This is a genomic window from Streptomyces sp. NPDC012825 (assembly GCF_042900925.1).
Lineage (GTDB): Bacteria > Actinomycetota > Actinomycetes > Streptomycetales > Streptomycetaceae > Streptomyces.
In genome coordinates this window covers 1-229159 of the sequence record NZ_JBIBBZ010000003.1, presented here as the reverse complement: position 1 = coordinate 229159, position 229159 = coordinate 1, and the positions used below count along the sequence as shown (strand labels likewise).

Genomic DNA, 229159 nt, shown 5'->3' with positions numbered 1-229159 from the left:
CGACATTTCCGCGGGGTGGCGGGTTTGCCTCCAGTCTACCGGTACCACTGACACTCATGGGGGTTTGCCGGTACCTGAATGCGCATGTGCCGCCCTGGGCGGGACCGAGACGACTCCCCATATCCGGACAGGGGCTCCAGGGCCCCCTGACGGCCACCCAGCGCTTCGGGTCGTAGCGCGGCGTGGGCGCCGGGGGGCGAACGTTGTCAGGGAAGCGCCGGCCGCGGCGCGGGCACCCGCTCCGGCACGTCGTGGGCACCCGCTTCGCCACGTCGTGGGCGTGCGTTCCGCCGGGGCGGAACGGGCGGGCACGACGCCCACGCGCACGGCGCCCTCCCCCGTACCCGCACCACGAGGAACGGGGCCCCGAAGGACCCCGCGTGCAACAACCACCCCGGCCGCCGGACAGGCCCTAGCCGTACGTGTCGCCGGGCCCCGCCGACCCCGGCGCCCGCAGCGGCCCGTACCCCCGCCGCGGCGCCCCCGGCCCCATGACCTTGATCAGCCGCACCGTCCCGTGCCCCAGGTCCTCGTTGAGCCGCGCGACGAGCCTCGGCGCGAGGAGCCGCAGCTGCGTGGCCCACGCGGTCGAGTCGCACTGCACGGTCAGCACGCGCGCGTCCGGCTCGTCGTCGAACCGCACCGGTACACAGTGCTTCGCCAGGTCCTCGCCGACGATCTGCGGCCAGCGGCCCATGACCCCGCCGACCGCCGCCGGCGTCTCCCAGCCCCGCTCGGTGATCAATCGGTTGATCGCGGCGCCGAGCGCCATCGGGTCGCGCCCGTCGGCACGCGCGCCGGACCGCAGCCCACCGCCGCGCCGGGCCTGCTTCTTCTGCTGCGCGGCCGCGCCCCGCGCCCTCGCCTGCTCCTTGGCGGCACGCAGTGCCACCCGGGCGAGGTCGACACCGGAGGGTTCGGGCACGGAGGCCGCGGGACTGTCCACAGCCTGGGGAAGGTTTTCCTCGCTCATGCGCGCTCCACGGTCATACGCGTTCCACCGCCCCGTCGGCCACCGCGTACCGCGCCCCCGCCAGGACGCCGGGCACGTCGTCGTCCACGGCGGCCGTCACCAGGACCTGCTCGCCGTGCGCCACCAGTTCCGCGAGCCGCTCGCGCCGACGCGCGTCCAGCTCCGCGAAGACGTCGTCGAGGACGAGGACCGGCTCGTTGCCCTCGGCCCGCAGCAGGTCGTACGAGGCGAGCCGCAACGCGAGCGCGTACGACCAGGACTCGCCGTGGCTCGCGTACCCCTTCGCCGGCAGGTCCCCGAGCTTGAGCAGCAGCTCGTCCCGGTGCGGTCCGACGAGCGTGACGCCCCGCTCGATCTCCTGCTTGCGGACCTCGGCGAGGGCGGCGAGCACCTGCTCGTACAGCTCCTCGCGGGTGGTCCCGGCGCCGGGCGCGGAGGGCCGGTACTCCAGGAGGATCGGCCCGCCGCCGGGCGCGAGCTGCTCGTACGCCTTGTCCGCGAGCGGCTGGAGCACGCCGATGAGGTCGAGCCGCTGGGCGAGCAGTTCGGCGCCCGCCCGGGCCAGGTGCTGGTCCCAGACGTCCAGGGTCGACAGGTCCATGCCCCGGCCGCCGTGCCGCCGGGCCATCGCGGCCGACTTCAGGAGCGTGTTGCGCTGCTTGAGCACGCGCTCGTAGTCGGCGCGCACGCCCGCCATGCGCGGCGCGCGCGCCGTGATCAGCTCGTCGAGGAAGCGCCGGCGCTCGCCGGGGTCGCCCTTCACCAGGGCGAGGTCCTCGGGCGCGAACAGCACGGTCCGTACGATGCCCAGGACGTCACGCGGTCTGACCTGCGAGGACCTGTTGATACGGGCGCGGTTGGCCCGGCCCGGGTTGAGTTCGAGCTCGATCAGCTGGGAGCGCTCGCCCTGGGTGACGGCGGCCCTGACGACCGCGCGTTCCGCGCCCATGCGGACGAGCGGGGCGTCGGAGGCGACCCGGTGGCTGCCGAGGGTCGCGAGGTAGCCGACGGCCTCGACCAGATTGGTCTTGCCCTGGCCGTTGGCGCCCACGAAAGCGGTGACGCCCGGGTCGAGCGGGACCTCGACCCGGGCGTAGGAACGGAAGTCGGCCAGCGACAGATGCGTGACGTGCATGGTTGGGCGCCGACCTTCCCCGGCTGCTGTGCACCGCCGGGTGCACAGCCTGTGGATTACTTGTTCTTCTCGACCGCGTGGCCGCCGAACTGGTTGCGCAGCGCGGCGATCATCTTCATCTGCGGGGAGTCGTCCTGGCGCGAGGCGAACCGCGCGAACAGGGACGCGGTGATCGCGGGCAGCGGCACGGCGTTGTCGATGGCGGCCTCGACGGTCCACCGGCCCTCGCCGGAGTCCTGGGCGTAGCCCCGCAGCCCCTCCAGGTGCTCGTCCTCGTCCAGGGCGTTGACGGCCAGGTCGAGCAGCCAGGAGCGGATGACCGTGCCCTCCTGCCAGGAGCGGAAGACCTCGCGCACGTCGGTGACGGAGTCGACCTTCTCCAGGAGCTCCCAGCCCTCGGCGTAGGCCTGCATCATCGCGTACTCGATGCCGTTGTGGACCATCTTCGCGAAGTGGCCGGCGCCGACCTTGCCCGCGTGGACCGAGCCGAAGTCGCCCTCGGGCTTGAGCGCGTCGAAGATCGGCTGGACCTTCGCCACGTTCTCGGCGTCGCCGCCGTACATCAGCGCGTAGCCGTTCTCCAGGCCCCAGACGCCGCCGGAGACGCCGCAGTCGACGAAGCCGATGCCCTTGGCGGCCAGCTGCTCGGCGTGCTTCTCGTCGTCCGTCCAGCGCGAGTTGCCGCCGTCCACGACGACGTCGCCGGGGGAGAGCAGGGCGGCCAGCTCGTCGACGGTGGACTGGGTCGCGGCACCGGCCGGGACCATGACCCACACGACGCGCGGGCCCTTGAGCTCGGCCACGAGCTCTTCGAGGCTGTGGACATCGGCGAGGTCCGGGTTGCGGTCGTATCCGATGACGGTGTGGCCTGCGCGGCGAATGCGCTCGCGCATGTTGCCGCCCATCTTGCCGAGACCGACGAGACCGAGCTCCATCAGATGATTCCTTAAGCGTCGTGTGCGGTTCGTACCCGCGTCCGAGCCTACGCCCGGACGCGGGCGCACACCTGTGGGGTCGGCCGCTCAGGCGACGCCCCGGAAGCAGGGCATCGGCCGCCGAGCCGCACCGGCACACCGCGGTCTCCCGGGGGACGGCCCCCGGGCCCCGGCAGGACCCGCCCGGCGTCAGCCGCTGAGGCGCACCGGCATGATCAGGTACTTGTAGGCCTCGTCCGCCTCGGCGTCCACGGCGGGCTTGCCGCTGAGCAGCGCCGGCTTGGTGGAGGTCGTGAAGGAGAGCTGGGCGACCGGGGAGTCGATCGCGCTCAGACCGTCCAGCAGGAAGGTCGGGTTGAAGGCGATCGAGATGTCGTCGCCCTCCAGCTGCGCGTCGACCCTCTCCACAGCCTGTGCGTCGTCGCTGGAGCCGGCCTCCAGGATCAGCACGCCCTGCTCGAAGCTCAGCCGGACCGGGGTGTTGCGCTCGGCGACCAGGGCCACGCGCTTGACGGCCTCGACGAAGGGGGCGGTCTCGATCACCGCGACCGAGTTGAACTCGGTGGGGAAGAGCGTCCGGTACTTCGGCAGATCGCCCTCGAGGAGGCGGGTCGTGGTGCGGCGGCCCGCGCCCTCGAAGCCGATGAGACCCTCGCCCTTGCCGGAGCCCGAGAGCGCCAGCGTGACCGTGTCGCCGCTGGTGAGCGCCTTGGCGGTGTCCAGGAGGGTCTTCGCGGGCACCAGGGCGACCGCGGAGGCGTCCGGGGACTCCGGCTTCCACAGGAACTCGCGGACCGCGAAGCGGTAGCGGTCGGTGGAGGCCAGGGTGACCGTGTCCCCCTCGATCTCGATGCGCACGCCGGTGAGGACGGGCAGCGTGTCGTCGCGGCCGGCGGCGATGGCCACCTGCGCGGCTGCGGAGGCGAAGACCTCGCCGGGGACGGTGCCCGTCGCGGTGGGCATCTCCGGCAGCGCCGGGTACTCCTCCACAGGCAGGGTGTGGAGGGTGAAGCGGGAGGAGCCGCAGACCACGGTCGCCCGTACACCGTCTGTGGAGATCTCCACGGGACGGTTGGGGAGGGCGCGGCAGATGTCGGCGAGCAGGCGGCCGGAGACGAGGACGGTGCCGTCCTCCTCGACCTCCGCCTCGACCGAGACCCGCGCGGAGACCTCGTAGTCGAAGCTGGAGAAGCTCAGGGCGCCGTCCTCGGCCTTCAGGAGAAGGCCCGCGAGCACGGGCGCCGGCGGACGGGCCGGGAGGCTGCGGGCCACCCAGGCCACCGCCTCCGCGAGTACATCGCGCTCCACCCGGATCTTCACCGGAACCGCCTCCTGCTGTTGCTGGCTCTTCGTCGACTGCGGGAACCAGTCTGACGTACGCCGCCGACACTCGGCGCTGCTCGGGGTCAAGTCGGGACGAGGGGCGGTCGGAGCTCCGGCGCCGAGTTGTGCACAGGCCCCGCTTCAAAGCGGATTCCGAGCTAACTCTAGGTGGGAGTAGTAGTAGGGCCTGTGGAAACCGTGGATAACCCCGTCCACGCAGGTCAGACCCAGTTTTTTGTCCACCGTGCCTGTGGGCGGAACCAGTGGAAAACCGGGGGTCTCTGTGGACACCCGAAAGTTCTGCACACCCCATACACAGGACAGGGGGAGTTCTCCCCAGCGCTGTCCCCAGCTTTACCCAGGTTGCCCACAGCCCAATCGTCTCCCTTGGTGTGACGGCTTTCACTCGCCGAGGTGAGGACGGGCGTTTCGTTGCCGAACAGTGGACAGAGCTGTGGAGAAGCTGTGGGCAACAGACCTTCCCCTGTGGGCGGCCGGTGGACAACCTTCGAGACCCCCTGTGGACGAAAGTTCCGTCCACAACCTGTGGATAACGTTTGCCAACAAATCCCCAAGGGTCTGAACTGGGGCGATGACCTGCGGCCCGGCAGCCCTGTGGACAAAATCCGGATAACTTCGCAGTCCCCACCCTGTGGACGGGTGATCATCCCGCAATCTGTGGACAACCCGCCAGCGGAACGACGCAATCGAACAGAGCCGCCTCGTCGCCGGCCCGTCCCCAGCCTGTGGTCGGCCCTCGACGGCCTCCGCGAGGCCCCCGTACGGCCCGTTCCGACCGTCCGGAGAGCCGTGGACGGCCCCCGGAAACGCCGACGGGCGCTCCGGGAGGAGTCCCGGAGCGCCCGTCGGAAGGGGTGTCGGCGGCGGTGTCAGCCGTTCTTGATGCGGTTGGTCAGCTCGGTCACCTGGTTGTAGATGGAGCGCCGCTCCGCCATCAGGGCGCGGATCTTCCGGTCCGCGTGCATCACCGTCGTGTGGTCGCGGCCGCCGAACTGCGCGCCGATCTTCGGCAGCGACAGGTCCGTGAGCTCGCGGCACAGGTACATGGCGATCTGGCGGGCCGTCACCAGGACGCGGCTGCGCGAGGAGCCGCAGAGGTCCTCCACCGTCAGCCCGAAGTAGTCGGCGGTGGCGGCCATGATCGCCGGAGCGGTGATCTCCGGCGCGCTGTCCTCGCCGCCGGGGATCAGGTCCTTGAGGACGACCTCGGTGAGCCCGAGGTCCACCGGCTGCCGGTTGAGGCTCGCGAAGGCGGTCACCCGGATCAGCGCGCCCTCCAGCTCGCGGATGTTGCGCGAGATCCGGGAGGCGATGAACTCCAGTACCTCCGGCGGGGCGTTGAGCTGCTCCTGGACCGCCTTCTTGCGGAGGATCGCGATGCGCGTCTCCAGCTCCGGCGGCTGCACGTCGGTGGTGAGGCCCCACTCGAAGCGGTTGCGGAGCCGGTCCTCCAGGGTCACCAGCTGCCGGGGCGACCGGTCCGAGGAGAGGACGATCTGCTTGTTCGCGTTGTGCAGGGTGTTGAAGGTGTGGAAGAACTCCTCCTGCGTCGACTCCTTGCTCGCCAGGAACTGGATGTCGTCGACGAGCAGGATGTCCACGTCGCGGTAGCGCTTCCGGAAGGTGTCGCCCTTGCCGTCGCGGATCGAGTTGATGAACTCGTTGGTGAACTCCTCGGAGCTCACGTACCGCACGCGCGTGCCCGGGTAGAGGCTCCGCGCGTAGTGCCCGATCGCGTGCAGCAGGTGGGTCTTGCCGAGCCCCGACTCCCCGTAGATGAAAAGGGGGTTGTACGCCTTCGCCGGCGCCTCGGCCACCGCGACCGCGGCCGCGTGCGCGAACCGGTTCGAGGAGCCGATCACGAAGGTGTCGAAGAGGTACCGCGGGTTCAGCCGCGCGTGCTGCTCGCCCGGCGCGCCGGAGCCCTGTCCGGAGGCGCCGGAGGAGGAGCCGTGGACGCCGCCCGGGCCGGGGACCGGACCGCCGCCCGGCCGGGGGCCGGGACGGGCCGCGTGGCCCGGCGGGTCGGGCAGCTCGGCGCGCTCGGGCCGCTGCGGCTCGTAGCCGCGGGAGGGCTCGTCGTAGCGCGTCTGCCGGGACTGCTCGGGGCCCGTGTACGGCGCGCGCTCCTGGTAGCCGCCGAGGCGCGGCTGCTGCCAGGAGAGGTCCTCCTGGGTGCGCGGCCAGGAGCCGGGGTCGGGCCGCTGCGGCTGCTGGTAGTCCGGATAGGCCGGGCGCGCGTTCGGCAGTCCGTCGTCGGACATCGTCCGGTGGTTGTAGCCCTCGTACTTCTCGTACTTGTCGTACGACTCGGGCCGGTCGCGTTCGTCGTACCGGGGCTGCTGCGGCTGCGGCAGGGCGGGCACGGGCGGCGCCTGCTCGCCGGCGGAGTCGTCGACGGTGATCGCGATCCGGATCGGCCGGCCGCACTCACGGCTGAGGGTCTCGCTGATCAGCGGGGCGAGCCGGCCCTCCAGGACGCGCTTGCCCCACTCGTTGGGCACGGCCAGGAGGGCCGTGTCGGCGACCAGGGCGAGCGGCTGGCAGCGCTCGATCCACTGCTTGTCCTTGGGCTCGATCCCCTGCTGGCCCTCGGCGAGGAGCTGCTCGAGGACCCGCGGCCACACTGCGGCAAGATCGGCAGGTACGTCAGCCACAGGGCACGCTTTCTCGCGGGTCCCACGAAGGTGTGGTTCTCGGGGGACGGTGGATCGAAGTCCGGATCACCGGTCCGTCGAGGACAGGTGAGGACAGAACGGAAAAGATTGTGGAGTCCGCCCACGGTAGTCGGGCGGACTGACGCGGTTCAAGTTGTTGTCCACAGCCTGTGCACAATGGGGGGCGGCGACAGGTCGGTTTGACCGGATGGCGTAGCCGCGCGTACCGTAACCAGGTCGAGTTGTCGATGGCTGCTGCCGCCTGCCTCCGATGGGCAAAGATCACTCTCCGTGATCACGAAGCGGTGCACTCGGGCGTATTGCGAGCTACTCGTGGGCGCACGGTGACAGCCAGGCGATGTCCCGCCACCACCCGAATCATTTCTGGAGCCCCCGAGTGAGCAAGCGCACCTTCCAGCCGAACAACCGTCGTCGCGCGAAGACCCACGGCTTCCGCCTGCGCATGCGCACCCGCGCCGGTCGCGCCATCCTGGCGAACCGCCGTGGCAAGGGTCGCGCCAGCCTGTCCGCCTGATCCACTTAAACAGGTCATGACGTGCTGCCTACCGAGAATCGGCTGAGGCGGCGCGAGGACTTCGCAACCGCGGTACGCCGAGGGCGCCGGGCCGGTCGCCCGCTCCTCGTCGTCCACCTACGCAGCGGTGCAACGGACCCGCACGCGCCTGGGGAGAGCGCTCCCCCGACGCGTGCGGGTTTCGTCGTGAGCAAGGCCGTGGGCGGTGCGGTCGTACGCAACCAGGTGAAGCGTCGTCTGCGTCACCTCGTCCGCGACCGTATTTCCGCCCTTCCCCCCGGTAGCCTGGTGGTGGTACGGGCGTTGCCCGGAGCCGGCGACGCCGATCACGCACAGCTGGCCCGAGACCTGGACGCCGCTCTCCAGCGGCTCCTGGGAGGGGGCACGCGATGAAGTACCCGCTGCTGGCTCTCATCAAGCTGTACCAGTGGACGATCAGCCCCCTGCTGGGCCCCGTCTGCCGGTACTACCCGTCGTGTTCCCACTACGGATTCACGGCCATCGACCGGCATGGCGCGATCAAGGGCACGGCCCTGACCGCCTGGCGCATCCTGCGGTGCAACCCGTGGTCGCCCGGCGGCGTGGACCATGTCCCCCCGCGGAAGCGCCCCCGCTGGCACGAAATGCTGAGGAACGCGCTGCGCGGGGACACGGGCGGGTCCACCACCGAGACGAGCCCGGCCGCAGAGACCTCGTCCAATGCTCAAGGAGCCTGATTAGTGGACACGATTGCCAGTCTGTTCAGCTTCATCACCTGGCCCGTTTCCTGGGTCATCGTCCAGTTCCACAAGATGTACGGGGCGGTCTTCGGCCCCGACACGGGCTGGGCCTGGGGTCTGTCCATCGTGTCCCTGGTGGTGCTGATCCGTATCTGCCTGATCCCGCTCTTCGTGAAGCAGATCAAGTCGACGCGGAACATGCAGGCGCTCCAGCCGAAGATGAAGGCGATCCAGGAGCGCTACAAGAGCGACAAGCAGCGTCAGTCCGAAGAGATGATGAAGCTGTACAAGGAGACGGGCACCAACCCGCTCTCCTCGTGCCTTCCCATCCTGGCGCAGTCGCCGTTTTTCTTCGCCCTGTACCACGTGCTCTCCTCGATCGCCTCGGGCAAGGAGATCGGCAAGATCGACGGCCCGCTCCTGGAGAGCGCCCGTCAGGCCCACATCTTCGGCGCCCCGCTGGCCGCCAAGTTCACCGACAGCGCCGCGAAGGTCGCCGCTCTCGACGCCTCGCTGACCGACGTCCGCGTCGTCACCGCGGTCATGATCATCCTGATGTCGGCCTCGCAGTTCTTCACCCAGCGCCAGCTGATGATGAAGAACGTCGACCTCTCGGTGAAGACCCCGTACATGCAGCAGCAGAAGATGCTCATGTACATCTTCCCGGTGATCTTCGCCGTCATGGGCATCAACTTCCCCGTCGGTGTCCTCGTCTACTGGCTGACCACCAACGTGTGGACCATGGGCCAGCAGATGTACGTGATCAACCAGAACCCGACGCCGGGCAGCAAGGCCCAGGACGCCTACCTCCAGCGCCTGCTCAAGAACATCGCCCAGCACGGTGAGGTCCGCGGCCGCCGCCGGAAGAGCGTCGTCAAGGTCATCGTCGCCAAGGGCACCGACCGCAACGAGAACGAGCGCCGTTTCTTCGGCGGCCTCACCAAGGCCGGCTTCGCCGCCCAGGCCGACGGCACCGTGATCAAGGGCGACACCGTCACGGCCGAGGCCGAGGGCGGTGCCGTGGCCAGGCGCCAGCAGCCCAAGCGTCAGACCAAGGCCCAGCGCCAGGCCGGGGCGGTCCAGCCGACCCTCTCCAAGGACACCGGGGAGACCATCGAGCCGGCCGCCGAGAAGGCGTCCCCCTCGCTCGAGAAGAAGCCCCAGGGTCCGGCCGGGACCGGCGCTTCCGACGTCACCGGTGCGAAGGGCGAGGCCCAGGGCGACAAGCCCGCGCGTCCGAGCCGTGCCAACTCCGGCGGCTCCCGCCAGCAGCAGGGCAAGACCGGCCAGCGCAAGGGCCAGCAGCGGCCCAAGCACCCGTCCTCCAAGAAGTAGCCTCCACCCGACGCAAGAAGGAGCCCGTCCGTGACGGAAGGCACCACCTCCGCCGCCGCCGAGGGTGGCGACACCCTGACCCGCCTGGAGCAGGAGGGTGAGATCGCGGCCGACTACCTCGAAGGCCTGCTCGACATCGCCGATCTCGACGGCGACATCGACATGGACGTCGAGGCGGACCGGGCGGCGGTCTCGATCATCAGCGACTCCAGCAGCCGTGACCTCCAGAAGCTCGTGGGCCGAGACGGAGAGGTCCTGGAGGCGCTCCAGGAGCTGACCCGCCTCGCCGTGCACCGGGAGACCGGGGACCGCAGCCGTCTGATGCTCGACATCGCCGGCTTCCGGGCCAAGAAGCGCTCCGAGCTCGCCGAGCTGGGCGCCAAGGCCGCGGCCGAGGTGAAGGCCGGTGGTCAGCCGGTCAAGCTGGACCCCATGACGCCCTTCGAGCGCAAGGTCGTGCACGACGCGATCGCCGCCGCCGGTCTGCGCAGCGAGTCCGAGGGCGAGGAGCCGCAGCGCTTCGTCGTCGTGCTCCCGGCCTGACCCCTCACGTAGTCTCGGCCCCGTCTGTTCACAGGCGGGGCCGATCTTTGTCAGCCCGATAGTTCAGCCACCACCACAGTGCGCTCGCACGGCATGCGTGCGGTACGGAAGGACGGTTCCCGTGACGGAGGCAGCGGAGCTCGCCGAGGCGCCGGAGCAGGCACGGACAGTCTTCGGCGAGTACTTCCCGGAGGCCGTGCGGTACGCCGAGCTCCTCGCGGACGCGGGTGTGAAGCGCGGTCTGATCGGCCCGCGCGAGGTTCCGAGGCTCTGGGAACGCCACCTGCTGAACTGTGCCGTCCTCTCGGAGGTCGTTCCCGAGGGCGTCACCGTCTGCGACGTCGGCTCGGGCGCCGGACTGCCCGGCATCCCCTTGGCCCTGGTCCGGCCGGACCTGAAGATCACGCTCCTGGAACCGCTGCTGCGCCGGACGAACTTCCTCCAGGAGGTCGTCGAGTTGCTCGGCCTCGACCACGTCACCGTGGTCCGGGGACGCGCGGAGGAGATGCTCGGCAAGATCACGCCCGTGCACGTGGTGACCGCGCGCGCGGTGGCTCCCCTGGACCGACTGGCCGGCTGGGGAGTCCCCCTGCTGCGCCCGTACGGAGAGATGCTGGCGCTCAAGGGTGACACCGCGCAGGAGGAGCTCGACGGTGCCCGCGCCGCGCTCTCCCGGCTCGGTGTGGTGGAGACCTCGGTGCTGCACGTGGGCGAGGGGATCGTCGACCCGATGTCCACGGTCGTCCGGGCAGAGGTCGGCGAGAGCCCCGGCGGGGTGCGGTTCGCGGCCAAGCGTGCCAAGGCCGCCCGTACGAGCAAGACCCGCCGACGCCGCTGAGGGGGCACTGCCGGCGGTGGAACATCTGCCGGTGGAAGGCCGCTGACGCCGCCGGGCGTCGCATACGTCCGATTTCGGAGTGTCGAGCGGTCCCGACGGGGCGGCACGGGCATGGTGTTTCACGTGAAACATCGCTCGCTGCTGCAGGGGATCATCAGCCGCGGTCGCGCGGCCGCCACGCCCCGGGACCGCAAGCCCCGCGTGAATCCACCCGCGAGGGTTACGGAGATGTCCACAGAGGTGGATTCATCCACAGAACCACCGACCTCGCTGGTTCGCCGCCCCGAAAGCATGGCAGGCTCTCCTCATCGCGAGCCCGAAGTCGAGGAGAGTGAATCCTTGCGGTCCGACGCCAACATCGCGGGACCGATGACCGATCCGGTCCCCGGCCCCCGAACCGAATCGGCGGGAGGCGATGTTTCACGTGAAACATCGCCTCCCATGGAAATGCCACCCCCCATGGACGACACCCCCATCGGCCGTGCTGCCCAGCTGGCGGCCGAGGCCCTGGGGCGTGCCGGTGAGGGGCTTCCCCGCCCGGCCCAGACTCGCGTCATGGTGGTCGCCAACCAGAAGGGCGGCGTGGGCAAGACGACCACGACGGTCAACATTGCCGCCTCCCTGGCCCTGCACGGCGCCCGCGTCCTGGTCATCGACCTGGACCCGCAGGGCAACGCCTCCACGGCACTCGGCATCGATCACCACGCCAGCGTTCCCTCGATCTACGACGTCCTGGTGGACAGCCGCCCGCTCTCCGAAGTGGTGCAGCCCGTCATGGACGTGGAAGGCCTCTTCTGCGCCCCCGCCACCATCGATCTCGCCGGTGCGGAGATCGAGCTGGTGTCGCTGGTGGCACGTGAGAGCCGCCTCCAGCGGGCGATCCAGGCCTATGAGCAGCCGCTGGACTACATCCTGATCGACTGCCCGCCCTCGCTGGGCCTCCTCTCGGTCAACGCCCTGGTGGCGGGAGCCGAGGTGCTCATCCCGATCCAGTGCGAGTACTACGCCCTCGAAGGCCTCGGGCAGCTCCTCAAGAACGTGGACCTGGTCCGCGGGCATCTGAACCCCACGCTCCACGTCTCGACGATCCTGCTCACCATGTACGACGGCCGGACGAGGCTCGCCTCCCAGGTCGCCGAGGAGGTGCGCACCCACTTCGGGGAGGAGGTGCTGCGCACCAGCATTCCCCGGTCCGTCCGCATCTCGGAGGCACCGAGCTACGGTCAGACGGTGATCACGTACGATCCGGGCTCCAGCGGTGCCCTGTCGTACATCGAAGCGGCTCGCGAGATCGCCCTTCGGGGCGTCGCCGTGAACTATGACGCCCAGCACGCACGTGTGGGGCACCAGAACCATCAGCGCAGCATGTCGGAGGGAATTCAGTGAGTGAGCGACGTAGGGGATTGGGGCCGCGTGGGCTCGGTTCGCTGATCCCGCAGAGCGCTCCGTCCCCCGAATCGGCGGTGGCGTGGGCCGAAGCCGTGAAGACGGCCGAACCGGCGGCCCCCGCCGGGGCGTACTTCACCGAGATCCCGATCGACGCCATCGTGCCCAACCGGCACCAGCCGCGGCAGATCTTCGACGAGGACGCTCTCGCGGAGCTGGTCACCTCCATCAAGGAGGTCGGTCTGCTGCAGCCCGTGGTCGTGCGCAAGGCCGACGGAGACCGTTATGAGCTCGTCATGGGCGAGCGGCGTCTGCGAGCCTCCACGACGGCGGGACTTGAGCGGATCCCGGCGATCGTCCGGGAGACCGACGACGAGAAGATGCTCTTGGACGCCCTTCTGGAGAACCTCCACCGGGCGCAGCTGAACGCGATCGAAGAGGCGCACGCCTACGAGCAGCTGCTCAAGGACTTCGGCTGCACCCATGACCAGCTCGCGGACCGGATCGGGCGTTCCCGCCCGCAGATCTCCAACACACTGCGTCTGCTGCGGCTCTCTCCCCCGGTGCAGCGCCGGGTCGCCGCCGGGGTGCTCTCCGCCGGCCACGCGCGGGCCCTGCTCGGTGTGGAGGACATGGAGGCCCAGGACAAGCTGGCGGCCCGGATCGTGTCCGAGGGCCTCTCGGTGCGTTCCGCCGAGGAGATCGTGAGCCTCATGGACTCCGAGGAGTCCGCCGGTGCGGTCAAGCCGAAGAAGCCGCGTGCCGGTGCTCGTGTCTCGCCCGCCCTCACGGATCTGGCCACCCGGCTCTCGGACCGCTTCGAGACCCGGGTGAAGGTCGACCTGGGGCAGAAGAAGGGCAAGATCGTCGTCGAGTTCGCCTCCATGGACGACTTGGAGCGGATCCTCTCGACCCTGGCTCCCGGTGAGGGCCGGGTCCTGGACCAGAAGAACGCCGAGCAGGCCGTCCAGGGCTGACCGTCGCTCTCTTCGCTCCGACGAGGCCTTCGAGGGCGGGCCGCGCTCCGGTTCCACCGGGACGTGGCCCGCCCTTTGCCTGGGGGCGGTGTCCTCCTGATCGCCCGATCGATACGATTTCGGGAGGCACATTCGTACGCGAAGGCGAGGGAAGCGAGGAACAGCCGTGGGGCGTCGGCTCGTACCGCTCACGCTGGACAACCTTCCGGAGCTCCCCAAGCGGTGTCGCTCCTGTGTCTTCTGGGAGCTCGACCCGGTCACCGGTGAGGCCGCCGTGAAGGAGGGGCGCTCGGAGCTGGAGAAGGAGTCCTGGATCTCGGCCGTGCTCCTGGAATGGGGCTCCTGCGGGCGGGTGGTCTATGTCGACGAGATGCCCGTCGGTTACGTCCTCTACGCTCCCCCGGCCTATGTGCCGCGATCGACGGCCTTTCCGACGAGCCCCGTGGCGGCGGACGCCGTCCAGCTGATCACCGCATGGATCATGCCGGGCTACCAGGGACAGGGGCTGGGCCGGGTGATGGTGCAGACCGTGGCCAAGGACGTGCTGAGGCGAGGCTTCAAGGCGATCGAGGCGTTCGGGGACGCCCGGTGGAAGGAACCGGCCTGTGTGCTGCCGGCCGATCATCTGCTCGCAGTGGGCTTCAAGACCGTCCGGCCGCACCACGCCTTTCCCCGGATGCGGCTGGATCTCAGGACGACGCTCTCCTGGAAGGAGGACGTCGAGATGGCCTTGGACCGCCTGCTCGGAGCCGTACAGAAGGAACCTGCCCTACGGCCCCTGTAGCTTCCGGGTACGAGAACGGCCCGCCCCGGGGAGGGGGCGGGCCGCTGCTGTTCCGCATGCGTGTTTCACGTGAAACAACGAGGGGGTGTCAGGCCTTGGTCGGCTCGACGAAACCCTCCAGGTCGCGCAGGATGGCCGCCTTCGGCTTGGCGCCGACGATGGTCTTCACGACCTCGCCGCCCTGGTAGACGTTCAGCGTCGGGATGGACATGACGCCGTACTTGGCAGCCGTGTCGGGGTTCTGGTCGATGTTGAGCTTCACGATCTCGATCTCACCGTGCTCGGCGGCGATGGCCTCGAGCGACGGGGCGATCTGGCGGCACGGGCCGCACCACTCGGCCCAGAAGTCCACCAGAACGGGCTTGTCGCTCTTGAGGACTTCCTCTTCGAAGGTGGCGTCGGTCACAGACTTCAGGGCCACAGTGGCCTCCTTGAACTCGTGGGGTGTGGGTGGGGAGCGGGCAGGGGTCAGGCCACGGGGGTCTCGGCCAGCTTCTCGGGCTCGGCCACCTTCTCGGTGTCGGCGAGGGCGGCCAGGAAGCGCTCGGCGTCGAGCGCGGCGGAGCAGCCGGTGCCGGCGGCCGTGATGGCCTGGCGGTAGGTGTGGTCGACGACGTCACCCGCGCCGAAGACACCCGGGAGGTTCGTGCGCGTCGACGGGGCGGCGACCTTGAGGTAACCCTCGTCGTCCAGGTCCAGCTGCCCCTTGAAGAGCTCGGTCCGCGGGTCGTGGCCCACGGCGATGAAGAGGCCGGTGACCGGAAGCTCGCGGGTCACGCCGGTCTTCGTGTCGCGCAGGGTCACACCGCTGAGCTTCTGGTCGCCGTGGATCGTGGTGACCTCGCTGTCCCAGGCGAAGGAGATCTTCGGGTCGGCGAAGGCACGGTCCTGCATGGCCTTCGAGGCGCGCAGGGTGTCACGGCGGTGGACGATGGTGACGGACTTGGCGAAGCGCGAGAGGAAGGTGGCCTCCTCGATCGCGGTGTCGCCGCCGCCGACGACGGCGATGTCCTGGTCCTTGAAGAAGAACCCGTCGCAGGTGGCGCACCAGGAGACGCCGCGGCCGGAGAGGGTGTCCTCGTTGGGCAGGCCGAGCTTGCGGTGCTGGGAGCCCGTGGTGACGATGACGGCCTTGGCGCGGTGCACGGTGCCGGCGGTGTCGGTGACGGTCTTGATATCACCGGTGAGGTCCACGGCGACGACGTCGTCGGGGACGAGCTCGGCGCCGAAGCGCTCGGCCTGGGCCCGCATGTTGTCCATGAGGTCCGGGCCCAGGATGCCGTCACGGAAGCCGGGGAAGTTCTCGACCTCGGTCGTGTTCATCAGGGCGCCACCGGCGGTGACCGCACCTTCGAAGACCAGAGGCTTCAGCGACGCTCGGGCCGTGTAGAGCGCAGCGGTGTATCCCGCGGGCCCCGAGCCGATGATGATCACATTACGGACGTCGCTCACGGGTTTCTTCCTCGTCTCTGCAGACTGCCACTGCCTACGGGGGCGGTTGTCTCGGTCGCTCACCCCACCCAACGGATCCTAAGGGGCGTGCATTCCCGAGACCGCCGCGCGGCACGTGACCGGGACGGGAAGAGGGGTCAGGAGCGGGGATAGGCCTTGCTGAGGAGTACCTCGGCGGCCTTTCCGCTCTCCGCCCGGTCGGCACAGGAGGCGTCGAGCACATAGGCCTGGACGTGTGCGGTGTCGGCGGGGTCGGTGAGGACGAGCAGATAGGCGGACTTCCCCCGGTACTCGCCCTGCTCGTGGGCCAGCACCGGGTCGGTACGGCCGGTGCCGGCGAGGACACAGGCGGGAACGGCGCCGTCCCCGCTCCGCCGGGGGGACATGGTTCCGGTGTCGGAGGACATCGACTCGGGACCGATGCCCTGAGGAGTCCTCAGCGTTCCGTCCCGGGACAGAAGGTCCTGAACGCGCTCTTCGACCGGTGACCCGGAGAAGGGGGCGGCGGCGACTTCGGTGGAGGCATCGGCCCTCCTCACGCCGTTCGCCACGCCGCCGTCGGCCGTGTCGCCCGCTTGACTGAGGTACAGACTCGTCCCGAGGATCGCGGCACCGAAAGCGGCGCCGAGCGTGGAGAGCAGGGCGATCCGGCGGCGCGGCCGCCCGGGACGACCCGGGCCGGTGGCCGCGCGGGGGCGACCGGCGGGACGGTCGGAGACTGGAGGGGAAGAGGAGGAAGCTCCTGCGGAGGGGCGCGATGTTTCACGTGAAACACGGCTGTCGCTGTCGTTGCGTGTGTCGCTGTCCGGGGCGGTGGCGTCGAGGAGTGCTTCGGCGGCCAGGGCGGCGTCGATCCGGCCCGCGATCTCGACGGGCATCCGGGCCGGACCCGGCAGGGTGCCGAGCAGGCTGCGGATCTCCTCCAGGGAGGATCGGACGTCCGCACAGAGGGGACAGCCGTCCACATGACGGCGTACGGCCGTGGAACGGGACGGCGAGAGCAGCCCCTCGGCGAGGTCGGAGATCTCCGAGACGTCCGGGTGCTGTGTGGTGTCAGCCCTGTCGGCCGTGGAAGTCACGTGCGCCCACCTCCGCCCTTCACAGCAGCTGGATCAGTCGGTCCGGTGTCCGTCGGCCCCGGCACCGGTGGGACGGATGTCCCCGGCGTCCGGTTCCTTCCCCCTTCGGCGGCCTCGTTACCCGCGGTGCCGGCCCGCAGATGAGTGACCATCGGGAGGAGGCGTGCCCGGCCCCGAGCGCAGCGGCTCTTCACGGTCCCGGCGGGAACGCCGAGGATACGGGCCGCTTCCGCGACCGGGTATCCCTGCATGTCGACGAGGACGAGAGCGGCCCGCTGGTCGGCGGGGATCGAGGCGAGCGCGGCCAGGACCTCGCGGTGGAGGTCCAGGCGTTCCACCGGAGCCTCGGCCGACTCGTGAGTACCGAGGAGCTGCTCGAAGCGGTCGTCGTCGTCGACGGGTGAGGTCCTGCGGGAGGCGGCCTTGCGCGCCCGGTCGAGGCAGGCGTTCACTGTGATCCGGTGGAGCCAGGTCGTGACGGCCGACTGGCCGCGGAAGGTGTGGGCGGCCCGGAAGGCCGAGAGAAGGGCGTCCTGGACGGCGTCAGCGGCTTCCTCGCGGTCCCCCAGGGTCCGCAGGGCCACCGCCCACAGCCGATCCCGGTGCCGCCGCACCAGCTCACCGAAGGCATCGGGATCCCCGGAGACGTGACGGGCCAGGAGCTCCTCGTCCGCCGCCTCCTGGGGGGCGTCAGCCGCAGGCGCCACGGTTCCCCTCCTTGCTCGGCAGCCGTGCTGGCATTCAATCCGCTCCGTGCCCGGAAGTAAATGAGCGCCGAGCTGGGCTCGGCGCTCATCGGTGGGGATCGACCGGTACTAGGGAGCGTTCCCCTCGAAGGACACGTTCGTGATGGCCTGCTTGTAGCCGGATCCGGAGCCGGTGAGCTGGTCGCCGCCCGAGTACGGCACGGAAGTCATCCAGAGGAGCACGTAGCGCGTCTTGACCGGCTTCTTCGTTTCCGGCTTCGCCGTCAGGTCCGAGGTCTCGGCCGTGGCGATCTCCTTCATGGAGTCCGGGGTGCCGTAGGGGGACAGGGAGTCCGCCGCGTACAGGGTGATCACGGTCTGTGGGCCGCCGTAGCGGAACGTTATGGAGGCCGAGGAGACGTTCTGCTCGCTCCCGAGGTCGTAGACGACACCGACGCCCTGCTTGTACGGCGCCAGGACGGGGCCGTCTATGAAGGTCTTGGTGCGCCAGTACGAGGAGCTGTCGCCGTCGTAGGTGTTGGGCACCGCGTCGGAGTTCTGCGGCAGTCCGTCGGGGGCGAACTCCTGCGCCGACTCGATCGCAAGCGGCCTGAGCGCCACCGGCTTCTCGTCGGTCACGACCGTCGGGATCACCTCCGGTGTCTTGGAGGTGTCCTTCTGGCCGAGGAGGCGGTCGGCGATCTGCCAGCTTCCCAGGCCCAGGGCGGCGATCAGCAGGGCCGAGACGGTCCACTTCAGCGCACGGCCGGTGCGGCTCTGGAGCGGGGGCGGAGGGACGACGACCGGCTGGGTGGCCACCGGGTGCGGCTGCGGACGCCCGTACGTGCCCTGCTGGTACGTCGTGCGCTGATACTCGGGCGGGGCGGTGAACTCGGGCTCCGGCGGCTTCACGCGGGGCATCGTGGACACGGCCCTGGCCAGCTCGTCCGGGGTGGTGCAGGGCGGCTCCTGGCGCGAGGCGGTGGCCCCGTCGTTGGCGAGGGCGCGCATGGCGATCTCGGAGAGACCCCGGTGGACACCGGCACGGACCTGGTCGGGCGGGAGCAGCCCGACGCCCTTGGGGAGTCCGGAGAGGCCGTGGGCGTCGTTCTCGTACGGCCACCGCTGGGTGAGCGACGCGTACAGCAGGGCGCCGATGGCCTCGGTGTCGTTGCGCTGCGGACGCTCGGCCGTGATGCCGCGCAGGGCGGCGTTCACGGCGAGGCCGCGGATCCGGTACTGGCCGGTGGAGCTGCGCAGGACCGCGCTCGGGGTGAGCCGGAGGTGGGAGAGGCCTTCGCGATGTGCGGCGGCCATGGCCTGGGAGACCTGGCTGACGAGCTGGTAGGCGTCGTGGGCCTCCAGCGGGCCGGCCGCGAGCAGCGCGGTCAGCTCGACGGAGTCGGGCAGCCACTCGTGCACGACGTACACGAGGTCGTTCTCCTCGACGGCGTCGAGGACCTGGACGAACCGGGGGTCGCCGAGGAGGGCGGCGGAGCGGGCCGCGGCCAGGACCGAACGCGCCCGGGGGTGGTCGGCGGGCAGCAGATGGACCCCGACGGCGCGCCGGAGCTTCTCGTCGACGGCCCGCCAGCTGCTGAAGCCGTCCAGACGAGTGACGCACTCCTCCAGCCGGTAGCGCCTGGCCAGCTTGTGGCCGCTGTGCAGCTCCGGAGCCTTGAGGGAGGGCTGTTCACCGCTCTGTCGTTCGACCGCCTTGTTCTCCGTGGCCTCGGCGGTGTGCTCCGCCGTCTTCTGTTCTTCCGCCACCCCGTCGGTCGCGGCCGTGTCCGCCTTGGCGGTCAGCGGGTCGTCACCGCTGTTGTCGGCCACGTCGACGGCAGCCGTGCTACGTTCCGCCACCGTCGTTCCTGCCTCCCCATCCGTTGCGCCACATCCAACAGCCAAGCCAATTGTGCCCACAGTCGGACGCTATGCACGACACGCGGCCCCCGCCGATGGTTGTGCGGGACCTCCGGTTCAGCGTCCCAGGCGGCCGCGGACCATGCCGACCAGGGTGTTCAGTTCCGCGATCCGCATGCGCTTCGCCGCGACGAAGAAGACCCCGAGGAGCACGACCCCGCCGGCGGCCAGGGCGACGAGCGAGCCGAGCGCGCCCTCGCCCAGGAGCTTCAGGAGACCGAACCCGACGGCGCCGGCGACGATCGCGGCGGGCACGGAGGCCATGCAGAGCCGGGCGTAGGTCCGCAGCACGTGGGTGCCGTCCAGGTCGCCGCCCAGCCGGTTGCGGAGCCGACGCCAGGCGACGCCGACGCCGACCGCGTAGGCGAGACCGTACGAGGCGGCCATGCCCACGACGGCCCACCGGGCGGGCAGGACGACGTAGCAGGCCGCCGAGGCGGCCGCGTTGACGGCGGCGACGATGACCGTGTTGTAGAAGGGCGTCCGGGTGTCCTCGTAGGCGTAGAAGCCGCGGAGCACGACGTACTGGACGGAGTAGGGGATCAGTCCGAGGCCGAAGGCCATCAGGATGAAGCCCATGCCCTGGGCGGCCTCGACGCCGCTGGAGGCGTAGAGCAGGGTGCACATCGGGACGCCGAGCGCCAGGAAGGCGAAGGAGACCGGGACGATCGCGACGGCCGAGTTGCGGAGGCCCTGCGAGATGTCGTCGCGGACGGCGCCCGGGTCGTCGTCGTGGGCGGCGCGGGAGATCCGCGGCAGCAGCGCGGCCATGACCGAGACGGTGATGATGGCCTGCGGCATGCCCCAGATCAGCTGGGCGTTGGAATAGGCGAGGAAGCCCGCGCCGTTCTTCCCGGACTCCTCACCGGCGGCGGTGGCGAGCTGGGTGACGACCAGGACGCCCGCCTGGTTGGCGAGGACGAAGAGCACGGTCCACTTGGCGAGCTTGACGGTCTTTCCGAGCCCGTGACCCCTCCAGTCGAAGCGGGGCCGGAAGCGGAAGCCCGTCTCGCGCAGGTACGGGATCATCGCCAGGGCCTGGACGACGAGGCCGAGCAGGGTGCCGATGCCGAGCAGGCGGATGCCCTCGTCCGGAATGGTCTGCACACCCATGTGGGACTCGGCGGAGGTGCCGTAGACCCAGATGAACAGGCCGAAGGTGACGATCATGACGATGTTGTTGAGGACCGGGGTCCACATCATCGCGCCGAACTTGCCGCGGGCGTTGAGGATCTGCCCCATCACCACGTGCACGCCCATGAAGAAGATCGTGGGCAGGCAGTAGCGGGCGAAGGTGACGGCCACGCTGTTGGCCGCCGCGTCGTCGGCGATGGTGTTCGACATGAGCCGGATCAGCAGCGGCGCGGCGAAGACGGCCAGGGCGACGATCGCGCCGAGCGCCACCATGACCAGGGTGAGCAGACGGTTGGCGAAGGCCTCGCCGCCGTCCTCGTCGTTCTTCATCGCGCGGACGAGCTGGGGGACGAAGACCGAGTTGAGCCCGCCGCCGACGGTGAGGATGTAGATCATCGTCGGCAGGGTGTAGGCGATGGTGAAGGTGTCGCCGAGCAGGGCCGCGCCGAGCGCGCCGGTGATCACCAGGCTGCGGACGAAGCCTGTCAGCCGGGAGACCAGGGTGCCGGCCGCCATCACCGCGCTCGACTTGAGCAGGCCGGAGGCGCGGCCGGTCTTCTTGGGGGCGGGCGCGGGCAGCGGGTCGGGTTCCGGGGTGGGCGGGGGCACCTGGCCGGGGGCCTGCTGGTCCCGGTAGAGGTGCGCGAAGGCGTCCGGCTCGGGAGCCTCCTCGCTCGCCCGGGTCACCAGGTCGTCGACGCCGGTGAACTGGACCGTGCGCGCGTCGTCGCCGTACGGCAGGTGACGCGAGGGGCCGTCGGGCTCCGGCGCCGGGGTCTGTGCCCACACCCGGGGGTCGGGGGCGTGCGGGGACGCGGCCGGCTGCTGGTAGAGGGCCTGGGGGTCCTGGTAGGTGCCGGGGGGCGGCGGCGGGTGCGCGGCGCGGTCGTAGAGCGCCTCGGAGACCGGGTCCTGCGCGGAGAGGTCCTGCGACCGGTACGGGTCGTGGGTGAAGGCGTCCTGGACGTAGGGGTCCTGGACGTACGGGGTCTGCGCGTAGGGGCCGCCCTGGGCATACGGGTCTTGCGCGTAGGGAGCCTGCCCCTGCGGGTCCTGTCCGTAGGGGCCCTGCCCGTGCGGGTACTGCGCGGGGTCGCCCTGCTGCGGCGTCGGCGCCGGTGGGTGGCCGGGGCCTGAGGGTGCCGCGGGCGTCCCACCGGACGGCGCGGTGCCGCCCGCGCCCTGGCCGCGGTCACCGTCGTACGGCGCGTTCATGGTTACCCCACCTCATCGTCCCCGGCCGACCGGCCACGACATCGCTCAACGGTCCACTTTCTCACCCGTGGCCGACGGGTCGCCGCTTTCGGACCCGGTGTCCGGTGTCGGGTCACTCGGCTGCTCGGGTTCCCGCGCGCCGCCCTGCCCCGGCTCCGCGCCCGGCCCGTCCGCTCCGGTGCCTTCCGTTTCCCGGGCCTTCCCGGCCTCTTCGGGTGCCTCGGCTTCGGAGGCCTCGGCCTCGGACGTTTCTGCCTCGGACGTTTCGGCCCCGGTGGTCTCGGCCTCGGTCGCTTCGGCGGTCTGGGTGGCCAGTCGCTTGCGCTGGGTGTACATCCGCACACCGGCGAGGGCGAGGAGGAGGACACCGCCGGCGATCACCAGCATCACCGTGGGGGTGATCTCGGAGACCTTCACGATGAACGACATCGGCTTCCCGTACGGGGTGCCGTCCTCGGTGTAGAGCTGGGCCGTCACCGGCACCTGGCCGTTGACGGCGGCCGTGGCGTCGAACTTCACCGACTGGTTGTGTCCGGCGCCGACCTTCACGGGCAGCTCGGCGACCCTGTCGCCGTTGATCTTCAACCGGTTCTTGTTGTTGGAGGTGAGGCGCAGCACCAGGTGGTCCACGCCCTGGAGCAGCTTGTTCTGGACGGTCACGGGGATCGTCGCGCTGCGGCCGGAGAGCGTGAGGTCCGACTTGTCGACCAGCTGGATGCTCTTGGTGAGCTCCTGCAGGTAGTCCAGGACGTTGCCGCGGTAGATCGTGGCCGCTCTGGTCCGGTCGCGCCAGGAGGTCGACATCTCTCGGTTGATCGCGGTGTCGAACGGGGTCACGACGCGTTCCGGGAGCGTCAGGACGACCTTGAAGTCGTTCAGCTCGTCCCGGCTGGTCTTCATGTCGCGGAAGGCCTGGACCGGCAGCTCCTGGTCGCGCAGCTTCCTCGGGTACCGCGAGCTGCCGGGCACCGAGGTGGAGGCGTTCGGGTCCGGCTTGGCCGTGGCCGCCGCGACGAGGTCGCTCGGCTGGCTCCAGCGCCGGGCGGAGAGGCCGCGCAGGGCGGTCGCCATGGTCTGGGCCTGGGCGACGGTCGGCACCCGCTGAGGAGCGACCACGACGCTCCGCTGCTTCTCCGGCTGCTCCAGGGTGATCGCGAGCGTCTGGGAGAGGAACTCCTGGACCGCGAGCGAGGATCCCTCCGTGCGGACCATGTCCCCTTCGAAGGCGGTGGACAGGAGCGCGTCGCTCACCACGGCCGTGGTGCTGCCGTTGCCCAGGGGGCGGGCCGCCGACGGCGTGTAGGAGAGGTCGTCGCGGACGCTGTCGCTGCGGGCGATCACCTTGTCGGCGCCGGCCGAGGTCGCGACCGACACGATGGCGGGGTCGACGGCCCCGTCGACCGGCCAGGCGAAGTCGGTGGAGGGCTGGACGTGGAGGATGGTCTCGACCGTCATTCCGGCGAGGTCGGTCGCCGACTGGAGGTGCCCCAGGGAGCCGGGAACGTCCTTGCCGTGGTGGGCCAGGGAGGCGATGTCGGGGTCGGCGAAGGGGAGGGCGACGATCTTGTGCCCCTGCACCGCCTTCTCCAGTGAGCCCAGCCACCGCTTGGCGAGCTCCTTGTTCGGACCGGGGACGTGCAAGGAGCCTTCCTTGACGCGGTAGCCGTTCGCCATGGCGTCGACGGTGGCAAGGAGGTCGGGGTCGATCACCCAGGTGACCGGCAGGTCCTTGCCCAGCGCGACCATCTGGTCGAGGCGTCCGCCCGGGCGCAGCTCGGCCGCCAGGGCGTCGTCCTCGAAGACCGGGGTCTGCTGGTCGTCCGTGGCCGTCTCCGCCGAGACGTGGGACGGGGCGATCAGTGGCCAGAGGTAGGTGAGCTGGGTCTTCTTCTGGGTGGCCTCGGGCTGGTAGGGCAGGAAGGTCCGCTCGATGCCGAGCACCCGGGGATAGGGGCGGTCCGAGGTCTGTCCGGTGAGGGAGACGCCGAGCTGGTAGACGCCCGCCTCGTCGAGTCCGAGGTCGGAGACCGGCACGGAGAGGGAGAACTCCGCACTGAGGCCGGCGCCCAGCTTGGGGATCTCGGCGGTGGGGGCGTCCTGCGCGGGAGCGGGATCGCTGTCGCTCCGGTAGCCCGTGCGTCCCGTCACCTGCTCGATCTCGCTGCGGCTGGTCATCCGGGGGCCGACGCGCAGTTCGACGGACGCGTCGGTGACGGCCTTCTTGCCCCGGTTGGTCACGGTGCCGGTGAGGGTGACGGTGTCGCCCTCGACCGGTGCGCTCGGGGACAGCGTGTCGAGCGACACATCGACGGTCTTCGAGCCGGTGGCGTTCTCAGCGGTGGTCGCCGAGGGAACGGCGGCCGCGGAGGGGGCGGTGACCGGGGCCTGGAGCAGTCCGGCGAGGAGCGGAGCACCGAAGGCGACGGTGAGTGTGCGCCGCAGCCATCGGCGGGCAGGTGAGGGAACGGTCCCCTTGATGTCTGCCGCCTCGGCCACGCGCTCGCCCGTCCTCGTCGTTGTCTGTGGTGTCGGTGGTTCCCGGTTGCTGTGTCCAGGCATCGTAACGAGGCACGCTGGGAGCAAGTGCCGGGGAGTGCTCCAGGCGATCTTCGTCCGGACTCCGGGGAACGTGGCCGGGCGGCCCCGCCCCCTGGGGACGAGCGACTTTGGCCCCCGGCGACGAGCGGCTCCGCCCCGGGAAAACGGGGACGTCGCGGTGAGCCGGGGCACGTACCCTTTTCTGTTGTGCCGAACGCCAACGAAGACACCCCCACTGCACTGAGTCAGGTGCAACGCCGTGCGGTCAGCGAACTGCTGCGCGTGTCCCCTGCCGCCGACGACCTCGCCCGTCGCTTCCAGGAAGCCGGGTTCAGCCTCGCGCTGGTCGGTGGCTCGGTACGGGACGCCCTGCTCGGCCGGCTCGGCAACGACCTGGACTTCACCACCGACGCCCGTCCCGAGGACGTGCTGAAGATCGTCCGCCCGTGGGCCGACGCCGTGTGGGAGGTCGGCATCGCCTTCGGAACGGTCGGCTGTCAGAAGGACGCCCGCGTCGGGGACACCGTCCAGCGCTTCCAGATCGAGGTCACCACGTACCGCTCGGAGGCGTACGACCGGACTTCGCGCAAACCCGAGGTCTCCTACGGCGACTCGATCGAGGAGGACCTCGTCCGGCGTGACTTCACCGTCAACGCCATGGCCGTGGCCCTCCCCGAGAAGGAGTTCATCGACCCGTACGGCGGTCTGGAGGACCTGGCCGCCCGGGTACTGCGCACGCCGGGCACGCCGGAGGAGTCCTTCTCCGACGACCCGCTGCGCATGATGCGGGCCGCGCGCTTCGCCGCGCAGCTGGACTTCGAGGTCGCCCCCGAGGTCGTCGCGGCGATGAAGGAGATGTCCGGTCGGCTCGAGATCGTCTCCGCCGAGCGCATCCGTGAGGAACTCAACAAGCTCCTCCTCTCGGCGCACCCGCGAAAGGGCCTCGGCCTTCTCGCGGACACCGGTCTCGCCGAGCACGTGCTGCCCGAGCTGCCGGCGCTGCGGCTGGAGAGCGATGAGCACCACCGGCACAAGGACGTCTACGAGCACTCGCTGACCGTGCTCGACCAGGCGATCGACCTGGAGGATGACGGCCCCGACCTGGTGCTGCGCATCGCGGCCCTGCTGCACGACATCGGCAAGCCGCGTACCCGTCGCTTCGAGAAGGACGGGCGGGTCTCCTTCCACCACCACGAGGTCGTGGGCGCGAAGATGACCAAGAAGCGCATGACCGCGCTCAAGTACTCCAACGAGATGATCAAGGACGTCTCGCGCCTCGTGGAGCTGCACCTCCGCTTCCACGGGTACGGGACGGGCGAATGGACCGACTCGGCCGTGCGTCGCTATGTGCGGGACGCCGGCCCTCTGCTCTCACGTCTCCACAAGCTGACCCGCTCGGACTGCACCACGCGCAACAAGCGCAAGGCGACCGCGCTCTCCCGCGCCTATGACGGCCTGGAGGACCGCATCGCCCAGCTCCAGGAGCAGGAGGAGCTGGACGCGATCCGTCCCGACCTCGACGGCAACCAGATCCAGGAGATCCTGGGCGTCGGTCCGGGCCCGGCCATCGGTCAGGCGTACAAGTTCCTGCTGGAGCTCCGGCTGGAGAACGGCCCGATGGAGCACGACCAGGCCGTCACCGCGCTCAAGGAGTGGTGGGAAGCGCAGGGCTGACCCGTCTCCTTCGGGCGGGCCGATGTTTCACGTGAAACACCGGCCCGTCCGGCAGGTCCGTGACGAGGGGTGGTGTTTCACGTGAAACATCACCCCTTCGCGCGTTCTCCCGCAGCATCGTCCTTCGCCTGTTCTCCGCGCAGAGCCACGGCGGTCGATCCGTAGATCACGGCCACCAGGACGATCAGCGGGGCGGAGCGGCCGTCGGGCGGCAGCATCAGTGCCGCGACCCCCGCCGCACCGACGAAGGCGACGTTGAACAGCACGTCGTAGAGCGAGAAGACCCGGCCCCGGTAGGCGTCCTCCACGGAGGTCTGCACCACCGTGTCCGTCGCGATCTTGGCTCCCTGGGTGATGAGCCCGAGGAGGAAGGCGGCGACGAGGAAGGGCACGGGGGCGAAGGTCAGACCGAGTGCCGGTTCGAGCACGGCCGCCGCCGTTGTGCACACGGTCATCCAGCCGAAGGGACCGAACCGGCGGACCGCCCACGGGGAGAGGACCGCGGCGACGAGGAAACCGGCTCCTGACAGGGCGACCGCGAGCCCGAGGAGGGTCAGGCCCTCGGTCTCGGTGGAGCTCCAGGTGTAGCGGCAGAGCATGAGCACGCTGACGAGCAGGGCGCCGTAGCAGAACCGTATGAGGCCCACCGCGGTGAGCGCCCGGAGGGCGGGCCGCCGTTCGGCGAGGTGGCGCAGCCCCTCGGCCAGTCCGCGGGCCGTCGACCGCAGGGCCGTGGCGAGGTGCTGGGGCACGAGGTCCGGATCGGGGCCGAGGAGCTCGCGGGACATCCGCAGGGAGGCGAGGGCGGCGCAGAGGTAGAGGACGGCGCCGAAGGCCACCACGGCGGCGTCGGAGTCGTCGGCGAGCAGCCGGATCCCGAAGGCGAGACCGCCGCCGACGGTCGCGGCGAGCGTGCCGGCGGTGGGGGAGAGCGAGTTCGCCACGACCAGCCGTTCGTCGTCGACGACGCGCGGGAGCGAGGCCGAGAGCCCCGCGAGGACGAAGCGGTTGACGGCCGTGACGGAGAGCGCGGAGGCGTAGAAGAGCCAGTCGGGCACGGAGGCGAGGACGAGCACCGCGGTCCCGCACGCGAGCAGGGCGCGCAGGAGGTTCCCGTACAGGAAGACCTGGCGGCGCTGCCAGCGGTCGAGGAGTACGCCGGCGAAGGGCCCCACGAGGGAGTACGGGAGCAGGAGCACCGCCATGGCGGAGGCGATCGCGGTGGGGGAGGTCTGTTTCTCGGGGGAGAAGACGACGTACGTGGCCAGCGCCACCTGGTAGACGCCGTCGGCGCACTGGGAGAGCAGCCGGACGGGGAGCAGGCGGCGGAAGTGCGTCAGGCGCAGGAGTACGCGCAGATCACGTACGACGGACATGGCAGCAAGACTCACACACGAGGAGGGCCCCGGGCAGTGCCCGGGGCCCTCGATCGTCGGCCGTGCGGCGTGATCAGCCGTCAGACGTGCGACTTGTTCAGCCGTCGGCCGTACGGCGTGATCAGCCGTCAGACGAGCGGCGTGATCAGCGCTCGACCTCGCCCTTGATGAACTTCTCGACGTTGGCGAAGGCCTCGTCGTCGAAGTACTGCACCGGCGGGGACTTCATGAAGTAGCTCGAAGCCGAGAGGATGGGGCCGCCGATGCCCCGGTCCTTGGCGATCTTCGCGGCGCGCAGGGCGTCGATGATGACACCGGCCGAGTTCGGGGAGTCCCACACCTCGAGCTTGTACTCCAGGTTCAGCGGGACGTCACCGAAGGCGCGGCCCTCGAGGCGCACGTACGCCCACTTGCGGTCGTCCAGCCAGGCCACGTAGTCCGACGGGCCGATGTGGACGTTCTTCTCGCCCAGCTCGCGGTCGGGGATCTGCGAGGTGACGGCCTGCGTCTTGGAGATCTTCTTGGACTCCAGGCGCTCGCGCTCCAGCATGTTCTTGAAGTCCATGTTGCCGCCGACGTTGAGCTGCATGGTGCGCTCGAGACGGACACCGCGGTCTTCGAACAGCTTCGCCATCACGCGGTGCGTGATGGTCGCGCCGACCTGCGACTTGATGTCGTCACCGACGATCGGGACGCCCGCCTCGGTGAACTTGTCCGCCCACTCCTTGGTGCCGGCGATGAAGACCGGGAGGGCGTTGACGAAGGCGACCTTGGCGTCGATGGCGGCCTGCGCGTAGAACTTCGCGGCCGCCTCGGAGCCCACCGGCAGGTAGCAGACGAGGACGTCGACCTGGCGGTCCTTGAGGATCTGGACGACGTCGACCGGCTCCTCGGCGGACTCCTCGATGGTCTGGCGGTAGTACTTGCCGAGACCGTCGAGGGTGTGGCCGCGCTGGACCGTGACGCCCGTGCTCGGGACGTCGCAGATCTTGATGGTGTTGTTCTCGCTGGCGCCGATGGCGTCGGAGAGGTCGAGGCCGACCTTCTTCGCGTCGACGTCGAAGGCGGCGACGAACTCGACGTCACCGACGTGGTAGTCGCCGAACTGGACGTGCATCAGGCCGGGCACCTTGGTCGCCGGGTCGGCGTCCTTGTAGTACTCGACGCCCTGGACCAGCGAGGCGGCGCAGTTGCCCACGCCGACGATGGCTACGCGAACCGAACCCATTCCGGTTGCTCCCTGTGTGATCGTGTGAAGCCCTGCTGTGTGCGGGGATTCACGTGGTGGTGTCGTCGGACGGATCCGGCCGGGTACTGCCCCCGTGCCGGGGCAGGCCGCCCGTTTCTCCAGAATCGTTGTCGTGCAGAGCGGCGGTTCCGGGGCCGGATCGCCGATCCCGCCCCGCCCGCTCGCTCTCGATGAGCTCGTTCAGCCAGCGCACTTCGCGCTCCACGGACTCCATGCCGTGGCGCTGCAGCTCAAGCGTGTAGTCGTCGAGGCGCTCGCGCGTCCGTGCCAGGGAGGCGCGCATCTTCTCCAGACGCTCCTCCAGCCGGCTGCGGCGGCCTTCGAGGACGCGCATCCGCACCTCGCGCTCGGTCTGCCCGAAGAAGGCGAAGCGGGCGGCGAAGTGCTCGTCCTCCCAGGAGTCCGGCCCCGTGTGCGAGAGGAGCTCCTCGAAGTGCTCCTTACCTTCCGGGGTCAGCCGGTAGACGATCTTGGTCCGGCGTCCCGCGAGCGACGCGGCGAGGGTGTCCTCGGGGGCGCTGCCCGGCTCCTCGATCAACCAGCCGTTTGAGACCAGCGTCTTGAGGCAGGGGTACAGCGTTCCGTAGCTGAAGGCACGGAAGACGCCCAGCGAGGTGTTGAGCCGCTTCCGCAGCTCGTATCCGTGCATAGGCGCCTCGCGCAGCAGACCGAGGACGGCGAATTCGAGGATGCCGGAGCGTCTGCTCATCCGTCGCCTCCTCCGCTTCCCGGGCCCTTATGCCGCGCTGATGTATCGACTCGATACATCAGCACGATAGAACGGTCACTCTGTGGCGACAAGTGGACCCGTCGTGACCGGCGTCACATCCTCAATTCACAGCAGTCGACTTGCCTGATTTGGGGTGAAGTCCGGCTCCAGGTGGTTTTTGGCCGTGCGTAGTCTGTGCGGATGCAGACCACCGGGAACCGAGCGACGCCCTGGGGCGTCAGTGCTGCGGGTGACCGGCTGCGGTACGGGGGGACCTCCGATGGGTCCCGGCCGTGCGCATTTCGGGGGGACCGGAACTCAACTGCCGCTTCCAGGCGTACTCGCCTGCCCGAGGAGTAGTCGTTCGATGAGCGAGCATCGTCGCAAAGCGCCGCAGCAGCAGCCACCGACGGGTGGACGCGCGGCGGTACGGCGCGCTGCCCAGCAGCCGGTGGGCCGCGGGCCGGCCCCGGTTCAAGACGCAGGCACGGGGGCCCCTTCGGCCTCCTACGGGCCTCCTTCCTCCTACGGCGGGGACGAGCAGCGCCCTTACGGGGGGCGTGCGGAGGCCCGTCGTGCCGCCCAGCGCGGCAGCCGCCGGAAGGGGGCCGGTACCGGTCCCGGCGGCCCCGGCGGGTCCGGTGGCGGCCGACGCGGTGGCGGCGGCGGGGGGCGCGGCCCCGGCGACGGTCCCCAGGGGCGTGGGCCCGGCAAGAAGCGGTTCATCGACTACCCGCGCCACGACAAGTACGGCTGGCGCCGCTGGCTGCCCTCGTGGCGGCTCGTGACGGGCACGTTCCTGTTCTTCGTGGCGAGCCTGATGGGCGTGTCGGCCTTCGCGTACACGCAGGTGGACATCCCCAAGGAAGCCGACACCGCGAAGTCGCAGAACAACATCTACTACTGGGCCGACGGCTCCCGCATGGTCGCGACGGGCGGCGGCGCCAACCGCCAGATCGTCCCCCTCTCGGGGATCTCGACGCATATGCAGAACGCGGTGATCGCGGCGGAGAACAAGACGTTCTGGGACGACTCCGGCATCGATCCGATGGGCATCGGGCGCGCCGTGTGGAACATGGCCAAGGGCGGCCAGACCCAGGGCGGTTCGACGATCACCCAGCAGTACGTGAAGAACAACCTCCTCGACGACCAGTCGCAGACAGTCACCCGCAAGGTGAAGGAGTTCTTCATCGCCATGAAGGTCGGCAACGAGGTCGACAAGGACGACGTCATGGCCGGCTACCTGAACACCGCGTACTACGGACGCGGTGCCTACGGCATCCAGGCCGCCTCCCGCGCCTACTTCAACAAGGACGCCGACAAGCTCGACCCCAGCCAGGCGGCGCTGCTCGCCTCGGTGCTGAAGGGCGCGACGTACTACGACCCGGCCGGCTACCCCGAGATCGACCCGGAAGCCACCGCCGAGAAGAACACCGCTCGGGCCCAGAAGCGGTGGAGCTGGATCCTCGACGAGATGCGGAACGACGGGCACATCTCGGCCGAGGAGCGGGCGAAGTACACGACCTTCCCCAAGATCCAGAAGCCCGGTCAGAGCGCCAACCTGGGGGGCCAGATCGGCTACCTCGTCAGGACCGCCAAGGCGAACATCAAGACCCAGTTCGACATCAGCGAGCCCGAGCTGGAGCGCGGCGGCTACGAGATCCACACGACCTTCGAGAAGGACAAGGTGGCCGCGCTCGAGAAGTCGGTCCAGAAGGTCCTGAAGGAGAACATCGACCCCGAGAAGCGTCCCGAAACGGACACGAACGTCCAGTTCGGCGGCGCTTCCGTGGACACGGACACGGGGGCGATCGTCGCCCTCTACGGCGGCGTCGACGCCACCAAGCACTTCACCAACAACGCCGACTCCACCGGCGCCATGGTCGGATCGACGTTCAAGCCCTTCGTGCTCGCCGCCGCGATGAAGGACGGCGTGCGGGACAAGGGGCTGGGCGAGGACCAGGACGAGTCCACCCGCACGATCGTCGACCCGGACAAGAGCCGCTACTCCGGCAAGAACGGGCTGACGATCCGCAAGTACAACGGCGAGATCTGGCACAACGAGAAGGGCGAGGAGTGGCGTCAGACCAATGACGGCCAGGAGGACTACGGCAGCATCTCGCTGCGCCGGGCCATGATCAAGTCCGCCAACTCGCCCTATGTGCAGCTCGGCATGGACGTCGGCATCGACAGGGTCCGCAACGCCGCCATGAAGGCCGGCCTGCTGGACAGCTCGCTCGTCAAGGGCGAGGTCCCCTCGTTCTCCCTCGGCATCTCCAGCCCGAGCGCCATCCGCATGGCCGGTGCCTACTCGACCTTCGCCAACCAGGGCGAGCAGAACGACCCCTACTCGGTGAAGAAGGTCACGAAGAACGGCACGGTCTACGAGCACAAGGCCAAGCCCGCCCAGGCCTTCAGCGCGGCCATCGCCAGCAACGTCACCGACGTCCTCCGGGACGTCGTGGACGACCCCGAGGGCACCGGAAAGAAGGCGCGGCTCCCCGGGCGCGCCGTGGCCGGCAAGACCGGTACGACCGACGAGAACCGCTCCGCCTGGTTCGTGGGTTACACCGCGCAGCTGGCGACGGCGATCGACATGTACCGCTACGACGACGACGACACCAAGAAGAACCGCGAGTTCGAGAAGATGTACGGCACCGGCGGCCGTGACACGATCCACGGTTCGTCGTTCCCCTCGGAGATCTGGCAGGACTACATGTCCGAGGCCGTCAAGGGCGACCCGAAGGTCAAGTTCCCCGAGCCGCAGAAGCTGGAGGACGCCGAGGCGGTCTTCGGCGGCGGCGCGTCGAGCCCGACGCCGACGCCGAAGCCGACCAAGTCGGAGTCGCCCTCGCCGACGCCGACCGAGTCCGTCACCCCGTCGACGACCCCCCCGACGACGCCTCCCCCGACGACGACTCCCCCCACGCCGACCAGGACGACGAAGCCGGGCAGGCCGACCTGCAGCATCTGGGACCCGGGCTGCTACGAGCCGGGCGACCCGGGCGGCAACACCGGAGAGCCCACGACCACACCGCCGACCAGCGAGAGTCCGGAACCGACCGACACGCCGACGGACGACGGGAGCGGCAGGCCGGGCGGGAACAAGCCCGGAGACGGGTCCTGGGTCCCCTAGGGGGCGAGACACCCCCTACAAACCCGCCGAGCACCCCCCAACCCCGCCGAGCACCTCCTTCAGGGCCGTCGCGGCCGCTCCGTACCTTCCGTACGGGGACGGCCGCGGCGGCCCTCGCCGTTTTCCCGGGGGCGTACGGCAGGATGTCCCCCATGCCGAGCCTCCAGAAGACGAGCGCGCCGCGGGAGCGCTCGCAGACGGTCATCCCCACCCACCGGGACGAGGTGGCCGCCGCGGGCAGCGAACTGATCGGCGGCCCCTACGGCCGCCGGGCGCTGCCCGGCACCGGGAAGCCGTCCCCGGTACGGGTGATCGCCCTCGTGGCCATCGGCATGTTCGCCCTGGGCATGGTGCAGAAGCTGCCCTGCTACAACTGGGCCTGGTTCCGGGGGACGACCTCCCAGTACACGCACGCCTGCTATTCGGACATCCCGCACCTGTTCTCCGGGCGGGGCTTCGCGGACGGCCTGGTCCCCTACTTCGACCGGCTGACCGGCGACATACCGTTCCTGGAGTACCCCGTCCTGACCGGGCTCTTCATGGAGGTCGCGGCCTGGCTGACGCCGGGCGGCGGCGACCCGACGGAGCGCGAGCAGGCGTACTGGCTGGCCAACGCCGGTCTGCTGATGGCCTGCGCGGCCGTCCTGGCGGTCTGTGTGGCCAGGACGCACCGCCGGCGTCCCTGGGACGGCCTCCTGGTCGCCCTGGCGCCCTCGGTGGCGCTCACGGCCACGATCAACTGGGACCTGCTGGCCGTCGCGCTGACCGCCGCCGCCGTCCTGATGTGGGCGCGGAGCCGCCCGCTCGCCTCCGGGATCCTGCTGGGCCTGGCCACGGCCGCCAAGCTCTACCCGGTCCTGCTCCTCCTCCCCCTGCTGCTGCTCTGCTGCCGCGCAGGGAAGTGGCGGGAGTACGGAACCGCGGTGCTCGGCTTCGCGGGGTCCTGGCTGGTCGTGAACCTGCCGGTGATGCTGCTCGCGCCGGAGGGGTGGAAGCAGTTCTACCTCTTCAGCAGGCAGCGGAACGTCGACTTCGGGTCGGTCTGGCTGCTCGTCAGCCAGCGCACGGGCGCCTCGATCCCACCCGACCGGGCCAACCTGTACGCGCTGCTGCTCATGGGCATGGCGGTGATAGGCCTCGCCTGGCTGGCGTTCGCGGCCCCCCGCAGGCCCCGCTTCGTCCAGCTGGCCTTCCTGGTCGTCGCCGCGTTCGTCCTCGTCAACAAGGTCTACTCGCCGCAGTACGTGCTGTGGCTGGTCCCGCTGGCGGTCCTCGCCCGGCCGCGCTGGCGCGACTTCCTGATCTGGCAGGCGTGCGAGGTCATGTACTTCCTGGGCGTCTGGATGTACCTGGCGTTCACGACCAGCGGCAACGACAAGCAGGGCCTGCCGGTGGAGGGCTACCAGTTCGCGATCGTCCTGCACCTGCTCGGCACGCTGTACCTGTGCGTGATGGTCGTGCGCGATATCCTGGCGCCCGACGGGGACCCGGTACGGCAGGACGGCTCGGACGACCCCTCGGGGGGCGTCCTGGACGGTGCGGAGGACGTCTTCGTGGCGGGTGGCGCGGGGCGTCCGGCCCGGCACTCCGCTTCCGGGGAGCGGGGACTCCGGGGCTGAGCGGTCACGGCCGGTCCGGGGGCCGGGCTCCGGGGGCCCGAGCCCCCGCCCCCGGACCGGACGCTCAGCGCTCGACGAGCCGGTCGAACTGCGTCGTGGTGTGGCGCAGGTGCGCCACGAGCTCGTCGCCGACCCGGGGCTCCTGGGCGTCGGCGGGCACGAACAGGATCGACACCTGCATGTGCGGCGGCTCGGCGAACCAGCGCTGCTTCCCCGCCCACACGAACGGCGACAGGTTCCGGTTGACGGTGGCGAGGCCGGCCCGCGCCACGCCCTTGGCGCGCGGCATGACGCCGTGCATCGCCTTGGGCGCCTCCAGGCCCACGCCGTGCGAGGTGCCGCCGGCGACGACGACCAGCCAGCCGTCCGAAGCGGCCTTCTGCTGGCGGTAGCCGAACCGGTCGCCCTTGGCGACCCGGGTCACGTCGAGGACCGCGCCCCGGTACTCCGTGGCCTCGTGGTCGCCCAGCCAGAGCCGGGTGCCGATGCGGGCGCGGAAACGTGTCTGCGGGAACTGCTGCTGGAGCCGGGCCTGCTCCTCGGCCCGCAGGTGGCTCACGAACATGGTGTGCAGCGGCAGCCGGGCGTTGCGCAGCCGGTCCATCCAGGCGATGACCTCCTCGACGGCGTCGGTGCCGTCCGGGCGGTCCAGCGGGAGGTGGAGGGCGAACCCCTCCAGACGCACGTCCTCGATGGCGGCGTGGAGCTGGTGGAGCTCCTCCTCGCGCACGCCGTGCCGCTTCATCGAGCTCATGCACTCGATCACGACGCGGGCGCCCACCAGGGCGTGGACGCCGTCCACGGAGGACACGGAGCGCACCACCCGGTCGGGCAGCGGAACCGGTTCCTCTCCCCGGCGGAAGGGGGTGAGGACCAGCAGGTCGCCGCTGAACCAGTCCTTGATCCTCGCGGCCTCGTACGTGGTGCCCACGGCGAGCATGTCGGCGCCGAACCGGGCCGCCTCGTCCGCGAGCCGCTCGTGGCCGAAGCCGTAGCCGTTGCCCTTGCAGACGGGGATGATGCCGGGGAACTGGTCGATGACCGTCTTCTGGTGCGCCCGCCAGCGAGCGGTGTCGACGTACAGGGAGAGCGCCATGGCCGGCCCGGAACCTTTCTGATGGCTGCGGTGTGGGGAGGTGAAGGTGTCTACGAGGGTACGGAACCGCGCGCGGCACGTCCTGGGGCCGTGCCGCGCCGGGTCGTTCAGCGCCGCGACATATACATGTCGAGCGCCTTGTGCAGCAGCTTGTTCAGCGGGAAGTCCCACTCTCCGACGTACTCGACGGCCTCGCCGCCCGTGCCGACCTTGAACTGGATGAGGCCGAAGAGGTGGTCGGTCTCGTCGAGGGAGTCCGAGATGCCCCGCAGGTCGTAGACGGTCGCGCCCATCGCGTAGGCGTCGCGCAGCATCCGCCACTGCATCGCGTTCGAGGGCCGGAACTCACGGCCGATGTTGTCGGAGGCGCCGTAGGAGTACCAGACGTGCCCGCCGACGACGAGCATCGTCGCGGCGGAGAGGTTCACGCCGTTGTGACGGGCGAAGTACAGCCGCATGCGGTTGGGGTCCTCGCTGTTGAGGACGGTCCACATGCGCTGGAAGTACGAGAGCGGGCGCGGCCGGAAGTGGTCGCGGACGGCCGTGATCTCGTACAGCCGCTGCCACTCCGCCAGGTCCTCGTAGCCGCCCTGGACGACCTCGACGCCGGCCTTCTCGGCCTTCTTGATGTTGCGGCGCCACAGCTGGTTGAAGCCCTTGAGGACGTCGTCGAGCGAGCGGTTCGCGAGCGGGACCTGGAAGACGTAGCGGGGCTGCACGTCGCCGAAGCCGGCGCCGCCGTCCTCGCCCTGCTGCCAGCCCATCTTCCGCAGCCGGTCCGCGACCTCGAAGGCGCGCGGCTCGATGTGGGTGGCCTCGACGTCCTTGAGGCGCTTGACGTCCGGGTTCTGGATGCCGGACTTGATGGCGGCCGAGTCCCAGCGGCGGATGACGACCGGCGGGCCCATCTTCACGGAGAAGGCGCCCTGCTGCTTGAGGTGCGCCAGCATCGGCTGCAGCCAGTCGTCGAGGTTGGGGGCGTACCAGTTGATGACCGGGCCCTCGGGCAGGTAGGCCAGGTAGCGCTTGATCTTCGGGAGCTGACGGTAGAGGACCAGTCCGGCGCCGACGAGCCGGCCGTCCCTGTCGAACCAGCCGAGGTTCTCCGAGCGCCACTCGGTCTTCACATCGGCCCACGCCGGAACCTGGCAGTGGCTCGCGGAGGGCTGGCTCTGGATGTACGCCAGATGCTGCTCTCGGCTGATGGTCCTCAGGGTCAGGCTCATGCGGGGCGCTCCTCGGCAGGTGTGTCCCCATCGGTCAGGGGCTCCGGCTCTCGCGCCGAAGCCTACTGTGACCGGGGAGCGCCCCGGATGTCTGTACGGGCCCTGACGTGCCGCGCACCTCGCCCGAACGGCCCTGAGCGGGCGGCGGCCCGGGGCCGATCGGGGTGCGCGGGACCCGGTCAGCCGAAGAGGCCGCCGTGGGCCATGCCGAGGTAGAAGCCGATCGCCGCCGCGCCGAGGCCGATGATCATGAGGAAGCGCTCGCGGGTCGTCGCGGAGATGAACTGCCCGTATCCACCGGTCAGGATGCCGAGCAGGCCCGCCCAGGAGCTGAGCAGGTGCAGGTTGTGGAACTGCGCGGTGACGAAGGCGATGGCGCCCAGCACCAGCGTCACGCCGACGAGGGCGTCCTGGAGCGGGTGCGGCTTGCCGTCGGTGGCGAAGAGGGAGTGGCCGGGTTCGCGTCGCATTGCCTGGGCCATGGGGCACCTCCTGGCGTGCTTGCCGGAAGGCGGCGCATCGTAGCGCCGCCGACATCCGTTGTGTACAGATTGCGTCCCTTCACCAGGGAATTTCAACCGGAAGCGGGTGTGCGGGTAGGCTGTACGGTCTGCACCGGTGTCTGCCCAGGTCCCTTCCGGGATCCCGACGGTGTCCCGCGCCCGACGCGTTCGGCGAGGGGGACTGTCAGTGGTGGCGGATACCGTTGTTCACGCATCACGACCCTCCTGCCACGGAACGACCGTGGCCGCTGAGTCCAAAGGAGGTGGGTTCCACATGCGTCACTACGAGGTGATGGTCATCCTCGACCCCGATCTCGAGGAGCGCGCTGTCTCCCCGCTGATCGAGAACTTCCTCTCCGTCGTCCGTGAGGGCAACGGAAAGGTCGAGAAGGTCGACACCTGGGGCCGTCGTCGTCTCGCCTACGAGATCAAGAAGAAGCCCGAGGGCATCTACTCGGTCATCGACCTGCAGGCCGAGCCTGCGGTCGTCAAGGAGCTCGACCGCCAGCTCAACCTGAACGAGTCGGTCCTCCGGACCAAGGTCCTCCGTCCCGAGACCCACTGAGCGCCTAGCTCAGAGGTCATCGGGTTCGAGTAGCAACACAGCAGCCAGAAGCAATCCCGCCGAGAGGTTCCCCCATGGCAGGCGAGACCGTCATCACGGTCGTCGGCAATCTTGTCGACGACCCCGAGCTGCGCTTCACCCCGTCCGGTGCGGCGGTCGCGAAGTTCCGTATCGCGTCCACTCCCCGCACCTTCGACCGTCAGACCAACGAGTGGAAGGACGGCGAGAGCCTCTTCCTCACCTGCTCGGTCTGGCGTCAGGCGGCGGAGAACGTCGCCGAGTCGCTTCAGCGAGGCATGCGCGTCGTCGTGCAGGGCCGACTGAAGCAGCGGTCCTACGAGGACCGTGAGGGCGTCAAGCGCACGGTCTACGAGCTGGACGTCGAGGAAGTCGGCCCCAGCCTCAAGAACGCCACGGCCAAGGTCACCAAGACCACCGGTCGCGGCGGCCAGGGCGGATACGGCGGCGGTGGCGGTCAGCAGGGCGGCGGCGGTGGCGGCTGGGGTGGAAACTCCGGCGGCGGCCAGCAGGGTGGCGGCGGTGCTCCCGCCGACGACCCGTGGGCGACCGGTGCTCCCTCCTCCGGCGGCGGCCAGCAGGCCGGCGGCGGCGGTGGCGGCTGGGGTGGGAACTCCGGCGGCGGCTACTCGGACGAGCCCCCCTTCTAGGGATCCCTTCGGGGACGCCCTCGAAGCGGCTCGTACCCCACACTTCTTGATCACACAGGAGAAACACCATGGCGAAGCCGCCTGTGCGCAAGCCTAAGAAGAAGGTCTGCGCGTTCTGCAAGGACAAGACCGTGTACGTGGACTACAAGGACACGAACATGCTGCGGAAGTTCATTTCCGACCGCGGCAAGATCCGTGCCCGCCGCGTGACCGGCAACTGCACGCAGCACCAGCGTGACGTCGCCACGGCCGTCAAGAACAGCCGTGAGATGGCGCTGCTGCCCTACACGTCCACCGCGCGATAAGGAAAGGGTGACCGACCAATGAAGATCATCCTGACCCACGAGGTTTCCGGCCTCGGTACCGCTGGCGACGTCGTCGACGTCAAGGACGGCTACGCTCGCAACTACCTGGTCCCGCGCGGTTTCGCGATCCGCTGGACCAAGGGCGGCGAGAAGGACGTGGCGCAGATCCGCCGCGCCCGCAAGATCCACGAGATCGCGACCATCGAGCAGGCCAACGAGATCAAGGCCAAGCTCGAGGGCACGAAGGTGCGCCTGGCCGTTCGCTCCGGCGACGCCGGCCGTCTCTTCGGCTCCGTGACCCCGGCCGACATCGCCTCGGCGATCAAGACCGCGGGTGGCCCGGACGTCGACAAGCGTCGCGTCGAGCTCGGTTCGCCGATCAAGACCCTGGGCTCGCACCAGGTGTCCGTGCGTCTGCACCCCGAGGTTGCCGCGAAGCTCGGCGTCGAGGTCGTCGCCGCGTAACGCTGCCTCCGGCAGTCTGCGCTCAGCAGTGAGGAAGGGCCGCACCCCTCGGGGTGCGGCCCTTCCGCCGTGTGTGCGGGCTTGCGCCGTTTCACGTGAAACGGCGCAGGCGTGGGGTCAGCGGGTGGCGCCCGTGACGATCCAGCGGCCCGAACGGGCGCGGAGCCAGAGCGTCAGCATCCGGACCGTCATCATCAGCGTCATCGCCCACCACACGGCGGTGAGCCCGCCGCCGAGGGCCGGTACCAGCAGGGCGACCGGAGCGAAGACGACGAGGGTCAGCAGCATGGCCCAGGCCAGATAGGGGCCGTCCCCCGCCCCCATGAGGACACCGTCGAGGACGAAGACCACCCCGGCGATCGGCTGGGAGACCGCGACCACGAGCAGGGCCGGGAACAAGGTGTCCTGGACCGCGGTGTCACCGGTGAAGAGCGGGACGAACAGGGGACGGGCGGCGACCAGGAGCACGCCGAGCACCACCCCGGAGACCACGCCCCACTCGACCATGCGGCGGCAGACCTGCCGGGCGCCCCGGGGATCGTCCGCGCCGAGGTAGCGGCCGATGATGGCCTGGCCCGCGATGGCGATCGCGTCGAGGGCGAAGGCCATCAGGCTCCACAGGGACAGGATGATCTGGTGGGCGGCGACCTCCGCGTCCCCCAGCCGGGCCGCGACGGCCGTGGCGATCATCAGGACCGCGCGCAGCGAGAGCGTACGGACGAGGAGCGGGACGCCGGCCCGGGCGGAGGCCCGGATGCCGGACGCGTCGGGACGCAGGGAGGCGCCGTGGCGGCGGGCGCCCCGCACGACCACGATGAGGTACGCGACGGCCATGCCGCACTGGGCGACGACCGTGCCCCAGGCGGAGCCCGCGATGCCGAGCCCGGCTCCGTAGACCAGTCCGAGGTTGAGCGCGCCGTTGGCCGCGAAGCCGCCGATCGCCACGTAGAGCGGTGTACGGGTGTCCTGGAGGCCGCGCAGGACGCCGGTGGCGGCCAGGACCACCAGCATGGCGGGGATGCCGAGGCTGGAGATCCGGAGGTAAGTGACGGCGTGGGGGGCGGCGGTGTCGGACGCTCCGAAGACACCGACGAGCCAGGGGGCGGTGGGCAGGGTCAGGGCGACGACGGCGGCGCCGAGGAGGAGTGCGAGCCAGATGCCGTCCATGCCCTGCCGGATGGCGGCCGGGAGGTCGCCCGCGCCCACGCGCCGGGCGACGGCCGCCGTGGTGGCGTAGGCGAGGAAGACGAAGACGCTGACGGCGGTGGAGAGCAGTGCCGCGGCGATCGCGAGGCCCGCGAGCTGGGGGGTGCCGAGGTGGCCGACGATGGCGCTGTCGACCATGAGGAAGAGCGGCTCGGCGACGAGGGCGCCGAAGGCCGGCAGGGCGAGGGAGACGATCTCGCGGTCGTGCTGACGACGGACAGCCTTGGGGGTCGGGGGAGCCTGACTCATGGGAGCAATCTAATCTTCCACAGGTAAGAGATACAAGGTGTTGCTGACCCTTACCTGTGGAGAGCGAAGGGCTCCGGATGTGAGCCGTTTGTTCTGATCTTGGCCCAGGAGGAAAACTTTTTCTCCCCCACAGCCGGTGGATGGGAAAAGAGCAGGTCACATGGGTGGTGTGGAGAGGGCTATGAGTTTGTCCACAAGGCTGTCCCCCGCTCTGTGCACAGGATCCGGCGAGTTCTCCACAGCATCTGGGCGTTCACCCACAGGCCCTGTGGATAACTGGATTGGCTGGAGCTCTCCACAGGCCTACCCTGGTCCGTCGCCCGACGTCCCGGAAGCGGTCGTGAAGCCACTCTCTGATCAGGTCCGTGGCGTGAAAGAGTGGCACGGCTAGGTCCGCGGAGCGGACGGAGGAGGTGGCTTGGTGAGCGTTCCCGAGGCCCTGGACGACCCCTGGGCCGACAGCGGACCGAGCGACCGGCTCCCCACCCGTACCCGGGGTGAACGCGGGCGCGGCCGCGGGCGCGACGACCAGCACGAGCGGGGCGGCGAAGGCGCCTGGGACGGCGGACTCTCCGGGTTCGAGCGCGTCCCCCCGCAGGACCTCGACGCCGAGCAGTCCGTCCTCGGCGGCATGCTGCTCTCCAAGGACGCCATCGCGGACGTCGTGGAGATCATCAAGGGCAACGACTTCTACAAGCCCGCGCACGAGACCGTCTACGCGGCGATCCTCGACCTCTACGCCAAGGGCGAGCCGGCCGACCCGATCACGGTCGGCGCCGAGCTCACCAAGCGCGGCGAGATCACCCGGGTCGGCGGGGCCTCCTACCTCCACACCCTGGTCCAGTCGGTGCCGACCGCGGCCAATGCCTCGTACTACGCCGAGATCGTCCACGAGCGCGCCGTCCTGCGCCGCCTCGTCGAGGCGGGCACCAAGATCACGCAGATGGGGTACGCGGCCGACGGGGACGTCGACGAGATCGTGAACTCGGCCCAGGCCGAGATCTACGCCGTCACCGAGCAGCGCACCACCGAGGACTACCTGCCGCTCGGCGACATCATGGAGGGGGCGCTCGACGAGATCGAGGCGATCGGCTCCCGCAGCGGCGAGATGACCGGTGTGCCGACCGGCTTCACCGACCTCGACTCGCTGACCAATGGTCTCCACCCCGGTCAGATGATCATCATCGCGGCCCGTCCCGCCATGGGTAAGTCGACGCTCGCCCTGGACTTCGCCCGCGCGGCCTCCATCAAGCACAACCTGCCCAGCGTCATCTTCTCCCTCGAAATGGGCCGCAACGAGATCGCGATGCGTCTGCTCTCGGCCGAGGCCCGGGTCGCGCTCCACCACATGCGCTCCGGCACGATGACCGACGAGGACTGGACGCGCCTGGCCCGCCGGATGCCGGACGTCTCCCAGGCCCCCCTCTACATCGACGACTCGCCGAACCTGTCGATGATGGAGATCCGGGCGAAGTGCCGGCGGCTCAAGCAGCGCAACGGCCTCAAGCTCGTGATCATCGACTACCTCCAGCTGATGCAGTCGGGTGGTTCGAAGCGCCAGGAGAGCCGTCAGCAGGAAGTCTCCGACATGTCGCGAAACCTCAAGCTCCTCGCCAAGGAACTGGAGCTTCCGGTGATCGCGCTCTCCCAGCTGAACCGTGGTCCCGAGCAGCGCACCGACAAGAAGCCGATGGTCTCCGACCTGCGTGAGTCCGGCTCGATCGAGCAGGACGCCGACATGGTGATCCTGCTGCACCGCGAGGACGCCTACGAGAAGGAGTCCCCGCGCGCGGGCGAGGCGGACATCATCGTCGGCAAGCACCGAAACGGCCCGACGGCCACGATCACCGTCGCCTTCCAGGGCCACTACTCCCGCTTCGTGGACATGGCCCAGACCTGACGTGTCATCCGGGATCTGCTGCCGTGCGTCCGCCGGGATGCGGGATCGCGTTGGATGGCCTCATGACGACATCTTTCGAAGCTCTGCTGCCCGGGACCGAGCGGGCCCTGCTGCACCGGATCGCGGTGGCCCAGGCCGAAGGACGGACGCCCTCCTTCGTGGGGGCGGTGGTCCGTGACGGGAAGCTCGTGTGGAGCGGATCGCGCAGTTGCGTGGACGGTCACGTGCCGGACGCCGACACGCAGTTCAGGATCGGCTCGATCACCAAGGTGTTCACCGCCGTCCTGGTGATGCGGCTGCGGGACGAGGGGGTCCTCCGGCTGGACGATCCGCTGGAGTCGCACCTCAAGGGGACGGGCGTCGGCGAGGTGACGATCGCCCAACTCCTGGGTCACAGCGGCGGACTCACCGCCGAGACGCCCGGTGCGTGGTGGGAGCGTTCGTCCGCCGCGCTGCGGCCGGGGCTCTCCGACGTCCTGGGGGAGCGGCCCTTCCTCCAGACACCGGGGCGCCGTCACCACTACTCCAACCCCGGCTACACCCTGCTCGGTTCACTGGTCGAGGAGCTGCGGGGGCGGCCCTGGGAGGAGGTGCTGCGGCGCGAGATCCTGAAGCCGCTGGGGATGCACCGTACGACGGGCGATCCGGTGGCTCCGCACGCCGGTGGCTGGGCGGTGCACCCCTGGGCCGATGTGATGCTCCCCGAACCGTCCGAGGACCTCGGCCTGATGGCGCCGGCGGGACAGCTCTGGTCGACGGCGGCCGACCTCGCCCGGTTCGCCGCGTTCCTCGCGGAAGGGGACGAGCGGGTGCTCGGCGCGGCCTCCGTGGCGGAGATGCGCGCTCCGGCCTCCGCGCCCGGTGAGGGCGAGTGGGAGGGGAGCTACGGGCTCGGACTTCAGCTCCTCCGCAGGGACGGCCGAACCTTGATCGGTCACACCGGCTCCCTGCCGGGCTTCGTCGCCTGCCTGTGGGCGAGCGTGGAGGACGGCCTCGCGGGGATCGCCCTCTCCAACGCCACCTCGGGGCCGCTGGTGGGGGCCGTGGCCGCCGATCTCGTACGGATCGTGGCGGAGGCGGAGCCGAGGTTCCCGGAGCCGTGGCGCCCCCTCCCCGTTGCGGAGGTCGACGAAGAGCTGCTGTCCCTGACCGGGCCCTGGTACTGGGGCACGTACGCCTACGGACTGCGGCTCGGTTCCGAGCGCGGTGTGGTGCTCGAACCCCTGCGTGGCCCCGGGCGGCGGGCCCGTTTCCGGGCGCTGCCCGACGGTGGCTGGGTCGGACTGAACGGTTACTACGAAGGGGAGACGCTCCGGGTGGTGCGGCGCCCCGACGGGAGGGTGAGCCATCTCGACCTCGGGTCCTTCGTCTTCACGCGCGAGCCGTACGAGCCGGGGGGCGCGGTGCCGGGAGGCGTGGACGAGGAGGGCTGGCGCGGCCTCTGAGCCACGGGCGGCTGTTTCACGTGAAACCGGGCGTTTCACGTGAAACAGCGCACCAGGCCGGAAGGACCGGAAGGAGGCGAGAGAGCCGGGCCCGAAGTGGGCGAGAGTCAGAGGGACTTCTTGAAGCCCACGTGGGAGGCCTCGAAGCCGAGCCGCTCGTAGAAGCGGTGGGCATCGGTGCGGGTGGCGTCCGAAGTCAGCTGGACCAGGCTGCAGCCCTGCCGACCGGACTCCTCGACCGCCCACTCGATGAGCTGCGTTCCGAGGCCGTTGCCCCGCTCGTCCGCGTGGATGCGGACGGCTTCGATGATCGAGCGGGTGGCTCCCTGACGGGAGAGCCCCGGGATGATCGTCAGCTGCAGGGTGCCGACGACCTTGCCCCCACGGGCGGCGACGACGAGAAGCTGGTGGGGATCGTCCGCCAGCCGCTCGAAAGCGGCGAGGTACGGGGCGAGGTCGTCGGGGGATTCCCGCTGCGCGCCCAAGGGGTCGTCGGCGAGCATCGCGACGATGGCCGGCAGGTCCTCCACGGTGGTCGGACGTATCTCAAGATCGCTCATGGGCCGCAGCGTACGCCCGGCCTTCTCCGCGTCCGATTCAGACGGGGACGCCCGCACCCTCCACGACCTGGACCAGCGGGGCCAGCTCGGGGTTCTTGGCCGCTTCGTCGAGGGCCTCGCGCAGGGCGCCGTCATTGGTGGGGCGGGCCTCTTCGAGGAGCTTCAGGCCCTCCTCGGTCACGTCGGTGTAGATGCCGCGCCGGTCGGTGGCGCAGAGGTACCGGGTGAGCAGGCCGCGGTCCTCCAAGCGGGTGACGAGCCGGGTGGTGGCGCTCTGGCTGAGCACGACCGCGTCGGCTACCTGCTTCATCTGGAGGTGGCCGCCGGGGCCGTTGTGCTGGCGGCTGAGGACGTCGAGCAGCGAGTACTCCCGCACGCTCAGACCGTGACGGGACTCCAGAGCGCGCTCAAGGTGGGACTCGATCCTGCCGTGCAGCAGGGAGAGGGCGCACCAGCGCTGGGAGAGCGCGGTGAGTGCGGGGTCCGTCGCGGTCATGGTCTCTCCTCGGTCTCTCCTCGGCGCCGGAGCGGCTCGAATCCAGCGTAAAGGATGAGACGCAATAATGGGCGTCTGCAAGTAAATCTGTTCTCGGGCGACCGGGAAGCCGGTAATCAGAAGTCAGAAGCCAGGTGGCAGGAGCCGGGAGCCAGAAGGGCCATGGCGGCCCCGCGCGCCGCCCGGCTTCCGGCCGCCGTGCTGGAGGAGCTACCCGGCCGCGACCGTGAGGGGAGCGAAGCGACGGCGCCAGTCGCCGGGGAGGTCCGGCAGGGAGCGGACCATCACCGCGTTCGTGGTGATGGAGTCGATGCCGTTCTCCTTCACCCAGCTCAGCAGGGACGTGTGGCGCACGTCGATGTCCGTGCGCAGGGGCCGGTCGGTGGCGGCGGCCAGGGAGGCGATCAGGGCCTTGGCCGTGGCCGGGTCCCGAGCGATCAGCGGTCCGACGACATGGGTGTCCATATTGGGCCAGGCCGCCGCGAAGCCCGTGATCTCGCCGTCCTCCTCCGCGACCCGGAGGTGGTCCGCGAAGGCGGGAAGCCGGGTGATCACATGGGTACGGTCCAGACCGAAGACCTCCAGGTCCAGGCGGAGGATCGCCTGGAGGTCCTCCGCCGTCGCCGGACGGACCGGAACGGCCGGAGGGGGCGTGGTGAAGGTGAAGCGTCCGCGCACCATCTCCGAACGGGACGTCTGCGCGAAGCCCAGCTGCTCGTAGAGGGGCTGCCCGTTCGCCGTGGCGTGCAGGGTGAGCGGGGTGTCCCCGGCCTCTTCCAGGACGTGCCGCATGAATCGGCGCCCCACCCCTTGGCGTGCGTACCGCTCGGCGACGAGCACCATGCCGATCGCGGCGAGTTCCGGACCGTACGAGGTGACCACGCACCCGGCGAGCAGTCCCTCACCTGCGGGGTCGTCGATGCCGTAGCCGGTGCCGGCGGTGAGCAGGAAACCCCACTTGTGCTCTTCACGGGGCCATTCCCGGTTCTCGGAGAGGTCGGCGCAGGCGAGGAGGTCATCGGGGGTGAGGCGCCGGACGGGGAGCTGCGCCAGGGCGACGGGAGGAATCGGCATGCCTTTCAGGCTGTCCGACGCATTGATCTTCCGTCCACCGCTTTACCGGATCTGATCGGCCACAGGAGGGTTGATCGTTCCCTCCCGTGGCATACGGACGGTGTTTCACGTGAAACGTTCCGTACTCACCGGAAGGGCCCTGGCCCATGGGAGGAAGCCCGACCTGTCAGGAAACCCTGCTCCAAAACAGCGCAGCTTAGCCAGAAACCCGGCCCTACGGACCGAGAACGCCACTTTCTGTCCCCGAAGGCGGTCGGGCCCCCCATGCTGCGTTCACGGAAGCCCGGCCAGCACAAGGCGAGGCACATGATGGATGCTCCGACCACCACGACGGACGCGAAGGACGCGGACGGGCACGAACCCCCGGCGGTGGACGGGAAGGAACCCCCCGCAACCCGAGGCCCCTCCGCCGACGCGGTCCTCGTCCGCCGCACCCTGGCGGAGATCGCACCGGTCGCCGACCGGGTGACCTCGTACTTCTACGCCCTGCTCTTCGTGCGGAGCCCCGGGCTGCGCGACATGTTCCCCGTCGCCATGGACGCCCAGCGGGACCGGCTGCTCAAGGCCCTCCTGACGGCGGCCGAGCACCTGGACAACGCCCCGGTCCTCACCGCGTACCTGGAGAACCTCGGTCGGGGCCATCGCAAGTACGGCACCCACCCCGCCCACTACCCGGCCGTCGGTGAGGCCCTCATCGGAGCCCTCGCCCGGTACGCGACGACGAGCTGGGACGACGCGACCCAGGCGGCATGGGTGCGCACGTACACGACGATCTCCCAGATCATGATCGACGCGGCGGCGGAGGACGAACGGTCCGCCCCCGCCTGGTGGCACGCCGAAGTGGTCTCCCACGACCTGCGCACCCCGGACGTCGCCGTCGTCACGCTCCGGCCCGACCAGCCGTACCCCTTCCTGGCCGGGCAGTACACGACGCTGGAGACGCCGTGGTGGCCGCGGATCTGGCGCCACTACTCCTTCGCCTCGGCGCCGCGGCCGGACGGGCTGCTCTCCCTCCACGTCAAGGCCGTCCCGGCCGGATGGGTGTCCAACGCGCTGGTCCACCGGGCCCGCCCCGGGGACGTGCTGCGGCTCGGGCCGCCGGGCGGCTCCATGACGGTCGACCACTCCACGGACACCGGGCTGCTCTGTCTGGGCGGCGGCACGGGGATAGCGCCGATCAAGGCCCTGGTCGAGGACGTCGCCGAGCACGGGGACCGGCGGCTGGTCGACGTCTTCTACGGGGCGCGCAGCGGTCACGACCTCTACGACATCGACACGATGCTGCGGCTCCAGAAGACCTTCCCGTGGCTCTCCGTCCACCCGGTCACCGGGGCGCAGGGACCCCTCCCGGACGCCGTCTGCCGCTACGGCCCCTGGGGCGAGCGCGACGCTTACCTCTCGGGCCCGCTGGACATGGTGAGGTGCGGGGTGGACGCGCTGCGGGGAGCGGGCGTCCCCTCGGAACGCATCCGCCACGACTTCCTGGCCGAACTGGCTCCCACGGTTTCCGGCTGACCCGGGCCGGGTCCGGCCGGGCCAAACCGGTCTGACCCGGGTCCGGTCAGCCCAGGTCCGGGGCGTGCATCGCGCGGACTCCCTCGATGTTGCCGTCGAGGTAATGACGCAGGGAGAGCGGGACGAGGTGCACGGCCGCGATGCCGACCCGGGTGAAGGGCACCCGCACGATCTCGTACTCGCCGACGGGCTCCTCCACCTCGGGCCCGTGCCGCAGGGAGGTATCCATGGAGCCGAGCCGGCACACGAAGAAGTGCTGGACCTTCACCCCGGAGACACCGCCGTCGACGATGTGCTCGACGGTGTCGACGAAACAGGGAACCACATCGGTGATCTTCGCGCCGAGTTCTTCGAGCACTTCCCGGTGCAGGGCTTCGACGACGGTGGAGTCGGTGGGCTCCACGCCGCCGCCGGGTGTGACCCAGTAGGGATCCATCCCCGGCTTGGTCCGCTTGATGAGGACGAGGTCGCCCCCGTCGAGCAGGATGGCGCGTGCGGTGCGCTTGATCACGGGCCGTTCGGTCATGTGAAGAAAATGGCCCGTTCGAAGGGGACTGAAACGCGACGGTCCGGCGGGGAGACGGGGAAATGGAACGGTCCCGTCGGGGGAGTCACCAGTCCGCGGCGGCGCTCAGCAGCGCCTCGTGCGCCCGGGCGAGGTGCGCGAGCGCGAGCGTCCCCGTCCGTACGACCAGGAAGTAGGTCCGCAGCGGCGGCACCGGGGGATCGAGGAGGGCCACGAGGCGCCCCTGTTCCAGGGCCTCCTCGCACAGATAGCGCGGCAGGACGGCGAGCCCCGCCCCGGAGGCGGCGGAGTCCCGCACGGCCCGCAGATCGGGGGCGATCACGGTGGCGGCGGCGGCCGGTCCGGTGTCGAAGACGCTCGCCCAGTAGCGGGACACGAACGGCAGCGACTCGTGCACCTCGACCACCGGAAGCTGCTCCAGGACCACGGCGCCCTTGCTCAGGAGCACCTCGGGGGAGAGCCGGGCCGCCCAGCGGGGCGCCGCGACCAGGACGTGCTCCTCGTCGCAGAGCGGGGTGGAGACGAGCAGGCCACCGCGCGGGCGGGCGGTGGTGACGGCGAGGTCGTGGTGGCCGGCGGCGAGTCCGTCGAGGATCTCCTCCGTGGTGACGGGGAGGGAGGTCCGCACGGCGAGGCCACGGCCGACCAGCGGGGTGAGGGCGGGCAGTACGCGGAGCGCGGTGAACTCCGGGGGTCCGGCGACGTGGAGGGTCCGGACGCCGCTCTCCTCGTCGAGTCCGGTCTCGGTGATCTCGACGAGGGCGTCCAGGTGCGGGGCGGCGCGGTGCGCCAGTTCGTCGCCGATGCTGGTCGGGGTGACGCCGCGCGCCCGCCGGAGAAAGAGGGGCCGCCCCAACTGGCGTTCGAGCGTCCGGATCTGGCTGGTGACCGCGGGCTGCGAGAGGCCCAGGAGGGCCGCGGCCCGGGTGAAGGAACCGGCCCGGTGCACCGTGACGAACGTCCGTAGTAGGGCAAGATCCATGTCCGCCCTCTCCCGGCCGCGGGGCCGTTCGACTCAGGCGGTCGGCTGACAACGCCTCAGGACCGTCCAACTATAAATAAGTCGATAGGTCTCTGTCGCTACCGTGATTGGACACTGACATTCGGTCAACTAGCCTTGTGCAGAAGGTTTCCGCGCGTGGAATCACGTGGAACCGAGGGCGTTCCGAGCCACGAGGGGGAGGCTCGGAGCGCCCCGCTCCCTGCGGGGAGACCCGTCCCCGCAGCTCAGCCGGTGGCACCGGACATGCCCAGCCGGTGGCACCGGACACGCTCAGTCGGTGGCACCGGACACGTCGAGGGCGCGCAGCACATCGGCGATCAGGTCCTCGGGGTCCTCGGCGCCGACGGAGAAGCGGATGAAGCCCTCCGTGACCGCGTCCCCGCCCCAGCGCCCGCGCCGCTCCGCCGTGGAGCGCACCCCGCCGAAGCTGGTGGCGTCGTCCACGAGCCGCAGCTCCTCCAGGAACCGCTCGGCCCGCTTCCGGTCCGCCAGCTCGAAGGAGACCACCGGTCCGAAGCGCCGCATCTGCCGGGAGGCCACGGCGTACGAGGGGTCACCGGGCAGCCCCGGGTAGCGCAGGCCGGTGACGTCCGCCCGGCCGGCGAGCGTCCGTGCCAGTTCCAGGGCGGTCGAGCACTGCCGGTCGATCCGCAGGTGGAGCGTGGCGAGCGAGCGGTGGGCGAGCCAGGCCTCCATGGGGCCGGGAATGGCGCCGACGATCTTGCGCCAGCGCCGCACCTCCGCCGCCCGCTCGGGATCGCGGCAGCTCACATGGCCGAGCAGGATGTCGCCGTGCCCGGTCATGCCCTTGGTGTCGCTGGCGACGGAGAAGTCCGCGCCCAGCTCCAGGGGCCGCTGACCGAGCGGCGTGGCCAGGGTGTTGTCGACGGCGACGAGCGCGCCCACGGCGTGCGCCTCACGTACCAGGCGGCGGATGTCGCAGGCGTCGAGCCCGGGATTGGACGGGGTCTCGAGCCACAGCAGCCGGGCCCCTTCGAGGACGGCGAGCTGTCCGTCTCCCCCGGTCGGGGCGGTGCGGACCTCGACCCCGTACGCCCGCAGCTGCTCGTGGAGGAGAGGCAGCGCCTGGTAGCCGTCGACCGGGAGGACCACGGCGTCGCCGGACTTCAGCTGGGAGAGGAGGACGGCGGAGATCGCGGCCATGCCGGAGGCGAAGACCAGCGTCTCGACGCCCTCCTCTCCCGGTGCCTCCAACTCGCCGATCGCCCGCTCCAGACGGGTCCAGGTGGGGTTCTCGTCGCGGCCGTAGGTGTACGGACCGGTCGCCTCGCCCGGCAGGTGGTAGTGGGCGGCGAACACCGGTCCCGGAAGGGTCGGCTCGTACTTCACCGGCTCGGGGAGGCCGGCCCGCACCGCGCGGGTCCCGTCGCCGAGCGCGGCGGTCGTCCGGGCGGGGCCGGAGGTGTGCTCCTCGTACGTCACGGTGCCCCCTCAGTCCCGGTCGGGGAGCACGACGTTCAGTGCCCAGGAGACGACGGAGATGATCAGGCCGCCCAGGACCGCGGTCCAGAAGCCCTCCACGTGGAAGCTGAGGTCGAGCTTGTCGGCCAGCCAGGAGGTGAGGAGCAGCATCAGGGCGTTCACCACGAGGGTGAACAGGCCGAGCGTCAGGACGAAGAGGGGAAGCGTGAACAGCCGGACGATCGGCTTCACCAGGGCGTTCACCAGACCGAAGACCAGTGCGACGAGAATGAGGGCCAGGACCTTCCCGCCGGTGCTCTCACCGGTCAGGGTGATGTCCTGGAGCAGCCAGATGGCGACTCCCAGGGCGCCCGCGTTCGCGAGCGTCTTGACTACGAAATTCATCATGTGTCTGATCGTGGCAGACGTGATCGGACCGAGGGCAGGGGCGGACGGGCGATGAAGGCATTCCGGCTGGACGAACTGGAGGCGGAGCGTGCCGCGAACAAGGGCGCGTACCTCCAGTTCCTGCGGGAGCGGAACATGTCGGTCGGCCTGTACGCGCTCGACGCCGGGGAACTCGACCCGCAGCAGCCGCATCGCCAGGACGAGGTCTACTTCGTGGTGAGCGGCCGGGCGGCGATCACGGTCGGGACGGAGACGACCCAGGTGGCGCGCGGCAGCGTGGTCTACGTGCCGGCCGGGGTGGAGCACAAGTTCCACCACATCAGCGAGGACCTGCGGGTCATGGTGGTCTTCTCGCCGCCGGAGGGCTGAGCGGGCCGGAGAAACCCGGGCCCGGATCCGGGAGACGAGCCCTGTCCCCCTAGGGGACGGATCAGGGGAGAGCGGGGGGCCCAGGGCCACCGACGGCCCCCTCGGACGCCTAGCCTTGAGAGTGTTCGGCGCGGAGTGCGCGGGACGGATCTTCGGAAGCGAGGTAGGACGATGGCCGTACGGGAGATGCTCGCGGGAACGCCCTGGTGGGTGAAGTGGGTCGCCATACCCGCCCTCGCCCTGCTCGTCTTCGGCGGACTGATCACCAGCGTCCTGACCTTCGTGATCGGGCTGCTCTTCAAGGTGTTGCTCTTCGTTGCCCTCGTCGCCGGACTGATCTACGTCGTAAGGAAGTTCAGCTCCTCCGGCCGCTCGCGCGAGGACTGGTAGCGGAGGACCGGCCGAGACGACCCGGCCACAGAAGCATGGTCACAGAAGCACGGCCACAGCGGCTCGATCCCGGCGGGCGAGTGGCCGAGGACGAGCACCGGTAACACAAGCCACTCGTCGGTACGGCGGCGGAGGAGAGCGTTAGCCCGGGCGGGGGAACGGACCGGGCGGAACGGGACGGGGGCCCGAAGGCTGCCACTACAGTGGAATCTCTCCGCCGCGATGGGGACTACAGGCGTAGACCTCCTTACTGACCAGCGGTTTCCCAGGCCCGGCGGGCGCGGGGGCGGCCCCCGCGGGCGGGTGCGACGCATCCGTCGTCACGCCTGGGGGTGACCTTCGGCCATGGCTACGCGGACAACTGCTCCTACCCTGATCGGCTCGGTGCAGCGCGCGCTGAGACTCCTGGAGGCCGTGGCCTCCCACGCGGACGGCGCCCCGGCGAAACAACTCGCCCGCGAGACGGGCCTTCCGCTGCCCACCACGTACCACCTGCTCCGCACCCTGACGCACGAGGGCTATCTGCTCCGCGAGAAGGGCGTGTTCGTCCTGGGGGACGCCGCCGTCAGGCTCGCCGCCGACGGAGCCGTGCAGAATCGTCGCATCAAGATCGAAAACTCTCTCGCCCGCTGGCGGGACGAGATCGGCGTCCCGGTCTACTTCGCCGTCTACCGGGAGGGGGAGGTCGAACTCGTCGCCGTGGCCGACACCCCCTCCGCTCCCGCGGTGGAGGAATGGGCGGATTTCCGCGAGACGGCGCACGCCCATGCGATCGGGCAGTGCCTGCTGAGTCAACTCGATCCGAAAACTCGTCAAGACCACCTTGACCGCCACCCGGTTGAATCCATCACTCCGTACACGGTGAGTAACCAGAGTGCGCTTTTGGAGCGTTTGGGTGGTTTGGGGAGAATGGAGCCCCTGGTGGAGCGTCAGGAATATGCGCTCGGCACGGTCTGCGCCGCAATCCCCATCACTGCGGGCTCCACGGCGGCCGCAATGGCCATTTCTCTCCCCCTCCACCAGCAAGAACGGTTGCTCCCAGCAGTCGTTCAACTACGCACAGAGATCGACAGGCTCTTCGGGGCGCTCGCGTTCTCTATCAGTATCTGAAAAATCACTCCTTGTGATCTGCTAGTGCTTACAGCACGATTGCGTCAAGAGGGCCACGGGGGATCATTCCTGGCCGTTTCGGTCACAGCTTTCAGCAGCTGTGTTTACACAACTGCTTCATCTACTGCGGGGTACATGATGCGAGAGTCGGTTCAGGCCGAGGTCCTGATGAGCTTCCTCGTCTCCGAGGAGCTCTCCTTCAAGATCCCGGTCGAACTGCGGTACGAGACCCGGGATCCCTACGCGGTGCGGATGACGTTCCATCTCCCCGGGGACGCACCGGTGACCTGGGCCTTCGGCCGTGAACTGCTGCTCGACGGGATCAACCGGCCGAGCGGGGACGGCGATGTGCACATCGCCCCGACGGAGCCCGAGCGGCTCTCGGACGTCTCCATCCGGCTCCAGGTCGGCGGTGACCGCGCCCTGTTCCGGGCCAGCGCGCCACCGCTCGTCGCCTTCCTCGACCGGACGGACAAGCTGGTTCCGCTCGGTCAGGAACGGGCCCTCGGTGACTTCGAGGACAACCTGGAGGCGGCGCTGGGCCGGATCCTGGCCGAGGAGAACGCCGGCCCGGCCTGAAATCGACGCACCGACACCGAGTTGTCCTGATCCGGTCCCTTCTGCGTAGCCGACCCCCCGAGCCGGCACGCCGACGAACCGGATGGAGCACTCCTTGGTTTTCGGTCACTTGGCGCGGCGGCGCCGTCCGCCCCGCCCCGACGAGGGCTTCCGGCCACCGGTCCCCGGGCGGCCGGTGCCCTCGGCGCGGTCGGCGGAGACCACGAGCGCCGCGAGCGCCGTGGTCACCGGGACGGACGCCACCAGACCGATCGAGCCGACCAGCGTCCGGACGATCTCCTCGGCCACCAGCTCGCTGTTGGCCACCGTCCCCATGCTGCTCTGCGCGATGGAGAAGAGCAGCAGCAGCGGCAGGGCGGCGCCCGCGTAGGCGAGCACCAGCGTGTTCACGACCGAGGCGATGTGGTCGCGGCCGATCCGGATCCCCGCCCGGTACAGGCCGCGCGGCCCCATGCCCGGATCGGCCTGGTGCAGCTCCCAGACGGCCGAGGTCTGGGTGACCGTCACGTCGTCGAGCACGCCGAGGGAACCGATGATCACACTGGCCAGCAGCAGACCGGACATGTCGATGTCCGGATAGAGTCCGTGGATCAGACCGGTGTTGTCGTCGGTGTTGCCGCTGAGCGAGGCCCAGCCGATGAAGAGCGAGCCGAGCAGCCCGATGAGCAGCAGCGAGATCAGCGTGCCGAGCACCGCGACCGAGGTGCGGGCCGACAGGCCGTGGCACATGTAGAGCGCGATCAGCATGATCGCGCTCGACCCGACCACTGCCACCACCAGCGGGTTCGACCCCTGCAGGATCGCGGGCAGGATGAAGAACATCAGCACCAGGAAGCTCACGGCGAGCGCGACCAGGGCCATGAGCCCCCGCATCCGCCCGACCGCCACGACCGCGAGGGCGAAGATGCCGGCGAGCACCGCCAACGGCACCTTCCGGTTCACGTCCGTCACCGAGTACTGGAGGTCATACGGGGCGTCGGGGGCGTACGCCACCACCACGCCCTGACCCTCCTCCAGTTGGCGCGGTGCGCCCGGCTGCACGATCTCGGTGAACTCGCGCCCCTTGTTCGGGCCGGTGGTGACCTCGACCGTCGCCTTCTTGCACTCTCCCTGCTGGGCCTCGACCGCCTCGCGTCCCTCCGGGGTGGAGGTGTCCCCGGTCGGCGGGACCTGGCCGGCGTTCACGGTCTTGCAGTCGACGTACTCGACGGAGACGACCTTGCCCTGCTCGGTCTGCCGGTCGAAGCCGACACCGGTGCGCTCGTGCGGCGGGGCGCCGCCGGGCCACAGGACCGCCAGCCCGACCAGGACGGCGGTGGCGAAGGGAACCAGGACGGCGGCGATGACCTTGCGCAGATGCCGGGACACGGGCGCGGCGGGCCCGTGGCTGTGGCTGTGCCCATGCCCGGATCCATGGCCGTGGGAGGGGCCCGGACCGTGGGAGTGGTCGTGCGGCTCGGGGGTCTGCTGGGGGGAAGTCACCGACCGATCATCGCAAGAACGGCGGGGGCCCACTGTTCAGCACGCCCGGGATGACGCTAGCGTGGTGGCACCTTTGCACACGCGGGAGCTCGGAGCACCGGGCTGAGAGGGCGCTGATCACCGTACGCGCGTACCGATGTACGTACGGGAGGAGGCTGCGCCGACCGCCGAACCTGTTACCGGGTAATGCCGGCGTAGGGAGATCGGTCTCATGACCATTCAGGACGCACGCACGCCTGCCTCCGACCAGAACGACCAGTCCGGCGGACGCACGCCGGGCTGGCACAAGGGATACGTCCAGGGCTCGCGCCCCGACCTGCGGGTTCCGGTCCGTCAGGTGCACCTCACCAACGGCAGGGACGTCACGCTGTACGACACGTCCGGCCCGTACACCGACCCCACCGTCGACACCGACGTGCGGCGGGGCCTGCCCCCGCTGCGCGAGAACTGGATCATCGCGCGCGGTGACACCGAGGAGTACGCGGGCCGCCCGGCCCGCCCCGAGGACGACGGCATCAAGCACACCTCGCCGCGCGGCGGCGGGCTCAAGAACCTCGACGCGGTCTTCCCCGGCCGCCCCCGCCTGCCGCGCCGGGGCCGCTCCGGCCAGGCGGTGACGCAGCTCGCGTACGCCCGCCGTGGCGAGATCACGCCGGAGATGGAGTACGTCGCGATCCGCGAGAACGTCTCACCCGAGGTCGTGCGGGAGGAGATCGCGGCGGGGCGGGCCGTGCTCCCGGCGAACGTCAACCACCCGGAGATCGAGCCGATGATCATCGGCAAGCGGTTCCTGGTGAAGGTCAACGCCAACATCGGCAACTCCGCCGTCACCTCCTCCATCGAGGAGGAGGTGGAGAAGATGACCTGGGCGACCAAGTGGGGCGCCGACACGGTCATGGACCTGTCCACCGGCCGCAACATCCACACCACCCGCGAGTGGGTGCTGCGCAACTCCCCCGTGCCGATCGGCACCGTGCCGCTCTACCAGGCCCTGGAGAAGGTCGACGGCAAGGCCGAGGAGCTGAGCTGGGAGATCTACAAGGACACGGTGATCGAGCAGGCCGAGCAGGGCGTCGACTACATGACGGTGCACGCCGGCGTACTTCTGCCGTACGTGCCGCTCACCGCGCGCCGCAAGACCGGCATCGTCTCGCGCGGCGGCTCGATCATGGCCGCCTGGTGCCTCGCGCACCACGAGGAGAACTTCCTCTACACGCACTTCGAGGAGCTCTGCGAGATCCTGGCGGCGTACGACGTCACGTACTCGCTCGGCGACGGCCTGCGGCCCGGTTCGATCGCGGACGCCAACGACGAGGCGCAGTTCGCCGAGTTGAGGACGCTCGGCGAGCTGAACACGATCGCCAAGCGTCACCACGTGCAGACGATGATCGAGGGCCCCGGGCACGTCCCGATGCACAAGATCAAGGAGAACATCGACCTCCAGCAGGAGATCTGCGAGGAGGCGCCGTTCTACACGCTCGGCCCGCTGACCACGGACGTGGCGCCCGCCTACGACCACATCACCTCCGGCATCGGCGCGGCGATGATCGCCTGGTGGGGCACGGCGATGCTCTGCTACGTGACGCCCAAGGAGCACCTGGGCCTGCCCAACCGCGACGACGTGAAGACCGGCGTCATCACGTACAAGATCGCGGCCCACGCGGCGGACCTCGCCAAGGGGCACCCGGGCGCGCAGGAGTGGGACGACGCGCTCTCGGACGCGCGCTTCGAGTTCCGCTGGGAGGACCAGTTCAACCTGGCGCTCGACCCGGACACCGCGCGCGAGTTCCACGACGAGACGCTGCCGGCGGAGCCCGCGAAGACCGCGCACTTCTGCTCGATGTGCGGTCCGAAGTTCTGCTCGATGAAGATCTCCCAGGACATCCGCCGTGAACACGGCGGTACGGCGCAGGAGATCGAGGCCGGCATGGCGGAGAAGTCGAAGGAGTTCGCCGCGAGCGGCAACCGCGTCTACCTGCCGCTGGCGGAGTAGCGGATCCGTCCGCTCACGGACCGGCCCGCGCCCCCCGGGGGAGGCGCGGGCCGGTCCGGCGCGTCAGGGGCCGGCCGGATCCGGCGGGACGGCGGCGAGGGCGTGGCGCAGGAAGGGGAGGATGCCGCGTTCGAGGAGGGCGTGGCGCCAGGCCTCGCGGGCGCGGGAGAGTTCGTCGTCCGGAGGGGCGGGCGGGCCGCCCGCGCTCACCTCGACGGGGCTGTTGCGCAGGGCCGTCACGAGGAGTCCGACGGCCGCGCAGAGCAGTCCGGCGGCGGCGAGCGAGCCGAACACGAGCCCGGCGGTGAGCAGGGTCGCGCCGAACGCCACGGTGGGGGCGAGGGCGTGCAGCACCGCGCCGACCAGCAGGAAGATGACGGAGGCGGCGCCCGCGAGGACCGGGACCATGACGGTGACGATCGCGACGACGCCCGCGCCGGGGCCGGGAAGGTCGTACGGGGCCGGAGCGCGGGCCCCGGCGGTCGCGCGGTCCCGCTCGCGGACCTTCACGAAGTGGTCGTACTCGCTCGCGGCCGCGGAGGTGACGAGCGCCGTCGCGTTCAGCGTCATCGAGCGCAGTTGCGCGACCGTGAGCCGGGTGCCGACCCCGGCGAGTTCCGGACGTGCGTGGGCGGTGCTCAGTGCGTCGTCGAGGACCCGCTCGTACTCGGCGCGGTCCTCGGTCAGCAGGTGCGGAGCCACGTTCATGTGCATCCCCCGATGCTCCGTAGGCCCGTGACGGCCGTGGGAAGACGACCGGGCGGGCGGAAACGGAGGAGAGCCTGCTACGGATGCACCCGATGGTATTGCGGCGAAGCGGCGGGCTGACAGAGAGTTTCCTGAAATCGTCCTCCCCGGATGCGCAGGGTGATAGGCCGGGCGTTCGGTCAGGCGTCCAGGGGGAGTTGGACGACCAGGAGCTTCCCGGCCATGGTCACTCCGCCGTCCATGGCGATCGCGAGCCCGTCGGCGTACACGTGCGGTCCGTCGACGACCGGGCCGCCGTCGTCCTCGCCGTCCTCGGCGCCGACCTGGCCGAGGAGGTACGGGATCGGGCTGTGGCCGTGCACGATCCGGCTGCCGCCGTAGGTGGAGAGCAGCTCCTGGACGGCCTGCGGCCCCCCGTCGTCACGGAACGCGAAGCGCTTGGTGAACTTCCGGAACACGTCCCAGACCTCGTCCGCGTCGTTCCGGTTGAGGATCTCGTGGACCGTGTCGTTGACGTCCTCGATGGTCTCGCCGTATTCGAGGTACGCGGTGGTGTCCGAGTGCACGAGGAGGTGGTCGTCCTCCCGCACCACGGCGTCGAGCCGGGACATCCACTGGAGGTGGACGTCCTGGAGGCGGTCCATGTCCTGCTTCTGGCCGCCGTTGAGCAGCCAGGCGGCCTGGAAGGTGGCGGTGCCCGCGCCGGAGTTGACCGGGGTGTCGCCGAAGCGCTTGGCGCCGATGAGCAGCAGTTCGTGATTGCCCATGAGGGCCTTGCAGTAGCCGCCGGCGGCCGCGGCCTCGGCGGAGAGCCGCATGACCAGGTCGATGACGCCGATGCCGTCGGGGCCGCGGTCGGTGAAGTCGCCGAGGAACCAGAGGCGGGCGTTGCCCGCGGCCCAGCCGCCGTTCTCGTCGACGAGGCCCTGGGCGCGGAGGGCCGCGACGAGTTCGTCGAGGTAGCCGTGGACGTCCCCGACGACGTAGAGGGGTCCGGGGCCTTCGCCGGCCGGGGCCTCGCCGGCGGGGGCGGGTGCGGGGGAGGCCTGCACCTGGACGGTGTCGCCCCGGTTGATGACGGGCAGGTCGCGCTCGGTCGGCGTGTATCCCTCGGGCACCTCGCCCTCGGGGAACGCGTTCCCGGGGTGGCCGGAGGCGGTGGGGGCCGCGGGGTACGGGGGCGCGGCGGCGCGGTGGCCGAGGTGGAGGGTCGGGTCGGCGGGCATGGGCGCGGGGGCCTGCGGCGGGGGCGGGGGCGTCTGCGGTACGGCCTCGACCGGGGAGGGCGCGACGGGGGGCAGGGGCTCGGCGGCGGCCGGACGGGCGGCCGGGGCCGGGCGCGTGGCCGGCTGCTCGTCCCGGTACTCGTCCGTGGCGGAGTACGACTCCGGGTGTTCGGCGTGTCCGTGGACGTGCTCCGCGGGAGCCGGCAGCGGCTCCGGGCCAGCCGGTTCGGCGGCATGGCTCTGCACGGGCACGCGTGCGTACGGCGGTACGCGGAAGTCACGCAATGTCGCCGTGCGCACCACGGGCTCCTGACCGGCCCCCTGAGTCATCGACCCCTCCACCACCGTCGCGATGCCCTGCACATCGCGGACCGGCCTGGTCGGGGTGGTCCGCGGTGTCGTCCGCCCATCATAGGAATGAGCGTCCTCCTGTGTGACGCACCAGGGGTGGTGAATCCGGGTCCACTCCGGGTTCACCAGTCGTTTCGCCCGAATTGGGAAGGTCCAGTCCAGGGTTGGAGCAGGTGCGGTGATCGGTTTGGCCGTTCCCGTCCACGGGCAGGGACGGGAACGGCGTGTTCGAAGGCGTCCCTCTTCGGAGAGCCGACCCTCCGAGCAGGGCTTCCGCGCGGGTTCTTTCGCGCGGCCCGCCCGGACGAACTCCTCGGGTCAGTCCTTCGCGGGCGAGCGCGGCGGGCTGACCGTCGTGCGGGGCGGGCGGCGCTGCGAGGAGGTGCGGACGATGAGCTCGGTCGGTATCACCTGCTCGACCGGTCCGTCGGTCTCGACCCCCTCGATGGCGTCGATGAGGAGCTGGACGACGGCCGTGCCGATCCGGCGCGGTTTGAGCGAGAGCGTCGTGATGGGCGGTTCGGTGGTGGCGTAGCCGCCCGACTCGCTGCAGCAGACCAGCAGGAGGTCCTCCGGGACGCGCAGCCCGTAGCGGCGCGCGGCCGCGAGGAGGTCGGTTCCGTTGGGGTCGAAGAGGCCGTACACGGCGTCGGGCCGGTCCGGACGGGCGAGCAGCCGGTCGGCCGCGACGGCGCCCGCGCACGGATCGTGCGCCGGATAGGACTCGTAGACGGGGTCCTGGCCCACCCGTGCGCACCAGTGGAGGTAGGCGGTGGTGGAGAGGCGGGTGTACGTGTCCGTGCTGGTGCCGGTGAGGAGCCCGATGCGGCGGGCTCCCGCGGCGGCGAGGTGGTCGAGCAGGTCGAGGACGGCGGCTTCGTGGTCGTTGTCGACCCAGGCGGTGACCGGGAGGGTGCCGGCGGGGCGTCCGTCGGAGACGACGGGCAGGCCCTGGCGGACCAGTTCGGTGACGACGGGGTCGTGGTCGGAGGGGTCGATGACGACGGTGCCGTCGAGGGCGACGTTCGACCAGACGTCATGGCGGGAGGTGGCGGGGAGGATGACCAGGGCGTAGCCCCGGGCGAGCGCGGCCGACGTGGCCGCCCTGGCCATCTCCGCGAAGTACGCGAATTCGGTGAAGGTGAAAGGTTCGTCCCCGTACGTGGTCACGGTCAGGCCGATGAGTCCCGACTTGCCGGTACGGAGTGTGCGGGCCGCCGCGGACGGGCGGTAGCCCAGCCGGTCGGCGACCTCGCGGACGTGGCGTCGGGTGGCGTCGGGGAGTCGGCCCTTCCCGTTGAGAGCGTCGGAGACAGTCGTGATGGAGACCCCGGCGGCGGCGGCGACGTCCCGGATGCCCGCCCTGCCCTGCCGGCTTCCCCGGGTCTGTGCCCGGCTCACCTGGTGCTTCCCTGCTGCTGTCATGGCGAGCCGATAGTAGGGCGATGAGGGGCGGTCGGGACGGTCGCATATGCAGACGTTGACAGGCACGTTTCTGCATGATCGAAATCTATCAAGTGCCTTTGATTTGAAGGTAGTTGATTGTCCTGGTCTGCGACTCAAGGGGGCTGGGAGGTGTGGGCCTGGCGAGAGGGCGAAGTCTCGAAGTGGCCTCAACTCACCTCTACGGGGGATGCGCGCCACGGCGCCCGCCACCGGCGTGCGCCACCCGTGCGCGCGCCCCCACCCGCCGGCCCGGCCCCGAGTCCGGCCGAGGAGCCGTGTCCCTCCTGTTGTCCACAGCCCATTCGCAGCGGAGGCGAATCCTCTTAAGGTGAGCAGTATTGGCGGTACGGACGGTCGAGGAGGCCACACTGTGAGCGAGACCAGCGGGACGAGCACCGGCAGCCCCAAGCTGCGCGCCGAGCTGGACGGCGTCCCCACCTACAAGCCGGGCAAGCCGGCCGCCGCGGGCGGGCCCGTGGCCTTCAAGCTGTCCTCCAACGAGAACCCCTACCCGCCGCTGCCGGGAGTCCTGGAGAGCGTGGTGGCCGGGGCCGACACCTTCAACCGGTATCCGGACATGGCCTGCACGGGTCTGATGGAGGAGCTGGCCGAGCGCTTCGGCGTGCCCGTCTCCCACCTGGCCACGGGCACCGGCTCGGTCGGGGTCGCGCAGTCGCTGATCCAGGCGACCTCGGGCCCGGGCGACGAGGTGATCTACGCCTGGCGCTCCTTCGAGGCGTACCCGATCATCACGCAGATCAGCGGGGCCACCTCGGTGCAGGTGCCGCTGACCGACGGCGAGGTGCACGACCTCGACGCGATGGCGGAGGCGATCACCGACCGGACCCGCCTGATCTTCGTCTGCAACCCCAACAACCCCACCGGCACCGCGGTGCGCCGGGCCGAGCTGGAGCGCTTCCTCGACCGGGTGCCCTCCGACGTCCTGGTCGTGCTCGACGAGGCGTACAAGGAGTTCGTGCGCGACCCCGAGGTCCCGGACGGCATCGAGCTGTACCGCGACCGTCCCAACGTCGCCGTGCTGCGCACCTTCTCCAAGGCGTACGGCCTGGCCGGGCTGCGGGTCGGCTTCGCGGTCGCCCACGAGCCGGTGGCGGCGGCGCTGCGCAAGACGGCGGTGCCGTTCGGCGTGAGCCAGCTGGCGCAGGACGCGGCGGTGGCCTCGCTGCGGGCCGAGGACGAGCTGCTCGGCCGGGTCGGCTCGCTGGTGGCCGAGCGCGAGCGGGTCCGCGCGGCCCTCGTGGACCAGGGCTGGACCGTTCCGGACACGCAGGCGAACTTCGTCTGGCTGCGGCTCGGCGAGCGGACGGCGGACTTCGCGGCGGCCTGCGAGCGGCACGGTGTCGTGATCCGCCCGTTCGCCGGCGAGGGCGTGCGCGTCACGATCGGCGAGGGCGAGGCGAACGACCTGTTCCTCCAGGCGGCGGAGGCCTTCCGCAAGGAGCTCTGACACCCACCGGAGACCGAGGGGCGTCCCCACGGCCCCCGCGAGCAGTCGCTCGCGGGGGCCGTTCGTGTGTGAGGAAAGAGACGCCTTGTAAAGGCCCCCCGGAGACAAGTACGGATTTCGTATAAGCCATAATGCTTGTGAATGTGAACGCGTTCACAAGCGTGCCCCGGTTCGTCCCGGTATCGGGGGATGGTCAGGGCAGCCGCCGATGTGACCACGGCGATGTAAGGAGAAAGCGACGTGGACCTCGCTCTTGCGCCAGAGACTCTGGCGCGCTGGCAGTTCGGTATCACCACCGTCTACCACTTCCTCTTCGTCCCGCTGACGATCTCCCTCGCGGCGCTCACCGCCGGGCTCCAGACCGCCTGGGTACGGACGGAGAACGAGAAGTACCTCAGGGCGACCAAGTTCTGGGGCAAGCTCTTCCTGATCAACATCGCCATGGGCGTCGTCACCGGCATCGTGCAGGAGTTCCAGTTCGGCATGAACTGGTCCGACTACTCGCGCTTCGTCGGGGACGTCTTCGGCGCCCCGCTCGCGTTCGAGGCGCTCATCGCCTTCTTCTTCGAGTCGACCTTCATCGGCCTGTGGATCTTCGGCTGGGACAAGCTGCCGAAGAAGATCCACCTCGCCTGCATATGGATGGTGTCGATCGGCACCGTCCTCTCCGCGTACTTCATCCTGGCGGCCAACTCCTGGATGCAGCACCCGGTGGGCTACCGCATCAACGAGGAGCGCGGCCGGGCGGAGCTCACCGACTTCTGGCTCGTGCTCACCCAGAACACGGCCCTCACCCAGTTCTTCCACACCATCACGGCGGCCTTCCTGGTCGGCGGCGCGTTCATGGTCGGCATCTCCGCCTTCCACCTGGCCCGCAAGAAGCACATCCCCGTGATGCGGACCTCGCTGCGGCTCGGCCTGATCACCCTGATCATCGCCGGACTCGGCACCGCCATCAGCGGCGACCTGCTCGGCAAGGTCATGTTCAAGCAGCAGCCGATGAAGATGGCCGCCGCCGAGGCGCTCTGGGACGGCGAGGCGCCCGCCCCCTTCTCGATCTTCGCCTACGGCGACGTCGACAAGGGCCACAACAAGGTCGCCGTCGAGATCCCCGGCCTGCTGTCCTTCCTCGCCAACGACGACTTCACCTCGTACGTCCCCGGCATCAACGACATCAACAAGGCCGAGCAGGAGAAGTTCGGCCCCGGTGACTACCGGCCCAACATCCCCGTCGCCTACTGGGGCTTCCGCTGGATGATCGGCTTCGGCATGGCCTCCCTGACCCTGGGGATGCTCGGCCTCTGGCTGACCCGGAAGAAGTTCATGCTGGCACCGGGGCTGCGGACGGGTGAGGACGAGGTGCCGAACCTGGTCCTCTTCAAGAACGTGGCCCTGAGTCCCCGGATCGGCAAGTGGTACTGGATCGTCGCACTCTGGACGATGCTCTTCCCGCTGATCGCCAACTCCTGGGGCTGGATCTTCACCGAGATGGGCCGTCAGCCGTGGGTCGTCTACGGCGTGCTGCGCACCCGGGACGCGGTCTCCCCCGGCGTCTCCCAGGCCGAGGTGCTCACCTCGATGATCGGCTTCACCCTGCTCTACGCCGTCCTCGCGGTCATCGAGGTCAAGCTCCTCGTCAAGTACGTCAAGGCGGGGCCGCCCGAGCTGACCGACGACGACCTCAACCCGCCCACCAAGATCGGCGGGGACACCCGTGACCCCGACCGGCCCATGGCCTTCTCGTACTGAGGCTCAGGAGACCGAGGCATGGAACTTCACGACGTCTGGTTCGTACTCATCGCCGTCCTCTGGACCGGCTACTTCTTCCTGGAGGGCTTCGACTTCGGGATCGGCATCCTGACCAAGCTGCTGGCCCGCGACCGGGCCGAGAAGCGGGTCCTCATCAACACCATCGGGCCCGTCTGGGACGGCAACGAGGTGTGGCTGCTCACCGCCGGCGGTGCCACCTTCGCCGCGTTCCCCGAGTGGTACGCGACGCTGTTCTCCGGTTTCTACCTGCCGCTGCTGCTCATCCTGGTCTGCCTGATCATCCGGGGCGTGGCCTTCGAGTACCGGGCGAAGCGGCCCGAGGAGAACTGGCAGCGGAACTGGGAGCAGGCCATCTTCTGGACCTCGCTGCTCCCCGCGATCCTCTGGGGCGTGGCCTTCGGCAACATCGTCCGGGGTGTGAAGATCGACGCGGACATGGAGTACGCGGGCACCTTCTTCGACCTGCTCAACCCGTACGCCCTCCTCGGCGGACTGGTCACGCTCACCCTCTTCACCTTCCACGGGACGGTCTTCGCCGCGCTGAAGACGGTCGGGGACATCCGGGTGCGGGCCCGGACGCTCGCCCTCAAGCTGGGCCTGGTCACGGCGGTGCTCGCGCTCGCCTTCCTGATCTGGACCCAGGTCCACACGGGCGACAGCTGGAGCCTCGTGGCGATGGTGGTCGCGGCGGTGGCGCTCGTCGGCGCGATCGTCGCCATCGGGGCGGGGCGCGAGGGCTGGTCGTTCGCGCTCTCGGGCGTCACGATCGCCGCCTCGGTGGCGATGCTCTTCCTGGCGCTCTTCCCGGACGTCATGCCGTCTTCGCTCAACCCCGAGTGGAGCCTCACCGTGACGAACGCTTCGTCGAGCCCGTACACGCTCAAGATCATGACGTGGTGCGCCGGGATCGCGACTCCGCTGGTGCTGCTCTACCAGAGCTGGACGTACTGGGTGTTCCGCAAGCGGATCGGTACGCAGCACATCGCCGACGCGCAGCACCACACCGCCGACGCCCACTAGGGCCGGCCGGCGTTCAGAGAGGGGCATGTTTCACGTGAAACCGATCGACCCGCGTCTGCTCCGGTACGCCCGGACCACCCGTCTCTTCCTGGTCGCGGTGGTCGTGCTCGGCCTCGTCGGAGCGGCGCTGGTCGTCGCCCAGGCGATGCTCGTCGCCGAGATCGTGGTGGGGTCCTTCAAGGAGGGCCGGTCGGTTTCCGCCCTGGCCACGCCCCTGCTGCTGCTCGCCGGAGTGGCGGTGGCGCGGGGGCTGGTCTCCTGGCTGACCGAGCTCGCCGCCCACCGGGCGAGCGCGGCGGTCAAGTCCGAACTCCGCGGGCGGCTCCTCGGCCGGGCCGCCGCGCTCGGGCCGGGGTGGCTCGGCGGGCAGCGGACCGGTTCGCTGATCGCCCTCGCGACGCGGGGCGTGGACGCGCTCGACGACTACTTCGCCCGCTACCTGCCCCAGTTGGGCCTCGCGGTGGTCGTGCCGGTGGCGGTCCTGGCCCGGATCGTCACCGAGGACTGGGTCTCGGCGGCGATCATCGTCGTCACGCTGCCGCTCATCCCGCTCTTCATGATCCTCATCGGCTGGTACACCCAGGCCCGGATGGACCGGCAGTGGAAGCTGCTCTCACGGCTCTCCGGCCACTTCCTGGACGTGGTGGCCGGCCTTCCCACCCTCAAGATCTTCGGCCGGGCGAAGGCCCAGGCCGAGTCGATCCGCGCGATCACCTCCGCGTACCGGCAGGCGACCATGCGCACGCTGCGGATCGCCTTCCTCTCCTCCTTCGCCCTCGAACTCCTCGCCACCCTCTCGGTCGCCCTCGTCGCCGTGACCATCGGCATGCGGCTCGTCCACGGCGACCTCGACCTCTCCACCGGACTCGTCATCCTGATCCTGGCGCCCGAGGCGTACCTCCCGCTGCGGCAGGTGGGAGCGCAGTACCACGCGGCGGCGGAGGGGCTCGCGGCGGCGGAGGAGATCTTCGACGTCCTGGAACAGCCGGTACGGGAGGGGGGAACGGGCGCGGTCCCGGACTCCGTACGCCTCGAACTGGACGCCGTGACGGTGCGGCACGCGGGGCGGTCCGAACCGTCGCTCGACGCGGCGACGCTGACGGTCGAACCGGGCGAGACGGTGGCCCTGGTCGGGCCGAGCGGCTCGGGCAAGTCGACGCTGCTCGACGTGGTTCTCGGATTCACGGCCCCGGAGCCGGGCGGCACCGTCCGGGTCGGCGGCGAGGGCCTCGCGGGGCTCGACCTGGAGGCATGGCGGTCGCGGATCGCCTGGGTGCCGCAGCGCCCGTACCTCTTCGCGGGGACGATCGCCGAGAACGTACGGCTCGCCCGCCCGGACGCCTCCGACGAGGCGGTACGGGAGGCGCTGCGGGACGCGGGGGCCGACGGCTTCGTCGCGGAACTGCCGGACGGGCTCGACACCCCGCTCGGTGAGGACGGCACCGGACTCTCGGCGGGGCAGCGGCAACGGCTCGCCCTCGCCCGCGCGTTCCTGGCCGACCGGCCCCTGCTGCTGCTCGACGAGCCCACGGCCGCCCTCGACGGCGAGACGGAGGCGGGCGTGGTCGACGCGGTCCGGCGCCTCGCGGCCGGCCGGACGGTCCTGCTCGTGGTCCACCGCCCGGCCCTGCTCGCGGTGGCGGACCGGGTGGTGAGCCTGGGAACGAACACCGGGGCGCCGGTGGCGACGCCGCCGGTCGGGGATGCGGCCGGGGCCGGAGCGCCCGGTACGGCGGAAGCGGTGGTCTGGTCGGGGACGGCGGTCACGGGTGGTGTGCTCGAAACGGCTGGGACGGTTGCCGCCGAGGGCGGAAGCACCCCGGACGCCACGGCCACGCACGGCCTGTTGCGGCGGGTCCGGGACATGGCCGGGGAGCTCAAGGGGCGCATGGCGCTCGCGCTGCTGCTCGGAAGCCTTGCCCTCGGGTCCGCCGTCGGGCTCATGGCCGTGTCCGGCTGGCTCATCTCCCGGGCCTCCGAACAGCCCCCCGTCCTCTATCTGATGATGGCGGTCACCGGCACGCGCGCCTTCGGCATCGGCCGGGCCGTCTTCCGGTACGCCGAGCGGCTCGTCTCGCACGACGCCGTCCTGCGGATGCTCGCCGACCTGCGGGTCTCCGTCTACCGGCGCCTGGAGCGGATCGCCCCGGCCGGTCTCGGACGCACCCGGCGCGGCGATCTGCTCGCCCGGCTCGTCCAGGACGTCGACGCGCTCCAGGACTACTGGCTGCGCTGGCTGCTCCCGGTGGGCGCCGCGCTGGTCGTGGGCGTCGGGGCCGCCGGGTTCACCACCTGGCTGCTGCCCGAGGCCGGCGCCGTCCTCGCCGCGGGCCTGCTGGTCGCGGGGATCGCCGTACCGGCGGCCGGCGGGGCCCTCGCCCGCCGGGCCGAACGGCGGCTCGCCCCCGCGCGCGGCTCCCTGGCGACCGCCGTGGCCGACCTGCTGCGCGGCTGCGCCGAGCTGACGGTGGCCGGTGCGCTGCGGAGCCGTACCGAAAGGGCGCGGGAGGCCGACCGGGCCCTCACCGGCATCGCCTCCCGGCAGGCCGCCGCCACCGCGCTCGGGGCCGGCCTCTCCGCCCTGGTCTGCGGCCTCACGGTCGTGGCCGCGGCCCTCGTCGGCGTCCAGGCCGTACGGGACGGGCGGCTCGACGGGGTGTCCCTCGCCGTGGTCGTCCTGACCCCGCTCGCCGCCTTCGAGGCCGTGACCGGGCTTCCGCTCGCCTTCCAGTACCGGCAGCGCGTCAAGCACAGTGCCGAGCGGGTCTTCGAGGTGCTCGACGCCCCCGAACCCGTACGCGAGCCGCGCACGCCCGCCGCTCCCCCGGCGGGTCCGTTCCCCCTCGAACTGTCCGGGCTCTCCGCCCGGCACGCCGGGCAGGACCGTCCGGCGCTCACCGGCTTCGGGCTCACCCTGGAGGCCGGGCGCCGGGTCGCCGTCGTCGGCGCCTCCGGCTCCGGCAAGACCACGCTCGCCCAGGTACTGCTGCGGTTCCTGGACGTGGAGTACGGCATGTACCGGCTCGGCGGCGTGCCCGCCTGGGAGCTGGACGGGGACGCGGTCCGGCGCCTGGTCGGCCTCTGTGCCCAGGACGCGCACCTCTTCGACAGCTCCGTCCGCGAGAACCTGCGGCTCGCCCAGGTCGGCGCGGACGACGGGGAACTGCGCGAGGCGCTGCGCCGGGCCCGGCTGCTCGACTGGGTGGACGGGCTGCCCGAAGGCCTCGACACCCTCGTGGGCGAGCACGGCGCGCGCCTCTCCGGCGGCCAGCGCCAGCGGCTCGCGCTCGCGCGGGCCCTCCTGGCCGACTTCCCGGTCCTCGTCCTCGACGAGCCGGCCGAGCACCTGGACCTCGCCACCGCCGACGCGCTCACCGACGACCTGCTCCGGGCCACCGAGGGCCGCACCACCGTCCTCATCACCCACCGGCTGCACGGCCTCGACGCCGTCGACGAGGTGATCGTCCTGGACGGGGGACGGACCGTGCAGCGCGGCCCGTACGCCCGGCTCGCCTCGGAGGACGGACCGCTGCGCCGGATGCTGGAGCAGGAGAGGGCGACCGACCTGCTCGCCACCGCCCCCACCGCGAGGGGGACGGCCGACTTTTCTCGCTAAATAGGACTTACTAGGCTCAAGACATGACCGCCACCGAGTCCGACGCCCCGGACCCCCTGGAAGCCGCCGCCCGGGCCACCCGCAGCCTCCAGGGGCTGTCCACGGAGCTCACCGCCCGCGTGCCGCAGCTCCTGGAGGCCATGCGCTCGGTCGGCACCGGGCTCGAACTCCACTCCACCCTCGACCGCATCTGCGAGACCGCCGCCGAACTCGCCGGCGCCCGGTACGCGGCGATCGGCGTCGTCGACGACGAGGGCGACGGCCTCTCCGACTTCGTCACCTTCGGCGTCGACGAGGACACGGCCCGCCGGATCGGGCGCCGTCCCGACGGGCACGCGGGGCTGCTCGGCGCGCTGATCCGCGACCCGCAGACCATCCGCCTCGCCGACCTCTCCAAGGACCCGCGCGCGGCGGGCTTCCCGGCCGGGCACCCGCCGATGCGGACCTTCCTCGGCGTCCCCATCCGGGTCCAGGGCGAGATCTTCGGCAATCTGTACCTCGCGGAGAAGCGCGACGGGGACGATTTCAACGACTACGACGTGCACATGGTCCGGGTGCTCGCCACCGAGGCGGGCATCGCCATCGGCAACGCGCGCCTGTACGAGGCCGCCCGGCAGCGCGAACGGTGGATCGACGGCTCGGTCGCCGTCACCACCGCCCTGCTCTCCGGCGGCGACGCCGACGACGCCCTCACGGTCGTCGCCGAACAGGCCCGCCGGCTCGCCGACGCGGACGCCGGCATCGTGCTGCTCCCCGCCGAGGAGGGCGGCCTGGAGGTCGTCGCCGTCTCCTCGCCCCGGTCCACGAAATGGCTGGGCGTGGTGGTCCCGCCCGAGAGCGACGTGGTGGAGCAGCTCTTCGAGGGCGAGGCGGTCTTCGTCGCGGACGCCTCGTCGGACCTGCGCATGACCAGCCCGATGACCGCGACGTACGGGCCGAGCATGATCCTCCCGCTGCAGAGCGGTGGGCGGGTGCTCGGGGCGCTCGCCATGCCGCGCGTACGGGACGGCCGGCCGTTCACGGAGACGGAGCGGACGCTCGCCACCCAGTTCGCCTCGCAGGCGGCGCTCGCGCTGATGATGGCCGAGGCGCAGCGGGACCGGGAGCGCCTCGCCGTGTACGAGGACCGTGACCGGATCGCCCGCGACCTGCACGACCTGGTCATCCAGCGGCTCTTCGCCACCGGCATGATGCTGGAGAGCGCCCAGCGCAGGTCGATCGTGCCGGCCGTGCGCGAGGGCGTGGGCAAGGCCGTGGACGAGCTGGACGTGACCATCCAGGAGATCCGTACGGCGATCTTCGCGCTCCAGCAGGGGCCCGCCGAGGCCCCGTCGGGGCTGCGCACCCGCGTCCTGCGGGAGATCAACATGGCGGCCGTGCCGCTCGGTTTCAAGCCCGCGCACCGCTTCCTCGGCGCGATCGACTCGACGGTCGGCGAACTCACCGGCAAGAACCTCGTCGCCGCCCTGCGGGAGGCGCTCTCCAACGCGTTCCGGCACGCCGACGCGAGCCGGATCGAGGTGGTCGTCGACGCCGGCGTCACCCTGCCCGACGGCTCCGCCGGGGTACGCCTGTCGGTCGCCGACGACGGGGTCGGCATCCCGGCGGGCGGGCGGCGCAGCGGCCTGCGCAACCTGGCGCGCCGGGCGGAGTCGCTGGGCGGCGCGAGCCGGTGCGAACCGGGGATCGGGACGGACGGCGGGGGGACGACGGTGGTGTGGGAGGCACCGCTTTAGTGCCTGCCCGCTGTGTCTTGCGAGGGCCCGTCGCGGTCGGCACGGGCCCGTTGTGGCCGGCACCTGCCCCGTCGCGGCTAGCGCGGGCCCGTGGTTCCGGCGAGGGCCTCGGCGACGAGCTGCTCGATGACGACGGCCACGCCGTCCTCGTTGTTGCCGGCCGTACGGTCGGAGGCGGCGGTGAACACGTCCGGGTGGGCGTTGCCCATCGCGTACGAGCGGCCCGCCCAGGTGAGCATCTCGATGTCGTTCGGCATGTCGCCGAAGGCGACGACCTCCTCGGCCGTGATGCCGCGCTCGGCGCAGCACAGGGCGAGCGTGGAGGCCTTGGAGACGCCGAGCCCGCTGATCTCGATGAGGGCCGTGGGACTGGACCGGGTGAAGGCGGCCCGGTCGCCCGCCGTCTCCCTGGCCACCGCGAGGAACACGTCGGGGTCGAGCTCCGGATGCTGGGCGAGCAGCTTGAGCACGGGGGCCGCCGCGCCGGTCTCCTCCTCGAAGAGGAGCTTCTCGGCGGTGGCGACGGTGGCGCCGGGGTCGAGGAAGAAGGGCGGGTAGTGCGGCTCGTAGTGGATGCCGGTGGTGAGCTCGACCGCGAAGGAGGTCCCGGGCGCGGCGGCGCGCAGGGCCTCGACGACGTCCAGGGCGACCGGCCGGTCCAGCGGGCGGACCTCCAGGAAGGCGCCTCCGGCGTGCAGGTCGACGACGGCGGCGCCGTTGGCGCAGATCGCCATGCCGTGGCCGTGGACGTGCGCGCTGACGACGTCCATCCAGCGGGCGGGCCGGCCGGTGACGAAGAAGACCTCGATGCCGGCCCGCTCGGCCGCGGCGAGAGCGGCGACCGTGCGCTCGGAGACGGTCTTGTCGTCACGGAGCAGCGTGCCGTCGAGATCGGTGGCGATCAGCCGGGGCGCCGGGGCGGAAGGACGCGGGGACCGCGGGAGCCGCGGAGAACGGGGAGAGGTCACCGCACCATTCTTCCGCACCTCGCGCACGGGCGTGCGAGGAGCCGCACATATGAGTGGAAGAAGGGGGAGGGAGGGACTGATTCGCGCCGACGGCGGAAGCGACGCCCCCACGGTGGTCCCGCCCGTCTCCGGACCGCCGTGCCGTATCCGGCTCGTTCGGACATGGCTGTAAACATCCGTTCGTTTCCCCCGGAGGAAGGGAAGGCTCCAGACAACTTACGGCGTCTCGGAGGGGGCGGGGGCATGGTCACGGGCCGACGGACTATGGAGTGCGACTTCTGTGGTGCGCCGTACGGGACGTGGGTCGCGAGCCTGGGAACGGCTCTCTGCTCCCGGTGCGAGCGGGCCGGGACGGACCAGTCCGCGCGCGAGCCGGTCCTGGTGGGCGACGTCCTGGCGGGCTTGGCCGGAGCGCTGATCCCGGCCGGAGCACTGCCTTCGGCCGGACCATTGACCTCGGCCGGGACGCTCACCTCGGCCGACGTCCCGACCCTGCCCGCCCAGAAGCGGAGACACATACGACGGGTGCCCTGACCGAGCGGCCGTCGGGCCCGTGGTGCCGTGCGTCAGCCGAGCTGGGCGAGCGCCTCCGTGGCGATGGCCTCGAAGACGGCCTGGTCGGCCGCGAAGTCGGAGTCCGGGATCGGCCAGTGGATCACGAGCTCGGTGAAGCCGAGGTCGCGGTGGCGCCCGGCGAAGTCGACGAAGGCGTCCACGGACTCCAGCGGACGCGTCCGGTCCGGGGTGAAGCCGGTGAGCAGGATCTTGTCCAGGTCGGACGCCTTCCGGCCGGCCTCGGCGCACGCCGTGCCGAGCCGTTCGATCTGGCCGCGCAGCGCCGCCACCGACTGCTCCGGGGTCCCCTCCTCGTACAGCTTCGGATCGCCGGTCGTCACCCACGCCTGCCCGTGCCGCGCGGCCAGCCGCATTCCGCGCGGGCCGGTCGCCGCCACCGCGAACGGCAACCGGGGACGCTGGACGCAGCCGGGAATGTTCCGGGCCTCGTCCGCCGCGTAGAACGTGCCCCGCTCCGTCACCGCGTCCTCGGTGAGCAACCGGTCGAGCAGCGCCACGAACTCTCCGAACCGGTCCGCCCGCTCCCTGGGCGTCCAGGCCTCCTGGCCGAGCGCGGTGGCGTCGAAACCATTGCCGCCCGCGCCGATGCCGAGGGTGATCCGCCCGCCGGAGACGTCGTCCAGGGTGATCAGGCCCTTGGCGAGCGTCACCGGGTGCCGGAAGTTCGGCGAGGTGACGAGGGTGCCGAGGCGGAGCCGTTCGGTGACCGCCGCGGCGGCGGTGAGGGTGGGCACCGCGCCGAACCAGGGGCCGTCCCGGAAGGCGCGCCAGGACAGGTGGTCATAGGTGTAAGCGGTGTGAAAGCCCAGCTCCTCGGCGTGCCGCCACTTCCGGCGGCCCTCCTCGTGCCAGCGGTCGATCGGCAGGATCACAGTGCTCAGTCGCATGGGACGACCCTACGAGAGACCGACTCTACGAGAGACCGACCCTAGTAAGAGACCGTTCCTACGAGAGGCCGAGCAGCAGCCGCATCGACTCCGCGGCGCGTACGGCGGCGTCACCGCAGCAGTTGTTGAACAGGACGTGCACCTCCCGGGCCCGCTCGGCCATCGCGCGAACGCGCGGTGTCCACTCCGAGAGTTCCTCGGGGGTGTAGTCGTGGCGGAACCTCTCCTCCTTGGTGCCGGTGCCCCAGGCGGTGTTGCGGCCGTGGAAGCGGATCAGGGCGAGGCCCGGGGAGGTGACCCGGGCGACCGGCGGTACGGACGTGGCCAGCGTCTGCGTCATGTCCACGGCCACGGCTGCCGCGTCCAGCTCCGCCAGGAGGCCGGCCGTCGCGTCGACGTGCTCCTCGCGCCACCAGCCGGGGTTGCGGAACTCCACGGCCACCGGCCATCCCGCGGCGCGCTCGCGGCACCGGCGCAGGAACTCCACCGCCGGTCCTCCCGGCACGAGCCGGTGCGGGAACTGGAACAGCAGCGTTCCCAGACGGCCGGCCTCCCGCAGCGGTTCGAGAGCCGCGCTGTACCGGGCCCACACCTCGTCGAGCAGTTCGGGATCGACGCCGCTGCGTTCCCGCTCCCGCTGCCGCGCGAAGGCCGGACGCAGATCGGCGGGCAGCGCTTCCGGGCGGGTCGGGTGTCCGGTGAGCAGCGAGAACGCCTTCACGTCGAAGCGGAACCCCTCGGGGGTGCGCTCGGCCCACAGTTGGCTGTTGCGGGTGCTGGGCAGCCCGTAGTACGTGGAGTCCACCTCCACCACCGGGAACCGCGTGGCGTAGTACCGCAGTCTGCCCTCCGCGTCACGCTGTCCCTTCGGGTACCAGCCGCTGGACACCAGCGCCTTGTCCGTCCACGAGCAGGTTCCGACCCGGATCTCTCCCATCCGGCCAGTGTTCCCCGGGACCGGTGACGGATTCGTCCGGCACGCGGTGGTTTTCGTCGGCGCCCGGTGGCATGGGCGCCCCACTCCGTCCGTGGGGTCAGGACGGGAGGCGGAGAAACTCGGGCGGGACGGCGTCGGTCAGCCAGACCCCGTTGGCGCTGACGTGGAAGACGTGCCCGGCCCGGTGCATGGCGCCGGCGTCGACGCTCAGGACGACCGGCCGGCCCCGGCGGGCGCCGACCCGGGTCGCGGTCTCCCGGTCGGGGGAGAGGTGCACGTGGTGGCGGGCCATGGGCCGCAGTCCCTCCGCCCGGATCGCGGGAAGCCGGTCCGCGACCGTGCCGTGGTAGAGGTACGCGGGCGGTTCGGCGGCCGGCAGGTCCAGGTCCACCCGTACGGTGTGGCCCTGGCTGGCGCGGATGCGGGTTCCCTCGATCGCGAAGCGCTTCTTGTCGTTGGTCGCGACGACGTGGTCGAGCTCCTCGCGGGTGATCGGGAAATGGTGCTCGGCGGCGGCCCTGAGCAGGGCGTCGATCTCGGTCCAGCCCTGTGCGTCGAGGACGAGCCCGATGCGTTCGGGCTGATGCCGCAGATGCTTGGAGAGGTACTTGGAGACCTTCACCGTGCGGCGTTCGTCCATGGGTTGTCGTGGGGTCATCACGTCAGAATGCCGGAGCCGGGATCACCACGGCCAACGATTTCAGGAGTTCTCGGTGGAGAGGTTTGATCCACAGCCAAGCCGACTTATCCACAGAGAAGTTGGCCCTTCTGTGGACAACAGGGCCGCAATTTAAGGTCAATCCATACGCTTAATCCCTTATGTCTCCATGCTGCCTTGCGGAGAGAGTGTCCAACGTCCGCTTGTGGAACTCCCGTTCCGTGGCCGCCGTGACGAAGGCCGCGACTCCCTCCGCCCCGACCAGGTTCTGCACGGCCCGGACCGTTCCGGCGGGCAGTGTCACCGGGCGCGGCTCGTCGTCGTGCGCGGGCGGCGCGTCCGGCGACAGGTGGTTCTGAAGGTGTCGGGTGGCGAACAGGCGCATGGCCCGCGCCAGTTCGGCGTCCACCGTCTGCTGGGCGAGCGGTCTGAGCCGCCGCACCATCGCCGCCGCCTCGGCCGCGTCCGCGTCCGTCGGCGGCCGGTGCTCCAGGTAACGGGCGAAGACGTACTCGGTCGTGAACTCCAGGAAACGGGAGGCGATGTGCTCGACCTGTCCCCGCAGCTCCTTCAGGTGCCCGGTGATCGCCGGCAGCGGCACCCCGGCCGCGTACAGCTCGGCCGCCACCGCCAGTTCCTGGGGGCTCGGTACGAGGTACTCCTCCGTCTCCCGGTCCGGGATCCGCTCCAGCACGCCCAGCTCCACGGCCTCCCGGATGGCCTCCTCGTCCGGTGTGCCGCCGAAACGGGCGTCCAGTTCGGTGCGCGATATCCGGGCCGCCTCCTCGTCCGTCCACGGTCCGTGGACCTCCGCGACCAGACCGAGCACCCCGCCGAGCCCCCGGCCGGTGTCCCACGCCTCCAGGAGCTCCTTGATCGAGGCCAGGGTGTAACCCCGGTCGAGGAGATCGGCGATCCGTCGGAGCCGTGCGAGGTGCGCGTCCCCGTAGACGTTCGCCCTGCCCCGCCGCTCGGGACGGGGCAGCAGACCGCGGTCCTGGTAGGCGCGGATCGTCCGGACCGTGACCCCGCTGAGATGGGCCAGGTCCTCGATCCGGTACTCCGGCTGTGCTGACTGCTCGGACAAACCCGCTCCCACCGCCCGCTCCACCACCCCGCCGCAGCGGGGCCCGTCCTGCGAGGGATCGTACGACCGCCGGGGCCGACCTCCGCCGGGCCCGCCCCCCCTACCGGCCTGCCCTCCGCCGTGCCCGCCCCCTGCCGTGCCCGACCTCCGCCGGGCCCGACTGTCCTCCTGCCCTCCTGCCCTCCCAGGCGGACCGCCTGCGCCTCCGTCCGATCCCGCCCCCCCGGCCGAAGGACCGACACCGGCTCCCCACGCCCCCTACGCCGGCGGCTGCCACCGCGCGAGGGCCCGCAGCGCGCCCGGACTCAGCCGGGACAGGAAGCGGGCGCCCCGGGCCTCGGGGGTCACCGGCACGACGGCCCGGTCGTGCAGGACGGCTCCCAGGATCGCGTCCGCGACCTTCTCCGGCGGGTAGTTCCGCAGTCCGTACAGGCGGGACGCCTTCTTCTGCCGCCGCTTCTCCTCCGCCGCGTCCGACACCCCCGCGAACCGCGTGGTCGCCGTGATGTTGGTGTTGACGATGCCGGGGCATATCGCGGACACCCCGATGCCCTGCTCGGCCAGCTCGGCGCGCAGACACTCGCTGAGCATCAGCACCGCCGCCTTCGACGTGCTGTACGCGGGCAGGGCCCTGGAGGGCTGGAAGGCCGCGGCCGACGCCGTGTTCACGATGTGCCCGCCCTGGCCCCGCACGACCATCCGCGCCCCGAAGTGCCGGCACCCGTGGATCACACCCCACAGGTTGACGTCCAGGACCCGTCCCCACTCCTCGCTCGACGTCTCGAAGAAGGAGCCGGCGAGCCCGATGCCCGCGTTGTTGACCAGGACGTCGACGACCCCGTACTCGTCCTCCACCTTGGCGGCCAGCTTCTCCACCGCCTGCTCGTCGGAGACGTCGACGGCCTCGCCCCAGGCCTCCGGGGCACCGATCAGCCGCGCCATCTCCGCCGTGCGGGCCGCCCCGTCGGCGTCCCGGTCCACGGCCACGACCCGGGCACCGGCCTCCGCGAACGCGAAGGCGGTGGCCCGTCCGATGCCGCTGGCCGCTCCGGTCACCAGGACGAGCTGACCGCCGAACCGCTCCGCGTACTCCGGCCGCACCCCGCTCTTCACCGTCTTCGCCGTCGCCGCGACCGGCCCCGGCGTCCTGGCCGCCGGTTCCTCGTGAGTCCTGACGAAGTCGGCGATCCAGGAGGACAGCTGGTCCGGCCGGGTGCGCGGCACCCAGTGCTTGGCGGGCAGGGTGCGCCGGGTCAGCTCCGGCACCCAGGTGCCCAGGTCGTCGTAGAGCCGGTCGGAGAGGAAGGCGTCACCGGTCGGCACGATCAGCTGCACGGGCACGTGTGCGTACGCGTCGGAACGCGGCCGGGAGAGCCGGGCCCGGACGTTGTCCCGGTAGAGCCAGGCGCCGTGCGCCGCGTCGTTCGGCAGCGAGGACGTCGGGTAGTCGCCGGCCGGGACCTTCTCCACCCGCTCCAGGATCCCCGGCCAGCGCTTGCCGAGCGGCCCGCGCCAGGCCAGCTCCGGCAGCACGGGGGTGTGCAGCATGTACACGTACCAGGACTTGGCACCCTGCCCGAGGAGCTGGCCGATCCGGCGCGGGGTGGGGCGGCTCGTCCGCCGCTTGATCCAGTGCCCGAAGTGGTCGAGGGAGGGGCCGGACATCGAGGTGAAGGAGGCGATCCGGCCCTGGGTGCGCGGCACGGTGGCGAACTCCCAGCCCTGCACCGAACCCCAGTCGTGGCCGACGAGGTGGACCGGCCGGTCCGGGCTGACGGCGTCGGCGACCGCGAGGAAGTCGTCCGTCAGCTTCTCCAGGGTGAAGCCGCCGCGCAGCGGGGTCGGCGCCGTCGACCGGCCGTGGCCCCGGACGTCGTACAGCACCACGTGGAACTCCTCGGCCAGCCGGACCGCGACCTCCGACCACACCTCCTTGGAGTCCGGATAGCCGTGCACGAGCAGGACGGTCGGCCGGCCCGGCTCGCCGAGTTCGGCGACGCGCAGCTCGATCCCGCCCGTACGGACCCGGCGCTCCCGGGCCCCCTCGAGTTCCGTCATCAGACCCCTCCCTCGTTCCAGCGCCGCACGTGCGGCAGATCGTCGTCCAGCCAGAAGGCGCTCTGCTCGGGGTCCCGGGAGTCGGTGACGACCAGGATCTCCTCGAACTTCGCGCCCGTACCCCGGAATCCGAGGTGCGGCTCGACCGCCCACAGCCCGGGTGCGGGCGGGTGGTCGGAGAACTTGTACGGCGACCAGAGCGGCGACCAGCCGTCCCGGTGCCCGTGCAGGGCGTCGCTCGCCAGGCCCCTGAGCGCCTGGGTGCCGAAGCCGAAGAGCGTCGGCGACCAGCGGCGCTCCCTCACCCGGTCGATCTTGTGGGCGATGACGCCGAAGGGGTAGGCCCGGTGCCGGTTCGCGTACCCCTGGCGGACCATGAGCCGGTCCACGTCCTCGTATATCTCGCGCAGCGTACGGCGCTCGCGCACCTCGCGCAGGATCAGCTCGCGGTGGGCCGCGAGGTCGGCGAGCAACCGGTCGTGCAGGGGGTTCAGGCCCAGGCAGCCGCTGTAGCCGATGTCGGCCGTGTACCCCTTGTACACCGGGGCCATGTCGAGGACGAACGGCATCCCCGCCTCCAGCCGCCGGTCGGTCGGGAAGAACTGGAGCGGGATCTTGAAGTCCACGAAGGCCGTGCGGTCCCCGAACCAGGCGAACGGCCGGTGGAACCAGTCGCGGACGCCCCGCTCGTACAGCCACTCCCGCTGCATCCGGGCGGCCTCGCGCTCGGTCACTCCCGGCCTCAGCTGCGCCGCGACGGCTTCCGCACATGCGTAGGAGAGTCGCTGCACCTCCCTGAATCCCCGCAGTTCCGCGGAGAGTTCACCTGCCACTGCCGTTGCCATGCCACCCGCCGTCCCCTGTGAGCGCCCGGCTGCGCTACGCGTTCGTAACTTGACATCGATGAATGTGACAATGCTCGACGGCTGAGTCAAGGGGTCGGACGACGACCTGTGGAAAACTCGGCCGCGAGCCTGACGGAAGTCCCCCGGGGGAGCGTCGGCCGGTCGCGGGGTGACGACTTTCGTCGTTCCGCCCCTACGGGCTTGTACTCCTGTGGTCGGACAGAGATCGAGCCGTTGGTCTGACGACGCGTGTGGCGCACACCACTACCTTCGAAGCGTGACTGTGATCGCGACCGAAAGCCTCAGCAAGCGGTTCCCCCGGGTGACCGCTCTCGACCGGCTCTCCCTGGACATCGGGCCCGGTGTGACCGGACTGGTGGGTGCCAACGGAGCCGGCAAGTCCACGATGATCAAAATCCTGCTCGGTCTCTCCCCCGCCACGGAGGGCCGCGCGGAGGTCCTGGGCCTCGACGTCCGGACCTCCGGCGCCCAGATCCGCGAGCGCGTGGGATACATGCCCGAGCACGACTGCCTCCCCCCGGACGTCTCGGCCACCGAGTTCGTCGTCCACATGGCGCGCATGTCCGGGCTGCCCCCGACCGCCGCCCGCGAGCGGACGGCCGACACCCTGCGCCACGTCGGCCTGTACGAGGAGCGCTACCGCCCCATCGGCGGGTACTCGACCGGCATGAAGCAGCGGGTGAAGCTCGCCCAGGCGCTGGTCCACGACCCGAAGCTGGTCCTCCTCGACGAGCCGACCAACGGCCTCGACCCGGTCGGCCGGGACGAGATGCTCGGACTGATCCGCCGGGTCTGGACCGACTTCGGCATCTCCGTCCTCGTCACCTCCCACCTCCTCGGCGAACTGGAACGCACCTGCGACCACGTCGTCGTCATCGACGGCGGACGGCTCCTGCGCTCCAGCTCCACCAGCGACTTCACCCGGATCACCACGACCCTCGCGGTCGAGGTCACCGACTCCGACGCGCACCCCGACGGCACGGCGGCCCTCCGCACGGCCCTCTCCGCCGCCGGCGTCACCCTCCACCCGGGCACGGAGGAGGGCCTGCCCGGCGCCGGCCACATCCTGCTCCTGGAGGCGGCCGGGGAGGAGACGTACGACCTCGTGCGCGACACCGTCGCCGGACTCGGCCTCGGTCTCGTCCGCATGGAGCAGCGCCGCCACCACATCGCCGAGGTCTTCCGACCGGAGGCCGCCGAGGCGTCCACGCCGCACGAGGAGGTGCCGGCCCGATGAGCACCCAGATCCCCCAGCCCTCCCAGGGCGCTCCCGACACGACCCGGATCCACAACATCGGATACCGGTCCTACGACGGCCCGCGCCTCGGCCGGGCGTACGCACGCCGGTCACTCTTCTCGCAGTCCCTGCGCGGCGCGTACGGACTGGGCCGCAGCGCCAAGTCCAAGGTGCTGCCGATGCTGCTCGCCGGCGTGATGTGCGTCCCGGCGCTGATCATCGTCGCCGTCGCGGTCGCCACCAAGCAGAGCAAGCTCTCGATCGAGTACACGCAGTACGCGATCTTCCTCCAGGTCGTCATCGGCATCTACCTGGCCTCCCAGGCGCCCCAGTCCGTCTCGCGCGATCTGCGGTTCAGGACCGTGCCGCTGTACTTCTCCCGCCCGATCGAGCGCGCGGACTACGTCCTCGCCAAGTACGGCGCGATGGCGTCGGCCCTCTTCGTCCTCACGGCCGTCCCGCTCCTGATCATGTGGATCGGCTCGATGCTCGCCAAGATGGACTTCGCCGAGCAGACCAAGATGTTCGGCCAGGGGCTCGTCTCCGTGGCGCTCCTCTCCCTGCTCTTCGGCGGGATCGGCCTCGTCATGGCGGCCCTCACCCCGCGCCGCGGCTTCGGCGTCGCCGCCGTCATCGCCGTCCTGACCATCTCGTACGGCGCGGTCTCGACGCTCATGGGCATCGCCTACGCCACGGAGAACACGGGCGCCATCCAGTGGCTCGGCCTGTTCTCGCCCATCACCCTCATCGACGGCGTGCAGACCGCCTTCCTGGGCGCACCGCCCATGTTCCCCGAGCTCGGGGGCCCGAGCGCCGGGGTCGGTGTGGTCTACCTCCTGGTCGTCCTCGCGCTGATCGCCGGCTCGTACGGCATCCTGATGCGCCGCTACCGAAAGGTCGGGCTGTGACCGCCCTCCCGTCGCCCGCCGCCACCCCTCAAAGGAATGGGCTGCGCCCATGAGTACCCTCTCCATCGACCACGTCTCCCGCTGGTTCGGAAACGTCGTGGCCGTCAACGACGTCACGATGGCGGTGGGCCCCGGCGTCACCGGCCTCCTCGGCCCCAACGGCGCCGGGAAGTCCACCCTGATCAACATGATGGGCGGCTTCCTCGACCCCTCCACCGGCACCGTCACCCTCGACGGACGCACGATCTGGGGGAACGAGTCGGTCTACCGCGACATCGGCGTCGTGCCCGAGCGCGAGGCGATGTACGACTTCCTCACCGGCCGCGAGTTCGTCCTGGCCAACGCCGAACTCCAGGGCCTCGGCGCCAAGGAGGCCCAGCACGCCCTGGCCACGGTCGAGATGGAGTATGCACAGGACCGCAAGGTCTCCACGTACAGCAAGGGCATGCGGCAGCGCGTGAAGATGGCCTCGGCCCTCGTCCACGACCCGTCCGTCCTCCTGCTCGACGAGCCGTTCAACGGCATGGACCCGCGCCAGCGCATGCAGCTGATGGACCTGCTGCGGCGGATGGGCGCGGCCGGGCGCACGGTCCTGTTCTCCTCGCACATCCTGGAGGAGGTCGAGCAGCTCGCCTCCCACATCGAGGTGATCGTGGCCGGACGGCACGCGGCCTCCGGCGACTTCCGCAAGATCCGCCGTCTGATGACGGACCGGCCGCACCGCTACCTCGTCCGCTCCAGCGACGACCGGGCCCTCGCGGCGGCGCTGATCGCCGACCCGTCCACGGCCGGCATCGAGGTCGACCACGCGGACGGCGGACTGCGCATCCAGGCGGTCGACTTCGGCCGGTTCACGGAACTGCTGCCGAGAGTCGCGCGCGAGCGGGGGATCCGTCTCCTGACGGTCTCGCCCTCGGACGAGTCCCTCGAATCGGTCTTCTCGTACCTCGTAGCGGCCTGAAAGGAGCCCGACCGATGTACAACCCCACAGTCGCCCGGCTCACCTACCGGGCCCTCCTCGGCCGCCGCAGGGCCATGATCCTCTTCCTGCTGCCCGCCCTGCTGCTGATCATCTCGGCGGCGATCCGCATGTTCAACGGCGCGGACGACCAGGTCGCGGCCGACGTCCTCGGCGGCTTCGCCCTGGCCACGATGGTGCCGCTGATCGGTGTGATCGCCGGCACGGGCGCGATCGGTCCCGAGATCGACGACGGCTCGATCGTCTATCTGCTGTCCAAGCCGGTGAAGCGGCCCGCGATCATCTTCACGAAGCTGATCGTTGCGATCGCGGTGACCATGGTCTTCTCGGCGGTGCCGACGCTGATCGCCGGATTCATCCTCAACGGCAACGGCCAGCAGGTGGCGGTGGCCTACACGGTGGCGGCGCTCGTGGCCTCCATCGCGTACAGCGCGCTGTTCCTGCTGCTCGGCACGGTCAGCCGGCACGCCGTGGTGATCGGCCTGGTCTACGCGCTGGTGTGGGAGACCCTCTTCGGCTCCCTGATCTCCGGCGCCCGCACCCTGAGCGTCCAGCAGTGGGCGCTCGCCCTCGCGGAGAAGGTCACCGGCGACGGCCTGGTCACCTCCGAGGTCGGGCTCCCCACGGCCGTGGCCCTCCTGGTGGCGGTCACGGTCGCGGCGACCTGGTTCGCCGGCCAGAAGCTCCGCCGGCTGACCCTGGCCGGCGAGGAGTAGGCCCCGGAGCCGGACACGGAAGCGGTACGGCTCCGAGGGTCGTCGCCCCCGGAGCCGGGTGGCCCTTCCGGAGCCGCCCCGCCACGCCGGCTCGTTCCTCAGACCGTACGGTTCCGGGCCGCGAGGAGTCCCACGGCCAGGGCCGTCGCGCAGACGCCGAGGACCACGCAGATCGGCGCGGTCCAGGAGCCGGTGGCCTCGTGGAGGGCGCCGGCCGCCAGCGGGCCCGCGGCGGCGAGCAGATAGCCGACCGTCTGGGCCATCCCCGAGAGCCCGGCCGCGGTCACCGCGTCCCCGGAGCGCAGCACGATCAGGGTCAGGGCGAGCCCGACCGCACCGCCCTGACCGACGCCGAGGAGAGCCGACCAGAGCCAGGCGCCCTCCACCGGTGCCACCATCAGCCCGGCGTAACCGGCCGCGACCAGCGTGGTGACGAGCACGATCAGCGGGCGCTGGCTCCGCATCCGGCCGGCGAGGAGTGGCACCACGAAGGCGCCCGCCACCTGTACCAGGTTGTTGAAGGCGAAGACCACACCGGCGGTGGAGCGGTCCATCCCGTGGTCGACGAAGATCGTCGGCATCCAGGCGATCAACACGTACGTCCAGAGCGACTGCAGGCCCATGAAGAGGGTGACCTGCCAGGCGAGCGGGGAACGCCAGACGTTCACCGGGCGGGCGCCGCCGGCCGGGACGGCCCGTACCGCGTGCCCCGTACGGCCCCGGGCGATCAGCACCTGGGGCAGCCAGGCGAGCGCCGCCACCGCGGCGAGCAGCGACCAGAACCCGAGGGAGGCCTCCCAGCCGCCGCCCAGGGTCTTCTCCAGGGGAACGGCCGCCGCCGCGGCCACCGTGGCGCCCGCGATCATCGCCCCCGTGTAGACCGAGGTCATCGCCGCGGCCCGGTCCGGGAAGTCACGCTTGATCAGGCCGGGCATGAGCACGTTGAGCAGGGCGATCGCCGTCCCGACGAGGATCCCGCCGCCGTACAGGGCGTACACGGACGGCAGGACGCGCGCGAGGACACCGGCGCCGAGGAGAAGGAGAGCGGCGAACAGTACGCGTTCGGTACCGAACCGGCGCCCCAGCCACGGCGCCACCGCGGCGCCCGCGCCGAGGAAGAGGACCGGCACCGAGGTGACGAGCGAACTCGCCGTCGCGGAGAGGCCGAAGGCGGCGGATATCTCGCCGATCAGGGGAGCCACGCTCGCCAGGGCCGCCCGCATGTTGAGCGAGGCCAGCACGATCCCCACGAGGAGCAGCGCCGGATGCGCCAGCAGGGCACGCCGGGCCGCAGCCCCGGCGGCCGAGGGCCGGCCCCCGGCCTCGGCGTCGACGAGCACGGGCGCGGACACGGGGCCGGACGGAAAGCCGAGCGCACCGGCGGACGCGGAACCGGACGCGGAGCCGGGTACACCGGCGGACGCGGAGCCGGGCACTCCGGCAGGAGCGGTCGCGGGGGACGACGCGTCCGCGCCCGTACCGGAGGACGTACGCGCTCCGGTGCTCATCGGGACCGCTCCGTCAGCGCCGCCACCGTTTCCATCGGCACCCGCAGCAGCTCGCGGGCCTGCCGTTCCGCCGCCTCCGGGTCGCCCGCCTCGACGGCGGCCACCAGGGCCTCGTGGGCGTCGATGTCGACCGGCGGCATCTCCCGGTCGCCGAGGGCCTCCACCAGGACCTCGTGGACCTGGGCGGAGAAGAAGCGGTAGACCTCCACGAAGGCCGCGTTGTGGGTCGCGCCGACGACCGCCAGGTGGAAGGCGAGGTCCGCGTCGGCGTCCCGGTCGCCCTCCTCCCGCAGGGTGGCCAGGGCGGCGCGCAGCCGCAGCAGGTCGTGGGTGTCGCGCCGGGCGGCGGCGAGCCGGGCCGCCTCGGCCTCCAGGGCGACCCGGAGTTCGAGCACGTCGGCCGCGCCCGCGTGCCGGACCCCGTGCAGGACGGCCGCCGGATCCGCCGTGGACCTGACGAAAGTGCCGTTGCCCTGACGGGACTCCAGGAGGCCGGCGTGGACGAGGACCCGGACGGCCTCGCGGACGGTGTTGCGGCCCACCCCGAGCTGTTGCGCGAGCTCGTGTTCGGTGGGGATGCGGTCGCCGACCACCCATTCTCCGTCCGCGAGTTGACCGCGGAGCTGCTCCACCGCGGAGTCCACCAGCGAGGTCCGTCCCGCTGCCCTGAGTGCCATGCCGTTCCGACCTCTCCACTCGCCCGGTTGCCCAGTCATCCTACAACTCACCGGCCCGGAGGTGCCGGACTACTGTGGGGCCGTACGCGGACCGCACACCCTCATCACCCTCGGGAGTCAGTCATGTCAGACCGCTTCGACGTCGTCGTACTCGGAGCCGGCCCCGGCGGTTACGTCGCCGCCGTCCGCGCCGCGCAGCTGGGGAAGCGGGTCGCGGTCGTCGAGGAGAAGTACTGGGGCGGTGTCTGCCTGAACGTCGGCTGCATCCCCACCAAGGCGCTGCTGCGCAACGCCGAGCTCGCCCACATCTTCCAGCACGAGGCCAAGACCTTCGGCATCAAGGTCGACGGCACCGTCTCCTTCGACTACACGGAGGCGTTCCGCCGCAGCCGTACGGTCGCGGACGGCCGCGTCAAGGGCGTCCACTTCCTGATGAAGAAGAACGGGATCACCGAGTTCGACGGCCGGGGCACCTTCCTCGACGCGAACACCCTCCAGGTGGCCAAGTCCGACGGCACCTCGGAGACGATCGCCTTCGACAACTGCATCATCGCCACCGGTGCCACCCCGCGCCTGCTGCCGGGCACGTCCCGCACCGACCGCGTGGTGACGTACGAGGAGCAGATCCTCGCCGAGGACGCCCCGAAGTCGATCGTCATCGCCGGCGCCGGCGCGATCGGCGTCGAGTTCGCGTACGTCCTGAACAACTACGGCACCAAGGTCACGATCGTCGAGTTCCTCGACCGCGTCGCCCCGCTGGAGGACGAGGACGTCTCCAAGGAGCTGGCGAAGCAGTACCGCAAGCTCGGCATCGACGTCCTGACCTCGACCCGCGTCGAGACCATCGACGAGTCCGGCCCGCAGGTCCGCGTCACCGTCACCGGCAAGGACGGCGCCCAGAAGGTCCTGGAGGCCGACAAGGTCCTCCAGGCGATCGGCTTCGCCCCGAACGTCACCGGCTACGGCCTGGAGAACACCGGCGTCGCCCTGACCGAGCGCGGCGCGATCGACGTCGACGGCCGCTGCCGCACCTCCGTGCCGCACATCTACGCCATCGGCGACGTCACCGCGAAGCTGATGCTCGCGCACACCGCCGAGGCCATGGGTGTCATCGCCTCCGAGACCATCGCGGACGCCGAGACGATGGAGCTCGACTACCCGATGATCCCGCGCGCCACCTACTGCCAGCCGCAGATCGCCAGCTTCGGCTGGACCGAGAAGCAGGCGCGCGAGAAGGGCTTCGACGTCAAGGTCGCGAAGTTCCCCTTCACCGCGAACGGCAAGGCGCACGGCCTCGGTGACGCCACCGGCTTCGTCAAGATCGTCGCGGACGCGAAGTACGGCGAGATCATCGGCGCCCACCTGATCGGTCCCGACGTCACCGAGCTGCTGCCCGAGCTGACCCTGGCCCAGCAGTGGGACCTCACGGTCCACGAGGTCGCCCGGAACGTCCACGCCCACCCGACCCTGGGCGAGGCCGTGAAGGAGGCGATCCACGGAATCGCCGGACACATGATCAATTTCTGAGGCCCCTCCCGTGATCTGACAGGTCCGGGTGATAGGCACTGGGAAGTGCCGAGCGAAAGGGCGCCGAACGACAAGGCGCCGAGCGGAACCCCTCCGGGTGGCGAACCGTCCCGACCGATCAGGTCGTGGGTGCGTTCGTCACCCGGTACGCACGTGTGGCTGGCGGTCATCGCGCTCACCAGCCTCGTCATCGCGCTCGCGCCCACCGGCGTGGAGGACTACTTCCTCCACCGCAACAGCAGCAACCTGTACCAGCTCGCGCACCACCCGGTACGGGCCCTGCTCGGCAGCGCGTTCTGGATCGAGGACCCGGCCGGCATCGTGTTGTACGCGGCGCTCTTCGAGCTCCTGCACGCGCCCGTGGAGCGCTGGCTCGGCACCGCGAAGTGGGTCTTCACCGTCGCCGCCGCGCACCTCACGGCGACGCTCGTCAGCCAGCAGGTGGTCCTGGCGGCCATCCGCCTCCACGACGTGCCGCGCAGCATGGCGCACGTCGTCGACATCGGGGTCAGCTACGGGCTCGCCGCCTCGGCGGGCATCCTCACCCACCGGCTCGCCCGCCCCTGGCGCCCGCTCTACCTCGTGGGAGTGACCGCGTTCTTCCTCGTCCCGCTCGTCACCGACCGCACGTACACCGATCTGGGCCACGCGATCGCCCTGGCCGTCGGCCTCGCCTGCCGTCCGCTGACGCGCGGAAAACCAGTCGCACACGGACAGCGATCCGGCGCACACTAGACGTACGGGAGGCACGGGGGATCTCCCGAAGGAGAGGGGCGGCCGCTTCGAGCGCGCGGACTCCGGTCCGCGCGGGCCGCCCTTCTCTCTCCGTGTTGCCCGGCCGGCCGTTCTCGGTGTCGCCCGGCCGGTCTCTCCGCGCCGCTCAGCCGGCCAGCAGGCGTTCCAGGACGACCGCGATGCCGTCCTCCTCGTTCGAGGCGGTCACCTCGTCGGCCACCGCCCGCAGCTCCGCGTGCGCGTTGCCCATGGCCACGCCGTGGGCCGCCCAGCCGAACATCGGGATGTCGTTGGGCATGTCGCCGAAGGCGATCGTCTCCGCCGCCTTCACGCCCAGCCGGCGCGCGGCGAGCGAGAGGCCCGTCGCCTTGCTGAGGCCGAGCGGGAGGATCTCCACGATGCCGGGTCCCGCCATGACGATGTCCACGAGCCCGCCGACCGTGGCGCGGGCGGCCCGGGTCAGCTCGTCGTCGGTCAGCGTCGGGTGCTGGATGTAGAGCTTGGTCAGCGGCGCCGACCACAGCTCCGCCGGGTCCTCGTACGGCACGTACGGCAGCGGGCCCTCCTGCACCAGGTAGCCGGGGCCCATCAGGACCTCGCCCTCCAGGCCGTCGCGGCTCGCGGCCAGGGCCAGCGGGCCGACCTCGGCCTCGATCTTGGACAGGGCGAGACCGGCGAGCTGCCGGTCCAGGGTCAGCGAGGTCAGCAGCCGGTGCTCACCGGCGTGGTAGACCTGCGCGCCCTGCCCGCACACCGCGATCCCCTCGTAGCCGAGGTCGTCGAGGATGTGCCGGGTCCAGGGCACCGCCCGGCCGGTGACCACGATGTGGGCGGCGCCCGCCGCCGTCGCGGCGGCGAGCGCGTCCCGCGTACGGTCCGAGACGGACTCGTCGGACCGCAGCAGCGTCCCGTCGAGGTCCGTCGCGACCAGGCGGTAGGGGAAGGCGCTCACTTGGCGATCGGCTCCAGGACCTCACGGCCGCCGAGGTACGGCCGGAGCACCTCGGGCACCCGCACCGAACCGTCGGCCAGCTGGTGGTTCTCCAGGATCGCCACGATCGTGCGCGGTACGGCGCACAGCGTGCCGTTCAGGGTGGCCAGCGGCTGCACCGTCTTCTTGCCGCCCTGCTCTTCGCGCATGCGGACGGAGAGGCGGCGGGCCTGGAAGCTGTCGCAGTTCGACGCCGAGGTCAGCTCGCGGTACTTGCCCTGGGTCGGGATCCACGCCTCGCAGTCGAACTTGCGGGAGGCGGAGGCGCCGAGGTCACCGGTGGCGACGTCGATGACCTGGAACGGCAGCTCCAGGCCGGTCAGCCACTGCTTCTCCCACTCCAGGAGGCGCTTGTGCTCGTTCTCCGCCTCCTCGGGCGCGACGTACGAGAACATCTCGACCTTGTCGAACTGGTGGACGCGGAAGATGCCGCGGGTGTCCTTGCCGTACGTGCCGGCCTCGCGGCGGAAGCAGGGCGAGAAGCCCGCGTACCGCAGCGGCAGCTTGTCGGCGTCGATGATCTCGTCCATGTGGTACGCGGCGAGGGGGACCTCGGAGGTGCCGACGAGGTAGTAGTCGTCCTTCTCCAGGTGGTACACGTTCTCCGCGGCCTGGCCGAGGAAGCCGGTGCCCTCCATGGCGCGCGGACGGACCAGCGCGGGGGTCAGCATGGGGATGAAGCCGGCCTCGGTGGCCTGGGCGATCGCCGCGTTGACCAGGGCCAGCTCCAGGAGGGCGCCGACGCCGGTCAGGTAGTAGAAGCGCGAACCGGAGACCTTGGCGCCCCGCTCCACGTCGATGGCGCCGAGCGCCTCGCCGAGCTCCAGGTGGTCCTTGGGCTCGAAGCCCTCGGCCGCGAAGTCGCGGATGGTGCCGTGCGTCTCCAGGACGACGAAGTCCTCCTCGCCGCCGACCGGGACGTCCGTGTGGACGATGTTCCCGAGCTGGAGCAGCAGGCGCTTGGCCGTCTCGTCGGCCTCGTTCTGCTCGGCCTCGGCGGACTTGACGTCCGTCTTGAGCTGCTCGGCCTTCCGCAGGAGCTCGGCGCGCTCCTCCGGGGTGGCCCTGGGGATCAGCTTGCCGAGCGCCTTCTGCTCGGATCGGAGCTCGTCGAAGCGGACGCCGGACGACCTGCGCCGCTCATCGGCGGAGAGCAGGGCGTCGACGAGGGAGACGTCCTCTCCACGGGCGCGCTGGGAGGCGCGAACACGGTCGGGGTCCTCACGGAGCAGGCGAAGGTCAATCACCCCACCAGGCTACCGGTGCGTGCCGACGCGACCCCACCGGACAAGGAGGCCTGTGCCGTTTCACCCGAATTGCCACTTCCGGAAATGGCGGGGCCCGTGACGACGCGTTTAGTTATCCACAGGCTGTGTGGAAGTTCTGTGGACTGCGGAAAGAGTCGCAGGCCTTTTCCTTCCCGCACCTGGGAAATCCGTGATCAAACAGCACCGAGACACTCATTCGGGTGGGAATCACTCACTCCGAAGGGTGGGCCTGCCGGGGGATGCTGACGGAGGCGCGGGTGGAGCGCTGTGGACGGCGCCCTCGGAGGAGGGGAATGGTCGGGCCGATTTGTCGACCTTGCCGGAGTGCGGTGTCGACTTGTCCCCAGGTCGCGCGGAATACCTGTGGATAACCTCTGTGGGTAACTGAAAAGTATGCAGGTAGGACTAGTGGTTCGTACCTGTGGACGACCACACACGCTTCGGAGGGCGATCCGCCATTCTCGGATCAGGCCCGACCGTCCTGGGCCCTCGCCAGCCAGTCGGAGGCCGCCATGAACTCCCCGTCCGAAGTGCCGCGCCGCAGCGCCCCCAGGTCCTCGACCGCGACGCCCGCCCGCGGGTACGAGCCGAGGAAGCGCACCTTGGGGCAGATCCGCTTGAGCCCCATCAGCGCCTCGCCCACCCTCCGGTCCGCGATATGGCCCTCGGCGTCCACGGCGAAGCAGTAGTTCCCGATCCCCGCTCCCGTGGGACGGGACTGGATCAGCATCAGGTTCACCCCGCGCACCGCGAATTCCTGGAGCAGTTCGAGGAGGGCACCCGGATGATCGTCACCCAGCCACAGCACCACCGAGGTCTTGTCCGCGCCCGTCGGGGCCGCGGGCCGGGCCGGCCGTCCCACGAGTACGAACCGGGTCTCGGCGTTCTCCGCGTCGTGGATCTCGGTGACCAGCGCTTCGAGGCCGTACGTCGCCGCCGCGAACTCCCCCGCGAAGGCGGCGTCGAAGCGGCCCTCCCGCACCAGCCGCGCCCCGTCCGCGTTGGACGCGGCCGACTCCCACACCGCGTCGGGCAGGTGCTTCCGCAGCCAGTTCCGGACCTGCGGCTGGGCCACCGGGTGGCCCGTGACCGTCTTGATCTCCGAGAGCCCGGTCCCGGGCCGGACGAGGAGCGCGAAGGCGATCGGGAGGAGCACCTCGCGGTAGATCATCAGCGGTTCGCCGGAGGCCAGTTCGTCCAGGGTCGCGGTCACCCCGCCCTCGACCGAGTTCTCGATCGGGACGAGCGCGGCGGCGGCCTCCCCGTTCCGTACGGCGTCGAGGGCGGCCGGGACCGAGACCATGGGGACGAGTTCCCGTGTCGCGGCCTCGGGCAGCATGCGCAACGCCGCTTCGGTGAAGGTGCCTTCGGGGCCGAGATAGGTGTACCGGGTGGCGGACATACCGTCACCCTAATGGTCCCCGGAGGCCGCCGACGGCTGCCGGCCGGACACCGCGGCCCGCCACCGGCCGGACGCCTCGCGTCGGGCGTCGCCCGAGTCGTCTCACGCCTCCAGGGCGCCCGAGCCGTCTCACGCCTCCAAGCTGCCCGAGTGGTCTCACGCCTCCAGGAGGCGCTGGCCCACGTACTCACCTTCGGCGGGGCCGCCCGGCACCGCGAAGAGGCCGCTCGCCTCGTGGCGGACGAACGGGGACAGCGCGTCGCCCCGGTCGAGCTTGCGCTGCACCGGGACGAAGCCCCGGAGCGGGTCCGCCTGCCAGCAGATGAAGAGGAGACCGGCGTCCGGCGTCCCGTCCGGACCGATGCCGTCGTGGAAGGAGAACGGCCTGCGCAGCATCGCCGCCCCGCCGTTCTGTTCGGGGGCGGAGATCCGGGCGTGGGCGTTGTCGGGGATCACCGTCCCGCCGTCGGGACCGCGCTTGTCCAGGTCGAGCTCGGTGGTCTCGGTGCCGCCGGTGAGGGGGGCCCCGTCGGACTTCCGGCGCCCGATCACCTTCTCCTGCTCGCCCAGCGGCAGCTTCTCCCAGTCGTCCAGGAGCATCCGGATCCGGCGCACCACCGCGTACGAGCCGCCGGCCATCCACTCCTCGGCGCCGGTGGCCCCGGTCGGGACGAAGATCCGCCGGTCGAAGTCGGGGTCGGCGGGCTTCGGGTTGCGGGTGCCGTCGACCTGGCCCATGAGGTTGCGGGTGGTCATCGGCCGCGCGGTGGCCCCGGCCGAGCGGTTGAAGCCGTTCATCTGCCAGCGCACCCGGGCCGCGTCCCCCGCGTCCTTCTGCACGGCCCGCAGCGCGTGGAAGGCCACGAGGGCGTCGTCGGCACCGATCTGCACCCACAGATCGCCCTCCGACCGCCGGGGGTCCAGGGCGTCCGAGGAGAAGGCCGGCAGCGGGTCCAGTCCGGCGGGGCGCCGGGCGGTGAGGCCGGTGCGGTCGAAGAAGGTGCGGCCGAAGCCGAAGGTGACCGTGAGGGAGGAGGGGCCCGCGTCGAGCGCGACCCCGGTGTCCTGGGTCGGCGCCTTGCCCGCCATCAGCGCCTTCGCCGTGGCCGACCAGCGGCGCATCAGGGCGACGGCCTCCTTGCGCCCGGCTCCGGGCGCGAGGTCGAAGGCGACCAGATGGCCACGGGACTGGAGGGGAGTGGTGATGCCCGCCTGATGTTTCCCGTGAAACATCACCTCGGTCGAGCCGACGGTGGTCAGGGCCGCCGGACCGCCGGAGCCGTTCGCGGAGGCGGTGTCGCCACCGGACACGGCCGCCGAGATCCCGGCGCCGCCGGCCGCGCCGGCGACCAGGCCGGCCGCGCCCGCCGCACCGACGGTGCCGAGCAGCCGTCGCCGGGAGACCTCCAGGACACCGGTCTCGTTCTTGTCGCGCGCGCTGTTGTCGCTCTCACTCACGGGGGGTCAGCCGATCTTCACGTTCTTGTCGATGGTGGTCTGGTCGATGTCGGAGGTACGGACGGTCACCTGGATCCGCCACTCGCCGGGCATCGGGATCTGGACGCCGCTCGCGCTCCAGTGTCCGGCCTGGATGCGGTCGGGAGCGACGGGCAGCGGGCCCACGTTCTTCGCCTCCAGGGTGAGGGCGACCTTGATCTCGGGGACGTCCAGCGGCTTGCCGTCGGGGCGTTCGACGTAGAGGTGGAGTCCGTTGGCGCCGGTGCGGCCCGGATCGAGGCTGAGCCGCACGACGCCCTTGCCGTCGACGCCCCCGGTGTCGAAGGGCAGCCGGACGTCGACGGGCCGGTCGGGCACGGCAGCGGGGCCGGAGGCGGCGGTGGACCGACCGGCCTCCTCCTCGGTCCGGCCGGGCTCGGTCGCGGTGAGGACGGTGGTCACGGCGAGGAGGACGACGGCGACGGCGGCCTCGGTCAGCACCGAGCGGCGCAGCCCGGACCGCTCGGGGTCGGCGTCCCGCTCCCGCTTGCGCCGGGCGGTGGCCACGGCGGCCCGCTGCCGGGCGAGCTGCGCGGCCCGCTCGGGATCGACGTCGGAGGAGGCACCGGAGGTCCCGTCGGCTTCGGAGGGCCCTTCGGCACCGGAGGACCCGTCGCTTCCGGAGGCTTCGTCGGTCCCGGAAGCCCGGTCGGTGCGGAAAGCTCCCTCGGTGCCGCTGTCCGTAGCCGTCCCGGCCTCCGAGCCCGCAGCCCTGCCGGTCTCCTCCTCCTGCTTCTCCTCTTCCTCTCCTTCCGCCTCTTCCGTCTCCTTCTCCGTGGGAGGCAGGTCCGCGAGCCTCTGTGTCCATCGGCGGGAGATCCAGGCGATCCCGACGAGGACGCCCATCAGGCCGATCTTGACGAGGAGGAGCTGTCCGTAGCGGGTGCCGGTCAGGGCGGACCAGGAGCCGACCTGGCGCCAGGACTGGTAGAGCCCGGTGGCCGCGAGGACGGCCACGGAGGCGAAGGCGACCTTGGAGAAGCGTCCGACGGCGGCGCGTTCGACGGAGGGCGCCCGGTAGAGGGCGACGAGGAGCACGGTGAGGCCGCCGAGCCAGGCGGCCACGGCGAGGAGGTGCAGGATGTCCACGGGCATGGCGATGCCCGGCTGCATGCCGGTCGAGGCGTGCTCGGCCAGGGCCCAGGTGCCGGCGATCCCGGTGGCCACCACGGTGCCGCCGACACCGAGGCCGAAGACGAGGTCCTTCTTCTCCTTCGGGTCGGTACGCCGGGTGTAGGAGCCGAACAGGACGGCCACGAAGAGCGCGGCCGCGCCGAGCAGCAGCAGCCGGGAGGTGAGCGCGGCCCCGGTCTTCGTCTCCAGGACGCTCTTCAGGCCAGCGAGGTCGAAGGCGTCGGAGAGCTCGCCGGAGCCGGTGTACGGGTTGCGCAGGAGCAGCATCACCAGGGTGGCGCCGGTGAGCGTCAGCCAGGCCCGCACCACCGCCCGCTGCACCGGGCGGACGCTCGCGCCGCGCGGCCAGCAGATCAGGACGAAGGCGCCGCCGCCGACGAGGACGGCGAAACCGGCGTACGAGAGATAGCGCGCGATGCCGTAGAGGGCCCCGACGAGTCCGCCGCCGGGCTCCTGGTCGGGCAGGGCGACGGAGGTCTGGGAGGGGGCCCCGACGGAGAAGGTGAAGGCGCCGGCGATGGGGTGGCTGTCGGCGGAGACGGCCTGCCAGGCCACGGTGTACGTGCCGTCGGGCAACCCGGCGCGGAGCCCCACCCCGTACCGCACGACGGAGCCGCTGCACAGGTCGCGTATCTCGCCGGTGTCGGCCCGCCGTCCCGCGGGGTCGAGGACCCGGATGGAGTCGGCGCTCATGGCGACCTGCTCGGAGAAGGTGAGGTTGACCTCCTTGGGTGCGGTGACGACCACCGCCCCGTCCTTCGGGTCGCTGCCGGTGAGCGCCGCGTGCGCGGAGGCGGGCGCGGCGCCGGCGAGCAGCGTGCCGAGGAGAGCGGCCGCCAGGATCAGCAGCCGTGCCAGGGCGGTGCCGAGGCGCGGGGCGGTGGTTGTCATCTCTGGGTCACTCCGTCGGTCAGTTCTGTGCGAACTCCGTCAACGCGTTCAGTGCTGCTGCTGCGGGTTGTGGTTGGCGGCCTCGACGGGAAGGTCGACCTTGATCGGGTCGGACTTCTCGAAGTGGAGCTCGACGCTGACCTTGTCGCCCTGCCGGAGCTTCTCCTTCAGCGACATGAACATGATGTGGTTGCCGCCGCGTGCCAGGGAGAGCTTCCCGTTCGCGGGGATGTCGAAGAACTTCACCTCCTGCATCTTCTGGTTCTTCGTCTCGTGGATCGTGACGTCGTCCGAGACCGGGCTGGTGACGGAGGTCAGCCTGTCGGCCGTGTCGCCGTCGTTGGTGATGGTGAGGAAGCCGCCGGCCATGTCCATCACCGGCTGGGGCATGAACGCGCCGCTGACCTTCAGTTCCGGCTTTCCGCTCCCGGCCGGGGCGTCGGACGAGGACGAGCACCCGGTCAGAGCGAGCGAGGCGGCGAGCGCCACGGCGGCGGACAGGACGGTGGTGCGGCGGTTCACGGGTTCTCCCCCTTGATGAGCTTCGGCAGGTCCTTGGCGTAGTCCTCGACGGTCGTGTCCTCGCCGTACAGGACGTAGCCCTGGTCGGTGGTGGGCGAGAAGGCGATCACCTGGGCCCCGTGCATGGAGACGACCTTGCCGTCCTTCTCCTTCTTCGGCGGGTCGATGCCGATGCCGATCTGCCGGGCCCCCGCCTGGATGGCGGAGAACTCGCCGGTGAGACCGGTGAAGGAGGGGTCGCCGGCGGCCGGCAGCCACTTGGCGAGCTCGGCGGAGGTGTCCCGCTCGGGGTCGGTGGTGACGAAGACGACCTGGAGCTTGTCCTGGTCGGCCTTGGGGAGCTGCTTCCTGGCGATGGCGATGTTGCTCATCGTCAGGGGGCAGACGTCGGGGCAGTGCGTGTAGCCGAAGTAGATCAGGGTCGGCTTGCCCTTGGTGCGCTCGCGCAGGTCGTACTTCTGGCCCTTGGTGTCGGTGAGGACGAGCGCGGGCTTGTCGTACGGCCGGTCCAGGACGGTCGCGGCCCTGGTGGAGTCGCTGCCGCCGGAGACCTCGGCGACGGAACCCTTGCCCGTTCCGGAGGTCTTGCCGTCGTCGCCGAGGCCGACGGCCGCGGTGATGCCGATCGCCGCGGCGATCGCGGCCGCGGCGATGACCAGCGGGGTGCGCCGGCCCGGGCGGCCCGGACGCGCCGGACCGCCCTCGGGCTCGGGGGTGTTCGTCTTCTGTACGGGCTTCTCTGCGGACATGCTGTTTCTTTCCGTGTCCTTCGGGAGGAAGTGCGGCCGTCAGGCCGAGCGGCGGCGGCCGGCGAGGACGCCGAAGGCCACACCGGCCACACCGACGAGGATGCCGATGATGCCGAGGATCCGGGCGGTGGTGTCGGAGGAGGAAGAGGACGAAGAGGACGAAGAGGAGGCCACGGTGTCCTTGTCGTGGTCGCCCGCCTTGTCGTCGTGGCCGTTCTCCTCCCCCGCGGAGGCGGAGGCGGTGGCGGACGGCGTGGCACCGCCACCGTGGTGGTCGTCGGAAGCGGCGGAGAGCTTCAGGACGGGGGCCGGGTTCTGCGGCTCCTCCGCGCCCTCCTTCCGCTCCTCGATCCAGCGCACGACCTCCTTGTTGGAGTACGTCTGGATCGACTTGAGGACCAGCTGGTCCGCGTCCTCGGGCAGCTGACCGAGGGAGAGCGGGAACTGCTGGAACTCACCGGGGCCGATCCCCGAGCCGTCGGCGGTCCAGGTGACCTTGGAGACGGCCTCGTTGATCTTCTTGCCGTGCAGTTCCAGCGGCTTGTCGAGCTTGCTCTTCGTCACCTCGGCCTTCCAGCCGGGGACGGGCTGCGGCATGACGGAGGCGAGCGGGTGGTCGAGCGGGAAGTTGACCTCCAGCTTCACGGTGGAGGCGTTGTCGCGCTCGTTCGGCACCTTGACGTTGACGGTCGCGTAGCCGCCCTTCGCGGCCTCGCCCTGCGGCTGCACGCCGACGTGCGCGAAGGCGGTGCCGGAGAGCAGCACGACGGAGGAGAGGGCGACGCCCCCGGCGAGGACGGCGCGGGTGGAGATGCGGGAAACGCTCATGACGGGACACTCCAGCTCGGAGAGGAAACGGAGAAGGACGGGAAGGTCGGCACGCCGGGTCAGGAATCCGGGTCAGGAATCCGGGGCGGGGATCCAGCAAGGGAACCCTGGACGGCAACCCGGGACGGGAATCCAGAACGGGACCCCGGGACGGGAATCCGGCCAGGCGTGCGGACGAACGCGGTCCCGCTCCTGTCGAGCGGACCGCGTCAGGCTGCGAGGACGCAGTCGGCGGCCGGCGGGCCGCGCCTGATCACCGTGTCCCTGAGCGCCTCGGCCACCGGCGGCGGCGAGGAGTCGAAGGCCGTGCGGAGGGCCCGCCGGGGCGCGGTGCGCGCCGCCGCCGGCAGTCCGGCGAGCAGGGCCCGTACGAGACGGAGCGCGGCCCGCAGCGAGCGGACCCGGGCGTGCTCCGCGAGCTCCGTCGCGCCCTGCTCGGAGAGTTCGACGAGCCGGCCGAGGGCGCGGTCGCCGCGCCGCAGCAGCCAGCCCGTGGCCAGGGCGGCGAGGAGGTGCCCCAGGAGCATGGGCAGGCCGGGCAGCAGGCCGTCGGCGGGGACGGCCGTAGCGGTGACCCCGCCGTGTCCCGCGTGGGCGTGGGTGGCGGCCGGGTCGAGCCCGGCGTCGGTGAGGATCCTGGTGGCGTCGGCGGGGCTGAGGGACGCGGCCCCGGCCCCGCAGACCAGTCGCGCCGCCATCCGCACGAGGGCGTCGTCGGCTCGGGCGCCCAGACCGATCCGGTGCTGTCCGAGGGCGAAGAGGACGTGCAGGCCGAGCTGCCCGGCCGTGAGGGCGCCGACGACGGAGCCGAGGGAGCGTTCGCGTCCGCCGAAGAGGACGGCCACCCCGAAGACGCCGAGGAAACCGGCGGCCAGGGACCACGGGGCGACGCCCGCGCACGCGGCGAGGGCGTGCCCCAGCGCGGACAGCACGACGCAGACCGCGGTGAACACCGCGGCCCTCAGCAGCCGTGGACCGAGCGCGGGGGCAGACATGGCGGGCCCATCATCGCACCACGCCTCCCCCCGTCGTACGGCAGGTCCGGAAGGTCGCCCTTGGGTCTCTTCGGGCCGACATACACCGACCCGCCTGTCCCCGGCATCCGCCGAACGAGCGCTCTTGACGCCCCCGGGGGCTTACGGAGCCGCCCGCACGGCAATAGGTATCGGTACGTCGTGCCGCAGGACCACTGGTCCGCCGAGCCGATGCCGGGAGGCTGGAGCATGAGCATCTGGTGGTCACTCCATCTGCGGCGCGAAGCCGCGAGCGTGCCGCTCGCGCGCCGGCTCCTACTGGGCACGATGGAGACGGCGGGAGTCGATCCCGACGTGTCGTACGAGCTGTCGGTGGCGCTGACCGAGGCGTGCGCGAACGCGGTCGAGCACGGCGGCGCGGGCGCGGCCCCCGAAGAGGGACCGGACGGCTTCGACGGCCCGGGCGCCTTCGACGACCCGGACGGCCCGGGCGGTCCGGCCGGAGCGCTCTCGGGGGCGTACCGGGTGACGGCCTACCTGGACGGCGAGACCTGTCGCATCGAGGTGGCCGACTCGGGGCCGGGCTTCCCGTACGCGGAGCTCCCCGCGGCCCCGTCGGACGCTGAGCACGGCCGCGGGATGCGGCTGATCGAGGAGCTCTCCGACCACGTGCGGTTCGGCAACCGCTCGGGCCGGGGCGGCGCGGTGGTCAGCTTCGACAAGATCCTGAAGTGGAAGGACGCCCCTTCCCTCCTCATGGCGTGATGGCGTAGCTCCCCGGGACACGGAAGGCGTGCGGGCACGGAGAAGGGCCCCCGCCGGTCGGTCGGCGGAGGCCCCTCGTGTTCCAACGTACGCGGAGGTCAGCCCTTCAGCGAGGCCATCCACGCCTCGACCTCGTCGGAGCGGCGCGGCAGCGCGTCCGAGAGGTTCCGGTTGCCGTCCTCGGTGACGAGGATGTCGTCCTCGATCCGGACGCCGACGCCCCGGTACTCCTCCGGCACGGTCAGGTCGTCGGCCTGGAAGTACAGACCCGGCTCGACGGTCAGGCACATGCCCGGCTCGAGCGTCGTGTCGACGTAGGCCTCGGTGCGCGCGGCGGCGCAGTCGTGGACGTCCATGCCGAGCATGTGGCCGGTGCCGTGCAGGGTCCAGCGGCGCTGGAGGCCGAGCTCCAGGACGCGCTCGACCGGGCCCTCGACCAGGCCCCACTCGACGAGCTTCTCGGTGAGGACGCGCTGGGCGGCGTCGTGGAAGTCGCGGTAGGCGGCACCGGGCTTCACCGCGGCGATGCCGGCCTCCTGCGCCTCGTACACGGCGTCGTAGATCTTGCGCTGGAGGTCGGTGTACCGGCCGTTGATCGGCAGGGTGCGGGTGATGTCGGCGGTGTAGAGCTCGGTGGTCTCCACACCGGCGTCGAGCAGCAGCAGGTCGCCGGAGCGCACGTCGCCGTCGTTGCGCACCCAGTGCAGGGTGGTGGCGTGCGGGCCGGCGGCGCAGATGGAGCCGTAGCCGATGTCGTTGCCCTCGACGCGGGCGCGCAGGAAGAACGTTCCCTCGATGTAGCGCTCGCTGGTGGCCTCGGCCTTGTCGAGGACCTTGACGACGTCCTCGAAGCCGCGGGCGGTGGCGGCGCAGGCCTTCTCCAGCTCGGAGACCTCGAAGGAGTCCTTGATGAGGCGGGCCTCGGAGAGGTACACGCGCAGCTCTTCGTCGCGCTCGGCGGTGACCTTGTCGGTCAGCGCGGCCTCGATGCCGGCGTCGTGGCCGCGGACGGCGCGGACGGGGCCGGTGGCCTCCCTGAGCGCGTCGGCGAGCTCGCGCACGTCCTTCGCCGGGATGCCGAGGAGCTGCTCGGCCTCGGCGAGGGAGTGGCGGCGACCGACCCACAGCTCGCCCTGGCCGTCGAGCCAGAACTCGCCGTTCTCGCGGTCGGAGCGCGGCAGCAGGTAGATCGTGGCCTCGTGGCCGTCCTCGGTCGGCTCCAGGACGAGGACGCCGTCCTGCGTCTGGTCGCCGGTGAGGTACGCGTACTCGGTGGAGGCGCGGAAGGCGTACTCGGTGTCGTTCGACCGGGTCTTCAGCTTGCCGGCCGGGATCACCAGGCGCTCGCCCGGGAAGCGGGCGGAGAGCGCGGCGCGCCGCTCGGCGGTCCGGTCGGCCTGGGCGATCGGCGCCAGGCCGTGCAGCTCGGTGTCGGCCCAGCCGGACTTCATGTTCTCGGCCAGCTCGTCGGACACGCCCGGGTAAAGGCCGTTCTTGCGCTGCTTGATCGGCTGGTCTTCGGTCTCTTCCGGGGTCTCCGGGGTGAGCTCCTCGGCCACGGGTCTGCCTCCTCTGGTACGACACTGAACCCCCACCATCGTACGGTCGTGCGGAAGGGGGCCCAGGGCCGGAAGACCCTTACCGGAGCGTCACACTCCGCTCACCCGGGGAGTCCGCGCGCCGTCACTCGAAACGGGCCGCGAGCAGGACCACGTCCTCGCCCTCCACGGCCGGGTCGAGGCCCTCGGGCAGCAGGGTCCGCAGGACGTGGTCGGCGACCGCGCCCGGGTCGGACCGGTCCGCCTCCGGCACGCTCGCGGCCGCCGCGCGGAGCCGGGCGAAGGTCCGGTCCGTGGCGTCCCCGGTACGGCGCAGCAGCCCGTCCGTGTAGAGGAGCACCGTCTCTCCCGGCGCGGGGGACAGCTCCACGCTCGGCGCCTCCCAGCACGTCAGCATCCCGAGCGGGGCCGACAGCGAGGTCTCGACGAACTCGGTGCGGCGGTCGCCGACGACCAGCGGTGGGGCGTGCCCGGCGCCGGCGAGGACGATCCGGCGCTGCGCGGGCTCGGCGTACGCGAAGAGCGCGGTCGCGGAGCGGGCGGGTTCGGTGAGCCGCAGCAGGAGTTCGAGGTCGGAGAGGACGGCGACCGGGTCCTCGCCCTCCATCACCGCGTACGCCCGCAGGGAGGCGCGCAGCCGGCCCATGGCGGCGAGCGCGCTGGGACCGGTCCCGGAGACGGAGCCGACGGCGAGCCCGAGGGCGCCCTCGGGCAGCGGCAGGGCGTCGTACCAGTCGCCGCCGCCCTGCGGGCCGGCGAGGTGGCGGACGGCGAGCCGGACGCCGGGGACGCGGGGGAGCCGGCTGGGGAGCAGCTCCTCGGCGACGGTGGCGACCCGGACGCGGGCGCGCTCGACCTGGAGGAGCCGGGCGAGGTGCTCGGTGGCGAAGCGGCCGTAGAGCCCGATGAGGTGGCGCCGGCGTTCATCGGGTTCGGCGGGCTCGTCGTAGAACCAGACGGCCGCGCCGAGCCGGCCGGACTCCTCGGTGGCGAGGGGCAGGGCGTAGCTGGCGGCGTAGCCGAGGCGGGCGGCGACCTCGCGGTGACGCGGGTCGAGGCCCTCCTCGGTGCGCACGTCGCGGATGGCGATCGGCTCGGGCACGCGCGCGGGACGGACGGAGGAAGGCCCGGGAGCGGGGTGGGCGGAGGAAGGACCGGGAGCCGTGGGGCCGGCTTCGGGCAGGCCGTCGAGGAGGCGGCCGTGACTCCCCGGGCCGTGCGGGACGGTCTCGATGGTGCCGAGGTCGGCGTGGGCGAGACCGAGACCGATGGTGCTGGTGGGGCCGAGGCCGTCGGCGGGTTCGAGGACGGCCATGCCGCGGCGGGCGCCGACGAGGGCGGCTCCGGCGCCGAGCACCTCGCGGAGGGCCCCGTCGAGGGAGGAGGTCTTGATCAGGCGCTCGGTGAGTTCGTGGAGGGTGGTGAGGTCGGAGACCCAGGAGGCCAGCCGGTCCTGGATCAGGACTCCGGGAGGGAGGGCCGCGTCGGCGGGGGGCGCGGCCGGGGGTACCCCGGGGAGAGGCGCCGTAGTGTCCGGCGGCGCGGGAACCGTTGAATCGATTCCAGCCACTTTCGGCGGACGGGGGGCGTTCATGCCCGTCGGCTTTCCGACCGGTGCGTTTGACGCCATAGCATCGCAAACCCCCATGTCATCCTGCGCCGCTCGATGTACCCACATGTACACGCACAAGAGGAGCGATGTCCAGCATTGTCCCCACGGGAAAAGTGGTGTCCGTGAGGTCGTGCGAGGGGGTTGAAGTAAACGGGAAGTTGGCTGAAAATTACCCCCGGTGTGCACCTTTTGCGGTCGACTGGCGTCGTTTGAAAGCGCGTCATTCCGAGCGTGCGGGGTACGTAGACGGTGACAGGCAGGGGCAGTTGAATCGCCCCGGAACGTGATGCGGGACCCCGGCGTCTTCCATGCCGCAGGCCGCCGCCCGCCGCCGACTGGCGGGGAACGTGTTCTGAACCGCTCCGGATCCGACCTGGCTCCATCGAGCTCCACCTGGCTCCACCGGGTTGTACACGGTTTTTCCGGCCCGGCCGGCCCGCCCCCACGCGGTCCGGCACTCAGCCGACCCGGTACGCGCTGATACGCGCGGTGAACGAATCTGCACGTGGTGTATGGGAATTCGGCGTTCAACGGAAAGGAACGAGCGCTCATGCGCGAGATCCTCGGAAGGCGACGCAGGCTCCGGTTCCGGCGCGGGGCGAGGACCGCACGGCTCGACGCGGCGGTCACCTTCGCCGTCGAATGGAACTGGCCCGTCCTGCCGGGCGTGGGCCTGAGAGCGACGCCCCGTACGGCCGCGGGCCTCAAGGTGCTGTCCCGTACGGCCGCCGGCCTGCGGGTTCTGTTCCGTCCGGACGCGGAGCCCGTCTGCTCCTGTCCCGACCCCGACTGCGTGGTGCCCGGCGCGCACCCCTACGACCCCGGACTGCTCGCGGCCACCACGGACGAGCGCATGGTCCGCTGGTGGTGGACCGGTCGCCCGGACGCCCCGGTGCTCCTCGCCACGGGCGGCGGCGCGCCCTGCGCGGTCAGCCTCCCCGCGGCGGCGGGCGCCCGGGCCCTCGCCGCGCTCGACGCCACGGGCATGCGGCTCGGCCCGGTGATCGCCACCCCCACCCGGTGGTCGATCCTCGTCGCCCCGTACGACCTGGAACGGCTGGGCGAGCTGCTGTACGCGAAGGACAGCGTGCCCAGTTCGCTCAGGTTCCACAGCGAGGGCGGCTATCTGCCGCTGCCCCCCTCGGCCGCGGGCTCCGGGCGGGTCCGCTGGGAGCGGGCGCCCCTCGCGGGCTCGGCCCGTCCGTGGCTGCCGGACGTCGAGGCGGTGGTCGACGCCCTGGTGGAGGCGAGCACGAGCACACCGGGCGGCGGAAGCCGGCTGGCGTACTGAGGTCGAACCGTCGCGCGCGAGCGGGGGCGCACCGCCGTTCCCGTCGCGCGACGGCGGGCGTTCACCCGAACGGGTGCGTCCCGGACCGACGCGTACGGGAAACGGGTGCGCGGCCGTCCGGGCACCCGCCGTCCGCCGCTATGTTCGCCCCACCGTTCAGGATCTCCAGCCGAGCAGGAGCAGGTGGGCCCGATGACTCCGGTGAATCTCCGCGTGGTCGCACTCGGGGCCGCCGTCACGGCCGCCGTCCTGCTGCCGCTCGTCGCGACGGCGGGGTCGGCGGGTCCGGAAGGAGGGGCCGTCCGTCCGGCCGATGCCCGGAGCGGGGGCGACGGGAAGGCGGGGAGCTACGGGGAGGCCCGGGACCCGTGGAAGGGCCTCGGCGCGGGATCCCGTACGCCGGAACCGACCGCTCCCGCGACCCTCGCCGTCCCGCCCGCTCCTTCCGCCCCGCCCACCCCTTCCGTCCCGCCCGCCCTCTCCGCCCCTCCGGCCTCCGAGCGGATCACGCGCTGTGGGCCGGAACTCGCCTCTCCCGGAGGGGTCGAGGCGCAGACGTGTGTCCTGAACGAGGGGGCCGATGTCTGGGCGCGTACGTACTACCGCAACACCACGGGTCAGGAACTCGACGCGTTTCTGACTCTCATGGCCCCCGCGGGGCGGACCGTGCACGTGCGCTGCGCGGTTCCGGCGCAGGACGAACCGGGTACCTGCGAGACGCCTCGGGAACACGGCGCGGGCGCGGTCACGGTGTATGCGGCGGTGGCGGAATTCGCCGGCGCGGACGAGGTCGGGAGTGCTCCGCTGCTGCTGCGGGCGGGCAGCAACACGGCGGGCGGCGAGGGAAGTTGAGCGTCGGACGCCCCGGCCGCGCCGGAAGCGGACATGGAAAGACCCGGTCGCTGGCGACGGGGGATGCACCAGCGACCGGGCTTCCAGAACGGTAACAAGAGATCTGCTGTTCGCAAATTCGATCTCGGTTATTCGGACAGGGATTTACCTGTCCGAAGACCGGGTTGTGGTGGAAGTCACCGACCGGTCGGTCTGTCAGTCACCGATACCGCCTGGGGTATCAGCTGAGAGTGACCTGACGGTTCGTGAGGCCGCCGCGCGCCCGACGCTCCTCCGCGGTGAGCGGAGCGTCCGAGGCGAGTGCCGCGGTCAGCCGCTCGAAGAACTCGGCGGCCGGCTTCTCGCACTCCTCGGCGGTCATGGACGTCGGCAGGTCCCACACCGGCACCACGAGGCCGTGGGCGCGGAAGGAGCCGACGAGCCGGGTGTCGGGGCCGAGGGAGGTGGTGCCGACGGCCTGGAGCCGGGCGAGCGCGTCGAGGAGCTTCTCCTCCGGGTACGGCATGACCCAGCGCAGGTGGTTCTTGTCCGGGGTCTCGCACCAGTACGCGGAGTCGACGCCCGTCAGCCGGACGGTCGGGATCGCGGCCGCGTTGGCCCGCTCCAGGGAGGCGGTGACCTCCGGGTCGGCACCGTCCGCCGACTGCGGGATCCAGAACTCGAAGCCCGTGTGGACGTCGGGGACGAACGCGGCGTCGGCGTCCAGCAGGTCCTGGAGACGCGGGCCCTCGGCCGGCACGCGGCGCGGGGGCACCGGGGTGCCCGGCTCGGTCTCCAGGGCGCGCTGGAGGGTGTCGGCGAGGTCGCGGGCCAGGTCGCCGGAGGTGGAGTCGTTCTGCAGGGCGAGCAGGACGGAACCGTCGTCCCGGCGGAGCGCCGGCCACGCCATCGGCAGTACGGTCGCGAGCGTCACGGACGGCACGCCCTCGGGCAGCCCGCCCTTCAGGGTGAGCGGTACGGTCGCGGCGGGCACCAGCTCGCGCAGCGCGACCCAGTCGCACTCGCCGGGCAGGCCTTCGAAGGGGCGCTGGACGAGGTCGGTGACGGCGTGCGCGGCGGCCCGGCCGTGACACGCCTTGTAGCGGCGGCCCGAACCGCACGGGCACGGCTCGCGCGCGCCGACGACCGGGATCTCCCCGCTCGTGACCTGTGCCTGGCCGGCCTTGCCGGCCTTCGTCTGGGGGCGCTTCTTGGCCATGGTGTGGCTTTCTCCCGATCGCGGCGGTGCTTGTGTGCGGTGCTGTTTCGGGCGCGAGCCTAGCCGCCCCGACCACCACCACCCCTCAGGCGGGCCGCGCCGGGGGCCGACCCGGATCGCGGGGGCCGGGGGCCGACCTGGATTGCGGGACCGGTGGACCGAACCGGACTGCGGGGTCGGCCCCGGGACCGGGATTCAGTCCAGGTCGTCGTACGCGTCCAGGAAGTCGAAGCCCGAACCGCCGCCGACACGCGTCACGAAGTCCTCGCGACGGTGTCCCTCGGTGACGACCACCCAGACGGTGACCTCGCCGGTCGCGCTGTCGCGCACGCCCCAGTCCTGGGCCAGCGCGCTGATGATGTTCAACCCGCGGCCGCCCCGCGCCGTGACCGAGGGCGTCGACGGGACGGGCCGCGTCGGACCACCGCCGTCGGTGACCTCGACCCGCAGTCCGCCCGCCGGGTCGACCCGCCAGGCCGCCCGCACGTCCCCGTCGCCACGATCGGCCCGGCCCAGCGGCCTGGCGTACCGACAGGCATTGCTGAGCAGTTCGGAAAGGATCAGTATCGCGTCGTCGACGACCGATTCCGCGACCCCGCTGCGGCACAGCTCGTCCCGCATCCGGTGCCGCGCCTCACCCACGCCCGCAGGGCCATGAGGTACGGCCATGCTCGACGACGTGGGCACCTCCTGTGCCACCACCAACGCCACCCCCGAGACCTCCTTCGCCCCACGCCACGGTGTGAATGCCCCGATGACCTGGGCCGGAAACCGGCCAATCGGCGTGGGATGAGGCACTCGTGACGATCGCGTACGGACGGAACGCGCCGGTGCACTCCCTGTAACCCCTGATGCACCCTTCGTCTCCTGGTGCGGAGGGGGCGGGTGAGGCGGAAGTGACGAAAGAGGAGGGGCTCAGCCGCGGCCCAACTGGGCCAGCACCTGCTTCGGGCGGTTGGTGATGATCGCGTCCACGCCGAGACGCTCGCAGAGTTCGACGTCCTCCGGCTCGTCCACCGTCCAGACGTGCACCCGGTGCCCGGCCTTCTGGAGCCGCAGGATCACCGCCGGCTGGTGCCGGACGATCCGGATGGAGGGGCCCGCGATGCGCGCGCCCGCGGGGAGCCGCCCGTCGCGCAGCCGGGGCGAGACGAACTGGGCGAGGGAGACGGTGGGCAGTGTCGGCGCGGCGGCGGCGATCCGGTGCAGGGAGCGGGCCGAGAAGCTCATGACTCGCACGGCGGAGTCCTCGGGGGACGCGGGCGCGTGGAGGTCGAACCGCTTCAGGAGCTGGAGCAGCCGCTCCTCGACCTGGCCCGCCCAGCGCGTGGGGTGCTTGGTCTCGATCGCCAGCTCGACCCGGCGCCCGGCGTCGGCGACCAGCTCCAGGAGGCGTTCCAGGGTGAGGACGGAGGTGGATCCGGGGGCACGCCGGTCGGGACTCTCCTGCGACTCGCCCCGGCCCTTCCAGGTGCCGAAGTCGAGCTCGGCGAGAGCGGCCAGTTCGAGGGTGGAGACGGCTCCGCGGCCGTTGGAGGTGCGGTCGACGCGCCGGTCGTGCACACAGACCAGGTGCCCGTCGGCGGTGAGCCGGACGTCGCACTCCAGGGCGTCGGCGCCGTCCTCGATGGCCTTCACATAGGCGGCCAGGGTGTGTTCCGGTACGTCCTCGGACGCTCCGCGGTGGGCGACGACCTGGACGGGGGCGCGGTTCGGTTGCTGCCGTGCGTGAGTCACCGCGTCATGGTGCCATCGGCGGGGCGTGGCGGGCACACCGAGACTGTCCGTTCTGTCCTTTATAAAGGATGGAGTGCGAACGCACAGCTCCGCCTTACAGCGGCCTGACGTCCGGTGGGAAAAGCTGGTCGCAGCACCCTGGAGCCGGAGCGACCACAACCTCACGCGGTCGGGAGGAGTCACACGCAGGCGCGCGCGTGGTTCGGTCGGACGGCGGACACTCACGGGTAACCGCGGCCGACGCGGGCAGGCGGTCGAAGCGGACGACCGGTCGAGGCGGCCCGTGGACGATGCGCCGGGCGACGCACGACCGAGCAGTACCAGCGGTCCGAGCAGTACCAGTAGCCCTAGCAGTAACAGCAGTAACAGCAGTAACAGCGGTCAACGCCAGTCGACGAGGAGAGCGAGCTGTGAGCACCGAGAACGAGGGCAAGGCGGTTCCGGGGGTTCCGGCTGCTCCGTCCGCCCCTCCGACGCCTCCCGTACCCCCGTCGGCCCCTCCGGCCCCGGCCTCCGGGCCGACCCCGGCCCCCGAGGCGGCCGCGACGCACCCGGCGGGCGGCACGGGTCCCCAGGAACCCCCGACGGCCCACGCGGCCCACACGACCCCCGTGACCCCCACGGCGGCCGAGACCCCCACGACCCACGCCGCCCACGCGGCTCCGGCGGGCGGCTGGCCGCCGCCCCCGCCGGCCGTTCCCTCCTGGGGCGCCCCGCACGCGCCCGTGCCCCCGGGCCCCGCCGCGCCGCGCAAGCGGACCGGCGGCCTCGTGGCGGCCGTCCTGGCGGCGGCGCTCGTCGCGGGCGGCGTCGGCGGCGGCATCGGCTACTGGGCGGCCGAGCGCGACGACGACGGCATCAGTTCGACCACCGTCTCCTCGGGCGACACCCCGGCCTCCTTCAAGCGCGACCCGGGGACGGTCGCGGCGGTCGCGGCGAAGGCGCTGCCCGGCGTGGGCACCATCCAGGCGAAGTCGGGCGGTTCCCAGGGCGAGGGCGGCACGGGCACGGGCTTCGTGTACGACCAGGAGGGCCACATCGTCACCAACAACCACGTGGTGGCGTCGGCGGCGGACGGCGGCACGCTCTCCGTGACCTTCTCCGACGGCAAGTCGTACGACGCGGAGGTCGTAGGGCGGGCCGAGGGCTACGACGTGGCGGTGCTGAAGCTCAAGAACGCCCCGAAGGGCCTCCAGCCGCTTCCGCTGGGCGACTCCGACAAGGTGGCGGTCGGGGACTCGACGATCGCGATCGGGGCGCCGTTCGGCCTGTCGAACACGGTGACGACGGGCATCATCAGCGCCAAGAACCGCCCGGTCGCCTCGGGCGACGGATCCGGTGGCAGCAACTCGTACATGAGCGCCCTGCAGACGGACGCCTCGATCAACCCGGGCAACTCCGGCGGTCCGCTGCTCGACGCGAGCGGCGCGGTGATCGGCATCAACTCGGCCATCCAGTCGACCAGCGGGGGCTTCGGGCAGTCCCAGGCGGGTTCGATCGGCCTCGGCTTCGCGATCCCGGTCAACCAGGCGAAGAACGTCGCCCAGCAGCTGATCAAGACGGGCAAGCCGGTCTACCCGGTGATCGGCGCGACCGTGAACATGAACGAGGAGGGCGAGGGCGCCGAGATCGCCGCCAAGGGCACCGGCGGCACCCCCTCGGTCACCCCGGACGGCCCCGCGGCCAAGGCGGGCCTGAAGCCGGGCGACGTGATCACCGGCTTCGGCGGCCACCAGATCGACAGCGGCCCCACCCTCATCAGCGAGATCTGGACCCACAAGCCGGGCGACTCGGTGGAGATCACCTACGAGCGCGACGGCAAGTCCGCCAAGACCACCGTCGTCCTGGGCGAACGCACCGGCGACAGCTGACCCACCCGCACGACCCCGACTCCGACCACGGCTCCGGCCCCGGCCCCATCGCCGGGGCCGCGCCCCCACCCGCCGCCGTCCCGCCTCTCCAGCCGGTACGCTGTAGCCGCTCCGGCCAAGCGGTCCGGAGCGAAGGTGGGTTGCCCGAGCGGCCTAAGGGAACGGTCTTGAAAACCGTCGTGGCGCGAGTCACCGTGGGTTCAAATCCCACACCCACCGCCAGGTGAAGAGGCCCCCGACCGGTTGACCCGGTCGGGGGCCTCTCGCGTGTCCGTGCACCGTGACTGCGTGCTCTTCCCCGTGGTCCCCCGCCCATGGGCACGCGGGAGACATGGCTACCGGACGAAAAGTTCCACGAGGTCCAGGAACACCGATACGCCGAAGATGCCGATGGCTACGGCTCCGAGCACCAACAGGGTCACGACCGACGCGATGGCCATCATGATCTGCGTGCGTCTCACGGCCGACTTGTAGTCGGTGTCGTCGTCCCAGTCCCGATCATGCATGGTGTCCCCCTTGGCAGGCACCGTACAAGAGAGCGACGAGAGGGTTCCGTCCGACCGTCGCCGCCCGGGGCCGCCTTGCGGGGGCGGACGCGCTGGACCGGGACACCGTGGCGTCCGGTGCCGGCTCGAAGGCGTGCGGGCCCGTACGAAGAAGGCCTCTCCGGCCGGGGCCGGAGTCAGGAGTGGTTGCGGGCCGGGGGGTTGTTGAGGCAGAGCGCGATGTTGCGTACGGCCGCCGTGAGTTCCTCGATGACGCGGGCCGCCTGCTCCGCGTTGTGGAAGGCCGGACGGTCGGTCAGGGTGCGGCTCAACTCCTCCGCGGCCCGGACCGCGTGGCCCGCGGGGCCCTGATCCGCAGCGGGGGCCGGGTAGGGGTCGGACGGCTGGTAGAGGTCGGCGGCCGCGTAGGAGTCCGGGACCGGGTAGGGCTCGGGCGTCGGGTAGGGGTCGGGGTCCGCTCGGTAGCTCTCGAAGGAGGGCGAGAAGGTGCCGGAGCCCGTCGTCCCCACCGTGAGGGCGGCGTGCGCCTCCTCTCCCGCGCGGGGGGCCGTGGCCAGCAGGAGGGCGTGCGAGGCCGGCAGCGGGGCCTGGGGCCCCTGGGGGGAGGCCTGGGGCTGTGAGATCTGGGCCTGGGCCTGGGCCTGGGCTTGAGCGGCTTGGAGCTGTGTCACCTGGGCCTGCGGCTGCGGGGCCTGTGGGGGCTGCGGCGGGGACTGGCGGGCTCGGGGGAGTACGAAGTGGTCGAAGCCCGGGAACGCCGACGTGCCGGGGCGCACGGTCGGCGGCTCGTACTCCTGCTGCCACTGCGCGCGGTAGCACTCCACCTGGTCCTCGCAGGAGGAGCGCGCGTGGAAGACCGCCGTGTCCTCGCCCAGGTCCGGGTACCAGAGGTTGGGCCCCGGGAAACGGACCGTCCGCATACGGGGCTTGATCTGCTCGGCGCACCCCATGCAGCAGCCCTTCGGCACCAGGAACGGGATGCCGCCGCTCTGCTCCGGCCTGCGCGGGCCCTCCTCGCGCGGGTACTCCCCGTGGTGGCAGGGCGGCAGTTCGCCGCAGGCGCGGCAGACCGCGTAGTGCTCGGGGAGCACCTGCCAGTCCTGGCTGGCGGGGGCGCACCAGTGCTTCGGCGCGGACCGGGGCAGGTTGTCGTTGCGCAGGACGAGCACCACCGGCCGCTTGTAGAACTCGGCGCGTTCCGGGGCGGGTTTGACCGCCTGGTTGTTGGCCCGCCGCAGCTCGTTGGCGTGCCACCACAGCTCCACGTGGTCGCGCCAGGCCTTCTCGTACGCCTCCGGCCAGTGGTCGCCGGGGTACCCGGTGATCTCCAGGACGCGCCAGGCCTGTCGGTCGAGTACGACGATGGAGCCGGCCCGCAGTCGCAGATGAGTTCCCTCGCCGCCCTCGTCCGGCCAGTCATGGCGGCCGATGCTGGTGGGCTGGTCAGGGAGCCACCTGCGAACCTGCATGACACGCTCCTCGGCAACGAAACTTCGTAGTTTCAACTGGGGCAGTAAGTGACATTCTGAACAATTTAGGCGTCGGCTTGGGGTTAGACACGCGCACGTCGCGGAACCGTGAGAGCCGGAAACGCCTTTCCCACCGGCTATTTCACCCGCGGTGACCGACCTCGCCCGGATTCGCCGTCTTCGTCGCCACCGCGGGCCCGTACCCGCTCCGGAGGCTCCTGATACTCACCCGTACGTGTGACGTCACTTCGGCCCGTGTCATCTCGTACGTATGCATCGCGCGGCATATCGGGCCGTTCGCCGCCCCTCAGGGGTGGCCCGGAGGTGGGGAGGTGGTAATGGCGGAGCCGTCCCGGGAGGGGCGGCGTAGGGTCCGGAGTTCTTCGAAAGACCTTCGGGAGACGGGAGTATGGGATGCGGATCGTGCTCGTCCGTGGGGACATCACCGCCGAAGCGGTGGACGCGGTGGTCAACGCCGCCAACTCCTCGCTGCTCGGGGGCGGCGGGGTCGACGGGGCCATTCACCGGAAGGGCGGTCCGGAGATTCTCGCCGCCTGCCGGGAGCTGCGCGCCTCGCGCTACGGCAAGGGGCTGCCGACCGGGCGGGCCGTGGCCACCACGGCGGGGCGGCTGCCCGCCCGGCACGTGATCCACACGGTGGGGCCGGTCTGGTCGCGGGACGAGGACCGCTCGGAGCTGCTGGCCTCCTGCTACCGGGAATCCCTGCGGGTGGCCGACGAGTTGGGGTCCCGCACGGTTGCTTTCCCGGCCGTCTCCACCGGGATCTACGGCTGGCCGATGGCGGACGGCGCCCGGATCGCCGTCGAGACGGTGCGGGCTGCCCGCACCGAGGTCGAGGAGGTGCGGTTCGTGCTCTTCGACGAGGCGGCGTACCAGGCCTTCGAAGGGGCTGTGGGGGACTAGGGGGGGCGAGCGGGGAGGTGAGGGGAACGCTGGGGAAGTCTTCTAGGGGTGGCGGAGCCGTACCCGAGCCGGAACGGGAATTCCTTCGCCCCTGTGAACCGCTTCTTTTCTCACCCTCTCATCCCACCCCGATCTCGCCCTGATCTTGTCTTGACCGGGTTTATCCGGCTGTCCTCACGCTTGCGAGGGAACGTCCGTTCCTGGGCGATTCACCGGGGTTTCCATGGGCATCTCTGGATTCGAGACGTCGAGCACAACGGCCGGGGCGGCAGGCCAACTGCCCGGGAAGCAGAGGTATTTCAGTTCCACTTCACGCATCAGGTATTCGGCGGAACTCCCAGGAGTTCCCGGTTCTCAGTCCTTGGTTCACGGTTCTCGACACCTGGAGGAACAGTCATGGCACGCATCCGCACCGCCCGCGCCGGCTTCACTCGCATCGCCCAGTGCCTCCCGGTGCTCGGCTTCCCTCCGTGGTGAGGGGCGGGGCAGCGGAGACCGGTCCGACGGGGGTGATCCAGCAGTGCGAACGACGGGAGTGATGCGACAGGGCGAACGGCGCCTCGCGTGAAGGCACTTCGGTACCGGTGTACGGGTCGCCGTGCCGGCGGGCGCGGGGGTACGGGGGCGGCGGACACGGTCATGGGGGTGGTGGACGGCGGAGGCGGGGTTCCCACGTAAGGGTCGTTACCCGGCGCGTACGGCCGAGGCGACGGCCCCAGCGGTGGCCGGGTACGGCGGGCGGCCCTTCACTCGCGTCATGAGCACAAGCGCGCCGTCCCGGTTCCGATCCCGGTCCACCACGACTTCCGCACGGGCACGGGCAGGGGCACGTTCGCGGTCCGCGCTCCCCCTCGCCGGGGTGCGAGCCGTGGCCTTCGCCCTGATGACGGCGGTGGCCGGGACGGCGCTCCTCGACGCGCCGGCTCCGGCGCCGTCCGCCGCCCCGCCCCAGCCTCCGTCACGTGCCGCCGTCGCGGTGGCGGCCCCGGCTCCGGCCGTGAGCACCGCCGAAGCCTCCACTCCCGGGGCCTCCGTTCCCGAAGTCCCAGCCCTCGGGGCCCCTGCTCCCGAAGCCTCCGCTCCCGAAGCCTCCGCCCCCGAAGCCTCCGCTCCCGAAGCCCCTGCTTCCGGGGCCCCCGCCCCCAGTGCCCTCGCGACGTCCGGCGCTTCCGGAGAGGCCGTGTCCACCGCCTCCACCCCCGTCCACTTCACCGGCAAGGCCTTCGACACCTGTGAGGCGCCCTCCGTCGAGACGATGCGGGCCTGGCGCGGTTCGCCGTACGGGGCCGTCGGGATCTACTTCGCCGGGCGGGGGCGGGGCTGCCCCGGCCAGCGGGAGCTCGATTCCGGCTGGGTCGCCTCGGTGCAGTCCATGGGCTGGCGGCTGCTGCCCGTCTTCGTCGGCTCCCAGGCGCCGTGCGTCGAGGCCCCCGCCAAGAAGCCCTTCGCCATCGGCTCCGACCCCTGGGGCCAGGGCACCCGGGAAGGGGGCGACGCGGTGCGGGCCGCGCGGGCCCTGGGCCTGGGCACGAGCAGCCCGCTCTACCTCGACATCGAGGCCTACCGGCGCGGTGACGCGCAGTGCGCCGCGACCACGCTCTCCTTCGTCCGCGGCTGGAACCGGGAGGTGCGCCGCCTCGGGTACCTTCCCGGCTTCTACAGCAGTGCGGACACGGGCGTGCGGGACATCGAGGCGCAGCGGAAGGCGGGCACGGCGGACCTGCCGGCCGTGATGTGGTTCGCGCGCTGGCTGGGGAAGCCCGCGCTGGAGACCGAGGCCACGCTGGCTCCGGCGGCCTGGACGCCGCACGCCCGGATCCACCAGTACGCGGGCAACGTCACCGAGTCGTACGGCGGCCACCGCCTCGTGATCGACCGCAACGCCGTGGACGCTCCGGTCGCCCGCCTCGCCACGGCACGTGCGGGATCCTCCCGCGCGTTCTCCACCGACTCCCTCGCCGTGACACGGGCCGTGGACCGACCCTGAGCCGGGTCTCGGGGGCCTCCACCCAGAGGAGGTGGAGGTGTCCTCACCCCTACAACCTGAGGCGGACGGCGGTTCGGGACCTGGGGCCGATCCGTCGGACGCACCTCCCCTCCTAGCGTGGAGCCATGACTCCGCCACCCTCTGGCCCCGTCTGCGCCGGTGCCTCGCAGTACGCGTCGTACACGACCTTCTCCTCGTACGTACGGGCGCGTGGGCCCGTGCTCCTGCGCACCGCCCGCTCCCTGACCGCCAACCCCTCGGACGCGGAGGACCTCCTCCAGACCGCGCTCGCCAAGACCTTCGTGGCCTGGGAGCGCATCGAGGACCACCGCGCCCTGGACGGGTACGTGCGCCGGGCGCTGCTGAACACCCGTACGTCCCAGTGGCGCAAGCGCAAGGTCGACGAGTTCGTGTGCGAGGAGCTGCCCGAGCCGGTCGGACTCCCGTCGTCCGATCCGGCCGAGCGGCAAGCGCTGCACGACGCCATGTGGCGCGCGGTGCTCAAGCTGCCGGAGCGGCAGCGCCAGATGGTGGTCCTGCGGTACTACGAGGACCTCAGCGAGGCGCAGACCGCCGAGGTGCTCGGGGTGTCGGTCGGCACGGTCAAGAGCGCGGTGTCCAGAGCGCTCCGCAAGCTCCGCGAAGACCCGGAGCTGACTCCGGTGAGGTGAGAGGCCCCCTCGCGTCTTCCCGAGGCAGCCCTCGTGGTCTTCCCGGGACAGCTCTCGCGCCTTCCGCGGCAGCTCTCGCACCCTCTTCCCGGGGCGCTCCTCGCGCCTTTCCGAGGCGCCCCTTGTCGTCTTCCCGGGGCACCCCTCACGCCCTCCCGGATCCCTCTCGGGCCCCCGGTTCTCCCCGTCGCCAGTAATCACTGGCAATTTCCGTACTCCCAGGTAGTGACATACCGCGCGGTACGTGCGCAGAATCTCCACACCCCCTACTGCCACGTAGCGCCCACCGGGAGGACGCCCCGTGTACAGCACCATGCAGGACGTACAGCTGACCGTGAGCCGCATCCTCGAGCACGGGATGAGGATCCACGGGAAGTCCATCATCACCACCTGGACGGGCGAGCCCGAGCCGCAGCGCCGCACGTTCGCTGAGACCGGAGCCCGCGCGCACCAGCTGGCCAACGCCCTGCGCGACGAACTCGGCGTCACCGGCGACCAGCGGGTCGCCACCCTCATGTGGAACAACGCCGAGCACGTCGAGGCGTACTTCGCGATCCCCTCCATGGGCGCCGTCCTCCACACCCTCAACCTGCGCCTTCCCCCCGAGCAACTGGTGTGGATCGTCAACCACGCCGCCGACCGGGTCGTGATCGTCAACGGCTCGCTGCTCCCCCTCCTCGCCCCGCTGCTCCCGCACCTGCCGACGGTCGAGCACGTCGTCGTCGCGGGCCCCGGCGACCGTTCCGTCCTGGCCGGCGCGGTCCCGCGCGTGCACGAGTACGAGGAGCTGATCGCCGGCCGGCCCACCACGTACGACTGGCCCGAGCTGGACGAGCGCACGGCCGCCGCCATGTGCTACACCTCCGGCACCACCGGCGACCCGAAGGGCGTCGTCTACTCCCACCGCTCGATCTACCTGCACTCCATGCAGGTGAACATGGCCGAGTCGATGGGCCTCACCGCCAAGGACACGACCCTGGTCGTGGTGCCGCAGTTCCACGTGAACGCGTGGGGGCTCCCGCACGCCACCTTCATGACCGGCATCAACATGCTCATGCCGGACCGTTTCCTCCAGCCGGCCCCGCTCGCCGACATGATCGAGCGCGAGAGGCCGACCCACGCCGCCGCCGTCCCCACCATCTGGCAGGGCCTGCTCGCCGAGGTCACCGCCAACCCGCGCGACCTCTCCTCCATGGCCCAGGTCACCATCGGTGGCGCGGCCTGTCCGCCCTCGCTCATGGAGGCGTACGACAAGTTCGGCGTCCGCCTCTGCCATGCCTGGGGCATGACCGAGACCTCCCCGCTGGGCACGATGGCCCACCCGCCGGCCGGCCTCACCGCCGACGAGGAGTGGCCCTACCGCGTCACGCAGGGGCGTTTCCCCGCCGGTGTCGAGGCGCGGCTCGTCGGCCCCGGCGGCGAGCACCTGCCCTGGGACGGCGAGTCGGCCGGCGAGCTGGAGGTGCGCGGCACCTGGATCGCGGGCGCGTACTACAGCGGCGTCGACGGCGAACCGCTCCGGCCCGAGGACAAGTTCAGCGAGGACGGCTGGCTCAAGACCGGCGACGTCGGCGTGATCGGCACCGACGGCTTCCTCACCCTCACCGACCGCGCCAAGGACGTCATCAAGTCCGGCGGCGAGTGGATCTCCAGCGTCGAGCTGGAGAACGCCCTCATGGCGCACCCGGAGGTCGCCGAGGCCGCCGTCGTCGCCGTGCCGGACGAGAAGTGGGGCGAGCGCCCGCTCGCGACCGTCGTCCTCAAGGAGGGCTCGACGGCGGACTACGAGACGCTGAAGGCCTTCCTCGCCACGGAGGGCGGCATCGCCAGGTGGCAGCTGCCGGAGCGCTGGGCGATCGTCCCCGCCGTGCCGAAGACGAGCGTCGGCAAGTTCGACAAGAAGGTCATCCGCAAGCAGTACGCGGAGGGCGGGCTGGACGTGACCCAGCTGTAGGGAGCGGAACACGGGGGAGGGGGAGGGCGCCGGGCGTCCTCCCCCTCCCCCGTACGGTCACGTCCTAGTTGGTGCCGATCTTCGCGAGCAGGTCGACGATCCGGGCCTGGACCTCGGTGCTGTTCGAGCGCTCGGCGAGGAAGAGGACCGTCTCGCCGGAGGACAGCTTCGGCAGCTCCTCCCCGGCGAGGTCGGCCGAGGTGTAGACGACGAGCGGGGTGCGGTTGAGCTGCCCGTTCGCCCGCAGCCAGTCGATGATCCCGGCCCGGCGGCGGCGCACCTGCATCAGGTCCATCACCACCAGGTTCGGCTGCGTCTGCGTGGCGAGCGTGACCGCCTCGGAGTCCGTGGCCGCCCGCGCCACCTGCATCCCGCGCCGCTCCAGAGTGGCCGCGAGCGCCTCCGCGATGTCCTCGTTCTCCTCGATCAGCAGGACCCGGGACGGGTGCTGCTCGCTGTCGCGCGGTGCGAGCGCCTTGAGGAGCACGGCCGGATCGGCGCCGTACGCCGCCTCGCGGGTCGCCTGCCCGAGCCCGGCCGCGAGCAGCACCGGCACCTCGGCGGCGACGGCCGCCTGACGCAGCGACTGGAGCGCGGTGCGGGTGATGGGGCCGGTCAGCGGGTCGACGAAGAGCGCGGCCGGGAAGGCGGCGATCTGCGCGTCGACCTCCTCGCGGGAGTGCACGATCACCGGCCGGTAGCCGCGGTCGCTCAGCGCCTGCTGCGTGGAGACGTCGGGCGCGGGCCAGACCAGCAGCCGGCGCGGGTTGTCGAGGGGCTCCGGGGGCAGCTCGTCGTCGACGGGGCGCGGGGCGGGCCGGTTGGCGACCTCGACCGCGCCGCCGGGGCCGTCGAGCGGCTCGGGACCCTCCGCGGAGCCCTCGGCGGGCGCCCCTATGGCGTACGCCCGGCCCTCGGGCACGGGGGAGCCGGGGGGCGCGGGAGGAGCGAGGGGGGTGAGTCCCGGCGCGGCCTCCGCCCGGGACTGCGTCTCCGGCTGTGCCGGGGCCGGTGTCCGAGCCGCCGCCCGAGCCGGTGCCTGCGGGTGCGGCTCGGCCTCGGCCCCGGTCGGCGCGGGAAGCGCGGTCGGGGCCGGCGGGTCGACCTCGGGCGGGGCGGCGAGCTTGCGCCGCCGCCCGGAGCCGTTGGAGGGCGCGGCGGGTACGCCGGGCACGGCGGACGCACCGGGCGCGGCCGGAGCCGGGGAGGTCGCCGGTACCGGGGCCGGGTGCGCCGGGGAGGCGGGGACCGGGGGTACGAAGGGGACGCCCTGCCCGAGGGTACGGACGCTGAACGCCCGTCCCTGGGTCGACTCCCTCGACATGGGCAGCTCGGGCGGCAGCGGTACGGAGCCGGTGCCGGTGCCGGTCCCATTACCGGGCTGCGGCGGCTCCGGAGCCGGCGGCGGCGGCGCGACGGCCCGGCGCCGCCCGGTCGGCTCGGCGGGAGGCGGTACGGGCGCGGGACCGGTCGCGGGCAGGGGCGTGGAGACGCCCGAAGCCTGGGCCGGCAGCGGTGCCTGGGCGTGGACGTGCGGGTGGGGCTGCGGCGGCGTGTGGTCGGCGCCCGGGACACCCCGTACGGCCTCGTGCTGTCCCTCGTCGGAGACCGGCAGCGGACCGGCGGGCGTACCGGCACCGGCAGACGTACCGGCACCGCCGGGCGTGCCGACCGGCGGACCGGTCACGGGCGCGGCGGGCAGGGGCACTTCACGGTCGGCGTCGGCGGGCGGCAGCGCGAACGGGGTCCGGGGGCCGGCCTCGGCCGCGGCCGCCCGCTCCTGCGCGGCGGCCAGCGCGCGCCGACGGCGTCCGCTCGGCTGCGCCGGGGCCTCCTCGGAGGCGACGGCCGGCAGGGCCAGGGCGGGGGAGGGAACGGGGCCGGGAGCACCCGCGGGGTCGACGGCGACGCCCTGCGGCGGCACGGCCGCGCCGAGCGCGGCACGTCCCTGAGCCCCTTCGGCGGCGGTCACGACGGAACCCTCGGCGGGCCGCCCCCGACGGCGCCCGGTGGGCTCGACGGGCGAGGCGGCGGAGGCGGAAGGGCCTCCAGCGACGGCGGGGACACCGGAGCCGGTGGAGACTCCGGAGCCGGCAGGGACGCCGGAGGTCCCGGGGGAAGCGATCGCGTTCTGCTGGGCCGGGATCAGATCGGCCGCGGCGGTGCCTCCCGTACGGGCACGGCGGCGCCCGCTGGGCTCGGCGCCGGACGGTGCGTCGCCCCCCGCGGCGACCGCGCTCTCCAGGAAGGCGTCCGTCGAGCCGCGCCGGGCCCGTCGCCGCCCGCCGCCGGCCTCCGTGTCCGGCCCCGCGCCCGGGGCGGGAACGGCGGCCGGACCCGAGGCCTGCGCGGGCAGCGCGAGGGCCTCCCGGCCGCCCGCCTGCCCGTCGTTCCGGGGAGCGGGCGCCGGGACCGTGCCCCGGCCCGCGCCGACCGGCACTTCGAGGACGTACGCGCCGCCGCTCGTGCCCGGCACCTCGTGGGTCTGCACGACGCCGCCGTGCGCCGTCACGATCCCGCGCACGACGGGCCCGTGGACCGGGTCGCCGCCCGCGTACGGGCCGCGGACCTCGATCCGTACGACGTCGCCGCGCTGTGCGGCCGCCACGACGATCGTGGAGTCGGCGGGCGCGGCGCCCGGGGCGGCGGCCCGGTTCCTGCCGGTCGCGTCGACGCCCGCGACGTCCGCGACGAGGTGCGCGAGGGCGGTCGCGAGGCGGGCCGGGTCCACCTCGGCCTCGATGGGCGGGGTGTGCACGGCGAACTGCGCGCGGCCGGGCCCGATCAGCTCGACGGCCCCGTCGATGCCGGCGGACACGACCTCGTCGAGGAGCGTGACGCGCTTGTCGAGCTCCTCCGTGCCCGCGTCGAGGCGCTGGTAGCCCAGGACGTTGTCCACGAGCGCCGTCATCCGGGCGTACCCGGCGGCGAGGTGGTGAAGGACCTGGTTGGCCTCGGGCCACAGCTGCCCGGCGTCGTCGGCGGCGAGGGCGCCCAGCTGGGTGCGCAGCTCCTCCAGGGGGCCGCGCAGCGACTCGGCGAGCACGGCCGTCAGCTGCTCGTGGCGGGCGGCGAGCGAGGCGTACCGCTCCTGCTGCGCCTCCCGTTCCGCCGCCGCCCGCTCGGCGCGGTCGGCGAGCTCGGCGGCGTGCTGCTCGGCGAGCTGCTCGTACGGCCTGCGGTCGGCGAAGGTCATCACCGCGCCGACGAGCTGGTCGCCGTCCCGCACCGGAGCGGTCGTCAGGTCGACCGGGACCCGCTCGCCCTTCTTCGTCCACAGGACCTGCCCGCGCACCCGGTGCTTCCGCCCGGACTTGAGGGTGTCCGCGAGCGGCGACTCCTCGTACGGGAAGGGCTCGCCGTCGGCGCGCTTGGCGAGGATCAGCGGGTGCAGCTCCCGGCCGCCGAGCTCGCCGGCGCGGTGGCCGAGGATCTGCGCGGCGGCGGGGTTCACGAGGACGACCCGGCCGTCGGTGTCCGTGCCGACGACGCCCTCGGAGGCGGCGCGCAGGATCATCTCGGTCTGCCGCTGCGAGCGGGCGAGTTCGGCCTCGGTGTCGAGGGTGCCGGTGAGGTCGCGCACGACCAGCATGAGCAGCTCGTCGCCGGTGTAGCCGCCGTACGAGTCGTAGGCCTCGCGGCCGTCCTCCAGGCTGGCGCTGGTCACCTCGACGGGGAACTCGCCGCCGTCGGTGCGGCGGGCGACCATCCGGGCCGGCTTGGTGCGGCCCTGCTCGTCGGTGTTGTCCGGACGGCGCATGGAGCCGGGGATGAGGCGTGAGTCGAAGTCGGGCAGGAGGTCGAGGAGGCCGCGCCCGACGAGGGCGGTGCCGGGCGTCTCGAACATGCCGAGGGCGATGGTGTTGGCGTTGACGACCGTGCCGTTGCAGTTGACGAGCACGAGGCCGTCGGGGAGGGCGTCGAGTATGGCTGCGAGGCGAGCAGCGCCTCGGGATGGCCTGCTGCTCACGACGACGCTTCCTCCCTGACGCACTGCACGCGCTTGGCCTGTCGACCGGCCGGCCCCATCTTGCCCCTCGGACCGTGGCCTGTCACTGAAGGGAGTCTAAGGGAGCCTCCGGCCGACACTCCCGGTCATCGCTCCCGACCGCCGTCCCCACACGGCATCTCCGCACGTCATCCCCGGACGTCGTGCGCGGAGGTCATCCCCGGACAAGGGGAAGGACGGGCTCCAGATTCTCCCAGCGGTCGATCTCGCACCCGTTCGCGCGGGAGAAGCGGGTGTCGACCTCGTGGCCCCGCCAGGTGCCGGTCACCCGTGCGAGGACGGGTCCGCCGTACACCTGTGCGCACACCTGGTCCTCGGGGACCGGCCGGAACGGGTCCTCGTCCGCCGCCGCGAGCCGGTCCAGGCGCTCGCAGGCGCGCTCGGCGGCCGGGTGGTCGCCCCCTGGCCGCTCGCCGCACCTCAGCTCGAAGGTGCCGTCGGCCTCGGGGTGGCCGCTTCCGGAGATCGCCACGGTCAGGGCGTCGGGCGTCGGCGCCGGGAACAGCGGCAGCGGGGGCAGGGGCCCGAGACCGGCGGACCCGGCGGTGGCGGTGGCGAGGGTCGCGAGGACGAGACGACGCAGCATGCGGAACTCCAGGAGCGGGGGTACGCGGTGGACACGGCGGATACGGCAGCCGCGATGGGTACGGCGGACACGGCGGACAGTGCGGGTACGGCAGATGCGGCGGACGGCGCGGACACGGCGGTGCGGGCGCGCGACGCGCCCGTCCGGTCTAACGCTCCGGATCCGGAGGCGTTGCGCGGAGAGGAGTGCGGAGGGGTGTCGCGGAGGGCGCGCAGGGGAGTGCGCCGGGCGGGCGCGCGGGTCCGTACACGCGCCGGTGGGCTTTGCCCTGGACCCCGGAGGACTAGTACGGTGAGAATCGATTGGTGACAGCCGGTTCGCCTGTGTCATCATCTGCACGCACCGTCCGCGCATGCGCGGGGTGCATGGAGGCGTCGCCTAGTCCGGTCTATGGCGCCGCACTGCTAATGCGGTTTGGGTCTTAAAGCCCATCGAGGGTTCAAATCCCTCCGCCTCCGCCCCACACCGAAGCCCCGGCCCCCAAGGCCGGGGCTTCGGCCGTTCCCGGGGTCCGTGCCGCGCTCCCCCTCCGTGACGTTTTCGCAGGTCACAAGGGGTGAGGCAATCGGATTTCACATGACAGCGGCAGTCATGTAATGTTCTTCCTGTCGCCGCGAGCGGGCCGAAAGGCCGGGGAGCGAAGGCAAGAACTGAAAACAAGCACTCGTAGCTTAACGGATAGAGCATCTGACTACGGATCAGAAGGTTGCAGGTTCGAATCCTGCCGAGTGCACACAGGTGAGAGGCCCGGACGAGAGTCCGGGCCTCTTGCGTTGTCCGTTGGGGCGTCCCGCTACCGCGTACGGCCTGCGGGGCCGGCTGTCGCCCCGGCGGTCCGCGTGGGCCTCGTGAGAGTGGCTCGATCGACAAGGCACCCCGTAGGGTCGGTCGTTCGTTCTCTCATCGCACAGGGGGTTGGGACATGGCGCTCTTCGGGAACGCGCACGCGATCGATCCGGCGCAGGCGCAGCAGGACTTCGCGCGGCTGCTCGGCCAGGGGGAGCAGGTGCACGCCGCGTACCTGCTGATCCGGGACACGATCTTCTTCACCGACAGGCGGCTCGTGCTGGTCGACAAGCAGGGGATCACCGGCAAGAAGGTCGAGTACCACTCGATCCCGTACCGGAGCATCACCCACTTCGCCGTCGAGACCGCCGGCACCTTCGACCTCGACGCCGAGCTGAAGATCTGGATCTCGGGCAGCCAGCTGCCCGTGCAGAAGACCTTCACCAAGGGGGTCGACATCTACGAGGTGCAGGCGATTCTCACGCAGTTTGTCGCCAAATAGGTGGGTACATGGAGGGGGAGGGGTCTCGGGGAGTCCCGGGAAGCCTCCCCTTTTGGGTGAACCTGTCTTATTTGCATGTCAGTTGAATATGCCTTCGGACTAGCTTGCGACGCGGAGGTGATGATCGATGGACGCGATCGACATCGATGACGTGGTGTACGCCGCCACCGGGGAGCGCCTGCGGAGGCTGACCGCGTCGGACGGGGCCCACTGGTTCCCGGTGGTGGACGTGGCGAAACGGCTGGGGTACGCGGGGACGAGAGAGGCCCTGCGGACGGTGCCGCTGCCCGAGGAGTGCCTGGCGTCCGCGCGGGAGATCGCCGGTGACGACACGTACCTCCGCCGGTGCGGGATCCGCGCGGCGACGCGGATGGTGAGCCTCCAGGGGCTCGTCCAGCTCGTCGGAGCCTGCCGGAGACCGGAGGCCGGGCCGTTCCGGGCGTGGGTGGCCGAAGTCGTGGCGTCGGTCCAGCGCCACGGCGGATACGGGCTCGAACCCTCCCCGGTGCAGGCCGGCTTCCTGCTCCCGCCGGAGCTCGTCGACGTCCTCGTGCGCCTGGAGGGGCGGTTCGACGAGGGCGCCCTCGCGCACGCCGAGCAGGTCGAGTACGCGGAACTGCTCCGCGAGACCCGGGAGAACCTCTCCAGGGTCGCCGAATCCCTGGAGCGGCTCGCCGTGCCCCGCCAGCGCGCGGGCTCCGCCGTCGTGCTCAGTCCGCAGGAGCTCGTCGAGTCCTGGGCCATCACCGGGGACGTGCGGACGGTCGCCAGCTACCTCGCTCCCGGGCTCGTCCGGGGCGGGGTGCGCTACCGGACCCAGGACGTCACCCGCCGCACCGGCCTCTCCGGCGAGCGCGTCCACGACTGCGTACGGCTCCTCCTCGAGCGGGGCTGCATGCGGCAGGTCGGGGAGCCGGACCCGGACGGGACGCGGATCTACGTCCTCCCCTGAGCCGTGCTCCTGTGCGGGGCGGGGACGTGGCGGAGACTGGATGACCAGGGGCCGAGGGCTTCGGGAGCGGTCGGGGAGGCGTGGGCGTGGAGTGGCGGTGCCGGGGGATCACCTGGAACGGCGGAGTGCCGGGGCTGCGGTGGCGGGGCGGGAGGGTCAGCCCGCTCGCGTACGGGCAGCCGCTCGCCTTCCGTGCCGTCGGGGTACGGCGCTGCCCGGGGGCCCGGGACAACCCCTGCCCCGTGGAGGCAGCCGTTCCCGGGCGGGCCACCGGAGGGCGGTGCGCGGAGTGCGCGCGGCTCGACCGGGCCCACTCGGTCGCGGCGGACACCGTCGCGGACGACCCCCAGCCGTACCGCGTCTACCTGGCCTGGTTCGGGCCCGGCATGACCAAGGTGGGGATCACCGCCGAGGCCCGGGGCGACGCCCGGCTCCTGGAGCAGGGGGCCGTCGCGTTCAGCTGGCTCGGCCGGGGGCCGCTGATGGCCGCCCGGCGCACCGAGGAGGTCCTGCGACAGGCGCTCGGCGTGCCCGACCGGGTGGCGTACGAGCGCAAGCGGGCCGCCCGGCACGCCCTGCCGCCCGCCGCCGACCGGGCCGGGGAGGTCGAGGAGTTGTACCGACGGGCCCGAGAGGTCGGCGGCTGGACCGAGAACCTGGAGCCGCTGGAGTTCGCCCCGCGCGACCATGCCAAGGCCTTCCACTTCGACGGACTGCCGCCGCTCGCCGGCACGGTCGCCGAGCTGACCGACGGTGGCACCATCGCCGGGCGGCTGCTCGCCGCCGCCGGGCCCGATCTGCATCTCCTCGCCCCCGACGGGCGCTGTCTCGCCCTCGACACCCGGCTCATGGGCGGGTGGGTCCTCGGGAGGGCCGACGGGGCGGACGGCTTCTCCGTGCCGGTGGTGGCGGCGGCGCCCGGGGAGGATCCGAACGAGCAGGGAGAGCTCTTCTGAGGCGGGCGGCTCCTCGCAGCGGCCTCCCGAAGCGCCTTCCAGGCTGCCGGGTGCGTCTTCGTAAAGTCTTGGATCCCTTTGGCGGGGGGCCGTGGACATCCCGGTCCGGCCCCCGCGAGGGTGATCGCATGACCCCGAAACCGGTGGCGGGTATCGAACCGCCCTACTACACCGCTGTCTTCACCTCGGTCCGGCCCGACGCGCCCGAGGGTTACGCCGAGACCGCCTCCCGGATGCAGGAGATCGTCGAAGGGATGCCCGGTTACCTCGGACACGAGTCCGCCCGCACCCCCGGCGGCCTCGGCATCACCGTCGCCTACTTCCGCGACCTGGAGTCCCTCGACGCCTGGCGCCTCCACACCGCGCACCAGAAGGCCAAGGCGCACGGGCGGGAGCACTGGTACGACAGTTACAGCGTCCACATCGGCAGGGTCGAGCGGAGTTACGGCTATGAGCGGGCATGACGGTGCGAGCGGGCATGACGGTGCGAGCGGGCGTGACGGTGCGAGCGGGCGTGACGGTGTGAGCGGGCGTGACGGTGTGAGCGGGCGTGACGGTGTGAGCGGGTGTGGCATTACGAGTGGGCATGGTGGTGTGAGCGGGCGTGGGGGTGCGGGCGGAGAGGTCGGTCTCGTCGACATACCCGCGCTCCTCGCGCGGCTCGGGATTCCCGGACTCGTCGACGTGCACACGCACTTCATGCCGAAGAACGTCCTCGACAAGGTCTGGGCCTACTTCGACGCCGTCGGTCCGCTGACCGGTATGGAGTGGCCCATCACCTACCGCGAGGAGGAGGACCGCAGGCTCGCCCTTCTGCGCGGGTTCGGAGCGGTCGCCTTCACCGCGATGCTCTACCCGCACAAGCCCGGGATGGGTGCCTGGCTGAACTCCTGGGCCGCCGACTTCGCCGCCCGCACCCCCGACTGTCTGCACACCGCCACCTTCTTCCCCGAGCCGGGTGCCGACGACTACGTCCGGGAGGCGCTCGACGCCGGGGCCCGCGTCTTCAAGGTGCACCTCCAGGTCGGAGGGTTCGACCCGAACGACGAACGGATCGACGGGGTCTGGGGGAGCCTCGCGGACAGCGGCACCCCCGTCGTCGTCCACTGCGGCTCCGGGCCCGCCCCGGGAAACTTCACCGGCCCCGGCCCCATGAGGCGGCTGCTCGCCCGGCACCCCCGGCTGCGGGTGATCGTCGCGCACATGGGGATGCCCGAGTACGGGGACTTCCTCTCGCTCGCCGAGCGGTACGAGGGGGTCCATCTCGACACCACCATGGCGTTCACCGACTTCAGCGAGCGGTTCGCGCCCTTTCCCGAGGAGGAGCGCAAGCGGCTGCTCGACCTCGGTGACCGGATCCTCCTGGGCTCGGACTTCCCCAACATCCCGTATCCGTACGCGCATCAGCTCCACGTCCTCGAACGGCTCGGGCTCGGGGACGACTGGCTCCGGAAGGTGCTGTACGAGAACGGTGCCACGATGTTTCACGTGAAACCGGCTCGATGAGTTACAGAGTGTGCTGTTTCACGTGAAACAGGCCCTTTGGGGCCGGCCCTTCCGGGCGCTCGCCGGCGACGGCCGTTTCTCAGGGAATTCACAGGAAAGCGAAAGAGGCCTTTCAGCGGCGGCGGTCAGCGTGGGTTCCATGACCGTCACCTCACACCGCACGAGCAACCGCGCCGGTGCCCGCACCGGCGCTCGTACCGGCACCCGCGCCGACATGCTCCGCGTCGACGGGACCGCCGTCCGGGTCCTCGTCGTCGACGACGAGGCCTCGCTCACCGAACTGCTCTCCATGGCCCTGCGCTACGAGGGCTGGCAGGTCATGAGCGCCGGAGACGGAGCCACCGCCCTGCGCTCCGCGCGCGAGTTCCGGCCCGATGCCGTGATCCTCGACATGATGCTGCCCGACGCCGACGGACTGAGCCTGCTCGGTTCGATCCGGCGCGAGCTGCCCGACGTCCCGGTGCTCTTCCTGACGGCGAAGGACGCCGTGGAGGACCGGATCGCCGGACTCACGGCGGGCGGCGACGACTACGTGACCAAGCCCTTCAGCCTGGAGGAGGTGGTGGCCCGGCTGCGCGGCCTCATCCGCAGGTCCGGGGCCGCGCAGGCGCGCAGCGAATCGCTGCTGACCGTCGGGGACCTGACCCTCGACGAGGACAGTCACGAGGTCACCCGGGGCGGCGACTCGATCCACCTCACGGCGACCGAGTTCGAGTTGCTGCGCTACCTCATGCGCAATCCGCGCCGGGTGCTCAGCAAGGCGCAGATCCTCGACCGGGTCTGGTCGTACGATTTCGGCGGCCAGGCCAACGTGGTCGAGCTCTACATCTCCTATCTGCGCCGGAAGATCGACGCGGGGCGCTCCCCGATGATCCACACCCGGCGCGGGGCCGGCTACCTCATCAAGCCGGGGGAGTAACGGCCCGGTGACGCGAGGCACGCCACAGGGCCGGGGCACGCGGCTGCTCCGGGGTGCACGGCGGCCCTGGTCGCTGCGCACCCGGCTCGTCGTGTCGGCGGTCGCGCTGATCGCGGTCGTCGCGGCCGTCATCGGAACGGTCACGACGATCGCGTTCCGCTCGTACCTGTACGACCAGGCCGACGAGCAGGTCCGGGGGCTGTCCCAGCGGGCCGCCGGGCCGCCGGTCGCCATGCCCGTGCCCGACCCCGGCCGGAGCCGGGAGCCCTTCGCCTTCCTCGGCGGTCCGGGCGCCCCGATAGGGACCCTCGGCGCGGTCCTCACCGACGGGGAGGTCACCTCCGCCGGATACTCGACGGAGGTGCCCGGCAAGAGCGGTACGGACGGGCCGAGGTTCCCCGTCGAGGAGCTGGACGCGCAGCAGCGGGCCGCCCTCGCCGCCGTCCCGCGCGACGGTGCGCCGCACACCGTGGAGCTGCCCGGCGGTCTCGGCTCCTACCGGGTCGCGTACGCGGAGGGCAGCCGGGGCGCCTTCCTCACCGGCATCCCGCTCACCGAGGTCGACGACGCCCTCTCCACCCTCGTCCTGGTCGAGCTGAGCGTCACCGGCGCCGGGCTCGTCGCGGCCTCGCTCGCCGGGACCGTGCTCGTCGGGGTGGCCCTGCGCCCGCTGCGGCGGGTCGCCGCCACCGCGTCCCACGTCGCCCGGCTCCCGCTGCACAGCGGAGAGGTGGCGCTCCACCAGCGGGTCCCGGAGCCCGAGGCCGATCCGCGCACCGAGGTCGGCCAGGTCGGCGCGGCCCTCAACCGGATGCTCGACCACGTCCACTCAGCCCTCGACGCGCGCCAGCGGAGCGAGACCCGGGTCCGGCAGTTCGTCGCGGACGCCAGCCACGAGCTGCGCACCCCGCTCGCCTCGATCCGGGGGTACGCGGAGCTGACCCGGCGCGGCCACGAGGAGTGCGGGCCCGACACCCGGCACGCGCTCGGCCGGATCGAGTCGGAGGCGACCCGGATGACGGGCCTGGTGGAAGACCTGCTGCTGCTCGCCCGGCTCGACACCGGACGCCCTCTCGCGGACGAGCCCGTCGACCTCGTCGCCCTCGTCCTGGACTCCGTGAGCGACGCCCGCGCCGCCGGACCCGGCCACCACTGGGGCCTCGAACTCCCCGAGGAGGGGGTGGAGGTGCGGGGGGACGGCGCCCGGATCCGGCAGGTGCTCCTCAACCTCCTCGCCAACGCCCGCACCCACACCCCGCCCGGCACGAAGGTCACCGCCCGCGTCCGGGCGGAGGGGACGGACGCGCTCGTGGAGGTCGAGGACGACGGACCCGGGATCCCGGAGGCGCTCCTGCCCTCCGTCTTCGAACGGTTCGCGCGCGGCGACGCCTCCCGCTCCCGCACCGCCGGCTCCACCGGTCTCGGCCTCGCGATCGTCCGCGCGGTCGTCCTCGCCCACGGCGGCGGGGCGACGGTGGCGAGCGCCCCCGGCCGGACCGTCTTCACCGTCCGGCTGCCCCTGGGACCTGTCCGGCCCTGATCCGTCGGACTGCCCCTGGGACCCGTCCGACCCTGATCCGTCGGATGGACCCTGGAACCCATCCGCCCCCGATCCGCCGGACAGGCCCCGGACGACGGCCCGCGCGCAGACTCACAGGCGGGGCACAGGCTCGGCACACAGGCGTGACAGCCGCCCCGGCGAGGGTCTGTGGCATGCGAACCCCAACGATCGCGCGGCCCGTGCCCGGCGCCCTGCCCGCCCGGGAACACCTGCCCGTGGACGTCGCCGGACGGCCCGTCCTGGACGTGGTGATCCCCGTCTACAACGAGGAGAAGGACCTGGAGCCGTGCGTCCGCCGGCTCCACGAGCACCTCTCCCGGACCTTCCCGTACGGCTTCCGCATCACCGTCGCCGACAACGCCTCCACCGACACGACGCCCGACGTCGCCGCGACCCTCGCCGACGAGATGCCCGGCGTGCGCTCCGTACGCCTCGAACAGAAGGGGCGCGGGCGGGCCCTGCGCACGGTGTGGTCGGCGTCGGACGCGCCCGTCCTCGCCTACATGGACGTCGACCTGTCCACCGACCTGAACGCGCTGCTCCCGCTGGTCGCGCCGCTCATCTCCGGACACTCCGACCTGGCGATCGGCTCCCGGCTCTCCCGCTCCGCACGGGTGGTGCGCGGCCCGAAGCGGGAGTTCGTCTCCCGCGCGTACAACCTGATCCTGCGCTCCTCGCTCGCGGCCCGGTTCTCGGACGCGCAGTGCGGATTCAAGGCCATACGGCGCGAGGTCGCCGAGCGGCTGCTCCCGATGGTCGAGGACACCGGCTGGTTCTTCGACACCGAGATGCTGGTCCTCGCCGAGCGGGCCGGCCTGCGCATCCACGAGGTGCCGGTCGACTGGGTCGACGACCCCGACTCGACCGTGCACATCGTGCGGACGGCGACGGACGACCTCAAGGGCGTCTGGCGGGTGGGGCGGGCCCTCGCGACCGGTTCGCTGCCGCTCGACCGGCTCGCCCGGCCGTTCGGGGACGACCCCCGGGACCGTGAGCTCAGCGGCGTACCCGGCGGTCTCGCCCGCCAGCTGGTCGGCTTCTGCGTGGTCGGGGTCCTGTCCACGCTCCTCTACCTGGCGCTGTACTCGGCCTTCCGGCTCGGCCTCGGCCCGCAACTCGCCAACGCCGGGGCCCTCCTCGTCTCGGCCGTCGCCAACACGGCGGCCAACCGGCGCCTCACCTTCGGAGTGCGGGGCCGGGACCGGGCCGTACGCCACCAGGCGCAGGGGCTCGTGGTCTTCGCCATCGGCCTTGCCCTGACCAGCGGTTCGCTCGCCGCCCTCGGCGCGGCGACCGGCGACCCGTCGCACTCCGCCGAGCTGGCCGTCCTGATCGTCGCCAACCTCGCCGCCACCGTCCTGCGCTTCCTCCTCTTCCGGCTCTGGGTGTTCCCCGAGCGGGCCGCCGCGAGGAACGAACCCACCGCAAGGAACGAACGATGACCACTCCGAACCCCGCGGCCTCCGCCGCCCCACACGGGAACGCCGGTAACGCCGGTAGCGCTGGGAACACCGGTAGCGCCGGGAACACCTGGTCCGCACGGCTCGCCCGCCTCCGGCGCGGACGTGCCGAGGACGCCCCCTGGGTCCGGCCCGCGTTCCTCGGCCTGCTCGTCGTGACCGGTGTGCTCTACCTGTGGAACCTGAGCGCCTCCGGCTACGCCAACTCCTTCTACTCCGCCGCCGTCCAGGCCGGCGGGGAGAGCTGGAAGGCCTTCTTCTTCGGCTCCCTCGACGCGGCCAACGCCATCACCGTCGACAAGCCGCCGGCCGCGCTCTGGCCGATGGCGCTCTCGGTCCGCCTCTTCGGCCTCGGTTCCTGGCAGATCCTCGTGCCCGAGGTGCTCATGGGCGTGGCCACGGTCGGCGTCCTGTACGCGGCCGTCCGGCGCCGGTTCGGCGCGGGCGCGGGCCTGATCGCGGGCGTGGTCCTGGCGCTGACGCCGGTCGCCGCCCTGATGTTCCGCTTCAACAACCCGGACGCGCTGCTCGCGCTGCTCATGACGGTCGCCGTGTACGGGGTGCTGCGCGCTCTGGAGGGCGGCCCGGGCGCGACGAAGTGGCTGGTGGGGGCGGGAGTGGCTTTCGGGTTCGCGTTCCTCGCGAAGACCCTCCAGGCCTTCCTGATCCTGCCGCCGCTCGCCCTCGTGTACGCGGTGTGCGCGCCGGACGGGATCGGGCGCCGGATCGGCCGCCTCGGCCTCGCCGGGCTCGCGACGCTGGTCTCGGCGGGCTGGTGGGTGGCCCTGGTCGAGCTGTGGCCGGCGTCCTCCCGCCCGTACGTCGGGGGCTCGCAGAGCAACAGCTTCCTGGAGCTGACCTTCGGCTACAACGGCCTCGGCCGGATCAACGGCGACGAGACCGGCAGCGTGGGCGGCGGCGGTGGCCCCGGCGGGGGCACGGGCGGCGGCCGGTGGGGCGAGACCGGGATCGGCCGGATGTTCAACGACTCGGTCGGTGGTCAGATCTCCTGGCTGCTCCCGGCCGCGCTGCTCCTGCTCGTCGCGGGGCTCGTCGTCACCCGGCGGGCGCCCCGGACGGACACCGCGCGCTCGGCGTTCCTGGTGTGGGGCGGCTCGCTGCTCATGACCCTCGCGGTGTTCAGCTTCATGGCCGGCATCTTCCACGAGTACTACACGGTCGCCCTGGCCCCGTACGTCGCGGCGCTCGTCGGCACGGGCGCGTCCGTGCTGTGGGAGGAGCGCACCCGGTTCGCCGCCTCGGCGGCGCTCGCGGCGGCGGTGGCGGTGTCGGCCTGGTGGGCCTGGACGCTGCTCGGCCGTACGCCGGACTGGCTGCCGTGGCTGCGCCGGACGGTCCTGGTGGCGGGCGCCGTCGCGACCGTCGGGCTCCTTGTCGCGGGCCGGGTCGACCGGTGCCTCGGACTCGCGGCGGCGGGCCTCGGCCTGGCGGCGGGTCTCGCGGGCCCCTTCGCGTACACCCTGGCGACGGTGGGCACCGGTCACCAGGGCTCCATCGTGACGGCGGGCCCGGCGGGCGGCCGGGGCCCGGGCGGCTTCGGCGGTCGCATGCCGGGCGGCTTCGGTGGCCGGATGCCCGAGGGCGGAACGGCGTTTCCTGGAGGCCAGATGCCCGGCGGCCCCGGTGGACAGGCCCAGGCGCAGGGCCAAAGCCAGGGCCGGCTGCCCGGCGGCACCCCGCCCCAGGGGACGTCCCAGGGCATGCCCCAAGGCGGCTTCCAGGGCTCGCGCGGCGAGCGCCCCGGCTTCGGCGCCGGTGGCGGCGGCGCCGGTGGCGGCGGCATGGGCGGTCTCCTCAACGGCGCGAAAGTCGGCGCGGAGGCCAAGGCGGCGCTCCTGAAGGACGCCGACTCCTACACCTGGGTCGCGGCCACGGTCGGCGCCCAGAACGCGGCCGGCTACCAACTCGCCACGGAGAGGCCGGTCATGGCGGTCGGCGGCTTCAACGGCAGCGACCCGTCCCCGACCCTCGCGCAGTTCAAGCGGTACGTCGCCGAGGGAAAGATCCACTACTTCATCGGAAGCGCCGGCGAGGACACGGGCGAGAGCGACGGGCGCACCGGCGGCAGGGAAGGCGGCATGGGCGGCGGCGCGGGCGGCGGCATGGGCGGCGGCATGGGCGGCAACTCCGAGATCTCCTCCTGGGTCGCGAAGACCTTCGAGAAGGTCACGATCAGCGGCTCCACCTTCTACGACCTCACTCGGAAGGTCTGACCGAAAAAAAGCGGCCGGAAATAATCCCTATACGCTGTAAGAGGCACCCTTGTACGGTGTACGAGACCCAGCCCCGTACACCGTACAAGGAGTCCTGCCCATGACGGCGACGACCGCCGCGAACGAACCGTCCGCCGCCACCGGCGGCCACCCGCAGCGCTGGCTGATCCTCGGCGTCATCTGCCTGGCGCAGCTCACCGTGCTGCTCGACAACACCGTGCTCAGCGTCGCCATCCCCTCGCTGACCTCGGAGCTCCACGCCTCCACCGCCGACATCCAGTGGATGATCAACGCGTACTCGCTGGTCCAGTCCGGCCTGCTCCTGACCGCCGGCAACGCCGCCGACCGCTACGGCCGCAAGAAGCTCCTCGCCGCCGGACTCGCGCTCTTCGGCCTCGGCTCGCTCGCCGCCGGGCTCGCCGGATCCACCGCGCAGCTCATCGCCGCCCGCGCGGGCATGGGCATCGGCGGCGCGCTGCTCATGACCACCACCCTCGCCGTCGTCATGCAGATCTTCGACGACTCCGAGCGGGTCAAGGCCATCGCGCTGTGGGCCACCGTCGGTTCGCTCGGGTTCGCCGCCGGGCCGCTGATCGGCGGCGTCCTCCTCGAACACTTCTGGTGGGGGATGATCTTCCTGATCAACATCCCGGTCGCGCTCGTCGGCCTGGTCGCCGTCGTCAAGCTGGTCCCCGAGTCCAAGAACCCCCAGGGCGAGCGGCCCGACCTGGTCGGCGCGCTGCTCTCCACCGTCGGCATGACCGCCGCCGTGTACGCCATCATCACCGGCCCCGAGCACGGCTGGACCTCGGCCGAGGTGCTGGTCCCGGCGGCCGTCGGCGTCGCCGTCCTCGCCGCCTTCGCCCGGTGGGAGCTGCGCGTCCCGTACCCGATGCTCGACATGCACTTCTTCCGCGACCAGAGGTTCGTCGGCGCCGTCGCCGGCGCGATCCTGGTGATGTTCGGCATGGGCGGCTCGCTCTTCCTGCTCACCCAGCACCTGCAGTTCGTCCTCGGCTACGAGCCGCTGGAGGCCGGTCTGCGGATGGCGCCGCTCGCCCTGACCGTGGTCGTGCTCAACCTCAGCGGCGTCGGCCCGCGGATCGTGACGAGGCTCGGCACCGCGCCCACCGTGGCCGTCGGCATGACCCTCGTCGCGGCCGGTCTCGCCTCGATCGCCCTGATCGGCGGCGGCACGAACAGCAGTTACTGGGGAATGCTCCTGGGCCTGGTCCTGATGGGCGTCGGCCTCGCGGTCTCCAACCCGGCCATGGCCAACGCCATCATGAGCGCGATCCCGCCGGAGAAGGCCGGCGTGGGCGCGGGCGTCAACGGCACCCTCGCCGAGTTCGGCAACGGCCTGGGCGTCGCCGTCCTCGGAGCCGTGCTCAACGCGCGCTTCGCCGCCCTCGTCACCGTCACCGCGACCTCGCTGCCCGCGGCCCTCGCGGCGGCCGGGAGCGACGCCGAACGGGCCCGGGTCTCCGACGCCTTCGCCTCCGGCCTCCAGACCAGCCAGCTGGTCGGCGCGGTCGCCGTCCTCGCCGGCGGCCTGCTCGCCGCGGCCCTGCTCGGAAGGGCCGAGCGTGCGGAGAAGGCGGCGGCTCCGAACCCGGCGGCGGCTGCCTAGCATGGTCACGAACCGCTGACAGACGGAGGAACGCGATGGTCAAGGCAGCCGACCGGGCCAAGGACCCGGCGCGTTCCAGCGTCTGGCTGGAGAACCGGGCCCCCCGCCGCGGGAGCGGCCCGGCCGGTCTCGACCGGGACCGGATCGTCGCCGCCGCGATCCGGATGCTCGACGAGGAGGGCCTGAACGGCCTCTCGATGCGCAAGCTCGCGACCGAACTCGGCGTCACGGCCATGTCGCTCTACTGGTACGTGGACACCAAGGACGACATCATCGAGTACGCCGTCGACTCCGTCTACGCGGAGGTCGACCTCGCCGCGGTCGGCGCCGCCGGCGACTGGCGCGACCGGCTCCGGACGCTGGCCCTGGAGTACCGGGGGATGCTGGTCCGCCACCCGTGGATGTCGCCGTGCGCGGGCCAGTACCCGAACATCGGGCCGAACGCGATCGCCGTCGGCGTCGGGATCAACGAGGCGATCCGGGACACCGGGCTGCCGATGCACCGCCGGCCGAGCGCGATGTCGGCGGTCTTCCAGTTCGTGTACGGCTACGGGACGATCGAGTCGCAGTTCCAGCGGCGGGCGGCGGAGGCCGGCATGTCGCAGGACGTCTTCTACGGGGAGTCGATCAGGGCCTTCCACGACGACACGCGGTTCAAGGAGACGCTCGGATCGATGACGGAGCTCCTCGACGAGCGGGCCTCGCACGGCAGCGTCAGCGACATCTGGGACCGGGACTTCGCGTACGCACTCGACGTCCTGGTCGCCGGCATCGAGGTGATGGTGGCGCGCGAAAAGGAATGACGGGAACGGAAACGGGGACGGAAGCAGGGCCGGAAACGGGAGCAGGGCCGGGAACGGGGCGCGGGAACGGAAACGACGGAGCGGCGGGCCGTCCCCTGCCCGCCGCTCCGTACCCGACCCGGTCGCGCCTCCGCTCGAAGCGCGACCGGGAGCTCTTCTCCTCGACGCCTTCCTACCGGGCGTCCGCGGCGACCTTCTCGCCCGCGGGCGCCTTCTCGTCCGCCTTCACCGCGCCGCTCTTGAGGGCGACCTCCTTGATGAAGATCGTCACCACGAAGGCGAGCAGCGCGAACGGCGCCGAGTAGAGGAAGACGTCCGCGACGCCGTGGCCGTACGCGTCCTCCATGACCGTGCGGATCGGGGCCGGCAGCTTGTCCATGTCGGGGATGCCGCCGCCCGAGCCGCCCTTGCCCATCGCGGCCGCGGCCTTCGGGCCGAGCTCGGCCAGACCCTCCTTGACGTAGTCCGTGACCCGGTGGGCCATGACCGCGCCGAGCGCCGAGACGCCGATCGCACCGCCCAGGGACCGGAAGAAGGTGACGACGGAGGAGGCGGCGCCGAGGTCGGCGGGGGCCACCTGGTTCTGGGTGCAGAGCACCAGGTTCTGCATCATCATGCCGAGGCCGAGGCCCAGGACCGCCATGAAGAGCGCGATGTGCCAGTACTCCGTGTCGTAGCGGATCGTGCCGAGCAGGCCGAGGCCGCCGGCGGCCAGGGCGCCGCCGCTGACCAGCCACGCCTTCCAGCGGCCGGTCTTGGTGATGACCAGACCGGAGACGGTGGAGGAGACGAACAGGCCCGCGATCATCGGGATGGTGAGGACGCCGGACATCGTCGGCGACTCGTTGCGCGCCAGCTGGAAGTACTGGCTGAAGAAGACCGTGCCGGCGAACATCGCGACGCCCACGAAGAGCGAGGCGAGCGAGGCCAGGGTGATCGTGCGGTTGCGGAAGAGGCGGAGCGGGATGATCGGCTCGCTCGCCTTCGACTCGACCAGGACGAAGACCGCGCCGAGGGCGACGGCGCCGAGGACCATGACGGCCGTCTGCCAGGACATCCAGTCGTACTTGTCGCCCGCGAAGGTGACCCAGACGAGGAGCAGGGAGACGGCGGCGCTGATGAAGAAGGCGCCGGCCCAGTCGACCTTGACCTCGCGCTTCACGACGGGGAGCTTCAGGGTCTTCTGCAGGACGAGCAGGGCGATGATCGCGAAGGGCACGCCGACGTAGAAGCACCAGCGCCAGCCGAGCCAGTCGGTGTCGGTGATGACGCCGCCGAGCAGCGGGCCGCCGACGGTGGCGACGGCGAAGGTGGCGCCCAGGTAGCCGCTGTACCGGCCGCGCTCGCGCGGGGCGATCATGGCGGCCAGGATGATCTGGGAGAGGGCGGTCAGACCGCCGACGCCGATGCCCTGGACGACGCGGCAGGCGATGAGCATGCCGGTGCTCTGCGAGAGGCCGGCGACGACCGAGCCCGCGACGTAGACGACGAGGGCTATCTGGACCAGGAACTTCTTGGAGAAGAGGTCCGCGAGCTTGCCCCAGAGCGGGGTGGTCGCGGTCATCGCCAGGAGGGCCGCGGTCACGACCCAGGTGTAGGCGGACTGGCCGCCGCCCAGGTCGGTGATGATCTGCGGCAGGGCGTTGGAGACGATCGTCGAGGACAGGATGGCGACGAACATGCCGAGCAGCAGCCCGGAGAGCGCCTCCATGATCTGCTTGTGCGTCATCGGGGCGCCGCCGGAGGCGAGGTCCCCCTCCTTTGCGCTCCCGCCGCGCACACCGGTCTCTGGTGTGGTGCTAGCCATGGACTTCCTTCGTTCTCAAGCGTGGTGGGCCCGGCAGTCCCCGAAGGAATCGCGGAGGCGGGCGAGCAGGGTGGTGAGCAGTTCGACGTCGTCGTCGGACCACTCCGCGAGGGTGCGGGCGAGCATGTCGGTCAACCGCCGGTCGAGGACGGCGAGCATGGACTCGCCCGCAGGGGTCAGGTGGAGGATGCGGGAGCGCCGGTCGGCGGGGTCGGGCAGGCGCTCGACCCATCCGCGGTCCACCGTGTGGGCCACGTGACGGCTGCTGACCGACATGTCGACGGCCATCAGCTCGGACACGCGGCCCATCCGCATGTCCCCGTGGTGGTTCAGCAGGGCGAGGACGATCGCGGATCCGCCGGGGCACTCGGCGGGCAGGGTCCGCGCGAGTCCGCGCTTCACCGCTCCGATGGCGCTCACCTGGCGGGCGAGGTTCTCGTACCGATTGCCTCTGTCCATCGCGTACTCCACCGCGTGCTCCACATATCTTGTTGCTTAGGGCAACCATAGAGATGGATGGTTGCTTCAGGCAAACTAAATCGGTCAAACGGCGCTAAAGAATCGGCAAAGGGGAGGGCGGGGGCGCCGGGCGCGGCCCCGCACACCGGGCCGGGGGTGCCGGGCTTGGGCGCCCCGGCCGACTTCGCTAGGGTCCTGGCCCATGGCACACAACCCCCAAGCACCGTACGGCCAGGGCCAGGGCCCCGAGGGCTCCTACGACCCCGCCGGCAGCACCCAGATGTTCCGCGCCTTCGTCGACGAGGGCGCCCCGCAGCAGCAGCCGCAGGCCGTCGCCGCTTCCTCCTCCTCGGGCCCCCGGGTCGGCCTGATCGCGGGCGTGGTCGCGGCCGTCGTCATTCTGGCGGCCGTCGCCTGGCTGGCGCTCGGCTGACCGTTCCGTACAACTGAGGTGGGCCGGCTCCGCACCACGCGGACCGGCCCACTTCTCTTCTCCCGCCCTCTTCTCCGGGGTCAGTCGGAGATGAGACCGTCCCGGAGCTGGGCCAGGGTGCGGGTGAGCAGGCGCGAGACGTGCATCTGGGAGATGCCGACCTCCTCGCCGATCTGCGACTGGGTCATGTTGGCGAAGAAGCGCAGCATGATGATCTGCCGCTCGCGGGGCGGCAGCTTGGCGAGCAGCGGCTTGAGCGACTCGCGGTACTCGACGCCTTCGAGGGCGCTGTCCTCGTAGCCGAGGCGGTCCGCGAGGGAGCCCTCGCCGCCGTCGTCCTCGGGCGAGGGGGAGTCGAGCGAGGAGGCGGTGTACGCGTTGCCGACGGCGAGGCCGTCGACCACGTCCTCCTCCGACACCCCGAGCACGGCGGCCAGTTCGGGGACGGTGGGGGAGCGGTCGAGCTTCTGGGCGAGCTCGTCGCCGGCCTTGGTGAGGGCGAGGCGCAGCTCCTGGAGCCGGCGCGGGACCCGCACCGACCACGAGGTGTCGCGGAAGAAGCGCTTGATCTCGCCGACGACGGTCGGCATCGCGAACGTCGGGAACTCCACGCCCCGTTCGCAGTCGAAGCGGTCGATCGCCTTGATCAGGCCGATGGTGCCGACCTGGACGATGTCCTCCATGGGCTCGTTGCGTGAGCGGAAGCGGGCGGCCGCGTACCGGACGAGGGGGAGGTTGAGCTCGATGAGGGTGTCGCGGACGTAGGTCCGCTCCGGGCTGTCGGCGGCGGCGCCCTCCGCGTCCAGGGCGCGCAGCCGCAGGAAGAGGGAGCGGGAGAGGGTGCGGGTGTCGAGGGCGCCGGTCGTCACGGGCATCGGCGGCGGCGCGGCCTCCGCGCTCTCGGGCGCCGTCGGCGCCGTCGTCTGCGTGGGCACGGGAACGACGGGAACGGGCGTGAGCGTGAGCACCTTGGAGCTGTCCAGTTCTGTGGACATGCCACCCCCTTGAGGTCGCGGACGGTCGCGGTGCCGCGACCGTCTGAGGAACGCAGCCACCACCTGAATACCGGCGGGAGGGCTGCGGCAAACGCGGTTCCAGCAGAATGTCACATGTCGGCAACACGCTGTAGTGACTTGTCGACACGATGTCCGTGCATATCCGCAGGAAACAAGGGGTGTACGGCAGGAGGGCGGTGCGGAACTGCTCCGAACCGGTCTACCCGTTCCGGTTACGCTTCGATCCTGTTTGCGGATCTCAATCGCGCGAAGCTCCGCGCGAGGAGCCTTGACACGTGCATCTGGGAGACGCCGAGTTCCTGGCTGATCTGGGACTGCGTCAAGTTGCTGTAATAGCGCAGCATCAGGATCCGCTGCTCCCTTTCGGGCAGTTGTACGAGAAGGTGCCGGACCAGGTCCCGGTGCTCGACCCCGGCGAGCGCGGGGTCCTCGTAACCGAGCCGGTCGAGCAGTCCCGGCAGCCCGTCGCCCTCCTGGGCCGCCTCCAGGGAGGTGGCGTGGTACGAGCGTCCGGCCTCGATGCAGGCGAGCACCTCGTCCTCCCCGATCCGCAGCCGCTCGGCGATCTCGGCGGTGGTGGGGGAGCGCCCGTGGGCGGTCGTCAGGTCCTCGGTGGCGCCGTTGACCTGGACCCACAGCTCGTGCAGCCGGCGGGGCACGTGGACGGTCCGTACGTTGTCCCGGAAGTAGCGTTTGATCTCGCCGACGACGGTCGGCATCGCGAACGTCGGGAACTGCACGCCCCGGTCCGGGTCGAAGCGGTCGATGGCGTTGATCAGGCCGATGGTGCCGACCTGGACGACGTCCTCCATGGGCTCGTTGCGGGAGCGGAAGCGGGCGGCCGCGTAGCGGACGAGCGGCAGGTTGGCCTCGATGAGGGCCCCGCGCACCCGGTCGTGCTCGGGGGTGCCCGGCTCCAACCCCTTGAGCTGCCCGAAGAGGACCTGGGTGAGGGCGCGGGTGTCGGCGCCGCGCGTGCTCTGGGTGCGCGGACGCGGTGATTCCGGGCCGCCTGCCTCGTGCTGGGGCGGGACTTGAGGTGCTGTACTGGCCGGCACGTTCACGCCACCCCTTCGGCTGGTCCTGCTGGTCGACTGGTGACAACTACGGTCAACTCATCCGTCAAAAGCGGTCATAGCATCACAAGACATGTCCACTGTGTGCAAGCACCCCATAACCACGTGTTGAGGGCATGGAGGGAGGGAAGAGAGGGCCGGATGGGGGCCGATGCGGAGGCGGCGCGGAGGCGGCGGGGTACGGGTGAGGGGCCGGAAAACCGCGAGGCCCCCCGCCACGAAGGCGGGGGGCCTCGGCCGTGACCGGGGGTCAGAAGGCGTAGTCGGCGATCACCCAGGTGGCGAACTCCCGCCACTGGGCGACACCCGCCTGGTGGGCGGGGTGCTCCAGATAGCGCTGGAGGGCGTCGGTGTCCTCGACGGCCGAATTGATGGCGAAGTCGTACGCGATCGGCCGGTCCGTGATGTTCCAGTCGCACTCCCAGAACCGGAGTTCCGGAATCTGCTCGCCGAGGGCCCGGAACGCCTCGACGCCCGCGACGACGCGCGGCTCGTCACGGGCGACGCCGTCGTTCAGCTTGAAGAGGACCAGATGGCGGATCACGGAGGGCTCCTAATTGATGAGTTCGGTCATGAACTCGCCGACACCCTGGGCGGCGCTGGAAATGCCCTCGAACCCTACCTGGACCAGATCCGCGGACCTCTTCGGGGAGGTGATGATCGTGTACAGAACAAAGACCACGAACGCGTACAGCACGACCTTCTTCGCCTGCGCCACTACTAGCCCTCCCCTGTTCCCCCGCCGTACGACCGCGCCACTCTAACCGAGCCCTTACGGACCAAGGGCCCTGCGAAGGAGGACTTTTGCCGCCTCCCGGAAGGGCCCGGGGCGCGCAGGACGGATGTCGGGCCCGGAGGATCCGGCAGGAATCCGAGGGGCTCCGGAACCGGCCCGCACTGCGGGGTCCGCGCCGCGAGGCTTCCCCCCGACGGCGACGCGGACTTGGAGGACCGGTTCTCACCGGGGGGAGCGGCTTGTCCCCCCGATGCCGCTCCCCCCGACCAACGCCTTCCCCGCATCCCGTACACACGCCGAAGGGCCCGGTTCACGAGAACCGGGCCCTTCGATCGAAGCGGTAGCGGAGGGATTTGAACCCTCGGTGAGTTTCCCCACACTCGCTTTCGAGGCGAGCTCCTTCGGCCGCTCGGACACGCTACCGAGAGAGAGCTTAGCCGAAACTGCCGCTGCGATGAAATCCGTATCCCGTCGCAGGTCGGAGCGGGGTCGGCGGGAGCGTCGGCGGGTATGACAGCCGGTGCGTCGGCAGGTGTGTCAGCGGGCGCGGAAGAAGGCCGTGAGGCGCCGGGCGCACTCCTCGCCGAGCACGCCGTGGACCACCTCGGGGCGGTGGTTGAGCCGCCGGTCCCGTACGAGGTCCCAGAGCGAGCCCGCCGCACCGGCCTTCTCGTCCAGGGCGCCGAACACCACCCGCTCCACCCGGGACTGGACCAGGGCGCCCGCGCACATCACGCACGGCTCCAGGGTCACGACCAGGGTGCAGCCCGTCAGACGCCACTCCCCGGTCACCGCGGCGGCCCGGCGCAGGGCGAGCACCTCGGCGTGCGCGGTGGGGTCGCCGGCCGCCTCCCGCTCGTTGTGCGCCCGCGCGAGCACCTTCCCGTCCGGACCGAGCACGACCGCGCCGACCGGTACGTCACCGGCCGGCCCGGCCGCCTCCGCCTCGTCGAGGGCGAGCCGCATGGCGTCCCGCCAGGGATCCCGGAGGGGATCCGGTAGGGGATCCCGTACGGGCCCGGGGGCGGGACCGGACATGGGGACGCCTGTGGACCCGGACACGGAACCGGGGTCGGGAACGGGTACCGCGGGAACCACTAGCGGACGGCCTCCAGGACCTCGGCCGCGCCCAGCGCGTCCGCGATCTCCGCGAGCGCGTCGGTCTCCAGGGCGAGCAGCTCGGCCGGCGGCAGACCGAGGTCCGCCAGGATCAGCCGGTCGCCCACCGGAGCGGCCGGGACGGTCTCGGCGGCCACGGAGCCCGCCTCGTCGTCCTCGTCCCCGTCGGCGCCGAGCGGTTCCCCGTCCTCCGTACCGTCCAGGTCCAGCGACTCCAGGTCGTCGACCAGGTCGTCCAGATCGTCACCGAGGATCTCCCGGGTGAGCATCTCCCCGTACGAGGAACGAGCCGCTGCCGCCCCGTCCGAGACATAGATGCGGGGGTCCTCCTCCCCTTCGATCCGTACGATCCCGAACCACGCGTCCTCCTGCTCGATGAAGACGACCACCGTGTCGTCGTCCGAGGCGTCGCGGGCCAGCTCGACCAGATCCGACAGGGTCTCCACGTCGTCGAGCTCCGTGTCGCTCGCTTCCCACCCGTCTTCGGTGCGCGCGAGCAGTGCGGCGAAGTACACCTGACTCTCTCCCACTGATCAGAGGTGTGACGTTCCGGCGGCGCGGTCCTGAGCCCCGCCCCTTCGGCATCGTGACAGAAACGGCGCCCACAGGAGAGGTCTTCGGCTCTTGCGTCGTGCATCAGTCTGAACGACCCCGCTATCGGACGGGCGCGCGACCCCGGCGCACTCGGGGGGCGCACGGCGGACACCGGGCGGTCGTCGCTGGTCCGGGCCTGTTTCCGCCGGTCACACCGCGTCCGGTGGGACGTACGCGCTCCACCGCGTCCCACCGGCCCGTCGCGCCGCGAACCACCCGAACCGCCCGTTCCGCCCGCTCCACGGCGTCCGGCGGGACCCCTCGCGTCCCACCGGCCCCACCGCCTCACCGGCGGAAAGCCCCACCGCCCCACCGGCCGGAAAGCCCCGCCGGCGAGAGCCCCGCCGGCGGACGGCCTCACCAGCGGAACGTACGCATCCGCATCGCCTGCCGCATCCGGGCCGCCCGGGCGCGCCGGGGCTGCACGCGCTCGCGCAGGGCCTTCGCCTCGTGCAGTTCGCGCAGGAACTGGGCACGGCGCCTGCGCCGCTCCGTGTCGGTCTCCGCCGCCGGCCCCCGGGCCACCCTCTCGGCGGCCCTCTCGACCGGTCCTTCCAGGTCGGACATCTGCCACACCACCCCATCACCGGGTCCGTGTGCCCCCACCTTCCCCCAGTGGCGCGGATCGACGCCAGTGCGGGGCGGGCTACTGTTGAGTCATGCGTCTCCACGTCGTCGACCACCCCCTGGTCGCCCACAAGCTCACCACCCTGCGCGACAAGCGCACGGACTCCGCGACCTTCCGCCGTCTCGCCGACGAGCTGGTCACCCTCCTCGCCTACGAGGCCACCCGGGACGTGCGGACCGAGCAGGTCGACATCGAGACCCCGGTCACGACGACCACCGGTGTGAAGCTGTCGCATCCGCGCCCGCTGGTGGTCCCGATCCTGCGCGCCGGCCTCGGCATGCTCGACGGCATGGTCCGGCTGCTCCCGACCGCCGAGGTCGGCTTCCTGGGCATGATCCGCAACGAGGAGACGCTGGAGGCGTCGACCTACGCCACGCGGATGCCGGAGGACCTCTCGGGCCGCCAGGTGTACGTCCTGGACCCGATGCTGGCGACCGGCGGCACGCTGGTCGCGGCGATCCAGGAGCTGATCAGGCGCGGCGCGGACGACGTGACCGCGGTCGTGCTCCTCGCCGCCCCGGAGGGCGTCGAGGTCATGGAGCGCGAGCTCGCGGGCACCCCCGTCACCGTCGTGACGGCCTCGGTCGACGAGCGTCTCAACGAGAACGGCTACATCGTCCCGGGCCTGGGCGACGCGGGCGACCGCATGTACGGCTCGGCCGAGTAGGCCTCAGCACTTCCCGGCCGGAGCGGGCGCGGGCCTGGTCAGGGCGACCAGGGCCGCGTCCGCCGTCGTCTTCGGGGACAGGTTCTTGAAGGCGGTCCCGATGATCAGGTCCACGTCCGCCGTGGTCCGGGCGTCCGTCCTGGTCGTGGCGCCCGCGAGCTGGGTGCCGAGGACCGGGAAGGCGCCCTTGGTGGCGGCGGGCGCGCCGAGGAGCAGCCCGGCGCCTGGGACCTTCTTGTCGTAGGCGGCGGGCGCGTTCCCGACCTTGCCGACCTTGAAGCCGCGCTTCTTGAGCTCGTCGGCCGTCGTCTTGGCGAGTCCGCTGCGCGGGGTCGCGTTGTAGACGTTGACCGTGATCTGCGCGGGCTTGGGCAGGGCCGCCGCGGCGGGCGCGGTGGGGGTGGGGGCGGGTTTGCAGTCGGCCCGTTTCCCGGCCGCCGCCTTCGTGCCCGTGTCACCGGAGAACACGTCGACGAGCTGGAGCGTGCCCCAGCCGGCCGCGCCGAGCACGACCACGGCGGCGGTGGCCGCGAGGACGATCCTGCGCCTGCGGTGGGGGCGGCGCATGCGCGGGTAGACATCCCCCGTGATGCGGTACTTTCCGCCCATGCCGGGGGGAGTGAGCATGCTCATGAGCGCAGCGTAATGCCGCCCGTCGGTGATGCCTACTTGATGATCATGTGATCGCGTCCGGATGGGGAGGAACTGCCCCCGAAAGGGTCAGTGACCTCCGCCTTCCGGACGGTCGTCAGTCCAGTTCGAGGACGCGCGCGTGCAGCACCTGGCGCTGCTGGAGCGCCGCGCGGACGGCGCGGTGCAGCCCGTCCTCGAGGTAGAGGTCGCCCTGCCACTTCACGACGTGCGCGAAGAGGTCGCCGTAGAAGGTGGAGTCCTCCGCGAGCAGGGTCTCCAGGTCCAGCTGGCCCTTGGTGGTGACCAGCTGGTCGAGGCGGACCGGGCGCGGGGCGACGTCCGCCCACTGCCGGGTGCTTTCCCGGCCGTGGTCGGGATACGGCTTTCCGTTTCCGATGCGCTTGAAGATCACACGGAAAGCCTACCGGGCGAGCGGCTCCCGGCGCAGCCACGCGCACCGCATGGGATGCCGGTGCGAACCGTGACGAACCGGAATCCGGGTGCCGTCACGCGCGCGGGCGGGTCGCCGCCGCCCGGAGACACGGGGCCCGTCGGCGGTCCGGCACCCGATCCGGTGGCCCCCTTCCGGGGGGGCACCCGTCACCCGGACGGGGCCGCCGGGAACGGGGCGGGGGCTCCCCCGCGGGACGGGGGAGCCCTCACCGACCGCTCGCGGCTGTTACTCGGTGACCTCGTGGTGGTCGTCGTGCAGGCCGCCGCCGCTGCCCGCGTCGCCGGTGGTCGGGACGGAGACGACCGGCTTGCGGAGCGAGGAGATGTCGTGGGCGTAGGTGCCCACGGCGTTGGCGATGACGTCGATGTTGACGTCGAACGCCTTCATGTTGACGTTGCTGAGGTCGTCGCCCTTGGCGTGGTAGTTCACGTCGTACGCGACGCCCGCCTGGCCGCCGAACTTGGCCGCCTGGGCGGCGGTCTTGATGCCCTCGGCGCCGGTGAAGGTGCCGCCGGAGGGGATGCCGACCTCGATGAACGGGCCGTAGTCGGAGCGGCCGGTGAAGTCGGTGCCCTCGTGCGGGTGCCCGTTCCTGTCGAGGAACTCGTTGATGTCGCGCTCCAGCTGGGCCGAGCCCGCGGGGCCCGCGCCGGCGCCGACGCCGTCCGAGTCGTCGCCGTCGTACACGAACAGGCCGTAGTTCGGCGAGGCGATCATGTCGAAGTTGAGGTAGAGCTTGATCTCCTTCTTGTCGAGCTCCGTGAGGTTCTGCACGTAGTGCTCGGAGCCGAGGAGGCCGTTCTCCTCGGCCGACCACCAGGCGAAGCGGACCTTGTTGCGGACCTTGTCCTTCGACTCGGCCAGCTTCAGGGCGGTCTGGAGGAGGCCGGCGGAGCCGGAGCCGTTGTCGTTGATGCCGGGGCCCGCGGTGACGGAGTCGAGGTGGGAGCCGAGCACCACGGTGTTGGCGGCGTTGCCGGCCCTGGTCTCCGCGATGACGTTGTTGGTGGAGCGCCGCTCCTGGAGCTGGCGGATCTCCAGGGAGAGGGTGACCGGGCCCTTGGCGAGGTCGGCGGCGAGCGCCTTGCCCTCGGCCAGGGTGATGCCGCCGGTGGGGATCTTCCCGGAGGCGGCGTCCCCGAGGGTGCCGGAGAGGACGCCGTCGGCGTTGTTGTAGATGACGGCGGCGACGGCGCCGGCCGCGGCGGCGTTCTGCTGCTTCACGGCGAAGGCGCAGCCGCCGCGCTGGATGAGGGCGATTTTTCCGGTGAAGGCGCCGGCGGCGAAGTCGCCCGGCTCGCAGCCGCTGGTGGCGTCGGCGTCGACGGGCGCCGCCACCAGCTCGGCGCGGATGCCGCCGACCGGGGTGGACTTGGTGTACGTCATGGCCTTGATGTCGAACGCGCGGGGCGCGGGGGAGACGACGGAGGCCTTCTCGGCGAGCGTCTGCGTGTACTCGAAGTCGAACTTCTGGTACCGGACGTCGTACCCGGCCTTCTTGAGCTGCGTGTACACGTACGCGGCCGAGGCGTCGTGCCCGAGCGAGCCGGCCGCGCGGTGGCCGCCGGCCGAGTCGGCTATCGCCTGGAACTTCTGCAGGTGCTTGTAGGCGTCCTTGGCGGTGGTGTCGCGGACCAGCTTCTTCGCCAGCTTGGCGGCATCGCGGGCGGGTGCGGCCGTGGGGTCCTGTCCCGCGGTGGCGGGGGAGGCGAGGACCAGCGGGGCGGCGAGGGCGGCGGCGGCGAGGATGGCCGCGGCCCGGCGCTGGGATGCGTTCACAGAAGTCCTTCCCGGTACGGACGAGGTTGAGGGGAAGTTAGCGATCTCGGGGGTGTTCTGTGAACAGATTCGTCGCAATTCCTGCCGGGTCGAACAGGATTGAAATCTGGAGTTCTCAATTCCCTTGCGATTGGTCGGCTTTCACCGCCTTTGCCGGGACCGGGTCCGCGTGAGGCGGTCGAGGGCCGCGGGGACCGGCTCCGGGTGCCTCCGGGCACATCCGGGTGCCCCGGCAGGGGCCTTGGCCGCCCCTGTCGGGGTTTCCCGTAACCCCTAGGGGGCTCTACCGCCCCCTCACCCGCACCGACGGGTCCTCGCACCACTCCAGGACCGAGGGCCAGTCCCCGTACCCGTCGGCGGGGCTGAGGTGCTCGCCGCCCGGTACGAGGTCCTGGTCGAGGCCGAGCGGGCGCCCGTAGTGCAGGTCGGCGCCCTCGGGGCAGTACGGGTCACCGTCCCCGTACACGAGACGCGCCCCGAGGCCGGTCTCCGTGAGGTCGAGCCCGTAGGCGAAGGCGGCGATCTCGGGGATCGAGGCGGTCACCGGCGGCGAGGGCGGGGCGACGAGCAGCACCCGGTCGGCGTCCGGCCTGCGCGCGCCGGCGCGCAGCCACAGCAGTACGGACAGGCTGTGCGCGAGGACCACGAACTCGCCCCGGGCGGGCCGCTTCCCGTACTCCTCCAGGGCGTCGAGCCACTCCGCGAGCACGGGCGCGTCCGGCGAGGGCAGCTGCGGATAGCGCACCTCGTGCCCGCGCTCCCGCAGCCGCCCGGCGAGCCAGTGCTGCCAGTGACCGGGCGGCCGGTGGTTCTCGAAGCCGTGCAGGATCAGGAAGGTCTTGGCGTCGGCACCGCGCTCGTCGGCATCGCGCTCGGTGGCGTCGTTCTCGGTCGTCATGGCGTGATCGTGCGTTCCCGGCGTCCGGAGGTCCAGATAGGTTCCGGGGTGTGGACGGTCTGGAGGAGTTCGGAGCGGCGCTGGGAGGGGTGCGGGTCGTCGGTCTGGGCGAGTCCACGCACGGGACGGCGGAGTTCTTCCGCCTCAAGCACCGCCTGTTCGCGCACCTGGTGACCGAACACGGCTTCCGTACGCTCGCGATGGAGGCGAGCGCCTCGGCGGGGCTCGCGGTCGACGCGTACGTCAGGGACGGCGCGGGCGACGCGGCGACCGCTCTGACCGGCCTCGGGTTCTGGACCTGGCGGACGCGGGAGGTTCTGGACCTCCTGGAGTGGACGCGCTCCTACAACCGGGGGCGCCCCCGCGCGGACCGGATCGGCTTCACGGGGATCGACCCGCAGCGGAGCGGGGCGTCGGTGGCGCACTTCGGCCCGGAGCACGCGGGGGTCCTCTCCGTCCTGGCGGACGCGCAGCCGGGCCGGTTCCCGGAACGCAGGGCGGAACTCCTGGCCGCGGCGGCGGAGTTGGAGGCGGATGCCTCGGGCCCCGTGGACCGGTGGCACGCCCGCGTCCTGGCGAGGGCGGCGGACGTGGCCACGGCCGAGCCCGGTGAGCGGCTGTGGCGGATCAGGGACGGGCACATGGCGGACGGGGTCGACGAGGCCGTGGCCGCGTCCGGCGGCGCCGGGGTCGCGGTGTGGGCGCACAACGGGCACGTGGGCGTCCGGGGCGTGGCGCTCGGCGCCCGGCTGCGGGAGCGGTACGGGCCCGCGTACTACGCGCTCGGCCTCTTCTTCGGCGAGGGCGCCTTCCGGGCCCGGCGGATGTGGCCGGGCCCGTGGGGACCGCGTCCGGACCGGCCGTCCCGGGTGGCGGTGAACCGGATCGGCCCGGCGGGCCCGGACAACCTGGAGGCGCTGCTCGCGGCGGCCCCTGCGGAGCCCGGGGCCTCTCCGGAAGCCGTGGCCCCGCCGGAGCCCGGAGTCTCCCCGGAAGCCGTGGCTCCTTCGGAACCGGCGGGCGTGCGGCTGCTGGACCTGCGCTCCCGCGCGCACGAGGAGTGGACGCGGCGGACGTACCCGGCACGCACGCACGGGGCGTACGTGGCGCGGTTCGTCTACCGCCGGAACGTGGTGCCGGTGGTGCCGGGGGAGGAGTACGACGGCCTGGCGTACGTACCGGTCTCGACCCCGTCGCGACCGCTCTGACGCCCTCGAAGAGCCTCGGGCCCTGATCCGCCGGGCCCCCCTAGGGGCTCTCCCGCAGGGTGAGGAGCTCCCGTACGCCCGCCTTGAGGCGCGCGCCCGACAGTTCCTGTTCGACGGTCAGGTGGTGCATGACGTCGGGGGAGAAGGGCGCGAGCAGCAGGTGCGCGAGGAGTGCGCCGTCCGAGCCCGGCCTGAGCTGCCCGATGAGCAGGGCGACGTGCGTGTGCATCACCCGGTACGCGCCGCTGTGGTACCGGGCGCGGGGCGCGGCGGAGTGCGCGGCGAGCAGGATCGCGCGCTGCTCGGCGACCCGGTCGACGAGCGCGTCGAGGAAGGCGTCGAGCCGTTCGGCGGTCGGGGCGCCGGGCCCGAGCGGCGGCGGACCGCTCATGTACGCCTCCTGGAACTGGCGCTCGCGGTCGTCGAGGAGCGCCCACAGGAGCTGGGAGACGTCGCCGAAGCGCCGGTAGACGGTGCCGACGCCGATGCCGCTGGCGTGGGCGACCTGGTTCATGGTGACGGCGTCGGGACCCTTCTCGGCGACGATCCGGGCCGCCGCGTCGAGGATCCTGCGCCGGTTGCGGGCCGCGTCGGCGCGCTCGGGGGTAGGGGCGTCGAGGGTGGGGAGCAGGCCGAGCGGGGGCGCGGTCGCGCGCTCCCCGGCCCGCGTGTTCTCGGTGCTCATCTCTGCGGACTCCTGTCCTTCGTCCCTGTCCCCCGGACCACTCGCGGCTCGCGCTCCTGAACCGAGCATACCCGCCCCCCTTGCGAAACGGATAGTGATCCGCTTAGCCTCGAACCGGGGAAGCGGACAGTGATCCACTTGTCCGCTTCGGCAATTCGCTCGCCTGCTTCGGCCGACTCCGGTCAGAAGACCCCGGAAAGACTCGGAAATACACAGAGGAGAGTCCGTCATGTCCGTCAAGATCGCCGTCATCCACTACTCGGCCACGGGCACCGTCCACCGCCTCGCCCAGGCCGTCGCCGAGGGCGCGGAGAAGGCGGGCGCGGAGGTGCGCCTGCGCCGGGTGGCCGAGCTGGCCCCGGACGCCGCGATCGACGCGAACCCGGCCTGGCGCGCCCATGTGGACGCCACCGGTGACCTGGAGGTCGCCACGCTCGACGACCTGGAGTGGGCGGACGCGTACGCCTTCGGCTCCCCGACCCGCTTCGGGAACGTGGCCGCGCAGCTCAAGCAGTACATCGACACGTCGGGCGGCCTGTGGCAGCGGGGCGTCATGGCGGACAAGCCCGCGACCGCCTTCACCAGCGCCCACAACGTCCACGGCGGCAACGAGTCGACGCTGCTCGCCCTCTACAACACCTTCCACCACTGGGGCTCGGTCATCGTCTCGCCCGGCTTCACCGACCCGTCGGTGTACGCGGCGGGCGGCAACCCCTACGGGACCGCCCACCCCGGCGCCCACGGCGAGCCCGACGAGAACGTCCTCGCCGCCGCCCGCTACCAGGGCGAACGCCTCACCCGGATCACGAAGCGCCTGAAGGGTCTCGCGGACGCCTGAGGCTCCGTTCCGCCGGGCGGGCACTCACGCCAGGGAGAGGAAGAGCTTCTCGAGCCGGGCCCGCATGGCGTCGCGGTCCTCGCCGTCCTTGCGGCCGTCCTCGACCTCGGTCAGGCACTGCTGGAGGCCGGTCGCGATGATCGCGAAGCCGGCCCGGTCGAGGGCCCGGGAGGCGGCGGCGAGCTGGGTCACGACCTCCTCGCAGTCCCGGCCCTCCTCGATCATCCGGATCACCCCGGAGATCTGCCCCTGGGCCCGGCGCAGCCGGTTCAGCACGGCCTTGAGCTCCGCGCCCGCGAGATCGAGTTCCACAACGCCTCCTCCACAGATACCCCAGGGGGTAATTTACTCCCCGACCCGGGGCTCCGTCGTAGTCCAAGGATGACACCTGGAGCACCACACCGACGGCGGGCGGCCGACAGTCGGCGGCCGCGGTCGGCGGTCGGCGGGAGGATGTCGGCCGACGGGGGATCGCCGACCGTCGGCCTCCCGGGCTCAGCCGACGCCGACGGGCTCGGTCGTCTGCCGCGCCCGGGCGGGCCGACGCTGCTCGAACTGCCCCAGGTGGGCGACGACCGACCCGTAGAAACGGTCGACGGCGTCGTCGACGCTGCGGATGAACCCCGACTCCGCACCACCCCGGCCGCTGCCCATCCCCTTGAAGAGCGAAAGCCGGAAGCCGGTGATGGCGGCCCCGTCCCTCGGCAGCAGGTCACCGGGTTCCGGCCGCAGCCGCTCCAGCGTCCCGCGCGGACCGTTCCGCCCGTCGAGCAGGGTCTCCACGTGCAGATCGGCCGGGGCCTCCTCCAGGAGGCGCAGGAGGCGCTTCGCGACCGAGAGCGGATAGGCGCCGTCCGGGGCGGGGACGTCCATGGACGTGCGGATCTTCCCGGTGCGGAGGTCGGCCGTCACGGCCAGGATGCTCCGCGCGCCGTCGACCCGTACCTCCGCGGACAGTCTCCCCTCCTCGCAGAGCCGGTCGGCCAGCTCCGCACGGCGGGACCGCGGGTCGGTGCCGCGCCTGGCCCGCTGCACGGGCAGCGCCTTCTGGCCGAGCTCGCCGCCCAGCCGCAGGCAGACCTGACGGATCAGACGCTCCCAGCTCTCCACGACCTCCACGGCGCGGGAGTCGCCCTGGCACAGGGTCTCGGTGTCGATGCCGTTGCGCACGGGCACCCAGGCCGGCCCCATGTTCTGGAAGCCGTGGCAGCCGGAGTTCTCGTGCTGGAGGTAGTGGAGCAGCTCCTGGAGGAGCCAGGCGTGCGCCGCGTTCCCCACGCCCTCGTGCCGGATCAGCATCTGGGCCTGGTGGGCGACCTCGGCCCACGAGAGGTGCCACAGCGACACCTTGTGCTTGCGCCGCCCGTCCGTCTTGACCTCGACGAGGGGACTGCCCTCCAGGGCCACGTCGTTGGACAGGGTGATGACGGCCTCGTACCCGCGCCGCGCGGCGATGTCCATGTAGTTCTGGACCTGCTCGGTCTTCAGCGGGTTGCCGTTGGTCTTGGTCTCGACGAGCGCGGTCCAGAGCTTCCCGGCCCGTTCCGTACGGATGACGCCGTCCGGACGCTTCGGACTGTCCCCGTGGGGGAGCGACACCTCGGTGAAGGTCTGCATCCGGCCGGCGGGCGCCCCGAACCCCGCGGTGAGTCGTCGGCCGAACTCCGGGACCTCCGCCATCACGGAGAGCAGCACCGACGTGGCCCGCACCTCGCGCTCCCGGTCGCTCTTGTAGGAGGGCACGGGGAAGAGCCGGGCGGGCTTCCAGGAGTCGTTCTCCGCCAGCGACTTCTTCACGGCCTTCGGGAGCGTGACCTTCTTCTTGGCCGTACGCGTGCCACGCCGCCGCCCGGCGGGCCCGGCGGCCGGAGCGCCGCCCGGAACCGGCGCGGGAGCCGCGTGGACGACGGGGACCGAGTCCATGACCGGGGCCCGCGGCGCCGGAACGACAGCGGCACCGCCGTCCTTCTCCGTACCGCTGACGACCTCACCGCCCGCGGCGCCCCCGTCGGGTTTTCCGTGAGCTCCGTACTCTCCGGCGGCTCCGTGCTCTCCGTGCTCTCCGTGCTCTCCGAGCTTTCCGAGCTCTCCGTGGGCTCCCTGCTCGTCGTCCTCCTCGACGGTGATGCCGAAGTCGGTGGCGAGCCCGGCGAGCCCGGTCTCGTACCCCTGGCCGACGGCACGGAACTTCCACTCCTCGTTCCGCCGGTAGAGCTCGCCGAAGATGAAGGCCGTCTCGACCGTGGCGTCCGTGATGGAGAAGCCGAGCAACAGCTCACCCGACCGGTCCGTGACCGTCATGCGCAGGTCGTCCAGGTCGCCGAAGCGGGCACCGCCGTCCTGGCTCGCGGCCACCACGATCCGGACGACGTCCTCGGGGACCGCCGTGAGGTCCAGGCTGATCCGGTCCTCGCTGCCGTTCTCCGTCGGGACCTTGCCCAGGAGCTGCACGCTGCCGTCCTCGGCGGCGGGACGGTTGTAGAAGTAGAAGTCGGCGTCGCCACGGACCTTGCCGCCGCCGTCGAGGAGCAGCAGCGAGACGTCGGCGTCGCCGTCGCCCGCCGCGCTGCTCCAGCTCAGTCCGACGACGACCGTGCCGACGTCCTCGCTGAGGGCGGCCAGCCCGATGTTGGCTCCCTTGACCATCTCGTGCATGTGTCCCCCCGGACCCTCGTACTGTGATCTGCGCCTCACGGGAACCGTAACGTCCGCAACGGGAGATCGAGTGGGCAATGTGAAATTTTGACCAACGGGAGAGTGGGGGGCTGGGGCCCGTGGTTTCACGTGAAACCGGGACCGGAGGCGAGGAGCGAGGAGGGCCGTCGTTCCCGACACCACGCGGAAGCGCACCCCGAAAACGGGATAAATCACCTGCCCGCTTCATGATGCAGACGTGAACGCATTCACCTTCTCCGCCGCCTTCATCACCTTCTTCTCCGTCGTCGGCCCGCCGAAGGTGCTCCTCTCCTTCGCCGGCCTCGCCCAGGTCCACCCCGCCCGCCAGCTGCGGACCATCGCCCTCATCTCCTCGGCCGCGGCCGTCCTCGTGGGTCTCCTCGCCGGCATCACGTCCCCCTGGCTGCTCAACCTCTTCCACATCAGCACCCCCGCCCTCCAGCTCGCGGGCGGCCTCATCTTCTTCCTCTACGCCGTCGGCCTCGTCCTCGGTCTCCACCTCGGCTCCGACGGCGCCCACCAGGACGCCCCCGACCTGCTCAGCGGGGTGCGCGAGCTGCTCATGCCGTACGTCGTGAGCCCGCTCGCCCTGACGGCGGTACTCATCGAGGGGGCCGCCCGCGACACCTTCAGCTGGCGTTCGACGGTGGTCGGGGCGTACGTGGCGGTCATCGCCCTCGACCTGGTCTGTGTCCTGCTCCTCACCCGGGTCCTGCTTCACACCCACCACGCCACGATCGAGCTCCTCGGTCGCCTCCTGGGCCTCCTGCTCGCCGCCGTCGGTGTCGACCTGGTTCTCGACGGCCTCTCCGACCTGGGAGTACCGGGCCTGGACGCCCGGCACTAGGTGCTGCCCCTCCCGCCTCCCCTAAGGGTTGAGGAGCTGATCGGCGACCGAGGTGCGCGCGTAGAGGACGGAGCGTCCGCTGCGGTGGGCGGTGACGAGACCGGCGTTCCGCAGGGCGATGAGGTGCTGCGAGACGCCGGCGGCGGAGAGCCCGGAGTGCGTGGCGAGCTGGGTGGTGGAGGCCGGGGTGTCGAGCGCGGCGAGGAGCAGGGTCCGGGAACGCCCGAGGACGGCGGCGACGGCGTCCGTGGCGGCGGTGGTACGGGGCTCCCACACGCCACCGAAGCCCCGGGCCGGATAGGCGAGTTGGGGAGGGTCGGGGTGGACGGACCGGGTGAGCACCCGGGGCCAGACGAAGACGGAGGGGACGAGCAGCAGCCCGGACCCCGCCTGGTCGCGGGTGAGCGCGCAGTGGCGTCGTACGAGACGCAGGGTGCCGTCGTCCCACCGCACGGTCTTGTGGAGCTCGCCCAGGACCCGGGCCGAACCGTGCTCGGCGACCTGCCGGGCCCGGTGGAAGACGTCTGCCTCCAGGACCTTCTGGATGCGGGCCCAGTAGGGAGCGAGGGCGAGTTCCCAGTAGGTCTCGATCTCGTCGGCGACCTTCGGCAGGACGGCCTCGGGATCGTCGTGCAGGGACTGGAGCCGCCCGGTGTCGCCCCCCTCCACGGCCAGCTTCCGCAGGTCCTCGCGCACCTGCCCGGCGGGGGTGCGGCGGATGGCGTCGAGCTCGGCGGCGAGGGTGGGGAAGGGGCCGGCGGGGGTGGGGTTGAGGAAGTCCGCGAGGTACCCGTCGGCGGGTACGAGCCCGGCGAGCCGCCCGCGGTCGAGCCCGGCGCGCACGATCCGGGGCCGCACCTGGGCGGCCCAGCGCTGGTGCGGGGCGGAGTCGGACCGGCGGGCGAGGACCCGGAAGCTGGTGACGACCTCCCAGAGGGGAGAGACGGCGAAGCGGGTCTGGGCGAGGTCGGCGGCGGAGAAGCTGAGCTCGTACTCCATGCGCGAGTACCCCCGAAGTAAGAAAGCGACGAAGTGGCGAAGTGGCGAAGTGAGGAAGCGATGGAGCGATGGAGCGATGGAGCGATGGAGCGATCAAGGATGAAGCAATGAGGTGACGACCGAACGGCGAATGGATTCGCTCTCACCTTAATCATTGGAGGCCGGGGGCGTGGAGGAAGCAACCTCCCCCCATGCCCACCACCTTTCGCGATCTCCCGCCCGTCGTCTGGACCCTGTTCGCCGGCACGATCGTCAACCGCCTCGGCTACCTCGTCACCCCGTTCCTGGTGTTCTTCCTCGCCTCGCGGGGAGTGACCGGCTCCGACACCTCGTACGTCCTCGGCGCCCTGGGCGCGGGCCACCTCCTCGGCCCCGCCGTCGGGGGCGTCCTCGCCGACCGCATCGGCCGCCGCCCCACCATGCTCATCGGTCTGATCGGCGCGGCGGCGGCGCAGGGGGCGCTGTTCCTCGCGCCCGGCGTCTGGACGATGGCGGCGGCCGCGCTGCTGATCAGCGCGGCGGGCAGCACCGTCTCACCGGCCGCGTACGCGCTGCTGGCGGACGCGGTCGACAGCGGACGGCGCCGGCGCGCGTACGCCCTCTTCGGCTGGGGCGTGAACATCGGAACGGCGGCCGCGGGAGTCCTGGGCGGCTACCTCGCGGCCCACGGCTACTGGCTGCTCTTCGTGGTGGACGCGGGCTCGATGCTCCTGTACGCGCTGGTGGTGACGGTCCGCCTGAAGGAGCCGAAGCGCCCGAGCGGGTCCGGACAGGAGAAGGAGGAGCTCGGCTACGGAGTGGTCCTCCGGGACCGCCTGGCCCTCCTCGTCCTCCCCCTGTTCGGGATCCAGCTCTTCGTGTACTCGCTCACCGAGGTGGCCCTGCCGCTCGCGATCCACGACAGCGGCTTCTCCCCGGCGGTGTACGGGGCGATGGCGGCGGTCAACGCGGTCCTGGTGGTGGCCCTCCAGCCGTTCGTGACGGCATGGCTGGCGGGGCTGCCGCAGTTGGCGGTACAGAGCGCGGGCAGCGCGCTGATCGCGGCGGGCGTGGCGCTCACCGGCCTCGCGGACGGGGTCGTCGGCTACACGGTGTCGGTCGTGGTCTGGTCGCTCGGTGAGGTGGTGGTGGCCGGCATCGCCGCGAGCGTCGTCGCCAACCTGGCGCCGGCGCACGCCCGCGGCCGCTACCAGGGGGCCTTCGGCTGGACGTGGGGCACGGCCCGCTTCGCGGCCCTGACCCTGGGCGTCACCGTCTACACGTCCCTGGGCCCGGCGGTGCTGTGGTGGACGGCCCTGGCGGCGGGCACGGCCGCGGCGGCGGCGACCCTGGCCCTGAGGGCGAGGATCGAACGCCGCACGGTCCACACGCTGGCGGCCTGAGGCCCTACTCCTCGCCGGCCGCCCGGACATGGGCCACGAGCGCGTTCGCGTGCCCGTGGCCGAGGCCGTGCTCGGCCTTCAGCCAGGAGACCAGCTCCATGTGCCTGGTGAGCGGCGAGGACCGCACGATCTCCAGCCACTCGCCGATCGGCCGCCCGTACTTCTTCTCGATGGAGGGGAAGTAGCTGGCGGGACCCTTGACGACGTTCTCGGCCACGATGATCTCCTGTGGTGGGGCGGGCGGTCGCGGGTAGGACCCCCACCCCACCGAAAACTCATCGCTCCGACCGCGGTCAGTCCCGCCGGATGTGCTCGGGATCGATGTGCCGCCGCACCATGGGGACGGAGGCGAGCGCGGCCGCGAGCACCACGCCCAGCGCACAGAGGACCAGCAGGGGCAGCCCTTCCCAGTTCCAGTGCACCGCCCCGCCCCCGGTGATCAGATAACTGGACTCGGCGAGCCACCCGGCCACGATCGCCGCCCCCAGCCCCACCACCAACGGCAACACCACCTGCACCACCTGCACCACCCGCAACGTCCCGGCCCGAGCCCCCAACAACGCGAGCGCGGTCACCTGCCCCCGCCGCTCCATGGCCCGATCGGCCACGGACACGACGAACGCGGCCACCCCGATCACCAACCCCAGCACCATCCCGACGACGAGCAGACTCCGGATCACAGTCAACTGAGCAAGTGAGTCGATCACGATGCCGACGGGCTCCACGGAGGCGGTGGGGGCGATGGCGCCGATGCCGTCGAGGACGGAGCGGACGGTGGTGGGGTCGGCGTCGCTCAAGAGGGTGAGGACACCGTCCGTGTCTGCCAGGTCGGAGGGAAGAAGGGAAGGGGGCACCAGCAGAGCGCCCGATTCGAAGACGGAGAGGTCCCAGGAACGCACGTCGATTCGCTCACGGGGCACAGTGAACGTGACCTTCTGACCGTTCTTCAGGGCAAAGGGGTATTGCTTCCCAGCTTTCGGGTCGTATTCGTACGTTGTGCGGTCATCACGCAACTGCATGATCCGACCGTCCACACAACCTGTGGCTTGCTCTGTGTACTTGGCAAGCTGTGCGCAGGTGCCTACCACCAGATCGGAGTGCTCCACATCGCTCCCATCCAATGGATCCCAGGACTGGTACGAGATGGTTGACGACTGGACACCAGGGAGTTCGATCATTGCCTTTCTCTGCGCTGAGGAGATCTCACTCAGGCGAATGCCGTACTCCTGAACGGGGGCATCCCGCCGACTGATCTGATCCAGTTCGACAAGTACTCCCTGCGTGAGTGAAGCTCCGAAGACGAGCAGTACGAGCCCAGTGACGACTCGCAACGACGATCCCGGATCTACCTCCGTCCGCCGCATCGCCAACGAAACCGGCAGTGACTCGACCACCCCAGCAAATTTCTGTGCCAGCCACGCCGTGATGGGCGCCAGTCCGAAGACAAGCCCGGCCCCGGTTGCCAAAACGGCGCCAGGCACTAGCACGGAACTGTTCGGGCCGGCTGAAGGATCTCGCCCCATCAAACTGAGCACGCAGTAACCGCCGATAACCCCGAGTCCAGGAATCAGTAGTAAAGACCCGTACTTTTTCGGTGGCTTTCTTTCGCCAGTTCTGCGCACATTGATCGGTGACACTGCAGCCTGTCGCGCGCTGAACTGTCCCACGATCCATGCAAGCGCTGGACAGCCCACCAAACATACGGCTACGGTCAACCCCTCGGGTCTTCCATCCACGGGGTACCAATGCAATCCCGGCAATCCGATTATGGCCATTACCTCGTTGAGTCCGACGTATGCAACGAGCCCGACCACCGCCCCGACAAGAGCAGCAACCACATTCTCTCCGGCGTTCACCCGCAATGTGTCTTTCGCGCTGAGCCCGACAAGCCGGAGGGCCGCAAGCCGACGTGCGCGAGATTCGCCGGAGAGTCGTGCGCAGACGGAAAGAAAGATGACCAGGGGCAGTAACACGATGCACCCGAGGACGAACCGCAGAATGTCGAGAGTCGAAGGTTCGACTACTGGTTGCCGTGTTCGCCCCGTGCCAAAACCGCCGAGCGTCTCTGCGTCAGGCAGGTCGGCTGGGGTGGCGCCGATATAGGCGTACAGGTCATCAGATCCACCCAGGCCCTCTGGTGCGATAAATCCGATTACCCGGCCAGGGACGAGTCCAGCCACCCTGGGATTGACCGTCAAGGTTTCGTGCAACTTGGGTGAAACGATCACTTCGCCAGGCCCGGGAAGGTTGTCGATACCTGGCGGCACGGGTGTTGCGCCGGGGCCGGTGTGAGCAACGAAGATTCGGTGGAGTCGTTGTTGGCCATATGGGTCCCGCAACTCGCGGTAGATGACGTTGCTCGTACCCGGGCGTGGCTCTCGGGCGGCAGCGCGAGCGTCATGAGCGGCAAGGATTGTCGGGATGGTCAGTACAGCGGCGAGACAAGCCACCCCGAGAGCCGATCCGAGCGACATCAAAAGAAAACGGATCCGCCCTCTGCGCCCGCTGCCCCACAGCAGACGCATCCCAAGGAGGAACGGATTCACACCGCCACCCGCTGAGCCAGAACACCGTCCGTCATCGTGTACTGCGTATCGGCCTTCGCCGCGACGTCCGCGTCATGAGTGACGATGACCACCGCGGTCTTCTGCCTCCGTGCAAGCTGAAGGAATTCATCCAGCACAGCAGCCGCGTTGGCACTGTCGAGCGCTCCGGTCGGCTCGTCCGCGAACACCACGTCCGGCCGATGGACCAGAGCCCGGGCGACCGCCACGCGCTGGCTCTGCCCGCCCGACAGCTTCGAAGTCCTGCGCCGTGCCAGCTCGCTCATACCGAGGCGCTTCAGCACCTGGCCGGCCATGGCGTGGGCATGGTCCTTGCTGATCCCGGCGAGCCGAAGAGGAAGCGCAGCGTTCTCCTCGACGGTCAGCTCCGGCAGTAACTCCCCGTACTGGAAGACGAAGCCCAGCCGTGTGCGCCGCAGGGCGCTGAGTTCCCCGTCGGGGAGGCAGGACAGCCGCTCCCCGTCGAAGGTCACCGAGCCGTTGGTGGGCGGCAGAACCCCGGCGAGGCAGTACAGCAGGGACGACTTGCCCGATCCGCTGCTGCCCATGATGGCGGCCACTTCGCCGCGCTTGAGCGTGAAATCGACACCGATGACAGCCTGCTGGGTGCCGTAAGAGAGGTCGACGCCTTCGGCGCGGAGGATGATATCCATCTGATGTACTTTCTGAAGATAGGGAGCCGCTTTTCGGCGGCTCCCTGAACGGTTGATCAGCGCCGTGCGAACAGGCGCTCGGTCGAGCAGCGGTCTGGTCGGAAGGAGCCGCGGTCCAGGCACACCTGCAGCCGAACTTCCTTGGTCTTCAGAACCGCGCCGTCGTAAAAGACCTTGTCGACCCTGACGCTCTTCTTCTGGACACCCTTGAGGCGGCCCCATGAATAACCCTCTACCTTGGATCGAAGGTAGACGTTATGGCCGTCGTTGGGGGCTTCGTCCCGCAGCGCTCCCTTTACGTGAAGCCCACTCGGAGTCTTACTTGTGGGTTGCCACTGGTACGTGCCGACGAGTGCAGCTCCCGGCGTCCTCAGGACCAGCTTGGCCTCCGAAGAGGCCATCGCAGCCCCCATCCCCCCAAAGAACAGCCCTGCGGTTACTACCGCTGCAGCCAACTTCCTCATTGATAACCTCTGTTGGGTCGCGCTCCGATTGGTCGTCACTGAACGTATCTGTGCCGCTACGTATCGGCTGTCGCAGGAACGTCCCTCCCTGCTCACAACCCTCTGATCCAGTGAACGAAACGCTTCTGGCTGCCCTACCCCGCAGGGGTGATCGATGGGGTGTCTGCAAGGAGGGGAAGTGGGCCAGTCTTCAATCGCCCCTTGCGTGTGCTCCGCTGCCGCCGTCAACCGGACGCCTCCGCCGCAGCCCGCATACTCGTCAACCGAGAGAACGAGATCGGTCTCGCGGAACGCCCTGCCCGGTGCGGCTGGGACCACCGGGTGCGGCAAAAGCCCGAGAACGTCGAAGGGCCCCACCGCGAACGGTGGGGCCCTTCGACATCGTGCCCGGTGAGGCACTGGCGGAGGATACGAGATTCGAACTCGTGAGGGGTTGCCCCCAACACGCTTTCCAAGCGTGCGCCCTAGGCCTCTAGGCGAATCCTCCGCCGGGAACATTACATGACCGAGGGGGGTGCTCGCGAACTCGATCCCGGGCGGGGTCGGCGGGGTGTTCCGGGTGGGAGGTGTGGGGTCCCGGTGCCCTCGGCATCGGGTAGTCTGGGCGGAGCCCCTCACGCGGCGCTATCTGACTGAACTCCCCCAGGGCCGGAAGGCAGCAAGGGTAGGTCGGCTCTGGCGGGTGCGTGGGGGGCGCTTGCGTTCCCGGGCGCGGCGACTGGTGGCCGACCGCCGGAGCGACCCTCCCCCGGGAGGCCCGGTCCCGTCCCGTACGCCGGCCCCCTCCGTTTTTCCCGGGTTGTCGGTGCGCGCCTATAACCTCGTACACGTGTCGTCTCTCGCGCTCTACCGCCGCTATCGCCCCGAGTCCTTCGCCGAGGTCATCGGTCAGGAGCATGTCACCGACCCGCTGCAGCAGGCCCTGCGGAACAACCGGGTCAATCACGCGTACCTGTTCAGCGGACCCCGTGGCTGCGGCAAGACGACCAGCGCGCGCATCCTCGCCCGCTGCCTGAACTGTGAGCAGGGCCCCACCCCCACCCCCTGCGGGGAGTGCCAGTCCTGTCTGGACCTCGCGCGGAACGGGCCCGGGTCGATCGACGTCATCGAGATCGACGCCGCCTCCCACGGTGGCGTGGACGACGCCCGTGACCTGCGGGAGAAGGCCTTCTTCGGGCCCGCCTCCAGCCGCTACAAGATCTACATCATCGACGAGGCCCACATGGTCACCTCGGCGGGCTTCAACGCCCTCCTGAAGGTGGTCGAGGAGCCCCCGGAGCACCTGAAGTTCATCTTCGCCACCACCGAGCCCGAGAAGGTCATCGGGACCATCCGGTCGCGGACCCACCACTACCCCTTCCGGCTCGTGCCGCCCGGCACCCTCCGGGACTACCTCGGCGAGGTCTGCGGACGCGAGGGCATCCCCGTCGAGGACGGCGTCCTGCCCCTCGTCGTCCGCTCCGGCGCCGGCTCCGTGCGCGACTCCATGTCCGTCATGGACCAGCTCCTGGCCGGTGCCGCCGAGGCCGGCGTGACCTACGCCATGGCGACCTCCCTCCTCGGGTACACCGACGGTTCGCTGCTCGACTCCGTCGTCGACGCCTTCGCCGCCGGCGACGGCGCCGCCGCCTTCGAGGTCGTCGACCGCGTCATCGAGGGCGGCAACGATCCCCGCCGCTTCGTCGCCGACCTCCTGGAGCGGCTCCGCGACCTGGTGATCCTCGCCGCCGTGCCGGACGCCGCCGAGAAGGGGCTCATCGACGCCCCGGTCGACGTGGTCGAGCGCATGCAGGCGCAGGCGTCCGTCTTCGGGGCCGCCGAACTCAGCCGGGCCGCCGACCTCGTGAACGCCGGCCTCACCGAGATGCGGGGCGCCACCTCGCCCCGGCTCCAGCTGGAGCTGATCTGCGCGCGCGTCCTGCTGCCCGCCGCCTTCGACGACGAGCGCTCCCTCCAGGCGCGCCTGGACCGGCTGGAGCGCGGTGTCACGACCGCCGCCGCGTCCGCGCCCGCACCCGTGCCCGTCTTCACCCCCGGGCCTCCCGCGTCCGCCATGGGGTACGTCCCCGGGCCCGACGCCCACACCCCCATGGCCCCGCCCCCGCCCGTACAGCAGCCCCGCCAGCCCCAACAGGCTCAGCAGCCCCAGTCCGCTCCCGTACAGCCCGTACAGTCGCAGTCGCAGCCGCAGCCGCAGCCGCAGTCCCCGGCGTCCGCCGGGTCCCGGCCCGGTGCGTGGCCCGGAGCAGCCGCGTCCGGTGGCGGCAGCGCCCCCGGCGCCTGGCCCGGCGCCTCCGCGCCCGCCCCCGCGCACACCCCGCAGGCCCCATCGGCCCCGCAGGCCCCCGCGCCCGCCTCAGCCGCCCCCGCTCCCTCCGGCGGCGACATCGCCCAGGTGCGGAACCTCTGGCCGCAGATCCTCGACGCCGTCAAGAACCGGCGCCGCTTCACCTGGATCCTGCTCAGTCAGAACGCGCAGGTGGCCGGGTTCGACGGCACCACCCTCCAGCTCGGCTTCCTCAACGCCGGCGCCCGCGACAACTTCGCGAGCAGCGGCAGCGAGGACGTCCTGAAGCAGGCCCTCGCCGAGCAGTTCAACGTCCACTGGAAGATCGAGGCGATCATCGATCCCTCGGGCGGCGCCGCCCCGCCGCCCGCCGCCGCCAACTTCGGCGGCCGCCCGGTGCCCCCGGCCCCCGCCCCGGCCGCCTCCTTCCAACAGGCCCCGCCGTCCCCGTCGCACACACAGCCCGCACAGCCCGCGCAGTACGCGCAACACGCACCGCAGACGCACCACGTACCGTCCGGGCAGACGGCCCCCGCACAGGCGCAGCCCGCGCCCGCGAAGGCGCCGTCCGCACCCGCGTACTCCCCGCCCGCGCCGCAGCCCGTGGCGCCGGAGGACGACGTTCCCGAGGAGGACGACCCCGACCTCGTCGACTCGGCCCTCTCCGGGCACGACCTGATCGTGCGCGAGCTCGGCGCCACGGTTGTGGAGGAATACACGAACGAGTAGGGCCGTCTCGCTCGGTGGCCCGTACGAAGGGCATTCCGTCGCGCGGGCTACCCTGGCTTGCGTGAAGGTCCTCGTCATCGGCGGCGGCGCCCGCGAACACGCCCTGTGCCGCTCTCTCTCCCTCGATCCCGACGTCACCGCTCTGCACTGCGCGCCCGGCAACGCCGGAATCGCGGAGGTCGCCGAGCTGCACGCCGTCGACCAGCTGGACGGCGACGCCGTCGCGCGCCTCGCCACCGGACTGGGCGCCGAACTCGTCGTCGTCGGCCCGGAGGCCCCGCTCGTCGCCGGTGTCGCCGACGCCGTCCGCGCGGCCGGCATCCCCGTCTTCGGCCCCTCGCGGGAGGCGGCGGAGCTGGAGGGTTCCAAGGCCTTCGCCAAGGACGTCATGGCCGGCGCCGGCGTGCCCACCGCCCGCAGCTACGTCTGCACCACCCCCGAGGAGATCGACGAGGCGCTCGACGCCTTCGGCGCCCCGTACGTGGTGAAGGACGACGGCCTCGCCGCCGGCAAGGGCGTCGTCGTCACCGACGACCTCGACCAAGCCCGGACGCACGCGCTCGCGTGCGACCGCGTGGTCATCGAGGAGTACCTGGACGGCCCCGAGGTCTCCCTCTTCGCGATCACCGACGGCACCACCGTCCTGCCGCTCCAGCCCGCGCAGGACTTCAAGCGCGCGCTCGACGGCGACGAGGGCCCCAACACCGGTGGCATGGGCGCCTACTCCCCGCTGCCCTGGGCCGACCCGAAGCTGGTCGACGAGGTCCTGGAGACCGTCCTCCAGCCGACCGTCGACGAGCTGCGCCGCCGCGGCACCCCCTTCTCCGGCCTGCTGTACGCCGGTCTGGCGATCACGAGCCGCGGCGTCCGGGTCATCGAGTTCAACGCCCGCTTCGGCGACCCCGAGACCCAGGTCGTCCTGGCCCGGCTCGCGACCCCGCTCGCCGGCGTCCTGCTGAACGCCGCCGACGGCACCCTCGTCGACCAGCCCCCGCTCCGCTGGCGGGACGACGCCGCCGTCACCGTGGTCGTCGCCTCCCACAACTACCCGGACACCCCGCGCACCGGCGACCCGATCACGGGCCTGGAGGAGATCGCGGAGCGGGACGCCCCGCACGCGTACGTGCTCCACGCCGGTACGAAGCGGGACGGCGACGCCGTGGTGAGCGCGGGCGGCCGCGTCCTCTCGGTCACCGCCACCGGAACGGACCTGGCGCAGGCCCGCGAACGCGCCTACGCGGCGGTCGGCCGCATCCGGCTCGACGGCTCCCAGCACCGTACGGACATCGCGCGCAAGGCCGCCGAGGCCTGATTCCCGCATGACCGCTTCGTGCGGTCGCGCGGCCGTGCGGTGGACCGTACGGCCGCGCGGGCGCCATCACCTTTGCCCAAAGCCATTCCATCGAGTGACGGATGCGCCATCCGGATGACGCCCGCCACCACCCCAACTAGGGTGCGGCGCAGGCGTTCCGGCACTTGGCCCACCGGCATTGCGGTGTCAGTGTCGGGTGCCACAGTGGGGGAGTGACCAACACCGCCACAGGCAGTCCCGACCAGGGCAGGAGGGGATGATGAGCGGCGCGTCCGGCACCGGTTCCGCCGTCGGCGAGGAGTGGGGTGCGCGCGCCGCGCGCTCCCGGGCCCTCGCCGTCCTCCGCGTCCGCGGCAGGGCGCTGGGCCTCGCGGTGCTCCCCGCCGCGTTGGCCGTCGTGCTGTACGCGGGCGAGGTCACCGGCCACTTCTCGGGTACGGGATGGGGCACGGCCCGCTGGATCGTGACCGTCCTCGCGGTCGTCGTCCTCCTCGCGGCCACGGCCGTCGCCCTCGTCGTCGCCCGGGCCCGCCCGGCCGCCACGCCGACGGTGGAGCTGGCCGAGACCGCCGCCCCCGACCTGTACCGGCTCGTGCGGGACCTGGCCGACCGGCTCGGCGTCCCGGCGCCCGCCGCGATAGCCCTGACCCCGGACTGCGACAGCTGGCTGGAGGACCGCACCCACCGCTCCCACCGCTCCTCCGGAGCCGGAGCCGGGACCGGGACCGGCGGCGACGGCGCTCCCGTCCTGGTCATAGGCTCGCCCTTCCTCTGGTGGATGCGCGTCGGCGAACTCCGGGCGGTCCTCGCGCCCGTGGTCGCCGGCACGGGACCGGCCGCCCACCCGGACATAGCCGCCGCCCGCCGCTTCGTCCGGGGTCTGGACGCCGCGATCGCCGTGCCCCGGGACTCCGGCCTCGACCCGGTCCGCCGCCTCGGCGCCCACGGCGTCGGGCAGGTCGCCCGCGTCCTGCTGCGCGCCTGTCGCGGGCACGCGGCCGAGATGGAGCGCGGGGTCGCCGCAGCGGGCTCGGAACGCGCCCAGGAGGTCGACTACGGCGTACGGATCGTGGCGCAGGAGCAGGTCGGCCTGGCCTACGCGGGCTGGGACCGCCTCCTGACCCGGGTCGCGCTGCCCGCCTGGCGGATGGGCCGCTGGCCCGCCAAGCTCGACGCGGGCGTGGTCTCCGCCCTGACCGAGCTGTCCCGCCGCGACCGGCTCGCGGACGGCTTCTCCTCCCGCCTCGGCGAGCGCCCGGCCTGCGACCTCCTGGAGGAGCCGGGCGCGGTCGACGAGGCCGCCTCGCTGCTCGCCGCCCGCCTCTTCCACGGCGGCCCGGCCGCACCCGGCCCCGACTGGTCGCCGGTGGAGTGGAGCCAGTACCCGGAAGAGGTCGTGGACCGGAAGTGGCGCACGGACGCGGCCCGCCTCCACCGGGTCCTCGACGGCATCGACGCGGCCGCCGCCACCCCCGGCACCCCGCCCCCGGCCGACGGCCCGACCCTGACCCGCGTGATCGACCGCCTGACGACGCCACCGTTCCCCGGAGCGGGCACGCCGACCCCCGGAGCGGGCGTCGAATCGGACGCCGGGGCCGGTACGCACAGCGAAACCGAAGCCAGTACGTACACCGAGGCCAGTACGTACACCGAGGCCGAAGCCGGTACGTACACCGGCGCCGACACCGGCATTCGTACGGCCGACAACCCCGCCACCGGAAGTCCTGAAGGCCCAGAAGGCCCCGCCCCCGGCACCTCCGCCCCCGTCGGCTTCAGCGAACCCGGCGATGTCGAAGACCCCGATGGCCCCGACGGCCCCGACGACCTCCACGCCCCCCATGCCGACCTCGACGACGACCTCCCGGTCAACCCCGCCGCCGACGCGCTGGCGGGGGCGCTCAGCGCCCTGCTCGCCCGTGAGGAGGCCGCGCGGGAGGCCCGGGTCGCCGCGGAGAGCGCCCGGGGGCGGACGGCGGTCGACCCCGCGGCGGACCCGGCCGCCGCGTACGGGGGCGTCAGCGGCCCCGACGGCCCCCTGCCGCTCTTCCCGCTCCAGCCGCCCCGCAGCGGCCGCGACCTGCTCGCCGACCACGTCACCGCGATGGTCTGCTGCGCGGCCGTGGACACCGCCGAGGCGGCCCCCGGGCTCGACTGGCTCGACGGCCCCGCCCTGCTCCTCGGCGGCGAGCGGGCGACGGACCTCGGTCCCCGCGTCCTCTCCCTCGTCGAGGACGGCGACCCCGAGCCCCTGCGGGACTGGCTCGCACGCACCGGCGTACGCCCCGAGAAGCCCGTACGGCTCGTCTGACCCACCGCCGGAACGCGCCCCGGACGCGGGTCTCCGGCATAAACCAGCGGCACATGCGGAAGCTCGTCTTCCACTCTCGTCGATTCACGACGAACGGTGACGGAGTGCGTGCGTTATGTGATGTGCTGGAGGCCATCACTGACAGAAGTACGAATCCACGGGTACTGACCGGCCGACCGGGGGAGTCGAGGGAGGGGCGCAGTATGGGGGCGGATCAGATCAGGCGGTGGGAGTCGGGTGCGCTCGCGCACGCCGTCTCCGACCCCTTCGGCCAGGGCCCGCTGCCCTGGCTGCGCGGCTCGGACAACTACTTCGACGACACCGGCCAGATGGTGCCCTGGTACGCGGACGAGGTCCTGGCCCGGGGCGGCAGCGGCGGCCCCCGCACGGCCGACGACGTCCGGCGCCAGATCAAGGGCTTCGCGTCCGGCGGCGCCGTCGCGCCGGGCGAGTCGATCGACTTCCACGTCACCGTGGACCCGCCGCAGCAGTTCTCGGTCGACGTCTACCGGATCGGCCACTACGGCGGTCACGGCGCCGCGAAGATCACCACCAGCCCGCGCCTCTCCGGGATCGTCCAGCCTCCCCCGCTCATCGTCGACCGCACGGTCTCCTGTCACCACTGGTGGCAGTCCTGGCGGCTCCAGGTCCCCAGCTACTGGTCGATCGGCGCGTACGTCGCCGTCCTCACCACCGCCGACGGGCACCGCTCCCACATCCCCTTCACGGTCCGCGACGACCACCCGGCGGACCTGCTCCTGGTCCTGCCGGACGTGACCTGGCAGGCGTACAACCTCTACCCGGAGGACGGGCGCACCGGCGCCAGCCTCTACCACGCCTGGGACGAGAACGGCCGGCTGCTCGGCGAGGAGGACGCGGCCGTCACGGTCTCCTTCGACCGCCCCTACGCGGGCGCGGGGCTGCCGCTGCACGTCGGGCACGCCTACGACTTCATCCGCTGGGCCGAGCGCTACGGCTACGACCTGGCGTACGCCGAGACCCGCGACCTGCACGCGGGCCGCGTCGACCCGGGCCGCTACCGGGGCCTGATCTTCCCCGGCCACGACGAGTACTGGTCGGCGCCGATGCGCCGGGCCGCCGAACGCGCCCGCGACCTGGGCACCTCGCTCGTCTTCCTCTCGGCCAACACCATGTACTGGCAGGTGGAGCTGGGCCCCTCGGCCTCCGGCGTGCCCGACCGGCTCCTCACCTGCCGCAAGCGCCGGGGACCCGGACGGCCCGCGCTCTGGCGCGAGGTCGACCGGCCCGAGCAGCAGCTCCTCGGCGTCCAGTACGCGGGCCGGGTGCCCGAACCGCACCCGCTGGTCGTGCGGAACGCCGAGCACTGGCTCTGGGAGGCCACCGGCGCCGGCGACGGCGACGAGATCCCGGGCCTGGTCGCGGGCGAGGCCGACCGGTACTTCCCGCGCACCGCGCTCCCCGATCACGAGAGCCGCATCCTGCTCGCCCACTCGCCCTACCGGGACGGCGACGGGGCGCTGCGCCACCAGGAGACCTCGCTCTACCGGGCCCCGTCCGGCGCCTGGGTCTTCGCCTCCGGCACCTTCGCCTGGTCACCCGGCCTCGACCGGCCGGGCCACGTGGACTCCCGGATCCAGCGCGCCACCGCGAACCTCCTCGACCGCATCTGCAAGAGGGACTGACCGGGTGCGCGTGGCCGGCCGGCTCCGTACGGAGAGGCCGCCCGCCGGTGATCCACGCCCGTGCGAGAGAATCGGAGAGCTCCTGGATCAACCTACGCGGAGGAACCGTGTCCGGATTCGTAGAAAAGCCCGAGCCCGTCCAGGTCCCGGGCCTCACCCATCTCCACACGGGCAAGGTGCGCGACCTGTACCGGAACGAGGCCGGTGACCTCGTGATGGTGGCGAGCGACCGCATGTCCGCGTACGACTGGGTCCTGCCCACGGAGATCCCCGACAAGGGCCGGGTCCTCACCCGGCTCTCCCTGTGGTGGTTCGACCGGCTCTCCGACCTGGTCCCGCACCACGTCCTCTCCACCGAGCTGCCGGCCGGCGCCCCCGCCGACTGGGCGGGCCGCACCCTGGTCTGCAAGTCGCTGAACATGGTCCCGGTCGAGTGCGTCGCCCGCGGCTACCTCACCGGCTCCGGCCTCCTGGAGTACGACGAGTCCCGCACGGTCTGCGGCCTCGCGCTCCCCGAGGGCCTGAGCGACGGCTCCGAGCTGCCCGCCCCGATCTTCACCCCGGCCACCAAGGCCGCCGTGGGCGACCACGACGAGAACGTGTCGTACGAGGAGGTCGCCCGCCAGGTCGGCGCCGAGACGGCCGCGCTGCTGCGCCAGACGACTCTCGCCGTCTACTCCCGGGCCCGGGACATCGCCCGCGAGCGCGGGATCATCCTGGCCGACACCAAGTTCGAGTTCGGCTTCGAGAGCACTCCGGACGGCGACCGGCTCGTCCTCGCGGACGAGGTCCTCACCCCGGACTCCTCGCGTTTCTGGCCGGCCGACCAGTGGCAGCCGGGCCGCGCCCAGCCCTCGTACGACAAGCAATTCGTGCGGGACTGGCTGACCTCCCCGGCCTCCGGCTGGGACCGCAGGAGCGAGCAGCCGCCGCCGGTGCTCCCGCAGGAGGTCGTGGACGCGACCCGCGCCAAGTACATCGAGGCGTACGAGCTCCTCACCGGCACCGCCTGGAGCTAGCGGAGGAACGAGAAAGCCCCCGGTCGGATCGACCGGGGGCTTCTTCATGGAGCGGACGACGAGATTCGAACTCGCGACCCTCACCTTGGCAAGGTGATGCTCTACCAACTGAGCCACGTCCGCATGCGCCGTAGCGCGGAGCCCACTATACCCAACCTTTCGCCCGCGCGAGGCGCACCGCCGTGTGACGGTTCTCGGCACCGACCTTCGCGGCGGCCGAGGAGAGGTAGTTGCGGACGGTCCCGGGGGAGAGCGAGGCGCGCCGGGCGATCTCCGCGACGGGGGCTCCGTCGGCGGCGAGTTCGAGCACCTCGGCCTCCCGCGCGGTCAGCGGAGAGTCCCCGGACGCTATGGCGTCGGCCGCCAACTCCGGATCCACGTAACGGTTTCCGGCGTGCACGGTACGGATGAGCTCGGCGAGCCGCTGGGCGCTGACGGTCTTCGGGGCGAAGCCGCGGACGCCCGCCGCCAGGGCCCGTTTCAGGTGCCCGGGGCGCCCGTGGCTCGTCACGATCATGGCGCGGCAGTCGGGGAGTTCGTCCCGCAGGGCGGTGGCGACCATCACACCGTCCATGCCCGGCATCTGGAGATCGAGTACGGCGACGTCGGGCCGGTGGGCGCGGGCCATGGCGAGCGCCTCGGGTCCGGTCGCGGCCTCGGCGACGACCACGAGGTCGTCCTCCAGGGCGAGCAGGGCGGCGAGCGCCCCCCGGATCAGGTGCTCGTCGTCGGCGAGCAGTACGCGTACGGTCACGCGACCGTCTCCTCCTTCTCGTGCCTCTCTCGGCCCTTGCGGCTTTCGTGGTCCTCGTGGGTCTCGCGTGCCCCGCGCGGCTCATGCGGCTGGTGCCGCGGTCGGTGCGTCCCGTACGCCTCGCCCTCGTCGCGCGCCCCGTCAGGCCGGTACGCCTCGGACGTCTCGTACCCCTCGTACCCCTCGTGTCCTTCTCGCACCTCGTGCTTCCGGTGTACGAGGCGTGCCGGGGCCGCGCCCGTCCGCGCGGATCCGCTCCGTCCCGTGCGGGGCAGCGGGACGCGGGCGGTCACGCGGAACGAGTACGGTGCCGACGGGCCCGCGTCCAGGGTGCCGTCCACCGCGCCGAGCCGTTCCCGAAGGCCGGCGAGTCCGGACCCGGCCCCGCGTCCGCCGCGCCCCGCCGTGCCGACCGCCGCCGGTCCCTCCGGATCTCCGGCCACCCCGTCGTTCTCGACGGTGAGCAGCACCGCCCCCGGCTCGGCCCGGAGCACGATCGCGCACCGGCGCGCGTCCCCGTGGCGCAGGACGTTCGTCGTGGTCTCCCGGACCACCCAGCCCAGGGCCGACTGGACCTCGGAGGGCAGGTCGAGCGCCGGGGCGTCCACGGCGCAGGCGATCCCGGCGGCCCCGAGCACCCCGCGCGCCCCCTCCAGCTCGACCCGCAGGTCGGCCTCGCGGTAGCCGCGCACGACCTCGCGCACCTCCCGCTGCGACTCCTGGGCGATCCGCTGCACCTCGACCATCTGGTCCACGGCCTCCGGGCGCCCGCGCCGGGAGAGCTGCACCGCGAGTTCGCTCTTGAGCGCGATCACCGACAGGTTCCGCCCCATGACGTCGTGCAGGTCCCGTCCGAAGCGGAGCCGTTCCTCGGCGACGGCCAGCCGGGCCTTGAGGTCCCGGGAGCGCTCCAGCTCCTGCACGATCCGGAGCAGCCAGGAGGAGAAGCCGCTGGTCGCGGAGATGAAGACGCCGCCGACGAGTATGCCGACCGCGGAACCGGCCGCCATGGCCGACCCGTTGCCGGCCGCCGCCATCGGGGCGCCGGTGGCGAAGGCGGTGCCGAGCACCGCGTACGCCATGTGCCGGACCGGGCCGAGGCAGAGGACGAGCGCGCAGAGCGTGAAGATGGAGGTTCCCGCTATGACGCTCACGTTCACTCCCGGGTCGGGCAGCACTCCGCCCGCCCACAGGAGGTTCAGGAAGAGGTCGGCGCAGAAGGTGGTGCCGACCACCGCGGCCGCGAGCCGGACCGGTCGCTCCCGCTTCCCGGTCGTGTGGTCCAGGGCGCGGGAGGCGAGGAAGGCGCAGAGCAGGGAGTGGACCCCGACCCACAGGAGCAGTCCGACGGCGGCCTCCGTGGAGAGAGGGCTGTGTTCGCCGCGGCTGAGCGGGCTGCCACCGAGCACGAACAGCTCGATCGGCACGAAGAGGTGGAAGGTCCACCGTGTGTACAGCTCGACCTTGCCGGCACTGCTGCGCCGGGACCACCATCCCGTCAGTCTGGACATCAGGACTCCCCCTCCCAAAGATCTAGCGCCGCGGTTCCCAGCGGAACCACCGGCGGACCGCCCACCCCGTCAGGACGCCCCAGGCCACTGTATTGAGCCCGGCGCCCAGCAGGCTCTCCGCGTGCGCGGTGCCGAGCCAGCCGGCCCGTACGAACTCCATCACGCCGCTGAGCGGCAGTAGTTGGCAGAGGTCGGCGGCGAGCGGGGGCAGGGCGTCGTGGGGCACGAAGAGACCCGAGCCGAAGCAGGAGACGAGGAAGAGCGGCAGGGTCGTCAGTCCGGCGCTCTCGACGGACCGGGTGATCACGGTGGTGAGCGCGGCGAGCCCGGCGAGCAGGGTGATCGCGGCGACGACACCGAGCAGCAGCAGCTCGGGACGGGCGGGGGAGGGCACGTCGAGGACGGTGACTCCACCGATCGTGAGCACGGCGCACTGCGCGAGCGTGATGGCGGTGGCGGGCAGGGCGCAGCCGGTGAGTATCTCCGCGTCGCTCGCCTCGCCGGTCCGCAGCCGCTTGAGGACGAGCTCCTCGCGGCGGGCGACGAGCGCGGAGACGAGGCTCATGTAGGCGACGAGGAGCAGGACCATGCCGGTGCCGCCGATGAGGGTGGCCGCTCCGGCTCCCATCGGCAGGGCTTCCTTGTCGAGCTGGGTGAGCGAGGAGCGCAGCAGGAAGACCATCAGCAGCGGCATGAGCAGTGCGATGAAGAGGTTGTTCCGGTTGCGCAGGAGGAGGGTCAGCTCGGCCCGGCCGAGGGCGGTGAGCCGGCCGCGGACGGTGGAGACGGGTCCGGGGGCGCCGGGCGTGGTCGTGGCGGTGCTCATCGGGCGTCGGCCTCCTGCCGGTCGGTAGGGATCGCGGTGCCGTGGGGAGGGACGCCCTGCGACAGGTCGCCCCGGAGCGGCTCGCCCCCGGACAGTTCACTCCCGGACAGTTCACTCCCGGACAGTTCACTCCCGAGCAGGTCGCCCCGGGACGAGCCGTTGTGCGAGGCGATGTCGAGGAACGCCTCTTCGAGGGAGGCGGATCGGGCGTCGAGTCCGTCGAGCCGTATGCCGCCGTCCCCGGCCCAGGCGAGGAGCACGGCGAGGTCCTCCTGGAGGTCGCGGGTGCGGATCTCCACGCGGCCGCCGGTCTCCGCGGCCCGCAGCCGCAGCGGAAGGTGTGCGGCCAGCACGCCCTCGGGAAGGGTGAAGCGGATCCGGGCGGGGCGGGCGGCGGTGACCTCGGCCGGCGTGCCGGAGAGCACGATCTCGCCCCGGTGCATGATCGCGAGGCGGTCGGCGAGGGCTTCGACCTCCTCCAGGTAGTGCGTGGTGAGGAGCACGGTGGTGCCGCCGTCCCGCAGCCGCCGGACGAGGTCCCAGGTGTCGCGGCGGCCCTCGGCGTCGAGGCCGGTGGTGGGCTCGTCGAGGAAGAGCACCTCGGGACGGCCGAGCAGCGCGAGCGCCAGGTCGAGCCTGCGCCGCTCGCCGCCGGAGAGCTGCTTGATCCGGACGCGCTCGCGCCCGGCGAGGCCGGTGGCGGCGAGCGCCTCTCCGACGGGCCGGGCGCCACTGGTGCAGCCCGCCCACATCCGTACGGTCTCGGCCACGCTGAGGTCGGAGGGGAAGCCGCCCTCCTGGAGCATGATGCCGATCCGGGGGCGGACGGCGGACCGCTCGCGGTACGGATCGTGGCCGAGGACGCGGGCGGTGCCGGCGCTGGGTGCGGCGAGTCCCTCCAGGAGTTCGACGGTGGAGGTCTTGCCGGCGCCGTTGGTCCCGAGGAGGGCGAAGATCTCGCCCCGGGGGACGGCGAAGGAGATTCCGCGCACGGCCTCGAAGCCGCCGCCGGTCCCCCGGCCGGATCCCTCGGCGTACGTACGGCGCAGGTCGGTCGCCTCGATCGCAGGTGTCATGCGTCCAGACTCCCGGCGTCCCCCGTCCGTCGGCAGTGCGCGCTGTCACGACCCCTGCTGACAAATGTCATGAGGAGGCGGAACCACGGGGGGGAAGAGGGAAACACGACGAAGGCCCCGGTTCCTGAGAACCTGGGCCTTCGTACTCCGAGCGGACGACGAGATTCGAACTCGCGACCCTCACCTTGGCAAGGTGATGCTCTACCAACTGAGCCACGTCCGCATTGCTCCCGACCGGCTTTCACCGGGCGGTGCGAGCACCACTGTACCTGATCCACAAGAGTGACCGGTAATGCGATGCAGAGCGGGTGACAGGAATTGCACACTGCGCCTTCCCCCTGGAAGGGGGCTGTTCTGCTACTGAACTACACCCGCACGCTGCTCGGGTCGGTGCCTTTCGGCCTCGCCCCTCGGCGTGATCCAGACTCTAGCCGATCACCCGGGGTGCAATGCAAATCGGCTCGGCCCGGGGTCGCGGGCGCCCTGCCCCGGAGGCGCCCCGCCCACCCCCGCGCGCTCGCTCAGCTCGCCTCGCGGAAGGCCTCGTAGACCCGCTTGGGGATCCGGCCCCGGGCCGGCACGTCCATCTTGTTGGACTGGGCCCAGGCGCGGACCGCCGCCGGGTCGGGGGCGAGGTCGGTGTGCGTGTACGTCGCGGCCCGGCCGCGGCCGCCGGTGGCGCCGGAACCGGCGCCGGCGCCCGCGCCGATCCGCGCGGGGATCTTGCGCCCGGCCGCGAGGTAGGGCGCGAGGGCCTTGCGGAGTTTCTTTGCATTGGCAGCATTCAGGTCGATCTCGTACATCTTCCCGTCGAGGCCGAACGCGACCGTTTCAGCTGCTTCTCCGCCCTCGATGTCATCGGAGAGGGTGACCACCACACGCTGAGCCACGGATATCGGTCCTTTCCTGCGGCCGCCGAGGTCGTCGTGGGGTGCTTGTGGCGCCCCTGACGTGCGACGATGCCGACCGTTCGGCTGTGCCGGAACAATGCTGCTTTCTTCTGGAAACCTTTCTACAGCGGCAGGCGTCGCATTGTGAAGCCCCGCCAATTGTTTCAGCGTGTCCCGGCGCAAAGCGGCCCGCAATATTTCACGCGAATTTTGCCGGGAGGGGTCGGTCGGGGCGCGCTCGCAGAGTCCCCCGGGAGTCTGCCTTTTGTAGGATCCTTCAGATCTCTACCCGCGTAGAATTTGGAGGCAGGTACGCTGAAGGAACCGCCCACGCAACACACCACCGGGAGTGCCAGTGGCACGCGTCGTAGTCGACGTCATGCTCAAGCCGGAGATCCTCGACCCCCAGGGGCAGGCGGTGCAGCGTGCACTGCCCCGCCTGGGATTCGCCGGAATCGCCGACGTCCGTCAGGGAAAGCGCTTCGAGCTGGAGGTGGAGGGACCGGTCGACGACGCCGCCCTCGCCCGCATCCATGAGATGGCCGAAACCTTCCTCGCCAACACCGTGATCGAAGACTTCGTCGTGAAGGTGGAGTCGTGACCGCACGCATCGGCGTCGTCACGTTCCCCGGAACGCTCGACGACCAGGACGCGCTGCGTGCCGCCCGTCTGGCGGGCGCCGAGCCCGTCTCGCTCTGGCACCGCGACAAGGACCTCAAGCAGGTCGACGCCGTGGTCCTGGCCGGCGGCTTCTCCTACGGCGACTACCTGCGGGCCGGAGCCATCTCCCGCTTCTCGCCGGTGATGGAGACGATCATCGAGCAGGCGAAGGCGGGCATGCCCGTCCTCGGCATCTGCAACGGCTTCCAGATCCTCACCGAGGCCCATCTGCTGCCGGGCGCGATGCTGCGCAACAACCACCTCCACTTCATCTGCCGCGACCAGAAGCTGCGGGTGGAGAACGCGGAGACCGCCTGGACCTCGGACTACACCGCGGGCCAGGAGATCGAGGTCCCGCTCAAGAACATGGACGGCCGGTACGTCGCCGACGAGCGCGTGCTCGACGAGCTGGAGGCCGAGGGGCGGGTGGCCTTCCGCTACCTGGACGTCAACCCCAACGGCTCGCTGCGCGACATCGCGGGCGTCACCAACGCCGCCGGCAACGTGGTCGGCCTCATGCCGCACCCCGAGCACGCCGTCGAGCCGCTGGTCGGCACCGGCAAGACGGACGGCCTCGGTTTCTTCACCTCGATCCTCAAGAAGCTGGTCAACGCCTGATGAGCCTCGACACCGTCAAGCACGCGAGCGGCACGCCGGACAGCGAGCAGCCCTGGAAGGAGCTCGGCCTCAAGGAGGACGAGTACGCGCGCATCCGCGAGATCCTCGGCCGCCGTCCCACCGGCGCCGAGCTCGCCATGTACTCCGTCATGTGGTCGGAGCACTGCTCGTACAAGAGCAGCAAGGTCCACCTGAAGCAGTTCGGCGAGAAGGTCCCCGCCAACGACGCCATGCTCGTCGGCATCGGCGAGAACGCGGGCGTCGTCGACGTCGGCCAGGGGTACGCGGTCACCTTCAAGGTCGAGTCGCACAACCACCCCTCGTACATCGAGCCCTACCAGGGCGCGGCCACCGGCGTCGGCGGCATCGTCCGCGACATCCTCGCCATGGGCGCCCGCCCGGTCGCGGTCGTGGACCCGCTGCGCTTCGGCGCGGCCGACCACCCCGACACCAAGCGCGTGCTGCCCGGTGTCGTCGCCGGCATCGGCGGCTACGGCAACTGCCTCGGCCTGCCCAACATCGGCGGCGAGGTCGTCTTCGACTCCTGCTACCAGGGAAACCCCCTGGTCAACGCCGGTTGCATCGGCGTGATGAAGCACGAGGACATCCACCTCGCCAAGGCTTCCGGCCCCGGTAACAAGGTGATCCTGTACGGCGCCCGCACGGGCGGCGACGGCATCGGCGGCGTGTCCGTACTGGCCTCGGAGACCTTCGACGACACGAAGCCGACCAAGCGTCCCGCCGTCCAGGTCGGCGACCCCTTCCAGGAGAAGCTCCTCATCGAGTGCACCCTGGAGATCTTCAAGGAGAAGCTGGTCGCGGGCATCCAGGACCTCGGCGGCGCCGGGCTCTCCTGCGCCACCTCCGAGCTGGCCTCCGCCGGTTCGGGAGGCATGCGGGTCGACCTCGACCTGGTGCACCTGCGCGACGCGACGCTCTCGCCCGAGGAGATCCTCATGAGCGAGTCGCAGGAGCGCATGTGCGCGATCGTCGAGCCCGAGCACGTCGAGCGCTTCCTGGAGATCTGCGAGAAGTGGGACGTCATCGCCACCGTCATCGGTGAGGTGACCGAGGGCGAGCGCCTGGAGATCTTCTGGCACGGCGAGCAGATCGTCGACGTGCCGCCGCGTTCCGTCGCCCACGAGGGCCCGACCTACCACCGGCCGTTCGCGCGCCCGGACTGGCAGGACGCACTCCAGGCCGACGACGCCGGCAAGCTGCCCCGGCCGCGGAACGGCGAGGAGCTGAAGGACCAGGTCCTCAAGCTCGTCTCCTCCCCGAACCAGGCCTCGAAGTCCTGGATCACGGACCAGTACGACCGGTTCGTGCAGGGCAACACGGTCCTCGCGCAGCCCGAGGACGCGGGCATGGTCCGCATCGACGAGGAGACCAACCTCGGCGTGGCCATGGCGACCGACGGCAACGGCCGGTACGCGAAGCTCGACCCGTACGCGGGCGCGCAGCTCGCGCTCGCGGAGGCGTACCGCAACGTCGCGGCCTCCGGCGCCAAGCCGCTCGCCATCTCGGACTGCCTGAACTTCGGTTCGCCCGAGGACCCGGCCGTGATGTGGCAGTTCGCCGAGGCCACCCGCGGTCTCGCGGACGGCTGCCTCCAGCTGGGCACCCCGGTGACCGGCGGCAACGTCTCGCTCTACAACCAGACCGGTGACGTGGCGATCCACCCGACGCCCGTCGTGGCCGTCCTCGGCGTGATCGACGACGTCAACCGCCGCACCCCGATCGCCTTCGCGGAAGAGGGCCAGCTCCTCTACCTGCTCGGCGACACCGAGGAGGAGTTCGGCGGCTCGGCGTGGTCCGAGGTGATCCACCAGCACCTCGGCGGTCTGCCGCCGGCCGTGGACCTCGACCGGGAGAAGCTGCTCGGTGAGATCCTGATCTCGGCCTCCCGCGACGGCATGATCGACGCGGCGCACGACCTCTCCGACGGCGGTCTCGTGCAGGCGGTCGTCGAGTCCTGCCTGCGCGGCGGCAAGGGCGCACGCCTGGTCGTCCCCGAGGGCCTGGACGCCTTCACCTTCCTCTTCAGCGAGTCGGCGGGCCGCGCGGTCGTCGCCGTCCCGCGCAGCGAGGAGCTCCGCTTCACCGACATGTGCGGTGCGCGGGGTCTGCCGGCGACCCGGATCGGTGTCGTCGACGGCGACGCCGTCGACGTGCAGGGCGAGTTCGCGCTCTCCCTGGCGGAGCTGCGCACGGCCCACGAGGCGACGATCCCGGGCCTGCTGGCCTGATCGCCTCCTCGGAGCAACGGCAGTACGTACGGGAGCCTCCGTCCGGACCCTCGGGTCCGGACGGGGGCTTCCTCGTTTCTCCTTCGATTCCCCCTTGCACGGAGTTACGTAGTTACGTAATCTGTACGCATGGAGCTGGAAGAGCGATTCACCGAGCTGGAGCGACGCATCGCGGCGCTGGAGGGCGTGGAGGCCCCCGAGCGCCCCGACGAGACCGCGGGAGGGCGCTTCTGGGCCCTGGAAGGATTCAAGGCCGAACTCGCCGAGGCGGGCCCGAGGGGCGCCGACGGCGGAGTGCTGTTCACGGGCTCGGTCCGACTGCCCACCGAGGAGCGGTACGAGTGGCAGTTCGGCGCGTTCACCGAGCGGCTGCTCGACGAGGACTGGGCCGAGACCGCGGACTCCTTCGCCGCCCTCGGCCATCCCGTACGGCTCCGGCTGCTGCGGGAGATACTCGGCGGCCGCCGCACCGCCGCCGAGCTGGCCGAGCTCCCGGAGACGGGCACGACCGGCCAGATCTACCACCACCTGCGCCAACTGACCGCCGCGGGCTGGCTCCACACGACCGGACGCGGCCGCCACGAGGTTCCGGCGGCCCGGGTCGTCCCGCTCCTGGTGGCCCTCACGGCGGCCCACTCGTAGCCCTTCGGCCACAACCGCCGGTCCTCCGACCACGGCCGTCGACCACGATCGTTCAGGGGGAACGCCCATGTTCACGCGCAAGTCCGCGGTGGTGCTCCACCGCACGCTCTGGCTGCTGTTCTTCGTCCAGTTGATCGTCTCGTTCACCGTCGGACTGCCCTATCCGTACGCCGTGAGCTGGCTGCCGCTGATCGCCGCCATGGCGGTCGGGATCGGGCTCGCCCGGCACACCGGCAAGCAGGTCGAGGCGGCGCGGCCCCCGGTCGAAGTGGACCCGCCGGTCATCGGCCGCTGGACGGCGCTCAACAGCCCGGCCGACCGGACGCCCAGCCACGGCACCCACCAGTACGGCCAGACGTACGCCATCGACATCCTGGCGGAGGCGGAGGCGGAGGCGGAGGCGGAGGACGGGGAGCGGTCCCGGCCCTCCTTCACGTGGTTGTGGCCGGTGGCCCGCCGGAGCGAGGACTTCCCGGCCTTCGGCGCCCCGCTGTTCGCGGTCGCCGACGCGACCGTCGTGCACGCCGAGGACGGCCAGCGCGACCACCTCAGCCGCAACTCGCTGCCCGCCGCCCTCTGTCTGCTGCTCTTCGAGGGCATCGCCCGCGTCCTCGCGGGAGCCCGGCGGATCGTCGGGAACCACCTGATACCCGACCTCGGAGACGGCACCCACGCGGTGTACGCACACCTCCGGCGGGGTTCGCTCACCGTCCGGGCGGGTGACCGGGTCACGGCCGGCCAGAAGCTCGCCCGGTGCGGAAACTCCGGCAACTCCACCGAACCGCACCTGCACTTCCACCTCATGAACGGACCCGACCTGGACACGGCCAGGGGTGTGCCCTTCACCTGGCGCGGTGTCGGCGTCCCGAGGAACAAGGAGACGTTCGAGGCGATACCGGGCCCGGCCCGGCCGGCGGCCTGACCTTCGTCCGTGACGCGCCCGCCGCCGACTACCCTCGCCCCATGCCACCGGCCAAGAAGCGCACCCGCAGCTACGACCCGGCCAAGGTCCGGGCCGCCGTCCTCACCCAGTTCCGGCACGTACGGGACGCCGTCGGGGCGTTCACGCCCGTGCAGCTCGACGGGCCGACCCGGCTCGGGGAGTGGACCGTACGGGACCTGGCCGCACACCTCGCGTGGATGGTCGACTCCGTGCCGCAGCTGCTCGCCGCGCCCGCGCCCGCCGCGCGGGAACTGGCCCTGCTCGACTGGCCGTCCAGGACCGCGTCGGCAGCCGAACGGATCGACGCGCACACGCGCGGGATCGACGCCTCCGACCTGCACGGGCTCTACGCACGCGTGCAGGACGATTACGAGGAGGCGGTGGCGGGCGCCGCCGACGAACGGCTCCTGCCGCTGAGCTTCGGCGCCATGACCCTCGGGGACTTCCTCGTCACCCGGACCGTCGAACTCGTCGTCCACACCGACGACCTGAACGAGGCGACCGGCGCCGGCATCCCGTACGACCGTCAGGCCCTCGCCGCCTGCACCCGTCTCCTCGCGGACGTGCTGGCGGTGAGGGCACCGGGCGGGGCGGTCGAGGTCCGGGTTCCGCCGTACGCCGTCGTCCAGTGCGTGGAGGGCCCCCGGCACACCCGGGGCACCCCGCCCAACGTGGTCGAGACGGACCCCCTGACCTGGATCCGGCTCGCGACCGGGCGCGTGGAGTGGGCGGCGGAAGTGGACGCGGCCCTGGTGAGCGCGAGCGGCGAGCGCGCCGACCTGGCGGACCTGCTGCCCCTGATGGGCTGACCGCCGAGCCCCGCATCGTCCGTACGGCCCCGTGGAACCGACTCGTCCGGTCGTCCGTCCCATCTTCATGTCGAAGCCACGAGCACTCGTCGTCCTGGTCCCGCTCCTCCCGGCCCTCCTGCTCACCGCCTGCGGTACGGAAGGAGGTCGGGGATCCGGGTCCGGTGCGGACACGGTCTCCCCGGACCTCCCGCTCACCGGCACGCACTGGACCGTCGACAAGGTCACCGTCGGCGGGAACGCGTCCGACGCCCCGGACGGCGCCGACGTCGCGTTCGAGGAGGACGGCCGTGTCGTCGGTCGCGGCGGCTGCAACACCTTCAACGCCACCGTCACCGTGAGGGGCGACATCCTCACCGCCACTCCGGGCCCGAGGACCGGGATGGCCTGTTCCGACGACCGGATGCGGTTCGAGAAGGACCTGGTCGAGGCCTTCTCCGGGGAGCTCAAGGGCACGCTGAAGAACGACACGCTCACCCTGACCTCGCCCGACGGGCGGAACGTCCTCGCGCTCACCGCCGAGCAGCCCGCCCCGCTGCGCGGCACCACCTGGAAGGTCGACGGCCTGCTCTCCGGGAAGACGGCGTCCTCCCTGCCCGCCGGCAGCGAGGGCAAGGCGCGGATCGTCCTGGGCGAGGACGGCAAGGTCACCGGCAACCTGGGCTGCAACAACTTCTCCGCGACCGCGAAGGCCGACGCCACCACCCTCACCGTCGAGGGCCCGGCGGCCACCACCCGGATGATGTGCACGGGCCCGCAGATGAAGCTGGAGACCACGCTGTACGAACTCCTCGACGGGCCGCTCACCTACCGGCTCGACCACCGGACCCTGACGCTCACCGACGCCTCGGGCGAGGGCCTCACCGCCACCGCCGAACCGGCCGGACGCGCGTAGCGTCCGGGGTCCGGAGCCGCTCCGATTGCGAACTCCGTCACATCGCGGGACGGCTCCGAACCCGGTACGAGCGTCCGCTCTCCACGGTCCCGGAGCCGGAATCCCTTCCCCCGCCTGGTTTGTAGCCCTCTCCAAGCACGAGATGATCATTTCGTGCGATCGCACGAGTGAGGGCGATCCCGGATTTCCTCAATTCGGACCAGTGGTCGAGCCCGTCTACACTCGGAAACGTGCCACGTGGTGACGGTCGACTCAATCACGACCTGCTTCCCGGCGAGAAGGGCCCTCAGGACGCTTGCGGCGTCTTCGGGGTCTGGGCTCCGGGTGAAGAGGTCGCAAAGCTCACGTACTTCGGGCTCTACGCCCTCCAGCATCGGGGTCAGGAATCCGCGGGAATCGCGGTCAGCAACGGCTCCCAGATCCTCGTCTTCAAGGACATGGGCCTCGTGTCCCAGGTCTTCGACGAGACCTCTCTCGGTTCCCTGCAAGGTCACATCGCGGTCGGTCACGCCCGCTACTCGACCACCGGGGCCTCCGTGTGGGAGAACGCGCAGCCGACGTTCCGGGCGACCGCCCACGGCTCGATCGCGCTCGGCCACAACGGCAACCTGGTGAACACGGCGCAGCTCGCCGAGATGGTCGCGGCCCTGCCCAAGAAGGAAGGGCGCGCGACCCAGGTCGCCGCCACCAACGACACCGACCTGGTCACCGCGCTCCTCGCGGGCCAGGCGGACGAGGACGGCAAGCCGCTCACCATCGAGCAGGCCGCCGCGAAGGTCCTCCCCGAGGTCCGGGGCGCCTTCTCCCTCGTCTTCATGGACGAGCACACGCTCTACGCGGCCCGCGACCCGCAGGGCATCCGCCCGCTGGTCCTCGGCCGTCTGGAGCGCGGCTGGGTGGTCGCCTCGGAGTCCGCCGCCCTCGACATCTGCGGCGCCAGCTACGTCCGCGAGGTCGAACCGGGCGAGCTGATCGCGATCGACGAGAACGGCATCCGCACCTCCCGATTCGCTGAAGCGAAGCCCAAGGGCTGTGTCTTCGAGTACGTGTACCTGGCCCGTCCGGACACCGACATCGCCGGCCGGAACGTGTACCTCTCCCGCGTGGAGATGGGCCGCCGCCTCGCGAAGGAGGCGCCCGTCGAGGCCGACCTGGTGATAGCGACTCCGGAGTCGGGCACCCCGGCCGCCATCGGCTACGCCGAGGCCTCGGGCATCCCCTTCGGCGCCGGCCTGGTCAAGAACGCCTACGTCGGGCGCACCTTCATCCAGCCCTCCCAGACCATCCGCCAGCTGGGCATCCGGCTGAAGCTGAACCCCCTCAAGGAAGTCATCAAGGGGAAGAAGCTCGTGGTCGTCGACGACTCGATCGTCCGCGGCAACACCCAGCGGGCCCTGGTCCGGATGCTCCGCGAGGCCGGCGCCGCCGAGGTCCACATCCGGATCTCCTCCCCGCCGGTCAAGTGGCCCTGCTTCTTCGGCATCGACTTCGCGACCCGCGCGGAGCTGATCGCCAACGGCATGTCGGTCGACGAGATCGGCAAGTCGCTGGGCGCGGACTCGCTCTCGTACATCTCCCTGGAGGGGATGATCGAGGCGACCACGATCCAGAAGCCGAACCTCTGCCGCGCCTGCTTCGACGGCGAGTACCCGATGGAGCTGCCGGACCCCGAGCTGCTCGGCAAGCAGCTCCTGGAGACCGAGCTGGCCGCCGGTCCGGCCGCCACCGCGGCCTCCGACGCGCTCCGTCGCCCGTAAGACCCCGCCGCAACCGCTGCAACCGCAGTACGACACGAAAGTTCCCAGCATGTCTGAGTCCCTCAGTGCCGAAGGCGGCGCCAGCTACGCGTCCGCGGGCGTCGACATCGAGGCGGGCGACCGCGCCGTCGAGCTGATGAAGGAGTGGGTGAGGAAGACTCAGCGCCCCGAGGTCCTCGGCGGCCTCGGCGGCTTCGCCGGCCTCTTCGACGCCTCCGCCCTCAAGCGCTACGAGCGTCCGCTGCTCGCCTCCGCGACCGACGGCGTCGGCACGAAGGTCGACATCGCCCGCCGGATGGGCGTCTACGACACCATCGGCCACGACCTGGTCGCGATGGTCATGGACGACATCGTCGTCTGCGGCGCCGAGCCGCTCTTCATGACCGACTACATCTGCGTGGGCAAGGTGCACCCGGAGCGGGTCGCGGCGATCGTCAAGGGCATCGCGGAGGGCTGCGTCCTGGCCGGCTGCGCCCTGGTCGGCGGCGAGACCGCGGAGCACCCGGGCCTCCTCGGCCCGGACGACTTCGACGTCGCCGGCGCGGGCACGGGCGTCGTGGAGTACGACCGGCTGCTCGGCGCGGACCGCATCCGTACGGGTGACGCGGTCATCGCCATGGCCTCCTCCGGTCTTCACTCCAACGGGTACTCGCTCGTGCGGCACGTGCTCTTCGACCGCGCCGGCATGACCCTCGACCAGCGGGTCGAGGAGCTCGGCCGGACGCTGGGCGAGGAGCTCCTGGAGCCCACGAAGATCTACTCGCTCGACTGCCTGGCCCTCACCCGGACCACGGACGTCCACGCCTTCAGCCACATCACGGGCGGCGGTCTGGCGGCCAACCTGGCCCGGGTGATCCCGGACGGCCTGCACGCCACCGTGGACCGTTCGACCTGGGCGCCGGGCGCGATCTTCGACCTGGTCGGCAAGGCCGGGCAGGTGGAGCGCCTGGAGCTGGAGAAGACCCTGAACATGGGCGTCGGCATGATGGCCGTCGTGCCGGCCGAGTCCGTGGACGTGGCCCTGGCCACCCTGGCGGACCGCGGGGTCGAGTCCTGGGTCGCGGGCGAGATCACCGAGCGCGGCGACCGCGCCACCGGCGCCGAGCTGGTCGGGGACTACGCGAACTGACCGGCGGAGGACGTACGCATCGGGGGTGCCCTCAGGGGCGCCCCCGTTCGCCGTCTCCGCCCGTGTCCCGCGTCCGTACGCGATCGAGCCGCGCGGACACGCGGACAGCACAGAAACCCGGCCGGGTGTACCGGACCGGGTTTCGGTGGTTCAGAAGGTCAAGCGCGACGCGGGGACGAGGAGGGGCCGGACTGGTCGTCCTCGTCCTCGTCGTCCGTGTTGTAGAGATCCGCGTACTGGGCGTACGGGTCGTCTTCCTCGTCGTCGTCCTCGAACGGCTCGCCATTCGGCGGCTGGCTCGAAGTCGAAGCGCCCAGCTCATTGGCCAGACGCGTCAGGTCCGTCCCGCCGCTGCTGTACTTCAGCTGGCGGGCGACCTTGGTCTGCTTGGCCTTTGCCCGGCCGCGCCCCATGGCTCGACCCCCTCGGTGACGGGGCTCGATGGCCCCAGAGTCTTGACACGCGTTCATGATGCGGAACGGACTCTCGACGGAGAGACCGGCCCGTAGGGCTTCAACGGTACCTGTTTCCGTGGGTCTACGGTACGCCGCGCGCATCACATACCCCGGTACAGAACCTTCGAGGTGCCCTTTCCTCGCTGGTCAGTCGCGATTTTAACCTCTTCTGGGGGTACGACCCGCCGAGAAGGGTGAGGGAAGTCTCCCCGCACCCCTGTCGCGGCGGGCCGCTCCCGGCCCGGTTCTAGCCGCGCCGGGCCTCCGCCATCCGCTGCTCGGCGATCCGGTCGGCCGCGGCGGCCGGCGGGATCCCGTCCTCCTTCGCACGTGCGAAGATCGAGAGGGTGGTGTCGAAGATCTTCGTCGCCTTCGCCTTGCAGCGGTCGAAGTCGAAGCCGTGCAGCTCGTCGGCGACCTGGATCACGCCACCGGCGTTGACCACGTAGTCGGGCGCGTAGAGGATTCCGCGCTCCTCCAGGTCCTTCTCGACGCCGAGGTGGGCGAGCTGGTTGTTGGCCGCGCCGCAGACGATCTTCGCGGTGAGGACCGGCACGGTGTCGTCGTTCAGGGCGCCGCCGAGCGCGCAGGGCGCGTAGACGTCCAGGCCCTCGACGCGGATCAGCGCGTCGGTGTCGGCGACCACCTTCACCTGCGGGTGCCTGTCGGTGATCCGGCGGACCGACTCCTCGCGCACGTCGGTCACGTACACCTCGGCGCCGTCCTCCAGGAGGTGCTCGACGAGGTAGTGGCCGACCTTGCCGACGCCCGCGACGCCGACCTTGCGGCCGCGCAGCGTGGGGTCGCCCCACAGGGTCTGCGCGGAGGCGCGCATGCCCTGGAAGACGCCGAAGGCGGTGAGGACGGAGGAGTCGCCGGCGCCGCCGTTCTCGGGGGAGCGGCCGGTGGTCCACTCGTTCTCGCGGGCGACGACGTCCATGTCGGCGACGTAGGTGCCGACGTCGCAGGCCGTGACGTACCGGCCGCCGAGGGAGGCGACGAAGCGCCCGTAGGCGAGGAGGAGTTCCTCCGTCTTGATCTGCTCCGGGTCGCCGATGATGACGGCCTTGCCGCCGCCGTGGTCGAGACCGGCCAGGGCGTTCTTGTACGACATGCCGCGCGCCAGGTTGAGGGCGTCGGCGATCGCCTCGGCCTCGGTGGCGTACGGGTAGAAGCGGGTGCCGCCGAGGGCAGGCCCCAGGGCGGTGGAGTGGAGGGCGATGACGGCCTTGAGGCCGGTGGCGCGGTCCTGGCAGAGCACGACTTGCTCGTGGCCACCCTGTTCCGAGCGGAAGAGGGTGTGCAGCACGTCTGCGGGATCGACAGGAACGCCGGTCACATCGGTCACGGTGGTGACTCCCAAGTACGAAGCGGCGGGTTCGGTCCTCCCTGCGGGTGGGGGAGGGACCGGTTCGGCAAGAGGGTAAGCGCTACCTGGGCGTAGATCAGCCGCAGTGCGCAGGATCACCCCCTCGGGGAGTACCTCCGTGGAAGGATCGCGACATGTCGGTCGCCTCCTCGGTCCTCGTCCCCTACGCGTCCTATCTGCGGGTGTACGAGCCGCTGGCCGCGTTCCCCGAGCCGGAGCGGTCCCACTGGGCCCGGTACGCGCGGCGGTCCCGCACCCCGGGGGCGCAGGAGGAGCTGCGCCGGTCGCTCGCGGACCTGCTGCCGACGCCCCCGGTCCCGGTGCCGGTGCACGAGAGCGGCGAGGCCTTCGTCGCGCACCTGGACGGTGCGGTGGTGATCTGCCCGTGGCGGACCCGGCTGCGCGGGTGGCTGGCCCTGGAGGAGCTGGTGGCGGAGGGGTATCCCGGGGCGGTGCTCGACGCGATGCTGCCGCCGGTGGTGCGCGCCCAGGTGGCGGCGGACCACGAGCGCTGGCTGGCGCGGAACCCGGACGCGCGGCCGTGGATCCGTACGGCGGTCTGGCAGGTGCCGGTGCGCTGGTTCGCCCTTTTCGGTGACGAGGACCGGCAGTACGAGCCGGGCGTCCCGAAGGAGGGGGCCGGAGCGGAGGGGGACGGGGCGGGCCGGGCGCCGGTGCTGCGCTACCGGACGACGATGGCCCAGGCGAGGCGCCGGCTCGCGCGGGCCCTGCGGGCGCTGCGGGAGTCGATCGACGACGGTCCGATGACGGAGGGGCTGATCGATGTGGGGCGCTGGCTGGAGGAGTTCCATCCGCGCGCCATGGTGGAGCTGGACTTCGGCGGCCTGGTGCACGTGGTGTCGGAGGAGTGGCTGGCGGAGGAGCGGTCGGCGGCCCGGCTGGCGAAGGGGATCGCCGCGTTGCGGGCGGGGGACGAGGAGGCGGCGAACGAGGCGTACGGGCACCTGGCCGAGCGCTGGCGGGCGATCAGGGACCTGCGGTTCGCGAACTGACGACCCTTCGGGAGATCAGGCCTCCCTGGAGGGCTACGGCCCACTCGATGAGGCACGGCCCTCCTCGAAGAGGTACGGCCCGCTCGCAGGGGTACGGCCCACTCGAAAGGGGTACGGGCGCCGGGAACCGGCGATCGTGGCCGGAAGCCCCCGTGTGCGAACTGACACCAGTCGGGCATCTTCGTCAGGTCGGTATCGACAAGACATGTCCGACCGGTGTAAATGATCTTCAAGGCCTCCGGAGTCGACGGCTCCGGGGCTCCTCCGCGCTCCTTCCGGTCCACGGGTCCTTCGGCTCCCGCCCGGTGGGGACGTTGGTCCCGATCCGGGCCTTTGGCTCAAGCGTGACGGACAGCACTTAACGCACCCTTGCGCCGATCACCCATCCTCGTGCCAAAATAGGACAAGGAGTCCGGGGAGGGTTCCTTCCGCCCAACTTTGGGCGGAAAGCTCAGCATTGCACTCTATGGGGGGTCTGAGGACTCCTGATCGCTCTGTGACTGATCGTCACAGACGCGTGACTGTCCGTTATGGCATGGTCCATCGACTTCCGCCGCTGATGAACACCTGCGAGGGCAATTCCATCGGTTTGGCCGACGTGGCTGGACGGATGGTGTAGTTGTAGTGCCGAGGACAAGCCGTTCGTCCTATAACCGACTCGGCCCGCTTCTGCCATTTCGGGCAACGCGGGTCAAGGTGCAGAATTTAGAGGAAAGAACCGAGATTGGTTCGGTTCTCCCGAGGAGGCCGCTCATGACCGCTCGCACCCCTGATGCCGAGCCGCTGCTGACCCCTGCCGAGGTCGCCACGATGTTCCGTGTGGACCCGAAGACGGTGACCCGTTGGGCCAAGGCGGGCAAGCTCACGTCCATCCGCACCCTGGGTGGGCACCGCCGGTACCGCGAGGCCGAGGTCCGCGCGCTGCTGGCGGGCATTCCGCAGCAGCGCAGCGAGGCCTGAGGTCGCGTGACACCCCGCATCACCCCGTAACGCCGGGCCTTTCCGGATCCCCCAATCCGGCGGCCCACCCCTGGTTCTGCCGGCGGACGCCTGCCCCAACAGGTCTTCGCCAGACGATCGCGCTGGACTCCGCCGGGTCCAGCGCGATCTTTTTGTGCCCGGCGCCATCCTGTGAACGGTCGTGCAATTGCACCGATTAAATCGGACCGGTGTAGGGAGGGTGTAAGTGAAGGGGTTTCTGAAACTCTTTCAGTGACACCCGTCACACGCGCGAACCCTTGCCAAGGTCAAGCCTGCCACTCCCGGAAGGGTGTTCGACGCGCCGTCGGTCACGGGTCGGCGGGACCTTCGTCCTCCGCCGCCGGCGCCCGCTCCTCGGCCCCGGAGGCCTCCGGGGTGTCCGGGACGTCCAGGACCTCCGGCACCTCCATGGCGAGCCTCAACAGGCGGTGGCAGACCACGCAGTGGCGCGTGAGGTGCCCGTACCGCGACGCGGCCGCCAGATGGGCGCGCAGCAGTGCTCGTGTGTCGTGCCGTGCTGCGGACGCCGCGGCCATGCGCGACCACCTCCAGTCGGGCCCCCGATTCCCTGAAGACCGGAGTACCGGCGGGCACGGGGCCCCGTCAAGACACGGGAACACAACGAAGGCCCGCATCTCACGATGCGGGCCTTCGGCTTCGAGGCGATCCTGACGGGACTTGAACCCGCGACCTCCACCTTGACAGGGTGGCGAGCTAACCAACTGCTCCACAGGACCTTGCTCGCAGCCTTCTTTCAAGCGGCTGCGAGAGAGACTGTACAGCAGGTCAGCGGGTCAGGTCGAACTCACCGACCGCGCAGCTCCGGCTACGGGACCATCGCGTCGATCGCCTTCACGATCCGCTTGTCCGAGACCGGGTACGCCGTCCCCAGGGCGTGCGCGAAGTAGCTCACCCGCAGCTCCTCGATCATCCAGCGGATGTCGGTGACCTCGGACGGCACCGGCCGCCCCTTCGGGAGCTGTTCGAGCAGCCAGGCGTACTCGTCCTGCATCTCCCGGACCTTCTCCATCCGGGTGGTGTCCCGCTGGGCCCCGGTCGGCATCTGCTGGAGCCGGCGGTCCACCGCCACCAGGTACCGCATCAGGTCCGGGAGCCGCTTCAGACCCGTACGGGTGACGAAGCCGGCCGGCACCAGCCAGTTCAGCTGCGCCCGGACGTCCTGGAGGTTCGGAAGCAGCGCCGGGCTGTTCGTGGCCTTCAGGCGCCGCTCGCAGGCCTGCCAGGCCGCCAGGATCTGCTGGACCTGGCCCACCGTCCGCACCGTCGTGTCCACCAGGTCCGCGCGGACCTTGTCGTACAGCTTCCGGAAGGACTCCTCGTCCCAGGCCGGGCCGCCGTGGTCCGCGATCAGCTTGTCGGCGGCGGCGGTCGCGCAGTCGTCGAAGAGGGCCTGGATCGAACCGTGCGGGTTCGATGACAGGGCCAGCTTCTGCTGGTTGGTCAGCTTGTCCGAGGCGAACTTCGCCGGGTTCACCGGGATGTTCAGCATGATCAGCTTCCGGGTGCCCCGCCACATCGCGAGCGCCTGCTCGGCCTCCGTGTCGAAGAGCCGCACGGCCACGCTGTCGCCCTCGTCCACCAGCGCCGGGTACGCCTTGACCGGCTGCCCGGCCCTTCGGGTCTCGAAGACCTTCGTGAGCGTGCCGATCGTCCAGTCCTTGAGCCCCGAGCGCTCCAGGGAGGGCCCGGAGCCGTCCGGGCCGCCCGTGGCCGCCGCGGCGGCCTTGGAGAGGGCCTGACGGGCCTTGGGCCGCAGCTTGAGCCGCAGCGTCTCCAGGTCCTTGGCCTCGGCCAGCTTCCGGCGCCGCTCGTCGACGATCCGGAACGTCACCTTGAGGTGCTCGGGCACCTTCGCCCAGTCGAAGTCCTCGGCCGTCAGCGGCACTCCGACCATCCGCTGGAGCTCGCGCGCCAGCGCCGTCGTCAGCGGCTCCTGCACGGGCACGACCGAGTCGAGGAAGCGGGAGGCGAAGTCGGGCGCCGGGACGTAGTGGCGGCGGATCGGCTTCGGCAGGGAGCGGATCAGCTCCGTGACGACCTCCGCCCGCAGACCCGGGATCTGCCACTCGAAGCCCTCGTCCGTCACCTGGTTGAGCACCTGGAGCGGTATGTGGACGGTCACGCCGTCCGCGTCCGCGCCCGGCTCGAACTGGTACGTCACGCGGAACTTGAGCGCTCCCTGCCGCCACGAGTCCGGGTAGTCGTCCTTGGTGACCGCCCCCGCCCTCTCGTTGATGAGCATCTCACGCTCGAAGTCGAGGAACTCCGGCTCCTCGTGGAGCTTGTGCTTCCACCAGGAGTCGAAGTGGGCGCCCGAGACGACGTGCTCGGGGATCCGCTTGTCGTAGAAGTCGAAGAGCGTCTCGTCGTCGACGAGGATGTCCCGGCGCCGGGCCCGGTGCTCCAGCTCCTCGACCTCGGTCAGCAGCTTGCGGTTGTCGGCGAAGAACTTGTGGTGGGTGCGCCAGTCGCCCTCCACCAGCGCGTTCCGGATGAACAGGTCCCGGGAGACCTCCGGATCGATCCGCCCGTAGTTCACCTTCCGGTCGGCGACGATCGGGACGCCGTACAGCGTCACCTTCTCGAACGCCATCACGGCCGCCTGGTCCTTCTCCCAGTGCGGCTCGCTGTACGTCTTCTTCACCAGGTGCTGGGCGAGCGGCTCGATCCACTCGGGCTCGATCCGGGCGTTCACCCGGGCCCAGAGGCGCGAGGTCTCCACCAGCTCGGCGGACATGACGAAGCGCGGGGGCTTCTTGAAGAGCGCGGAACCGGGGAAGATCGCGAACTTGGCGCTGCGGGCGCCCAGGTAGTCGTTCTTCGCCCCGTCCTTCACGTCCTTCAGACCGATGTGGGAGAGCAGACCGGCCAGGAGGGACACGTGCACGGACTGCTCCGGCGCGTCCTCCTCGTTGAGGTGGATCCCCATCTGCTTCGCGACCGTCCGCAGCTGGGCGTAGATGTCCTGCCACTCGCGGATCCGCAGGAAGTTCAGGTACTCCTGCTTGCACATGCGGCGGAAGGAGCTGGAGCCCCGCTCCTTCTGCTGCTCCCGGACGTACCGCCACAGGTTGAGGTAGGCGAGGAAGTCGCTCGTCTCGTCCTTGAACCGGGCGTGCTGCTGGTCGGCCTGCGCCTGCTTCTCCGCCGGCCGCTCGCGCGGGTCCTGGATGGAGAGCGCCGCCGCGATCACCATGACCTCGCGGACGCAGCCGTTCCGGTCCGCCTCCAGGACCATCCGGGCGAGCCGGGGGTCCACGGGCAGCTGGGACAGCTTCCGGCCCTGCGGGGTGAGCCGCTTCTTCGGGTCCTTCTCGGCCGGGTCGATCGCGCCCAGCTCCTGGAGGAGCTGCACGCCGTCCCGGATGTTGCGGTGGTCCGGCGGGTCGATGAAGGGGAACTTCTCGATGTCGCCGAGGCCGGCGGCGGTCATCTGGAGGATGACGGAGGCCAGGTTCGTACGGAGGATCTCGGCGTCCGTGAACTCCGGGCGGGACAGGAAGTCGTCCTCCGAGTACAGCCGGACGCAGATGCCGTCGGACGTACGCCCGCAGCGGCCCTTGCGCTGGTTGGCGCTGGCCTGGCTGACGGGCTCGATCGGCAGCCGCTGCACCTTGGTCCGGTGCGAGTAGCGCGAGATGCGGGCGGTGCCCGGGTCGATCACGTACTTGATGCCGGGGACGGTCAGGGACGTCTCGGCGACGTTCGTGGCGAGGACGATCCGGCGGCCGGAGTGGGCCTGGAAGACGCGGTGCTGCTCGGCGTGCGACAGGCGCGCGTAGAGGGGGAGGACCTCGGTGTTGCGCAGCTTCCGTTTGGTGAGGGCGTCCGCCGTGTCGCGGATCTCGCGCTCGCCGGAGAGGAAGACCAGGATGTCCCCGGGGCCCTCGCCCTGGAGCTCGTCGACGGCGTCGCAGATCGCGGTGATCTGGTCGCGGTCGGACTCCTCGGAGTCCTCTTCGAGGAGGGGGCGGTAGCGGACCTCGACGGGATACGTGCGCCCGCTGACCTCGACGATCGGGGCGTCCCCGAAGTGGCGGGAGAAGCGCTCCGGGTCGATGGTCGCGGAGGTGATCACGACCTTGAGGTCGGGGCGCTTGGGGAGCAGCTGGGCCAGGTAGCCGAGCAGGAAGTCGATGTTGAGGGACCGCTCGTGGGCCTCGTCGATGATGATCGTGTCGTACGCGCGCAGCTCGCGGTCCGTCTGGATCTCGGCGAGCAGGATGCCGTCCGTCATCAGCTTCACGAAGGTCGCCTCGGGGTTCACCTGGTCGGTGAAGCGGACCTTCCAGCCGACGGCCTCGCCCAGCGGGGTCCTGAGCTCCTCGGCGACCCGCTCGGCGACCGTGCGGGCGGCGATCCGGCGGGGCTGGGTGTGCCCGATCATGCCCCGGACGCCCCGGCCCAGCTCCATGCAGATCTTCGGGATCTGGGTGGTCTTCCCGGAGCCCGTCTCACCGGCGACGATCACGACCTGGTGGTTGCGTATCGCCTCCAGGATCTCGTCCTTCTTCTGCGAGACGGGGAGCTGTTCGGGGTACGTGACGGCGGGCACGCGCGCGGCGCGCGCGTCGACGCGCTCCTTGGCCTTGGCCGCCTCTGCGGCGATCTCGTCCAGGACGGCCGCGCGGGCCTCGGGCTTGCGGATGCGGCGGGCGCCTTCGAGACGGCGGCCGAGCCGGTGGGAGTCCCGCAGCGAGACCCCGGCCAGGACGGACTGGAGGGCGGCGAAGGAAGTAGACATACGGAATCCAGGATCGCACCTGCGGACGAGAAGCGGCGAACCGATTTACGAGCGGCCTCCCGGGGCGTCCGCGCGGGGTGCGTACTATTTCGGGCACGCCGACCGGACCTGAGAGGTTTCGCATGTTCCGCACCACCCGCGCGCCGGCGGCGTTCGCCGCGCTCCTGGGGCTGGTGCTGGGGCTGCTGGTGTGGGGCGTCGCGGGAGAGCGGACCACGAGCGCCGCTTCCGCCGCTCCCGTGGTCTCCGCTCCCGGGGTCGCCGTGCCCGGCTGTGATCCGGGCCGCCCCGCCGAGGCGGGGGCCGACGGCCCCGTCGTACCGCCGCGCGCGCACGGCTTCACGGAGCTGCTGCCCGCCCTCGCCGCCGACCGGGCGCCGGGCGGGGCCCGGGCCGTGGACGCGGCCGGCCGGGAGCCGGCGCCGGGGCGGGAGCCGCCCGAGCTCGTACCGCCGTCGCCGGTGGAGCTGTCGGTCCTGAGGGTGTAGACGGACGGCCCTCCTCCGCCGTCCTTCCCTTCCCCCTCCTCAGGAGTGCTTCCGCATGTCCACGTCCACCTCTTCCAAGACCTCCAAGGCGTCCAGGGCCTCCAAGGCCAAGCCGGTCGCGATCGTCGCCGGGGTGGCGGTCGCCGCCGCGCTGCTCGGCGTCGTCTCGTTCACCGCCACCGAGCCGGCGTCCTCCGGCGCCTCCGGTTCGTCCGCCGTCGCGGAGGTCTCCGCCGACCCGGCCGCCGGCGTCTACCCCGAGCTGGAGGCGTACGCCCGCCGCGACGCCTCCGACGGGCTCGCCCTGGGCCGGGCCGACGCGCCCGTGGTGCTCATCGAGTACGCCGACTTCAAGTGCGGCTACTGCGGGAAGTTCGCCCGGGACACCGAGCCGGTCCTGGTGGAGAAGTACGTGAGGAACGGGACCCTGCGCATCGAGTGGCGGAACTTCCCGATCTTCGGCGAGGAGTCCGAGGCCGTCGCCCGCGCCTCCTGGGCGGCCGGGCGGCAGGGCCGGTTCTGGGAGTTCCACCGGGCCGCCTACGCGGAGGACGCCAAGGAGAAGGGCTTCGGGAAGGACCGGCTCGCCGCCCTCGCGAAGGAGGCGGGCGTCCCCGACGCGGCCCGGTTCGCGAAGGACGCGGAGGGCGCGGCGGCCCGCGCGGCCGTCGGCCGGGACCAGGAGCAGGGGTACGCCCTCGGCGCCACCTCCACCCCGTCCTTCCTCGTCAACGGGCGCCCGATCGCGGGCGCGCAGCCCCTGGAGACCTTCACGGAGGCGATCGAGGCGGCGGCGGAGGCTGCGAGGGCGAAGAAGGGTTCCGCGAAGCCTTCCGGGGCCGGGCGGTGACCTCCGGCATCGGCTACTTCGCCGCCTTCCTCGGCGGACTGCTCGCCCTGCTCAGCCCGTGCAGCGCCCTGCTCCTGCCGGCCTTCTTCGCGTATTCCGTCGACACGCGCGCGAAGCTGGTCGCCCGGACCGGCGTCCTCTACGCGGGGCTGGCGACCACCCTCGTCCCGCTCGGCGCGGCCGGTTCCCTCGCGGGCCGGTTCTTCTACGGCCACCGGGACCTGCTCGTCACGGCCGGGGGCTGGCTGATCGTCGGGCTCGGCGTCCTCCAGATCCTCGGCCTGGGCTTCGCCTCCCGCCGGATCGCGGAGGCGAGCGGCCGCATCCGGCCCGTGTCGGTGCTCTCCGCCTACGCCCTGGGCCTGGTCTACGGCCTCGCGGGCTTCTGCGCGGGGCCGATCCTCGGCAGCGTCCTGACGGTGGCGGCGCTGAGCGGCAGCCCGGCGTACGGGGGCCTGCTCCTCGCGGTGTACGCGCTCGGGATGGCGGTGCCGCTGTTCGTCCTGGCACTGCTCTGGGAGCGGTACGACCTGGGTCGGCGGCGCTGGCTGCGCGGGCGGGCCCTCCGGGTCGGCCGGCTCACGCTCCACTCGACCTCGGTCCTCTCGGGCCTCTTCTTCGTCGTCCTGGGCACGCTGTTCCTGGTCTTCGACGGGACGACCGCGCTGCCGGGCCTGCTGTCGGTGGACGACTCGTTCGCCGTGGAGGAGCGGGTGGCCGCGCTCGGCCGGGCGGTGCCGGACTGGGCGCTGCTCGTCGCGGTCGTGGCCGTGGTGGCGGTGACGCTCGCGGCGCGGGGGCGGCGGGGGAGCCGTACGGAGGGGCGCGAGGAGGTGTGACGCGTACGGGGGAGGGGCGCGGGCCCCTTCCCCGTACTGCGGTCGCCTCGGGCTTGCGGGCCCGGTACCGCCGTCGCTTTCGGCTTTCGGGCTCCGGACACGTTTCGGGCTCCGGACACGACGAAGGCCCCGTTCTTTCGAACGGGGCCTTCTGCCTGTGGCTGGGGCCGGGGTCGAACCGGCGACCTATCGCTTTTCAGGCGATCGCTCGTACCAACTGAGCTACCCAGCCACGAGACCGTTTCCGGTCTCGGCGATCCTGACGGGACTTGAACCCGCGACCTCCACCTTGACAGGGTGGCGAGCTAACCAACTGCTCCACAGGACCTTGCTTCGCGACGAGAACAAGTCTCGCACACGTTTGAAACGTGCCCCCAACGGGATTCGAACCCGTGCTACCGCCTTGAAAGGGCGGCGTCCTGGGCCACTAGACGATGAGGGCTAGAGGCTCACCTGGGCGCTTCGTCAGCGCGTCGGGGACGTGAGAAGCATATGGGATGTCGGCCGCTATCGCCAAAACGGTTTCCACCGGGGGGAGAATGGGCGCGTGCTGGAGATGACGCGCGAGGAGTTCGAGGAACTCGTCGCCGAAGCCCTGGACCGGATCCCGCCGGAGCTGACGCGGCTGATGGACAACGTCGCCGTGTTCGTGGAGGACGAGCCGCCGTCCGACGACCCCGAGCTGCTCGGGCTCTACGAGGGGACGCCGCTGACCGAGCGGGGCGAGTGGTACGCCGGCGTCCTCCCGGACCGGATCACGATCTACCGGGGGCCGACGCTGCGGATGTGCGAGTCGCGCGAGGACGTGGTCGCGGAGACCGAGATCACGGTGGTGCACGAGATCGCCCACCACTTCGGCATCGACGACGAACGGCTGCACGCGCTGGGGTACGGCTGACGGTCGCGGCCGGGGAGGGCCGCGGGTCGGAGGGGGCTGCGGGGCGGCCGGGGTGCTGGCCGGACGGGGGCGCGGGTTCCGTTTCCCTCTCGCGGGGGCCCGTGTCCCTTGCGGGGCCGGGGGAGTTGGGCAGTGCGACGCGTTCCGTTCCTGCCCGTTGTGTCCTGGAGGTGCCCCCCGTGCGCCATTTGCCCACCCCGGTGAGATGGGTCGCCGCCGCGCTGACCGTCGCGGCCTGCGCCGGTCTGAGCGGCTGTATGAGTGTGAGCGACGACGGGGCGAAGCCGGGGCCCGGCGCGTCCGGGGGGAAGCGGGGCGTGGCGGCCGAGTCCGAGGGCGGCGCGGGGCTCCCGGACGGGGGCGACGGCTCCTGGAGCGGCCGGCCGGACGGGGGCGGGCCGGACGTGACCGGGTCGGGCAGGGAGACCCCCGTGCCGAGCGGCTCGCCGTCCGGCAGTGCGCAGCCCACGAAGGGCGTGGTCCCGTCGGGCGTCGCCCCCTCCGCGGGCACGGTGAAGCCGCAGCCGACCGGTGGCGGCCGCGAGGAACCGGGCGGCGGTGCGGGCGGCGGCGACGGGGGCGACGGCAGCGCGGGCGGAAGTGCGGGCGGCGGCGGGAACGGCGGCGGCAGCGGCGGCAGCGGTGGCGGGACCGGAGGGCCGGGCGGCGACGGGGGCACGCCCACCCCGGAGCCGACGCCGCCGCCCGTCGAGCCCACGCCGGAGCCGCCCGTTCCGACTCCGGAGCCGACGCCCGAGCCGACCTCGGACCCCACCGATCCGCCCGCGTCCGGCCCCGACGTCCAGATGGGCGACATGTGGGCCGCGGGAGCGGAGGAGAGGGGTGCCGGCGTATCCCCGGAGCCGGTGGCGTCCCCGCAGGTGGGACCGGTGTGAGGGAGTCCGATTTGCCATAGGTGGGGGAGGGTGCGTATGGTGGTAGATCGTTTGATCCCATTGCCCGGCGCCGACACAGAAGAGCGCCGTGTGGCGCGTACTCTCCCTAGCCGTGGCTGGACCGCATCGAGGCGGTCGATTTGCGAAAACACGGAGTTGACGGGCGCGTGCCGAGACTCCGGAAGGTTTCGCATTTCGCATGTCCATTTTCAGTTCTGACCACGCCGTCATGCCCGAGAACGACGAGATCGTCGAGGCCGTCGAGGCCACCGAGACCGTCGTGATCGACGCCGAGGCCGACCTCCTCGCCGACGACCTCCTCGCCGAGGACGACGTTCTCGCCGAGGACGAGATCGAGGGCGACGACTCCGCCGAGGAGCCCGCCGAGCCCACGATCACCTTCGCGGACCTCGGTCTGCCGGAGGGCGTCGTGCGCAAGCTCGCGCAGAACGGCGTGACCACCCCCTTCCCGATCCAGGCGGCGACCATCCCGGACGCCCTGGCCGGCAAGGACATCCTCGGCCGCGGCCGCACCGGCTCCGGCAAGACCCTCTCCTTCGGTCTGCCGCTCCTCGCCACCCTGGCGGGCGGCCACACCGACAAGAAGAAGCCCCGCGGCGTCATCCTCACCCCGACCCGTGAGCTCGCGATGCAGGTCGCGGACGCCCTCCAGCCCTACGGCGACGTGCTCGGCCTCAAGATGAAGGTCGTCTGCGGCGGCACGTCCATGGGCAACCAGATCTACGCCCTGGAGCGCGGCGTCGACATCCTCGTCGCCACCCCGGGCCGTCTCCGCGACATCATCAACCGCGGCGCCTGCTCCCTGGAGGCCGTGAAGATCGCGGTCCTCGACGAGGCCGACCAGATGGCCGACCTGGGCTTCATGCCCGAGGTCACCGAGCTGCTCGACCAGATCCCCGAGGGCGGCCAGCGCCTCCTCTTCTCCGCCACCCTGGAGAACGAGATCGACAGCCTGGTCAAGCGGTACCTGGTGGACCCCGTCACGCACGAGGTCGACCCGTCCGCCGGCGCCGTCACCACCATGACCCACCACGTCCTCGTCGTGAAGCCGAAGGACAAGGCCCCGGTCACCGCCGCGATCGCCGCCCGCAAGGGCCGCACGATCATCTTCGTCCGCACCCAGCTGGGCGCCGACCGCATCGCCGAGCAGCTCCGCGAGTCCGGCGTGAAGGCCGACGCGCTGCACGGCGGCATGACGCAGGGCGCCCGTACGCGGACCCTGGCCGACTTCAAGGACGGCTACGTCAACGCGCTCGTCGCGACCGACGTCGCCGCCCGCGGCATCCACGTCGACGGCATCGACCTGGTCCTGAACGTGGACCCGGCCGGCGACCACAAGGACTACCTGCACCGCTCGGGCCGTACCGCCCGCGCCGGCCGCTCCGGCGTCGTGGTCTCCCTGGCCCTGCCGCACCAGCGCCGTCAGATCTTCCGCCTGATGGAGGACGCGGGCGTCGACGCCTCGCGCCACATCGTCGGCGGCGCCGGCGCGTTCGACCCGGAGGTCGCCGAGATCACCGGCGCCCGTTCGCTGACCGAGGTCCAGGCCGACTCCGCGAACAACTCCGCCAAGCAGGCCGAGCGCGAGGTCGTCGACCTCACCAAGCAGCTGGAGCGCCTCCAGCGCCGGGCCGTCGAACTCCGCGAGGAGGCCGACCGCCTGGTGGCCCGCGCCGCCCGCGAGCGCGGCGAGGACCCGGAGGCGGCCGTGGCCGAGGTGACCGAGGCCGCCGAGGCCGAGGTCGCGGCGGCGGCCGTCGAGGCCGAGCGCGCCGCGAAGGCCGAGGAGCAGCAGCGCCGCGAGGAGCGTCCGTCCTTCCGCGACGAGCGGGGCAACTTCGAGCGCCGCGACCGTGGCGGCGACCGGGGTGGCTTCCGCGGCGGTGACCGTGGCGGTGACCGTGGTGGCTTCCGCCGCGACGACCGTCCGTCCGGCGGGTTCCGCCGCGACGACCGCCCGTCGGGTGGTTTCAACCGCGACGACCGCGGTGGTGACCGTGGTGGCTTCCGCCGCGACGACCGTCCGTCCGGTGGCTTCCGTCGTGACGACCGCCCGTCGGGTGGTTTCAACCGCGACGACCGCGGTGGTGACCGCGGCGGCCGTTCCTTCGAGCGTCGTGACAACGACCGTCCGTCCGGCGGGTTCCGCCGTGACGAGCGCCCCTCGGGTGGTTTCAACCGTGACGACCGTGGCGGCGACCGCGGCGGCCGTTCCTTCGAGCGCCGTGACGACCGCCCCTCCGGCGGCCACCGCGGCAGCGACCGCCCGTTCAACCGCGACCGCCGTGACGACCGTCCGGCCGGCGGCTTCCGCTCGGGCGGCGACCGCCCGTACGGCCGCCGTGACGACCACCGCGGCAGCACCGGCTCGACCGGCGGCTCCTTCGGCCGCCGCGACGACAAGCCGCGCTGGAAGCGCAACGGCTGACATCGCGTAGAACCCTGAGCGGGGCCCGTACGACACTCCGGTGGCGTACGGGCCCCGTCTCTTTGCACCCGTGGGGAGAGCTCTTTTCGCCTGCGGGGAAGGTCGGCCGGGCTGGACGTCGCGCCCGCGTGGCGGGACACGGCCGGGGTGGGTGCCCGGGGCGAGCTGTTGGCGACGGGCGCGGCGGATCTGGTATCGATGGACCGGGTTCACGGGCCCGAGACCCCGCCGATCGGCTCGCGGCACGGCCGGTGTCGGATACCCGATCGGCTCCGGGGATCTCTCGGGCTATGCTGCACGGGTGTGTTTGTCCACGGGCCGTTAGCTCAATTGGTCAGAGCAGCGGACTTTTAATCCGTTGGTTGTGGGTTCGAGTCCCACACGGCCTACCGACAGCAGGGCGGGGAATCTCCTCCGACCGTTACTTGGCGCCTCGACCGGCTTCGGCCGGCCGGGGCGCTTCGTCGTACTTGGACACGTGTGTGAGCGATGCGTGAGCGGGGGGCGCGGCGGACGCGGTTTCGCGGCCTTCTGTGACCGGACCGGCGGCGGATCGCGTCGCTGTAGGTGCCTCGGCCCGGTTCTGTTCGACGGTTCCTGCCTCGGGTGCTGTCAGCCGCCCGCGCGGACCAGGCCCGTCTCGTAGGCCAGGATCACCAGTTGGGCGCGATCGCGGACGCCGAGCTTGGTGATCGCGCGAGTGACGTGGGTCTTGGCGGTGAGCGGGCTGATGAAGAGCTGTGAGGTGATCTGGTCGTTGGACAGGCCGGTTGTGATCAGGCGGGTCACTTCGCGTTCCCGCGCGGTGAGCACGGCGAGTTGTCCGGCGGTGTCGGTGGGGGCTGCCGGGCGGTGCGCGAACTGCTCGATCACCCACCGGGTCGCGCTCGGCGAGAGCAGCGCGTCGCCGGCCGCCACCGCTCGGACGGCCTGGCGCAGGTCGTCCGGTTCGATCTCCTTGGTGAGGAAGCCGCTCGCGCCCGCGCGCAGGGCCGCGAAGACGTACTCGTCGGTCTCGAAGGTGGTGAGGACGATGACCCGGCAGGCCGTCAGTCCGGGGTCCTCGACGATCGTCCGGGTGGCGGTGAGACCGTCCGTGCCGGGCATGGGGATGTCCATGAGGACGACGTCGGGGCGGACGGCGCGGGCCGCACGGACCGCCTCGTCGCCCGTGCCCGACGACGTCGTGCAGCGTCGTCCCGACGCGGACATCCGGCCGTACACCGGACGGTGTCGTCATCCGGTCCGGCTGCACCGTTCGGTGTACGTGCCGGGGCAGCCGGGCCGCCACCGGCACCGCCGACACGGCACCGGGACCGTCGTGGAGACGCGGAAGGCGATCGCACCAGCGCGGGCGGTCGCGGGCTTCGCGATCGGTGGAGCGGTTCGTGGCCCGTCCACCGGCCGGCGGTCGCCGCGTAGACGTCGGTCGTGCCTTCGTGAGCTTCGCCGCCGGGCGCGTCCTGGTGAGGGTGCGGCCGCCGTCCGCACGCTGCGGGCCGAGGCGAAAGCTCCCGGGGGCTGTGGCCGATCGAGGATCACGGGCCGTTCGAACTCTCGACGCCTCCACCGCCTCCCGGAGCGGTGAACGTCCGCTGTCCGTTCTCAGGCTCTGACGCGACTTCTGTGGAGCTGCGGCAACGGCTGCCGGCGATCCGAAAAGGACTCGTCCGCGGAGAACGGTGTCTCTACGCTTGGTCGGAGCGGGAGCGCGCGCGTTTCCGCAGGTTGCGGTGCCGTGGCAGAGCGGTCTATTGCGATCGCCGTGGGCGAGGTCCCTCCCGCGGCGAGTGACGGGGACGGGGCGGACCTGCCCCCATCTGTCTCGCGGGTTCGAATCCCGTCGGCACCGCAGCCGACCAGGACGTGGTGCAACGACGCACGGACCCGCCGCCTCACGTCAGGCCCGCAGAAACTGTGGCCAGAGCCCGTTCTCATGGACAAAGCCACCGTCGGCCTGGCGGTGACGAGGACGCAACGCTGTCCGGGGGCTCGGACTCGGCCCGCAGAGGGAAGCGCCCCGCCGGTTTCGACCGGCGGGGCGCTTCGGCGGTTCTGGTGTGTTTTGTGTTCCTGTGGTCCGTCGTCTGTTCGCGGTTCCCGGTCCCCGGTTCGTCGGGAGTTCCCGGTTCGTCGGGAGTTCCGGGTTTTCCGGGGGGCCGAGGTGCCCGGGCCCTCCGGGTGCCCCTGGGTCTTCCCTGATTCCCCGGGCTTTCCGGGTGCCCGCTCCGCCTTGGGGTAGGAAAGTCGCGGGGTACGGGAGGGACGGCGGTCCGGTGGTCGGGAAGCCCTCGCTCCCGGGAGGCCTTTCCTTCGCGGGCCCCTTCCGCCGAACGGCTTCGTCCGGGGCGCGGGGTGCGGGGGCGTGGGGAAGGGTGGAGACGGAACGTGGAGGTGGGGACGGTGACGGCGAGCGGAACCGCCGGCCCGACGAGGGCGGCCCGACGGCTGGCGCGCTGTGCGCTGCTCGCGGCGGTGACCGCCGTCATGGTGCTGCTGACGGCCCTGGGCGGCGGCGGGGCCCTGATCCTGGTGAGCGGGCTCGCCGGGCTCGCCCTGTCGGCCGTGGGCATCTGGTGGTTCCTCGCGCACCGGGGGCCGCTGCGGGCACTCGGCGCGCTGCTCGCGGTGGCCGCGCCCGCCACGGTCCTCACCCTGTACGTCGTCGGAGGCGTCTGGGTCAACGCCCTGGTGGCCCTCGCGATCTGGGCCGTGGCCCTGCTCTGCGCCCGGTCCGCCCTGCGCCGCCCCGAGGCGGACGGGTCCGGGACGATGCGGGGCGAGCCCGCGGCCCGGCCCGAGAAGCCCGTCCTGATCATGAATCCGAAGTCCGGGGGCGGAAAGGTCGAGCGCTTCGGGCTCGTCGAGCGCGCCGAGCAGCTGGGCGCCCGGGTGATCCTCCTCGACCCGTCCGTCCACAACGACGTCACCGAACTCGCCGAGCGGGCCGTGGCCGAGGGGGCCGACCTGCTCGGCGTGGCCGGCGGCGACGGCACGCAGGCGCTGGTCGCCGCCGTGGCCGTCGAGCACGACCTGCCGTTCCTCGTCATCTCGGCCGGCACCCGCAACCACTTCGCCCTGGACCTCGGACTCGACCGCACCGACCCGTCGACCTGTCTGAACGCCCTGACCGACGGTGAGGAGCTCCGGGTCGACCTCGGCACGGTCTCCGGCCGGGCCTTCGTCAACACCGTCTCCTTCGGGGTGTACGCGGACGTGGTCCACCACCCCGAGTACCGCGACGCGAAGGCCGGCACCGCACTCGACGCCCTGCCCGACCTGCTCCAGGGCGGCGAGGGCGACCGCGTCGACGCGACCGTCGACGGCGTCCTGCTCGACGCCCAGCAGGCGCTCCTGGTCAGCAACAACCCGTACGCCACGCCCGACCCCCTCAGCGCCGACCCCGCCCGAAGACCCCGTCTCGACGGAGGCGAACTCGGCGTGATCGGCGTCCGGGTGGAGGGGGCGATCCAGGCCGCCGAGCTGGCGGTACGGGGGACCCAGGCGGCCGCCCTGAACGTCCTGACGGCCCGTAGGGTCGAGGTCACCTGCGACAGCGGTGACGGTCCCATCTCCGTCGCCGTCGACGGCGAGGCCCTCCGCCTGCCCACGCCGGTCGTCTGCACCCTCCGCCCGCGCGCCCTGCGGGTGCTCGTGCCCCGCGACCGGCCGGGCACCACGCCCCCGCGTCCGCCCCTCGACTGGCGGCGCATCACCGAACTCGCCTTCCACACCCGTCAGCACTCCCAACAACCTCCGAAACGACCTTCGAGGAGCGGCGCATGACCCACGACACGCCCACCGAGACCGCCCAGGCGGTCCTGCACGATCTCCGGGCCGTCGACGGTGCCGTGTACGCCGCCGTGGCCGCCACCCCCACGCCCACCCTGGACACGGCCCTCCGCCGGCTCTCCAGGACGGCCGACCACTCCAAGATCTCCCTCTCCGTGGCGGCCGTGCTCGCCCTCTTCCCGGGCCGCCCGCGCCGGGCCGCGCTCGCCGGGGTCGGGGCGGTCGCGGTGGCCTCGGCCGCGGCGAACCTGCTGGGCAAGCGGCTCGTCCGCAGACCGCGGCCGGACCGGGAGGCGGCCCGGGTGGTGGCGGGCCGGCACGTCCCCATGCCCGACTCGGCCTCGTTCCCCTCGGGGCACACGGCGTCGGCGGTCGCCTTCGCCACCGCCGTGGGGGTGGTGCTGCCCGCCGCCGCCGTGCCCCTCGGACTCCTGGCGTCGACGGTGGGGTACTCCCGCGTCCACACCGGCGTGCACTACCCGGGTGACGTCGCCGCGGGCGCCGTCCTCGGCGTCGCCAGCGCCGCCGTCTCCCTGACGGCCGGCGCCTCCCTGGCCCGCCGCCGACGACAGTAGGGGCCGGGAGGGACAGAGGGACAGGAGGGCTGGGGAGGGGCGGGACGGGGGTCAGGGGGTCGGGAGGGTCAGTACTTCGCTCGTGCCAGTTCCTCCTCCGTGAGGCCGAGCGTCGCGAGCCGTTCCGGGTCCGTCAGGATGTGGAGCTGGACGATCCGGTCCCCGGCGACCGTGAACACCATGAGCGCGGTCGGGCGCCCGTCGACGACCGACAGGACCGCGGGCTCGCCGTTGGCGACGACCCGCAGCACCGCCTTGCGGAACCTGGAGTACGCGAGGGCCTGCGCGACGACGGTCTCCGCGCCCCGCACCAGCTTGGAGGTGCCGGCCATGAGCCGGCCGCCGTCCGCGCGCAGCACCACGTCCGGGTCGAGGACCGCGAGGAGGCCGTCGAAGTCGCCGCCGTTCGCCGCGGTGAGGAAGGCGTCCGCCACCTCCCGTCGGCGCCGTGCGTCCGGGGCGGGGCCCGGGGAGGCGTCCCGCACCCGGCGGCGGGCGCGGCTGGCGAGCTGCCGGGTCGCGGCCGGGCTGCGGTCCACGACCTCCGCGATCTCGTCGAAGGAGACGGCGAACATGTCGTGCAGCACGAACGCGAGCCGTTCGGCCGGCGACAGGGTCTCCAGGACGACGAGGAGCGCGAGGCCGACGGACTCGCCGAGTTCGGCCGCGCGCTCCGGATCGGAGGCGGCGGAGGTGTCGGTGGCGCCGAAGACGTCGGCGGTGTCCCCGATCCGGACCACCGGGTCGGGGACGTAGTACTCCAGCGGGGTCTCGCGGCGCGAGCCGCGCGAGCGCAGCATGTCCAGGCAGACGCGGCCGACGACGGTGGTCAGCCAGCCGCTGAGGTTCCGCACCCCGGAGACGTCGGCGCGGCTGAGCTTGAACCAGGTCTCCTGGACGGCGTCCTCGGCCTCGCTCAGCGAGCCCAGCATCCGGTACGCCACCGCCCGCAGACGGCCCCGGTCGGCGTCGAAGCGCCGCGCCAGGAGTTCTTCTTCGCCCCGCACCCCGCGCACCGGCTCCTCCACGTCCGCATCCGCATCCACATCCACACCCTCTTCCACGTCCACGTTCGCGTTCACGCCCACCACCCGGTCTCCCCCTCGCGTGCCGTCATGCCTGCATGACGGATCGGACCGCGCCGATGTGACGGGGCGGGGCAGGCTGCGGAGTCATGGCGTGAGATTCCCGCCGCACCGCTCCGAACGCCCGGGAATCCCCGGCCGAAGGTCCCGAGCGCCGTGATTCCCCACTTCAGTGCGGTGGCCTCCGGTTCTAGTTTGATCACCATGACGACGACACCGCGGGTCAACCCCGTTCTCCGCACCCCGCCGGCCTCGCCCGCCGCCGCTGCCGCGTACTTCTCCGCGAGCCTCGCCTTCCACGCCGACGTCTCCGACGTGGGCTCAGCACTCGCCACCGCCGCCGCCGAGGGCACCGCCCCCGGCTTCGTCCTGGTCGACACGCGCTCCACCGCCTCCTGGGACCAGGGGCACGTCCCCGGCGCCGTCCACCTGCCGACCGCGCTCGTTCCCGAGCAGGCCGAAGCGCTGCTCGACCGGTCCGTGCCGGTCGTCACGTACTGCTGGGGTCCCGGCTGCAACGGCGCCACCCGCGCCGCGCTCGCCCTCGCGGAGCGGGGCTTCCCGGTCAAGGAGATGCTCGGCGGCTTCGAGTACTGGGTGCGGGAGGGCTTCGCGTACGAGACGTGGGAAGGGCCCGCGGAGAAGGCCGCCGACCCCCTGACGGCCCCGGTCGACGCCGACGACTGCGGGTGCTGAGGGAGGGGGCGACGGGAACCGATTTCAGGATTGCCCCGGTCATGCCGTACAGTCGTGTTTACCGACGCGGGGTGGAGCAGCTCGGTAGCTCGCTGGGCTCATAACCCAGAGGTCGCAGGTTCAAATCCTGTCCCCGCTACTCAGTAGTGACGAAGGCCCGGATCCTCTTGGATCCGGGCCTTCGTCGTTCTCCGGGGCCTTCGTCGTTCCCCCGGTGTTTCCGGTTGACCTTGACGCGACGTCAAGATCTAGCGTTTCCGTCATGGAGTGGTCGATCCAGGAGATCGCCAAGAAGGCCGGCACCACCAGCCGCACCCTCCGGCACTACGGGGAGCGCGGACTGCTGGAGCCGAGCCGGATCGGCGCGAACGGTTACCGGTACTACGACCGGGCGGCGCTCGTGCGGTTGCAGCGGATCCTGCTGCTGCGCGAGCTGGGGCTCTCGCTGCCCGCCATCGCGGAGGTCCTCGCGGGCCAGCGGGACACCTCCGCCGCCCTGCGCACCCATCTCGCCCTCCTGGAGCAGGAGCGCGAGCGCATCGGACGCCAGATCATGTCGGTGCGGACCACTCTCCACAAGACCGAGAAGGGAGAGGAACTCATGGCGGACGAGATGTTCGACGGTTTCGACCACACGAGATACGAGGAGGAGGTCACCCACCGCTGGGGTCGCGAGGCGTACGAGCAGGGCGACCGGTGGTGGCGCTCGCTGGACGAGGAGCAGAAGCGGGCGTTCATGGAGGAGCAGGCCGGCATCGCCCGCGACTTCGGGAAGGCGGCACGGGACGGTCTGGCCGCCGACAGCGACGAGGTGCAGGCCCTCGCGCGGCGCCAGGTCGCCTGGCTGTCGACCACCACGGCGCCGACCAGGGAGTACGTGATCGGCCTCGGCCGGATGTACGTCGACGACCCCCGCTTCACCAGGAACTACGACAGGTACGGCGAGGGCACCGCGGTCCTCGTCCGGGACGCGCTGGCGGTCTACGCCGAGCGGAACATGTAGCTCCCGGGCGGCCTCCCGTCGGCTTTTCGGGCGGCCCACGTCAGCTTTTCGGGCGGCCCCGTCGGCTTCTCGCGCGGCCCCCGTCGGCCTCCCGGACGGCTCCGTACGCCGGTCGGCCGTGCGGAGTCGCCGTCCGCCGGGGCTGCGGCCACCCTGGAAGGGCGCGGTACGGGGCCGCGGCCGGGCGGACCGGGCAGGAGAGAACAGGTGGGGCACCCCCCAGGATCGGCGGGCGCAGGGAGGCGGGGCGGCGAGGGCCGTCCCGCGTACCGGGGCACCCGGCGGTTCATCCGCGCGCTGCCGCCGCTGATCATCGTGGGCGGTGTCCTCTTCGACGTGACGACCCCCGCCCCGTACACCGCCTCGCCGATGCTCGCCGCCGCCCCGCTGGTCGCCGCGCCCTTCTTCTCCCTGCTCACGACCCTCCTCACCGGGATCGCCGCCGTTCTCGCCTCGGTCGGCCTCTACCTCTTCAGCGACGACGTCACCCGCGCCCCGGCCGTCGCCGAGACCCTGACCGTGTGCACCGTCTCCGGACTCGCCCTCCTCATCAACCGGGTGGTGCGCCGCAGCGGCGAGCGGCTCGCCTCGGCGCGGGTCATCGCGGAGACCGCGCAGAAGGCGGTGCTGCCGACGCCCGCCGAGCGGATCGGCGGGCTGCGGTGCGCGGCCCGTTACGAGGCGGCGCAGGCGGACGCGTTCATCGGTGGCGACCTCTTCGCCGTGCAGGACACCCCGCACGGGGTGCGGCTCGTGGTCGGGGACGTACGGGGCAAGGGCCTCGACGCGGTCGAGGCCGTCGCCGTCGTCATCGGGGCCTTCCGGGAAGCGGCCGAGCAGGAGCGGACCCTGGAGGGCGTGGCACAGCGGCTCGAACGGGCGCTGGACCGGGAGGGCACCCGCCGGGACAGCCTCGACGCCGTCGAGGGGTTCACCACCGCCGTCCTGGCCGAGATCCCGCGCTCCGACGGCAGCGGCACCTTCGACGGCTTCGTACGGGTGGTCAACCGGGGGCACCCGCCCCCGCTGGTGCTGCACGGGGACGGGCGGGTCGAACCGGTCGACCCGATCCGGCCGGCGCTGCCCCTCGGCATGGGGGACCTCGCGTCGTGGCCGGACCGCGCCGAGGCCCGGCCGTATCCGCCGGGCACGACGCTGCTCTTCTACACCGACGGCCTCTCGGAGGCGCGGAACGCCCAGGGCGTCTTCTACGACCCGGCGGAGCGGCTGTCCGGGCGGATCTTCCCCGGCCCGGAGGAGGTGCTCGACGCGCTCGTGGACGACGTACGGCTCCACACGGGCGGCGGGGCGACGGACGACATGGCGCTGCTCGCGCTGAGCCGCCCGGCGGCGGGGCAGCCGGAGCGGCGCCGGACGATGCCGGTGGTGCCGCCCGGCGGGTCCCGTCGCTGATTCGGAGGCGGGTCCCGTCGCCTCTCCGGAGGTGGGCCGCGGTCCCGTCACCAGGGGTAGTCGGCAGGTCTCCCTGCGATAACAATTGACGAACCGTCAGGTTGCGGGAGTTTTAGCCTTCCTGGACCTCGCCTCGCTGAAGGGGGGTCAAGTCGGACCATTCCCTGCCAATTCAATGAACGATCACGGGGAACGGCTTGGAATAGAGACCCCCTGTCTATTAACGTTCGATAACGCAGCGCGGTCGTCCCAGCCGTCGCAAGAGACGGCACCGTGCGCATGCGCCGAATCCCGAAAGGGAACCGGGGAACCACCATTTGGGGTGAATCGAGCCCTTCGCACCCGTGCGACCGGGCCCGTAGGAGACCTTCCTGCTCCGAACCCGTCAGCTAACCCGGTAGGCGAGAAGGAAGGAAAGGAGCGCGCCTCCGTGGCGTCCAACACCCCTGCCCCCGAAGCCCCCTTCGATGCCTTCGGCGGCGGTGCGGCCTCCTCCGTCCCGGACACCGAGTGGAATCCCACCGAGGACTCCCTCCGCGCCCAGAACCGCTCCGGCGGCCGGCACCGGGTCGTCAAGCAGCGCTCCGGCTTCGCCCGTTCCTCCACCGTCCTCGGCGTCGGCGTCATCGCGGCCGTCGGCGCGGGCGGCCTCGCCACCGCGCAGGACAAGCCGCCGGTGGCCATATCGCTCCCGGACCTTCCGGACCTGAACCTGCCCGACGCCCACGACCTCCCCGGCGTCGGCACCCTCCTGTCCGACCAGGAGGAGGAGCGGGAGACGGTCCCCGCGGACCGCGCCAATCCGAACCCGCTGACCTCCGCCACGTACACCACCGAGGCCGACGGGCAGGCCGCGCGGACCGGGCAGGTCACGCGGGCGAGCCTGACGACGACGGCGGACGCCCCGAGCACCGCCGACGCCGGCGAGGCCCTGCGCGCCCGCATCCTCCAGCAGGCCGAGCAGCAGCAGGCCTCCGCCGACGCCGCCGAGAAGGCCGCGGTGGAGAAGGCGGCCGCCGAGAAGGCCGCCGCCGAGGCGCAGGCCAAGGCCGACGCGGCGGAGAAGGAGGCCGCGGAGGCGAAGGCGAAGGCCGAGGCGGAGGCCAAGGCCAAGGCGGAGGAGGAAGCCAGGGCGAAGGCCGAGGCCGAGCGCCTCGCCCAGCTCGCCGCCAGCTACTCGATGCCCCTCTCCTCGTACAGCCTCACCGCCACCTACATGCAGTCCGGCTCGATGTGGTCCTCCGGCTACCACACCGGCCTCGACTTCGCGGCCCCCACCGGCACCCCGCTCAAGGCGGTCCACGGCGCCACGGTCAAGTCGGCGGGCTGGTCCGGCTCCTACGGCTACCGGATCGTCCTGGAGCTGGAGGACGGCACCGAGGTCTGGTACTGCCACCTCTCCTCCATGACGGTCTCCGCCGGCCAGACCGTGGGCACCGGCGAGACGATCGGCCGCGTCGGCGCCACCGGGAACGTCTCCGGCGCCCACCTCCACCTGGAGATCCACCCCGGCGGCGGCGACGGCGTCGACCCGGCGGCCTGGCTGCGCTCCAAGGGCCTGACGGTCTGACCCCGGAGACCCGGAAACCGGGAAACCATACGAAAACCGCGTGGAGACCCTCCGGAAACCGCGCGGAATAGGCCCGGCGGCGGGGACCGTTGACCACCCCATGACCTCTCTCCGTACGCTGGGCACGTCCGACCTGCACGTCTTCCCGCTCGCCCTCGGCGGCAACGTCTTCGGCTGGACCGCCGACGAGGCGCAGTCCTTCGCCGTCCTCGACGCCTACGCCGCCGCGGGCGGCAACTTCATCGACTCCGCCGACGTCTACTCGGCCTGGGCCGAGGGCAACGAGGGCGGCGAGTCCGAGACCGTCATCGGCCGCTGGCTCGCCTCCCGGGGCAACCGCGACGATGTCGTCGTCGCCACCAAGGCGGGCGCCCACCCCCGGTTCAAGGGGCTCTCCGCCCCCACGATCAAGGCCGCCGCCGAGGAGTCCCTGCGCCGCCTCGGCACCGACCGCATCGACCTGTACTACACCCACTTCGACGACGAGTCCGTCCCCGTCGAGGAGATCGTCACCGCCCTCGACCAGCTGGTGAGGGACGGCAAGGTACGGGCCGTCGCCGCCTCCAACATCTCCCCGGAGCGGCTCCGCGCCTCCCTCGACTTCGCCGAGGCCGAGGGCCTCGCCCGCTACGTCGCCCTCCAGCCGCACTACAACCTGGTCTCCCGCGAGACCTACGAGGGCCCGCTCCTGGAGACCGCCGAGAAGACGGGGCTCGCCGCCGTCCCGTACTACGGCCTGGCCTCCGGCTTCCTCACCGGCAAGTACCGCCCCGGCGGCAGCGTCGACAGCGCCCGCGCCGCCGGAGCCGGCAAGCACCTCGACACCGAGCGGGGCCGGGCCGTGCTCTCCGCGCTCGACGCGGTCGCCGGGGCGCACGGCGCGGAGCCCGCCGCCGTCGCCCTCGCCTGGCTCGCCTCCCGGCCGACGGTCGTCGCGCCGATCGCCTCGGCCCGTACGGTCGAACAGCTCCCGGCCCTGGTCGCGTCCGCCGGCCTGGAACTCACGGAGGAGGAGCTGACCCTCCTGACCGAGGCGTCGGCGGTCCGGGGCTGACGCCGGACGGGTCCTAACCGCGGTAGGGGTTGTAGCCGCCGTAGTCCAGGTACTGCGGCGGCGTCCACGCCCGGCCCGTCGCCCGGGCCGCGTACGTCAGCGCGGGCGAGGCGACCGCCCTGCGCTGCCACAGGTGGTGCAGCAGCTCCTGCTCGCGGGCCGCGAAGTCGGGCCCGGCGGTGCCGCGCCGGGCCCGGTCCCGCAGGAACGCGAGGGTCGTCGCGAAGGACTCGTACTCGCCGACCGCTCGCGCGCCCTGCTCGCCGTACGTCCGGACGGCGTAGGAGCGGGCGAGCTGCCGGGCCCGCATCGAGGAGAGCGCGAGCGGCTCGTCGGGGGAGAGCCAGCCGGCCGCCGCGTACGCCGGGAGCTCCCCGGAGACCGTGCGCAGCTCCCGCTGCCGGCTCCACACCGCGAGCCAGGTCAGCAGGCCGAAGGCCGGCATCATCAGCGCCCCGTACACCGCGAAGAAGGCCCAGGGGCCGCCGAAGGTGGCCGAGCCGTTCCAGGCGGCGTGCATGCCCATGGCGAGCAGCAGTCCGGCGAGCGGCAGCAGCACCTTCCGCAGCCGCTTCCCGCGCGGGGCGAGCGCGGCGAAGCCGAAGCCGAGGCCGGTGAGCACGGTGAACAGCGGGTGCGCGAAGGGCGACATCACGACCCGTACGAAGAAGGTCCCGGCGGTCACCATGCCGATGCCGGTGGCGCCGATCTCCTGGTCCTCGCCGAAGGCGTTGCCGAGGTAGAGGATGTTCTCGGTGAAGGCGAAGCCGGTCGCGGTGAAACCGGCGATCACCACCCCGTCGACGAGACCGCCGAAGTTCCGGCGCCGGAAGAGGAAGAGCAGCAGGATCGCGGCGGCCTTGGCGCTCTCCTCCACCACCGGCGCGATGACGGTGGCGCCGAGGTGGTCGGCGGAGTCCGGGTCGGCGGTGGCCGTGGCGATCCAGCGGACCGCGAAGGAGTTGGCCAGGATCGCGACGAGCGCGGCGGCGAACGCGCCCCACGCGAACGCGAAGAGCAGGTTCTTCCACGGCCCCGGCTCGACCCGGTCGAGCCAGCGGAAGGCCGCCATGAGCAGCGGTACGGGAAGCACGGCGAGGGCCAGGCCGACGAGGAAGCCCTGCGTGCCCGTCTGCTCGCGGACCAGCGCCAGGATGACCAGGGCGCAGATCGCGAGCACGGTGACCAGACATATCGCCCGGACCAACCGGCTGCGCCAGAAGGCCCGGCGCGGCCGGTAGCGCCACTGGGAGCGGTCGGCGGCGGCGGGGAAGGCCGGCTCCTCCGTACCCAGGTGGGGTACGGGGACGGCTTCGCCATCGGGGCCGTGATCGAGGTGGCGCTCGGGTCCGGGACCGTGTTCGGGGCGGCGCTCGGATCTGTGGCCGGACCCGTGGTCGGGTCCGTGCTCGGGTCCGGCTTCGGCGGGGGCGGGGTTCGACACGTGAGCGACCCTAACGACCCGCACGGACAGCGGGCGACGTGGTTACGCGCCGAGTCCGCCCTCCCGTCACCTCCTCTTGAAGAGGAGGTCGTGGACGACGTGCCCCTTGTCGAGCCCCTGGCCCTCGAAGCGGGTGAGGGGCCGGAAGCCGGGGCGGGGGGCGTAGCCGCCGTCGGCCTGCGTGTTCTCGAAGTCCGGGTGCGCGGTGAGCACCTCCAGCATCTGCTCGGCGTACTCCTCCCAGTCGGTGGCGCAGTGCAGCACGCCGCCGGGCTTGAGCCGGGTCGCGAGGAGACCGAGGAACTCGGGCTGGATCAGCCGCCGCTTGTGGTGGCGGGCCTTGGGCCACGGGTCCGGGAAGTAGACCCGGCAGCCGTCGAGGGAGTCGCCGGTGAGCATCTCGCGGAGCAGGATGATCGCGTCGCCGTTGGCCACCCGGACGTTGGTGAGGCCGTTGCGGTCGGCGAGGCCGAGCAGATTGCCCTGGCCGGGGGTGTGCACGTCCACGGCGAGGATGCCGGTGCCGGGGTCGGCGGCCGCCATCTGCGCGGTCGCCTCGCCCATCCCGAAACCGATCTCCAGGACGACCGGGAGCCCGCCGAACATCTCGTCCAGGTCCAGGACCCGCTTGCCGTCGATGTCGAGGCCCCAGTCGGGCCACCGCTTCAGCAACGCCTCGGCCTGCCCGGCGGTCACGCGGCTGCGCCGCGGCTGGAAGCTCCGGATCCGCCGCTCGTGGTGCGACCCGGCGGGATCGGGCAGGGGCCCCTCCCCGGGGGCGAACCTCTGACTGCCCCGCCGCGCGACGGGCTGGGATGCGGGGTCGGCGACGGGACGCGGGCTGTTCTCAGGCTGCTCAGACACAATGCGGCCGATTCTACGGGCGGGAGCGGGCCCGCACGGGCGGGCACGACGACGGAACCCACCGGCCCCCAGGACCCGGAAGCGCGTGACCCGCGGCTACAGGAGCGCCAGCGCCCGCCCCGCCACCTCCCGTCCGATCGGCAGCGAGGCCGTCGCCGCCGGAGAGGGCGCGTTCAGGACGTGGACCGTGCGCGCCGCCTCCCGGATCAGGAAGTCGTCGACGAGCGTCCCGTCCCGCAGGACCGCCTGCGCCCGCACGCCCGGCGCGGCCCGCCGCAGGTCGGACTCCTCCACCACCGGGAGCAGCCGCCGCACCGCCTCCGTGAAGGCCCGCTTCGAGAGCGAGCGGTGCAGTTCGCCCGCCCCGTACCGCCAGTGCTCCCGGGCGACGGCCCACGAACCGGGCCAGGCCAGGGTGGCGCCCAGCTCGCGCGGGCGGACGACGGACCAGCCGTACCCCTCGCGGGCGAGCGCCGGCACCGCGTTCGGCCCGATGTGGACCCCGCCGTCGATGCCCCGTGTCAGGTGCACGCCGAGGAACGGGAACGCCGGGTCCGGCACCGGATAGACCAGGCCCCGCACCAGCGACGGATCCGCCAGCTCGTAGTACTCCCCCCGGAAGGGGACGATCCGCATCCCCGGGTCGTCGCCCGCGAGCCGCGCGATCCGGTCGCAGTACAGCCCCGCGCAGTTCACCAGGACCCGCGCCCGGACCACCCGCCCGTCCGCCGTCCGCACGGCGACCCCCCAGGGCCGCCGGTCGATCACGGCCACCTCCGCGCCGTACAGGATCCGCGCCCCGGAGGCCTCGGCGAGCCGCTCCGCCACCGCCCCGTAGTCGCAGATCCCGGTCGTGCCGACGTGGATCGCGGCGAGCCCCCGCACCCGCGGCTCGTACGCGCTGATCTGCGCCGGGCCCAGCTCCCGCACCGGGATGCCGTTCTCCCGGCCGCGCTGCACGAGCGCGTGCAGCCGGGGCAGCTCCTCGCGCGCGGTGGCGACGACGAGCTTCCCCGTCACCTCGTACGGAATGCCCCACTCCGCACAGAACTTGACCATCTCGGCCGCGCCCTCGACCGCGAACCGCGCCTTGAGGGACCCCGGCCGGTAGTAGATCCCGCTGTGGATCACCCCGCTGTTGCGCCCGGTCTGGTGGCGCGCGAGGGCGTGCTCCTTCTCCAGGACCGTGACCCGGGTGCCGGGGGCGGCACGCGTCAGCGCGTACGCCGTCGACAGGCCGACGATCCCACCGCCGATCACCAGCACGTCACAGTCGAACACCGGCCCCACCTCCCACCCCGATACTGCACTGGCCCACTGACAACGCCGTGAAACCTCGCGGGGCCTCATGAGACGCGGTTCACCCGGAGGCGGGCTTTCACTCGGGACCGGGCGGTCGGCCGGGGGCGGGCTTTCGCGCGCGGCCGGGCGGTCGGCCGGGGGCGGCGCGGGCCGGCCGTCACGCCGGGGCGGCGAGCAGCGGCCGGGCCCGCTCCCGCAGCTCCATGACGCGCGGCTCGTCCCCGTACGGTTCGAGCCGGTGCAGCAGGTCCCGTACGTACTCCGTCGTCCGCGCCGACGAGATCCGCCCCGCCACCTCCACCGCGCGCGTACCGGCCGCGCAGGCCGCGTCCAGGTTGCCGGACTCCAGTTCGGCGACGGCGGACACGACGAGCCGAAGGCCGTGCGAGCGGACGAACTCCTCCGTCGGCCGGGACAGCGCCTGCTCGGTGAAGCGGCGCACCTCGCGCGGCATCCGCAGGTCCCGGTAGCACTCGGCGGCGTCGGCGCAGAACCGGTCGTACGAGTAGAAGCCGAGCCAGGTCGGGTCGGAGTCGCCCGCCCGCGACCGCTCCAGCCACCCCTCGGCGGACTTGAGCGCGGCCGCCGCGGCGGCCCCGTCCCCGGCCTTCGCGTGCGCGCGTGCCTCGACGAGCCGGAAGAAGGACATGGTGCGGGCGGTGGCGAGCCCCCGGTTGCGCTCCAGGGCCGCCTGGGCGAGGTCCACGCCCTCGTCGGCGAAGCCCCGGTAGGTGGCCTGGAGGGACATGGACGCCAGGACGTAGCCGCCGAGGGGCACGTCGGCGGCGGCCCGGGCGAGCCGCAGGGCCTGGATGTAGTAGCGCTGGGCGGCCTCCTGCTGCCCGGTGTCGAAGGCCATCCAGCCGGCGAGCCGGGTGAGTTCGGCGGTCGCGCCGAACAGGGCCCGGCCGACCTCGTCCGAGTACGAGCCGAGCAGCAGCGGCGCCGCGTCCACGCGTAAGCACTCGGGGACCATGGACGAGCGCCAGTCCCCGCCGCCGTACTTGGAGTCCCAGCGGCGCGCGTCCTCGGCGGCCTCGCGGAGTTTGGCGACGTCGCTGTGGCCCACGCGCGCGTGCTCCGGCGCGGGCGTCGCCGGGGAGCCGGCCGCCGGGCGCGGGGCGTCCCGCTCCACCGACGGGTCGGCCGGGGTGATGAGCCAGCGGGACGCGGGCGTGGCGTACGCGCTCACCGCGAACGACCCGGCGAGCGACTGCCAGATGCCGCCCCCGCCGGCCCGCCGCCCGGCGAGGTCGAGCCGGTACAGGTCGGTGGCCGAGCGGACCGCCTCGCCCACGTCGCGCGGGAAGGCGAGCCCCACCTCGGGCGCCGGGTCGGCGTCGGCGAGCCCGATCTCGTGCAGCGGCACGGGACGGCCGAGCTTCTGCCCGATCGCGGCGGCGATCAGGTGCGGGGCGGCGCCCTGCGGCACCATGCCCTTGGACACCCACCGGGCGACCGAGGTCTTGTCGTAGCGGAGCGTCAGCCCCCGCTGCGACCCGAGGTCGTTGACGCGCCGGGCGAGCCCGGCGTTGCTGATTCCCGCGAGGGCGAGAACCGTGCCGAGCTTTTCGTTCGGCCCGCGTTGCTCCCTGGACATGACGCCACCCCTCGACAGCACAGACGGCCGCCACGACGCCGGGCATAGGCGTGCGGCATTCGTAAGCACAGCGTAGTTCGCCGCATCCCTACCGTTAAGGGGCGCTGTTCCGTATGGCGAGATTGTTGTGTGACCAATCGGTGGAAGGGGCCGTCCGGGTGACCCGTGCTCCGGCCGTGTGGCCGTGCGCCCGGCCGTGCGCTCTCGTCCGGCCGGCGGGGGAGCGCTTCCATCGGTAGCGCGTGGGTCGGCCCGTTCGACCGGGGTCGGAGTCCCGGACCAGTGGGCTGGGGGACACCGCCGCCCCATTCCCCGCGGGCGGCGGACGGCGCCGGGAGGCGGAAACGCCTCCCGGCCAGTCGGCGGTCCGTGGAGAACGGGCCGCTTCCGTTCTTGCCCGCGCACCTTGTAAACCTTCGGACGCGGTCGATATTCGGCCGAATGTCGCCGGTGTCCAACTGGCTCATGCCAGGGGCGCATTCGGCTTTCGCGCGCGTGCACCCGGACACCGCCCCGTGCGCCGTTGTCGTGGCAGCATGTCTCCCACCGAAACGGACGTGGAGGCGCCGATGCGATGGCTGGTGGGCTGGAGCAGTGTCGCCGCGAGCTTCGCAACGACCGGGGGAGCACGGACGGGAGCGACGCACGGCCCGTACGGCACGGGCCCGGCGGCCCACGGTTCGTACGGCACGGACCCCGGGACACACGGCGCGTACGACCCCTACGGCTCCGGCCCGGCGGTCCGCGGCGCGTACGACCCCTACGGCTCCGGTCCGGCGGTCCACGACCCGTACGGGTCCGGTACGGCACCGGGCCGGGACCCCTACGGTACGGACCGGGCGACGGCGGCCGAGGGGCGCACGGTGCAACCGGTGGGCGCACAGCTCCTGTGGGGCGGCCCCGACCCGCTCTGGGCGGTCGGCGACTGGCGCCCCGACGAGGTCCGGGTCGTGGCCGTCGACGACCGGACCCACATCGCCGTCCTCGGCTGCTGCGCCGCGGGCGACGACGAACTGCGCAGAGGACTGCTCACCGCGCGCGGAGGCGCCCTGCGGCACCTCACGGCCTGGCCGGGAAGCTACACCGCCGTCGTCAAGGCCGGTCGCCGCGTCACCGTCACGGGTGACCTCGCGGGCGCCCGGCCGGTCTTCCACACCCCGTGGCAGGGCGGCACCGCGTACGCCACCGCCGCCCTGCCGCTCGCCGACCTCGTCGAGGCCCAGCTCGACATCGGCCACCTGGCCGCCCTGCTCGCCTGCCCCGAGACCCCGGAGGCGCTGCGCGACTCCACCCCCTACGAGGGCGTCCGCCGGGTGCCGCCCGGCCACGCGCTGATCCTGCGGGAGGGCTCGCGCGAGATCACCGGGTACGAGCAAGTCGCCTCGCTCGCGGTCGCGACCCCCGAGTCCGATCCCCGGCAGGCCGTCGAAGGGGTCAGGGACGCCCTGGTCGAAGCCGTACGGGCCCGGCTCACCGCCCCCCGGCACGCGCCCGGGGCCCCGCTGCCCGACCCCGGCCCGGTCCCCGGCATGGGGCCCGCCGACCGGCGCGCCGCCCGGGGCGCGGGCCCGGCGCCCGGCATCGGCGCCGACCTGTCCGGCGGCAGCGCCTCCGGCACGCTCGCCCTCCTGGCGGCCGGCCTCCCGGGGGTGCCGGGCACGATCACCGGCCACGGCACGGGCGCGGGGGAGCGGCTGCTCGCCGTCACTTTCAACGACCTCGCCACGCGCGCGGGTGCGGGCCGCGAGGACGAGCTGGAGCGGGCCCGGGAGCTGGCCGCCGACCCGCGCCTGCACCACGTGGTCGTCGCGGCCGGCGAGGAGGCCCTCCCGTACGCCTCCCTGGACGGGCCGCTCACCGACGAGCCGGGGCCCGCGCTCGTCACGGCCGAACGGCACCGGCGGCGGTTCGCGGGCGGCAGCGCCGACCACTTCACCGGCATGGGCGCCAAGCAGGTCCTGGACGCGCACCCGGCGCGCCTCGCCGACCTCCTGATGGACCGCAGACGCCGCTCCCTGGTGCGTCCCGTCACCGCGCTCGCCAAGGCCTCGGGTCCTTCGGCGGGCGCTCTCCTGGTGCCGCTGACCGTGTACCGGGCGGCCCGGAAGCTGGCCCGCACCCCGTACCGCACGGGCCTGGAGACGGCGGCCCGGCGGGTCCTGGAGGCCAACCGCACCGCCCCCGACGGCTTCGGCCCCCTGGAGGCCTCCCTCTCCGCCCTCGCCTGGTCGCGCCCGGGCCCGGCGGCGCGCTGGCTGACCGGGGAGGCGCTGGCCGAAGTATCGGTTCGCCTGAACCGGGCGGCGACCCTCCCGTCCTCCGTCCAGCGCCCCGGCGAGGCACGCGCGCGTGCGGCCCTCGTCCGCGCCGCCGCCGACCACCGCGTCCTGGAGCAGGCCGCCGAGATCCGCGGCCAGCGGCTGCACGCCCCCTTCCTCGACAACCAGGTCGTACGGGCCTGCCGCGACCTCCCCGAATCCCTCCGGGTCCAGCCGGACGCCCGCGCCGGCATCCTGCGCACGGTCCTGACCGGCGCCGGCGTCCACGACCTGCCGCCGGGCTGGGGCGCCCCCCACCCGGCCGTCCCGGCCGCCGCCGCCCGCGCGGGCCTGCGCGCCGCGCTCCCCGGGCTCCTGGCCCTCTTCGACGCGCCGCTCCTCGCGGACGCGGGCCTGATCGAGGCCCGCGTCGTCCGCGAGGCCCTGCGCGCCGCCGCCGACGGCGAGCCCGTCCCCCTCGACGGCCTCGCCGACCTCGTCTCCACCGAACTCTGGCTCCGCCGCCTCCTCGCCCGCCGCGGCTCCTGCTGGACCAGCACCACGGAGCCGCGCGCCCACCGCGCGGTCCAGGGCCCCCTGATCCCGGCGTCGCGGTCGCTCCCGGCGTGAGGGTTCGCGGGGCTCCGCGGGGCGACTTCCGCTTGAACGTCTGCGGCACGCTCGTTCGAGCGAACGCACTCCGGACCCCACCGTGACGTCCGTTCTAAGCTGAGAGCGTCGCACCGAGCGAAGAAGGTCCGGCATGCCGCTGCCGCTGCCGCTGCCGATTCCGGAAGGCGCGTTCTCCGAGGGCACGCCCGACCGCGAGGGTGTGAGTGTGCAGGAGACCTTCGAGCTGTTCGGTGCGCTGGCCCCCAAGGGCTGGCGCGTGGAGCTGATCGAAGAGGAGATTCACGTGGTACCTCCGGCCGACGGCGAACACGAGGAGATCGTTTCGGAGGTGAACGGCCAGGTCCGAGACCACGACAAGAGGGTCGGGCGTTACACGGGCATCGGTCTCGGCCTGCCGGGCGCCACCGACACGGCACGGGTCATCCCCGACCTCGTCATCGCCCCCAAGGGGAGCTTCTCCGACCAGCAGGAATGGCACGCCCCCGACCCCGTCCTCCTGGTCGCCGAGGTCACCTCCTCCTCCACCGCGAGCCGCGACCGCGTCCAGAAGATCCGGGCCTACGCGCGGGCATCCCCCTCTACCTCCTGATCGACCGCGAGGCCGGCGAAGCCGTCGTGTGCTCCGGGCCGACGGGGGAAGACTACGACCACAAGTCCGTCCACAGGCTGGGGACGCCCGTCCCGATCCCGGCACCCCCGGGCTTCACCCTGGGCACGGCCGAGTTCTGACGCCCGCCCCTCTCGGGGTCGGGCCCGGGCAAACCCCGAGGCGCCCGCACGGACCTGCGGCCACAATGAACCGGTGCGGTATCTCATCCTCGGCACCACCGAGGTCCTTCGTCCCGACGGCACCCCCCTCCCCCTCGGCGGTGCCCGGCTGCGCGCGCTCCTCGCCGCGCTCGCGCTGCGCGGCGGACGGCCTGCCTCCGCCGGCGAACTCGCCGACGACGTGTACGGGAACGACCCGCCGCAGGACGCGCCCGCCGCCCTCCAGGCCCTGGTCGGCCGCCTCCGCCGGATCCTCGGCAGGGAGGCCGTCGCCTCCACCCCCGGCCCCGGCTACCGGCTCGCCGCCGGACCCGACGACATCGACCTGTACGTCTTCGAGCGCCGGGCCGCGCAGGCGGGCGCCCGCCTCGACGCCGGCGACCCCGACACCGCCGCCGCCCTCCTCCGGGAGGCCCTCGGCCTCTTCCGCGGCCCCGCCCTCGCCGACCTGCCCGACCCGGCGGGCGTCCGGCCCGAGGCCCAGCGGCTCGCCGCCCTGCGCCGCCGCGTCGAGGCGGACCTGCGCCGGGGCGCCGTCGACGGACTCGTACCGGAACTGACCGAGCTCACCACCACGTACCCGTACGACGAGGCCTTCCACGCCCATCTCGTCCGCGCCCTGCGGGCCGAGGGCCGCCACGCCGACGCCCTCGCCGCGTACGAATCCGCCCGCCGCACCCTCGCCGACGCCCTCGGCACCGACCCCGGCCCCGAACTCACCGCCCTCCACCGCGAACTCCTCGCGGGCCCGGCGGCACCGGAGCCGGCCCCGGTCGTACCGGCCGCGCCCCCCACTCCTCCCTTCGCCGAGGGGTCCGCCGGCAACATCCGCCCCCGCCTCACCTCCTTCGTCGGGCGGGAGCCCGAACTCGACGCGCTCCGGGCCGACCTCGCCGGCTCCCGGCTCGTCACGCTCACCGGACCCGGCGGAAGCGGCAAGACGCGGCTCGCCGAGGAGGCCGCGTTGCGGGCCGGGGGACCCGCCGCCTGGATCGCCGAGTTCGCCCCGCTCGACGATCCCGGGGCCGTCCCCGGCGCCGTCCTCTCCGCCCTCCGGCTCCGCGAGACCAGCCTGATCGCACGCGACGGCGCCCCCCTCCAGAACGACCCCACCGCCCATCTCGTGGAGCAGCTCGCCGACCGCCCCCTCCTCCTCGTCCTCGACAACTGCGAGCACGTGATCGACGCGGCCGCCGCCCTCGCCGAGACCCTCCTCACCCACTGCCCCCGGCTCCGGATCCTCGCCACCAGCCGCGAACCCCTCGGCGTCCCCGGCGAGACGGTCCGCCCCGTCGAACCCCTCCCGCCCGCCCCCGCGCACCGCCTCTTCATCGAACGCGCCCGCGCCGTACACCCCTCCTTCGACCTCACCGGAGAAGGCCCCTCGGGAAGCGGCCCTTCGGGAAGCGGCCCTTCGGGAAGCGGCCCTTCGGGAAGCGACTTCCCGGGGAGCGGCCCGTCAAGGAACAGCCTCACCGGCAACGACCGCGCCGGTAACGGCCCCACCGGCAACACCCCCACGGGCAACACCGGCAACGGCGACGCGGCCGTGGACGAGATCTGCCGCCGCCTCGACGGTCTGCCGCTCGCCATCGAGCTGGCCGCGGCCCGCCTCCGTCTCCTCACCCCCCGCCAGATCGCGGACCGGCTCGACGACCGCTTCCGTCTTCTCACCTCCGGCTCCCGCACCGTCCTGCCCCGCCAGCAGACCCTGCGCGCGGTCGTCGACTGGTCCTGGGACCTGCTCGAACCGGACGAGCGCACCCTCCTCCGACAGGTCTCGGTCTTCGCCGGCGGCTGGGACCTCGCCGCCGCCGAGGCCCTCTCCCCGCGCGCCGCCGACACCCTGGGCGCCCTGGTCGACAAGTCCCTCGTCGTCGCCGCCCCCGCCGAGGACGGCGAGATGCGCTACCGCCTCCTGGAGACCATCCACGAGTACGCGGTCGAGCGCGCCGCCGAGGCGCCCGGCACGCTCGCCGCCGCCGAGGCCGCCCACACCGCCCACTTCACCGCCCTCGCGGAGACCGCCGAGCCCAGGCTGCGCTCCGGCGAGCAGCTCCCCTGGATCGGCCGGCTCGAACGCGACCTCGACAACATCCGCGCCGCGCTCCACCGCACCCTCGTCACCACCCCCGACGAGCCCGCCGCCCTCCGGCTCGTCTTCGCCATGGGCTGGTTCTGGTGGCTGCGCAACTACCGGTCCGAGGCCCTGGCCTGGGCCGAGCGCGCGGCCGCCCTCGGCGAGGACCCCGAGGACCCGGCCGACCCGCGGTACTGGCCGCGGATGAGCCTGCGGATGCTGTACTTCTTCCTCGCGATCGAGAACCACACCGTCTCGGACCTCCGCGACGACCCCGAGACCCTCGCCCTGGCCCGGCGGGTGCGGTCCGCGTTCGGGGACGAACCCGGCCCCGAGGCCGCCCGCTTCCCCGGTCTCCTCTGGCCGTTCACCGAGGCCCTCGGCGAGGACCCCGCCGGGGAACCCGCCGAGCTCCACGCCCTCCTCGACACCGCCCTCGCCAACTGCCGCCGCCACGGCGGCGACTGGGAGGTCGGCGTCACCCTGATGTTCCGTACGCACATGGTCGTCGACATGCCCGGCGGCCTGGCCGGCATGGACGAGGACCTGGCGGAACTCCGCGTCCTCGCCCGCCGGGTCGGCGACCGCTGGATGGGGGCGCAGATCGCGAGCGCGGCGGCCGAGGCCTGCATGATGCGCGGCCGGTACGAGGAGGCCGGGGCGGACTACGAGGAGGCGCTCCGGCTCGCCCGCGAGGTGGGCGCCCACGCCGAGAGCCCTTTCCTCCTCGCCCGCCTCGCCGAGCTCGCCCACCACTCCGGCGACGCGGAGGCCGCCGGCAAGGGCCTTGCCGAGGCCTCGGCGGAGGCCGAGCGCCACCACGTCAGGGACGCCAGGCCCCTCATCTCCTACCTGAGCGCCGTCATCGCCCTCCACCGGGGCGAGATCGGGACGGCCCGCATCCACGCGGAGGAGGTGGACCGTCTGGTCGAGGCCGGCAACCCGCCGCCGCACTTCACGGCCGCGGCGATCGGACTCGCCGCGAGCGTCGAGGCGTACGGGGGCGGGGGCGCCGCGGCCGTCGCCTCCGCCACGGCCGCGCTGCGCGCGGCGCGGGACGCCCGGTGCGCGGAGCTCATCGCCGCGGCGCTCGGCCAGGGGCTCGCGGTCGCCCTGTCCCTGGCGGACGAACCCGCCCTCGCCGCCACGGTCCTGACCGCCGTCGGCTCCTGGCGCCACGACCCGCACCGTTCGGTCCCGGGGCTGAAGGAGGCCGGGCAGGTGACGGCCCGCTCGCTCGCCGCCCTCGGCGCACCGGGCCTCGCCGCCGCCCGGACGGCGGGCGAGGGGCTGGACATCGACGGGGTCCTGTCCCTGGTGGAAACCGCGTACGCACCCGGGCACGGGCCCGGTCCCGTCGTGGAGGCGGGGGACTTCCCGGACGGGGTCAGGAGCAGCTGATCCGGGACTGCGCCCAGTCGGAGATCGCGGCCCGCCCCAGCGGGCCGGTCTCCTCGACCACGAGCCGGAGCCTGGAGCGGCCGGTGACGTCGACGTGCACCGGGACCGGCGGGTCGCCCGCCTCGATCACGCCGGACCGCCAGAGCCGCTCCCCGTCGCCGTAGACGGAGAAACGGACGCCGCCGGCGCCGAACACGGCACTCAGGTCGTCGACGCCGACCATCGCGTCGTAACTCGTGCACGGCCGGTTGAGGTCGATGACCACGGAGGACGGCGCGTGGACGCTCACCCCGCGCGCGTACCGGGTGCCGCCGACGGAGAGGTCCCCGCGCTGCCACAGGAAGCCGCTCTCCGCCAGGGACACCGCGGGTCCGGTGCCGTCTCCGAAGATCCCGTAGTCCAGCTCGTCGACCTGGTAGACGGCCGGCGGCGCGGGCGGTGGCTGCTCGGGGCTCGGCGGCGGCTCGGGCGCGGGCGCCGGTTTCGGAACCGGAGTCGGAGTCGGTTTCGGGGTGGGCTTCGGGGTCGTTTTCGGTCCGGCCGGCGGCACGGGCCTCGGCGTCGGCTCCGGGGACGGCGACGCGGAAGACGCCGATTCCGGCGTCGGGACCGGTGCCGGTTCCGGCTTCGGCTTCGGCTTCGGGGCGGGCTCCTCCGGCGCGGGCGCCGGAGCCGCGGTCTTCACGGGCGGGGACGGCGGTACGGGCTTCGCCGGCGGCGCGGGCTCCTGCGGCACCACCGGGGTGACGACCGGCTGCGAGGGTTTGGGCGCCGCCAGGGGCTCCGGGTCCCCGGTCATGGCCCAGACGAGTCCGGCGGCCGCGGCGACGGCCAAGGCCGCCGCGATCCCGGCCTTGGCGGGGGCGCCGAGCCCCTCGGCGGCGGCACCGCCCGGGGCGGCGCCCCCCGAGGACCCGGAGGCGGCCGCCGCCGCGCCCGCGCCGGCCGCGGCGGCGGTGCCGCCCGCGACGGCACCGGCCGCCTTGAGCGAGTACCCGGCGGCGAACCAGCCGATGACGGCGACCGGCAGCAGCGCGGGGATCCCGGCGTTCACGTGCGCCAGCTCACCGGCGGCGAGCCGGCACCGGCCGCACTCCTCCAGGTGCTTGCGCAGGCCGCGTTCGGCCCGCATCCGCAGCCCGCCGCGAGCGTAGGCGCCGAGCCGGTCCGCGTACCGGGCGCAGTCGCCGCCCGCCGTCAGGGACTGGCTGACGTGGGCCTGGAGGTAGGCCTGCTTGAGCCCCTCGCGGGCCCGGCTGGCGAGCACGGCCGTGGCGTTGGCGGTCAGCCCGAACAGCGGGGCGACCTCGCTCGGCGACTCCTCCTCGACGGTGGTGTGCCACAGCACGGCCTGCCACCGCTCGGGCAGCGAGCGGAAGGCCTGCATGGCGAGCGACCGCTCGGCCTCGTGCATGGCCAGGACGTCCGCGCCGAGGTCCGTCGCGTCCCGGTCGGAGACCTCGGAGGAACGGGCGGCCTCCGCCGCGAACACCGCGAAGTCGTCGACGAGGTGCTCCCGCTTCCGCGTCCTGGCCCAGTGCGCCGCGACCCGCCGGACGGTGGTCATGAGGTAGGCGCGCACCGCCTGTTCGGGCCCGGCCCCGCCCCGTACGGCCTGGAGGGTGCGGGCGAACACCTCGGCGGTGAGGTCGTCGGCGGTGTGCGCGTCGCGGCAGCAGGTCCTGGCGTACCGGCGCACGGCCTCGGAGTGACGGCGGAACAACTCCTCGTACGCCGAGCCGTCGCCTTCCCGCATGAGCCGGACGAGATCGGCGTCGGAGGGCGGCAGGTCGAGCGGCGGCGGGAGAACCCCGTCGCCCTCGCCGTCCCCCGCGCCCCCGTCATCCTCCGCGAACCCGGCTCCCGCAGGTCCTGCTTCGGCGACCCCGGCCCCGGTGGCCGCCCCCGCGACGACCCCGGCCCCGAACCCTTCCCCGGCACCCGCCCCGGCGGATTTCCCCTCACGCTGCTGCGGAACGCTCGCGTCGAGCGACCCGACCGGGCCGGCGTACCCGGGCGGCCCGCCGTACCCGGGCGGCCCGCCGTACTCGGGCGGACCGGGGTACCCGGAGGAATCGACGTACCCGGGAGGACCGGCATACCCGTCCGGACCGACGTACCCGACCGGATCCGCGTACCCCGGAGAACCCGCCGGTCCGCTCTGGCTCGGTACCTGCCGGGCGGCGGGCAGGCCCTCGGCCTCCGCGGTGCCGCCGTTCCCCAGTGGCTCGTCCCGACCCTCACCGCTCATCGCGGAAGCCCCCGTACGCATGCTCAGAACCGAACGTCGAGCAAGCCTGACACAGCGTGCGGGCACGCCGAAGAGACCCGTTCACTTACCACTCGTCCGGGGAGACTTCCCGTATCCGGGCGTAACCGCGCACGCGTTCGTGTCATGCTCGTCGGTCCGCCCGGACCACGGATCGCACGACCGGTGAAGGGGTGAAGGGACGAAGGGGCGACTCCTCCAGGAAGAGCCCGCCCCTGACCGGGAAGGCCCCTCCCTACCGGGAAAGCCCCTCCCTACCGGGAGGGCCCGCCCCTACCGGGACCTCAGCCCCTCCAAGAGGATGTCGAGGAGCCGCGCCGAGGCCGCCGCCTGCTGCACCGCGTCCGGCAGGGCCGGCGCGGCGGTGGCGATGACGAGGAGGACGTCCGCCACGGTCACGTCCTTCCGCAGCTCACCCGCCTCCCGCGCCCGGTCGACCAGACGCCCGACGACCTCCAGGAGTTCGGAGGTCCCCGCGTCGTCCCGCTCCTCGGCCGGCGCGACGCGCGGCGCGACCACCCGCGCGTCCGCCTGCCCGTCGACGCCCCGCTGGTACGGCACCCGGGCCGCGTCGTCCGCGTCGTCGGCGACGGCCGGCAGCACGCCGTCGCCCACGCGCACCCGCAGCACCTGCGGCGGCAGGAGCCGCCCCGCGCCCGAGGCCACCGAGGTCCGCAGGAACCGGGAGAGCGCCGACCACGGCTCGTCCTCCTGGCCGAGCGCGGTCCGCGCCTGCTCGGTCAGCCGGGCGGTCTCCTCCTCGGCTATCCGGCGCACCAGCACGTCCTTGCTGGGGAAGCGCCGGTAGACGGTGCCGACCCCCACGCGCGCGCGGCGCGCCACGTCCTCCATCGGCGCCCCGTAGCCGAGCTCGCCGAACACCTCGCGCGCGGCCCGCAGCACGTGCTCCAGATTGCGCTGCGCGTCCACCCGCAGCGGCGCGGACCTGCCGCCCGCCGACAGCGGGCCGTTGCGCTCGGCGGTCACGAACCCCGCGGTGCGCACGTCGTCGACGGCCAGCGCCCCGGCGCCCGGCTGCCGATGTGAATCCTGCATCTGCATAAGCGTTCCCCCGCTCATGATGTCTCCCCCCGGAGACTCCCCGCCCTGACACGGGGTCTCCGGCCGACGAGCGCTTCGGTCCACGCGCTCCCACCCGACACCCCGACGAAGTACGAACATAGTTGAGTCGGAGTCAATTCAGAAGGGGGTGTTCCGCACGGTGCGCCCCCCGATCGGAGCAAGGCCCGGATCACTCCCGTTTCCCACCCCCCGCCGAGCCCGCCCCGACCTCCGTGACCTGGGCGGATCCCGGCACACCGCCCGCACGCGCCACCCCGCGCCCCCACACTCCTCCGGTCACACAATTCGTCGAGCCTGTGGACAAACAACGGACGGGGGTGCGTCATGGGACAGTGACCGAACCTGCGCGCATTCTCGTGGTCGGCGGTGGATACGTCGGCATGTACACCGCGCTGCGCCTCCAGCGGCAGCTCAGGGCGGAACTCCGATCCGGCGCCGCCGAGATCGTCGTGGTCACCCCCGAGCCGTACATGACGTACCAGCCGTTCCTGCCCGAGGCCGCGGCCGGCTCCATCTCCCCGCGCCACGTCGTCGTACCGCTGCGCCGCGTCCTCGACCGCTGCCGGATCCTCATCGGCGAGGTCCGGTCCGTCGACCACGCCAGGCGGACCGCAACCCTCTCCACCCTCGCCACGGACGAGGAGGGCACGGGCCCGGTCGAGCTCACCTACGACGAGCTGGTCATCGCGCCCGGCTCCGTCTCCCGCACCCTCCCGGTCCCCGGCCTGGCCGAGCACGGCATCGGCTTCAAGACCGTCGAGGAGGCCATCGGCCTGCGCAACCACGTCATCGAGCAGATGGACATCGCCTCCTCCACCCGTGACCCCGCGATCCGCGACGCCGCCCTCACCTTCGTCTTCGTCGGCGGCGGCTACGCGGGCGTGGAGGCCCTCGCCGAGCTGGAGGACATGGCCCGCTACACCGCGCGGTACTACCACAACATCAAGCCCGGCGACCTGCGCTGGGTCCTCGTCGAGGCCACCGGCCGGATCCTCCCGGAGGTCGGCGAGAAGATGGGCCGGTACGCCGTCCGCGAGCTGCGCGCCCGGAACGTCGACGTGCGCCTGGAGACCCGCCTCGACTCCTGCGAGGACCGGGTCGCCGTGCTCAGCGACGGCACCCGGCTGCCCACCCGCACCCTCGTCTGGACCGCCGGTGTCCGTCCCTCCCCCCTCCTCGCCGCCACCGACCTGCCGCTGGACGGACGCGGCCGGATCCGCTGCACCGCCCGGCTCTCCGTCGAAGGGGTCGAGCACGCCTGGGCCGCCGGCGACGCCGCCGCCGTCCCCGACGTGACCTCCGGCGAGCCCGGCGGGGAGTGCGCGCCCAACGCCCAGCACGCCGTCCGCCAGGCCCGGGTCCTCGCCGGGAACATCGCCGCCTCCCTGCGCGGGCAGCCGCTCGAGGAGTACGCGCACGCGTACGCGGGATCCGTCGCCTCCCTCGGCCTCCACAAGGGCGTCGCCCACGTCTACGGACGCAAACTCAAGGGTTACCCGGCGTGGTTCATGCACCGGGCCTACCATCTGAGCCGGGTCCCCACCTTCAACCGGAAGGCGCGGGTCCTGGCCGAATGGACCCTGTCCGGCCTGTTCAAACGGGAGATCGTCTCCCTCGGCTCCCTGGAGCACCCCCGCGCCGAATTCGAACTCGCCGCCTCCCCGCCCCCCGGCGACGACGACAAGCCGTCGTCCTGACATCACTGTCAGTACATTCGTCCACACTGGACGTGTGACCATAGGTGGGCTCACACCTGCACAGCGTGACTCTGCACGGCACCGACACCACGAGGCATACAGATCCGTGAACTTCACCCGTTGGAGCGCCCGGCTCCCCGGCACACAGCGCCGCACGGCGCGGGGCACCGAAGGCTCCGTGCCCGCCGCCCGCGGTGAGCACGGGCAGCGGCCGGAGCGGCCGGCCGACGTCGCCGAGGACGTCCCCTCCCTGGAGGACTTCCCCGTGCGGGAGCTCCTGGGCCGTCTCCCCGGCCTGGTCGCGCTCGTGTACGGCCCGGAGCACCGCATCGCGTACGTGAACGACGCGTACGCCGCCGCCTTCGGCCCCCGCACCCCCGGCGCCACCCTCGCCGACACCTGCCCGGAGGCCGAGGAGCTGGGCCTGCCGCCTCTCGTGGACCAGGTGCTGCGCAGCGGCAAGCCCCGTACGGTCAAGTCCCGCCGCACCCGGGACGGCGGCTCGTACACGGTCACCTGCCTGCCCGTCGGCAGCCCCCGTCTCGACGGCGGCGCCGTCCTCGTCCACGCCGCGGACGTCACCGACCACGCCGAGGCCGCCGAGCGGCTGCGCGCCAGCGAGCGCAAACACCGCGAGACCGCCGTCACCCTCCAGCGCTCCCTGCTCCCGCAGGAGCTGGAGCAGCCCGACGACCTGCGGATCGCCGCCACCTACCAGCCCGGCGGCACAGACGCGGCCGTCGGCGGCGACTGGTACGACGTGATCACCCTCGGCGCCGGCCGCACCGCGCTCGTCATCGGCGACGTGATGGGCCGGGGCGTCCGCGCCGCCGCCGTCATGGGCCAGCTCCGCACCGCCGTCCGGGCGTACGCGCGCCTGGACCTGCCCCCGCACGAGGTCCTCCAGCTCCTCGACGGCCTCGCCGCCGAGATCGACGCCAGCCAGATCGCGACCTGCGTGTACGCGATCCACGACCCCAACGAGGGCAAGCTGGTGTACGCCTCCGCCGGCCACCTCCCGATCCTCGTGCGGGACGAGGACGGCACGGTCCGCCAGGCCGACGATCCCACGGGCCCGCCGCTCGGCACCGGCGGCTGGCTCCACACCTCGGGCTCCATCGCCCTGCCGCCCGGCTCCACCGCCGTCCTCTACACCGACGGCCTGGTGGAGCGGCGCCGCGAGGACATCGACGAGGGCGTCGCCGCCCTGGCCCGCGCCCTCTCCGGCGCCAGCGGCACCCCGCAGGTGGTCTGCGACCGGCTCCTGCGCTCCCTGGGGGTGACCGCCGAGCACGACGACGACGTCGCCGTCCTGGTCGTCCAGCACCCCTCCCGCGAGGGGACGGACGCGGAACTGTTCCACAATGCCGCCCTGGAACTCCTCGGCGGGGTGGAGGCGGCCCCCCGCGCGCGTGCCTTCGCCTCCGGCGTCCTCTCCAGCTGGCGCTTCCCGGTCGAACTGCGCGACCTGGGGGTCCTGGCCACCAGCGAGCTGGTGGGGAACTCCCTCCAGCACGGCACCCCGCCCATGCGCCTGCGGCTGCGCCGCACCGACCGGCGCCTGATCATCGAGGTGACGGACGGGGACGACCACCTGCCGCGCCGCCGCAGGGCGGAGACGGAGGACGAGGCGGGCCGCGGAATCTCGATCATCGCGACGATCGCCTCGTCCTGGGGGAGCCGCCGCACACCGGGCGGCGGCAAAGCGGTCTGGTGCGAGTTCGCCCTGAAGGGCTAGGACGCGCTCACCGACACGTCCTTCTCGGCCGGCTCGTGCCGGACGACCACCTTCGACGGCCTGAAGGCCAGTGAAGGCTGGTTCTGCTCGGGGGTCAGCTGCCGGCCGAGCCGGACGGCCAGGAAGGTGATCCCGAGCGAGAAGAGCACGAAGGTCACGATGTACGGACGGTGCAGCGCGGCCCCCATGGGCCCGCCCACGGCCGGACCGACCGCCAGGGCCAGCTGCTTCACCAGGGCGAAGGCCGAGTTGTACGAGCCGACCATCGACTCCGGCGCCAGGTCGGCCACCAGCGGGGCCACGGTCGGCGACAGCATCGCCTCGCCGAGCCCGAAGAGGGCGTACGTGGAGACGAAGGCCGCCGTCGCCATGGTCTGGCTGCCGTGCCCGAGGCCCGCGTACCCGGCGATGATCCACGCCAGGGTCCAGATCAGGCCCACGGCCGCGATCACCCGGGTCCGCCGGCGGCGCTCGACGAACTTGAGGACCAGGAACTGGGCCAGCACGATCACCGCCGTGTTGGCGGCGAGCGCGAGACCGAGCGCGGACGGCTGGATGCCGGCGGCCTCGGTGCCGTACGCGGCGAGACCCGACTCGAACTGTCCGTAGCAGGCGAAGAAGAGGACGAAGCCGAGGACGCACAGCTGCACCATCGCCTTGTGCCCGAGCAGCGCGCGGACGCCGCCGCCCTTGCCGCCCCCGGTCGGACGGGTGTCCTGGAGGGCGGGGGAGCCCGGCATCCGGACGGTCCCGACGATCCCGGCGAGCACCAGGAACATCGCGGCCTCGATCGAGAACAGCAGGATGAAGCTGCTCGGCCGGCTGGTGTCGACCAGCTGGCCGCCGATCAGACCGCCGACGCCGAGGCCCAGGTTCTGCAGGAAGAACTGCGTGGCGAACGCCCGGGTGCGCCCGACGGGCGTCGAGCACCAGACGATCATCGTGGCGAGGGCCGGCTGGAGGACGGCCGTACCGGCGCCGAGCAGCGCCGCCGCCCCCACGGCCGCCGGCACGCTGGCGGCGAAGCCCATCCCCACCGCGCCCACGGCGGCGACGACCGAGGCCACGAGCAGCACGGGCACGGGCCCGCGCCGGTCGATGGCCCGCCCGCTGAAGGGCAGCACCACGAGCGCGGCCATGGCGAAGACGGCGAGGACGACGCCCGCCGTCGCCGCGCCCAGATCCCGCACCTGTGCCACGTACACATAGAGGTACGGCACCGTGAAGCCGAGTCCGAACGCGCTCAGCGCACTGCCTGCCTGAATCCGGCGCATCTCCGCGCCCCTCGCCTCGGTCACACTCACCCACTTCGGTCGCGGGTTCAGACCTGTAGCCCTGAACCCTGAAGACTTAAAAGCTAAAGTTAACGTCTCAACTGTACACATGGAAGGACTTCAACGCCAACGGAGCCCGTGGGATACTCGCCGCATGTCCGAGAACCCCGAGCGATCCGGCCCGCAGACCCTCCAGGAGCCGAGCCTCGACGAGCAGATCGCCGCCTACCAGCGCGAGTTCCGCGACCTCGACCCCCAGGTCGAGAAGGTCGTCTCCGCCCTCGGCCGGCTGAACCGCCGGATGAACGTGGCGTACGGACGCCAGCTCGCCGACCTCGGCATCAGTAACGCCGAGTGGGAGGTCCTCAAGACGCTGGTCCTCTCCGGCGAGCCCTACCGGCTCGGCCCCGGCGAGCTCGCCAAGCGCCTGGGCCTCACCCCGGCCGCGATGACCCACCGCATCGACCGCATGGCGGGGGAGGGCCTGGTCACCCGCGACCGCGACGAGAACAACCGGGTCCGCGTGATCGTCGAGCTCACCGACGAGGGCCGTACGAAGTGGCTGGAGGCCATGCGCATGGCCACGGCCTTCGAGGAGGACCTCCTCCAGGACCTCAGCACGGAGGAGAAGGGCGTCCTCGGCGACGCCCTCATCCGCCTCCTCCGCCGCGTGGAGCACACCCAGCCCGACGCCGGCGGCCGCCTGACGGACCTTGATTGAGGTCGCGGGAGCGGGGGTAGAAGGGGGAGGTTGACACGCCCCTCCCGGATGCGTAGTGTTCTCCGAGTTGTCACGGAGCCGGAACGGTTCTGCGGCAGCCACTCCCGCCGCTGATGCGGCACCTCTACTCAGCACGATCTCCCTCCCGGGAAGAATTTCGGCATGCCGAAATTCATTTCGAAAGACTCGATTATGAGTCGCCGGGGAAATCCGCTAGAGTTTGAGACGTCGGAACGGCCCAACAGCCGGAAAGACAAATCCCGCTGACCGGGAATCAGACGCCGAAAGGATCTGATAGAGTCGGAACCGCCGGAAGGGCCAGGAGCGAAAGCGAATGGGACCGGAAAGCACCGAGGAAATCGGATCGGAAAGATCTGATAGAGTCGGAGACGCAAGACCGAAGGGAAAAGCCCGGA

General features: G+C 71.8%; 190 protein-coding genes, 15 tRNA genes, 1 other RNA gene, 1 pseudogene and 2 riboswitches. Of the genes and pseudogenes, 102 read left to right on the top strand and 105 right to left on the bottom strand.

Going from position 1 to position 229159, the window contains the following annotated elements; translation table 11 throughout:
• Window positions 1–412: 412 nt before the first annotated feature.
• The 5 genes from ACFY7E_RS09620 to dnaA form a co-directional block, all read right to left on the bottom strand.
• A complete protein-coding gene (locus tag ACFY7E_RS09620) occupies window positions 413–973 on the bottom strand; it encodes a DUF721 domain-containing protein (protein ID WP_389482600.1) in 561 nt (186 codons plus the stop codon).
• Between the two features lie 13 nt (window positions 974–986).
• Complete coding sequence (gene recF / locus ACFY7E_RS09615) at window positions 987–2108, bottom strand: DNA replication/repair protein RecF (protein ID WP_389482597.1); 1122 nt, start codon at window positions 2106–2108, stop codon at window positions 987–989.
• 56 nt (window positions 2109–2164) lie between these two features.
• On the bottom strand, window positions 2165–3043 hold the full coding sequence (gene gnd / locus ACFY7E_RS09610; protein WP_383444524.1) for a phosphogluconate dehydrogenase (NAD(+)-dependent, decarboxylating): 879 nt from the start codon (window positions 3041–3043) through the stop codon (window positions 2165–2167).
• A gap of 189 nt (window positions 3044–3232) precedes the next feature.
• Entirely contained in the window at window positions 3233–4363 is a 1131-nt protein-coding gene (gene dnaN, locus ACFY7E_RS09605) for a DNA polymerase III subunit beta (RefSeq protein ID WP_030205035.1), read from the bottom strand.
• Window positions 4364–5256: 893 nt separating this feature from the next.
• Window positions 5257–7044, bottom strand: coding sequence for a chromosomal replication initiator protein DnaA (gene dnaA / locus ACFY7E_RS09600; RefSeq protein WP_389482594.1), 1788 nt, complete (start codon window positions 7042–7044; stop codon window positions 5257–5259).
• A 397-nt stretch (window positions 7045–7441) separates the two neighbouring features.
• Here dnaA and rpmH point away from each other — a divergent pair, with 397 nt between their 5' ends.
• The 9 genes from rpmH to ACFY7E_RS09555 all read left to right on the top strand — a co-directional run bounded on the left by rpmH (window position 7442) and on the right by ACFY7E_RS09555 (window position 14161).
• Window positions 7442–7579: a 50S ribosomal protein L34 gene (rpmH, locus tag ACFY7E_RS09595; RefSeq protein WP_006381191.1), complete on the top strand. Its 138-nt coding sequence runs from the start codon at window positions 7442–7444 to the stop codon at window positions 7577–7579.
• Between the two features lie 21 nt (window positions 7580–7600).
• Window positions 7601–7972, top strand: a complete 372-nt coding sequence (gene rnpA, locus ACFY7E_RS09590) for a ribonuclease P protein component (protein WP_125664305.1) — start codon at window positions 7601–7603, stop codon at window positions 7970–7972.
• Entirely contained in the window at window positions 7969–8295 is a 327-nt protein-coding gene (gene yidD / locus ACFY7E_RS09585; RefSeq protein ID WP_125664307.1) for a membrane protein insertion efficiency factor YidD, read from the top strand. The genes rnpA and yidD overlap by 4 nt, the downstream gene beginning before the upstream one ends.
• A gap of 3 nt (window positions 8296–8298) precedes the next feature.
• Window positions 8299–9633 (top strand): membrane protein insertase YidC, encoded by a 1335-nt coding sequence (gene yidC, locus ACFY7E_RS09580; protein WP_389482589.1) that lies wholly within the window; start codon window positions 8299–8301, stop codon window positions 9631–9633.
• 30 nt (window positions 9634–9663) lie between these two features.
• Complete coding sequence (locus ACFY7E_RS09575) at window positions 9664–10176, top strand: R3H domain-containing nucleic acid-binding protein (protein ID WP_121829134.1); 513 nt, start codon at window positions 9664–9666, stop codon at window positions 10174–10176.
• A gap of 97 nt (window positions 10177–10273) precedes the next feature.
• The gene (gene rsmG / locus ACFY7E_RS09570) at window positions 10274–11014 is read left to right on the top strand and encodes a 16S rRNA (guanine(527)-N(7))-methyltransferase RsmG (protein ID WP_383440209.1); all 741 of its coding nucleotides are present in this window, start codon (window positions 10274–10276) and stop codon (window positions 11012–11014) included.
• A gap of 291 nt (window positions 11015–11305) precedes the next feature.
• Complete coding sequence (locus tag ACFY7E_RS09565; protein WP_383440232.1) at window positions 11306–12400, top strand: ParA family protein; 1095 nt, start codon at window positions 11306–11308, stop codon at window positions 12398–12400.
• On the top strand, window positions 12397–13377 hold the full coding sequence (locus ACFY7E_RS09560; RefSeq protein WP_389482586.1) for a ParB/RepB/Spo0J family partition protein: 981 nt from the start codon (window positions 12397–12399) through the stop codon (window positions 13375–13377). The genes ACFY7E_RS09565 and ACFY7E_RS09560 overlap by 4 nt, the downstream gene beginning before the upstream one ends.
• Before the next feature lie 166 nt (window positions 13378–13543).
• A complete protein-coding gene (locus ACFY7E_RS09555) occupies window positions 13544–14161 on the top strand; it encodes a GNAT family N-acetyltransferase (RefSeq protein WP_389482584.1) in 618 nt (205 codons plus the stop codon).
• Between the two features lie 88 nt (window positions 14162–14249).
• On the opposite strand, the gene trxA is transcribed toward ACFY7E_RS09555, so the two are convergent.
• The 7 genes from trxA to ACFY7E_RS09520 form a co-directional block, all read right to left on the bottom strand.
• Window positions 14250–14582, bottom strand: coding sequence for a thioredoxin (gene trxA, locus ACFY7E_RS09550; RefSeq protein WP_351973838.1), 333 nt, complete (start codon window positions 14580–14582; stop codon window positions 14250–14252).
• A 47-nt stretch (window positions 14583–14629) separates the two neighbouring features.
• Window positions 14630–15613, bottom strand: a complete 984-nt coding sequence (gene trxB, locus ACFY7E_RS09545; protein WP_389482580.1) for a thioredoxin-disulfide reductase — start codon at window positions 15611–15613, stop codon at window positions 14630–14632.
• Window positions 15614–15750: 137 nt separating this feature from the next.
• Window positions 15751–16692, bottom strand: coding sequence for a hypothetical protein (locus ACFY7E_RS09540; RefSeq protein ID WP_389482577.1), 942 nt, complete (start codon window positions 16690–16692; stop codon window positions 15751–15753).
• The gene (sigM, locus tag ACFY7E_RS09535) at window positions 16689–17399 is read right to left on the bottom strand and encodes an RNA polymerase sigma factor SigM (RefSeq protein ID WP_389482575.1); all 711 of its coding nucleotides are present in this window, start codon (window positions 17397–17399) and stop codon (window positions 16689–16691) included. The genes ACFY7E_RS09540 and sigM overlap by 4 nt, the downstream gene beginning before the upstream one ends.
• 108 nt (window positions 17400–17507) lie before the next feature.
• A complete protein-coding gene (locus tag ACFY7E_RS09530; RefSeq protein ID WP_389482572.1) occupies window positions 17508–19241 on the bottom strand; it encodes a protein kinase family protein in 1734 nt (577 codons plus the stop codon).
• Window positions 19242–19358: 117 nt separating this feature from the next.
• Entirely contained in the window at window positions 19359–21650 is a 2292-nt protein-coding gene (gene murJ / locus ACFY7E_RS09525; protein WP_389482569.1) for a murein biosynthesis integral membrane protein MurJ, read from the bottom strand.
• A 45-nt stretch (window positions 21651–21695) separates the two neighbouring features.
• Entirely contained in the window at window positions 21696–24146 is a 2451-nt protein-coding gene (locus ACFY7E_RS09520; protein ID WP_389482566.1) for a DUF6049 family protein, read from the bottom strand.
• A gap of 249 nt (window positions 24147–24395) precedes the next feature.
• Here ACFY7E_RS09520 and ACFY7E_RS09515 point away from each other — a divergent pair, with 249 nt between their 5' ends.
• Window positions 24396–25862: a CCA tRNA nucleotidyltransferase gene (locus tag ACFY7E_RS09515; protein ID WP_389482563.1), complete on the top strand. Its 1467-nt coding sequence runs from the start codon at window positions 24396–24398 to the stop codon at window positions 25860–25862.
• An 89-nt stretch (window positions 25863–25951) separates the two neighbouring features.
• On the opposite strand, the gene ACFY7E_RS09510 is transcribed toward ACFY7E_RS09515, so the two are convergent.
• From ACFY7E_RS09510 to ACFY7E_RS09500, 3 genes are all read right to left on the bottom strand, one after another.
• Window positions 25952–27238 (bottom strand): MFS transporter, encoded by a 1287-nt coding sequence (locus tag ACFY7E_RS09510; protein ID WP_389482560.1) that lies wholly within the window; start codon window positions 27236–27238, stop codon window positions 25952–25954.
• 145 nt (window positions 27239–27383) lie between these two features.
• Complete coding sequence (locus ACFY7E_RS09505) at window positions 27384–28466, bottom strand: inositol-3-phosphate synthase (protein WP_389482557.1); 1083 nt, start codon at window positions 28464–28466, stop codon at window positions 27384–27386.
• A gap of 49 nt (window positions 28467–28515) precedes the next feature.
• The gene (locus ACFY7E_RS09500) at window positions 28516–29196 is read right to left on the bottom strand and encodes a helix-turn-helix transcriptional regulator (protein ID WP_356539672.1); all 681 of its coding nucleotides are present in this window, start codon (window positions 29194–29196) and stop codon (window positions 28516–28518) included.
• Between the two features lie 367 nt (window positions 29197–29563).
• On the opposite strand from ACFY7E_RS09500, the gene ACFY7E_RS09495 reads away from it, so the two are divergent.
• Both ACFY7E_RS09495 and ACFY7E_RS09490 read left to right on the top strand, forming a co-directional pair.
• Window positions 29564–32332 (top strand): transglycosylase domain-containing protein, encoded by a 2769-nt coding sequence (locus ACFY7E_RS09495; protein ID WP_389482553.1) that lies wholly within the window; start codon window positions 29564–29566, stop codon window positions 32330–32332.
• Between the two features lie 152 nt (window positions 32333–32484).
• On the top strand, window positions 32485–33951 hold the full coding sequence (locus tag ACFY7E_RS09490; RefSeq protein ID WP_389482550.1) for a glycosyltransferase family 87 protein: 1467 nt from the start codon (window positions 32485–32487) through the stop codon (window positions 33949–33951).
• A gap of 64 nt (window positions 33952–34015) precedes the next feature.
• Here the strand turns inward: ACFY7E_RS09490 and ACFY7E_RS09485 are convergent, their stop codons facing one another.
• From ACFY7E_RS09485 to ACFY7E_RS09475, 3 genes are all read right to left on the bottom strand, one after another.
• A complete protein-coding gene (locus tag ACFY7E_RS09485; protein WP_053640005.1) occupies window positions 34016–35047 on the bottom strand; it encodes an alanine racemase in 1032 nt (343 codons plus the stop codon).
• Between the two features lie 107 nt (window positions 35048–35154).
• A complete protein-coding gene (locus ACFY7E_RS09480) occupies window positions 35155–36273 on the bottom strand; it encodes a lipid II:glycine glycyltransferase FemX (RefSeq protein ID WP_389482547.1) in 1119 nt (372 codons plus the stop codon).
• 179 nt (window positions 36274–36452) lie between these two features.
• A complete protein-coding gene (locus tag ACFY7E_RS09475; protein WP_383433327.1) occupies window positions 36453–36755 on the bottom strand; it encodes a hypothetical protein in 303 nt (100 codons plus the stop codon).
• 295 nt (window positions 36756–37050) lie between these two features.
• Here ACFY7E_RS09475 and rpsF point away from each other — a divergent pair, with 295 nt between their 5' ends.
• The 4 genes from rpsF to rplI all read left to right on the top strand — a co-directional run bounded on the left by rpsF (window position 37051) and on the right by rplI (window position 38779).
• Window positions 37051–37341, top strand: coding sequence for a 30S ribosomal protein S6 (gene rpsF / locus ACFY7E_RS09470; protein ID WP_015034882.1), 291 nt, complete (start codon window positions 37051–37053; stop codon window positions 37339–37341).
• Window positions 37342–37415: 74 nt separating this feature from the next.
• Window positions 37416–38009, top strand: a complete 594-nt coding sequence (locus ACFY7E_RS09465) for a single-stranded DNA-binding protein (protein ID WP_383433324.1) — start codon at window positions 37416–37418, stop codon at window positions 38007–38009.
• Window positions 38010–38077: 68 nt separating this feature from the next.
• Complete coding sequence (gene rpsR / locus ACFY7E_RS09460; protein WP_003956534.1) at window positions 38078–38314, top strand: 30S ribosomal protein S18; 237 nt, start codon at window positions 38078–38080, stop codon at window positions 38312–38314.
• An 18-nt stretch (window positions 38315–38332) separates the two neighbouring features.
• On the top strand, window positions 38333–38779 hold the full coding sequence (gene rplI / locus ACFY7E_RS09455; RefSeq protein WP_383433321.1) for a 50S ribosomal protein L9: 447 nt from the start codon (window positions 38333–38335) through the stop codon (window positions 38777–38779).
• Between the two features lie 117 nt (window positions 38780–38896).
• On the opposite strand, the gene ACFY7E_RS09450 is transcribed toward rplI, so the two are convergent.
• Window positions 38897–40234, bottom strand: a complete 1338-nt coding sequence (locus ACFY7E_RS09450) for an MATE family efflux transporter (protein WP_389482543.1) — start codon at window positions 40232–40234, stop codon at window positions 38897–38899.
• A 421-nt stretch (window positions 40235–40655) separates the two neighbouring features.
• On the opposite strand from ACFY7E_RS09450, the gene dnaB reads away from it, so the two are divergent.
• Together dnaB and ACFY7E_RS09440 are read left to right on the top strand one after the other, a co-directional pair.
• On the top strand, window positions 40656–42134 hold the full coding sequence (gene dnaB / locus ACFY7E_RS09445) for a replicative DNA helicase (RefSeq protein ID WP_383433315.1): 1479 nt from the start codon (window positions 40656–40658) through the stop codon (window positions 42132–42134).
• Window positions 42135–42196: 62 nt separating this feature from the next.
• Complete coding sequence (locus ACFY7E_RS09440; protein ID WP_389482540.1) at window positions 42197–43579, top strand: serine hydrolase domain-containing protein; 1383 nt, start codon at window positions 42197–42199, stop codon at window positions 43577–43579.
• Between the two features lie 107 nt (window positions 43580–43686).
• On the opposite strand, the gene ACFY7E_RS09435 is transcribed toward ACFY7E_RS09440, so the two are convergent.
• From ACFY7E_RS09435 to ACFY7E_RS09425, 3 genes are all read right to left on the bottom strand, one after another.
• Window positions 43687–44139, bottom strand: a complete 453-nt coding sequence (locus tag ACFY7E_RS09435) for a GNAT family N-acetyltransferase (protein WP_389482537.1) — start codon at window positions 44137–44139, stop codon at window positions 43687–43689.
• 37 nt (window positions 44140–44176) lie between these two features.
• Window positions 44177–44635 carry a MarR family winged helix-turn-helix transcriptional regulator gene (locus ACFY7E_RS09430; RefSeq protein WP_389482534.1) on the bottom strand — a complete coding sequence of 153 codons (459 nt, stop codon included), beginning with the start codon at window positions 44633–44635 and terminating at the stop codon, window positions 44177–44179.
• Between the two features lie 210 nt (window positions 44636–44845).
• The gene (locus ACFY7E_RS09425) at window positions 44846–45709 is read right to left on the bottom strand and encodes a GNAT family N-acetyltransferase (RefSeq protein WP_389482532.1); all 864 of its coding nucleotides are present in this window, start codon (window positions 45707–45709) and stop codon (window positions 44846–44848) included.
• Window positions 45710–45946: 237 nt separating this feature from the next.
• On the opposite strand from ACFY7E_RS09425, the gene ACFY7E_RS09420 reads away from it, so the two are divergent.
• Window positions 45947–47224, top strand: a complete 1278-nt coding sequence (locus ACFY7E_RS09420; RefSeq protein WP_389483340.1) for a globin domain-containing protein — start codon at window positions 45947–45949, stop codon at window positions 47222–47224.
• Between the two features lie 46 nt (window positions 47225–47270).
• On the opposite strand, the gene ACFY7E_RS09415 is transcribed toward ACFY7E_RS09420, so the two are convergent.
• The 4 genes from ACFY7E_RS09415 to ACFY7E_RS09400 form a co-directional block, all read right to left on the bottom strand.
• The gene (locus ACFY7E_RS09415) at window positions 47271–47750 is read right to left on the bottom strand and encodes an NUDIX domain-containing protein (protein WP_389482529.1); all 480 of its coding nucleotides are present in this window, start codon (window positions 47748–47750) and stop codon (window positions 47271–47273) included.
• An 85-nt stretch (window positions 47751–47835) separates the two neighbouring features.
• Window positions 47836–48732: a LysR family transcriptional regulator gene (locus ACFY7E_RS09410; protein WP_389482527.1), complete on the bottom strand. Its 897-nt coding sequence runs from the start codon at window positions 48730–48732 to the stop codon at window positions 47836–47838.
• A gap of 291 nt (window positions 48733–49023) precedes the next feature.
• On the bottom strand, window positions 49024–50196 hold the full coding sequence (locus ACFY7E_RS09405; protein ID WP_389482525.1) for a cystathionine gamma-lyase: 1173 nt from the start codon (window positions 50194–50196) through the stop codon (window positions 49024–49026).
• Between the two features lie 9 nt (window positions 50197–50205).
• Window positions 50206–50583 (bottom strand): phage holin family protein, encoded by a 378-nt coding sequence (locus ACFY7E_RS09400; RefSeq protein ID WP_389482523.1) that lies wholly within the window; start codon window positions 50581–50583, stop codon window positions 50206–50208.
• A gap of 51 nt (window positions 50584–50634) precedes the next feature.
• Here ACFY7E_RS09400 and ACFY7E_RS09395 point away from each other — a divergent pair, with 51 nt between their 5' ends.
• The 4 genes from ACFY7E_RS09395 to ACFY7E_RS09380 all read left to right on the top strand — a co-directional run bounded on the left by ACFY7E_RS09395 (window position 50635) and on the right by ACFY7E_RS09380 (window position 53031).
• Window positions 50635–50952 carry a cupin domain-containing protein gene (locus tag ACFY7E_RS09395; RefSeq protein WP_030206848.1) on the top strand — a complete coding sequence of 106 codons (318 nt, stop codon included), beginning with the start codon at window positions 50635–50637 and terminating at the stop codon, window positions 50950–50952.
• A gap of 171 nt (window positions 50953–51123) precedes the next feature.
• A complete protein-coding gene (locus tag ACFY7E_RS09390) occupies window positions 51124–51342 on the top strand; it encodes a DUF5326 family protein (RefSeq protein WP_356539710.1) in 219 nt (72 codons plus the stop codon).
• 345 nt (window positions 51343–51687) lie between these two features.
• The gene (locus ACFY7E_RS09385; protein ID WP_383433264.1) at window positions 51688–52452 is read left to right on the top strand and encodes an IclR family transcriptional regulator; all 765 of its coding nucleotides are present in this window, start codon (window positions 51688–51690) and stop codon (window positions 52450–52452) included.
• A gap of 138 nt (window positions 52453–52590) precedes the next feature.
• A complete protein-coding gene (locus ACFY7E_RS09380; protein ID WP_125659784.1) occupies window positions 52591–53031 on the top strand; it encodes an SsgA family sporulation/cell division regulator in 441 nt (146 codons plus the stop codon).
• Window positions 53032–53136: 105 nt separating this feature from the next.
• On the opposite strand, the gene ACFY7E_RS09375 is transcribed toward ACFY7E_RS09380, so the two are convergent.
• Window positions 53137–54513: a YibE/F family protein gene (locus ACFY7E_RS09375; protein ID WP_389482518.1), complete on the bottom strand. Its 1377-nt coding sequence runs from the start codon at window positions 54511–54513 to the stop codon at window positions 53137–53139.
• 71 nt (window positions 54514–54584) lie between these two features.
• Window positions 54585–54731, top strand: a riboswitch (TPP riboswitch).
• Between ACFY7E_RS09375 and thiC the strand changes: the two genes are divergently transcribed.
• Window positions 54725–56506: a phosphomethylpyrimidine synthase ThiC gene (gene thiC, locus ACFY7E_RS09370; RefSeq protein ID WP_383433259.1), complete on the top strand. Its 1782-nt coding sequence runs from the start codon at window positions 54725–54727 to the stop codon at window positions 56504–56506. (Overlaps the previous riboswitch by 7 nt.)
• 63 nt (window positions 56507–56569) lie before the next feature.
• On the opposite strand, the gene ACFY7E_RS09365 is transcribed toward thiC, so the two are convergent.
• From ACFY7E_RS09365 to ACFY7E_RS09355, 3 genes are all read right to left on the bottom strand, one after another.
• The gene (locus tag ACFY7E_RS09365; RefSeq protein WP_389482515.1) at window positions 56570–57220 is read right to left on the bottom strand and encodes a hypothetical protein; all 651 of its coding nucleotides are present in this window, start codon (window positions 57218–57220) and stop codon (window positions 56570–56572) included.
• 173 nt (window positions 57221–57393) lie between these two features.
• Window positions 57394–58770, bottom strand: coding sequence for a metallophosphoesterase (locus tag ACFY7E_RS09360; RefSeq protein ID WP_389482512.1), 1377 nt, complete (start codon window positions 58768–58770; stop codon window positions 57394–57396).
• A 339-nt stretch (window positions 58771–59109) separates the two neighbouring features.
• Window positions 59110–60216 carry a LacI family DNA-binding transcriptional regulator gene (locus tag ACFY7E_RS09355; RefSeq protein WP_389482509.1) on the bottom strand — a complete coding sequence of 369 codons (1107 nt, stop codon included), beginning with the start codon at window positions 60214–60216 and terminating at the stop codon, window positions 59110–59112.
• Between the two features lie 391 nt (window positions 60217–60607).
• Here ACFY7E_RS09355 and hisC point away from each other — a divergent pair, with 391 nt between their 5' ends.
• The 5 genes from hisC to ACFY7E_RS09330 all read left to right on the top strand — a co-directional run bounded on the left by hisC (window position 60608) and on the right by ACFY7E_RS09330 (window position 69847).
• A complete protein-coding gene (hisC, locus tag ACFY7E_RS09350; protein WP_389482507.1) occupies window positions 60608–61705 on the top strand; it encodes a histidinol-phosphate transaminase in 1098 nt (365 codons plus the stop codon).
• A gap of 240 nt (window positions 61706–61945) precedes the next feature.
• Window positions 61946–63454, top strand: coding sequence for a cytochrome ubiquinol oxidase subunit I (locus ACFY7E_RS09345; protein ID WP_389482505.1), 1509 nt, complete (start codon window positions 61946–61948; stop codon window positions 63452–63454).
• Window positions 63455–63472: 18 nt separating this feature from the next.
• A complete protein-coding gene (gene cydB / locus ACFY7E_RS09340; RefSeq protein ID WP_389482503.1) occupies window positions 63473–64495 on the top strand; it encodes a cytochrome d ubiquinol oxidase subunit II in 1023 nt (340 codons plus the stop codon).
• A gap of 34 nt (window positions 64496–64529) precedes the next feature.
• A complete protein-coding gene (gene cydD, locus ACFY7E_RS09335) occupies window positions 64530–68111 on the top strand; it encodes a thiol reductant ABC exporter subunit CydD (RefSeq protein WP_389482501.1) in 3582 nt (1193 codons plus the stop codon).
• Between the two features lie 23 nt (window positions 68112–68134).
• The gene (locus tag ACFY7E_RS09330; RefSeq protein ID WP_389482499.1) at window positions 68135–69847 is read left to right on the top strand and encodes a GAF domain-containing protein; all 1713 of its coding nucleotides are present in this window, start codon (window positions 68135–68137) and stop codon (window positions 69845–69847) included.
• Between the two features lie 77 nt (window positions 69848–69924).
• Here ACFY7E_RS09330 and ACFY7E_RS09325 read toward each other — a convergent pair whose 3' ends face one another.
• The 7 genes from ACFY7E_RS09325 to ACFY7E_RS09295 form a co-directional block, all read right to left on the bottom strand.
• Complete coding sequence (locus ACFY7E_RS09325; RefSeq protein WP_389482497.1) at window positions 69925–70815, bottom strand: HAD family hydrolase; 891 nt, start codon at window positions 70813–70815, stop codon at window positions 69925–69927.
• A 566-nt stretch (window positions 70816–71381) separates the two neighbouring features.
• Window positions 71382–72278: an LLM class flavin-dependent oxidoreductase gene (locus ACFY7E_RS09320; RefSeq protein WP_389482495.1), complete on the bottom strand. Its 897-nt coding sequence runs from the start codon at window positions 72276–72278 to the stop codon at window positions 71382–71384.
• Between the two features lie 58 nt (window positions 72279–72336).
• Window positions 72337–73215 (bottom strand): DUF72 domain-containing protein, encoded by an 879-nt coding sequence (locus ACFY7E_RS09315; RefSeq protein WP_389482493.1) that lies wholly within the window; start codon window positions 73213–73215, stop codon window positions 72337–72339.
• A gap of 97 nt (window positions 73216–73312) precedes the next feature.
• Window positions 73313–73855: an RNA 2'-phosphotransferase gene (locus ACFY7E_RS09310; RefSeq protein ID WP_389483337.1), complete on the bottom strand. Its 543-nt coding sequence runs from the start codon at window positions 73853–73855 to the stop codon at window positions 73313–73315.
• 169 nt (window positions 73856–74024) lie between these two features.
• Window positions 74025–74960: a MerR family transcriptional regulator gene (locus ACFY7E_RS09305; protein ID WP_389482491.1), complete on the bottom strand. Its 936-nt coding sequence runs from the start codon at window positions 74958–74960 to the stop codon at window positions 74025–74027.
• A gap of 258 nt (window positions 74961–75218) precedes the next feature.
• Window positions 75219–77018: an SDR family oxidoreductase gene (locus ACFY7E_RS09300; protein ID WP_389482488.1), complete on the bottom strand. Its 1800-nt coding sequence runs from the start codon at window positions 77016–77018 to the stop codon at window positions 75219–75221.
• The gene (locus ACFY7E_RS09295; RefSeq protein ID WP_389482485.1) at window positions 77018–77863 is read right to left on the bottom strand and encodes a M24 family metallopeptidase; all 846 of its coding nucleotides are present in this window, start codon (window positions 77861–77863) and stop codon (window positions 77018–77020) included. The genes ACFY7E_RS09300 and ACFY7E_RS09295 overlap by 1 nt, the downstream gene beginning before the upstream one ends.
• 283 nt (window positions 77864–78146) lie before the next feature.
• Here ACFY7E_RS09295 and ACFY7E_RS09290 point away from each other — a divergent pair, with 283 nt between their 5' ends.
• Genes ACFY7E_RS09290 through ACFY7E_RS09275 form a run of 4 tightly spaced genes read left to right on the top strand, consistent with a single transcriptional unit; the run spans window position 78147 to window position 81724 of the window.
• Entirely contained in the window at window positions 78147–79121 is a 975-nt protein-coding gene (locus tag ACFY7E_RS09290) for an ABC transporter ATP-binding protein (protein ID WP_389483335.1), read from the top strand.
• Entirely contained in the window at window positions 79118–80029 is a 912-nt protein-coding gene (locus tag ACFY7E_RS09285) for an ABC transporter permease (protein WP_389482483.1), read from the top strand. The genes ACFY7E_RS09290 and ACFY7E_RS09285 overlap by 4 nt, the downstream gene beginning before the upstream one ends.
• A 49-nt stretch (window positions 80030–80078) precedes the next feature.
• Window positions 80079–80990 (top strand): ABC transporter ATP-binding protein, encoded by a 912-nt coding sequence (locus ACFY7E_RS09280; RefSeq protein WP_383433212.1) that lies wholly within the window; start codon window positions 80079–80081, stop codon window positions 80988–80990.
• A gap of 14 nt (window positions 80991–81004) precedes the next feature.
• A complete protein-coding gene (locus tag ACFY7E_RS09275) occupies window positions 81005–81724 on the top strand; it encodes an ABC transporter permease (protein WP_389482480.1) in 720 nt (239 codons plus the stop codon).
• Between the two features lie 98 nt (window positions 81725–81822).
• Here the strand turns inward: ACFY7E_RS09275 and ACFY7E_RS09270 are convergent, their stop codons facing one another.
• Window positions 81823–83076, bottom strand: coding sequence for a CynX/NimT family MFS transporter (locus ACFY7E_RS09270; protein WP_389482478.1), 1254 nt, complete (start codon window positions 83074–83076; stop codon window positions 81823–81825).
• Window positions 83077–83228: 152 nt separating this feature from the next.
• On the bottom strand, window positions 83229–83909 hold the full coding sequence (locus ACFY7E_RS09265) for a FadR/GntR family transcriptional regulator (RefSeq protein ID WP_389482475.1): 681 nt from the start codon (window positions 83907–83909) through the stop codon (window positions 83229–83231).
• A 123-nt stretch (window positions 83910–84032) separates the two neighbouring features.
• Between ACFY7E_RS09265 and lpdA the strand changes: the two genes are divergently transcribed.
• The gene (gene lpdA / locus ACFY7E_RS09260) at window positions 84033–85436 is read left to right on the top strand and encodes a dihydrolipoyl dehydrogenase (RefSeq protein ID WP_389482473.1); all 1404 of its coding nucleotides are present in this window, start codon (window positions 84033–84035) and stop codon (window positions 85434–85436) included.
• 129 nt (window positions 85437–85565) lie between these two features.
• Window positions 85566–86171, top strand: coding sequence for a rhomboid-like protein (locus ACFY7E_RS09255; RefSeq protein ID WP_389482470.1), 606 nt, complete (start codon window positions 85566–85568; stop codon window positions 86169–86171).
• 145 nt (window positions 86172–86316) lie between these two features.
• On the opposite strand, the gene ACFY7E_RS09250 is transcribed toward ACFY7E_RS09255, so the two are convergent.
• The 9 genes from ACFY7E_RS09250 to ACFY7E_RS09210 form a co-directional block, all read right to left on the bottom strand.
• The gene (locus ACFY7E_RS09250) at window positions 86317–87123 is read right to left on the bottom strand and encodes an HAD family hydrolase (RefSeq protein WP_389482468.1); all 807 of its coding nucleotides are present in this window, start codon (window positions 87121–87123) and stop codon (window positions 86317–86319) included.
• Complete coding sequence (serS, locus tag ACFY7E_RS09245; RefSeq protein ID WP_389482466.1) at window positions 87120–88409, bottom strand: serine--tRNA ligase; 1290 nt, start codon at window positions 88407–88409, stop codon at window positions 87120–87122. The genes ACFY7E_RS09250 and serS overlap by 4 nt, the downstream gene beginning before the upstream one ends.
• A gap of 487 nt (window positions 88410–88896) precedes the next feature.
• Window positions 88897–89832 carry a prephenate dehydratase gene (pheA, locus tag ACFY7E_RS09240; protein ID WP_383433188.1) on the bottom strand — a complete coding sequence of 312 codons (936 nt, stop codon included), beginning with the start codon at window positions 89830–89832 and terminating at the stop codon, window positions 88897–88899.
• 156 nt (window positions 89833–89988) lie between these two features.
• The gene (efeB, locus tag ACFY7E_RS09235) at window positions 89989–91290 is read right to left on the bottom strand and encodes an iron uptake transporter deferrochelatase/peroxidase subunit (protein WP_389482464.1); all 1302 of its coding nucleotides are present in this window, start codon (window positions 91288–91290) and stop codon (window positions 89989–89991) included.
• A 6-nt stretch (window positions 91291–91296) separates the two neighbouring features.
• A complete protein-coding gene (locus tag ACFY7E_RS09230; protein ID WP_389482461.1) occupies window positions 91297–93354 on the bottom strand; it encodes a copper resistance protein CopC in 2058 nt (685 codons plus the stop codon).
• Window positions 93355–93402: 48 nt separating this feature from the next.
• Window positions 93403–93876 carry a copper chaperone PCu(A)C gene (locus ACFY7E_RS09225; protein ID WP_383433179.1) on the bottom strand — a complete coding sequence of 158 codons (474 nt, stop codon included), beginning with the start codon at window positions 93874–93876 and terminating at the stop codon, window positions 93403–93405.
• Entirely contained in the window at window positions 93873–94625 is a 753-nt protein-coding gene (locus ACFY7E_RS09220; RefSeq protein ID WP_383433176.1) for an SCO family protein, read from the bottom strand. The genes ACFY7E_RS09225 and ACFY7E_RS09220 overlap by 4 nt, the downstream gene beginning before the upstream one ends.
• Before the next feature lie 39 nt (window positions 94626–94664).
• Window positions 94665–95453 (bottom strand): YcnI family protein, encoded by a 789-nt coding sequence (locus ACFY7E_RS09215; protein ID WP_389482458.1) that lies wholly within the window; start codon window positions 95451–95453, stop codon window positions 94665–94667.
• Between the two features lie 209 nt (window positions 95454–95662).
• Complete coding sequence (locus ACFY7E_RS09210; RefSeq protein WP_389482456.1) at window positions 95663–96448, bottom strand: hypothetical protein; 786 nt, start codon at window positions 96446–96448, stop codon at window positions 95663–95665.
• Window positions 96449–96676: 228 nt separating this feature from the next.
• Here ACFY7E_RS09210 and ACFY7E_RS09205 point away from each other — a divergent pair, with 228 nt between their 5' ends.
• Window positions 96677–97192 carry an ATP-binding protein gene (locus ACFY7E_RS09205; protein WP_389482454.1) on the top strand — a complete coding sequence of 172 codons (516 nt, stop codon included), beginning with the start codon at window positions 96677–96679 and terminating at the stop codon, window positions 97190–97192.
• A gap of 98 nt (window positions 97193–97290) precedes the next feature.
• Here ACFY7E_RS09205 and ACFY7E_RS09200 read toward each other — a convergent pair whose 3' ends face one another.
• Window positions 97291–98751, bottom strand: coding sequence for an aminopeptidase P family protein (locus tag ACFY7E_RS09200; RefSeq protein WP_389482452.1), 1461 nt, complete (start codon window positions 98749–98751; stop codon window positions 97291–97293).
• A 124-nt stretch (window positions 98752–98875) separates the two neighbouring features.
• A complete protein-coding gene (locus tag ACFY7E_RS09195) occupies window positions 98876–100381 on the bottom strand; it encodes a PP2C family protein-serine/threonine phosphatase (protein ID WP_389482449.1) in 1506 nt (501 codons plus the stop codon).
• 532 nt (window positions 100382–100913) lie between these two features.
• Here ACFY7E_RS09195 and ACFY7E_RS09190 point away from each other — a divergent pair.
• Entirely contained in the window at window positions 100914–101654 is a 741-nt protein-coding gene (locus tag ACFY7E_RS09190; RefSeq protein ID WP_389482447.1) for a bifunctional DNA primase/polymerase, read from the top strand.
• Window positions 101655–101867: 213 nt separating this feature from the next.
• Window positions 101868–102506 (top strand): hypothetical protein, encoded by a 639-nt coding sequence (locus ACFY7E_RS09185; protein WP_389482445.1) that lies wholly within the window; start codon window positions 101868–101870, stop codon window positions 102504–102506.
• 220 nt (window positions 102507–102726) lie between these two features.
• On the opposite strand, the gene ACFY7E_RS09180 is transcribed toward ACFY7E_RS09185, so the two are convergent.
• From ACFY7E_RS09180 to ACFY7E_RS09170, 3 genes are all read right to left on the bottom strand, one after another.
• Window positions 102727–103704, bottom strand: a complete 978-nt coding sequence (locus tag ACFY7E_RS09180) for a DUF5926 family protein (protein ID WP_389482443.1) — start codon at window positions 103702–103704, stop codon at window positions 102727–102729.
• Between the two features lie 195 nt (window positions 103705–103899).
• Window positions 103900–104502, bottom strand: coding sequence for an ATP-binding protein (locus ACFY7E_RS09175; protein ID WP_389482441.1), 603 nt, complete (start codon window positions 104500–104502; stop codon window positions 103900–103902).
• Between the two features lie 117 nt (window positions 104503–104619).
• Entirely contained in the window at window positions 104620–105441 is an 822-nt protein-coding gene (locus ACFY7E_RS09170; protein WP_389482439.1) for a glycerophosphodiester phosphodiesterase, read from the bottom strand.
• A 410-nt stretch (window positions 105442–105851) separates the two neighbouring features.
• Here ACFY7E_RS09170 and ACFY7E_RS09165 point away from each other — a divergent pair, with 410 nt between their 5' ends.
• Both ACFY7E_RS09165 and ACFY7E_RS09160 read left to right on the top strand, forming a co-directional pair.
• Entirely contained in the window at window positions 105852–107312 is a 1461-nt protein-coding gene (locus tag ACFY7E_RS09165) for a S1C family serine protease (protein WP_389482437.1), read from the top strand.
• Between the two features lie 134 nt (window positions 107313–107446).
• Window positions 107447–107534, top strand: a tRNA-Ser gene (locus ACFY7E_RS09160).
• Window positions 107535–107647: 113 nt separating this feature from the next.
• Here the strand turns inward: ACFY7E_RS09160 and ACFY7E_RS09155 are convergent.
• Both ACFY7E_RS09155 and ACFY7E_RS09150 read right to left on the bottom strand, forming a co-directional pair.
• Window positions 107648–107818: a hypothetical protein gene (locus ACFY7E_RS09155; protein ID WP_389482435.1), complete on the bottom strand. Its 171-nt coding sequence runs from the start codon at window positions 107816–107818 to the stop codon at window positions 107648–107650.
• 176 nt (window positions 107819–107994) lie between these two features.
• Window positions 107995–109287: a hypothetical protein gene (locus ACFY7E_RS09150; protein ID WP_389482433.1), complete on the bottom strand. Its 1293-nt coding sequence runs from the start codon at window positions 109285–109287 to the stop codon at window positions 107995–107997.
• Between the two features lie 414 nt (window positions 109288–109701).
• Between ACFY7E_RS09150 and ACFY7E_RS09145 the strand changes: the two genes are divergently transcribed.
• The 4 genes from ACFY7E_RS09145 to ACFY7E_RS09130 all read left to right on the top strand — a co-directional run bounded on the left by ACFY7E_RS09145 (window position 109702) and on the right by ACFY7E_RS09130 (window position 114823).
• The gene (locus ACFY7E_RS09145; RefSeq protein ID WP_389482431.1) at window positions 109702–110211 is read left to right on the top strand and encodes an O-acetyl-ADP-ribose deacetylase; all 510 of its coding nucleotides are present in this window, start codon (window positions 109702–109704) and stop codon (window positions 110209–110211) included.
• A 1180-nt stretch (window positions 110212–111391) separates the two neighbouring features.
• Window positions 111392–112198 carry a DUF1906 domain-containing protein gene (locus ACFY7E_RS09140; RefSeq protein ID WP_389482429.1) on the top strand — a complete coding sequence of 269 codons (807 nt, stop codon included), beginning with the start codon at window positions 111392–111394 and terminating at the stop codon, window positions 112196–112198.
• 125 nt (window positions 112199–112323) lie between these two features.
• On the top strand, window positions 112324–112869 hold the full coding sequence (locus ACFY7E_RS09135) for a SigE family RNA polymerase sigma factor (protein ID WP_389482426.1): 546 nt from the start codon (window positions 112324–112326) through the stop codon (window positions 112867–112869).
• Between the two features lie 301 nt (window positions 112870–113170).
• Window positions 113171–114823 carry a long-chain fatty acid--CoA ligase gene (locus ACFY7E_RS09130; protein ID WP_389482424.1) on the top strand — a complete coding sequence of 551 codons (1653 nt, stop codon included), beginning with the start codon at window positions 113171–113173 and terminating at the stop codon, window positions 114821–114823.
• Window positions 114824–114887: 64 nt separating this feature from the next.
• Here the strand turns inward: ACFY7E_RS09130 and ACFY7E_RS09125 are convergent, their stop codons facing one another.
• The gene (locus tag ACFY7E_RS09125; RefSeq protein WP_389482422.1) at window positions 114888–118793 is read right to left on the bottom strand and encodes a PAS domain-containing protein; all 3906 of its coding nucleotides are present in this window, start codon (window positions 118791–118793) and stop codon (window positions 114888–114890) included.
• Between the two features lie 193 nt (window positions 118794–118986).
• Entirely contained in the window at window positions 118987–119418 is a 432-nt protein-coding gene (locus ACFY7E_RS09120) for an SSI family serine proteinase inhibitor (protein ID WP_389482420.1), read from the bottom strand.
• Window positions 119419–119785: 367 nt separating this feature from the next.
• Here ACFY7E_RS09120 and ACFY7E_RS09115 point away from each other — a divergent pair.
• The 13 genes from ACFY7E_RS09115 (at window position 119786) to ACFY7E_RS09055 (ending at window position 132727) form a co-directional block, all read left to right on the top strand.
• Window positions 119786–119876 (top strand) — tRNA-Ser (locus ACFY7E_RS09115).
• Between the two features lie 202 nt (window positions 119877–120078).
• Window positions 120079–120151 (top strand) — tRNA-Arg (locus ACFY7E_RS09110).
• A gap of 189 nt (window positions 120152–120340) precedes the next feature.
• Window positions 120341–120706, top strand: a complete 366-nt coding sequence (locus ACFY7E_RS09105) for a PH domain-containing protein (RefSeq protein WP_017240499.1) — start codon at window positions 120341–120343, stop codon at window positions 120704–120706.
• A 127-nt stretch (window positions 120707–120833) separates the two neighbouring features.
• Window positions 120834–121658 carry a BRO family protein gene (locus ACFY7E_RS09100; protein WP_389482418.1) on the top strand — a complete coding sequence of 275 codons (825 nt, stop codon included), beginning with the start codon at window positions 120834–120836 and terminating at the stop codon, window positions 121656–121658.
• An 86-nt stretch (window positions 121659–121744) separates the two neighbouring features.
• Window positions 121745–122614 (top strand): DUF2797 domain-containing protein, encoded by an 870-nt coding sequence (locus tag ACFY7E_RS09095; protein WP_389482417.1) that lies wholly within the window; start codon window positions 121745–121747, stop codon window positions 122612–122614.
• Window positions 122615–122742: 128 nt separating this feature from the next.
• Window positions 122743–123078, top strand: coding sequence for an antibiotic biosynthesis monooxygenase family protein (locus ACFY7E_RS09090; RefSeq protein WP_389482414.1), 336 nt, complete (start codon window positions 122743–122745; stop codon window positions 123076–123078).
• A 130-nt stretch (window positions 123079–123208) separates the two neighbouring features.
• The gene (locus ACFY7E_RS09085) at window positions 123209–124120 is read left to right on the top strand and encodes an amidohydrolase family protein (RefSeq protein ID WP_389482412.1); all 912 of its coding nucleotides are present in this window, start codon (window positions 123209–123211) and stop codon (window positions 124118–124120) included.
• 214 nt (window positions 124121–124334) lie between these two features.
• A complete protein-coding gene (locus ACFY7E_RS09080; protein ID WP_383442299.1) occupies window positions 124335–125039 on the top strand; it encodes a response regulator transcription factor in 705 nt (234 codons plus the stop codon).
• 7 nt (window positions 125040–125046) lie between these two features.
• Complete coding sequence (locus ACFY7E_RS09075) at window positions 125047–126579, top strand: sensor histidine kinase (protein ID WP_389482410.1); 1533 nt, start codon at window positions 125047–125049, stop codon at window positions 126577–126579.
• A 173-nt stretch (window positions 126580–126752) separates the two neighbouring features.
• Complete coding sequence (locus ACFY7E_RS09070; protein ID WP_389482408.1) at window positions 126753–128042, top strand: glycosyltransferase; 1290 nt, start codon at window positions 126753–126755, stop codon at window positions 128040–128042.
• Window positions 128039–130294, top strand: coding sequence for an ArnT family glycosyltransferase (locus tag ACFY7E_RS09065; RefSeq protein ID WP_389482406.1), 2256 nt, complete (start codon window positions 128039–128041; stop codon window positions 130292–130294). Before ACFY7E_RS09070 ends, ACFY7E_RS09065 begins: the two co-directional genes overlap by 4 nt.
• 100 nt (window positions 130295–130394) lie before the next feature.
• On the top strand, window positions 130395–131924 hold the full coding sequence (locus ACFY7E_RS09060; protein ID WP_389482403.1) for an MFS transporter: 1530 nt from the start codon (window positions 130395–130397) through the stop codon (window positions 131922–131924).
• Between the two features lie 35 nt (window positions 131925–131959).
• The gene (locus ACFY7E_RS09055) at window positions 131960–132727 is read left to right on the top strand and encodes a TetR/AcrR family transcriptional regulator (RefSeq protein ID WP_389482401.1); all 768 of its coding nucleotides are present in this window, start codon (window positions 131960–131962) and stop codon (window positions 132725–132727) included.
• Between the two features lie 172 nt (window positions 132728–132899).
• Here the strand turns inward: ACFY7E_RS09055 and ACFY7E_RS09050 are convergent, their stop codons facing one another.
• Together ACFY7E_RS09050 and ACFY7E_RS09045 are read right to left on the bottom strand one after the other, a co-directional pair.
• Window positions 132900–134534 (bottom strand): MDR family MFS transporter, encoded by a 1635-nt coding sequence (locus ACFY7E_RS09050; protein ID WP_389482399.1) that lies wholly within the window; start codon window positions 134532–134534, stop codon window positions 132900–132902.
• A 15-nt stretch (window positions 134535–134549) separates the two neighbouring features.
• Entirely contained in the window at window positions 134550–134993 is a 444-nt protein-coding gene (locus tag ACFY7E_RS09045) for a MarR family winged helix-turn-helix transcriptional regulator (RefSeq protein ID WP_125659542.1), read from the bottom strand.
• 202 nt (window positions 134994–135195) lie between these two features.
• Here ACFY7E_RS09045 and ACFY7E_RS09040 point away from each other — a divergent pair, with 202 nt between their 5' ends.
• Window positions 135196–135426, top strand: a complete 231-nt coding sequence (locus ACFY7E_RS09040) for a hypothetical protein (protein WP_389482397.1) — start codon at window positions 135196–135198, stop codon at window positions 135424–135426.
• A gap of 80 nt (window positions 135427–135506) precedes the next feature.
• On the opposite strand, the gene ACFY7E_RS09035 is transcribed toward ACFY7E_RS09040, so the two are convergent.
• The 8 genes from ACFY7E_RS09035 to ACFY7E_RS09000 all read right to left on the bottom strand — a co-directional run bounded on the left by ACFY7E_RS09035 (window position 135507) and on the right by ACFY7E_RS09000 (window position 140534).
• Window positions 135507–136421 carry an RNA polymerase sigma factor SigF gene (locus tag ACFY7E_RS09035; protein WP_389482395.1) on the bottom strand — a complete coding sequence of 305 codons (915 nt, stop codon included), beginning with the start codon at window positions 136419–136421 and terminating at the stop codon, window positions 135507–135509.
• A gap of 233 nt (window positions 136422–136654) precedes the next feature.
• Window positions 136655–137500, bottom strand: coding sequence for an RNA polymerase sigma factor SigF (locus ACFY7E_RS09030; RefSeq protein WP_383437149.1), 846 nt, complete (start codon window positions 137498–137500; stop codon window positions 136655–136657).
• 268 nt (window positions 137501–137768) lie between these two features.
• Window positions 137769–138062 (bottom strand): Dabb family protein, encoded by a 294-nt coding sequence (locus ACFY7E_RS09025; protein WP_030209426.1) that lies wholly within the window; start codon window positions 138060–138062, stop codon window positions 137769–137771.
• Between the two features lie 9 nt (window positions 138063–138071).
• Window positions 138072–138236 (bottom strand): hypothetical protein, encoded by a 165-nt coding sequence (locus ACFY7E_RS09020; protein ID WP_199836916.1) that lies wholly within the window; start codon window positions 138234–138236, stop codon window positions 138072–138074.
• Between the two features lie 356 nt (window positions 138237–138592).
• Window positions 138593–138677 (bottom strand) — tRNA-Ser (locus tag ACFY7E_RS09015).
• Window positions 138678–138791: 114 nt separating this feature from the next.
• Entirely contained in the window at window positions 138792–139292 is a 501-nt protein-coding gene (gene tadA / locus ACFY7E_RS09010) for a tRNA adenosine(34) deaminase TadA (RefSeq protein ID WP_389482391.1), read from the bottom strand.
• A 59-nt stretch (window positions 139293–139351) separates the two neighbouring features.
• The gene (locus ACFY7E_RS09005; RefSeq protein ID WP_389483333.1) at window positions 139352–139888 is read right to left on the bottom strand and encodes a hypothetical protein; all 537 of its coding nucleotides are present in this window, start codon (window positions 139886–139888) and stop codon (window positions 139352–139354) included.
• A gap of 436 nt (window positions 139889–140324) precedes the next feature.
• Window positions 140325–140534 (bottom strand): hypothetical protein, encoded by a 210-nt coding sequence (locus tag ACFY7E_RS09000; RefSeq protein WP_053640088.1) that lies wholly within the window; start codon window positions 140532–140534, stop codon window positions 140325–140327.
• 92 nt (window positions 140535–140626) lie between these two features.
• Here ACFY7E_RS09000 and upp point away from each other — a divergent pair, with 92 nt between their 5' ends.
• On the top strand, window positions 140627–141262 hold the full coding sequence (upp, locus tag ACFY7E_RS08995; RefSeq protein WP_383437065.1) for a uracil phosphoribosyltransferase: 636 nt from the start codon (window positions 140627–140629) through the stop codon (window positions 141260–141262).
• A gap of 3 nt (window positions 141263–141265) precedes the next feature.
• Here the strand turns inward: upp and ACFY7E_RS08990 are convergent, their stop codons facing one another.
• From ACFY7E_RS08990 to ACFY7E_RS08975, 4 genes are all read right to left on the bottom strand, one after another.
• Entirely contained in the window at window positions 141266–141895 is a 630-nt protein-coding gene (locus ACFY7E_RS08990) for a LytR C-terminal domain-containing protein (protein ID WP_389482389.1), read from the bottom strand.
• 115 nt (window positions 141896–142010) lie between these two features.
• Entirely contained in the window at window positions 142011–142307 is a 297-nt protein-coding gene (locus ACFY7E_RS08985; protein WP_030209440.1) for a type II toxin-antitoxin system VapB family antitoxin, read from the bottom strand.
• A gap of 267 nt (window positions 142308–142574) precedes the next feature.
• A complete protein-coding gene (locus ACFY7E_RS08980) occupies window positions 142575–144128 on the bottom strand; it encodes a M28 family metallopeptidase (protein WP_389482387.1) in 1554 nt (517 codons plus the stop codon).
• Window positions 144129–144411: 283 nt separating this feature from the next.
• Complete coding sequence (locus ACFY7E_RS08975; RefSeq protein WP_389482384.1) at window positions 144412–145026, bottom strand: RBBP9/YdeN family alpha/beta hydrolase; 615 nt, start codon at window positions 145024–145026, stop codon at window positions 144412–144414.
• 50 nt (window positions 145027–145076) lie between these two features.
• Between ACFY7E_RS08975 and ACFY7E_RS08970 the strand changes: the two genes are divergently transcribed.
• Window positions 145077–146234 carry an erythromycin esterase family protein gene (locus ACFY7E_RS08970; RefSeq protein WP_389482382.1) on the top strand — a complete coding sequence of 386 codons (1158 nt, stop codon included), beginning with the start codon at window positions 145077–145079 and terminating at the stop codon, window positions 146232–146234.
• Window positions 146235–146274: 40 nt separating this feature from the next.
• On the opposite strand, the gene ACFY7E_RS08965 is transcribed toward ACFY7E_RS08970, so the two are convergent.
• On the bottom strand, window positions 146275–146919 hold the full coding sequence (locus ACFY7E_RS08965; RefSeq protein WP_389482380.1) for a TetR/AcrR family transcriptional regulator: 645 nt from the start codon (window positions 146917–146919) through the stop codon (window positions 146275–146277).
• A 229-nt stretch (window positions 146920–147148) separates the two neighbouring features.
• Here ACFY7E_RS08965 and wrbA point away from each other — a divergent pair, with 229 nt between their 5' ends.
• Window positions 147149–147757, top strand: a complete 609-nt coding sequence (gene wrbA, locus ACFY7E_RS08960) for an NAD(P)H:quinone oxidoreductase (RefSeq protein ID WP_389482378.1) — start codon at window positions 147149–147151, stop codon at window positions 147755–147757.
• Window positions 147758–147781: 24 nt separating this feature from the next.
• On the opposite strand, the gene ACFY7E_RS08955 is transcribed toward wrbA, so the two are convergent.
• Complete coding sequence (locus ACFY7E_RS08955; protein ID WP_383437089.1) at window positions 147782–148069, bottom strand: metal-sensitive transcriptional regulator; 288 nt, start codon at window positions 148067–148069, stop codon at window positions 147782–147784.
• A gap of 183 nt (window positions 148070–148252) precedes the next feature.
• On the bottom strand, window positions 148253–150412 hold the full coding sequence (locus tag ACFY7E_RS08950) for a TerD family protein (protein WP_389482376.1): 2160 nt from the start codon (window positions 150410–150412) through the stop codon (window positions 148253–148255).
• Window positions 150413–150650: 238 nt separating this feature from the next.
• On the opposite strand from ACFY7E_RS08950, the gene ACFY7E_RS08945 reads away from it, so the two are divergent.
• Complete coding sequence (locus ACFY7E_RS08945) at window positions 150651–151280, top strand: MarC family protein (protein WP_389482374.1); 630 nt, start codon at window positions 150651–150653, stop codon at window positions 151278–151280.
• A gap of 21 nt (window positions 151281–151301) precedes the next feature.
• On the opposite strand, the gene ACFY7E_RS08940 is transcribed toward ACFY7E_RS08945, so the two are convergent.
• Window positions 151302–152279: a DUF5937 family protein gene (locus ACFY7E_RS08940; protein ID WP_389482372.1), complete on the bottom strand. Its 978-nt coding sequence runs from the start codon at window positions 152277–152279 to the stop codon at window positions 151302–151304.
• Window positions 152280–152470: 191 nt separating this feature from the next.
• Between ACFY7E_RS08940 and ACFY7E_RS08935 the strand changes: the two genes are divergently transcribed.
• Window positions 152471–153661, top strand: coding sequence for an MFS transporter (locus tag ACFY7E_RS08935; RefSeq protein WP_389482370.1), 1191 nt, complete (start codon window positions 152471–152473; stop codon window positions 153659–153661).
• 4 nt (window positions 153662–153665) lie between these two features.
• Here ACFY7E_RS08935 and ACFY7E_RS08930 read toward each other — a convergent pair whose 3' ends face one another.
• The 5 genes from ACFY7E_RS08930 to ACFY7E_RS08910 form a co-directional block, all read right to left on the bottom strand.
• Window positions 153666–153878, bottom strand: a complete 213-nt coding sequence (locus tag ACFY7E_RS08930; RefSeq protein WP_389482368.1) for a DUF4287 domain-containing protein — start codon at window positions 153876–153878, stop codon at window positions 153666–153668.
• A 76-nt stretch (window positions 153879–153954) separates the two neighbouring features.
• Window positions 153955–156186 carry an FtsX-like permease family protein gene (locus tag ACFY7E_RS08925; RefSeq protein WP_389482365.1) on the bottom strand — a complete coding sequence of 744 codons (2232 nt, stop codon included), beginning with the start codon at window positions 156184–156186 and terminating at the stop codon, window positions 153955–153957.
• 17 nt (window positions 156187–156203) lie between these two features.
• Window positions 156204–156878: an ABC transporter ATP-binding protein gene (locus tag ACFY7E_RS08920; protein WP_389482362.1), complete on the bottom strand. Its 675-nt coding sequence runs from the start codon at window positions 156876–156878 to the stop codon at window positions 156204–156206.
• A gap of 56 nt (window positions 156879–156934) precedes the next feature.
• Window positions 156935–157342, bottom strand: coding sequence for a hypothetical protein (locus ACFY7E_RS08915; RefSeq protein ID WP_389482359.1), 408 nt, complete (start codon window positions 157340–157342; stop codon window positions 156935–156937).
• Window positions 157343–157741: 399 nt separating this feature from the next.
• A tRNA-Ser gene (locus ACFY7E_RS08910) sits at window positions 157742–157829 on the bottom strand.
• 118 nt (window positions 157830–157947) lie between these two features.
• Between ACFY7E_RS08910 and ffs the strand changes: the two genes are divergently transcribed.
• The 6 genes from ffs to ACFY7E_RS08880 all read left to right on the top strand — a co-directional run bounded on the left by ffs (window position 157948) and on the right by ACFY7E_RS08880 (window position 166661).
• An RNA gene (ffs, locus tag ACFY7E_RS08905) (signal recognition particle sRNA small type) lies at window positions 157948–158046 on the top strand.
• Window positions 158047–158171: 125 nt separating this feature from the next.
• Entirely contained in the window at window positions 158172–160358 is a 2187-nt protein-coding gene (locus tag ACFY7E_RS08900; RefSeq protein ID WP_389482357.1) for a DNA polymerase III subunit gamma and tau, read from the top strand.
• A 61-nt stretch (window positions 160359–160419) separates the two neighbouring features.
• Window positions 160420–161670, top strand: coding sequence for a phosphoribosylamine--glycine ligase (gene purD / locus ACFY7E_RS08895; RefSeq protein WP_389482355.1), 1251 nt, complete (start codon window positions 160420–160422; stop codon window positions 161668–161670).
• A 259-nt stretch (window positions 161671–161929) separates the two neighbouring features.
• Complete coding sequence (locus ACFY7E_RS08890; RefSeq protein WP_389482353.1) at window positions 161930–163978, top strand: hypothetical protein; 2049 nt, start codon at window positions 161930–161932, stop codon at window positions 163976–163978.
• 203 nt (window positions 163979–164181) lie between these two features.
• Entirely contained in the window at window positions 164182–165642 is a 1461-nt protein-coding gene (locus ACFY7E_RS08885; RefSeq protein WP_389482351.1) for a N,N-dimethylformamidase beta subunit family domain-containing protein, read from the top strand.
• Between the two features lie 107 nt (window positions 165643–165749).
• Window positions 165750–166661: a phosphoribosylaminoimidazolesuccinocarboxamide synthase gene (locus ACFY7E_RS08880; RefSeq protein ID WP_389482348.1), complete on the top strand. Its 912-nt coding sequence runs from the start codon at window positions 165750–165752 to the stop codon at window positions 166659–166661.
• Window positions 166662–166708: 47 nt separating this feature from the next.
• Here the strand turns inward: ACFY7E_RS08880 and ACFY7E_RS08875 are convergent.
• From ACFY7E_RS08875 to ACFY7E_RS08840, 8 genes are all read right to left on the bottom strand, one after another.
• Window positions 166709–166784 (bottom strand) — tRNA-Gly (locus ACFY7E_RS08875).
• Window positions 166785–166806: 22 nt separating this feature from the next.
• Entirely contained in the window at window positions 166807–167415 is a 609-nt protein-coding gene (locus ACFY7E_RS08870; protein WP_389482345.1) for a response regulator, read from the bottom strand.
• Entirely contained in the window at window positions 167412–168926 is a 1515-nt protein-coding gene (locus ACFY7E_RS08865) for a histidine kinase (RefSeq protein ID WP_389482343.1), read from the bottom strand. The genes ACFY7E_RS08870 and ACFY7E_RS08865 overlap by 4 nt, the downstream gene beginning before the upstream one ends.
• Before the next feature lie 22 nt (window positions 168927–168948).
• Window positions 168949–169752, bottom strand: a complete 804-nt coding sequence (locus ACFY7E_RS08860) for an ABC transporter permease (protein WP_389482340.1) — start codon at window positions 169750–169752, stop codon at window positions 168949–168951.
• Complete coding sequence (locus tag ACFY7E_RS08855; RefSeq protein ID WP_389482338.1) at window positions 169749–170828, bottom strand: ABC transporter ATP-binding protein; 1080 nt, start codon at window positions 170826–170828, stop codon at window positions 169749–169751. The genes ACFY7E_RS08860 and ACFY7E_RS08855 overlap by 4 nt, the downstream gene beginning before the upstream one ends.
• Before the next feature lie 150 nt (window positions 170829–170978).
• Window positions 170979–171051: transfer RNA gene (locus ACFY7E_RS08850), tRNA-Gly, on the bottom strand.
• Between the two features lie 80 nt (window positions 171052–171131).
• Window positions 171132–171203 (bottom strand) — tRNA-Gly (locus ACFY7E_RS08845).
• A gap of 146 nt (window positions 171204–171349) precedes the next feature.
• Window positions 171350–171718 carry an Lsr2 family protein gene (locus ACFY7E_RS08840; RefSeq protein ID WP_389482335.1) on the bottom strand — a complete coding sequence of 123 codons (369 nt, stop codon included), beginning with the start codon at window positions 171716–171718 and terminating at the stop codon, window positions 171350–171352.
• A 355-nt stretch (window positions 171719–172073) separates the two neighbouring features.
• Here ACFY7E_RS08840 and purS point away from each other — a divergent pair, with 355 nt between their 5' ends.
• The 9 genes from purS (at window position 172074) to purM (ending at window position 181420) form a co-directional block, all read left to right on the top strand.
• Window positions 172074–172319 (top strand): phosphoribosylformylglycinamidine synthase subunit PurS, encoded by a 246-nt coding sequence (purS, locus tag ACFY7E_RS08835; RefSeq protein WP_015035032.1) that lies wholly within the window; start codon window positions 172074–172076, stop codon window positions 172317–172319.
• Entirely contained in the window at window positions 172316–172996 is a 681-nt protein-coding gene (purQ, locus tag ACFY7E_RS08830) for a phosphoribosylformylglycinamidine synthase subunit PurQ (protein ID WP_125660856.1), read from the top strand. Before purS ends, purQ begins: the two co-directional genes overlap by 4 nt.
• A complete protein-coding gene (gene purL / locus ACFY7E_RS08825; protein WP_389482333.1) occupies window positions 172996–175245 on the top strand; it encodes a phosphoribosylformylglycinamidine synthase subunit PurL in 2250 nt (749 codons plus the stop codon). The genes purQ and purL overlap by 1 nt, the downstream gene beginning before the upstream one ends.
• Window positions 175246–175374: 129 nt before the next feature.
• Window positions 175375–175887: an ArsR/SmtB family transcription factor gene (locus ACFY7E_RS08820; RefSeq protein WP_389482330.1), complete on the top strand. Its 513-nt coding sequence runs from the start codon at window positions 175375–175377 to the stop codon at window positions 175885–175887.
• A gap of 67 nt (window positions 175888–175954) precedes the next feature.
• Window positions 175955–176809: a M23 family metallopeptidase gene (locus ACFY7E_RS08815; RefSeq protein WP_389482328.1), complete on the top strand. Its 855-nt coding sequence runs from the start codon at window positions 175955–175957 to the stop codon at window positions 176807–176809.
• Window positions 176810–176850: 41 nt separating this feature from the next.
• A complete protein-coding gene (locus ACFY7E_RS08810) occupies window positions 176851–177639 on the top strand; it encodes a sterol carrier family protein (protein WP_389482325.1) in 789 nt (262 codons plus the stop codon).
• A gap of 67 nt (window positions 177640–177706) precedes the next feature.
• Window positions 177707–178534, top strand: coding sequence for an META domain-containing protein (locus tag ACFY7E_RS08805; RefSeq protein ID WP_389482323.1), 828 nt, complete (start codon window positions 177707–177709; stop codon window positions 178532–178534).
• 230 nt (window positions 178535–178764) lie between these two features.
• Complete coding sequence (gene purF, locus ACFY7E_RS08800; RefSeq protein WP_389482321.1) at window positions 178765–180291, top strand: amidophosphoribosyltransferase; 1527 nt, start codon at window positions 178765–178767, stop codon at window positions 180289–180291.
• Window positions 180292–180340: 49 nt separating this feature from the next.
• A complete protein-coding gene (gene purM / locus ACFY7E_RS08795) occupies window positions 180341–181420 on the top strand; it encodes a phosphoribosylformylglycinamidine cyclo-ligase (RefSeq protein ID WP_389482318.1) in 1080 nt (359 codons plus the stop codon).
• A 158-nt stretch (window positions 181421–181578) separates the two neighbouring features.
• Here the strand turns inward: purM and ACFY7E_RS08790 are convergent, their stop codons facing one another.
• Together ACFY7E_RS08790 and ACFY7E_RS08785 are read right to left on the bottom strand one after the other, a co-directional pair.
• Window positions 181579–181833, bottom strand: a complete 255-nt coding sequence (locus ACFY7E_RS08790; RefSeq protein ID WP_053648317.1) for a DUF3073 domain-containing protein — start codon at window positions 181831–181833, stop codon at window positions 181579–181581.
• A 289-nt stretch (window positions 181834–182122) separates the two neighbouring features.
• A complete protein-coding gene (locus ACFY7E_RS08785) occupies window positions 182123–183223 on the bottom strand; it encodes a Leu/Phe/Val dehydrogenase (protein ID WP_389482315.1) in 1101 nt (366 codons plus the stop codon).
• A gap of 155 nt (window positions 183224–183378) precedes the next feature.
• On the opposite strand from ACFY7E_RS08785, the gene ACFY7E_RS08780 reads away from it, so the two are divergent.
• Window positions 183379–184257 carry a hypothetical protein gene (locus ACFY7E_RS08780; RefSeq protein WP_389482312.1) on the top strand — a complete coding sequence of 293 codons (879 nt, stop codon included), beginning with the start codon at window positions 183379–183381 and terminating at the stop codon, window positions 184255–184257.
• Between the two features lie 753 nt (window positions 184258–185010).
• Window positions 185011–185217, top strand: coding sequence for a developmental transcriptional regulator BldC (gene bldC, locus ACFY7E_RS08775; RefSeq protein ID WP_003949541.1), 207 nt, complete (start codon window positions 185011–185013; stop codon window positions 185215–185217).
• Between the two features lie 329 nt (window positions 185218–185546).
• Here the strand turns inward: bldC and ACFY7E_RS08770 are convergent, their stop codons facing one another.
• The 3 genes from ACFY7E_RS08770 to hrpA form a co-directional block, all read right to left on the bottom strand.
• Complete coding sequence (locus ACFY7E_RS08770; protein ID WP_389482310.1) at window positions 185547–185774, bottom strand: DUF6274 family protein; 228 nt, start codon at window positions 185772–185774, stop codon at window positions 185547–185549.
• 127 nt (window positions 185775–185901) lie between these two features.
• A tRNA-Asp gene (locus ACFY7E_RS08765) sits at window positions 185902–185975 on the bottom strand.
• 89 nt (window positions 185976–186064) lie between these two features.
• A complete protein-coding gene (hrpA, locus tag ACFY7E_RS08760) occupies window positions 186065–190003 on the bottom strand; it encodes an ATP-dependent RNA helicase HrpA (RefSeq protein ID WP_389482308.1) in 3939 nt (1312 codons plus the stop codon).
• A 122-nt stretch (window positions 190004–190125) separates the two neighbouring features.
• Between hrpA and ACFY7E_RS08755 the strand changes: the two genes are divergently transcribed.
• The 3 genes from ACFY7E_RS08755 to ACFY7E_RS08745 are packed head-to-tail and all read left to right on the top strand — an operon-like array spanning window position 190126 to window position 192180.
• Window positions 190126–190491 carry a hypothetical protein gene (locus ACFY7E_RS08755; RefSeq protein WP_389482305.1) on the top strand — a complete coding sequence of 122 codons (366 nt, stop codon included), beginning with the start codon at window positions 190126–190128 and terminating at the stop codon, window positions 190489–190491.
• Between the two features lie 55 nt (window positions 190492–190546).
• Window positions 190547–191341, top strand: coding sequence for a DsbA family protein (locus ACFY7E_RS08750; RefSeq protein WP_389482302.1), 795 nt, complete (start codon window positions 190547–190549; stop codon window positions 191339–191341).
• Entirely contained in the window at window positions 191338–192180 is an 843-nt protein-coding gene (locus ACFY7E_RS08745; protein ID WP_389482300.1) for a cytochrome c biogenesis CcdA family protein, read from the top strand. Before ACFY7E_RS08750 ends, ACFY7E_RS08745 begins: the two co-directional genes overlap by 4 nt.
• A gap of 158 nt (window positions 192181–192338) precedes the next feature.
• On the opposite strand, the gene ACFY7E_RS08740 is transcribed toward ACFY7E_RS08745, so the two are convergent.
• The 3 genes from ACFY7E_RS08740 to ACFY7E_RS08730 form a co-directional block, all read right to left on the bottom strand.
• A tRNA-Phe gene (locus tag ACFY7E_RS08740) sits at window positions 192339–192412 on the bottom strand.
• A 22-nt stretch (window positions 192413–192434) separates the two neighbouring features.
• Window positions 192435–192508: transfer RNA gene (locus ACFY7E_RS08735), tRNA-Asp, on the bottom strand.
• 41 nt (window positions 192509–192549) lie between these two features.
• Window positions 192550–192622, bottom strand: a tRNA-Glu gene (locus ACFY7E_RS08730).
• Between the two features lie 105 nt (window positions 192623–192727).
• Between ACFY7E_RS08730 and ACFY7E_RS08725 the strand changes: the two genes are divergently transcribed.
• The 4 genes from ACFY7E_RS08725 to ACFY7E_RS08710 all read left to right on the top strand — a co-directional run bounded on the left by ACFY7E_RS08725 (window position 192728) and on the right by ACFY7E_RS08710 (window position 196812).
• Window positions 192728–193078, top strand: coding sequence for a metallopeptidase family protein (locus ACFY7E_RS08725; RefSeq protein WP_053648331.1), 351 nt, complete (start codon window positions 192728–192730; stop codon window positions 193076–193078).
• Between the two features lie 179 nt (window positions 193079–193257).
• Window positions 193258–193974 carry a hypothetical protein gene (locus ACFY7E_RS08720; RefSeq protein WP_389482298.1) on the top strand — a complete coding sequence of 239 codons (717 nt, stop codon included), beginning with the start codon at window positions 193258–193260 and terminating at the stop codon, window positions 193972–193974.
• A 199-nt stretch (window positions 193975–194173) separates the two neighbouring features.
• Window positions 194174–196423, top strand: a complete 2250-nt coding sequence (locus ACFY7E_RS08715) for a DEAD/DEAH box helicase (protein WP_389482296.1) — start codon at window positions 194174–194176, stop codon at window positions 196421–196423.
• Between the two features lie 315 nt (window positions 196424–196738).
• Window positions 196739–196812 (top strand) — tRNA-Lys (locus ACFY7E_RS08710).
• A 223-nt stretch (window positions 196813–197035) separates the two neighbouring features.
• Here the strand turns inward: ACFY7E_RS08710 and ACFY7E_RS08705 are convergent.
• Window positions 197036–197635 carry a response regulator gene (locus ACFY7E_RS08705; RefSeq protein ID WP_389482295.1) on the bottom strand — a complete coding sequence of 200 codons (600 nt, stop codon included), beginning with the start codon at window positions 197633–197635 and terminating at the stop codon, window positions 197036–197038.
• Window positions 197636–198155: 520 nt separating this feature from the next.
• Between ACFY7E_RS08705 and ACFY7E_RS08700 the strand changes: the two genes are divergently transcribed.
• The 3 genes from ACFY7E_RS08700 to ACFY7E_RS08690 all read left to right on the top strand — a co-directional run bounded on the left by ACFY7E_RS08700 (window position 198156) and on the right by ACFY7E_RS08690 (window position 200790).
• Window positions 198156–198275 (top strand) — tRNA-OTHER (locus ACFY7E_RS08700).
• A 551-nt stretch (window positions 198276–198826) separates the two neighbouring features.
• Window positions 198827–200209: a diacylglycerol/lipid kinase family protein gene (locus tag ACFY7E_RS08695; protein WP_389482292.1), complete on the top strand. Its 1383-nt coding sequence runs from the start codon at window positions 198827–198829 to the stop codon at window positions 200207–200209.
• On the top strand, window positions 200206–200790 hold the full coding sequence (locus tag ACFY7E_RS08690) for a phosphatase PAP2 family protein (protein ID WP_389482290.1): 585 nt from the start codon (window positions 200206–200208) through the stop codon (window positions 200788–200790). Before ACFY7E_RS08695 ends, ACFY7E_RS08690 begins: the two co-directional genes overlap by 4 nt.
• A gap of 68 nt (window positions 200791–200858) precedes the next feature.
• Here ACFY7E_RS08690 and ACFY7E_RS08685 read toward each other — a convergent pair whose 3' ends face one another.
• Window positions 200859–201842, bottom strand: a complete 984-nt coding sequence (locus ACFY7E_RS08685; RefSeq protein WP_389483331.1) for a sigma-70 family RNA polymerase sigma factor — start codon at window positions 201840–201842, stop codon at window positions 200859–200861.
• A gap of 237 nt (window positions 201843–202079) precedes the next feature.
• On the opposite strand from ACFY7E_RS08685, the gene ACFY7E_RS08680 reads away from it, so the two are divergent.
• The 6 genes from ACFY7E_RS08680 (at window position 202080) to ACFY7E_RS08655 (ending at window position 207611) form a co-directional block, all read left to right on the top strand.
• Window positions 202080–202571, top strand: coding sequence for a rhodanese-like domain-containing protein (locus ACFY7E_RS08680; protein WP_389482288.1), 492 nt, complete (start codon window positions 202080–202082; stop codon window positions 202569–202571).
• Between the two features lie 65 nt (window positions 202572–202636).
• A tRNA-Met gene (locus ACFY7E_RS08675) sits at window positions 202637–202710 on the top strand.
• A gap of 123 nt (window positions 202711–202833) precedes the next feature.
• Window positions 202834–203574: a MerR family transcriptional regulator gene (locus ACFY7E_RS08670; RefSeq protein WP_389482286.1), complete on the top strand. Its 741-nt coding sequence runs from the start codon at window positions 202834–202836 to the stop codon at window positions 203572–203574.
• Between the two features lie 207 nt (window positions 203575–203781).
• On the top strand, window positions 203782–204987 hold the full coding sequence (locus ACFY7E_RS08665) for a PP2C family protein-serine/threonine phosphatase (protein WP_389482285.1): 1206 nt from the start codon (window positions 203782–203784) through the stop codon (window positions 204985–204987).
• A gap of 272 nt (window positions 204988–205259) precedes the next feature.
• Window positions 205260–205406, top strand: a riboswitch (cyclic di-AMP (ydaO/yuaA leader).
• An 11-nt stretch (window positions 205407–205417) separates the two neighbouring features.
• Window positions 205418–206557, top strand: a complete 1140-nt coding sequence (locus tag ACFY7E_RS08660; protein ID WP_389482283.1) for a M23 family metallopeptidase — start codon at window positions 205418–205420, stop codon at window positions 206555–206557.
• Window positions 206558–206657: 100 nt separating this feature from the next.
• The gene (locus ACFY7E_RS08655) at window positions 206658–207611 is read left to right on the top strand and encodes an aldo/keto reductase (RefSeq protein ID WP_389482282.1); all 954 of its coding nucleotides are present in this window, start codon (window positions 206658–206660) and stop codon (window positions 207609–207611) included.
• A 13-nt stretch (window positions 207612–207624) separates the two neighbouring features.
• Here ACFY7E_RS08655 and ACFY7E_RS08650 read toward each other — a convergent pair whose 3' ends face one another.
• From ACFY7E_RS08650 to ACFY7E_RS08635, 4 genes are all read right to left on the bottom strand, one after another.
• Window positions 207625–208905 (bottom strand): PrsW family intramembrane metalloprotease, encoded by a 1281-nt coding sequence (locus tag ACFY7E_RS08650; protein WP_389483329.1) that lies wholly within the window; start codon window positions 208903–208905, stop codon window positions 207625–207627.
• 216 nt (window positions 208906–209121) lie between these two features.
• A complete protein-coding gene (gene trmB, locus ACFY7E_RS08645; RefSeq protein WP_389482280.1) occupies window positions 209122–209919 on the bottom strand; it encodes a tRNA (guanosine(46)-N7)-methyltransferase TrmB in 798 nt (265 codons plus the stop codon).
• A gap of 96 nt (window positions 209920–210015) precedes the next feature.
• A complete protein-coding gene (gene lhgO, locus ACFY7E_RS08640; RefSeq protein ID WP_389482277.1) occupies window positions 210016–211200 on the bottom strand; it encodes an L-2-hydroxyglutarate oxidase in 1185 nt (394 codons plus the stop codon).
• Between the two features lie 178 nt (window positions 211201–211378).
• Entirely contained in the window at window positions 211379–212821 is a 1443-nt protein-coding gene (locus tag ACFY7E_RS08635; protein WP_389482275.1) for an MFS transporter, read from the bottom strand.
• Between the two features lie 569 nt (window positions 212822–213390).
• Between ACFY7E_RS08635 and ACFY7E_RS08630 the strand changes: the two genes are divergently transcribed.
• The 3 genes and pseudogenes from ACFY7E_RS08630 (at window position 213391) to ACFY7E_RS08620 (ending at window position 219961) form a co-directional block, all read left to right on the top strand.
• Window positions 213391–215709: an asparagine synthase-related protein gene (locus ACFY7E_RS08630; protein WP_389483327.1), complete on the top strand. Its 2319-nt coding sequence runs from the start codon at window positions 213391–213393 to the stop codon at window positions 215707–215709.
• Window positions 215710–215842: 133 nt separating this feature from the next.
• Window positions 215843–216441 (top strand): annotated as a pseudogene (locus tag ACFY7E_RS08625) (Uma2 family endonuclease).
• A 73-nt stretch (window positions 216442–216514) separates the two neighbouring features.
• The gene (locus ACFY7E_RS08620) at window positions 216515–219961 is read left to right on the top strand and encodes an ATP-binding protein (protein ID WP_389482273.1); all 3447 of its coding nucleotides are present in this window, start codon (window positions 216515–216517) and stop codon (window positions 219959–219961) included.
• Here ACFY7E_RS08620 and ACFY7E_RS08615 read toward each other — a convergent pair.
• The gene (locus ACFY7E_RS08615; RefSeq protein ID WP_389482271.1) at window positions 219948–222212 is read right to left on the bottom strand and encodes a sigma-70 family RNA polymerase sigma factor; all 2265 of its coding nucleotides are present in this window, start codon (window positions 222210–222212) and stop codon (window positions 219948–219950) included. The two genes, ACFY7E_RS08620 and ACFY7E_RS08615, sit on opposite strands and share 14 nt — an antisense overlap.
• Before the next feature lie 291 nt (window positions 222213–222503).
• On the bottom strand, window positions 222504–223292 hold the full coding sequence (locus ACFY7E_RS08610; RefSeq protein ID WP_389483325.1) for a TetR/AcrR family transcriptional regulator: 789 nt from the start codon (window positions 223290–223292) through the stop codon (window positions 222504–222506).
• A 353-nt stretch (window positions 223293–223645) separates the two neighbouring features.
• Here ACFY7E_RS08610 and ACFY7E_RS08605 point away from each other — a divergent pair, with 353 nt between their 5' ends.
• Together ACFY7E_RS08605 and ACFY7E_RS08600 are read left to right on the top strand one after the other, a co-directional pair.
• Window positions 223646–225010, top strand: a complete 1365-nt coding sequence (locus ACFY7E_RS08605) for an NAD(P)/FAD-dependent oxidoreductase (protein ID WP_389482268.1) — start codon at window positions 223646–223648, stop codon at window positions 225008–225010.
• Window positions 225011–225116: 106 nt separating this feature from the next.
• Complete coding sequence (locus ACFY7E_RS08600; RefSeq protein ID WP_389482265.1) at window positions 225117–226748, top strand: SpoIIE family protein phosphatase; 1632 nt, start codon at window positions 225117–225119, stop codon at window positions 226746–226748.
• Here ACFY7E_RS08600 and ACFY7E_RS08595 read toward each other — a convergent pair.
• Window positions 226745–228022 carry an MFS transporter gene (locus ACFY7E_RS08595; protein ID WP_389482263.1) on the bottom strand — a complete coding sequence of 426 codons (1278 nt, stop codon included), beginning with the start codon at window positions 228020–228022 and terminating at the stop codon, window positions 226745–226747. The genes ACFY7E_RS08600 and ACFY7E_RS08595 overlap by 4 nt on opposite strands.
• 154 nt (window positions 228023–228176) lie before the next feature.
• Between ACFY7E_RS08595 and ACFY7E_RS08590 the strand changes: the two genes are divergently transcribed.
• The gene (locus tag ACFY7E_RS08590) at window positions 228177–228743 is read left to right on the top strand and encodes a MarR family winged helix-turn-helix transcriptional regulator (RefSeq protein WP_389482260.1); all 567 of its coding nucleotides are present in this window, start codon (window positions 228177–228179) and stop codon (window positions 228741–228743) included.
• Window positions 228744–229159: the final 416 nt, after the last annotated feature.

Excerpts from the sequence above, each read along its gene's own strand:
- ACFY7E_RS08990 (WP_389482389.1), bottom strand. The coding sequence starts at position 141,895 with ATGAGCATGCTCACTCCCCCCGGCATGGGCGGAAAGTACCGCATCACG.
- tadA (WP_389482391.1), bottom strand. The coding sequence starts at position 139,292 with ATGTCCGGTCCCGCCCCCGGGCCCGTACGGGATCCCCTACCGGATCCC.
- rpsF (WP_015034882.1), top strand. The coding sequence starts at position 37,051 with ATGCGTCACTACGAGGTGATGGTCATCCTCGACCCCGATCTCGAGGAG.
- ACFY7E_RS09265 (WP_389482475.1), bottom strand. The coding sequence starts at position 83,909 with ATGGCACTCAGGGCAGCGGGACGGACCTCGCTGGTGGACTCCGCGGTG.
- hrpA (WP_389482308.1), bottom strand. The coding sequence starts at position 190,003 with ATGTCTACTTCCTTCGCCGCCCTCCAGTCCGTCCTGGCCGGGGTCTCG.
- ACFY7E_RS08965 (WP_389482380.1), bottom strand. The coding sequence starts at position 146,919 with ATGAGCACCGAGAACACGCGGGCCGGGGAGCGCGCGACCGCGCCCCCG.
- ACFY7E_RS08770 (WP_389482310.1), bottom strand. The coding sequence starts at position 185,774 with ATGGCCGCGGCGTCCGCAGCACGGCACGACACACGAGCACTGCTGCGC.
- ACFY7E_RS09450 (WP_389482543.1), bottom strand. The coding sequence starts at position 40,234 with ATGAGTCAGGCTCCCCCGACCCCCAAGGCTGTCCGTCGTCAGCACGAC.
- rpsR (WP_003956534.1), top strand. The coding sequence starts at position 38,078 with ATGGCGAAGCCGCCTGTGCGCAAGCCTAAGAAGAAGGTCTGCGCGTTC.
- pheA (WP_383433188.1), bottom strand. The coding sequence starts at position 89,832 with ATGTCCGCCACCCGGTACACCTATCTCGGCCCCGAAGGCACCTTCACC.
- ACFY7E_RS09355 (WP_389482509.1), bottom strand. The coding sequence starts at position 60,216 with ATGACAGCAGCAGGGAAGCACCAGGTGAGCCGGGCACAGACCCGGGGA.
- ACFY7E_RS09000 (WP_053640088.1), bottom strand. The coding sequence starts at position 140,534 with ATGTCCGACCTGGAAGGACCGGTCGAGAGGGCCGCCGAGAGGGTGGCC.
- purM (WP_389482318.1), top strand. The coding sequence starts at position 180,341 with ATGTCTGAGTCCCTCAGTGCCGAAGGCGGCGCCAGCTACGCGTCCGCG.
- ACFY7E_RS09060 (WP_389482403.1), top strand. The coding sequence starts at position 130,395 with ATGACGGCGACGACCGCCGCGAACGAACCGTCCGCCGCCACCGGCGGC.
- ACFY7E_RS09040 (WP_389482397.1), top strand. The coding sequence starts at position 135,196 with ATGGCACACAACCCCCAAGCACCGTACGGCCAGGGCCAGGGCCCCGAG.
- ACFY7E_RS08950 (WP_389482376.1), bottom strand. The coding sequence starts at position 150,412 with ATGCACGAGATGGTCAAGGGAGCCAACATCGGGCTGGCCGCCCTCAGC.
- bldC (WP_003949541.1), top strand. The coding sequence starts at position 185,011 with ATGACCGCTCGCACCCCTGATGCCGAGCCGCTGCTGACCCCTGCCGAG.
- ACFY7E_RS09050 (WP_389482399.1), bottom strand. The coding sequence starts at position 134,534 with ATGGCTAGCACCACACCAGAGACCGGTGTGCGCGGCGGGAGCGCAAAG.
- ACFY7E_RS08715 (WP_389482296.1), top strand. The coding sequence starts at position 194,174 with ATGTCCATTTTCAGTTCTGACCACGCCGTCATGCCCGAGAACGACGAG.
- ACFY7E_RS09120 (WP_389482420.1), bottom strand. The coding sequence starts at position 119,418 with ATGCTGCGTCGTCTCGTCCTCGCGACCCTCGCCACCGCCACCGCCGGG.
- ACFY7E_RS09495 (WP_389482553.1), top strand. The coding sequence starts at position 29,564 with ATGAGCGAGCATCGTCGCAAAGCGCCGCAGCAGCAGCCACCGACGGGT.
- ACFY7E_RS09425 (WP_389482532.1), bottom strand. The coding sequence starts at position 45,709 with ATGCCGATTCCTCCCGTCGCCCTGGCGCAGCTCCCCGTCCGGCGCCTC.
- ACFY7E_RS08595 (WP_389482263.1), bottom strand. The coding sequence starts at position 228,022 with ATGCGCCGGATTCAGGCAGGCAGTGCGCTGAGCGCGTTCGGACTCGGC.
- ACFY7E_RS09430 (WP_389482534.1), bottom strand. The coding sequence starts at position 44,635 with ATGACCGCGACGGACCCCGCACTCACCGCGCTCTCCCAGCGCTGGTGC.
- thiC (WP_383433259.1), top strand. The coding sequence starts at position 54,725 with ATGACCATTCAGGACGCACGCACGCCTGCCTCCGACCAGAACGACCAG.
- ACFY7E_RS09150 (WP_389482433.1), bottom strand. The coding sequence starts at position 109,287 with ATGCAGGTTCGCAGGTGGCTCCCTGACCAGCCCACCAGCATCGGCCGC.
- ACFY7E_RS09295 (WP_389482485.1), bottom strand. The coding sequence starts at position 77,863 with ATGGCAACGGCAGTGGCAGGTGAACTCTCCGCGGAACTGCGGGGATTC.
- ACFY7E_RS08655 (WP_389482282.1), top strand. The coding sequence starts at position 206,658 with ATGACCTCTCTCCGTACGCTGGGCACGTCCGACCTGCACGTCTTCCCG.
- ACFY7E_RS08705 (WP_389482295.1), bottom strand. The coding sequence starts at position 197,635 with ATGTCCGCGTCGGGACGACGCTGCACGACGTCGTCGGGCACGGGCGAC.
- ACFY7E_RS09330 (WP_389482499.1), top strand. The coding sequence starts at position 68,135 with ATGACCGCCACCGAGTCCGACGCCCCGGACCCCCTGGAAGCCGCCGCC.
- ACFY7E_RS08975 (WP_389482384.1), bottom strand. The coding sequence starts at position 145,026 with ATGACGACCGAGAACGACGCCACCGAGCGCGATGCCGACGAGCGCGGT.
- ACFY7E_RS09220 (WP_383433176.1), bottom strand. The coding sequence starts at position 94,625 with ATGTCCGCAGAGAAGCCCGTACAGAAGACGAACACCCCCGAGCCCGAG.
- gnd (WP_383444524.1), bottom strand. The coding sequence starts at position 3,043 with ATGGAGCTCGGTCTCGTCGGTCTCGGCAAGATGGGCGGCAACATGCGC.
- ACFY7E_RS08670 (WP_389482286.1), top strand. The coding sequence starts at position 202,834 with ATGGAGTGGTCGATCCAGGAGATCGCCAAGAAGGCCGGCACCACCAGC.
- ACFY7E_RS08820 (WP_389482330.1), top strand. The coding sequence starts at position 175,375 with ATGGAGCTGGAAGAGCGATTCACCGAGCTGGAGCGACGCATCGCGGCG.
- ACFY7E_RS09155 (WP_389482435.1), bottom strand. The coding sequence starts at position 107,818 with ATGCATGATCGGGACTGGGACGACGACACCGACTACAAGTCGGCCGTG.
- ACFY7E_RS09285 (WP_389482483.1), top strand. The coding sequence starts at position 79,118 with ATGAGCACCCAGATCCCCCAGCCCTCCCAGGGCGCTCCCGACACGACC.
- ACFY7E_RS09070 (WP_389482408.1), top strand. The coding sequence starts at position 126,753 with ATGCGAACCCCAACGATCGCGCGGCCCGTGCCCGGCGCCCTGCCCGCC.
- ACFY7E_RS08590 (WP_389482260.1), top strand. The coding sequence starts at position 228,177 with ATGTCCGAGAACCCCGAGCGATCCGGCCCGCAGACCCTCCAGGAGCCG.
- lpdA (WP_389482473.1), top strand. The coding sequence starts at position 84,033 with ATGTCAGACCGCTTCGACGTCGTCGTACTCGGAGCCGGCCCCGGCGGT.
- ACFY7E_RS09300 (WP_389482488.1), bottom strand. The coding sequence starts at position 77,018 with ATGACGGAACTCGAGGGGGCCCGGGAGCGCCGGGTCCGTACGGGCGGG.
- ACFY7E_RS09180 (WP_389482443.1), bottom strand. The coding sequence starts at position 103,704 with ATGGCCAAGAAGCGCCCCCAGACGAAGGCCGGCAAGGCCGGCCAGGCA.
- ACFY7E_RS09620 (WP_389482600.1), bottom strand. The coding sequence starts at position 973 with ATGAGCGAGGAAAACCTTCCCCAGGCTGTGGACAGTCCCGCGGCCTCC.
- ACFY7E_RS09410 (WP_389482527.1), bottom strand. The coding sequence starts at position 48,732 with ATGGATCTTGCCCTACTACGGACGTTCGTCACGGTGCACCGGGCCGGT.
- ACFY7E_RS08680 (WP_389482288.1), top strand. The coding sequence starts at position 202,080 with ATGACGACGACACCGCGGGTCAACCCCGTTCTCCGCACCCCGCCGGCC.
- ACFY7E_RS09480 (WP_389482547.1), bottom strand. The coding sequence starts at position 36,273 with ATGAGCCTGACCCTGAGGACCATCAGCCGAGAGCAGCATCTGGCGTAC.
- ACFY7E_RS08860 (WP_389482340.1), bottom strand. The coding sequence starts at position 169,752 with ATGAGCACCGCCACGACCACGCCCGGCGCCCCCGGACCCGTCTCCACC.
- ACFY7E_RS08755 (WP_389482305.1), top strand. The coding sequence starts at position 190,126 with ATGTTCCGCACCACCCGCGCGCCGGCGGCGTTCGCCGCGCTCCTGGGG.
- ACFY7E_RS09475 (WP_383433327.1), bottom strand. The coding sequence starts at position 36,755 with ATGGCCCAGGCAATGCGACGCGAACCCGGCCACTCCCTCTTCGCCACC.
- ACFY7E_RS09275 (WP_389482480.1), top strand. The coding sequence starts at position 81,005 with ATGTACAACCCCACAGTCGCCCGGCTCACCTACCGGGCCCTCCTCGGC.
- ACFY7E_RS09565 (WP_383440232.1), top strand. The coding sequence starts at position 11,306 with ATGGCAGGCTCTCCTCATCGCGAGCCCGAAGTCGAGGAGAGTGAATCC.
- ACFY7E_RS09440 (WP_389482540.1), top strand. The coding sequence starts at position 42,197 with ATGACGACATCTTTCGAAGCTCTGCTGCCCGGGACCGAGCGGGCCCTG.
- ACFY7E_RS09230 (WP_389482461.1), bottom strand. The coding sequence starts at position 93,354 with ATGACAACCACCGCCCCGCGCCTCGGCACCGCCCTGGCACGGCTGCTG.
- ACFY7E_RS09215 (WP_389482458.1), bottom strand. The coding sequence starts at position 95,453 with ATGAGCGTTTCCCGCATCTCCACCCGCGCCGTCCTCGCCGGGGGCGTC.
- recF (WP_389482597.1), bottom strand. The coding sequence starts at position 2,108 with ATGCACGTCACGCATCTGTCGCTGGCCGACTTCCGTTCCTACGCCCGG.
- ACFY7E_RS08610 (WP_389483325.1), bottom strand. The coding sequence starts at position 223,292 with ATGCAGATGCAGGATTCACATCGGCAGCCGGGCGCCGGGGCGCTGGCC.
- ACFY7E_RS08890 (WP_389482353.1), top strand. The coding sequence starts at position 161,930 with ATGAGCGGCGCGTCCGGCACCGGTTCCGCCGTCGGCGAGGAGTGGGGT.
- ACFY7E_RS09055 (WP_389482401.1), top strand. The coding sequence starts at position 131,960 with ATGGTCAAGGCAGCCGACCGGGCCAAGGACCCGGCGCGTTCCAGCGTC.
- ACFY7E_RS08815 (WP_389482328.1), top strand. The coding sequence starts at position 175,955 with ATGTTCACGCGCAAGTCCGCGGTGGTGCTCCACCGCACGCTCTGGCTG.
- ACFY7E_RS08935 (WP_389482370.1), top strand. The coding sequence starts at position 152,471 with ATGCCCACCACCTTTCGCGATCTCCCGCCCGTCGTCTGGACCCTGTTC.
- upp (WP_383437065.1), top strand. The coding sequence starts at position 140,627 with ATGCGTCTCCACGTCGTCGACCACCCCCTGGTCGCCCACAAGCTCACC.
- ACFY7E_RS08865 (WP_389482343.1), bottom strand. The coding sequence starts at position 168,926 with ATGTCCAGACTGACGGGATGGTGGTCCCGGCGCAGCAGTGCCGGCAAG.
- ACFY7E_RS08855 (WP_389482338.1), bottom strand. The coding sequence starts at position 170,828 with ATGACACCTGCGATCGAGGCGACCGACCTGCGCCGTACGTACGCCGAG.
- ACFY7E_RS08790 (WP_053648317.1), bottom strand. The coding sequence starts at position 181,833 with ATGGGGCGCGGCCGGGCAAAGGCCAAGCAGACCAAGGTCGCCCGCCAG.
- ACFY7E_RS09385 (WP_383433264.1), top strand. The coding sequence starts at position 51,688 with ATGGCTACGCGGACAACTGCTCCTACCCTGATCGGCTCGGTGCAGCGC.
- ACFY7E_RS09435 (WP_389482537.1), bottom strand. The coding sequence starts at position 44,139 with ATGAGCGATCTTGAGATACGTCCGACCACCGTGGAGGACCTGCCGGCC.
- ACFY7E_RS09500 (WP_356539672.1), bottom strand. The coding sequence starts at position 29,196 with ATGAGCAGACGCTCCGGCATCCTCGAATTCGCCGTCCTCGGTCTGCTG.
- ACFY7E_RS09195 (WP_389482449.1), bottom strand. The coding sequence starts at position 100,381 with ATGGCGTCAAACGCACCGGTCGGAAAGCCGACGGGCATGAACGCCCCC.
- ACFY7E_RS09320 (WP_389482495.1), bottom strand. The coding sequence starts at position 72,278 with ATGCGACTGAGCACTGTGATCCTGCCGATCGACCGCTGGCACGAGGAG.
- yidD (WP_125664307.1), top strand. The coding sequence starts at position 7,969 with ATGAAGTACCCGCTGCTGGCTCTCATCAAGCTGTACCAGTGGACGATC.
- ACFY7E_RS09415 (WP_389482529.1), bottom strand. The coding sequence starts at position 47,750 with ATGACCGAACGGCCCGTGATCAAGCGCACCGCACGCGCCATCCTGCTC.
- ACFY7E_RS09145 (WP_389482431.1), top strand. The coding sequence starts at position 109,702 with ATGCGGATCGTGCTCGTCCGTGGGGACATCACCGCCGAAGCGGTGGAC.
- ACFY7E_RS09080 (WP_383442299.1), top strand. The coding sequence starts at position 124,335 with ATGCTCCGCGTCGACGGGACCGCCGTCCGGGTCCTCGTCGTCGACGAC.
- ACFY7E_RS09065 (WP_389482406.1), top strand. The coding sequence starts at position 128,039 with ATGACCACTCCGAACCCCGCGGCCTCCGCCGCCCCACACGGGAACGCC.
- ACFY7E_RS09045 (WP_125659542.1), bottom strand. The coding sequence starts at position 134,993 with ATGGACAGAGGCAATCGGTACGAGAACCTCGCCCGCCAGGTGAGCGCC.
- ACFY7E_RS08920 (WP_389482362.1), bottom strand. The coding sequence starts at position 156,878 with ATGGATATCATCCTCCGCGCCGAAGGCGTCGACCTCTCTTACGGCACC.
- ACFY7E_RS09395 (WP_030206848.1), top strand. The coding sequence starts at position 50,635 with ATGAAGGCATTCCGGCTGGACGAACTGGAGGCGGAGCGTGCCGCGAAC.
- ACFY7E_RS08630 (WP_389483327.1), top strand. The coding sequence starts at position 213,391 with ATGCGATGGCTGGTGGGCTGGAGCAGTGTCGCCGCGAGCTTCGCAACG.
- ACFY7E_RS09090 (WP_389482414.1), top strand. The coding sequence starts at position 122,743 with ATGACCCCGAAACCGGTGGCGGGTATCGAACCGCCCTACTACACCGCT.
- ACFY7E_RS09315 (WP_389482493.1), bottom strand. The coding sequence starts at position 73,215 with ATGGGAGAGATCCGGGTCGGAACCTGCTCGTGGACGGACAAGGCGCTG.
- ACFY7E_RS09365 (WP_389482515.1), bottom strand. The coding sequence starts at position 57,220 with ATGCACATGAACGTGGCTCCGCACCTGCTGACCGAGGACCGCGCCGAG.
- murJ (WP_389482569.1), bottom strand. The coding sequence starts at position 21,650 with ATGAACGCGCCGTACGACGGTGACCGCGGCCAGGGCGCGGGCGGCACC.
- ACFY7E_RS09280 (WP_383433212.1), top strand. The coding sequence starts at position 80,079 with ATGAGTACCCTCTCCATCGACCACGTCTCCCGCTGGTTCGGAAACGTC.
- ACFY7E_RS09400 (WP_389482523.1), bottom strand. The coding sequence starts at position 50,583 with ATGATGAATTTCGTAGTCAAGACGCTCGCGAACGCGGGCGCCCTGGGA.
- ACFY7E_RS09505 (WP_389482557.1), bottom strand. The coding sequence starts at position 28,466 with ATGGGTTCGGTTCGCGTAGCCATCGTCGGCGTGGGCAACTGCGCCGCC.
- ACFY7E_RS09490 (WP_389482550.1), top strand. The coding sequence starts at position 32,485 with ATGCCGAGCCTCCAGAAGACGAGCGCGCCGCGGGAGCGCTCGCAGACG.
- ACFY7E_RS09360 (WP_389482512.1), bottom strand. The coding sequence starts at position 58,770 with ATGACTCAGGGGGCCGGTCAGGAGCCCGTGGTGCGCACGGCGACATTG.
- purL (WP_389482333.1), top strand. The coding sequence starts at position 172,996 with ATGAGCCTCGACACCGTCAAGCACGCGAGCGGCACGCCGGACAGCGAG.
- ACFY7E_RS08690 (WP_389482290.1), top strand. The coding sequence starts at position 200,206 with ATGACCCACGACACGCCCACCGAGACCGCCCAGGCGGTCCTGCACGAT.
- cydB (WP_389482503.1), top strand. The coding sequence starts at position 63,473 with ATGGAACTTCACGACGTCTGGTTCGTACTCATCGCCGTCCTCTGGACC.
- ACFY7E_RS08885 (WP_389482351.1), top strand. The coding sequence starts at position 164,182 with ATGGGGGCGGATCAGATCAGGCGGTGGGAGTCGGGTGCGCTCGCGCAC.
- ACFY7E_RS09190 (WP_389482447.1), top strand. The coding sequence starts at position 100,914 with ATGCGCGAGATCCTCGGAAGGCGACGCAGGCTCCGGTTCCGGCGCGGG.
- ACFY7E_RS09105 (WP_017240499.1), top strand. The coding sequence starts at position 120,341 with ATGGCGCTCTTCGGGAACGCGCACGCGATCGATCCGGCGCAGGCGCAG.
- ACFY7E_RS09135 (WP_389482426.1), top strand. The coding sequence starts at position 112,324 with ATGACTCCGCCACCCTCTGGCCCCGTCTGCGCCGGTGCCTCGCAGTAC.
- ACFY7E_RS08780 (WP_389482312.1), top strand. The coding sequence starts at position 183,379 with ATGTCGGTCGCCTCCTCGGTCCTCGTCCCCTACGCGTCCTATCTGCGG.
- ACFY7E_RS09465 (WP_383433324.1), top strand. The coding sequence starts at position 37,416 with ATGGCAGGCGAGACCGTCATCACGGTCGTCGGCAATCTTGTCGACGAC.
- ACFY7E_RS09310 (WP_389483337.1), bottom strand. The coding sequence starts at position 73,855 with ATGGACGAACGCCGCACGGTGAAGGTCTCCAAGTACCTCTCCAAGCAT.
- ACFY7E_RS08635 (WP_389482275.1), bottom strand. The coding sequence starts at position 212,821 with ATGTCCAGGGAGCAACGCGGGCCGAACGAAAAGCTCGGCACGGTTCTC.
- ACFY7E_RS08940 (WP_389482372.1), bottom strand. The coding sequence starts at position 152,279 with ATGGAGTACGAGCTCAGCTTCTCCGCCGCCGACCTCGCCCAGACCCGC.
- ACFY7E_RS09205 (WP_389482454.1), top strand. The coding sequence starts at position 96,677 with ATGAGCATCTGGTGGTCACTCCATCTGCGGCGCGAAGCCGCGAGCGTG.
- ACFY7E_RS08805 (WP_389482323.1), top strand. The coding sequence starts at position 177,707 with ATGTCGAAGCCACGAGCACTCGTCGTCCTGGTCCCGCTCCTCCCGGCC.
- ACFY7E_RS09485 (WP_053640005.1), bottom strand. The coding sequence starts at position 35,047 with ATGGCGCTCTCCCTGTACGTCGACACCGCTCGCTGGCGGGCGCACCAG.
- rplI (WP_383433321.1), top strand. The coding sequence starts at position 38,333 with ATGAAGATCATCCTGACCCACGAGGTTTCCGGCCTCGGTACCGCTGGC.
- ACFY7E_RS09390 (WP_356539710.1), top strand. The coding sequence starts at position 51,124 with ATGGCCGTACGGGAGATGCTCGCGGGAACGCCCTGGTGGGTGAAGTGG.
- ACFY7E_RS08915 (WP_389482359.1), bottom strand. The coding sequence starts at position 157,342 with ATGAGGAAGTTGGCTGCAGCGGTAGTAACCGCAGGGCTGTTCTTTGGG.
- ACFY7E_RS09100 (WP_389482418.1), top strand. The coding sequence starts at position 120,834 with ATGGACGCGATCGACATCGATGACGTGGTGTACGCCGCCACCGGGGAG.
- ACFY7E_RS09035 (WP_389482395.1), bottom strand. The coding sequence starts at position 136,421 with ATGTCCACAGAACTGGACAGCTCCAAGGTGCTCACGCTCACGCCCGTT.
- ACFY7E_RS08925 (WP_389482365.1), bottom strand. The coding sequence starts at position 156,186 with ATGCGTCTGCTGTGGGGCAGCGGGCGCAGAGGGCGGATCCGTTTTCTT.
- wrbA (WP_389482378.1), top strand. The coding sequence starts at position 147,149 with ATGTCCGTCAAGATCGCCGTCATCCACTACTCGGCCACGGGCACCGTC.
- ACFY7E_RS08615 (WP_389482271.1), bottom strand. The coding sequence starts at position 222,212 with ATGAGCGGTGAGGGTCGGGACGAGCCACTGGGGAACGGCGGCACCGCG.
- ACFY7E_RS08750 (WP_389482302.1), top strand. The coding sequence starts at position 190,547 with ATGTCCACGTCCACCTCTTCCAAGACCTCCAAGGCGTCCAGGGCCTCC.
- ACFY7E_RS09380 (WP_125659784.1), top strand. The coding sequence starts at position 52,591 with ATGCGAGAGTCGGTTCAGGCCGAGGTCCTGATGAGCTTCCTCGTCTCC.
- ACFY7E_RS08810 (WP_389482325.1), top strand. The coding sequence starts at position 176,851 with ATGCCACCGGCCAAGAAGCGCACCCGCAGCTACGACCCGGCCAAGGTC.
- ACFY7E_RS09210 (WP_389482456.1), bottom strand. The coding sequence starts at position 96,448 with ATGTCTGCCCCCGCGCTCGGTCCACGGCTGCTGAGGGCCGCGGTGTTC.
- ACFY7E_RS09510 (WP_389482560.1), bottom strand. The coding sequence starts at position 27,238 with ATGTCCGTCGTACGTGATCTGCGCGTACTCCTGCGCCTGACGCACTTC.